The organism is Mucilaginibacter ginsenosidivorax (assembly GCF_007971525.1).
GTDB lineage: Bacteria > Bacteroidota > Bacteroidia > Sphingobacteriales > Sphingobacteriaceae > Mucilaginibacter > Mucilaginibacter ginsenosidivorax.
Genome location: NZ_CP042437.1, coordinates 7,543,739 through 7,774,424, shown reverse-complemented (window position 1 = coordinate 7,774,424; position 230,686 = coordinate 7,543,739). Strand labels below are relative to the sequence as shown.

The 230,686-nt window shown below is 42.9% G+C and carries 164 protein-coding genes and 1 tRNA gene (2 of these 165 cut by a window edge); 99 read left to right on the top strand and 66 right to left on the bottom strand.

Going from position 1 to position 230,686, the window contains the following annotated elements; translation table 11 throughout:
• The 5 genes from FSB76_RS31800 to FSB76_RS31780 all read left to right on the top strand — a co-directional run.
• Positions 1-914, top strand: partial view of a DUF1501 domain-containing protein gene (locus FSB76_RS31800; RefSeq protein WP_147060755.1) — the 3' portion only. Its footprint begins 544 nt before the window's first position; only the last 914 of its 1,458 coding nucleotides appear in the window; the start codon falls outside the window, past its left edge; the stop codon is at positions 912-914.
• Positions 915-1,097: 183 nt separating this feature from the next.
• Positions 1,098-3,254: a c-type cytochrome domain-containing protein gene (locus FSB76_RS31795; protein ID WP_147060753.1), complete on the top strand. Its 2,157-nt coding sequence runs from the start codon at positions 1,098-1,100 to the stop codon at positions 3,252-3,254.
• Between the two features lie 167 nt (positions 3,255-3,421).
• Positions 3,422-6,781 carry a transglutaminase family protein gene (locus FSB76_RS31790; protein ID WP_147060751.1) on the top strand — a complete coding sequence of 1,120 codons (3,360 nt, stop codon included), beginning with the start codon at positions 3,422-3,424 and terminating at the stop codon, positions 6,779-6,781.
• Positions 6,782-6,804: 23 nt separating this feature from the next.
• A complete protein-coding gene (locus tag FSB76_RS31785; RefSeq protein ID WP_147060746.1) occupies positions 6,805-9,357 on the top strand; it encodes a circularly permuted type 2 ATP-grasp protein in 2,553 nt (850 codons plus the stop codon).
• Positions 9,358-9,412: 55 nt separating this feature from the next.
• A complete protein-coding gene (locus FSB76_RS31780; protein ID WP_147060744.1) occupies positions 9,413-10,288 on the top strand; it encodes a transglutaminase family protein in 876 nt (291 codons plus the stop codon).
• A 676-nt stretch (positions 10,289-10,964) separates the two neighbouring features.
• Here FSB76_RS31780 and FSB76_RS31775 read toward each other — a convergent pair.
• The gene (locus FSB76_RS31775; RefSeq protein ID WP_147060742.1) at positions 10,965-12,062 is read right to left on the bottom strand and encodes a zinc-binding metallopeptidase family protein; all 1,098 of its coding nucleotides are present in this window, start codon (positions 12,060-12,062) and stop codon (positions 10,965-10,967) included.
• A 116-nt stretch (positions 12,063-12,178) separates the two neighbouring features.
• Positions 12,179-12,260, bottom strand: a tRNA-Leu gene (locus FSB76_RS31770).
• A gap of 215 nt (positions 12,261-12,475) precedes the next feature.
• Between FSB76_RS31770 and FSB76_RS31765 the strand changes: the two genes are divergently transcribed.
• Entirely contained in the window at positions 12,476-12,817 is a 342-nt protein-coding gene (locus tag FSB76_RS31765; RefSeq protein WP_147060740.1) for a hypothetical protein, read from the top strand.
• A 35-nt stretch (positions 12,818-12,852) separates the two neighbouring features.
• Complete coding sequence (locus tag FSB76_RS31760) at positions 12,853-13,314, top strand: DUF4268 domain-containing protein (protein WP_147060738.1); 462 nt, start codon at positions 12,853-12,855, stop codon at positions 13,312-13,314.
• 117 nt (positions 13,315-13,431) lie between these two features.
• On the opposite strand, the gene FSB76_RS31755 is transcribed toward FSB76_RS31760, so the two are convergent.
• Positions 13,432-14,643: an IS4 family transposase gene (locus FSB76_RS31755; protein ID WP_147052667.1), complete on the bottom strand. Its 1,212-nt coding sequence runs from the start codon at positions 14,641-14,643 to the stop codon at positions 13,432-13,434.
• Positions 14,644-15,028: 385 nt separating this feature from the next.
• On the opposite strand from FSB76_RS31755, the gene FSB76_RS31750 reads away from it, so the two are divergent.
• From FSB76_RS31750 to FSB76_RS31740, 3 genes are all read left to right on the top strand, one after another.
• Entirely contained in the window at positions 15,029-17,500 is a 2,472-nt protein-coding gene (locus FSB76_RS31750; protein WP_147060737.1) for a glutaminase family protein, read from the top strand.
• A 178-nt stretch (positions 17,501-17,678) separates the two neighbouring features.
• A complete protein-coding gene (locus FSB76_RS31745) occupies positions 17,679-19,004 on the top strand; it encodes an MFS transporter (protein WP_147060735.1) in 1,326 nt (441 codons plus the stop codon).
• Between the two features lie 9 nt (positions 19,005-19,013).
• Complete coding sequence (locus FSB76_RS31740) at positions 19,014-19,742, top strand: (Fe-S)-binding protein (protein ID WP_147060733.1); 729 nt, start codon at positions 19,014-19,016, stop codon at positions 19,740-19,742.
• Between the two features lie 67 nt (positions 19,743-19,809).
• Here the strand turns inward: FSB76_RS31740 and FSB76_RS31735 are convergent, their stop codons facing one another.
• Complete coding sequence (locus FSB76_RS31735; RefSeq protein WP_147060730.1) at positions 19,810-20,409, bottom strand: hypothetical protein; 600 nt, start codon at positions 20,407-20,409, stop codon at positions 19,810-19,812.
• 349 nt (positions 20,410-20,758) lie between these two features.
• Here FSB76_RS31735 and thrS point away from each other — a divergent pair, with 349 nt between their 5' ends.
• The 4 genes from thrS (at position 20,759) to rplT (ending at position 23,987) form a co-directional block, all read left to right on the top strand.
• On the top strand, positions 20,759-22,690 hold the full coding sequence (gene thrS / locus FSB76_RS31730) for a threonine--tRNA ligase (RefSeq protein ID WP_147060728.1): 1,932 nt from the start codon (positions 20,759-20,761) through the stop codon (positions 22,688-22,690).
• A 1-nt stretch (position 22,691) separates the two neighbouring features.
• Complete coding sequence (gene infC, locus FSB76_RS31725; protein WP_090647343.1) at positions 22,692-23,258, top strand: translation initiation factor IF-3; 567 nt, start codon at positions 22,692-22,694, stop codon at positions 23,256-23,258.
• A gap of 105 nt (positions 23,259-23,363) precedes the next feature.
• Positions 23,364-23,564: a 50S ribosomal protein L35 gene (rpmI, locus tag FSB76_RS31720; RefSeq protein ID WP_147060726.1), complete on the top strand. Its 201-nt coding sequence runs from the start codon at positions 23,364-23,366 to the stop codon at positions 23,562-23,564.
• A gap of 78 nt (positions 23,565-23,642) precedes the next feature.
• Complete coding sequence (rplT, locus tag FSB76_RS31715) at positions 23,643-23,987, top strand: 50S ribosomal protein L20 (RefSeq protein ID WP_076369188.1); 345 nt, start codon at positions 23,643-23,645, stop codon at positions 23,985-23,987.
• Between the two features lie 300 nt (positions 23,988-24,287).
• Here rplT and FSB76_RS31710 read toward each other — a convergent pair whose 3' ends face one another.
• From FSB76_RS31710 to FSB76_RS31700, 3 genes are all read right to left on the bottom strand, one after another.
• Positions 24,288-25,031: an SRPBCC family protein gene (locus FSB76_RS31710; protein WP_147060725.1), complete on the bottom strand. Its 744-nt coding sequence runs from the start codon at positions 25,029-25,031 to the stop codon at positions 24,288-24,290.
• A gap of 65 nt (positions 25,032-25,096) precedes the next feature.
• A complete protein-coding gene (locus FSB76_RS31705) occupies positions 25,097-26,356 on the bottom strand; it encodes a serine hydrolase (RefSeq protein WP_147060723.1) in 1,260 nt (419 codons plus the stop codon).
• A gap of 126 nt (positions 26,357-26,482) precedes the next feature.
• Entirely contained in the window at positions 26,483-26,707 is a 225-nt protein-coding gene (locus FSB76_RS31700) for a CDGSH iron-sulfur domain-containing protein (RefSeq protein WP_090647357.1), read from the bottom strand.
• Between the two features lie 262 nt (positions 26,708-26,969).
• On the opposite strand from FSB76_RS31700, the gene FSB76_RS31695 reads away from it, so the two are divergent.
• From FSB76_RS31695 to FSB76_RS31685, 3 genes are all read left to right on the top strand, one after another.
• Positions 26,970-28,001, top strand: a complete 1,032-nt coding sequence (locus tag FSB76_RS31695; protein WP_147060721.1) for an aldo/keto reductase — start codon at positions 26,970-26,972, stop codon at positions 27,999-28,001.
• Positions 28,002-28,398: 397 nt separating this feature from the next.
• On the top strand, positions 28,399-29,730 hold the full coding sequence (locus tag FSB76_RS31690; protein ID WP_147060719.1) for a Gfo/Idh/MocA family protein: 1,332 nt from the start codon (positions 28,399-28,401) through the stop codon (positions 29,728-29,730).
• A gap of 135 nt (positions 29,731-29,865) precedes the next feature.
• On the top strand, positions 29,866-31,221 hold the full coding sequence (locus FSB76_RS31685; RefSeq protein WP_147060717.1) for a 3-keto-disaccharide hydrolase: 1,356 nt from the start codon (positions 29,866-29,868) through the stop codon (positions 31,219-31,221).
• Between the two features lie 115 nt (positions 31,222-31,336).
• On the opposite strand, the gene FSB76_RS31680 is transcribed toward FSB76_RS31685, so the two are convergent.
• From FSB76_RS31680 to FSB76_RS31670, 3 genes are all read right to left on the bottom strand, one after another.
• Positions 31,337-32,365: a GntR family transcriptional regulator gene (locus FSB76_RS31680; RefSeq protein ID WP_147060715.1), complete on the bottom strand. Its 1,029-nt coding sequence runs from the start codon at positions 32,363-32,365 to the stop codon at positions 31,337-31,339.
• Positions 32,366-32,568: 203 nt separating this feature from the next.
• Positions 32,569-33,579 carry a cytochrome d ubiquinol oxidase subunit II gene (locus tag FSB76_RS31675; protein WP_147060713.1) on the bottom strand — a complete coding sequence of 337 codons (1,011 nt, stop codon included), beginning with the start codon at positions 33,577-33,579 and terminating at the stop codon, positions 32,569-32,571.
• A 12-nt stretch (positions 33,580-33,591) separates the two neighbouring features.
• Positions 33,592-34,899, bottom strand: a complete 1,308-nt coding sequence (locus FSB76_RS31670; protein WP_147060711.1) for a cytochrome ubiquinol oxidase subunit I — start codon at positions 34,897-34,899, stop codon at positions 33,592-33,594.
• Between the two features lie 392 nt (positions 34,900-35,291).
• Between FSB76_RS31670 and FSB76_RS31665 the strand changes: the two genes are divergently transcribed.
• Positions 35,292-35,795, top strand: coding sequence for a hypothetical protein (locus tag FSB76_RS31665; RefSeq protein ID WP_147060709.1), 504 nt, complete (start codon positions 35,292-35,294; stop codon positions 35,793-35,795).
• 720 nt (positions 35,796-36,515) lie between these two features.
• Here the strand turns inward: FSB76_RS31665 and FSB76_RS31660 are convergent.
• Complete coding sequence (locus FSB76_RS31660) at positions 36,516-37,553, bottom strand: LacI family DNA-binding transcriptional regulator (RefSeq protein WP_147060707.1); 1,038 nt, start codon at positions 37,551-37,553, stop codon at positions 36,516-36,518.
• A gap of 131 nt (positions 37,554-37,684) precedes the next feature.
• Between FSB76_RS31660 and FSB76_RS31655 the strand changes: the two genes are divergently transcribed.
• The 8 genes from FSB76_RS31655 (at position 37,685) to FSB76_RS31620 (ending at position 48,423) form a co-directional block, all read left to right on the top strand.
• Positions 37,685-39,172 carry a xylulokinase gene (locus FSB76_RS31655; protein WP_147061133.1) on the top strand — a complete coding sequence of 496 codons (1,488 nt, stop codon included), beginning with the start codon at positions 37,685-37,687 and terminating at the stop codon, positions 39,170-39,172.
• Between the two features lie 103 nt (positions 39,173-39,275).
• Complete coding sequence (gene xylA, locus FSB76_RS31650; RefSeq protein ID WP_147060705.1) at positions 39,276-40,604, top strand: xylose isomerase; 1,329 nt, start codon at positions 39,276-39,278, stop codon at positions 40,602-40,604.
• Between the two features lie 52 nt (positions 40,605-40,656).
• Complete coding sequence (locus tag FSB76_RS31645) at positions 40,657-42,357, top strand: sodium/sugar symporter (protein ID WP_394349445.1); 1,701 nt, start codon at positions 40,657-40,659, stop codon at positions 42,355-42,357.
• Positions 42,358-42,573: 216 nt separating this feature from the next.
• Positions 42,574-43,770, top strand: a complete 1,197-nt coding sequence (uxuA, locus tag FSB76_RS31640; RefSeq protein WP_317131360.1) for a mannonate dehydratase — start codon at positions 42,574-42,576, stop codon at positions 43,768-43,770.
• Between the two features lie 10 nt (positions 43,771-43,780).
• A complete protein-coding gene (uxaC, locus tag FSB76_RS31635; protein WP_147060699.1) occupies positions 43,781-45,193 on the top strand; it encodes a glucuronate isomerase in 1,413 nt (470 codons plus the stop codon).
• Positions 45,190-46,236, top strand: coding sequence for a sugar kinase (locus FSB76_RS31630; RefSeq protein ID WP_147060698.1), 1,047 nt, complete (start codon positions 45,190-45,192; stop codon positions 46,234-46,236). The genes uxaC and FSB76_RS31630 overlap by 4 nt, the downstream gene beginning before the upstream one ends.
• A 115-nt stretch (positions 46,237-46,351) precedes the next feature.
• Complete coding sequence (locus tag FSB76_RS31625; RefSeq protein ID WP_192910114.1) at positions 46,352-47,011, top strand: bifunctional 4-hydroxy-2-oxoglutarate aldolase/2-dehydro-3-deoxy-phosphogluconate aldolase; 660 nt, start codon at positions 46,352-46,354, stop codon at positions 47,009-47,011.
• A 104-nt stretch (positions 47,012-47,115) separates the two neighbouring features.
• The gene (locus tag FSB76_RS31620) at positions 47,116-48,423 is read left to right on the top strand and encodes an MFS transporter (RefSeq protein ID WP_147060694.1); all 1,308 of its coding nucleotides are present in this window, start codon (positions 47,116-47,118) and stop codon (positions 48,421-48,423) included.
• Between the two features lie 459 nt (positions 48,424-48,882).
• Here FSB76_RS31620 and FSB76_RS31615 read toward each other — a convergent pair whose 3' ends face one another.
• Positions 48,883-49,110 (bottom strand): hypothetical protein, encoded by a 228-nt coding sequence (locus FSB76_RS31615; RefSeq protein WP_147060692.1) that lies wholly within the window; start codon positions 49,108-49,110, stop codon positions 48,883-48,885.
• Positions 49,111-49,212: 102 nt separating this feature from the next.
• Between FSB76_RS31615 and FSB76_RS31610 the strand changes: the two genes are divergently transcribed.
• Together FSB76_RS31610 and msrA are read left to right on the top strand one after the other, a co-directional pair.
• On the top strand, positions 49,213-49,476 hold the full coding sequence (locus FSB76_RS31610; RefSeq protein ID WP_147060689.1) for a DUF3820 family protein: 264 nt from the start codon (positions 49,213-49,215) through the stop codon (positions 49,474-49,476).
• A gap of 79 nt (positions 49,477-49,555) precedes the next feature.
• On the top strand, positions 49,556-50,206 hold the full coding sequence (gene msrA / locus FSB76_RS31605) for a peptide-methionine (S)-S-oxide reductase MsrA (RefSeq protein ID WP_147060687.1): 651 nt from the start codon (positions 49,556-49,558) through the stop codon (positions 50,204-50,206).
• A 2-nt stretch (positions 50,207-50,208) separates the two neighbouring features.
• Here the strand turns inward: msrA and FSB76_RS31600 are convergent, their stop codons facing one another.
• Genes FSB76_RS31600 through FSB76_RS31590 form a run of 3 tightly spaced genes read right to left on the bottom strand, consistent with a single transcriptional unit; the run spans position 50,209 to position 52,982 of the window.
• Positions 50,209-51,213 carry a transglutaminase domain-containing protein gene (locus FSB76_RS31600; RefSeq protein ID WP_147060685.1) on the bottom strand — a complete coding sequence of 335 codons (1,005 nt, stop codon included), beginning with the start codon at positions 51,211-51,213 and terminating at the stop codon, positions 50,209-50,211.
• Positions 51,214-51,239: 26 nt separating this feature from the next.
• Positions 51,240-52,364, bottom strand: coding sequence for a magnesium/cobalt transporter CorA (gene corA / locus FSB76_RS31595; RefSeq protein ID WP_147060683.1), 1,125 nt, complete (start codon positions 52,362-52,364; stop codon positions 51,240-51,242).
• The gene (locus FSB76_RS31590) at positions 52,365-52,982 is read right to left on the bottom strand and encodes a WbqC family protein (RefSeq protein ID WP_147060681.1); all 618 of its coding nucleotides are present in this window, start codon (positions 52,980-52,982) and stop codon (positions 52,365-52,367) included.
• A gap of 35 nt (positions 52,983-53,017) precedes the next feature.
• Here FSB76_RS31590 and FSB76_RS31585 point away from each other — a divergent pair, with 35 nt between their 5' ends.
• Positions 53,018-53,902 carry a lysophospholipid acyltransferase family protein gene (locus FSB76_RS31585; protein ID WP_147060679.1) on the top strand — a complete coding sequence of 295 codons (885 nt, stop codon included), beginning with the start codon at positions 53,018-53,020 and terminating at the stop codon, positions 53,900-53,902.
• Positions 53,899-54,951: a glycosyltransferase family 2 protein gene (locus FSB76_RS31580; protein ID WP_147060677.1), complete on the top strand. Its 1,053-nt coding sequence runs from the start codon at positions 53,899-53,901 to the stop codon at positions 54,949-54,951. Before FSB76_RS31585 ends, FSB76_RS31580 begins: the two co-directional genes overlap by 4 nt.
• Positions 54,952-54,970: 19 nt before the next feature.
• Here the strand turns inward: FSB76_RS31580 and FSB76_RS31575 are convergent, their stop codons facing one another.
• Positions 54,971-55,612: a hypothetical protein gene (locus tag FSB76_RS31575; RefSeq protein ID WP_147060675.1), complete on the bottom strand. Its 642-nt coding sequence runs from the start codon at positions 55,610-55,612 to the stop codon at positions 54,971-54,973.
• A 51-nt stretch (positions 55,613-55,663) separates the two neighbouring features.
• A complete protein-coding gene (gene aroQ / locus FSB76_RS31570; protein ID WP_147060673.1) occupies positions 55,664-56,083 on the bottom strand; it encodes a type II 3-dehydroquinate dehydratase in 420 nt (139 codons plus the stop codon).
• Positions 56,084-56,309: 226 nt separating this feature from the next.
• On the opposite strand from aroQ, the gene xerD reads away from it, so the two are divergent.
• On the top strand, positions 56,310-57,209 hold the full coding sequence (xerD, locus tag FSB76_RS31565) for a site-specific tyrosine recombinase XerD (RefSeq protein ID WP_147060671.1): 900 nt from the start codon (positions 56,310-56,312) through the stop codon (positions 57,207-57,209).
• A 291-nt stretch (positions 57,210-57,500) separates the two neighbouring features.
• Here the strand turns inward: xerD and FSB76_RS31555 are convergent, their stop codons facing one another.
• Complete coding sequence (locus FSB76_RS31555; protein WP_147060669.1) at positions 57,501-57,920, bottom strand: acyl-CoA thioesterase; 420 nt, start codon at positions 57,918-57,920, stop codon at positions 57,501-57,503.
• A gap of 70 nt (positions 57,921-57,990) precedes the next feature.
• Positions 57,991-58,680, bottom strand: a complete 690-nt coding sequence (locus FSB76_RS31550; protein ID WP_147060667.1) for a hypothetical protein — start codon at positions 58,678-58,680, stop codon at positions 57,991-57,993.
• A gap of 185 nt (positions 58,681-58,865) precedes the next feature.
• On the opposite strand from FSB76_RS31550, the gene FSB76_RS31545 reads away from it, so the two are divergent.
• The 9 genes from FSB76_RS31545 to FSB76_RS31505 all read left to right on the top strand — a co-directional run bounded on the left by FSB76_RS31545 (position 58,866) and on the right by FSB76_RS31505 (position 70,468).
• Positions 58,866-60,671, top strand: coding sequence for a M61 family metallopeptidase (locus FSB76_RS31545; protein WP_147060665.1), 1,806 nt, complete (start codon positions 58,866-58,868; stop codon positions 60,669-60,671).
• Positions 60,672-60,742: 71 nt separating this feature from the next.
• Positions 60,743-61,696 (top strand): adenylyltransferase/cytidyltransferase family protein, encoded by a 954-nt coding sequence (locus tag FSB76_RS31540; RefSeq protein ID WP_147060663.1) that lies wholly within the window; start codon positions 60,743-60,745, stop codon positions 61,694-61,696.
• Between the two features lie 144 nt (positions 61,697-61,840).
• Positions 61,841-64,084 carry a S41 family peptidase gene (locus FSB76_RS31535; RefSeq protein ID WP_147060661.1) on the top strand — a complete coding sequence of 748 codons (2,244 nt, stop codon included), beginning with the start codon at positions 61,841-61,843 and terminating at the stop codon, positions 64,082-64,084.
• 263 nt (positions 64,085-64,347) lie between these two features.
• A complete protein-coding gene (gene rpsO, locus FSB76_RS31530; RefSeq protein ID WP_090647072.1) occupies positions 64,348-64,626 on the top strand; it encodes a 30S ribosomal protein S15 in 279 nt (92 codons plus the stop codon).
• Positions 64,627-64,757: 131 nt separating this feature from the next.
• Positions 64,758-66,893, top strand: a complete 2,136-nt coding sequence (gene pnp, locus FSB76_RS31525) for a polyribonucleotide nucleotidyltransferase (protein ID WP_147060660.1) — start codon at positions 64,758-64,760, stop codon at positions 66,891-66,893.
• A 168-nt stretch (positions 66,894-67,061) separates the two neighbouring features.
• Positions 67,062-67,334: a hypothetical protein gene (locus FSB76_RS31520; RefSeq protein ID WP_147060658.1), complete on the top strand. Its 273-nt coding sequence runs from the start codon at positions 67,062-67,064 to the stop codon at positions 67,332-67,334.
• A 176-nt stretch (positions 67,335-67,510) separates the two neighbouring features.
• Complete coding sequence (gene rpe, locus FSB76_RS31515; RefSeq protein ID WP_147060656.1) at positions 67,511-68,161, top strand: ribulose-phosphate 3-epimerase; 651 nt, start codon at positions 67,511-67,513, stop codon at positions 68,159-68,161.
• Positions 68,162-68,363: 202 nt separating this feature from the next.
• The gene (serC, locus tag FSB76_RS31510) at positions 68,364-69,431 is read left to right on the top strand and encodes a 3-phosphoserine/phosphohydroxythreonine transaminase (protein WP_147060654.1); all 1,068 of its coding nucleotides are present in this window, start codon (positions 68,364-68,366) and stop codon (positions 69,429-69,431) included.
• Between the two features lie 83 nt (positions 69,432-69,514).
• A complete protein-coding gene (locus tag FSB76_RS31505; RefSeq protein ID WP_192910113.1) occupies positions 69,515-70,468 on the top strand; it encodes a D-2-hydroxyacid dehydrogenase in 954 nt (317 codons plus the stop codon).
• A gap of 433 nt (positions 70,469-70,901) precedes the next feature.
• Here the strand turns inward: FSB76_RS31505 and FSB76_RS31500 are convergent, their stop codons facing one another.
• From FSB76_RS31500 to FSB76_RS31485, 4 genes are all read right to left on the bottom strand, one after another.
• Positions 70,902-72,302, bottom strand: coding sequence for an MBL fold metallo-hydrolase (locus FSB76_RS31500; protein ID WP_147060652.1), 1,401 nt, complete (start codon positions 72,300-72,302; stop codon positions 70,902-70,904).
• Between the two features lie 135 nt (positions 72,303-72,437).
• Positions 72,438-74,270, bottom strand: a complete 1,833-nt coding sequence (locus FSB76_RS31495) for an ABC transporter ATP-binding protein (protein WP_147060650.1) — start codon at positions 74,268-74,270, stop codon at positions 72,438-72,440.
• 30 nt (positions 74,271-74,300) lie between these two features.
• Positions 74,301-74,828, bottom strand: coding sequence for a hypothetical protein (locus tag FSB76_RS31490; protein ID WP_225976367.1), 528 nt, complete (start codon positions 74,826-74,828; stop codon positions 74,301-74,303).
• A 9-nt stretch (positions 74,829-74,837) separates the two neighbouring features.
• Entirely contained in the window at positions 74,838-75,614 is a 777-nt protein-coding gene (locus FSB76_RS31485) for an SAM hydrolase/SAM-dependent halogenase family protein (protein WP_147060648.1), read from the bottom strand.
• Positions 75,615-75,715: 101 nt separating this feature from the next.
• Here FSB76_RS31485 and FSB76_RS31480 point away from each other — a divergent pair, with 101 nt between their 5' ends.
• The 4 genes from FSB76_RS31480 (at position 75,716) to FSB76_RS31465 (ending at position 79,063) form a co-directional block, all read left to right on the top strand.
• Positions 75,716-76,675 (top strand): PhoH family protein, encoded by a 960-nt coding sequence (locus tag FSB76_RS31480; RefSeq protein ID WP_147060646.1) that lies wholly within the window; start codon positions 75,716-75,718, stop codon positions 76,673-76,675.
• Positions 76,676-76,752: 77 nt separating this feature from the next.
• Positions 76,753-77,697 (top strand): phosphoribosylaminoimidazolesuccinocarboxamide synthase, encoded by a 945-nt coding sequence (locus tag FSB76_RS31475; protein WP_147060644.1) that lies wholly within the window; start codon positions 76,753-76,755, stop codon positions 77,695-77,697.
• A gap of 52 nt (positions 77,698-77,749) precedes the next feature.
• Positions 77,750-78,127, top strand: coding sequence for an STAS domain-containing protein (locus FSB76_RS31470; protein WP_090650699.1), 378 nt, complete (start codon positions 77,750-77,752; stop codon positions 78,125-78,127).
• Between the two features lie 21 nt (positions 78,128-78,148).
• Positions 78,149-79,063 (top strand): ribonuclease Z, encoded by a 915-nt coding sequence (locus tag FSB76_RS31465; RefSeq protein WP_147060642.1) that lies wholly within the window; start codon positions 78,149-78,151, stop codon positions 79,061-79,063.
• 157 nt (positions 79,064-79,220) lie between these two features.
• Here the strand turns inward: FSB76_RS31465 and FSB76_RS31460 are convergent, their stop codons facing one another.
• Complete coding sequence (locus tag FSB76_RS31460) at positions 79,221-80,165, bottom strand: MlaD family protein (protein WP_147060640.1); 945 nt, start codon at positions 80,163-80,165, stop codon at positions 79,221-79,223.
• A 136-nt stretch (positions 80,166-80,301) separates the two neighbouring features.
• A complete protein-coding gene (locus FSB76_RS31455; protein WP_147060638.1) occupies positions 80,302-81,204 on the bottom strand; it encodes an N-acetylmuramoyl-L-alanine amidase family protein in 903 nt (300 codons plus the stop codon).
• Between the two features lie 52 nt (positions 81,205-81,256).
• On the opposite strand from FSB76_RS31455, the gene FSB76_RS31450 reads away from it, so the two are divergent.
• Genes FSB76_RS31450 through FSB76_RS31440 form a run of 3 tightly spaced genes read left to right on the top strand, consistent with a single transcriptional unit; the run spans position 81,257 to position 87,134 of the window.
• On the top strand, positions 81,257-84,106 hold the full coding sequence (locus FSB76_RS31450; protein WP_147060636.1) for a putative LPS assembly protein LptD: 2,850 nt from the start codon (positions 81,257-81,259) through the stop codon (positions 84,104-84,106).
• 5 nt (positions 84,107-84,111) lie between these two features.
• Positions 84,112-85,359 (top strand): competence/damage-inducible protein A, encoded by a 1,248-nt coding sequence (locus tag FSB76_RS31445; protein WP_147060634.1) that lies wholly within the window; start codon positions 84,112-84,114, stop codon positions 85,357-85,359.
• Between the two features lie 44 nt (positions 85,360-85,403).
• The gene (locus tag FSB76_RS31440; protein WP_147060632.1) at positions 85,404-87,134 is read left to right on the top strand and encodes a dihydrolipoamide acetyltransferase family protein; all 1,731 of its coding nucleotides are present in this window, start codon (positions 85,404-85,406) and stop codon (positions 87,132-87,134) included.
• A gap of 293 nt (positions 87,135-87,427) precedes the next feature.
• Here FSB76_RS31440 and FSB76_RS31435 read toward each other — a convergent pair whose 3' ends face one another.
• From FSB76_RS31435 to FSB76_RS31425, 3 genes are all read right to left on the bottom strand, one after another.
• Positions 87,428-87,631 (bottom strand): hypothetical protein, encoded by a 204-nt coding sequence (locus tag FSB76_RS31435; protein WP_147060630.1) that lies wholly within the window; start codon positions 87,629-87,631, stop codon positions 87,428-87,430.
• 9 nt (positions 87,632-87,640) lie between these two features.
• Positions 87,641-89,254, bottom strand: coding sequence for an IS1634 family transposase (locus FSB76_RS31430; RefSeq protein WP_147058193.1), 1,614 nt, complete (start codon positions 89,252-89,254; stop codon positions 87,641-87,643).
• 230 nt (positions 89,255-89,484) lie between these two features.
• Positions 89,485-92,301 (bottom strand): S9 family peptidase, encoded by a 2,817-nt coding sequence (locus tag FSB76_RS31425; RefSeq protein ID WP_147060628.1) that lies wholly within the window; start codon positions 92,299-92,301, stop codon positions 89,485-89,487.
• Between the two features lie 150 nt (positions 92,302-92,451).
• Here FSB76_RS31425 and FSB76_RS31420 point away from each other — a divergent pair, with 150 nt between their 5' ends.
• A complete protein-coding gene (locus FSB76_RS31420; RefSeq protein WP_147060626.1) occupies positions 92,452-92,925 on the top strand; it encodes a hypothetical protein in 474 nt (157 codons plus the stop codon).
• Between the two features lie 41 nt (positions 92,926-92,966).
• Here FSB76_RS31420 and FSB76_RS31415 read toward each other — a convergent pair whose 3' ends face one another.
• From FSB76_RS31415 to argB, 3 genes are all read right to left on the bottom strand, one after another.
• The gene (locus tag FSB76_RS31415) at positions 92,967-94,343 is read right to left on the bottom strand and encodes an aspartate kinase (RefSeq protein WP_147060624.1); all 1,377 of its coding nucleotides are present in this window, start codon (positions 94,341-94,343) and stop codon (positions 92,967-92,969) included.
• Between the two features lie 172 nt (positions 94,344-94,515).
• Entirely contained in the window at positions 94,516-95,337 is an 822-nt protein-coding gene (proC, locus tag FSB76_RS31410) for a pyrroline-5-carboxylate reductase (RefSeq protein ID WP_147060622.1), read from the bottom strand.
• On the bottom strand, positions 95,334-96,179 hold the full coding sequence (gene argB, locus FSB76_RS31405) for an acetylglutamate kinase (protein ID WP_147060620.1): 846 nt from the start codon (positions 96,177-96,179) through the stop codon (positions 95,334-95,336). Before argB ends, proC begins: the two co-directional genes overlap by 4 nt.
• A gap of 203 nt (positions 96,180-96,382) precedes the next feature.
• Here argB and FSB76_RS31400 point away from each other — a divergent pair, with 203 nt between their 5' ends.
• Together FSB76_RS31400 and FSB76_RS31395 are read left to right on the top strand one after the other, a co-directional pair.
• The gene (locus FSB76_RS31400) at positions 96,383-97,681 is read left to right on the top strand and encodes an NAD(P)/FAD-dependent oxidoreductase (RefSeq protein WP_147060618.1); all 1,299 of its coding nucleotides are present in this window, start codon (positions 96,383-96,385) and stop codon (positions 97,679-97,681) included.
• Between the two features lie 57 nt (positions 97,682-97,738).
• Positions 97,739-98,983: a cation:proton antiporter gene (locus FSB76_RS31395; protein WP_147060616.1), complete on the top strand. Its 1,245-nt coding sequence runs from the start codon at positions 97,739-97,741 to the stop codon at positions 98,981-98,983.
• Positions 98,984-98,985: 2 nt separating this feature from the next.
• Here the strand turns inward: FSB76_RS31395 and FSB76_RS31390 are convergent, their stop codons facing one another.
• From FSB76_RS31390 to FSB76_RS31355, 8 genes are all read right to left on the bottom strand, one after another.
• Entirely contained in the window at positions 98,986-99,594 is a 609-nt protein-coding gene (locus tag FSB76_RS31390) for an FMN-binding negative transcriptional regulator (RefSeq protein WP_147060614.1), read from the bottom strand.
• A gap of 74 nt (positions 99,595-99,668) precedes the next feature.
• Positions 99,669-100,616: an N-acetylornithine carbamoyltransferase gene (locus FSB76_RS31385; protein WP_147060612.1), complete on the bottom strand. Its 948-nt coding sequence runs from the start codon at positions 100,614-100,616 to the stop codon at positions 99,669-99,671.
• Positions 100,617-100,642: 26 nt separating this feature from the next.
• On the bottom strand, positions 100,643-101,770 hold the full coding sequence (locus tag FSB76_RS31380) for an aspartate aminotransferase family protein (protein ID WP_147060610.1): 1,128 nt from the start codon (positions 101,768-101,770) through the stop codon (positions 100,643-100,645).
• 158 nt (positions 101,771-101,928) lie between these two features.
• Positions 101,929-102,966, bottom strand: coding sequence for an N-acetyl-gamma-glutamyl-phosphate reductase (gene argC, locus FSB76_RS31375; RefSeq protein WP_147060601.1), 1,038 nt, complete (start codon positions 102,964-102,966; stop codon positions 101,929-101,931).
• A gap of 20 nt (positions 102,967-102,986) precedes the next feature.
• The gene (locus FSB76_RS31370; protein WP_147060600.1) at positions 102,987-103,391 is read right to left on the bottom strand and encodes a cupin domain-containing protein; all 405 of its coding nucleotides are present in this window, start codon (positions 103,389-103,391) and stop codon (positions 102,987-102,989) included.
• A 2-nt stretch (positions 103,392-103,393) separates the two neighbouring features.
• Positions 103,394-104,620: an argininosuccinate synthase gene (argG, locus tag FSB76_RS31365; RefSeq protein ID WP_147060598.1), complete on the bottom strand. Its 1,227-nt coding sequence runs from the start codon at positions 104,618-104,620 to the stop codon at positions 103,394-103,396.
• Between the two features lie 69 nt (positions 104,621-104,689).
• A complete protein-coding gene (locus FSB76_RS31360; RefSeq protein ID WP_147060596.1) occupies positions 104,690-105,337 on the bottom strand; it encodes a GNAT family N-acetyltransferase in 648 nt (215 codons plus the stop codon).
• 571 nt (positions 105,338-105,908) lie between these two features.
• Positions 105,909-106,172: a CHC2 zinc finger domain-containing protein gene (locus FSB76_RS31355; RefSeq protein WP_147060594.1), complete on the bottom strand. Its 264-nt coding sequence runs from the start codon at positions 106,170-106,172 to the stop codon at positions 105,909-105,911.
• Between the two features lie 204 nt (positions 106,173-106,376).
• Between FSB76_RS31355 and rhaM the strand changes: the two genes are divergently transcribed.
• Both rhaM and FSB76_RS32315 read left to right on the top strand, forming a co-directional pair.
• Complete coding sequence (gene rhaM / locus FSB76_RS31350; protein WP_147060592.1) at positions 106,377-106,691, top strand: L-rhamnose mutarotase; 315 nt, start codon at positions 106,377-106,379, stop codon at positions 106,689-106,691.
• A gap of 12 nt (positions 106,692-106,703) precedes the next feature.
• On the top strand, positions 106,704-106,877 hold the full coding sequence (locus FSB76_RS32315; protein ID WP_158643024.1) for a hypothetical protein: 174 nt from the start codon (positions 106,704-106,706) through the stop codon (positions 106,875-106,877).
• Positions 106,878-106,903: 26 nt separating this feature from the next.
• Here the strand turns inward: FSB76_RS32315 and FSB76_RS31345 are convergent, their stop codons facing one another.
• Both FSB76_RS31345 and FSB76_RS31340 read right to left on the bottom strand, forming a co-directional pair.
• Complete coding sequence (locus FSB76_RS31345) at positions 106,904-108,916, bottom strand: FAD-dependent oxidoreductase (RefSeq protein ID WP_147060590.1); 2,013 nt, start codon at positions 108,914-108,916, stop codon at positions 106,904-106,906.
• Between the two features lie 50 nt (positions 108,917-108,966).
• The gene (locus FSB76_RS31340; RefSeq protein ID WP_147061130.1) at positions 108,967-110,280 is read right to left on the bottom strand and encodes a glycoside hydrolase family 88/105 protein; all 1,314 of its coding nucleotides are present in this window, start codon (positions 110,278-110,280) and stop codon (positions 108,967-108,969) included.
• Positions 110,281-111,063: 783 nt separating this feature from the next.
• Between FSB76_RS31340 and FSB76_RS31335 the strand changes: the two genes are divergently transcribed.
• From FSB76_RS31335 to FSB76_RS31310, 6 genes are all read left to right on the top strand, one after another.
• Positions 111,064-116,715 (top strand): HAMP domain-containing protein, encoded by a 5,652-nt coding sequence (locus tag FSB76_RS31335; protein ID WP_147060588.1) that lies wholly within the window; start codon positions 111,064-111,066, stop codon positions 116,713-116,715.
• Positions 116,716-116,748: 33 nt separating this feature from the next.
• The gene (locus FSB76_RS31330) at positions 116,749-117,984 is read left to right on the top strand and encodes a hybrid sensor histidine kinase/response regulator (protein WP_147060586.1); all 1,236 of its coding nucleotides are present in this window, start codon (positions 116,749-116,751) and stop codon (positions 117,982-117,984) included.
• A 166-nt stretch (positions 117,985-118,150) separates the two neighbouring features.
• Positions 118,151-119,953 (top strand): glycoside hydrolase family 35 protein, encoded by a 1,803-nt coding sequence (locus FSB76_RS31325; RefSeq protein WP_147060584.1) that lies wholly within the window; start codon positions 118,151-118,153, stop codon positions 119,951-119,953.
• A 262-nt stretch (positions 119,954-120,215) separates the two neighbouring features.
• The gene (locus FSB76_RS31320; RefSeq protein ID WP_225976366.1) at positions 120,216-121,415 is read left to right on the top strand and encodes an efflux RND transporter periplasmic adaptor subunit; all 1,200 of its coding nucleotides are present in this window, start codon (positions 120,216-120,218) and stop codon (positions 121,413-121,415) included.
• A gap of 42 nt (positions 121,416-121,457) precedes the next feature.
• Complete coding sequence (locus FSB76_RS31315; RefSeq protein ID WP_147060582.1) at positions 121,458-124,616, top strand: efflux RND transporter permease subunit; 3,159 nt, start codon at positions 121,458-121,460, stop codon at positions 124,614-124,616.
• An 18-nt stretch (positions 124,617-124,634) separates the two neighbouring features.
• The gene (locus FSB76_RS31310) at positions 124,635-126,041 is read left to right on the top strand and encodes an efflux transporter outer membrane subunit (RefSeq protein ID WP_147060580.1); all 1,407 of its coding nucleotides are present in this window, start codon (positions 124,635-124,637) and stop codon (positions 126,039-126,041) included.
• A 377-nt stretch (positions 126,042-126,418) separates the two neighbouring features.
• On the opposite strand, the gene FSB76_RS32310 is transcribed toward FSB76_RS31310, so the two are convergent.
• The gene (locus FSB76_RS32310) at positions 126,419-126,580 is read right to left on the bottom strand and encodes a hypothetical protein (protein ID WP_158643023.1); all 162 of its coding nucleotides are present in this window, start codon (positions 126,578-126,580) and stop codon (positions 126,419-126,421) included.
• Between the two features lie 45 nt (positions 126,581-126,625).
• Positions 126,626-133,108 carry an alpha-2-macroglobulin family protein gene (locus FSB76_RS31305; RefSeq protein ID WP_147060578.1) on the bottom strand — a complete coding sequence of 2,161 codons (6,483 nt, stop codon included), beginning with the start codon at positions 133,106-133,108 and terminating at the stop codon, positions 126,626-126,628.
• Between the two features lie 257 nt (positions 133,109-133,365).
• On the opposite strand from FSB76_RS31305, the gene FSB76_RS31300 reads away from it, so the two are divergent.
• From FSB76_RS31300 to FSB76_RS31270, 7 genes are all read left to right on the top strand, one after another.
• Positions 133,366-137,520, top strand: coding sequence for a hybrid sensor histidine kinase/response regulator (locus FSB76_RS31300; protein WP_147060576.1), 4,155 nt, complete (start codon positions 133,366-133,368; stop codon positions 137,518-137,520).
• An 848-nt stretch (positions 137,521-138,368) separates the two neighbouring features.
• Positions 138,369-141,512 (top strand): SusC/RagA family TonB-linked outer membrane protein, encoded by a 3,144-nt coding sequence (locus tag FSB76_RS31295; RefSeq protein ID WP_147060574.1) that lies wholly within the window; start codon positions 138,369-138,371, stop codon positions 141,510-141,512.
• Positions 141,513-141,533: 21 nt separating this feature from the next.
• Positions 141,534-143,201, top strand: coding sequence for a RagB/SusD family nutrient uptake outer membrane protein (locus FSB76_RS31290; RefSeq protein ID WP_147060572.1), 1,668 nt, complete (start codon positions 141,534-141,536; stop codon positions 143,199-143,201).
• Positions 143,202-143,209: 8 nt separating this feature from the next.
• Positions 143,210-144,370 (top strand): IPT/TIG domain-containing protein, encoded by a 1,161-nt coding sequence (locus FSB76_RS31285; RefSeq protein ID WP_147060570.1) that lies wholly within the window; start codon positions 143,210-143,212, stop codon positions 144,368-144,370.
• Between the two features lie 63 nt (positions 144,371-144,433).
• Positions 144,434-144,973, top strand: a complete 540-nt coding sequence (locus tag FSB76_RS31280; RefSeq protein ID WP_147060568.1) for a carbohydrate binding domain-containing protein — start codon at positions 144,434-144,436, stop codon at positions 144,971-144,973.
• Between the two features lie 63 nt (positions 144,974-145,036).
• On the top strand, positions 145,037-145,948 hold the full coding sequence (locus FSB76_RS31275) for an AraC family transcriptional regulator (protein WP_147060566.1): 912 nt from the start codon (positions 145,037-145,039) through the stop codon (positions 145,946-145,948).
• Positions 145,949-146,011: 63 nt separating this feature from the next.
• Positions 146,012-147,748 (top strand): alpha-L-arabinofuranosidase, encoded by a 1,737-nt coding sequence (locus tag FSB76_RS31270; RefSeq protein WP_147060564.1) that lies wholly within the window; start codon positions 146,012-146,014, stop codon positions 147,746-147,748.
• Positions 147,749-147,891: 143 nt separating this feature from the next.
• Here the strand turns inward: FSB76_RS31270 and FSB76_RS31265 are convergent, their stop codons facing one another.
• A complete protein-coding gene (locus FSB76_RS31265) occupies positions 147,892-148,626 on the bottom strand; it encodes a LytR/AlgR family response regulator transcription factor (RefSeq protein WP_147060562.1) in 735 nt (244 codons plus the stop codon).
• A 2-nt stretch (positions 148,627-148,628) separates the two neighbouring features.
• Complete coding sequence (locus FSB76_RS31260) at positions 148,629-149,747, bottom strand: sensor histidine kinase (RefSeq protein ID WP_147060560.1); 1,119 nt, start codon at positions 149,745-149,747, stop codon at positions 148,629-148,631.
• Between the two features lie 239 nt (positions 149,748-149,986).
• On the opposite strand from FSB76_RS31260, the gene FSB76_RS31255 reads away from it, so the two are divergent.
• The 6 genes from FSB76_RS31255 to FSB76_RS31230 all read left to right on the top strand — a co-directional run bounded on the left by FSB76_RS31255 (position 149,987) and on the right by FSB76_RS31230 (position 160,845).
• Complete coding sequence (locus FSB76_RS31255; RefSeq protein ID WP_147060558.1) at positions 149,987-152,440, top strand: TonB-dependent receptor domain-containing protein; 2,454 nt, start codon at positions 149,987-149,989, stop codon at positions 152,438-152,440.
• A 32-nt stretch (positions 152,441-152,472) separates the two neighbouring features.
• Positions 152,473-153,513 carry a glycoside hydrolase family 43 protein gene (locus FSB76_RS31250; protein WP_147060556.1) on the top strand — a complete coding sequence of 347 codons (1,041 nt, stop codon included), beginning with the start codon at positions 152,473-152,475 and terminating at the stop codon, positions 153,511-153,513.
• Positions 153,514-153,710: 197 nt separating this feature from the next.
• Positions 153,711-154,409, top strand: coding sequence for a hypothetical protein (locus tag FSB76_RS31245; RefSeq protein ID WP_225976365.1), 699 nt, complete (start codon positions 153,711-153,713; stop codon positions 154,407-154,409).
• Position 154,410: 1 nt separating this feature from the next.
• Positions 154,411-157,182 carry a TonB-dependent receptor gene (locus tag FSB76_RS31240; RefSeq protein ID WP_147060552.1) on the top strand — a complete coding sequence of 924 codons (2,772 nt, stop codon included), beginning with the start codon at positions 154,411-154,413 and terminating at the stop codon, positions 157,180-157,182.
• A 64-nt stretch (positions 157,183-157,246) separates the two neighbouring features.
• A complete protein-coding gene (locus tag FSB76_RS31235; RefSeq protein ID WP_147060551.1) occupies positions 157,247-158,434 on the top strand; it encodes a DUF4249 domain-containing protein in 1,188 nt (395 codons plus the stop codon).
• Positions 158,435-158,448: 14 nt separating this feature from the next.
• Entirely contained in the window at positions 158,449-160,845 is a 2,397-nt protein-coding gene (locus tag FSB76_RS31230) for a hypothetical protein (protein ID WP_147060549.1), read from the top strand.
• Between the two features lie 57 nt (positions 160,846-160,902).
• Here FSB76_RS31230 and FSB76_RS31225 read toward each other — a convergent pair whose 3' ends face one another.
• The gene (locus FSB76_RS31225; RefSeq protein ID WP_147060547.1) at positions 160,903-164,466 is read right to left on the bottom strand and encodes a VCBS repeat-containing protein; all 3,564 of its coding nucleotides are present in this window, start codon (positions 164,464-164,466) and stop codon (positions 160,903-160,905) included.
• A 234-nt stretch (positions 164,467-164,700) separates the two neighbouring features.
• On the opposite strand from FSB76_RS31225, the gene FSB76_RS31220 reads away from it, so the two are divergent.
• Positions 164,701-166,020 carry a vanadium-dependent haloperoxidase gene (locus FSB76_RS31220; protein WP_147060545.1) on the top strand — a complete coding sequence of 440 codons (1,320 nt, stop codon included), beginning with the start codon at positions 164,701-164,703 and terminating at the stop codon, positions 166,018-166,020.
• A gap of 161 nt (positions 166,021-166,181) precedes the next feature.
• On the opposite strand, the gene FSB76_RS31215 is transcribed toward FSB76_RS31220, so the two are convergent.
• Complete coding sequence (locus tag FSB76_RS31215; RefSeq protein ID WP_225976364.1) at positions 166,182-170,177, bottom strand: hybrid sensor histidine kinase/response regulator transcription factor; 3,996 nt, start codon at positions 170,175-170,177, stop codon at positions 166,182-166,184.
• A gap of 194 nt (positions 170,178-170,371) precedes the next feature.
• Between FSB76_RS31215 and FSB76_RS31210 the strand changes: the two genes are divergently transcribed.
• The 8 genes from FSB76_RS31210 (at position 170,372) to FSB76_RS31175 (ending at position 183,792) form a co-directional block, all read left to right on the top strand.
• Positions 170,372-173,569: a SusC/RagA family TonB-linked outer membrane protein gene (locus FSB76_RS31210; protein ID WP_147060543.1), complete on the top strand. Its 3,198-nt coding sequence runs from the start codon at positions 170,372-170,374 to the stop codon at positions 173,567-173,569.
• Positions 173,570-173,592: 23 nt separating this feature from the next.
• Positions 173,593-175,491, top strand: a complete 1,899-nt coding sequence (locus tag FSB76_RS31205; protein ID WP_147060541.1) for a RagB/SusD family nutrient uptake outer membrane protein — start codon at positions 173,593-173,595, stop codon at positions 175,489-175,491.
• 19 nt (positions 175,492-175,510) lie between these two features.
• Positions 175,511-176,209 carry a DUF3823 domain-containing protein gene (locus FSB76_RS31200; protein WP_147060539.1) on the top strand — a complete coding sequence of 233 codons (699 nt, stop codon included), beginning with the start codon at positions 175,511-175,513 and terminating at the stop codon, positions 176,207-176,209.
• Between the two features lie 196 nt (positions 176,210-176,405).
• A complete protein-coding gene (locus FSB76_RS31195) occupies positions 176,406-178,247 on the top strand; it encodes a glycoside hydrolase family 2 protein (RefSeq protein ID WP_147060538.1) in 1,842 nt (613 codons plus the stop codon).
• 164 nt (positions 178,248-178,411) lie between these two features.
• Complete coding sequence (locus tag FSB76_RS31190; RefSeq protein ID WP_147060535.1) at positions 178,412-180,475, top strand: beta-L-arabinofuranosidase domain-containing protein; 2,064 nt, start codon at positions 178,412-178,414, stop codon at positions 180,473-180,475.
• An 11-nt stretch (positions 180,476-180,486) separates the two neighbouring features.
• Complete coding sequence (locus tag FSB76_RS31185) at positions 180,487-181,530, top strand: family 43 glycosylhydrolase (protein ID WP_147060533.1); 1,044 nt, start codon at positions 180,487-180,489, stop codon at positions 181,528-181,530.
• Between the two features lie 3 nt (positions 181,531-181,533).
• Complete coding sequence (locus FSB76_RS31180) at positions 181,534-182,697, top strand: sialidase family protein (protein ID WP_147060531.1); 1,164 nt, start codon at positions 181,534-181,536, stop codon at positions 182,695-182,697.
• Between the two features lie 18 nt (positions 182,698-182,715).
• Entirely contained in the window at positions 182,716-183,792 is a 1,077-nt protein-coding gene (locus FSB76_RS31175; RefSeq protein WP_225976363.1) for a glycoside hydrolase family 2 TIM barrel-domain containing protein, read from the top strand.
• Between the two features lie 130 nt (positions 183,793-183,922).
• Here FSB76_RS31175 and FSB76_RS31170 read toward each other — a convergent pair whose 3' ends face one another.
• The 8 genes from FSB76_RS31170 to proB form a co-directional block, all read right to left on the bottom strand.
• On the bottom strand, positions 183,923-189,514 hold the full coding sequence (locus tag FSB76_RS31170; RefSeq protein ID WP_147060529.1) for an alpha-2-macroglobulin family protein: 5,592 nt from the start codon (positions 189,512-189,514) through the stop codon (positions 183,923-183,925).
• Between the two features lie 213 nt (positions 189,515-189,727).
• Entirely contained in the window at positions 189,728-190,132 is a 405-nt protein-coding gene (locus FSB76_RS31165; protein ID WP_147060527.1) for a hypothetical protein, read from the bottom strand.
• Positions 190,133-190,319: 187 nt separating this feature from the next.
• Complete coding sequence (gene topA / locus FSB76_RS31160; protein WP_147060525.1) at positions 190,320-192,713, bottom strand: type I DNA topoisomerase; 2,394 nt, start codon at positions 192,711-192,713, stop codon at positions 190,320-190,322.
• Positions 192,714-192,940: 227 nt separating this feature from the next.
• Positions 192,941-194,029, bottom strand: a complete 1,089-nt coding sequence (gene mnmA / locus FSB76_RS31155; RefSeq protein WP_147060523.1) for a tRNA 2-thiouridine(34) synthase MnmA — start codon at positions 194,027-194,029, stop codon at positions 192,941-192,943.
• 271 nt (positions 194,030-194,300) lie between these two features.
• Positions 194,301-194,984 carry a TIGR02117 family protein gene (locus tag FSB76_RS31150; protein ID WP_225976362.1) on the bottom strand — a complete coding sequence of 228 codons (684 nt, stop codon included), beginning with the start codon at positions 194,982-194,984 and terminating at the stop codon, positions 194,301-194,303.
• A gap of 1,079 nt (positions 194,985-196,063) precedes the next feature.
• Positions 196,064-196,342 carry a hypothetical protein gene (locus tag FSB76_RS31145; protein ID WP_147060521.1) on the bottom strand — a complete coding sequence of 93 codons (279 nt, stop codon included), beginning with the start codon at positions 196,340-196,342 and terminating at the stop codon, positions 196,064-196,066.
• Positions 196,343-196,351: 9 nt separating this feature from the next.
• Complete coding sequence (locus tag FSB76_RS31140) at positions 196,352-197,599, bottom strand: glutamate-5-semialdehyde dehydrogenase (RefSeq protein WP_147060519.1); 1,248 nt, start codon at positions 197,597-197,599, stop codon at positions 196,352-196,354.
• 2 nt (positions 197,600-197,601) lie between these two features.
• The gene (gene proB / locus FSB76_RS31135) at positions 197,602-198,681 is read right to left on the bottom strand and encodes a glutamate 5-kinase (protein WP_147060517.1); all 1,080 of its coding nucleotides are present in this window, start codon (positions 198,679-198,681) and stop codon (positions 197,602-197,604) included.
• 307 nt (positions 198,682-198,988) lie between these two features.
• On the opposite strand from proB, the gene FSB76_RS31130 reads away from it, so the two are divergent.
• Positions 198,989-201,931, top strand: coding sequence for a TonB-dependent receptor (locus FSB76_RS31130; protein ID WP_192910112.1), 2,943 nt, complete (start codon positions 198,989-198,991; stop codon positions 201,929-201,931).
• 80 nt (positions 201,932-202,011) lie between these two features.
• Here the strand turns inward: FSB76_RS31130 and FSB76_RS31125 are convergent, their stop codons facing one another.
• Complete coding sequence (locus tag FSB76_RS31125) at positions 202,012-202,425, bottom strand: Ohr family peroxiredoxin (RefSeq protein ID WP_147060515.1); 414 nt, start codon at positions 202,423-202,425, stop codon at positions 202,012-202,014.
• Positions 202,426-202,639: 214 nt separating this feature from the next.
• Between FSB76_RS31125 and FSB76_RS31120 the strand changes: the two genes are divergently transcribed.
• From FSB76_RS31120 to FSB76_RS31095, 6 genes are all read left to right on the top strand, one after another.
• A complete protein-coding gene (locus FSB76_RS31120) occupies positions 202,640-203,896 on the top strand; it encodes a putative DNA modification/repair radical SAM protein (RefSeq protein WP_147060513.1) in 1,257 nt (418 codons plus the stop codon).
• A 2-nt stretch (positions 203,897-203,898) separates the two neighbouring features.
• Positions 203,899-204,657 (top strand): TIGR03915 family putative DNA repair protein, encoded by a 759-nt coding sequence (locus FSB76_RS31115; RefSeq protein ID WP_147060511.1) that lies wholly within the window; start codon positions 203,899-203,901, stop codon positions 204,655-204,657.
• A gap of 654 nt (positions 204,658-205,311) precedes the next feature.
• Complete coding sequence (locus FSB76_RS31110; protein WP_147060509.1) at positions 205,312-206,655, top strand: PhoH family protein; 1,344 nt, start codon at positions 205,312-205,314, stop codon at positions 206,653-206,655.
• 169 nt (positions 206,656-206,824) lie between these two features.
• Positions 206,825-207,487: an MBL fold metallo-hydrolase gene (locus tag FSB76_RS31105; protein WP_147060507.1), complete on the top strand. Its 663-nt coding sequence runs from the start codon at positions 206,825-206,827 to the stop codon at positions 207,485-207,487.
• A gap of 208 nt (positions 207,488-207,695) precedes the next feature.
• The gene (locus FSB76_RS31100; RefSeq protein ID WP_147060505.1) at positions 207,696-208,328 is read left to right on the top strand and encodes an HAD family hydrolase; all 633 of its coding nucleotides are present in this window, start codon (positions 207,696-207,698) and stop codon (positions 208,326-208,328) included.
• Positions 208,329-208,356: 28 nt separating this feature from the next.
• Positions 208,357-209,139 carry a DUF6438 domain-containing protein gene (locus FSB76_RS31095; protein WP_147060503.1) on the top strand — a complete coding sequence of 261 codons (783 nt, stop codon included), beginning with the start codon at positions 208,357-208,359 and terminating at the stop codon, positions 209,137-209,139.
• Here FSB76_RS31095 and FSB76_RS31090 read toward each other — a convergent pair.
• A complete protein-coding gene (locus tag FSB76_RS31090; RefSeq protein ID WP_147060501.1) occupies positions 209,136-210,617 on the bottom strand; it encodes a PAS domain-containing sensor histidine kinase in 1,482 nt (493 codons plus the stop codon). The two genes, FSB76_RS31095 and FSB76_RS31090, sit on opposite strands and share 4 nt — an antisense overlap.
• A gap of 182 nt (positions 210,618-210,799) precedes the next feature.
• On the opposite strand from FSB76_RS31090, the gene FSB76_RS31085 reads away from it, so the two are divergent.
• Entirely contained in the window at positions 210,800-211,189 is a 390-nt protein-coding gene (locus FSB76_RS31085) for a hypothetical protein (protein WP_147060499.1), read from the top strand.
• On the opposite strand, the gene FSB76_RS31080 is transcribed toward FSB76_RS31085, so the two are convergent.
• From FSB76_RS31080 to FSB76_RS31070, 3 genes are all read right to left on the bottom strand, one after another.
• Positions 211,179-211,508, bottom strand: coding sequence for a hypothetical protein (locus FSB76_RS31080; RefSeq protein WP_147060497.1), 330 nt, complete (start codon positions 211,506-211,508; stop codon positions 211,179-211,181). The two genes, FSB76_RS31085 and FSB76_RS31080, sit on opposite strands and share 11 nt — an antisense overlap.
• A 10-nt stretch (positions 211,509-211,518) precedes the next feature.
• Positions 211,519-211,989 carry a ferritin-like domain-containing protein gene (locus FSB76_RS31075; RefSeq protein WP_158643022.1) on the bottom strand — a complete coding sequence of 157 codons (471 nt, stop codon included), beginning with the start codon at positions 211,987-211,989 and terminating at the stop codon, positions 211,519-211,521.
• 111 nt (positions 211,990-212,100) lie between these two features.
• Positions 212,101-214,704: a PAS domain-containing protein gene (locus tag FSB76_RS31070; protein ID WP_147060493.1), complete on the bottom strand. Its 2,604-nt coding sequence runs from the start codon at positions 214,702-214,704 to the stop codon at positions 212,101-212,103.
• Positions 214,705-215,047: 343 nt separating this feature from the next.
• Here FSB76_RS31070 and kaiC point away from each other — a divergent pair, with 343 nt between their 5' ends.
• From kaiC to FSB76_RS31040, 6 genes are all read left to right on the top strand, one after another.
• Positions 215,048-216,781, top strand: coding sequence for a circadian clock protein KaiC (kaiC, locus tag FSB76_RS31065; protein ID WP_147060491.1), 1,734 nt, complete (start codon positions 215,048-215,050; stop codon positions 216,779-216,781).
• A 5-nt stretch (positions 216,782-216,786) separates the two neighbouring features.
• On the top strand, positions 216,787-217,074 hold the full coding sequence (locus FSB76_RS31060) for a circadian clock KaiB family protein (RefSeq protein ID WP_147060489.1): 288 nt from the start codon (positions 216,787-216,789) through the stop codon (positions 217,072-217,074).
• 10 nt (positions 217,075-217,084) lie between these two features.
• On the top strand, positions 217,085-217,417 hold the full coding sequence (locus FSB76_RS31055) for a circadian clock KaiB family protein (RefSeq protein ID WP_147060487.1): 333 nt from the start codon (positions 217,085-217,087) through the stop codon (positions 217,415-217,417).
• Between the two features lies 1 nt (position 217,418).
• Complete coding sequence (locus FSB76_RS31050; RefSeq protein WP_147060485.1) at positions 217,419-219,086, top strand: PAS domain-containing sensor histidine kinase; 1,668 nt, start codon at positions 217,419-217,421, stop codon at positions 219,084-219,086.
• A 302-nt stretch (positions 219,087-219,388) separates the two neighbouring features.
• A complete protein-coding gene (locus FSB76_RS31045) occupies positions 219,389-220,165 on the top strand; it encodes an enoyl-CoA hydratase/isomerase family protein (protein WP_147060483.1) in 777 nt (258 codons plus the stop codon).
• Positions 220,166-220,372: 207 nt separating this feature from the next.
• A complete protein-coding gene (locus FSB76_RS31040; protein ID WP_147060481.1) occupies positions 220,373-223,042 on the top strand; it encodes a PAS domain-containing protein in 2,670 nt (889 codons plus the stop codon).
• A gap of 77 nt (positions 223,043-223,119) precedes the next feature.
• On the opposite strand, the gene FSB76_RS31035 is transcribed toward FSB76_RS31040, so the two are convergent.
• Complete coding sequence (locus FSB76_RS31035) at positions 223,120-223,398, bottom strand: hypothetical protein (RefSeq protein ID WP_147060479.1); 279 nt, start codon at positions 223,396-223,398, stop codon at positions 223,120-223,122.
• 92 nt (positions 223,399-223,490) lie between these two features.
• On the opposite strand from FSB76_RS31035, the gene FSB76_RS31030 reads away from it, so the two are divergent.
• Both FSB76_RS31030 and tnpA read left to right on the top strand, forming a co-directional pair.
• Positions 223,491-225,173: a MutS-related protein gene (locus FSB76_RS31030; protein ID WP_147060477.1), complete on the top strand. Its 1,683-nt coding sequence runs from the start codon at positions 223,491-223,493 to the stop codon at positions 225,171-225,173.
• Positions 225,174-225,710: 537 nt separating this feature from the next.
• Complete coding sequence (tnpA, locus tag FSB76_RS31025; protein WP_147060475.1) at positions 225,711-226,172, top strand: IS200/IS605 family transposase; 462 nt, start codon at positions 225,711-225,713, stop codon at positions 226,170-226,172.
• Between the two features lie 5 nt (positions 226,173-226,177).
• Here tnpA and FSB76_RS31020 read toward each other — a convergent pair whose 3' ends face one another.
• Both FSB76_RS31020 and FSB76_RS31015 read right to left on the bottom strand, forming a co-directional pair.
• A complete protein-coding gene (locus FSB76_RS31020) occupies positions 226,178-226,471 on the bottom strand; it encodes a chaperone modulator CbpM (RefSeq protein WP_147060473.1) in 294 nt (97 codons plus the stop codon).
• Positions 226,472-226,476: 5 nt separating this feature from the next.
• Complete coding sequence (locus FSB76_RS31015; protein ID WP_147060471.1) at positions 226,477-227,382, bottom strand: DnaJ C-terminal domain-containing protein; 906 nt, start codon at positions 227,380-227,382, stop codon at positions 226,477-226,479.
• Positions 227,383-227,604: 222 nt separating this feature from the next.
• Here FSB76_RS31015 and FSB76_RS31010 point away from each other — a divergent pair, with 222 nt between their 5' ends.
• Both FSB76_RS31010 and FSB76_RS31005 read left to right on the top strand, forming a co-directional pair.
• Entirely contained in the window at positions 227,605-227,940 is a 336-nt protein-coding gene (locus FSB76_RS31010) for a cupin domain-containing protein (RefSeq protein ID WP_147060469.1), read from the top strand.
• A 67-nt stretch (positions 227,941-228,007) separates the two neighbouring features.
• Positions 228,008-228,517 (top strand): GNAT family N-acetyltransferase, encoded by a 510-nt coding sequence (locus tag FSB76_RS31005; RefSeq protein ID WP_147060467.1) that lies wholly within the window; start codon positions 228,008-228,010, stop codon positions 228,515-228,517.
• Here FSB76_RS31005 and FSB76_RS31000 read toward each other — a convergent pair.
• Together FSB76_RS31000 and FSB76_RS30995 are read right to left on the bottom strand one after the other, a co-directional pair.
• Entirely contained in the window at positions 228,514-229,143 is a 630-nt protein-coding gene (locus FSB76_RS31000; RefSeq protein WP_147060465.1) for a chloramphenicol acetyltransferase, read from the bottom strand. The two genes, FSB76_RS31005 and FSB76_RS31000, sit on opposite strands and share 4 nt — an antisense overlap.
• Positions 229,140-229,829, bottom strand: a complete 690-nt coding sequence (locus tag FSB76_RS30995; protein ID WP_147060463.1) for an HAD family hydrolase — start codon at positions 229,827-229,829, stop codon at positions 229,140-229,142. Before FSB76_RS30995 ends, FSB76_RS31000 begins: the two co-directional genes overlap by 4 nt.
• 164 nt (positions 229,830-229,993) lie before the next feature.
• On the opposite strand from FSB76_RS30995, the gene FSB76_RS30990 reads away from it, so the two are divergent.
• Positions 229,994-230,374 (top strand): DUF1493 family protein, encoded by a 381-nt coding sequence (locus FSB76_RS30990; RefSeq protein WP_158643021.1) that lies wholly within the window; start codon positions 229,994-229,996, stop codon positions 230,372-230,374.
• Between the two features lie 124 nt (positions 230,375-230,498).
• On the opposite strand, the gene FSB76_RS30985 is transcribed toward FSB76_RS30990, so the two are convergent.
• Positions 230,499-230,686, bottom strand: the 3' portion of a protein-coding gene (locus FSB76_RS30985; protein ID WP_147060461.1) for a PspC domain-containing protein. It continues 34 nt past the right edge of the window; 188 of the gene's 222 nt are visible here — the last part of the coding sequence; its start codon lies beyond the right edge, outside the window — the gene reads right to left on this strand; it ends in the stop codon at positions 230,499-230,501.

The following is a 230,686-nucleotide window of genomic DNA, read 5'->3' as shown; positions in this document are numbered from 1 at the left end:
TAAGCTACGGCCTTGGCAGTGAGAATAAAAACCTGCCTGCCTTTACGGTATTATTGTCTAAGGGAAAAGGCAACGGGCAAGGGGTATACTCCAAATTGTGGAGTAATGGATTTTTAGATTCTATACACCAGGGTGTACAATTCAGCAGCGGCGAAAACCCGATATTGTACCTGAACGATCCCGAAGGCTTAAACCGGCACGAACGCCGCAAAATGCTGGATAACCTGGCCGCTTTAAATGATATCAACTATAAACAATTCGGCGACCCGGAGATAAATACCAAGATACAGCAGTACGAAATGGCCTACCGCATGCAAACGGCCGTGCCCGAAATTATGGATGTTTCCAAAGAGTCGGACGACATCGTAAAAATGTACGGCCCCGAATGTTTAATTCCCGGTACTTACGCGGCCAATTGTTTACTGGCCAGGAAGCTATCAGAAAACGGCGTTCGCTTTGTGCAGCTTTACCACCAGGGCTGGGATCAGCATAGCAACCTTCCCCAGGAAATGGCCGGGCAGGCCAAGGATGTAGACCAGGCTTCGGCGGCTTTGGTTACCGATTTAAAGCAACGGGGCCTGTTGGATGAAACCCTGGTAATATGGGGCGGCGAATTTGGCCGTACCAATTACAGCCAGGGTAAGTTGGAGAAGGCAAACTATGGACGCGATCATCACCCGCGCTGCTTTAGTGTGTGGATGGCCGGCGGCGGTATTAAACCGGGCATGGTTTACGGCGAATCGGACGATTTTGGGTATAATATTGTTAAAGATCCTGTGCATGTGCATGATTTTCATGCTACCATGCTCAACCAGTTAGGTATCGATCACAAAAAGCTTACGTTTAAAAGCTTAGGCAGGAGGTACAGGCTAACGGATGTTGCCGGAAATGTGGTAAAAGGGATTATCACTTAACACGATTTTAGGATTTTACAGGATTGACAGGATTTTGATTTTAAGGCTGATTCTTTTTAGTGACATGCTTAAAATGTTTTAGCTTATCCGGTTTTGATAGATTTGACTGCTGATATCTTTTTATCGATGTGTTTAAAACGTTTTAGCTTATTTAGTTTTGATAAATAAAATATTGTTGCTGGTATGAAGGGCAACCACAGGGCTTTCGCAGACGGGGCATTGTTTGCGCTTAATATTTTCATTTTAGTTTTACTAATAGCCGGCGATAGCCTGGTTGTGCCGCAATGGTTACAGCCGGTTGGGCGGTTGCACCCCTTAATTTTGCATTTCCCTATCGTAATATTGATGCTGGCCATGGTGCTGGAGTTTTTTCGGTTCAGGGCCGAATTTGCTAACGAGAAGCTTTACCAAAACTTTACCAATTATTTACTGGTGCTGGGAGCGCTTTTATCGTCGTTAACGGTAATCATGGGCCTGCTGTTATCGCGCGAGCCGGGTTACGAGGGAGGTAATTTGTTATGGCATAAGTGGTTTGGCATCAGTGTGGCGTTTGTGGGCTATGGCGTTTATCTTATTCGTAACACAGCAAAATATACGGTTACGCTGGCCAAAACAGGGGCTTTGGTTACGGTTTTTTGTTTGATAGTTGCCGGGCATTTTGGTGCAAACCTTACCCACGGCGACGATTTTGTTTTAGGGCCGGTAATGGATAAAGACAAGAATAAAGTATCCATTGATAAGGCCTTTGTTTACCAGGATGTTATCAGGCCAATTTTTGAAGCCAAATGCCAAAGCTGCCATAATGCTGATAAAATGAAAGGTGGACTAATGCTCACCAGCCAGGCTGCGATATTAAAAGGCGGCAAAAATGGTAAACTTTTTATTCCCGGCGATCCGGCTATGAGCTTGCTGTTGCAGCGGGTACACATGCCCGAATCAGAGAAAAAGCACATGCCGCCCGCCGGTAAACCGCAACTAACCGACGAAGAAAAAGTACTGCTTTACCTTTGGGTAAAAAACAAGCCCGATTTTAAGAAAAAGTTTATCGACCTGCCCGCAACAGATTCACTCCGGATGATTGCGGCAACATTATTAAAACCCGCCGAAAGCGCAGAGGAGGTATATGATTTTTCGGCAGCTGATGATAAAGAGATTAAAAAACTCAACAATAATTACCGGGTAATTTATCCCCTGGCAAAGGAATCGCCCGCTCTGGCCGTTAATATTTACAACAAAAGCACCTACAACATCAAGGTGCTTGATGAACTTAGCCCGATAAAGAAACAAGTGGTGTCGCTTGATTTGAATAAAATGCCGGTAAAGGATGCTGATTTAAAAACGATAGCCCAATTTGAAAACCTACACAGGCTTAATCTGAATTTTAGCGATGTTACCGGTGGCGGATTGAAGGAACTGGCTTCGCTTAAGTTGCTTAAAAGCCTTTCGCTGGCCGGTGTAAAATTAAACCCTGCCGATGTAAAGCAACTGACGGCGATCAAAAGCCTTACCGAACTGGCCATCTGGGATACCGGCCTTAAAACTGCCGATCTTGTTCCATTACAAAAAGCCAATAAGCACATTACCCTGTTAACCGGTTTTAAAGATGATGGCAGGCCTTTAAAACTTACCAGTCCGCAGTTAAAAAATACCGCGGTAATATTTAAGCAAAGTTATCTTTTACAGCTTGGCAACCCGATAAAAGGAACCGATATCCGGTATACTACAGATGGTAGCGCGCCGGATAGTATTCATGCTATATCCTATAAACCGGGCGTATTGTTTACGCAAAATACGGTAATACGCGCCAGGGCCTTTAAAGCCGGTTGGATAGGCAGCGATACGGTTCAGTTTAACATTTACAAATCAACCTACACCCCTGATAGTATCAGTTTTTTAACCTATCCCGATAGTAAGTACAAAGGCGAGGGGCCCAAAACAATGATAGATAAAGAACTGGGTAGCGGTAATTTTGGCGATGGAAAATGGCTGGCATCGCAAAAAGACCTGGAATTGCTGATGTGGTTTAATAAACCTGTAGATTTGCATAGTGTTAACCTGAACGTGATGCGTAATACTGGCCCCCAGATATTTTTACCGGCAAAAGTAGAGGTATGGGGCGGTACCGATCAATCTCATCTTAAACTGTTAGGGAGCGTTACACATGCTGTACCGCTTAAAAATGATCCTTATAGCATCATGAACCTGGAGTGTAAATTAAAAAACGGCCAGCCCATATCCTGTATAAAACTGGTTGCCAGGCCGCTTAAAAGCGTCCCGGCCTGGCACCCGGCAAAAGGAAAACCTGCCTGGGTTTTTATGGACGAGGTGTTTTTGAACTAAGATGTCCGATAAATACACAGGTTACCACCGCAGTTTCACTACAACGATAGCGTTAATAGTAATGGGAATACTGAATATTGCCAATATTAAAAAATCTATAAATAATTGCCGGTTTCATTGCGTATTTTACTGTAAATAGGCTATGTTTATAACATAAAACATAGCCGATGTCAATAAAAGTAGCAATTCGTCATTTTACAAGTTACAAGTACGATAAACATATCACGCTTTCGCCACAAGTTATCCGTTTACGGCCTGCTGCGCACTCGCGTACCATGATTAAAGGCTACTCGCTAAAAATATTACCCGAAAAGCACTTTATAAACTGGCAGCAGGACCCCTTTGGTAATTACCTTGCCCGGATTGTTTTCCCGGAGAAGGTAAATGAATTTGTGATTGATGTAGAGGTTATTGCCGATATGGTGGTGATAAACCCCTTTGATTTTTTTGTGGAGGAATATGCTAATCACTATCCTTTTGAGTATGAAGATTCATTAAAAAAGAACCTGGTGCCTTATCTGGAGATAACCGAGCGCGGCCCGCTGTTAATGGATTTAACAGAGAAAGCCGCCGAGTTACTCAAAAAAAATACCATTACCCAGGATTTTTTAGTTACACTTAACCGTTTGCTTTACAGTGAGATATCCTATAATATCCGGATGGAGCCTGGCGTGCAAACCTGCGAAGAAACGTTAGAACTTAAATCCGGCTCGTGCCGTGATACAGCCTGGCTATTTGTGCAGTTGCTAAGGCATTTTGGCCTGGCGGCCCGCTTTGCCTCGGGCTACCTGGTGCAGCTGAAGCCCGACATAAAATCGTTGGAAGGTCCGTCGGGTCCCGAACAGGACTTTACCGATTTACATGCCTGGACAGAAGTTTACCTGCCTGGCGCCGGCTGGATAGGCCTCGACCCAACATCCGGCTTGTTTGCCGGCGAGGGACATATTCCATTGGCCTGTACGCCTGATCCGCAAAGCGCGGCCCCAATTAGTGGTGGTATCATCAGCGATACAAACGACCCCATCGAAACAGAGTTTCATTTTGAAAATACCATTACCCGTATTGAAGAAAAACCACGGGTAACCAAACCATTCTCTGACGAGCAATGGGAAGATATTATGGCCCTTGGCGATAAGGTTGACGAGGAATTTGCCGCCAATAACGTACGCCTTACCATGGGTGGCGAACCTACATTTGTATCAGTAGATAATAATGAAGCGCCTGAGTGGAATTCGGCTGCCGATGGCGAGCATAAGCGCCGCCTGTCCAATATCCTGTTCCACAAGCTTAAAAACGAGTATGGCGAAGGCGCGTTAATGCAGTACGGGCAAGGCAAATGGTACCCTGGCGAACCATTACCCCGCTGGAAACTGGCCTGCTATTGGCGTAAAGATAATGTGCCCTTGTGGAACAACGATACGTTAATGGCCGACCTGTCGAAAGATTACGGCCTTGGCCCCAAGGATGCCAAAAGCTTCATGAAGCTGCTTACTAAAGAATTGCACATCGACCCTAAAAATATTAATCCAACTTACGAAGACCCTTTTTACTTTCTGTGGGAAGAAAGTAAAACGCCCATCAATGTCGATCCGCTAAAGGTAGACCTGAAATCTCCGCTGGAACGCCAGAAATTGGCCGAGTTGCTGAATACTGGCCTGAATGAGCCCGTAGGCTATGTGGTACCTATCAAATGGGACCTGGAACAAAGCAACTGGCAAAGTTGTAAATGGTCGTTCAGGCGGCAAAATCTGTTCCTGGTGCCAGGTAATTCGCCCGTGGGCTTGCGCCTGCCTTTGGATTCGGTGCAGTATTTTGACCCGGCAGAGCAGGAGGAATTACCTGAAAGAAGCCTTTTTGCCGATGTGGATGCTTTGCCTGACGGCGATCATTTGATTCCCGAAACAGGGGCCAAATTCAATAACAGTAAAACCATTTTTAAAACGGCGATGGTTGTTGAAGTGAGGCAGGGCAAGTTGTTTATATTTTTCCCGCCTACCAGCTATTTTGAGCATTACTTGTACCTTGTTAATGCCGTTGAGCGTACAGCCGAAAAGCTAAAGACGCCGGTATTGATTGAGGGTTACGATCCTCCATCCGACAACCGGATCACCAAAATGATGATAACGCCCGATCCCGGCGTTATCGAGGTTAATATTCACCCGGCAGCAAGCTGGCGCGAACTTGCAAAAAATTATGACGTTCTGTATAAAAAGGCGGCAGAATCGCGCCTGGCCACAGAAAAATTCAATATTGATGGCAGGCATACCGGGACGGGTGGGGGCAACCACGTAACACTGGGTGGCGAAACACCGGCTGATAGTCCGCTACTGCGCCGGCCTGATATTTTGCGCAGTTTTATAACTTTCTGGCAGCATCACCCTTGCTTATCATACTTGTTCTCAACCCAATTTATAGGCCCCACCAGCCAGGCGCCACGGGTTGACGAGGGAAGAATGGAAACACTTTATGAACTGGAAATTGCATTTCAGCAAGTTCCCGACCGGGCCGAAAATGAAGTTCCTTTTTGGCTGGTTGACAGGATTTTCCGTCACTTTTTAACAGACATCACCGGTAATACCCACCGGTCGGAGTTTTGTATCGATAAGCTTTACTCGCCCGATTCATCAAGCGGCCGCCTGGGCATCCTGGAGTTCAGGGGATTTGATATGCCACCGCATTACCGCATGAGTATGGTGCAGTTCCTGCTGATCCGCACGTTACTGGCCTGGTTCTGGAAAACACCGTACAACCATAAACTGGTGCGCTGGGGAACCGAACTGCACGACCGCTTCCTGCTGCCGCACTACTGCTATAAGGACATGACCGAGGTGGTAAACAGCCTGCGCGATGCCGGTTATGGATTTGATATATCCTGGTTTGAGCCCTTCTTTAGCTTCCGTTTCCCTTTCCTGGGCGAATTGCAGGTAGATGATATCAATATCGAAATTAAAATGGCTATTGAACCATGGCATGTATTGGGCGAAGAAATGTCAAGTACGGGTACCGCCCGTTTTGTAGATTCGTCGCTGGAGCGTATTCAGGTTAAAATATCGGGCCTTACCGATTCGCGATACACCTTTTTATGTAACGGCTTAAAAATACCGCTGAAAAGCACAGGTGTACAGGGCGAGTATATTGCAGGGGTTCGCTATAGGGCCTGGCAACCGCCATCGGCGCTGCACCCAACCATCGGTACAGATACGCCGCTGGTATTTGATTTGTTTGACACCTGGACGCAAAAATCGGTGGCTGCATGCCAGTACCATGTATCGCATCCCGGAGGCCGCAGTTATGATACCTTCCCGGTAAACAGCTATGAAGCCGAATCGCGCATCATTTCCCGCTTTTTTGATTTTGGCCATTCGGTTAACCTGGTTGAGCCAGCCGTTGCCCAGCAAACAGCAGGAGGGAGGTTTGTTACCAAAATGAATATACTGCCGCAATATACCATCACCAATGAAGTAGTTAGCCCGGAGTACCCGTATACTATGGATTTGAGGCGATATAAAAATGCCAAAAATTTATAGCGGAAAAATAAGACATTTGGAGAATGATTGAGACTTACCTGGAGCGGAACGGTAAAACTGCCAAACCTTTTTTTGATGAGCTTGCCGCACCCGAAGGCGTGGTGCGCGAGCATTGGAAAAAGCTTGCACATGCTTATGACGAGTTGGGCGTTGAAAAAATGGAGCAGCGGAGCCGGGAAATTAGTCAGGAGTTGCGCGATAATGGGGTTACCTATAATGTGTACAGCGATCCTGACGGCATTAACCGTCCCTGGAAGCTTGACCCTGTACCAATGGTATTTAGCCAGCAGGAATGGGAGAATATTGAAAAAGGCTTAGTACAACGGGCCCAATTGCTTAACCTGATCATAGCTGATATTTATGGCGAACGCCGGCTGATTAAAGAGGGGTTTATTCCCTTTGAGCTGGTATTTAGCCACAAAGGGTTTTTAAGGCAGGCCGATAAAATTAAAATACCCGGCAAATTCCAGCTTATCCAATACTCTGCCGATTTGGTACGCGGCCCCCTGGGCAAAATGTGGGTGCTGCATGACCGTGCCGACGCGCCATCAGGTGCTGGTTACACGCTGGAAAACAGGGCTGCCATGACCAGGGTTTTTCCGGATCTGATCCGTGAAAACCAGGTACGTAAAATTTCGTCTTATTATCAAACATTAAAAAATACGCTAACCAGGCTCGCTTTACAAAATAAAGAGAACCCAAGGGTAGTGCTTTTATCGCCGGGTACGGCCAACGAAACTTACTTTGAGCACGCCTACCTGGCATCGTCATTAGGTTTTACCCTTGTTTTTGGGCAGGATTTAACCGTGAGTGATGGCTATGTATGGCTAAAAACCTTAAAAGGGCTGGAGAAAGTAGATGTTATTGTACGCCGTGTTGATGATATATTTTGCGACCCGCTGGAGTTTTTAGGCGATTCGCACTTAGGTGTGGTTGGATTGATGGAGGCCGTACGACAAAAAAAGGTGACTATAATTAACCCATTGGGTGGCCGCATATTGGAGAACCCGGGGCTGATGGCTTTTCTGCCGCGCCTGTGCAAGCACCTGTTAAACGAAGAACTGATACTGCCATCGGTAGCCACGTGGTGGTGCGGGCACGAGAAAGAAAAAAAATACGTGCTGGATAACCTGCCCTTCCTTATTATCCGGTCTATTTACCGGAGTAACGAGAACCGCCCATACATTGGCAGTGAACTGAGCAAAAAGCAGATAGATGATTTGAGGACCGAAATAAACACCCGGCCTTATTTATACGTAGCGCAGGAGGTAGTAAGCTTCAGTACCACGCCCTCATTAATTGGCAACAACCTGGAAGCCTGTAACGCAGTTTTCAGGAGTTACATTGTAGCCGATATGGATAAAGAGGTTTATCATGTTATGCCCGGCGGTTTATCAAGAAGTTTTCCCACAAAAGGCGAGTTTATTATTTCTAACCAATCGGGTGGTATCAGTAAAGATACCTGGGTACTGGGGCCATCGCCCCAAAGCCAGGCAAAGCCGGCGGTTAATCAGCCGGTATTGCGGCAGGTAAAAAATATTTTGCCAAGCCGTACCGGCGAGAGCCTGTTTTGGCTGGGCCGGTACCTTGACAGGGCAGTTATAAACGTGCGGCTAATGCGAATTGTGCTTAAAATTTATAACGAGCGCGACGACGAAATTCACCCCGAAACCAACCAGACGCTGGTAATACTGCTTAAAACTTTAAGCGCGGTAACAGGTACTTTACCCGGCTTTGCCTCAGCCGATCAGACCAGGTTAAGGCAGCCCGAAAAGGAGCTATTGTCGCTGGCTGTTGAAACGGGCAGGGCAGGCACTTTGGCCCAATCCCTGCAATCATTTTTAACAAACGGCTATGCCGTACGTGATCGTTTAAGCCTGGATACCTGGAGGATTCTGGATAGCATATCCGAAGAATTTGAATTGATGAAGGAAAACGGTAACGATTTACGCAAGATTTACCATAACCTCGATCAGTTTATTATTAAGCTGATGGCTTTTATCGGCCTCAATAACGATAACATGACCAGGGCGTCCAGCTGGCGGTTACTTAACATAGGCCGTTTTTTAGAGTCATCATTAAATACATGCATCATTTTACAGGCGGCATTGGCCAACAACGTAACACCCGAAGTAGAGAAACAGCTGATGGAACTGGTACTGATGTGCAACGAGAGTTTGGTTACGTACCGGTACTTATACCGGTCGACGCTGCAATTGCCGGGTGTGCTCAATTTGTTGCTGGTTAACGAGGATAATCCAAAATCGGTGGCGTTTTTAATTGCTAAAATTGATGAGCACCTGGCTCATTTGCCCGATAACCATAAAGAAGGCGGCCTTAGCCCAGCACACAAAAAACTGCTGGAGGCATTAACCATGATTAGGCTTTGCGATGTAAACAAGATGGTACCATCGGCCAATGCCAATGTTTTTGGAAAAAAGGAGCTTAACGGCTTTTTACACCACCTGATTACCTTGTTGAGCCAGGCATCAACCATTATATTTGAAAGTTATTTTAGCCCAACGCAAAGCCAGTACAGCTTTGTGAAAAACAATAACGCGCTACCCGAATTATGAGAACCGCTAATACAAAGTTATTTTTTAACCGGTGTTTTCACAACAGCCAAAGCTTATGAAATACCAGGTAACCCATATTACCAAATATGAATACCAGTTGCCGGCATCATTATGCCACAACCTGGTATACCAGGTACCGGTTAATCACAGTTTTCAAGAGGTGGAGAAGGTAAACTACCAAATTCATCCCGTACCGCATTTGGTAGTGACCAGGGAGGATTTTTTTAGCAATAAATTCATCTATTTTTCGATAGAAGAATTTCATCAACGGTTAACTGTCGAGATAAAAAGCGAGGTTAAAATATCCGAGCCGGTATGGATTGGCGCAGCGCCACAAAATACAGCGCCCTGGGAAAACGTGGTGATCTGGCTGAAAAGTACCGATGCCGAAAGTGACATCAGGCAATTTTACCTTGAATCGGACCATGTGGTGTTTATACAGGGCATCAGGGAGTACGCATTAAAATCATTCACCCCCGGCAGGCCAATTATGGAAGCCATGCTTGATCTTAATTCGCGCATATTTGATGATTTTGATTTCACGCCCGGCTTTACAGATGTTACCACCAAACTGGAAGAAGTTTTTATCCATAAAAAAGGCGTTTGCCAGGATTTTGCGCATTTCTCGTTGGCCTGCCTACGCTCGATAGGCTTGTCGGCCAGGTATGTAAGCGGATATATTGAGACGCTGCCGCCACCGGGAAAACCAAAACTGTTTGGCTCAGATGCCTCGCACGCATGGATAGCATTATACATTCCGGATATAGGGTGGACAGAGTTTGACGCGACTAATAACATGCTGGTTAACGACCGCCACATCCGTACTGCCATCGGTCGCGATTTTGCCGACGTAGTGCCATTAAAAGGAGTGGTTTACAGCGGCGCCGGGCAAAGAATGTACGTAAATGTGGATGTGCGGAGGGTAGAATAGAACAACTATGACATCCTTCATACTTACAAATGACAAATTCGCTTTGCCTGTCATCCTGAGGTACGAAGGATCTATCAACTATGCATGACCGATAGAAAAGTTCGCGAACAGATGCTTAGTTCCTACCCATGACATGTTTCTTTTTCTGTCATCCTGAGTAATTTTCATTTGCGCGCAAATGATCGCATTGTAAATGACACCTTTTTTTCAATTGATAATCAGTTGGTTACAAATGTGTCAATGGCAGCGATAGCGAAGGATCTATTCTACGCCATGCATAACCGCCAAAAAAGTTCGCGAATAGATCCTTCGTTCCTCAGGATGACAGTCTTTTATTTTTAATTGTCATTCTCCTTCAGAATTTCGCGAAATTTTACCACTCAGCATGACATGTTGTACTTTCGAGGTGCGCAGGCCGGTCACCCTGAGCCTGTCGAAGGGTCGCGCGGAGAGGCCTTTGCCCGCTATGGTTCGACAGGCTCACCATGACAGCACTTTTAACGATGTCATTCCCCTTTCAGAATTTCGCAAAATATTGCCATTCCAGATGACAATATTTTATTGTTGAATGTCACGCCCCGGCGCTTTTGCGAAATTTTACCACACAACCTTCTTGTTTTGAACGTCATTCATCCTTCGGAGCTTCCAACGGTATTTTAAAGCCAATGCCCTTTTACTAATTCACTCTTGAAGCATAACAAACCTTATGTATAAAGGCCAGTTTTTCAACCACCTTTGGTGGTATTACAAAAGGGTACAAATCCTTGTTGCCCATGCTGCGGTTCATGCTGTTCATGGCGAAGGTTAATGGTAACCATAAATTAAGCAGGGTTTCAAAACTTTCCTGTTGGTAAGGGCTTACATTGATGATGGCCTTCAGATTACTTTTTTTATCGGCAAGGCGGGGAGATACCGTCATCCCGAAGGCATCGGCGGTTTCAAGCGTATCCATAATATGCAGGTAATGTGCCCACGTTTCGGCCCAATCCTCCCATGGATGCGAACTTGCGTATGTGCTAATGAAATTTAAGTTCCAATCAGCGGGTGGTCCCTGGCTGTAATTCCGTTCAAGTGCCTGGGCGTAATCCTGGCGTTCATCACCAAATAATTGGCGATATTCGTCAATAAATGCACTGTTATCAATTAGCCTGTCCCAGTAGTAATGTCCCACTTCGTGCCTGAAATGCCCTAATAAAGTACGGTAAGGCTCGTTCATTTGCTTGCGCGATAGCTCGCGTTTCTCATCATCTGCTTCATCAACATTCAGCGTAATTAAGCCATCTTCATGCCCTGTTAAAACGGGTTGAGCGGCATCCGCCTCCGTAAGGAAATCAAAGCTCAGGCCTTTTGCTGCATCCTGAATTTTACTTATCAGGGGCAATTTCATTTGCAGCAAGGCATAAATAAGCCTGTGCTTGGCAAATTCTATCAACCGCCACTGCCTTAAATGATCGGGGTCGGCTAAATTGGGTACAGTGTGGTTTAATTCACATGCGCGGCAAAATATATCCGGACTATCAGCCGGTATCAGCCAGTTGCAAACATCAAACTCATGGTTTTTGCAATATTTAAATAATTGCTTTTTATTGCTCATGAGGCCGCCCAATAACGGCTTTTTATTGCTGTGTAAACGATAAACGTCGTTATTGTCCTGAACAAGCGTGGCCAGATTGACATCACCGGGAATAAAACCCAAAGGACTTTTGCAACATTCGCATATGCTGTTTTCAAAATATAATAGCTGACCGCAGTTGGTACATTTAAACAATTTCATAATCTGTATTAAGGCTGTTCATTGTTGAATAGCTTGTGAGTTAACAGATTATAGGGCGGCGGGTTTTTAATATTTAAACAAAAAACCCAGCCAAATTGACCGGGTTTTAACTGCTGTGCGGAAGAAGGGACTCGAACCCCCACGCCTCGCGGCGCCAGATCCTAAGTCTGGTGCGGCTACCAATTACGCCACTTCCGCATTAGGATTTTTAACAGGTCGCAAAGATAGTGTTTTAAGCTAAATTATAAAACATAATTTTAGTTTTTTGCTTATCTGCCTCATTACTTTGTTGTTAATTTAATATCATCAATAAAATGATGGTCAGTTTTTAATATACTTTCGTTTTCAAGCCTTATTCACCCGAACAATTCTGGCGCTAACTTGTAATACAACTATTAAACAACAACTAAACTATGCCACGCACTGTAAGTTATCAGATTAATAAAGACAACGGAACTCCTATAAGTATTATCATTGAGCCGGTACAAACCCAGTCGTCAAACAACAGCCTTGATTTTACGGGCGTTTACGCATTATACAAGGGCGACAACCATGGTGTAGCCCACTTACTGGAGCTGCAGGAGATAGCACCCGAAATAGGGGATAGCCTGCCCCTGGTAGAAGATGTGCTTAACCCGGCTTTTTTAGGACGGCTGACCTATGATAACAACAAATTAAAGTGGCACTATACCGGTGGCCCTCTTTCGGCAAATGAACAGGCGCAGGTGGTGGCGTTTATACAAAGCACAAAATAATCTATAAATTCGCCGCGTAATAAATATAACAACTATTGTACTCGCGCGATCAGGCATCACAAATTAAACAGGCATTCTGGACGGCTTTTGGCCAGTATATTGCGCCGCAACCATCGGCCGATGGTTTACGCACTAACTGGGTTAATTATAAAACGGGCATAAAGCACTTGCATTTTAAAATGCAGGCCGATAAAAGGTCGGCATTTATTGGTATCGAAATTTCGCACCCTGATTTGGGTATACAAGAACTAATTTTTGATCAGTTTAAAGAACTTAAAACCGTATTTAACGCCAGTATCGGCGAAGAATGGGACTGGCAACTGCACACTACCGATGATAATCACAAAACGGTAAGCCGCATCATCAAAACGCTGCCCAACGTAAGCGTTTTTAATCAAAATGACTGGCCCGCCCTAATCTGCTTTTTCAAGCCCAGGATCATTGCCTTAGATGATTTCTGGAGCACCGCGAGCTATAGCTTTGATTTGTTTAAGTAGGTGTTAGATGTGCAGATTACAGATCACTGTTGTCCGGGGAAATTTATAAACACAGAAAAAACCGGCTCCCAATTAAATCAAGGCAGTTTTAAGTGGTAATTCAAAAATCAAGGCCCTTTAGAAAAGCGTAGCCGCAGTTGGTTCAGGCGGCTTGTAGTTCAACAAGGCTTTCTCTGGGTCAAAAAGGAAAGCCATCAGGTTGATATAGGTCATCAGGTGATGCTTGACCATAGCTGCTAAGTTAGCGTAAGACCATTTCCGTTTACCGGCTTTGTTGACTTGGGAAAGGACGATCTGGACAAGGAGGTCGCATATCAGCATAGACCAGACCTGTATTTGGATAGCATTGACATTATCCCCCAAAAAGTACCTCAACGGGTATCGCTGCTTGATGCGTTTGAACAGTAATTCTATCTGCCACCGTTTTTTATACAAAGCAGCGATCTGTTCGGGCGCAAGAGTGGGCTCGTTGGTAATGAACGCGAGCTCTTTCTGGGTGGCAGGGTCCTTAAAAACGACCCTGCGGGCCCGGATAAGGGATACTTTGCGCCTGTTGCTATGCCGTCCAAGCAGCAGGGACTGGTCAGCTATTACCCCCTGTTCGGATGAATAGGTAGAAACAGGGGATTCGGACAACAACTGGTAGTTTGCATCATTCTTCTGCCGGGTAACCCAGGCAATGCCCTGTGCGCCCCACGCCTCGAATTGTTTATAATTGGTATAAGCCCGGTCAAAGACGACTATAGAGCCTGGCGGTACCTGTACTTCCTGCAGGAATACAAGGTCGTGGTGCCTGGCTTCCGTAAGTAAGGTAAAACAGGGCAAATTATGTTCCGCATCGATCATTACGTGGGCTTTTATCCCGCCTTTCCTTTTGCCATTGCTTTTCGACATACCTGCACCGCCCATAATATTCGAGAAAAGGGAGATCGTGGTCGAATCGATAATGAAAAGCTTCTTAAGCGAAGGGCGGCTGTCCGGTAAACTTCCGTAGAAATATCTGTACAGTTGATGATAGGCCGCCGCGAAGAAATCAGCCGGGCGCCTGCTATTGGCATCCGACAGCGTGCTCCTGCGTGGGGTATTGGTCAACCCCAGATGGAGAAGCCTGCTTCGGTTCGCCTGTAACCCCGTAACCAATTCACGCAGGGAAAGGCATTGGAAAAAGCCTTGGTAGAGCATCGTGACCAAGTGGTCGTAACTCATGAATGACTTACAATACCTATCGGCAGAATACTTTTGGCTTTGCTTTGAAACAATATGGCGGGGGATCAAACTAAGCAATTGTGCGAATACCGGCTGTCCGCTAAAAAAATTATCTTTGGGCATAAAGAATAGTTTGGTGTGGTAACTAAAGCTACTCTTTTAAAAGGAGGTTATGCCTCCTTTTTTATTTCCCCGGACAACAGTGATTTCAGATGTGCAGATATGCAAATTTCAGGTGAGGGATGATGTTAAATGAGATGACAGATTAATTCCTGTTAATTCTTAAATTCTGAAAATTCTGATTCTGATAATCCTTCATCTGCACATATGAAATTTGAAATCTGCACATCCGCAGCTCATCTGCACATCCACAGCTTATCTTTTCTACAATTCGTATCAATTAATCGTCTATTTGACGCTTTTTTTCAAAAGCGGTTATTAATTGAAAAGAAAACCAAATATTTACCGTTGGTACTTATCAATCTATATAATAATACTACTAAAACACATGAAGAGGTTTCCATTAACCGTTTGTATTTCAATTTTGGGGCTGTTTGCCCGGGCGCAGGATGTTAAGGCGCCGGCTTATCCGCTTATTACGCACAATCCGTACTTCAGCATCTGGTCGTCTACTGATGATTTAAATGAATCAACAACTCATCACTGGACAGGAAAAGATCAATCCTTGTTGGGCCTGATAAAGGTTGATGGCGAGGTTTACCGTTTTATGGGTAAAGAACCGGTACACTACAAAACCCTGGTACCCGGCGGCGATGAAAAACCTTACGAAGTAAAGTATACCGAAACAAAGCCATCAGATAACTGGGCCGACGGAAAATTTGACGATACAGCATGGAAAACGGGTACTGCTCCTTTTAGTGACGACCCCAAGCAAGGTAAAACAGTGTGGACAAGCCGCGACATTTGGGTGCGCCGGGTGTTTAACTTTCATAAAACAGACATTAATAAACTGTTCCTGAAACTTCACCACGATGATGAAGCCGAAGTTTACCTTAACGGCGAAAAAATAAACGTAAGCAGCGGCGCCAATGGCGATTTGCAAATGATGCCGCTTAAAGACGATGTTGCGGGTAAACTGAAAGAAGGCGAAAACGTATTGGCTTTGCATTGCACCAATACGGGTGGTGGTGCTGCCCTTGATGCCGGCTTTGCTGATGAGCTAAAACCTACCCAACATGCCGATATTCAGGTAGCTAAACAAACCCACGTTGAGATTACCGCTACCCAAACCATGTATGCATTTAAATGCGGCAAAATTGATTTGCAGGTAACGTTTACATCACCTTTGCTGATGAATAATCTTGATTTGATGTCAAGGCCAATATCGTACATTACCTACAGTGTGAAATCAAATAACGGCAAGGCGCACAACGTACAGGTTTATTTAGGTGCATCTGCGGATATTGCCCGTAACAAACCATCACAGCCGGTTACAACTCAAAAATATGAAACAAGCACTTTGTCGGTGTTAAAAGCAGGAACTGTTGAGCAGCCCATTTTACAAAAACGCGGCGACGATTTACGGATAGATTGGGGATACATGTATGTTGCGGCGCCAAAATCGGCTGCTGCCACCCAGTACATCAGCACAGGCGATGAAGCCGTGACGTCGTTTTTTAACAACGATAGTAAATCAACCGTTAAAGAAGGCACCGATGTGGTACTGAATACGGTAGTGCCATTTGGTAAAGTAGGTAAAACCGCGGTTGAACATTTTGTTGAGCTGGGCTACGATGATATTACGCCCGTTCAGTACTTTCATGTAAACTTAAAACCTTACTGGCAAAACGCGCAAATTAAAACTATCGATCAGTTATTGGCCAAAGCAGCTGCTGATTACCCCGTGATTACTAAAAACTGCGCGGCTTTTAACGCGCTGATGTATCACGATGCTTTAAAAGCAGGTGGCGATAAATATGCTAAACTTTGCGTATTGGCTTACCGCCAGGCAATAAGCGCTCATATATTGGTGAAAAGCCCGCAGGGCGAAATCTTGTTTTTATCGAAAGAGAATTTCAGTAACGGATCTATTAACACAGTTGACGTAACTTATCCTTCGGCGCCGCTATTCCTCATTTATAACCCAAAACTGATGGAAGGTATGCTGAATGGTATTTTCTATTTCAGCGAAACCGGTAAATTTCCGCATGATTTTGCCGCCCATGATTTAGGCACTTACCCGCTGGCAAACGGCCAAACTTATGGCGAAGGGATGCCTGTTGAAGAATCGGGCAATATGCTGGCACTTACCGCGGCTATTGTTAAAGCAAATGGTAATAACCCGGCTTATGCCAAAAAGCACTGGAAAACGCTAACTGCGTGGACTAATTACCTGGTACGTGAAGGCGGCGACCCGGCCAACCAGTTGTGTACCGATGATTTTGCCGGTCACCTGGCGCGCAATGCAAACTTATCTGCCAAAGCAATAGTAGGCGTAGGCTGCTACGCTCACCTTGCCGATTTAATGGGCGATAAAGCTACAGGCACCAAATACAGGGCTATAGCCAAAGAAATGGTTGCCAAATGGATGAAACTTGCCGATGCCGGCGATCATTACTCGCTGGTGTTTGAAAAGCCGGAAACCTGGAGCCAGAAATATAATATTGTATGGGATAAAATCTTAGGCTTAAACCTGTTCCCGCAATCGGTTTATGACCGCGAGGTTAAATTTTATCTCACCAAACAAAACGAATTTGGCTTACCATTGGATAGCCGTAAAACATATACCAAAAGCGATTGGATAATATGGACAGCCACCCTGGCCAAAAGTAACGACGATTTTAAAACCCTTGTTGCCCCTGTTTACAAATACGCTATGGAAACCCCAACCCGCGTACCGCTAAGCGATTGGCATGAAACTACCGATGGTAAACAGGTAGGTTTCCAGGCACGCAGCGTTGTAGGCGGATACTTTATAAAGGAGCTACAGGAAAAGTGGAAACCAACTGCCCTGAAATAGAGTCAAGAATTAAGAGTCAAGAATCAAGACCGGAACCATTTCTGCATGTCATTGTGGGCTCTAAACCCACAATGACATTTTTTTTGCAACAATTACAACAAATCCTGTCTTGGCTCTTGACTCTTGATTCTTCGCGGCTCTTGATTCTTAACTCTTTTTTCCTACTTTTAAAGTATCAATGGAAACCAAGAATAACAAGAAAACCATCCGGGCCTGGGCATTTTTTGATTGGGCTAACTCGGCCTATAACCTGGTCATCACCTCAACAATTTTTCCGGCATATTATGTGGCTATAACCGCCAATCCGGCTAACGGAAACAGGGTCGCCTTTTTTGGCAAAAGTTTTATAAACACGGCCTTATCAGATTATGCTTTGGCAACAGCCTACATGATCATGGTTTTATTATTGCCCATATTGTCGTCGATAGCCGATTACAAGGGTAATAAAAAGCTTTTTATGCAATTTTTTACCGCTATAGGCTCGTTGTCGTGCTGTTATTTATTTTATTTTAAACCACATCAGCCTATTGAGGCAAGTATTATTGCATTTGCCCTCGCGGCAATTGGTTATAGTGGTGGTTTTGTGTTTTACAATTCATACCTACCAGAAATTGCAACCGTTGACATGCAGGATAAAGTAAGCGCAAAGGGATTTACTTATGGCTATATCGGTAGTGTATTGCTGCAGATAGTTTGTTTTGTATTTGTTAAAAAGCCAGAATGGTTTGGGATTACCGATAGTAGTTTTGCGCCCCGCTTATCATTTTTACTGGTTGGTTTATGGTGGATGGGCTTTGCTATTATTCCGTTTGTGGTGTTACCCAAAGGAAGCCCCAATGCGGTACCCCACAATCATAATATAATTAAAGGCGGTTTTATTGAGTTAGGCAATGTTTGGAAAAAAGTAAAAAAGATGCCATTACTCAAAAGGTTTTTGCCCGCATTTTTCTTTTACTCCATGGGGGTACAAACCATTATGCTGGTGGCAACAGGCTTTGCCGCCAAGGAATTAAAAATGGATACTTCAGCTTTAATTACCATTATTCTTATTATTCAGCTTGTTGCCATTGCCGGCGCAACGCTAATGTCAAGGTTATCTGGTAAATATGGTAACGTCAGGGTTTTGATTGGTACAGTTATCATTTGGATAATGGTTTGTATTGCCGCTTATTATACAACAACCCATAGCCAGTTTTATGTTATTGCAATAATTGTAGGTTTGGTTATGGGGGGCATTCAATCCATGTCGCGTTCAACGTATTCCAAATACCTGCCCGAAAATATTCCGGATACCGCATCTTTCTTTAGCTTTTATGATGTTACTGAAAAGTTGGCTATAGTTGGTGGTTTATTCAGTTTCGGTTTTTTTGAAGAAATAACGGGCAGTCCGCGTAATTCTGTGTTGGTATTAGCTATATTTTTTATTGTAGGATTAATTTTATTGTTTTCTTTGCTGAAAGCCGAAAGAAGCATTCAAAAAAATGCGGAATTTAGCGCCGAATAATTTGTGCCGATGAAGATAGAGCTGTTTGTACCATGTTTTGTAGATCAATTATTTCCTGATACTGCTTTTAATACCATAAAAGTGCTGGAAAAGGCAGGTTGTAAGGTTAGCTTTAACCCTAACCAAACCTGTTGCGGGCAACCTGCCTTTAACGCCGGATTTTGGGACGATGCCAAAGCAGTGGGCAGTAAATTCCTGAATGATTTTTCGGAAGATAGCGTCATCGTTACGCCATCGGCATCGTGCACCGGTATGGTGAAAAATTACTATAACGGTTTATTTACCAATACAGCCCTGCACAATAAATGCCGCGCCATACAGGGTAATATTTACGAGCTGTCGGATTTCCTGGTAAACATCCTCCAGTTTGATTACTTCGGCGCCGAGTTGGATGGCAAAGCCGTATACCACGATAGTTGTGCAGCATTGCGCGAATGCAAGATCAGGACCGAGCCGCGGCAATTACTCTCCAAGGTATTGGGCCTGGAATTGCTTGAACTAAAAGACAATGAAACCTGCTGTGGTTTCGGCGGCACGTTTGCCGTTAAGTTTGAAGCCATCTCCACGGCTATGGCCCAACAAAAAGTAGATAATGCTTTAGCCGCCGGTGCAGAATATATCATCTCGACAGATGCCTCCTGCTTAATGCAGTTGCAAACTTATATAGATAAAAACAGCTTACCTATACGCACTATTCACCTTGCTGATGTTTTGGCGTTGGGCTGGGGGAATGTGTGAGGCTGGATTTGATGGGGATTTAATTTGTTTGAGAATATCAAGATGTGTGCTTGTGGTATTGGGTAGTTTAATTTCTTTCAATATCCAGTATCTGCTCTTTTTTGTCCATCGCTTTTAAATCGGCTATACTCATTCCGTCTTCTTCGGTTTCAAATTCCTTGCTTTTCAAGTCGTCGATACCCGATTCCAAATTGGTTTGATATTTATTGGTAACGCAATATATGCTGTCGCCAACAACCCTGTTAACCTTAATTAGTGTGTATGCATTATCCTTTAATTTAACCTGAAGGATGTCATCTTTTTTGAGGGAGGTAATCATGTTGCTTACCTTTTTTGCCGTTTGCCTGCTGGAAATAGTTACGCCTACTGCTATCAGCGCGATGATAAAAACACCAGAAAATGTCCACACAGGTATCGCGGTATGCTTTTTAATATTGTAATAGCTCATTTTGAGCGAAGGCGTCATCTGGTCGAATTTTAACACCTGCTGGCAGTTGGTACATTGCGAAACACCGGTTTTGCCGATTGGAAAAAAGGGGATCCAGTACACATGCGCGTACCGTTGAAACACATTCATCTGCATTACATTACCGGTGCCACAGGCCGGGCAAGCATCTGCAATAAAATCGGTTTTTCGATGGGTAGCTTTGGTGCCGTAAATAATCATTGTTTGGTGCGATTAAGGTTGTGGAAATGAAGTTGATTAAACGAACTGAAAATAAACAAAAAACTATCCAGGATGAAATTTATAGCCGGTATATTTTTTGAACGCGTTATAAATCGTAGCCAGCCTTATAAGTACTGCTGAATCAGAAATCGCCGTCTACAACAAACCATGAATAAGGCCACGATAATTCACAAACCTTTTATTAGCAAATAAACATTTACATATCCGAAATCGAAATTCCCAATTCCGAAATCCTAAAAATAATCCTATTTTTGCACCTCAAAATATACAATCACTTTGTAGGTGATTGTGCAAACGTAATTTTATAAACTTTAAATCATAGTTGTAGATGATTAGTATTACACTTCCCGATGGTTCCGTTCGTCAGTACGACAAGGGGATTACTTCTGCCCAGATCGCGTTGTCGATCTCTGAAGGATTAGCACGTAACGTATTAGCAGCCGAGGTTGATGGCGAGGTTTGGGATTCCAGCCGCCCTATCGAAAAGGATTCGCACGTTAAATTATTAACCTGGAACGATGCTTCAGGTAAGTCAACTTTCTGGCATTCATCAGCCCACTTATTGGCCGAGGCTTTGGAGGCGCTTTACCCGGGCACCAAATTTGGTATCGGCCCGGCGCTTAAAGAAGGAGCAGGTTTTTATTATGATGTAGACTTTGGCGACAAAGTTTTATCGAGCGATGAGTTTAAGCAGATAGAGGATAAAATGATCGAGTTGGCCAAAGCCAAATCAGAATACATCCGCAAACCTGTAAGTAAAGCCGACGCTGTCGAGTATTTTACTGAAAAAAATGACGAGTACAAGCTCGACCTGATCAAAGACCTGGCCGATGGCGAGATCACTTTTTATACACAAGGTAACTTTACCGATTTGTGCCGTGGTCCGCATATCCCAAACACCGGTTTTATAAAAGCGGTGAAGGTAATGAGCCTGGCCGGCGCTTACTGGCGCGGCGACGAAACACGTAAGCAGCTAACCCGTATTTACGGAGTTACTTTTCCTAAAGCCAGCGAGCTTACCGAATACCTGCACATGATTGAAGAAGCTAAAAAGCGCGATCACAGGAAATTAGGTAAAGAACTGGAACTGTTTGCATTCTCTGAAAAAGTAGGTATGGGATTGCCTTTGTGGTTGCCAAAAGGAACCGCCCTGCGTGAACGCCTGCAAAACTTTTTGCAAAAGGCACAGATTAAAGCCGGGTATGAGCAGGTAATTACACCGCACATCGGCCACAAAAATCTGTATGTAACATCTGGTCACTATGAAAAATACGGGGCCGATTCATTTCAACCAATAAAAACCCCGCAGGAAGGGGAGGAGTTCTTTTTGAAACCAATGAACTGCCCTCACCATTGCGAAATATATAAAACAAAGCCTCGTTCGTACAAAGATCTGCCGGTTCGTTTTGCCGAGTTTGGTACAGTATACCGTTATGAACAAAGCGGCGAGTTGCATGGCTTAACACGGGTGCGTGGCTTTACACAGGATGACGCTCACCTATTTTGCCGTCCAGATCAGGTAAAAGAAGAGTTTAAAAAAGTAATTGACCTCGTATTATACGTATTTAAAGCTTTAGGCTTTGAAAATTATACAGCGCAGGTTTCTCTACGCGATCCGGAGAACAAAGCCAAATACATCGGAACAGACGACAACTGGGCCCTGGCCGAAAGCGCGATCATTGAAGCCGCTGCCGAGAAAGGCTTAAGCACTGTAGTTGAATTGGGTGAGGCCGCGTTTTATGGCCCTAAGCTCGATTTTATGGTGAAAGATGCCTTGGGTCGTAAATGGCAATTAGGAACCATCCAGGTAGATTATAATTTACCAGAGCGTTTTGAGTTGGAATACACCGGCAGCGACAATTTGAAACACCGTCCGGTAATGATCCATAGGGCGCCGTTTGGCTCAATGGAACGCTTTATTGCCGTATTGATTGAGCATTGCGCGGGTAATTTTCCGCTTTGGTTATCTCCTGAGCAATTTATTATTTTGCCGATATCAGAAAAATACGAGGAATATGCAAAAAAACTTTCTGATGTGTTAAAAGATTCCGATATTTGCGGGCTGATTGATTTCAGGGATGAGAAAATAGGACGCAAGATACGCGATGCTGAAGTCAAAAAGATCCCTTATATGTTGATAGTGGGCGAAAAAGAAGCTGCTGAAGGCATGGTTTCTGTAAGGAAACATGGTTTGGGAGACTTGGGAAGTATGAGCATAGAAGATTTTAAAGAACAAATAATTAAAGAAATAAAAGTATAACTTGGCATTAAACAAACCTTTCAATAGAGGACCAAGGCTTCCTTTTAAGAAAAAAGAAGCTGAACACAACATCAATCAATTCATTAGGGCTCAGGAAGTTCGCCTTGTAGGTGATAACGTAGAGCAAGGTATTTTTTCATTAAGAGATGCCCTTGCTATAGCGCAGGAGCAGGAACTTGACCTGGTTGAAATATCTCCGAACGCCGTACCTCCGGTTTGTAAAGTAACGGACTATAACAAGTTCATTTACGAGCAGAAGAAAAAGCTTAAAGAGATAAAGAGCAATGCCAAGCAAACTGTTATAAAGGAGATCCGTTTTGGGCCTAATACTGATGACCATGACTTTGAATTTAAATTAAAGCATGCCATTAAGTTTTTGGAAGCCGGCGAAAAGGTGAGGGCTTACGTACACTTTAAAGGTCGTGCCATTGTTTACAAAGAGCAGGGCGAGATATTATTACTCCGTTTTGCTCAGGCATTGGAGGATGTAGGTAAAGTGGAGCAGTTACCAAAGCTTGAAGGTAAAAGGATGTTTTTAACCCTTGCGCCTAAAGCTGCTAAAAAGTAGGTTTTACGTTTGACGTTCAACGTTATACGTATTGAATTTTAATAAAAATAAAACGTTCACGTAAAACGTATTACGTACAACGTCTAACACAAATAAATAATAGTTATGCCAAAAATGAAAACCAATTCCAGTGCTAAAAAGCGCTTTAAGCTTACTGGAACAGGTAAAATCACTCGGAAGAATGCATTCAAAAGCCACATCTTAACCAAGATGTCGACTAAACGTAAGCGTAACCTTGGCCACACCAGCTTAGTTTCAAAAGCTGATTGCGGCAATGTTAAACGCATGCTTTGCATCGGAAAGTAATTCACAATTTTTTTAACCAGGTATTAGAGTTTTAAGTTCGGCTGTAAAGGCAGGCACTCACTACCAAAATCAAACAACATGCCACGTTCAGTTAACGCAGTAGCGTCGAGAAGACGCCGGAAAAGGATCATGAACCTCGCCAAAGGTTATTGGGGTTCACGCAGCAAGGTTTATACCGTTGCAAAAAACACAGTAGAAAAAGGTTTACAGTACGCTTATCGTGACCGTAAAACCAAGAAAAGAGAGTTCAGGGCTTTATGGATCCAGCGTATCAACGCCGGTGCCCGTCAGCACGGAATTTCTTACTCTCAATTAATAGGTAAATTAGCAGCAAAAGAAATCGGTTTAAACCGTAAAGTATTGGCCGATTTAGCGATGAATCATCCTGATGCTTTCAAAGCCGTTATTGATGCAGTAAAATAATAACATTCACCGGCGCTTTGCCCTTGAATTTAAAAGCCGCCTTGCGTTTTGCAAGACGGCTTTTTTAATGCTTTTAAGAAGCTATCCAAAATAAAAAAATCAGACCGTCATTGAGTATCTATAAGGTAAAACCCCAAAAAATCGTTGAACGAATGTTCTAAACTATCGTCATTGCGAGGTACGAGGCAATCCCGAACTATTCAGGGCTTAGCGTGTAGGGGATTGCTTCGTACCTCAATGACGCATGGATATGTGCTTCATAAGAAACATAACCATTCATAAATCAAATTTAGACAGCCTTTAAGATATGATAATAACTTCAGACGTATCAAAAGATGCTTCGAATCCGTTATCAAGATCCATATACTGTTTAAAGTTTTGTACGTCTTTGTCAACCATGTTTTTAAACAACGGGTTAAGTACCTGAGCTATACCGGCGCCTATGCCGCCCGCGGGTGGCTGGTAACTGATAACGATATCAACTACAGTGCCGGTTCCGTCGATGGTATCCTGGAAACGTACTTTGCCTGCATTATTAATGGCCGAATCGGGCAACGAGCTCCAGCCTATCATTTCGTTTGGCTCATCCTTTACAATTTCGGCATGCCAGCTTACGGTTGCCATATCGGCGGGTAATTTTAAAACCCAGTAAGAATATTTAGGGTCAATAATTTCCACACTTTCCAGGTGTTTCATAAATAGCGGCAGGTTATCCAATTTGCGCCAAAAATTATAAACTTTGTGCCTTGGTTGATTTACCGTGAACGACGACCGGATATTAACGTTGATAGGGCTGGTAGAAAGCTTGCCGATGCGCTTATAAAGCTCACAATGCCCGGTAAGGCCGCGGTTTAACAGGTAACCACCCGCGCCAATTTTTAAAACACTTGAAAACGGGCTCGAGAAAATGTTCTTAAAGCCCGACCAGCCGAGTTTTACACCACCAATGATAGATGTATAACGTTCCGGCCAGTTCAGGTTTACCCTGTCGTCGCCATAAAGTATGGGAAAATTATCTTTGTATTCGATTATGGTAGTTGCCATGTGCTTGTTTAAATGGTACTAAAACTAAACAACACATGGCATGGTAAGTTTTATTGAATCGTATTTTATTTAACCGTATGGTAATTAAATTTAAAGTTGGTTAAATCAGGGAGGTGTTTCTTTGGTCGATGCAATTCGTGCTGGTAAATTACCTGCCCAAGGTTTCTCAGAAAAGGGAGGCATACCGTGGCGTATTCGTACTTGTTATCGTTGTAAATACCGTCCTCGTTTGATTGCACAACGGCGGTAAGTAAAAACTCCACTTTGTTTTTAAAATCAACTATATATGCGTTATCAATATTGTAGCCATAGCTGTCGCCGTATTTATTAAAAATTCTGATGTTGGCATCGGGCACTGCGGTACTATCAGCACCATAAAACAACAGTTTGCTCATTACAGGATAATTTTGCGGCCGGTTATAGGTAGGTTTGATACTTTCTGGAGGGAACATGCTCATATACTTGTAGATAAGCCGATAATCTGCCAGTGTTAAATTGAAGCGTTGTTCCGCAGCGAAAGCTTCGGGGAAAAGCAACCGTTTTAAAACCATTTGCTGGTCGGCAATGGTATAAACGTTTTTCTGGCTAAAGTCAAAGGGCTGCATTACCAGTCTGTCGTTTTTATCCAGGTAGCCTTTTCCTTGCAGCATGTTATCCAGTTGCATAGGGTAATCATTGCCATCAAACAACGCTGGTTTTTGGTAAACCAGTTTATCGCCATTGTAAAAATCAATAGGATTGGCGTGTTTGGTACCCTCGCCGGTATCATTTATCGCCAACCGGCCAATAATGCGGGTATTGTTGAGCTTGTATTTTTTTAATTTTTTGTTAATCTCTTCACGGCCCACAAATTCATAAAGCCTGTTATATGCATCGTTATCGCTTACCAGCAATATTTTTTTTATATAGTTTTCTATTGATGGCAGGCCATTGGCCGACGATGTGTCTGTTTTAACTTTAGTTTGGCCTGCGAAAGCGCTGTCGGTTATCATTGCCGAGCTTTTGGTAAGGCCCTTAATTTTAAGCTCATTTAGTTTCTCGAGCGCAAAAATGCCGGTTGGCAGTTTTACCGTACTTGCCGGATAAAAATATCGTTTTGGATTAAGCCGGTAACTGTATGACTTAAAATGTGGTTTGTTATTCTTGTCGCGGTTGATCTGCGTGTACAGGATCTGTACTTCGTTATGCGTTGGATGATTAAGGATGCCTTGAAATAACTCGGGGTGAGATTGTAGCAGGTTTTTGAGAAAGATGGTATCAGGTTGTTGGGCTAATGTATTTAAACCGGTTACAATTATTATTAACAGGATACAATATTGTTTCATTACTATAAATATACACTATGTAAATAAGTTTACGGGTATAATAACACAAATGGCTCCGTAAGAGCCATTTGTTATAAAAAAACAGTTAATGCGCCGGCTTAGTAGCGGTGCCCGTTATTTAACGAATTATACTTTTTTTGGAGGCAAATCAAAAGCGATTGCATCATGCTCAAAATGACCTTTGTGCGAGCCGTCACAAAATGGTTTGTTGGCCGATAAGCCACAGCGGCAAATAGAAACTATTGTTCTGCCCTGTAAGCCATAGTTGTTGCCTTGCATATCTACAATTTCAAAATCGCCATCGATTTTTACAGATCCGTTGTTATTGATAGTAAGTTTGGTTGTTGCCATAAGTTATATTTTGGCGCAAAGTTAACCAATGCGGTGGCCTTTAAAGGGGCTATTTGCTATTTAGAAGGGTTCCTGATTGGGGTTGCGAATAGGATCATGAGTCAATATAGCTGCGGGTAGCTTAGCCTTTTATTATCGCAGGCCACAAATGACAAAATGATGATGTACCATATCCGCGCTACAGAAACAGATGTTTTAGCTTTGTTATATGCGATAAAGGTCCTGGGCCTATTGCTTTAAACTTTCTGCTTAAAATTACACTATGGAATACAGACAATTAGGAGCATCGGGATTGAGGGTTCCGGTATTAAGTTTCGGAACGGCCACATTTGGCGGTGGTAACGAATTTTTTAAAGCCTGGGGTAATACACAGGTTGATGAGGCCAAAAAGTTGATTAATTTATGCCTTGACGCTGGTGTTAACTTTTTTGATACAGCGAATATATACTCAAGGGGGCTATCTGAAGAAATATTGGGCAAGGCATTGGAAGGTCTGCGTAACCAGGTACTCATCAGCACAAAGGCCACGCTTCCGATGGGCGACGATGCTAATGATTATGGTTCATCGCGCCAGCATTTGATAAAACAGGCAGAAGATAGCCTTAAAAGGTTACAAACAGACCATATAGATGTTTACCACATGCATAGCTTTGATGCCACAACCCCGGTTGAAGAAACCCTGCGCGCGCTTGATGACCTGGTAACAAGTGGTAAAATACGTTACATTGCCTGTTCAAACTTTTCGGGTTGGCATTTAATGAAATCGCTATCGGTATCTGAACGTTATGGCTGGAGCAGATACATTGCCAACCAGGCTTATTATTCGTTGTTAGACCGCGAGTTTGAATGGGAGTTGATGCCTTTAGCCATTGATCAAAATGTGAGTACCATAGTTTGGAGCCCATTGGCATCGGGCAAGGTGAGTGGTAAATTCAGGAGGGGGCAGCCCATTCCGGCAGATTCAAGAACCGTGCAAGGCGGCGCTCATGGACCCGAAACCAACTTTGATCGCCTGTACAACATCGTTGATGCCTTAGAAGAAGTTGCCGGGGAAACAGGTAAATCTGTGGCGCAAATTTCAATTAACTGGTTATTGCAAAGGCCAACCGTTGCCAACATTATTATAGGCGCACGTAACGAGGAACAATTAATACAAAACCTTGACGCCGTTGGCTGGAACTTAACTACCGATCAGGTTAAAAAACTTGATGCCGCCAGCGATTTAGCGCCGATATATCCGTACTGGCACCAACTTCAAAATCCACAACTTATACCTCCGCCAATACAATACTAATATCATTGTCTACAAACATTTATAGCGGCAGGTTAAACCCGTAGCTGCGGGCGTTTGAATTATTCTGTTTAGTTACGTAAAAATACGTGTAAAAACCACTCAAATACCGTGTTTCTACTAATTTGATAACAACAAGGGATCTCTATTTTTACAAAGTAAACAGTTAATAATTTAATGCTCCTAAACATTATCCTTTGCAAAAACAAGCCAGCTTCCTGCCGGCTTGTTTTTTGTTTCCAGGCCAGCCGGTTGAGATGATAACGGGTTGAGGTAACAGTTAAATTACAATGGTATTCAAAAAAAATAGCCTGTTTTCTTCGAAGCTTTGCAAAACTTAGCTAATTTGCCCGCAAGCGCCCAACGGGCAAAGTTTTGTAAACCAATTTACCATTTACCTATGCTTAACCGAAGACAGTTCATTCAGAATACGTCAGTTGCCGGGACAAGTTTTTTACTTGCGCCCCAACTTTCAAAGGCAGCTGGTTTTTTCAAAGGTTCGCCCAACGAAAAAGTAGTTTTAGGCTCCATGGGCACCAATAGCCGCGGCCTGTACCTGGCGCAGAGCTATGCTAAAATTCCTAATGTAGAGATAGGTTATATCTGCGATGTTGACTCTAAAGTAGTTGACAAAACCATTGAAGAAATTTATAAAATAACAGGCAAACGGCCAAAAGGTATTACCGATATCCGCAAAATGCTGGAAATAAAGGATATCGACGCCGTAGTTGTTGCCCCGCCCGATCATTGGCACGCCCCGGCCACCATTATGGCTTGCCAGGCTGGCAAACATGTTTATGTTGAAAAGCCCTGCAGCCATAACCCGCACGAGGGCGAGATGGCTGTTGAAGCCGCCAAAAAATATAATCGCCTGGTGCAAATGGGCAGTCAGCGGCGCTCATTCTCCAACGTGCAGGCTATGGTTAAGGAATTGCACGATGGCGTCATTGGTCGTACCTATTATGCCAAAGGCTGGTACACCAACCACAGGTTAAGCATTGGCCATGGCAAACAAGTGCCTGTGCCTGCTAATCTGAATTACGATCTGTGGCAGGGCCCGGCCCCACGTAAGCCCTACCAGGATAACCTTATCCACTATAACTGGCATTGGTTTTGGAACTGGGGAACCGGCGAGGCGCTCAATAATGGTACCCACGAGCTGGATGTGATCCGCTGGGGTTTGGGTGTTGATTATCCTAACAAAGTAGTATCAACCGGTGGCCGTTTCCATTTTAATGATGACTGGCAAACGCCCGATACCCAGAATATCCTGTACAACTTCCCAAACAATACAGCTGCTGAGTGGGAAAGCCGCAGTAGCAATGGTTTTAATATTGAGCAGTTAAGTCGCGGGGTGGTATTTTACGGCGATAAAGGCACCCTGTTTTACGGTAGCGGCAACGGCTACCAGGTTTACGATGGCGATAACAAGCTGGTGAAAGAAGTTAAAGATGATACCAAAGTTGATGGCACCAACAAAGTAAGCCCCACCGAGGCGCTTGATGGTTTTCACCTGAAAAATTTTATTGATGGGGTAAGGGGACTAGCACCGCTGAACTGCCCCATTGAGATTGGTTTTAAATCAACTCTGCTGCCGCAATTGGGCAATACATCATACCGGGTTGACCGTGTGCTGCACATTAACCCAACCAACGGCCATATCCTGAATGACCCCGAAGCCCAAAAGCTTTGGAGCCGCGAATATGAAAAAGGTTGGGAGGTGAAGGTGTAAAACGCCACTAATACTAATTAAACCGTCATTGCGAGGAACGAAGCAATCCCGAACAATGTGGGACTTAGCATGTAGAGGATTGCTTCGTTCCTCGCAATGACGTAACATAATAATGTACTCATTTAATACCATACCATGAAAAAATACATCTATCCTTTAGCTCTTTTACTTGCAACAGCCTCATTAACCCAGGCGCAAACAAAAATATTTGATGGCAAAACGCTCAAAGGCTGGAAACGCCTTGCCGGCACCGCCGATTACAAGGTAGAAGACGGAGCCATTGTGGGCACCACCGTTTTAAACTCAGGCAACACCTTTTTAGTTACCGAAAAAGAATACGGCGATTTTATTTTAGAGCTGGATGCCAAAATAGAAAGTAAACTGAGCAACTCTGGCGTTCAAACACGCAGCCATTATAACCCGGCCGGCCACGATGGCAAGGGGATGGTTTATGGGCGACAGTTTGAGATAGATCCATCTGACCGTAAATGGACAGGTGGTATTTATGACGAAGGCCGTCGCGACTGGCTGTACCCGCTGGATTTGAATGCTGCTGCCAAAGACGCCTTTAAAGTAGGCGAGTATAACCATATCCGCATCGAATGCATTGGCAACGAAATGAAAACCTGGGTAAACGGAATCCCTACTGCCGATGTGGTAGATACCATTGACACTAAAGGCTTCATTGCTTTACAGGTTCACGCCGTGAGCGACGAAAAACAAGCCGGTAAAAAAGTGTATTTCAAAAACTTTAACCTGCAAACTACCAACTTGAAATCCAAATCATTTCCTAAAAATGTGTATGTGGTAAACCTGCAACCCAACAGCATCACCGCAGCCGAAAAAGCTGCCGGTTGGAAGTTATTATATGATGGTAAAACCAGTGCCGGCTGGCGCGGTGCAACCCTCAAAACTTTTCCTGACCATGGCTGGGAGGTAGCCAACGGAACCATGCATGTACTGCCGTCTGCCGGTAAAGAAGAATCGGGCGGTGGCGACGTGGTTACTGATGATAATTACAGTGCCTTTGATCTGTCGTTTGAGTTTAAGCTGACTCCGGGGGCCAACAGCGGTGTTAAATACTTTGTTACCCTGAGTGAAGTAACAACCGGATCGGCTATAGGCCTTGAATACCAGGTATTGGATGACAAGCTGCACCCCGATGCCAAACTTGGCCGGGGGGGCGACAGAACGCTGGCCTCGTTATATGACCTCATCAAAGCCAACAAACAGGAACGCTTTGTGCATCCCATTGGCGCCTGGAACATTGGCAGGGTAGTGGTTTATCCCAATAACCATGTAGAACACTATCTGAATGGGGTGAAGGTACTTGAATACGAACGCGGCTCAAAAGCCTTTAAAGACCTGGTTGCCATCAGCAAATACACCATCTGGAAAAACTTTGGCGAAGCTCCTCAAGGACATTTGTTATTACAGGATCATGGTAACGAGGTTTTTTTCAGAAGTATAAAGGTGAAGGAGCTGAAGTAAAAATCCCTGAAATCGTAAATTAAACCGTCATTGCCACGAAGCAATCCCCGATAAGCAAAGCTAATGAGCATATAGAGGATTGCTTCGTGCAATGACGGTTTTTATAGTTTATTCTCTACAAAGAATTCCTCAACGTCACATTAAACGGAACCGCGAAATGATCATGGCAATTGCTCAAAGCAAACTCTGCTGTTTTGCTGCCCATCAGCTTAAAATCGGTTGATATGGTGGTGATGCCATCCAAAATGATCTCCTTAAGTGCTGTCTCGTTATAAGATATAACGCCCACATCCTTAGCTACTTTCAGGTCGGATGCGATGATCTTCTTAATCAGCTCTACCAGGTCATCTTCGGTGAGGCTGATGTATACGGTATCTTTCTGGATGGTTTCTATTGCCGACGATTCAACTACTTCATAATCAAACGCGTATTGCCTGCAAAAATTAAGAAAACCTTTCAATATCTCTTTCGAATGGTATGTTTTACCGGGAAAAATCAGTTTGATGTTATGATACTTAGTTAATTTGTGTGTAAGACTTTTAAGTGCTTCATAAACATCCGATGCAAAGTTTTCATAAATGGCTGCAAACTTGCCGTTTATAGCCGGTACCAGGTTATCTAACAAGATCAGTTTATCCTTTGGGATAGTGTTGATGATCTCATGTGCTTTGGTTTCGTTGTCTAAAAAATGGGGGATGATAATGTATTTGGCGTAGTCGCTGTTAAAGCTTTCGGCCATGATCTTTTTAAAAAAGTAAAAGTCGTTATTGTAAATGTAAAAATCGATGGTAGCCAGTTCGCCAATTGTGTCTACAAAGGCATCGTAAATCAATTTTTTATGGGCGCTTAACTTGTTGAACAGCAGGAATATCTTCAATGGCTTTTGAAAATCGGTATTCGATATAAAAAAACCTTTTCCAGGAACCGAACTTACTATTCCTTTGTCCTTCAGTTCTTTATAAACTCTTTCTATAGTATTACGCGAGGTATCCAAAGCAAAACTTAAATCATTGATGGATGGTAACATATCATCTTTAACGATATCGCCACTTTCGATAGCCCTGATAATGGCGTTTGAAAGCTGCAGGTATTTGGGAGTAATGGAATACTCGTCGATAGATAATATTTTAAGATAGTTCTTCACGCGTTACAATTGGGTTACACAAATGTAATATTACCGGATTGTATTTTTTGTTTAAAAAGATAGTAGGGGATGGTGGGGTTTCTGAACCCGGATTAAGCAGATTTTTTAGATTTTTTTGGATTTGATTTGCACGAGGATGAATTGTCAAAATTTAAAAATTCGATAAATCCGACGAATCTGCTTAATCCGGGTTCAGACAAAAATTACTTTTCCTTCCGCTGAAAGCTATAATACAAATATCCTAATGCCGGCAATATGAACATACTGCCAACCAATAAGCCAATGCCCAAATCATCTATGGTATTTACGGTTGCGTGATCCGTTAGTAATGACATCGAACTGCCGCCCTTAAATATCACAAACCTTGGGAAGCGGGTTGACCCTACCGATATCAGGATCATACTTACCTGGAAAGCGGCTAATAACCTTATCCATTGCCTGTTTTTCTTTTCGGAGATGATAAACCAAAGCAGCACGAGTGATAAAGTGGCGGCTATTACGGCTACCAAACTAATAACATTGCCGAAGATCCATTTGGATAAGCCAACGTGCTCAATTTCGGAAGCTATAAAAACCAGCCCGCCGCAAATAACGGCTACTACGTTAAATATCTTTGCTTTTTTGATGTAGCGTTTAATATCGTCAATGCTATCTGTTTCTCCCACAATATAAATGGCCGCAAGGAAGCCGCAAAGCGCTACGGTAAACAGCCCTACGGCCACCGAGAACCAGTTAAACCAGCTGAATATATACGCATGGACAAAATCTTTGGCTGCCGGATCAATCTGACCGGATAATGCGCTGCCCGCTATAATGCCCAGGAACATTGGGGTAACAAAGCTCGAGTAGATAAACAGGTGGTTATAAAGGTTTTGTGTCCTTTCGCCTTTAATGGCATCATAATTTCTGAAAGTGAAAGCGGTACCACGCGCAATGATACCTAATAACAGGATAAGGAGCGGGATATGCAGGTAGGTACACATCTGGCTATAAATATCTGGGAAACCCACAAAAAGTATTACCACAGTAATAATCAACCACATATGGTTGGCTTCCCAAATGGGGCCTATGGCCTGGTACATGGTTTTGCGGGTGCGGTGCCTGTTGTCATCGGAGGTAAAAAGCTCGATGATACCGGCGCCAAAATCGGCCCCGCCCAATAAAAAGTAGAGGGTGATGGATGCAAATAAAAATAATATAACGATGTATAACATAGTATCAGCAGGTTATTTGTCGTACAATTTAGGCACCATCTCAATTTGTCTTTTCAGCAGGAAAATAACAAATACGCTCAGGGTGAAGTAAATAAATGTAAACAGGTAAAAAGTATACTGGATACCCGGCATTTTGGTAACCGCCTCGCTGGTGCGCATCACACCCTGGATAATCCATGGCTGGCGGCCAACTTCGGTTACAGTCCAGCCGGCCTCTAAGGCTATAAAACCCGTTGGCGTGGCAATAATAAACAGCTTTAAAAACCAAGGTTTGTTTAGCCATCCTTTCTTTTTCCACAGGGCTATAAAATACAGAATACCGATAAACATCATCAGCGTGCCGATGCCCACCATCACCTGGAAAGCGTAGTGCGTAATGGCAACAGGAGGCTGATCTTTAACCGGGATTTTATCCAGGCCATTTACAACTGTTTTAAAATCGTCATGAACCAAAAAACTCAAAAGACCGGGTATTTCCAGGCCGTAATTAACCTTTTTAGCAGCAGTATCCGGGATACCACCAATAACCAGCGGCGCATACTCCTGAGTATGGAAATAAGCTTCCATAGCGGCCAGTTTAGCTGGCTGCCGTTTAGCTGCTCCTTTGGCAGATATATCGCCGCTTAAGGGCTGTAAAATGGCAGCTGCCGCGCCAAATACGATGGCTATTTTAAATGATTTGGTATGAAAAGCAACATTCTGTTTCCGGTAGATCATCAGCGCGTGGATACCCGCCACGGCGAAACCCGTTGCCGAAAATGCCGCTATCGTCATATGTAATGCTTCGGAAAACCAGGCTTCGTTAAACATGGCCTTTAACGGGTCTATATTGAGGTATTTGCCATTTACATAATCAAAACCCGATGGGCTGTTCATCCATGAGTTGGCCGCCACCACTAATATACCCGATGCTATCCCGCTTACACCCACCACAATGCCCGTAACCCAATGAAACCAGGTGTTCAATTTGTTCCATCCGTACAGGAAAAAGCCCAGCGCTATCGCTTCAATAAAAAAGGCAGTCCCTTCCAAAGAAAATGGCATCCCGAATATCGGCCCGGCATGCTTCATAAAACCCGGCCAAAGCAACCCCAACTCAAATGAAAGCATGGTGCCCGATACTGCCCCGGTTGCAAAAAATATAGCAACACCTTTGCTCCAGGCGATGGTAACGTTTTTGTAAACGGGATCTTTGGTTTTTATCCATTTATAATGCGATATGGCCATAAAAACAGGCATAACCATACCAATGCAGGAGTAGATGATGTGAAACCCTAAGGATAAGGCCATTTGCGACCTGGCTGCTATAAAGTCATCCATAGTTGTGATGTTAAATTATGGTTGAAAGTTAAAAGCTATATCGCACAAATGTAACAGAAATGTTAATTGATATCGAATATGAATTACAAGGTTTTTAGCGTAAGCTATTGGATTAGTGGAACTTTTTTTGTAGAAAAGGATGTTTGTGTCGTCAATATTTTAAAGATGTAGGGATGTTACTTTTCAAGTTAATAGCCTTGGTATATGCCGGAAAATGTATTGCAATAAAGTGAAAGGCAAGTTTGCCTAAAGCGATGGAAAATCTACAAATTAAAATCCCCCCCCTTCAACTTTAAAAGTCTTGATGATATTGTGTTTTATATAATGTCAATATTTAATCTTAAGGGTTTTCTAAATATTAATTTTCATATTACTTTTAGAAAAAAAACAATATGAAAATTAAACTTATCACAATTTTTTTAGTGAGCGTAGCATTGGCGTCGTGTACGCAATCTAATGAACAAAAAGCTCAAACCTTAACGAAAAAGTATTTGGACAGTACTTTAAACGATGCTAAAAGTTATGAAGCCGTCAAATTTTCTAAGCTTGATACTCTAACAGAAAGTATTGATGAAAATTCTCAATACCGAAATTACGAACAAGTAAAAGACAGTTTGAAAACTATTGCGGATTCACTTCATAATGCCATCCTTGGTGCAATAGTGTCCTCTCCATCAGATACTGCTAATCTTAAGCATAAAGCTGACAGCATCTATTCAAAACAGGAGAAAAATCTGGAAGATGAAAAAGCTTTTATCGAAAAATTCAAAGGTAAGCCTATAGGTTGGGTGATAAGCCATACCTATCGTGCTAAAAATGCAATGGGGGCCGTGGTATTGAGTACAAATCTATTCCGCTTTGATCAAAACCTTACCAAGGTTACCGACGTCAAATAGCAAAATAAGTATCTGATTAAATTTAAAAGGGGCGATAATTTTAATTATTACCCCTTTTTTACGTGCGCCTGGCATGGGAACAAGCTTAGTCCCCAACGCGCCTTGATAGTGGGAGGCGTTAACTAAATGCAAGGATGTTGTGGGTGACTGCGAATCTGAAGGAAGCCGGTGGTAATTCCGGATTGACGAACAGGAAGCAGATGAGGCAGTTCCATTTGGGTGAGACGAAGCCCCAAGTTATCCGAAACGTGGCGCGGTATATCTGATCGGTATAGCAAGAGAAAGCTTGTGTTCTTACCCCGGGGAGAGCTGGTAAATAGTAGACGGAGGGAAAAAGCCGCCTGAAAGAGCAATGGCCAGTAGTACAAGGCTTTTTATCAGAAATCTACAGAACCCATAGTATCCCTTACTTACTGGAGAAGGGCTGAATGTCGGGATAAAACGAAAGCATCAGGCTCAATACAATAACGACCGAACCACGCAATAGAACTGCTTGTTTGAGGTAAGCTGGAAGCTAAGAGTAAAAGACAAGGGAACTGAATTAGAGCTAAGGCAACTAATAGAAATCGTTCTGTTGAGAAGCACCACCATTACCCCGACAAACCACCGTATACCTAACGGCACGTAGGGGGCTTGAGAGGACAAGTAGAGAAATAACCCCTATTTTCTGCTCGATGATACCTTAATATCGGTACCCTATAAAAATAGACTATTGAACGATTAACTTTTCCCATTCCTCGCCGTTGATCCCCTGATAATCAACTCTGGTTTTATGCTGATGGTTTTTGGTTTAGATATCGTATCTGTATTTCCCTTTTCCTGGAAGTACAAATTAGCAACTGTGTTGCCCATGTAAATACTAAACTGGTCTATAGTGGTTATGGATGGGCTGGTAATTTCCGAGAAACCTTCGTTGGCGTAGCCGCAAACGCCTAACTCGGCTGGTACCTTTATTTTCATTGCGTTGGCAACCTCCAAAACACCCAGGGCCGAGAAATCAGATGTAGAGGCAAATATGGCATCGGGAGGCTGGGGGAGGCTTAGCAGTTTGCGGGTACCTTCGGCGCCTAATTCTTTTGTCCAGGCGTTTTCAACTATCAGTTCATCAATCACATCAATGTTGTAGGCCTTTAAGGCCCGCAGGTAGCCGGTTTTACGCTGTTTAAAAATGCTGAGGTTTTGAGGGCCTTCCAATAGTGCTATGCGTTTGTAGCCGCTTTCAATCAGGTGCGATACAGCTTCGTACGATGCCTGTTCATTATCGTTTATTACTTTCAGGGTTTCCAGTTCTTCGGCCACACGGTCAAACTGGATGAGCTGGATGCCGTGGTCAATCACATTTTGCAGGTGCTGATAGTCGTTGCCATCGGCCGATACCGATATTACAATACAATCCACATCCTGGTTTATCAGGGTATTTACACACTGTATCTCTTTATCATGCGATTCGCCCGATTGGCAGATGATCAGGTTGTAGCCTTTTTGATAGGTAGCTTCCTCGATACCTGCAATAACGTTGGCAAAAAAGTTTTGGTTAATGCGCGGCACCACAATGCCAATAGTTTTGGAGTGTCCCTTGCGCAGGTTTGATGCCAGGATGTTACGCTTGTAGTTAAGTTCATCGGCGGTTTTCATGATCAGCTCCTTGGTTTTTTCGTTTACCTGGTTGCTGTTATTCAATGCGCGAGACACCGACGAAGCGGTTATGCCAAGTTTTTCGGCGATGTCATAAATGGTGGTGCGTTTTCCCTTTTTCATTATAAAGTGCAAGTTGGAAAAAATATTTTACGCAATCGATTGTAATTTTAAATATTTATTTAATTTCGTGAAGTTAAATGCCAAAAAATAAACCCGTTTTTACTATTCATGCTAAAACCCAAAACAAATCCATGCTATTATTAGGGATTGATATAGGTACTTCTTCAGTTAAAGTTAGTGTTGTTAACGCTGATACGCAACAAATTATAACATCAGCACAGTTTCCGGACGAGGAATCGCCGATAAAAGCGGTACACCCGGGATGGGCCGAGCAATCGCCACTCATGTGGTGGGACCAGGTACAACAGGCACTGGCACGCTGCCACGCCAAGGGAGGTTACAACCAGCAGGATATTGCCGCCATAGGCATAGCTTACCAGATGCACGGCTTGGTTTTGGTTGATAAAGACCAGAATGTTTTGCGCGATAGCATTATCTGGTGCGATAGCCGCGCCGTTGAAATTGGCGATAAAGCCTTTGTCGCCATAGGCCAGGAAAAATGCTTATCGCACCTGTTAAACTCGCCGGGCAACTTTACCGCATCCAAACTGGCATGGGTAAAAGAGAACGAGCCCGGAATTTATGCTAAAATAGACAAGATCATGCTACCCGGCGATTACATCGCCATGAAGCTAACCGGCGAGATCACTACCTCGGTATCGGCATTATCTGAAGGGGTATTCTTCGATTTTAAAACCAACGGCATCTCTAAAGACGTTATCAATTACTTTGGTTTTGATGAAAGCCTGTTCCCGGTTATCAACCCGGTGTTTTCATCTCACGGAGCATTAAAAAGCGATGTAGCCGAAAAACTTGGCCTTAAAGCCGGCATCCCTGTAACCTATAAATCAGGCGATCAGCCAAATAATGCTTTATCATTAAATGTATTGAATCCGGGCGAGGTAGCTGCAACTGCAGGCACATCCGGAGTAATATACGGCGTAAGCGATCAACTGGCTTATGACCAGCAATCGCGCATCAACACCTTTGCCCACGTAAATTATTCCGAAGAGGAAAAACGTTTAGGCGTATTGCTTTGTATTAACGGAACGGGCAGTTTATACCGCTGGGCCAAATACAATTTTGGCGCAGGCTTAAGCTACAATCAACTCAACGAAGAAGCAAAAAAAGCGCCCCTGGGCAGCGATGGCCTGCGCGTACTGCCCTTTGGCAACGGTGCCGAGCGCATGCTGAACAATAAGCAGGTAGGCGCCCATTTCCAGAATATCGACCTTAACCTGCATACCCAAGCGCATATTTTCCGCGCGGTACAGGAGGGCATAGCCTGCGCATTCCGTTATGGTTTTGATATCATGCGCAGCAACGGCATGAACCCTACGGTTATACGCGCCGGCAAAAGCAACCTGTTTTTGAGCGAGCTATTTACCGAAACCTTTGTAAACGCCACAGGTGTTCCCGTTGAACTATACAACAACGATGGCAGCGTTGGCGCGGCCTTAGGCGCAGGGATAGGTGCAGGCATCTTCAAATCGCCGTCAGAAGCATTCAGCAACACCAAAGCCATCCAATTAATAGAGCCGGATCTTTCTGTTGATTTTGAACCTATTTATAACGAGTGGAAAGAGCTACTTGAGATTAGGTTAAAGGCGAAAGGTTAAAAGCGAAAGGTCGGAGCCGACCAGTAAAAGCAGAAGAAATTCAATAATTCAATAACTCAGTAATTCAATAATTAAACAATCAGTAATTCAATAATTAAATAATATGAAAATCATCACAGGCGAAAAGGAATTTTTCACAGGGATAGGCCAGATTGCTTACGAAGGGCCGGAATCAGATAACCCGCTGGCGTTTCGTTGGTACGATGCCAACAGGGTAGTGGCTGGTAAAACCATGGCCGAGCATTTACGTTTTGCCTGCGCTTACTGGCATTCATTTAATGGTAATGGTGCGGATCCGTTTGGCGGACCTACCCACATTTTTGCATGGGACGAGAAAGCCGACGCTGTAGAACGCGCTAAAGACAAAATGGATGCAGCGTTTGAGTTTATCACCAAAATGAATATCCCTTACTATTGTTTCCATGACGTAGATGTGGTAGATTATACCAACGATGTAAATGAGAACGACCGCCGCATCCAGGCTTTGGTTGAATATGCCAAACAAAAACAAGCCGAAAGCGGTGTTAAATTACTTTGGGGAACATCAAACCTGTTTAGCCACCGCAGGTATATGAACGGTGCTGCTACCAATCCCGATTTTCATGTACTGGCCCATGCCGGAGCACAGGTTAAAGCGGCAATTGATGCAACCATCGCTTTAGGCGGCGAAAACTACGTTTTCTGGGGTGGTCGCGAAGGCTATATGAGTCTGCTGAATACCGATATGAAACGCGAGCAGGAACATTTCGCTAAATTTTTACATACCGCTAAAGATTACGCACGTAAACAAGGTTTTAAAGGAAACTTCTTTATCGAACCAAAACCTTGCGAGCCAACCAAACACCAGTATGATTATGATGCGGCTACCGTTTTAGGCTTTTTGCAGAAATACGATTTGCTGAATGATTTTAAACTGAACCTGGAAGTTAACCACGCTACATTAGCCGGCCATACTTTCCAGCATGAATTACAAGTAGCTGCCGATTCGGGTTTATTGGGCTCGATAGATGCCAACCGTGGCGATACCCAAAACGGATGGGATACCGATCAGTTCCCGAATGATATTAACGAAATTACCGAATCGATGATGATTATCCTGGAAGCAGGTGGTTTACAAGGCGGCGGTATTAACTTTGATGCCAAAATTCGCCGTAACTCAACAGATCAGGCCGACCTATTCTACGCTCATATAGGTGGCATGGATATATTCGCCCGCGCCCTGGTTATAGCCGATAATATTTTGCAAAAATCAGAGTATAAAAAGATCCGTACCGACAGATATGCCTCATTTGATGCAGGTTCGGGAAAAGATTTTGAAGATGGTAAGCTATCTTTAGAAGATTTGCGTAACTATGCAATAACCAATGGTGAGCCAAAAACATTAAGCGGTCGACAAGAATATTTAGAAAATTTGATAAATCGCTATATATAGCTTATAATTGTCAATCTAACATTATTAAAACCAACTTAACCAAACAATGAACCTGAAAACCCTCTCGTACGGCGATTATGTCGTGTTTTTTATTTACTTCGTTATCGTATCCAGTTATGGCTATTGGGTATACAAGCGTAAGCATAATGCCGACGCGACCTCTAAAGACTATTTTTTGGCCGAAGGGTCGCTTACCTGGTGGGCAATCGGGGCATCATTAATCGCTTCCAATATCTCTGCCGAGCAGTTTATTGGTACAAGTGGTTCGGCTTTTAAAATGGGATTGGCCATATCAACCTACGAGTGGATGGCGGCAATAACGCTGATCATTGTGGCGGTATTTTTTATACCTGTGTATCTTAAAAATAAGATATTCACCATGCCGCAATTTTTGCACCAGCGATATAACAGTACGGTGGCCATGATCATGGCCATCTTTTGGCTGTTGCTATACATCGTGGTTAACTTAATGTCTATCCTTTACCTTGGTGCATTGGCTATCAGCGGTATATCTGGCCTCAACATCTGGTTATGTATCATATTACTTGCAGTTTTCTCGGCATTTATTACTCTTGGGGGCATGAAGGTTATCGGTTACACCGATGTTATTCAGGTTGCTGTGCTTATTTTAGGCGGATTGATGGCTTCGTACCTGGCGCTAACTTTATTGAGTGAGAAGGAGGGCACTACAGGTTTATTGAATGGATTTAAAATATTACATTCAGAAGCTTCAGACCACTTCCACATGATTTTCAAAAAGGATAATCCTAACTATATGGATTTGCCTGGCTTATCAGTTTTAATTGGTGGTATGTGGATAACCAACCTTAACTATTGGGGCTGTAACCAATATATTACGCAAAGAGCTTTGGGTGCAAACCTTAAAACCGCTCGTGGTGGTATTTTGTTCGCGGCTTTCCTTAAATTACTAATGCCTGTTATTGTGGTGTTACCAGGTATTGCCGCTTATTTATTGTACCAAAAAGGCATGTTCCACCAGGAAATGATGAGCTCAACAGGTGTAACCGATCCTAATAAAGCTTATCCGTCCTTATTGAACTTATTGCCAACCGGCTTAAAAGGCTTATCATTTGCGGCACTAACGGCGGCAATTGTGGCTTCTTTAGCAGGTAAAGCCAATAGTATAGCCACCATATTTACCTTAGATATCTACAAAAAAGCTATCAATCCCGGTGCTACAGATAAAAAATTGGTAAATCTTGGTAAAATATCTGTTTTGGTTGCTTTGGCATTAGGTGTTATTTTATCATTTTTTATCGGCAACGCTTTGATGGGCGAAGGTAAACAAGGGTTCCAATACATCCAGGAATATACTGGCTTTGTGTCTCCGGGTATATTTGCCATGTTTATCCTTGGTTTCTTCTGGAAAAAGGCAACATCAAACGCGGCCTTGTTTGCTACTATCGGTGGTTTCATTATGTCGTGTGTGTTTAAAGTTTTACCACGCTTTGCTGATCTTAGCTTCTTATCGCCATACGGTTTCTCCAAACTGGCTTTACAAGATGATAAAGTAACTAAACTGTACGAAATACCTTTCCTTGACCGTATGGGCTTTGTATTTGTTATTTGTATTATAGGCATGTACATCATATCAAAAATTGAAACCGCCAAAGGCGTTGTTACAAATGGTCTCGAAATTGACGCATCGATGTTTAAAACTTCGAAAGGCTTTTTGGCCGGTGCGGTAATTATTACAGGCATCGTGGTTGCGCTGTACTCTGTATTCTGGTAGTAGACAAGTTAATTGAAATATTTAGCGAGCGGCGGGTTTTACCTGCCGCTTTTTTTTTAACTGGTTTAGGAAATAAAGTTAAAGCTGAAAATCAGAATGCTCTCCTTTGATGAGGCCTCTCCGCAATCGTTATCGTAGATTGTTGTAAATATCGTTTCCATCCTAAACTAATGATGTGTAATTTGCCCGTTCAAACTACAATACCATTAACCTATAGTGAATAATTTAGAAGAAACATTCCGGTGGTTTGGCCCCGCCGATCCGGTTACACTAACAGCAATTTCGCAATCCGGGGCTACCGGCGTTGTTACAGCACTTTACCACATCCCAGTTGGCGAGGTTTGGAGTTTGGATGAAATCATCCAACGTAAAAATACGATAGAAGAAGCTGGCTTACGGTGGTCGGTTGTAGAGAGCGTGAATATTCATGAAAGTATAAAAACCGCCGGCGCCGATAGGGATACATACATCCAAAACTATGTAGCTACGCTTCAAAACCTGGCGCAGGCAGGCGTCAACATCGTATGCTACAACTTTATGCCCGTGCTGGATTGGACACGTACCGACCTGGATTACCTGCTGGCCAACAAAGCAACTGCTTTAAGGTACGATGCTAAAGCTTTAGCCGCTTTTGACCTTTACATCCTGGAGCGCCTGGGCGCCCGCGACGATTATAGTGCCGCCCAACAGCAGGTTGCCAAACAATACTTGGACAACATTACTGCCGATGAACGCACGCAGCTAATTAATAACCTGATGGCAGGTTTACCAGGCACCAACAAAACACTAACCATTCCCGAATTTAAGGAGCACTTAAAACGCTACGCGGATGTTGATGCCGTGGGCCTTAAAGAAAACCTTGCTTACTTTTTAAGGGGTATTATACCTGCGGCCGAAAAAGCAGGCGTTAAAATGTGCATCCACCCGGACGATCCTCCATTCCCGATACTGGGCCTGCCAAGGGTGGTATCTACCGAGCAGGATTTAGCCGACCTGGTTAACTATTACCCTTCGACCAGTAATGGCATCACGTTTTGTACCGGCTCATTAGGGGCAAGGGCCGATAATGACTTGCCGGGAATTATAGAACGATTAGGCGAACACATCCACTTCCTGCACCTGCGTAATGTGCAGCGCGAAGCTGATGGCAGCTTTTACGAGGCCGAGCATTTGGGCGGCAGTACCGATATGTATGCCGTTATGAAAAATATTGTATTGGAGCAGCAAAAACGCGTGGCCGATGGCCGTGATGATATTGCCATACCCATGCGCCCGGATCATGGACATAAACTGTTGGACGATTTTAACCACAAAACTTACCACGGCTACTCGGCCATAGGCAGGCTGAAAGGGCTTGCTGAATTGCGAGGCCTTGAAATGGGCGTTAAACGCTCTTTACTGGATAAAGCATAACCTACTATTGATGAAAAACTTTTTAGATAAAGACTTTTTATTAACTACCCAAACCGCGAGGCGCCTGTACCATGAATATGCTGCGGATTTACCTATTATTGATTACCATAGCCATTTGCCGCCCGACCAGATTGCCGGTGATATCAATTTTGAAAACATAACCCAGGTATGGCTTAACGGCGACCATTATAAATGGCGTGCCATGCGTGCCAACGGCGTTGATGAAGATTACATTACCGGGAAAAAAACCGACCTCGAAAAATTTGAACAATGGGCGGCCACCGTACCCTATACACTGCGCAACCCGCTTTACCACTGGACACACCTTGAACTGCAGCGGTATTTTGGTATTCACGACCTGCTATCGCCGGTAACTGCCCTGCAGATTTATGACGAGAGTAGCAAAAAACTCCAATCGCCGGAGTATAGTATCCGCAATATCATCAAAAGCAAAAATGTCGAGGTAATATGTACAACCGACGATCCGCTTGACGACCTGGCTCATCATCGAAAAATAAAAGCTGATGGTTACGAAGTACAGGTGTTGCCAACATTCAGGCCGGATAAGGCTATGAATGCCGATGATTTGGCTGCATTAAACCTGTACATTGATAAACTGGAGGTAATAGCAGGCGCCGCTATCCATACCATTAATGACTATTTATGGGCTTTGAAAGCCCGCCACGACTATTTTGCAGCAAACGGAGGCCGGTTATCTGACCATGGTTTGGAGCAAGTATATGCCGAAGATTATGCCGATGCCGAAATAGCTGATATATTTATCAAGATAAGGAACAACCAGTCCCTTGATGCAACCGAGGCCCTGCAATTTAAATCGGCCATGCTGTACAATTTTGCTTTGTGGAACCACGAGAAAGGCTGGGTAATGCAATTGCACCTGGGTGCGCTGCGTAACAACAATACCCGCGGATTAAGCGAGCTTGGGCCGGATACCGGCTGGGATTCCATCGGTGACTTTTCGCAAGGCCGGGCTTTGTCTAAATTCCTGAACCGTTTGGATACAACCAATCAGCTTAGCAAAACCATCCTGTATAACTTAAACCCGGCCGACAACGAACTGATGGCATCCATGACCGGCAATTTTAACGATGGTTCGGTAGCCGGTAAAATTCAGTTTGGATCGGCCTGGTGGTTTTTGGATCAAAAGGACGGCATGACCAAACAGATGAATGCGCTATCCAACATTGGCTTGCTCAGCAGGCTGGTAGGGATGCTTACCGATTCACGCAGCTTTCTGTCTTTCCCAAGGCATGAGTATTTCCGCAGATTGGTTTGTAACCTGTTTGGCGATGATATCGAAAACGGCGAATTGCCAAACGATATCGAGTGGACGGGTAAAATCGTCCAGGATATTTGTTATTACAACGCGAAGAATTACTTTAATTTCGATCAGAGCAAATGAGTACGCCATTTGAAATAACGGCATCAAAAGGGCGCATCCTTTCATTCGGAGAACTGCTTTTGCGGATATGCCCCGACGCCGGCGGCCAATGGCTGAACGATAACCAGCTGCCATTTTTTATAGGCGGTGCCGAACTGAACGTAGCCGGTGCACTGGCGCTTTGGCAATTGCCCTCGGCATATTTTACGGCCCTGCCTAATAACGCCATGTCGGCCCAGATCATTGATTACCTGGAGGCAAAAAAGGTTGATACATCTTCGGTATACAAACATGGCGATAGGATAGGACTGTACTATTTAACCCGGGGTAAGGATATCAAAAACAATGCCCTTATTTATGATCGCGCCTGGTCGGCATTTGCCATGTTGAAACCCGGTCAGGTTAACTGGGACGAGGTTTTGGATGGCGTAACCTGGTTCCATTTCAGTGCGATATGCCCGGCTATAAGCCAGGATGTGGCGGATGTTTGCCTTGAAGTGCTGGAAGCTGCATCGGCAAAAGGTATCACCATTTCTGTTGATTTAAACTACCGTTCAAGATTATGGAAATACGGTAAACAACCGGTTGATATAATGCCACAGCTTGTAAAATACGCCGATTTGGTAATGGGTAATGTTTGGGCAGCCGAGTTAATGCTGGATATCCCGGTAGCGCCGGATATTCATGAATCGGGACAGAAAAGCATCTACCTGAAAGAGGCGCTCAAAACGTCGGAAACCATCATGGCCCAATACCCAAAATGTAAAGCAGTAGCCAATACTTTCAGGTTTGATGCCGGCGAGGGTATTAACTACTATACGGCTTTATATACCGGCGATAAACTATACAACTCCAGCCAGTATGAAACCGATAAGGTGGTTGACAAAGTTGGCAGTGGCGATTGCTTTATGGCCGGGCTTATTTATGGGTTTTACAATAACCTTGGGCCGCAGCAAACATTACAGTTTGCAACTGCCGCAGCATACACCAAACTGTTTATTGAGGGCGATGCCACCACGAAAACAGTTGAAGAAATTACTAATGTCGCGTTTAGCGCGAAATGACCGATGGTCTGGAGTCAAAAGTCTTAAGTTCTAAGTCAAAAGTGACAAATTAGATTTTGGACTTAAGACTTAGAACTTAAGACTCTCGACTTAGAATTCAAGACGTAACAAAATTATGAGCAAGAAAGATATAGTACTGGATGCGATATTAACACAGGGTACCTTGCCGCTGTTTTTTTATCCCGATGCCGAGGTTAGCCTTGAAATTACCCGCACTTTGTACAAAGCAGGGGTGAGGGTATTTGAATATACCAACCGTGGCGCAGCCGCGCTGGCCAATTTTAAAATATTAAAACAGGCGCAACAGGCCGAAATGCCCGATTTGCACCTGGGCATAGGCACCATTAAAAGCCTGGAGGAAGCAACAGCTTTTATTGACGCCGGTGCCGATTTTATTGTATCGCCAATTGTGAACCCCGAAGTGGGCGAATTTACCGCGAAGCATGAGTTGCTATGGATTCCTGGATGTATGACGCCTACCGAAATTTATACGGCGCAGCAGCACGGTGCGGCGCTAATAAAAATTTTTCCGGCCAATATTTTAGGGCCGGAGTTTGTATCGTCAATCCGCGATTTGTTTGCCGGGCAGTTGTTTATACCTACGGGCGGTGTCGATTTAAATATTAACAGCATTAGCGGCTGGTTTAAGGCCGGCGTTTGCGCTGTGGGTATGGGGAGCAAACTGATCAGCAAAAATGTATTGGAAAACAAACTGTACGACCAATTATACAGTGATACCGTAACACTGCTGGATATGGTAAAAGCTGCCAGGTAACTTTTTGAGCGGAAAGCCCAAGGCATAATGACAGAAGCTTGATTTTAGCGCGAATTTCCCCTTGTTTGCGCTTACAAACCAACAAAATATAAACCAATTATATAATGAGAGAAGCAAAAGTTGGAAATTACAGATGGGTGATATGTTCGCTTGTTTTTTTTGCAACAACCATTAATTACCTTGACAGGGCTGTAATCAGTCTGTTAAAGTCGCCGCTAACAGATGAATTCAAATGGAACGATGGGGATTACGCCAATATTGAAATTGCATTTAAAATAGCATACTCCCTGGGTTTATTGGCTGCCGGTAGTATTATCGACAAAGTAGGCACCAAGCTGGGCTATTTTTTGTCGACCTTTTTTTGGAGCGTTGCCGCCGTGTGCCACGCTTTTGTTACAAGTACATTTGGTTTTGGTGTTGTCCGGTCGGCATTAGGGATAAGCGAGGCGGGTAACTTCCCGGCTGCCATCAAAACCGTAGCCGAGTGGTTCCCAAAAAAAGAAAGGGCTTTTGCAACTGGCATCTTCAATTCCGGATCAAACATCGGGGCCATTGTTGCTCCTTTAACGGTACCCTATATCGCCGTTGCCTGGGGCTGGCGCTGGGCGTTTGTTATTACCGGTTCAATTGGTTTTATCTGGCTGGTGCTCTGGTTCTTTTTTTACCAGACTCCTTCTAAACATAAGTATGTAACCAAAGCGGAACTGGACTATATCAACAGCGACCAGGAAACAGCAACGCCGGACGAAAAATTAATTGAGGGCGAAAAAATATCATGGGGCAAACTGCTCACCTTTAAACAAACCTGGGCATTTGTTATCGGCAAGTTTTTAACTGATCCTATCTGGTGGTTTTACCTGTTTTGGCTGCCCGATTTTTTACAAAGCCAGTATGGTTTAAAAGGTACCGATGTGGCATTCCCCGTGGCGGCTGTTTATACCATGTCGACGGTTGGAAGTGTTTTTGGCGGTTGGCTGCCAATGCGGCTCATCAGGAATAACTGGGCGGTTTTTAAGGCCCGTAAAACATCTATGTTTATTTACGCTTTGTTTGTGATTCCTATTGTTTTTGCACAGGTCTTGGGCGGCATCAACATGTGGCTTGCAGTATTGGTTATAGGTATTGCCGCGTCGGCACACCAGGCCTGGAGCGCCAATATATTTACAACAGTGTCGGATATGTTCCCTAAAAAATCTATAGGATCAGTTACCGGTATTGGAGGTATGTTTGGATCAATAGGCGGTGTGTTTTTGTCAATGGCAGTACAAAAAAATCTGTTTGTGCATTACCGCGCTATTCATAAAATAGAAATTGCCTATTACATCATGTTTTTTGTTTGCGGCAGCGCCTACATACTGGCATGGTTAATTATGCATGCGCTTGTTCCTAAAATGAAGCCGATTAAGCTTTAATCTTATATAATAACGGAAAATGCATCCAAATTTGGGTTAACATAACTTAACATATTTTAGATAAATACTTTATAAGTATTTGATAATCAATGTTTTATTTTTAATCATGGTTAACATTGAATTGATTGCGCAATTTAGGTAAATCCAAATATTTGTGCCTGTTGTTGGCCAATCCAGGTGCCTTCCTTACCTTGATTATTTAAACAGGATCAGGCAATAAAAACAAGGTGTTGGTTGGTGCTTATATGTTCCGTACGCTGTTGCTGTTAACTATTGAGATATGTTTTCCCTGTTGGTATAATCAGGCACCGGCGTTTGCAGCCGGTGCCTGATTATATGATTTTGTTTAAGTTTTTTAAAGCCGAATTTTTTTGATCAGGTAACGAAGCCGGGACGATTGCCATTAAATTACTTTATGCTTTTCGCTTTTCGCCTTCTGCTTTTAGCTATTATATGAATTTAGCCCACCTGCGCTGCAAGTTCATCAATCCAACTTGACAGGTATGGCTCGGTGCCTGTTAACCTGATCCATCCGCCATCGGCTTCCTGCGCTATTATCAGGTGCAGTGTGCCATCAACCGACTTAAATTCATATGCTTTTGTAAAATTGCCGTAAGCAATGGGTTCTAATGTGCCATCAATCGTACTGTCGGTGCCGGTTAATTTGGCTTCAATTTGCTGTTCCATAGTTTATAATTTTAATACTAACACGCGTTGTTGCTTTGTGTTTGCAGTATATTGGTTAGTAGCAAGGTAAATCTTCAATCGCAAAATCATTATCTTTAACACGTGAAAAACTTACAGCCCGACCCCAAAGTATTGATCGATATTGTACAAACGCAAATGCCTTATGGTAAGTATAAAGGCACAATAATTGCCGATATACCAATTAGTTACCTGGAGTGGATGAGCGGTAAGGGTTTTACAAAAGACAAGCTTGGAATGATGTTATCTACCGTTTTCGAGATAAAAACCAATGGTTTAAGCGAGATTTTGTTTGTGGTGCGCAAATCACTAAATAAAGGCCAGGGTATTATCCCGAAACTAAAATAGCTTAAAGTGACCAATTGATGACCATCCGCTTGTAAGGTATCCTGCGTATATCCGACTAACAGTAAAAACATAAATAATTATGAAAAAGTTGATGTTATATATTGCCGGCGTATTTTTATTTATAGGCTGCGCAAACGGACAACCTAACCAGGATGCGATGGCCCCGTTGCCAAAACCCAAAGCAGGCGAAGCACTGGCTACCTTTGGCGGCGGATGTTTCTGGAGTATGAGCGAGGCCATGTCTGAGCTTAAAGGGGTAAACAAAGTTATTTCGGGATATGCCGGTGGAAATACCAAAAATCCGACCTATGAGGATGTTAGCACCCGCACCACCAACCATGCAGAAACAGTGCAGATTTATTATGATCCTAAGGTGATTAACTACGCTACAATTGCCGAAGCTTTCTTTTTTGCCCACGATCCAACTACATTAAACCGCCAGGGGCCTGATGAAGGTACAGATTACCGTTCGATAGCTTTTTACCGCACACCCGAAGAGAAAAATATCCTGCTGGCCACAATCAAAAAAGTAAATGAATCAAAGCATTATAATAACCCAATAGTTACACAGGTTGTTCCGTTCACCGTATTTTACGCCGCCGAAAACTATCACCAGGGCTATTATAAAACGCATTTAACCCAGCCTTATATTGCCTCGGTATCAACACCCAAAGTGCTGAAATTCAGGAAAGCGATGGCTGCAGAATTAAAGCCGGAGTTTGCGAAGTGATTTTAGCTTTTAAACTTTTTTAAACGGAGCGAGGCTGAGGCTACGCCACGGTTGCAAACTTGTAACAGTGGTTTTAACTCTTTTGTTGGGGTTTTCTCAATTAACGGTATGTCCTGTAAAAAATAGCTTTTGGCTTTTGTAAGCTCATCTTTACTGGCCTTGTCATTGTTCATAAGCTTAACCGCAGCATTATAATAAACAATAATTAATTGATCGGCGTTGTTCGGGTTAAATTTGTAGGCCCGCAACGCCGATTTTATTTCATTATCGGCAACTGGTAATTTGTAAGATGCTTTTATGCTATCTGCATAGTTAATATAGTTCCCGCGCTTCTCGTTATCAATTTCATTATAATCTTTAGCAGTAAAGCCTGCCATAGTTAATGGCTTTTCCTGGAATTGAAAAACAGGGTCAGCAGGTAAATGCGTTTTTAGGAAATCGTCGGGCAATGCCAGAAAGTATGATGGGTGGAGTCCCTTTTTAAATTTATAATCGTCTCCTTTTATTGTCAGGCTACCACTTCCCCAAAGGAAGTCTATCATTTTCCACTTGCCGTTTATGTATACTGCGTGCCAAATATGGTTGTTTTGCGTAAATGAGTCGCCTGGCTCAAAGCCATAATACTTTACATAACCTTCAATATCAAAGCCTGGAATTTTAAGGTAACTACAGGCTATGTCGACAAACCCATTATACTCGTAACACAACGCCCTGCCCGATTTTAAAGTTTCCTGAGTACTTAAAGGCTGAAGTGGGCCAGATTCCCGGAAACGCTGAGTGTCAAAATCGATATGCGCGTATACCCAATAGTAAACCAGCTTTAGTTTTTGTTCGGCAGTAATGCCTGGTTTGGTTATAGCCGGCAATAACTTTTCAAAACTGGTTGTGGTTATGCCTATATTTTTAACATACTCCAGATCGGCAGAATCGGTATTGGCAGTTTGCGAAAATGCAGGTTTAAAAAACGCGCTTGCCAAAAAAAACAACACGCAAAAGTTTAGTTTCATGGAAAATCAAATATCGATTGAATATATTACAATTTATTAAACCATCCCTTTTTCCAAAATACATATACAAGTGTTACCGCGATAAAAAACATCAATAATAAAGCATAAGCGTAACCATTGTGCCAGTAAAGTTCAGGCATATTGCCGGGGATAATGTGGCCTTTATCGTCTTGCCGTGCAAAGTTCATCCCGTAAATACCGGCAATAAAAGTCAGGGGGATGAAAATTACTGAGATAATAGTCAGCACCTTCATAATCTCGTTCATACGGTTGCTCACCATAGATAGGTAAAGGTCTATAATGCTGGAGGTTACCTCTTTGTAGTTTTCAATCAAATCCATTGCCTGGATGCAATGGTCATAAGCATCGCGTAAAAACAGCTTTACTTCGGGCGTTATCAGCGGACTTTCGGAACGGATCATGTCGTTTATCTTATCACGTTCGGGCCAGCTTGCCCGGCGAATGATGATAAGCGTCCGCTTAATTTGTTGCGAATTAAACATGATGCTTTTGTCAGCATCAGTATAAACCTTATCTTCAATGGCATCCAGTTTGTCGCCTATCTGCGCCAGCAAAATAAAATAGGTGTCAATTATAGTATCTGTGAGTGCGTAACACATATAACCGGGCCCTGCCGTGCGTATAGCTCCCTTCCCAGCCTTTAGGCGGGCTTTAACGGCCTCAAAGCACTCCACATGGTCCTCTTCAAAGCTGATGATCAGGTTATCCTTTATAATGGCCGAAAACTGGTGGTTCACCAGTTCGTCTTCGCTGTTAAAATGTACAATGCGGCTGGTGCTAAAGGCATAGTCTTCGTACTCATCAAACTTTGGGCGTTGATGAATATTGGCAATATCCTCTAAAACCAATGGGTTTATATGCAGGTGTTCGCCAATCTGTTCAATCAGCCGGGCATCGCCAAGGCCGTTTATTTTTATCCAGTGGGTATGGTTATCGCATTTTTTTAACTGCGCTAATATTACCTTAATATCCTTGCCTTCGGAAGTTATCAGCTCGTCCTTATTATAGCTAAACATGGCTATGTGCGGCTTAAGTGCGCCATCGGGCACTCGTATCATTCCGGGGCTGTCGCCAACATTTCCTGCATTGCGGCGGGCATTGTACTTAACCCTTTTTATTACATTATTCATTTACAAATAATTAATGGCCTGTGGGCCCTGGTTAAACAGTAAATCGACAATGCTCAAATTTTGCAGGAAGCCTTGCCGGTCTTCAAAAACCTGAAAATACGGTTTTTGTTGTAACTCTGTTTCTTTTTTTGGGTGGATGGACGCACGAAAGTCCGGAACCGAAGGATATTCGGCATGATATTCGGATGTGTACTGCAGCTCCGTTTTAATTTTGAGGAATTTGAACAGCAATTGTAAAAGCTCCTGGTTGTAATCAAATAAATAGGTTACCTGCTTTTGCCTGTTGTAAAAACGGGCAAAGTCATCTTCGTAATATTCAAAATAAGCAGACCGGCGGTAACATGCGCCCAGGCTTTGCCAATGCAGGCGCTGCCAGTCAAAATCGTAGCTTATTTTAACATCTTTAACTTTGGTATGTGTTTTTGAACCTTTTACCACCGGTACCACCAATGTAAGTATACCCTCGGGCGAATAGATGTTAGCCCGGTTGCGGTAAGTTTGTTTGGGAAAATGTTCTTCTCTTTCTATCAGTATATCAGGCTTGTACGTGTTTAATTGTACAAAGTATTCAACCGGCGGAAGATAAAACATAGGTAATACAGCACCTTTTTCAATCATATATTTTATGTTTGTGGTCAAAATTGGTTAAAATAATGGTAAAAAAAGGGTTTACAAGGTTAGGGATTTTATTTTTATACCTTACCTCGTTATTGCCCTTTTGGTTTTTATACCTCATATCTGATGTTTTGTTCGTTATTATTTACCACATTGTTCATTACCGCAGGGCAGTTGTACAGCAAAACCTGGCCAACGCTTTTCCCGAAAAAACAATTGAAGAACGCCAGGATATCGAGCGCAAATACTACCATTACCTGGCCGATTTGATTGTAGAAACGGTAAAAATGATTACCGTATCTGAAAAGCAAATTCAAAAAAGGGTAGTGGCTACCAATGCCCAATTAGTTCACGAATATTTTGCAAAAGGTAAAAGCATCATAGCGGTGGCAGGCCATTATTGCAACTGGGAAATGGCTGCGCTGAACTTTAACTTTGTGACTGATAACAGGTTCATGATTGTTTACAAGCCGTTGAATAACGAAATTTTTAACGACTTTTTTATCCAGATCCGGTCGCGGTTTGGGGGACAGCCCATTGCCATGAAACAAACCATGCGTAAAATGGTAGAGTACCGTAAAGAATTAACGGTAAGTGTATTAGTGGGCGACCAAACCCCCGGTGTAAACGAAGTAAACTATTTTACCACCTTCTTAAACCAGCCTACAGCAGTTTTCCTGGGCATCGAAAAAATATCAAAAACAATTGATGCCGCTGTTGTTTTTTACGATATGAAACGCGTTAAACGCGGTTATTATACTTATACATTGGTTCCGCTGACAGAAACCCCGAAACAGACCGCAGAGCATGAGTTAACCGAAATGCATGTGCAATACCTGGAAGGGATGATTAGGAAGGAGCCTCAATATTGGCTATGGAGTCACCGGAGGTGGAAATTTAAGCCGGAGGACAAACATAAATGATCAGTGCACCAAAAGTTGCCGTAGTTATTTTAAACTGGAACGGCACCAAATATCTTAAACAATTTCTTCCTTCGGTAATGGCGTCAACCTGGCCCGGGCTTGATGTTGTTTTGGGAGATAATGCTTCCACAGATGATTCGGTAGCATTTGTGAAAGAAAACTATCCCACAATAAAGATCATTCAGAACGATGAAAACTACGGTTTTACCGGCGGTTACAACCGTGTGCTGGCCAAAGTAGATGCCGACTATTATATCCTGCTAAACTCCGATGTTGAGGTGGTACCCGGTTGGATTGAGCCGGTGATAAGCCTGATGGAAAGCGACGAAAAGATAGCCGCGGCAGCGCCCAAGCTGTTAGCGTATGCCAATAAGAATACATTTGAACACGCAGGCGCTGCAGGCGGGTTTATTGATGCGTACGGTTACCCATTTTGCCGTGGCCGCATGTTTTATGAAGTTGAAAAAGACCATGACCAATACCAGCAATCGGGCGAGATTTTCTGGGCCTCGGGTGCCTCGTTGTTCATCAAAAAGAAATACTGGGACCTGGCAGGCGGTTTTGACGAATACTTTTTTGCCCACATGGAAGAGATTGACCTGTGCTGGCGACTAAAAAACATGGGCTATAAAGTGATGTATTGCGCCGAATCTACCGTTTACCATGTTGGCGGCGGTACACTCAATACCGAAAACCCCTTTAAAACCTACCTCAATTTCAGGAACAACCTTTTATTGTTAAAAAAGAACCTGCCTTTCTGGAGGGCATTCTGGGTTATCAGTATCCGCTTTTTAATGGATCTGCTTGCCCTTATCCGGTTTATGATGGAAGGCAAACGTAAAGATGCCTGGGCCGTAAGCAGGGCACATCAGGCCTTTGTTTTGGGCTTATTTAAGGTTAAAGGTAAAAGGCAAAAGGCAAAAGGATTATATAACTCACAACTCATAGCTCATAACTCAAAAGGCACTTTCCAGGGCAGCATAGTGTGGCAGTTTTTTGTTAAAAAGAAACGAAAATTTACCGATTTACCGCGGCAGGACTTGGTTTAGCGATGATTGGGAGGAATAGTCAGGTTATCTCATCAATACTTTGATCAAGTAAATCACCATTAACAGGATATGCCCCGGTTTGCCAAATTTTTTTATCAAATGGCGGCAAGGTTTTTTCTTGCTTAAAATGTTGGCCCATTAATTTAAAACTCATAAACTCATCGCTACCGGGTTGGCGGATGATTTCAAATTCGGTGTTTGGGAAATTATTTTGGCAATCGTCTTCATCCAGGTACTGTCCCCATAAAAACAAGGTTTTCTTGCGGTCTTTATCGATAACGTCAACATAAAAAGCTGACCCAAAATCATCAAAATCAGCTCTTTTTATTGCTCTTGATGTTTTAACAGTAATAATTTCAACCTGCCCGGTTTTAATGGCGCTTATCTTTTTAGCGTTACTAAGCGGCGTTACGAACTTATTGCAAATAAATACTGCAAAGGCCGAGGCAATTGCTAAAACGAGTAAGCAACCAATGATTTGAGTTGCTGCCGGTGCCGTTCCAATTTTTTTGCAAATAGCATGAAGCGCCATAAAAAGAATAAGATAAACAACCACTGTAGCAGTAATAAAACCCTCCAGTCGCTTGTAAAGGCTGGGGAGTTTTTTTAGTTGCTGCTCCTGTTGCTCAGCATTTAATCCTTTTAGCGTGTATTTGATCATGACGGTTGTTTATCATATACCACATGTTATAGACTATTATTGAAACGCTTGTTATTTGTTCAGAAAATTCTCTACACCAAGCCTGTATGAGTCCATGCCGAAACCGGCAATAACGCCCTTACAACTCGCGGCCAGCATGGAGTGATGCCTGAAGTCTTCGCGTTTGTATACGTTGGATATGTGCACTTCGATAACCGGGGTATTGATAGCCGCAATAGCATCGGCAATGGCGATGGATGTATGGGTGTAAGCACCAGCGTTTATTACAATGCCATCATAACTAAAGCCAATTTCATGAAGTTTATTTATAATTTCGCCTTCAACATTACTTTGGTAGTAGGCTATATCTACCGCCGGGTAACGCGCACGTAGTTGTTCAAGGTAACCTTCAAAGCTGGTATCGCCGTAAATGGATTTTTCGCGAACGCCGAGCAGGTTTAAATTGGGGCCGTTTATAATTTGTATCTTCATTGCTCCAAACTTAAGTATAAAAATGCTAATTAAGAGTCAAGATATGAGAGTCAAGAATTAAGACAACAATGTAAAGAATCAAGATAAGCGAAAAAAACAAACGTATCGCTTTAAAAACTATTTTCGTCATCGAAGCTAAGGGAAAATACCCTAATATTGTTTTCTATCTTGATTCTTGACTCTTATATCTTGACTCTTTTCCTAAATACATTAAATTAAAATCAATTTGGATTGGCGTTCGGCAATAAAAGGTTTCCAGGCATATTTGAAATTAGAGAAATCGCTGGCCGATAATTCTGTGGAGGCCTATAGCCGGGATATAGAAAAACTATACCAGTTTGCCGAAACTAAACCCTTTAAGCTGAAGCCGGAAACCATTAATTTAACCGACTTGCGGGAGTTTATTACCTGGGCGGCCGAACTGGGCATGATCCCATCATCCCAGGCACGCATCCTATCGGGCATCAAGGCTTTTTACAAATACATGCTGATGGAGGATCTGATAAAAAGTGATCCGTCGGAGTTATTGGAATCGCCCAAAATTCGGCGAAAACTGCCCGATACACTCAGTTACCAGGACATTAATAAACTGATAGCCGCCATCGATTTATCTAAACCCGAAGGCCCGCGCAACAAAGCGATATTAGAAACCTTGTACGGCAGTGGCCTGCGGGTATCTGAATTAACCGAACTAAAGCTATCCAACCTGTACCTTGATATTGAATTTATAAAAGTTACCGGGAAAGGTAATAAAGAACGCCTGGTACCCATAGGCGCCGAAGCCATCAAAGCCATTAAAATTTATATCGAAAGCCTGCGGGTGCACATCCCAATTAAAAAAGGCGAAGACGATATTGTGTTTTTAAACAGGAGGGGAGCACGCTTAAGCCGCCAGATGATATTTTTGATGATCCAGGACCTGGCGCAAACCATTGGCTTAAAAAAGACAATCAGCCCGCACACCTTCCGCCACTCCTTTGCCACCCACCTGGTTGAAGGCGGCGCCGACCTGCGCGCCGTACAGGAAATGCTGGGCCACGAGAGTATCACCACTACCGAAATTTATACTCACCTGGACAGAGAGTATTTAAAGAGTACAATAAGCCAGTTTCACCCGAGATCGTGAGTTGTGAGATCGTGAGTTGTGAGATCGTGAGTTGTGAGTTGTGAGTTGTGAGTTGTGAGTTGTGAGTTGTGAGTTGTGAGTTGTGAGTTGTGAGTTGTGAGTTGTGAGTTGTGAGTTGTGAGTTGTGAGTTGTGAGTTGTGAGTTGTGAGTTGTGAGTTGTGAGTTGTGAGTTGGATTATGTTAAATAGTCAAAACAATCTTCTTCAAAAGAACTTTTCCCAATGACCAATGACCAATGACCAATGACCAATGACCAATGACCAATGACCAATGACCAATGACCAATGACCCTAAATAGTATAATGTGCAATTACATCTTCAGGTACCTTGGCGCTTCTTCCGGTGGCCATATCAATCATTACGTAATCAAAATAGCCGTCGCAGCATATTTTGCCGTTGGCTTTGTTGCTTAGGCTGAATTTTACGCGGCAGCCTTTGTCGTCGATACTTTCGATGCCGGTTTTTACGATGAAGTAGTCGCCCATAGTGAGCGCGCGTTTATAGTCTACATGGGCTACACGCACTACCCAGCCAAAACCGCGCTCCATAAATTTTTCCATAGCCATACCGTAGCAACGTTCCATCTGATCGTACCGGGCGGCCAATACATAATCAAAATATTTGCTGTTGTGTACGTGTTGAAACATGTCTATATCGTCGGGGCGTACACGAAACTCGCTTTCGAAGGTAGAGTAGATGGGAGTATCCATATGGCAAATATAGTGATTGGGTTGGAGAGTGGTTGATTGGGATGGTGACAGATACTAATCTAAGTAACCCCTAAATCCCTATCCCCATAAAAACGCCTGTTTCAAAAAAAAACGGATTAGGTTTTGGGATGCCATATACCCTATTGCTGATAAAATGAGTATAGCGGCCCGAGCGTTTATTATAGCCGTAACGCCAGTCGTTTGTCCACGGTTCTACATTTACACTACAGAAAAAACCGGAATTATAGGAGATCTTGTTTTTGCCTTTCCCGCTAACAAAATGGAATTTGTTGATATAATTCCTACTGGACAGGCCAAAGTATAATGCCGAATAATCGAGATAAAGTGATTTGCCGGCCTGGTCGGCGGTAGGTACGTAGTTAAGCGGGGAGTCACCGCTGCCATGAAAATCAAAAAGGCCCATCTGTAAGTTTAAAAAAGACGAAACAATGCTTTCGGGCGTTGTCAGCCTGCTGCCCGCGTAAATACTGCCGGTGGCGTAAGGTTTGCCAATTACGGCATCCAATCCAAAAGCGAAAGATTTTACAATTACATCTAAACCAAAATTACCGCCTACGGTACAATTTTGATGATGTTTATAATTTAATTGCGACCAGGAGTTAAATGCTCCATTATCCATAAGAGGCTGATCGACCCCCAACGCGAGGATTAATACGTTGTGATCCTGGTTATTGGCATTGCGTTGGGCAAATAAGTTGGTGGTTAAAAATAGGCAAAGAATAGGTAGCAAGTGTTTCATGACGGTTTATTTATGGTACGACATAAAATTACAATGCCCTTATTAGAAGAGGATTAGAACAGCATTATAATGGAATTAGATTAAACAGTTTCCTTAAGATACTGCAAAAAAACACAGAATAGATATCCAAATAACAGATTGACGTTTGTTGGGGTTTTCCTATATTCGGGAAACTTCTGCTTATAATGAAAAAACTATCCCGGTTATTATTTACCGCTACCCTGTTTTTAAGCGTTAACTCTTTTGCACAACAGCAACCTGTAAATATGCAATACGTTGTTTCGATGGAGCAGGCAGCCGATCATCTTTACCATGTTGAGCTTACCAATAAAACGCCCGGCAAAACACTCGATTTTAAAATGTGTGTCTGGACTCCGGGGTACTACCAACTTATTGATTTTGCCGCCGCGGTACAAAATTTTAAAGTAACCGATAGCAAAGGCGTAAACCTGAAGTGGCAAAAAGCCTCGGAAAATACCTGGCGCGTTTATCATGACAACCCTGGCGCTGTAAAAATTTCGTACGATGTTAAAGCCACAGTGCCCTTTGTGGGCAATATTTACCTTGATGAGACCAGGGGATATATTACACCCGGTGGTTTATTTATGTACCTGGATAATGAACTGCGGCATCCGGTTACCATAAAAATGACGCCTTACAGTAAATGGAATGCAATGGTGGCCACGGGTTTAGATACGGTTGCAGGTAAATATCACCTGTACAAAGCAGATAATTTTGACGTACTGTATGATAGCCCTTTTTTAATGGGCGAACTGGAAGTACTGCCGCCGTTTACGGTTAAAAATAAACCACACAATTTTATTGGTTATAAGCTGCCGGAGTTTGACAGGCAGGCATTTATGGACGATTTGAAAAAGATTGTGGTTACCGGCAGTAACATCATTGGCGAAATACCCTATACGCACTACACCTTTTTATCGATTGGTGCAGGTGGCGGTGGTATCGAACATTTAAACTCATCGTCGTTAAGTTTTAGCGGGGGCGAGGGTTTTAATTCGCCCGAAGCCAGGAAAAAGCTTTATAACTTTATAGCGCACGAGTATTTTCACCATTATAATGTTAAACGTATCAGGCCGGTTGAATTGGGTCCGTTTGATTATTCGAAAGAGAACCATACCAACATGCTTTGGGTATCTGAAGGGTTTACGGTTTATTACGAATATATGATAACAAGGCGGGCCGGTTTAATGACGGGTGAAGATATGCTGAAAGATTTTGAAGAAAATATTAAAAACTATGAGAATAAGCCGGGCCATTTTTATCAGTCGGCCACCCAGGCCAGTTATAATACATGGAACGATGGGCCAAACGGCCGCGTAAATGAAGATATTAATAAAACCATATCCTATTATGATAAAGGCCCTGTGCTTGGCTTAATGCTCGATTTTAACATCAGGCATGCCACGCAGAATGAAAAAACACTTGATGATGTAATGCGGCTGCTTTACTACAAATACTATAAAAAGCTTAACCGCGGTTTTACCGAAAAAGAATTTAGGACCGAGTGTGAAAAAATGGCAGGCTCGCCAATGCCTGAACTGTTTGAATATGCAGTTACCGTTAAACCGCCCGATTATCCAAAATATTTTGCTTACGGTGGTTTAAGGATAGATACCAACGCTACGGTTACTTATAACTCATGGGCCGGCATAAATTACAGGCAGCGACGGGATACGCTAACGATTGGCACTGTTGAACCCAATTCGCCTGCATGGGAAAAAGGCATAAGGGGTGGAACAAAAATATTAACTATTGAAGGCCAGCCGGCAACACAAAAATTGCTAAATCAAACGCTGGAAGCAAAAAACACGGGCGATGCTTTAACGCTCACCATAGTAAAAGGTACCGAAAAACGGGACGTAACTATTATACTGGGCAGCAAAAAGGAAAAAACCTTTAAGATAAGTCCGCTACCTAATCCCGATCCTTTACAGGCGGCTATTTATAAAAGCTGGATAGGGAATTTGTAAAGTCGAAATTCCAAGATGACTTACAATTTTAAAAGTATTTGTTTGTAGCATTGTGGGGTAATTAAAACGTTATGAAAATTACAGAACAAACAAACCGGCTCATCGAACTTGGCCTTGATGCGGACATATTAAACCATTACCGCGAGCCTCACCGGTTTTACCATACGCTGGATCATCTGGACGATTTGTGCAGTCAACTGGAATTGAAAGGTTTTGCCGATAATCATGCATTACTGCTTGCTACAGTATTTCACGATATTATTTATGATCCGCGTTCGGTTACAAACGAAGAGGACTCGGCTAAGTATTTTAATGAGGTGTTTATCGGCGACCAGCATTTAAAGGATGAAGTAACGCAGATCATCCTCGATACCAAAACTCATCAGCCCAAAACAGAACTGTCAAAAGTGTTTTGTGATGCCGATTTAAATATTCTCACGCAGCCGTTTGATAAATTGCTGCAGTATGAGCAGCAGATATTTAAGGAGTTTCAGTTTGTTGATTATTCCATTTACCGCGAAAAGAGGGTAGAGGTGTTGCGGAGTTTACAGCAAAATGTAAACAACCCTGCCCTGGAGTATTTAATTGACTACGTGCGTACCCGCCAGCCCAGGATAGCAGTTTACCCCGGTAGTTTTAATCCATTCCATAAAGGACACTTTAACATACTGCAAAAAGCAGAACAGGTATTTGATAAGGTAATCATAGCCCGCGGAGTTAACCCCGGTAAAGAAGCCACCAGTTATGCTTTACCCGATATTTTAAAGTACAGGCAATTAGCCACCTACGAAGGCTTACTAACTGATTTTACCGGTAACTTGGGCTACCCGGTAACAATAATCCGAGGCCTACGCAATGGATCGGATTTGCAATACGAATTAAACCAGTACCGCTATATGCAGGAGCTTGGCGATAAAAATATCAATGTAATTGCCATATTTTGTGATATGGAGTTTGAGCATATCTCGAGCACCGGCATCAGGCAGCTGGAAAAATATGGAAAAGCCGGAGAGTATTTGGTTTAGGGGGGATTGGGTTTATTAGGTGGGTGGTTTATTCGCGTAGTTAATTAGTGTTAAATCCATTATTCTTTTATTCCCCTTACACATTAAACAGCCAAATTCAACGTTTACCCATTATGCTAAACTTATAATCACCTATACCCATCTATGAAATCATTTACCTTGCTATTATTAAGTATATTGTTTTTTGGCTGTCAAATTTCACCGGCCCAGGTGCAATATAACGGCAATATGGAACAATTATCCGCCGATAAAACCAAAGCCGCCGGCTGGTTAACCTATTTTCAGGCCGAACAACAAAAAGCTTATCCCGTAAAGATTGATAGCCTGGTAAAACAGGATGGCAAATACTCATTATCTATTGAAAAGGTAAGTAACGAAAGTCGTTTCGGGGTAATTGATTACCCGATATTGAAATCATTTACCGGCAATAAAATACAGCTTAGGGGTTATATCAAAACAGAAAACGTTAAAAACGGCTATGCCGGTTTGTGGCTGCGGATTGATGGTACCCCGGCCTTTGATAATATGCAAAACAGGGGCGTTACAGGTACTACCGATTGGAAGGAGTATGTGATTGATTTACCTTATGATGATGCCGCGGCCATAAATATTCATGGCGGTGCTTTGCTGGTTGGCGATGGTAAGGTCTGGGTGGATAATTTGCGTTTGTTTATAAACGGCAAACCCATTGAGAAAGCCACCAAAGTATTAACCAAAGCCGGGATGGATACTGCTTACAATATAGGTTCAAAAATTGATACCATTCTGTTAAGCAAACAGCAGGTAACTAACCTTACCGCTTTAGGCCAGGTTTGGGGCTTTTTAAAATACCACCACCCGGATGTAGCCAAAGGCAACCACAATTGGGACGCCGAATTATTCAGGGTGATGCCGCAGGTGTTAAAAGCAGCCGACAATGCGGCTTTGAGCAAAGCCATCGAAAAATGGGTTGACGGCTTTGGAGTTCCGTCGCTTTGCGGCAACTGTAAAATTACGGCCAGGCCCGATGAAATTAAGCTAAAGCCTGACTATGGATTGTTGTTTAATAAACAGGTGCTATCGGCATCGCTTACCCAAAAGCTTCAGTATATTCTTGATAACCGTAACACGGGTGATAATTATTATATAGATATGGCCAGGTTTATTGGCAACCCGGTTTTTACCCATGAAGCTGCTTACTCCCAATTTACTTATCCCGATGCAGGCTACCGCCTGCTTACCTTGTACCGGTATTGGAGCATGATCAATTATTTTTATCCCTATAAATATTTGATAGGCGAGGACTGGAACAACGTACTCGCAGATTGTATCCCCAAATTTGCCACGGCTGCCAATGCAAGCGACTACGCACTGAATACGCTGGCATTGATAGCTCGTATTCATGATACGCACGCTAACATCTGGAGCTACAATAAAGCGATAACCGCATTTAAAGGCAAATACCGCGTGCCTTTTGATGCTAAATTTATTGAAGATAAGCTGGTAGTGACCGGTTATTTAAATGATACCCTTAATGTAAAGCAACTGGTAAAAGTTGGCGATGTTATAGAAACTATTAACGGTCAACCTGTAACCCAACTTATCGAAAAATACCTGCCGTATACCCCTGCATCCAACTATGATACCCAGCTGCGCGATATACCGGGCACGTACCTGTTGCGCGGCAATACGGTTGCTTTAAACCTGGAATTAATAAGAGACGGACAGCCTATAAAATCAACTGTAACTGCTTTGCCTGCCGAAAAGATAAATTACAGTTCATTATATGATATCAAATCGCCGGGTTACTATGTAATTGATAAGGAAATTGGGTATGTATATCCGGGCAGGTATCATAACAAAGATCTATCTGACATTAAGAAACTATTTAAAGATACCAGGGGTATAATAATAGATATGCGCTGCTACCCATCTGAATTTATGCCTTTCACTTTTGTCCCCTATATCAAAACCGGGAACGCCCGGTTTGTAAAGTTTACCAAGGCACAGGTTAACACCCCTGGCTTAATGGTAATTTCAGATCCGCTGAGTATTAAGCCGGATAACGATTATAAGGGCAAAGTAGTGGTTATTGTAAACGCCGTATCGCAAAGCCAGGCCGAGTATACTACTATGGCATTCCAAAGCTCGCCCAATGTAACGGTTATCGGCAGTACAACCGCTGGTGCCGATGGTAATGTTTCAGCCATTATTTTACCGGGGGCGATTTCAACAATGATCTCGGGCCTGGGTATTTACTACCCTGATGGCACCGATACGCAGCGCAAAGGGGTTAAAATTGATGTTGCGATAAAGCCAACAATTAAAGGCATTAAAGAAGGTCGCGATGAGTTGTTGGAGCGCGCCAAGGCAATTATTTTAACAAATGATGATGGTAAGACTAAATAAACGGGGCGGAAATAAGTTTTTCAACTCACTGGGATTCTGACTGGAGAATTTTGATAAACAAGGTGTGGGCATTACCGAAATACGTTAAGTTTAACTACTCACTTAAGCAATCCAATCAACCACTCACCAACTTTTGAATTTTTCGCTTATTATTTTTTAATTAAGGTGCTCAAGATTACTTTGTGCTTTTACTTTTGAATTAAATCACTATCTTTGCACCCACAATTAACAAAAGTATTTAACGCTTTAATATTATTCACGTAATGTATTTAGGTAAAGAGACAAAGGCAGAGATCTTTGCAAAACACGGTAAGGGTGCTACAGACACTGGTTCAACCGAAGGTCAGGTAGCATTATTCACTCACCGCATCGCACACTTAACTGGTCACCTTAAGAAAAACAAACACGATTTTTCTACCCAGTTATCACTGCAAAAATTAGTAGGTAAACGCCGCGGTTTGTTAGCGTACCTGTACAAAAAAGACATTGAAAGATATCGTGCTATCATCAAAGCTTTACAGCTAAGGGATATCATTAAATAATTCTCATACTTTTTATTGAAAAGCCATCCCGATTTTGTGGATGGCTTTTTTACTTTTGAAAAAATTATACACACACACATAAAAAACCGGTGCGCTCCGAAAGATGAAAAGTGCACCACAACAAAAAGAAGATGAGTTTAAACGTAATTAAAAAAGTTATTGATTTAGGTGACGGCCGCACCATTGAGATCGAAACAGGAAAACTGGCCAAACAGGCAGATGGCTCTGTAGTTATTAAAATGGGCGATACCATGTTATTGGCTACCGTAGTATCGTCGCCGGAAGCGAAAGAGGGAGTTGATTTTTTACCCCTTTCTGTTGATTACCAGGAAAAATACGCTGCCACCGGTCGTATACCGGGTGGTTTTTTACGCCGTGAGGCACGTTTGTCAGACTATGAGGTTTTAATCTCGCGTTTGGTTGACCGTGCATTACGCCCGTTGTTCCCTTCAGATTATCACGCTGATACACAGGTGATGATCTCTTTAATTTCGGCCGATAAAGATATTATGCCCGATTGCCTTGCCGGCTTGGCAGCATCAGCAGCATTATCTGTATCAAACATTCCGTTTAATGGCCCAATTTCTGAAGTTCGTGTTGCTAAAATTGATGGTCAGTTGGTAATTAACCCAACCCTTAGCCAGCTTGAAAACGCTACTTTAGAATTTATTGTTGCAGGTAGCGAGCATGACATCAACATGGTTGAAGGTGAATCAAAAGAGATCCAGGAAGCTGAATTGGTTGAGGCTATCAAATTTGCACACACAGCTATCAAAATTCAATGTTTAGCTCAAAAAGAGTTAACTATTGAGGTTGGCAAAACCGAAAAACGCGTTTACAGCCACGAACACAGCAACGAGGACTTGAAAAAAGCCATCTACGCCGCTACTTACGATCAGGTTTACACTATCGCTTCTTCTGCTTCTGCAAAAGACGAGCGTGGTGCTAAATTTAAAGAAGTACGTGACGCTTATATCGCTACTTTAGGCGAAATTGATGATATCACTAAAGGTCTTGCCAAAAAATATTACCACGATGTGGAGTATGATGCTATCCGTAACCTTGTATTAGATGAAGGCAAACGTTTAGATGGCCGTACAACTACCCAGATTCGCCCAATATGGAGCGAAGTTGGCTATTTACCATCTGCTCACGGTTCTGCGGTATTTACCCGTGGCGAAACACAATCATTAACCACCGTTACCTTAGGTGCTAAAGATGACGAGCAAATGATTGATGGCGCGTTCATCAACGGTTACCAAAAATTCCTGTTGCACTATAACTTCCCAGGTTTCTCAACCGGCGAAGTTCGTCCGAACAGGGGTGCTGGTCGCCGCGAAATTGGTCATGGTAACCTGGCTATGCGTTCGTTAAAACAAGTATTACCATCTGAGGATGAAAATCCATACACTATCCGTATCGTTTCTGATATCCTGGAATCAAACGGATCATCGTCAATGGCTACGGTTTGTGCCGGTACATTGGCCTTGATGGATGCCGGTATCAAAATTACCAACCCGGTATCTGGTATCGCGATGGGATTGATCACCAACGAAATGGGTACTAAATATGCCATTTTATCTGACATCCTGGGCGACGAAGATCATTTAGGTGATATGGACTTTAAAGTAACCGGTACCACCAACGGTATTGTTGCCGTACAAATGGACTTGAAAATTAATGGCCTATCGTATGAAGTGTTAACCAACGCTTTAAACCAGGCTAAAGATGGTCGTTTACATATCCTTGGCGAGATGGCTAAAACCATTACGGCCCCTCGTGTTGATCTGAAACCACACGCTCCGCGTATTGTTACCATTAAAATTGATAAAGAATTTATTGGTGCAGTTATCGGGCCCGGTGGTAAAATCATCCAGGAAATGCAACGCGAAACCGGTGCAACTATTTCTATCGAAGAAAAAGATAACCAGGGTATCGTTCAGATTTTTGCCGACAACAAGGCGTCTATCGACCAGGCTTTATCGCGTATCCGTAACATTGCTTCTAAACCAGAGGTAGGCGAGATATACGAAGGTAAAGTGAAATCAATTATGCCGTTTGGTGCATTTGTTGAAATTATGCCGGGTAAAGATGGCTTGTTACACATATCTGAAATAGACCACCGCAGGATCGAAAAAATGGACGGTATATTTGAAGTTGGCGACGAGGTAAGGGTTAAATTGCTTGATGTAGATAAACAAGGTAAACTTAAGTTATCGCGTAAAGCATTGTTACCGAGGCCGGAAGCCCCAAAAACAGAAAAATAACTGTAAATATTACATATGCAAAACCCTCTTTATGAGGGTTTTGTTATTTTATTTGGTTTTTTTATACTTTTTTTGAGAAAAATTAAAACAAAAGTTGGATGTTTAAACTTTGTATTAGTTCATAGATAGTTGAATAAACCATAAAATCCGATCCTGCTTGTAAAAACGATGACCCCTGCTACAAATGATCCTTTAGATTTTCTTAACAGTAATCCGCAGGGAATGCAACCGGCTACGCAAACCGATTTGGTTCAGCTTTTGCTCTATGAGATCATCCGGGTTAAAGAATTGATATTGTATTATGACTCCATTCCCAATGGAGGCGGCCAGCTTGGCTCATCAATTTTGAATGAACTGGTATCAGAGGCCTATCAATCGCTGGTAAACTACGATACAGTACTGATGAAAAAGTACTACGATTTGTTGCTGAACTGCGATTAGCCCCCTAACCCCCTGAAGGGGGAACGATTTAGCATATCTTTATACCACTTAGTCCAATATCTACGTTGTATTTAATCCTTGGTGGTACCGTTAACGTAAAATTGGCTTAGGATTTATACTGATAAAACTTTACAAAAAATTGCCATTCGCAGTGCCAGGGATTTATATATTTGCACATGAACCATCTGATAGCGCCATCTATTTTAGCAGCCGACTTTGCCAACCTGCAACGCGATATTGAAATGATCAATAACAGCGAAGCTGATTGGGTGCATGTTGATATTATGGACGGCATGTTTGTGCCAAATATTTCTTTTGGTTTCCCGGTTGTTGCCGCCACAAAAAGGCACGCCACCAAACCGCTGGATGTTCACCTGATGATTGTTGACCCTGATAGGTACCTTAAGGCATTTAAAGATGCAGGTGCCAATGGTATAACTGTTCATTACGAAGCCTGCCCGCATTTGCACCGCACTGTACAGGCTATTAAAGAGCTTGGCTGCAGGGCAGGAGTAGCCCTTAATCCGCATACGCCTGTTGCTTTATTGGAGGATATTATTGCCGACCTGGATATGGTGCTTATTATGTCTGTTAATCCTGGTTTTGGGGGGCAAAAGTTTATTGCCAATACCTACAAAAAACTTAACGATTTGAAAGTACTGAGTGAAAAGAAAAATCCGGGCTTATTTATCGAAGTTGATGGTGGCGTAGATCAAAACAATGTTAAAGAATTGTTGCAAGCAGGTGCAAATGTGCTTGTTGCCGGCAGTTCTGTGTTCTCATCGGCCATACCGGCCGATGCGATATATAACCTCAAACACCCTTAAAAGTTATTACAATTGTAATAATTACTACCAACCTTATAGGATAAATTTGATATTTGCAATCAAAAAGGCTTTTGTTGATTAATTGTATATTTTTTCAAAAAACGTAAATTAATCCTATGAATTTTGTCAAATTGATTAACTTCGGCCCAACTAAATACAAAGTTCCTAATCAAGTATTCAGAACCTACAATTCGTTAATTATATGAAACATAATTTTGGTGCCGGACCAGGCATTTTACCTCAGGAGGTTTTAAAACAAGCTTCCGAGGCGGTTATTGATTTTAATGGTACAGGATTATCATTGCTGGAGATCTCTCACCGGTCGAAAGAATTTGAAGCAGTTTTGAATGAAGCTGTTGCTTTGGTAAAAGAATTATTTGCCGTGCCAGAGGGTTATTCGGTGTTATTTTTACAAGGCGGCGCCAGCACGCAGTTTGCCATGGCCCCTTACAATTTATTGCCTTCAACAGGTAAGGCCGCTTACCTGGAAACAGGTGTTTGGGCCAACAAAGCCTTAAAAGAAGCCAAGTTTTTCGGCGAAGTAGAGATTGTTGCCTCTTCAAAAGCCGATAATTTTACTTACATCCCTAAAGATTATACTATTCCTGCTGATGCGGCTTACTTCCACATCACTTCAAACAATACCATTTATGGTACACAGTTACAGGAATTCCCGAAATCACCGGTACCGGTTGTTTGCGACATGTCGTCAGATATTTTCAGCCGTAAAATTAACGTTGCCGACTTTGGCTTAATTTACGCCGGCGCTCAAAAAAACATGGGCCCTGCAGGTGTTACCTTAGTTATTGTTAAAGACGATATTTTAGGTAAGGTTGACCGTAAAATTCCGGCAATGCTTAATTACCAGGTGCAAATTGAAGGTGGATCGATGTACAATACGCCTCCATGTTTGGCTATTTATGTATCGATGCTTACCCTGCAATGGTTAAAAGCCAAAGGCGGTGTTGAAGTTATTGAACAGGAAAACATAACCAAAGCAAGGGTATTATATGACGAGATTGAACGTAATCCGTTATTTAAACCTGTTTGCGCTACAGAAGATCGTTCGCACATGAACGTAACCTTTGTAATGGAAAATCCTGAACTGGAAAAACCATTCCTGAAACTATGCGACGAAAGAGGTATAGTAGGTATTAAAGGCCACAGAAGCGTTGGTGGTTTCCGCGCATCAATTTACAACGCATTGCCAATAACCAGCGTTTACGCCCTGATTGACGTAATGCAGGAGTTTGCTGAAGGAAATAAATAATTTTTAATCATTAAGTCATTGGGTCATTAAGTCATTTTTTATGGCAATGACTCAATGACCAAATGACTCAATGACAAAATAAGATGATCAAAATATTAGCTAATGACGGTATCGACCCAATTGGAAAACAGCTTTTAGAAGAAGCTGGTTTTATTGTTGATACCAATAACATTCCGCAGGATGAATTGCCTGTAAGATTACAAGAGTACGATGCCATTACTGTACGCAGCGCAACTAAAGTGCGTAAAGCGCTTATTGATGCCTGCCCAAATCTTAAAGTGATTGGCCGTGGTGGCGTTGGTATGGATAACATTGATGTAGAATACGCAAGGGAAAAAGGCCTGAGCGTTTATAATACGCCTGCATCATCTTCATTATCTGTTGCCGAACTTGTTTTTGCCAGTTTATTTGGCGCGGTTAGGTTTTTACCAGATAGCAACCGCAAAATGCCGGTTGAAGGCGGTACTAAATTTAATGACCTGAAAAAGGCTTACGCAAAAGGTATCGAACTGCGCGGTAAAACTTTAGGTATTGTTGGCTTTGGCCGTATCGGCCGCGAGGTAGCCAAAATAGCTATTGGCGTAGGCATGGAAGTTTTGGCTTACGATTTATTTCCGTTTAACCCCGAGTTGGATATTGTTTTAGGTGGTGGTACTACTGTTAAAGTAAGTGTAAAAACTTCAACTTTAGAAGAGGTAACCAAAACGGCTGATTTTATTACCCTACACACACCATTTATCGACAAGGCTTTGTTTGGTGCCGAAGAATTGGCGTTAACCAAAAAAGGTGTTGGTTTTGTAAATATTTCGCGTGGGGGTTTAATTGACGAGTTGGCTTTAATTGACGCGTTAAACAGCGGCCAGGTTTCATTTGCAGCATTAGATGTATTTGATAACGAGCCTACGCCCCGCGAAGAGATACTGAAACACCCTAAAATTTCGTTAACTCCTCACATTGGCGCAGCCACCAACGAGGCCCAGGAAAGAATAGGTGTGGAGTTAGCTAATTTGATCATTGATCACTTTAAGAAAGCATAAACACTAATTTTACGAATTGAATCGAATGGCACGAATTTGATTCAATTCGAATTTTTAAATAAGGCAAATGGCACGAATTCCTATTATGAGTTCGTGCCATTTGCTTTTGGTCTATTTATTACATTAAAGGAAGTAGTATTTATACACCAATAAGTTCGATTTGCAAAGTTAGCGAAGGCTTTATTCTTCGACATAATAGTATGGTCCGGATTAATTTAAGGCTTTTTTAACAGGTATGTAATAAAAGCCAATACTATAGTACCTAATACAGTATACAAAAAATAAAGGGCAAACTTTCCTGTTTTTCTCCATCTGGTGTATTCAGTAAACTTCCCCTTATTTGTGCTATAAATAATGAGCGTGACTATCAATAGCAATATGAGGCCAGGGATAAAAATCATTGATAATGGTTATTTACGTGTGCATTTAGTTGTTAAATATTATATGTTACATCCTTTTCCGGTATGGTAACGGTATACCCTTCATCTTCCAGAGAAGCAGCCAGCAGTTTCATACTTTCCCCTTCGCCATGTACCAGGAATACGTTCTTTAGCTTGGTTTTATCCTGCTGTTTTACATTATCTAAAAGGTCCTGGTGGTCGCCGTGAGCACTTAATACGTCGGTTTGTTTAATAGTGGCATAAACGGCCAATTCGCGGTCTTTAATGTGAACGATAGGATCGCCCCGCAGTAAACGGTGTCCCAGGGTTCCTTTGGCGCAATAGCCAATGAACAGGATGGTGCAGTAGTAATTTTGAATATTGTAAAATAGGTGGTCCTGGATACGGCCGCCCTCCAGCATTCCTGCTGAGGAGATGATGATGCAAGGCTCCCAGTAATTGGAAATCTGGCGACTATCCTTCAGGGTTTCTACATAGGTGAGGTTATCAAATTCAAACTCATCGCCCTTATCTTTATAAAAATCCTGGGCCTCCTGATTTACCAGGCTATGGTATTTGCGGAAGATGCCGGTTGCCATGGTAGCCATCGGGCTATCAACAAAAACTTTTACAGCCGGCAATAATCCTTCAGTGAAAATCTTGTTTAACGAATATACCAACGATTGGGTACGCCCAATACTGAAAGCCGGGATAATTAAACGGCCTTGTTCTTTAATACATGCTTTTTCAATAACTTCAACAAGGGTTTCTTCTACCGATTTTCCCTTGGTGTGATAACGGCCGCCATAAGTTGATTCTGATACCAGGAAATCAACAGGAGGCAATTCCTGCGGATCATTTAATACCGGGTAATTTTTCCGGCCGATATCGCCGGTAAAGGCAATTGATTTTTCTTCGCCGTTTTCGGTTACTTTTAAAACAGCTGATGCCGCGCCTAATAAGTGGCCAACCGGGATAAATGTAAGTTCGATATCGCCGTTGATCCTGAAAGGGCGATTAAACCCAATGGTTACAAAACGGTCCACAGTATCCATCACGTGTTTTTGCAAATAAAGCGGCTGTGGGCCGCCGCCCGAATTGAATTTGCCTTTGCCGCGTTTGCGGTTACCCTTGCCTGCCTTGTTCATGAAAATGCTTACCGAATCGAGCAATAATAGTTCGGTCAAATCGGCGGTAGGGGGAGTGCATAATATCTGGCCGTTAAAACCAAGCCTTACCAGCGTGGGTAAATTACCAGAGTGATCTATGTGCGCATGTGTAAGTATTACCACGTCAATCTCTTCCGGCCGGAAAGGAAAGTTTTCATTTGATTGAATGCTGCGGTCCTTCTCATAATCTAACCCGCAATCCACTAATATTTTGTATTGGCCTACCTGCAGCAAATGCATGCTGCCGGTTACCTGTCGGGCCGCCCCGTGTATGGTTAATTTCATTTGTTACGTTGAACGTATTACGTTATACGTTTATTTGCTGAATAGTGGCCGTATCGCCACACATCTTAAGTTGTGAATATAATAGTTTATGCAGTGCTTTTCCAAACGTATAACGTAATACGTACCACGTAAAACCTATCCCACCTGTGTTTCAAATTGCAGCTGGCTCAAATAACGATAAAGCCCTTGCTCATTGCCGATAAGTTCCTGGTGACTGCCACTTTCGATGATCTCGCCTTTTTCCAGAACGATGATCTTATCGGCTTCGCGGATAGTTGATAAACGATGGGCGATAATGATAGATGTGCGATCTTTCATCAACTCTTCTAAAGCTTCCTGTACCAGGCGCTCCGATTCAGAATCTAAGGATGACGTTGCCTCATCCAATATCAATATGGATGGATTTTTAAGCAATGCCCTTGCTATAGCAATGCGCTGTCGCTGGCCGCCTGAAAGTTTTACTCCCCGTTCGCCAACAATGGTTTCATAACCCTCGGGGAACGATAGGATAAATTGGTGCGCGTTTGCCCGTTTGGCTGCTTGTATAATATCTTCTTTTGATGCATTTAACCGGCCATAAGCAATATTCTCTAATATCGATCCGCCAAAGAGCAATACATCCTGCGGTACTATGGCTACCTGATTACGGATATCTGTAATAGAAAACTCATCAGCCGGGCGGCCATCAAATAAAATGGTGCCACTTTGCGGATGGTAAAATTGGAGTATTAACGAGGCCATGGTAGATTTACCAGAGCCACTTGGCCCAACAATGGCCACTTTTTGGCCTGCAGCGGCGTTAAAAGAAATGCCTTTCAGGATAGTTAACTCCGACCGGGATGGGTAGGCAAATACCACATTATCAAATGACAAGTCGCCTTTAATAGCTTGGTCTATTTTGTTATTGCTTTCTACCATCGGGATGTCTTCACCTTTTTCGGCCAGTATCTCTAACACACGCTCGCTTGCCCCAACAGCTTTTTGCAGGTTGGCGTACAAATCTGGGAAACTGCCCATAGCGGCACCTACAAATATGGAGTACATGATAAAGGTGGTCAAATCGCCTACATAGATTTCTTTATGACTTACCAGAACTGATCCATACCATATTACACCTACAAAAGTCCCAAACAAGCAGAATACAATGAACGAAGCAAAAATCCCACGGAATTTAGCCCCTTTAACGGCGATATCAACTACGTTGCGTAATATTTTATCGTACCGGGTAGCCTCGTAAGCCTCATTTACAAATGCTTTTACATTGGCGATGCCTTGCAGGGTTTCTTCAACAATTGTATTTGACTCTGCTAATTTATCCTGGGCCTGGCGTGAGAGCTTGCGAATAAATTTGCCGAAAAAAACGGCAAAAGCTACCAGAAAAGGCAATATTGCCAATAAGGCAAGGGTTAACTTGATAGATACTATAGCTAATAAAATAACGCTGCCTACCATAATTACCAACTGCCTGATAATCTCGGCGATAGTAGTGGTTAACGTATCCTGTATTTGTGAAAGATCGGCAGAAATGCGGCTATTCAATTCACCAACACGGCGGTTGGCAAAAAAATTCATTGGCAGGGTTATGAGCTTAAAATATGTGTCCCGGCGTATATCGGCCAGGGAGCGCTCTGCAACCTGAACAAACCATACAACCCTAAAAAAAGATATAAATGCCTGCCCGAACAGAATAATAAATCCAGCTATGGCTATGGCATTTAAGCTATGCGGTAAATAGGGATATTTATACTTTCCTTGCGCCGCATCTATTAATGCGCCCAGTATCGCGGGGAAAGCAAGGCCTACCAGGCTGGATATGAACAGAAACAGCATTCCCGCCATAAATTTTCCCCGGTATGGTTTAATGTAAGTGAGTAGTTTGCGGATATTCTGGATGCTCTGCCTGTTAATTTTTGCTTTGGGTAGTTCGGCTTCTGCTTTAGCGCCACTGTTCAGTCTTCCTCGTGCCATTTATAGTTTTAAGTAGTTACGGGCGCGAAATTACGCCTTCCCTTTGTTTTTTTGGTAAAGCAAATACAAAATTGACGCAAGCATGAGCACAATAACCGTAATATAGATGGGAGTTGAACTGTTTGTTTGCGCTTTGTTTTCAGCAACCTTGGTTTTTAGCTGGGCGTTTTGCTGTCTTAACTTGCTTATTGTAAGCAGGAAATTGTGATTTATGGTCTCGGCTTCTTTGCTGTGGCTTTGAATTTGCCTTTGTTGGAAGGCACTGTATTCAAATAGTATTTTTAATTCTTTAAAGATAGCATCATCTGTACGGGCAATGTCCATCAGTATGCTGTTTGATCTGCGGATATCATCTTTTGTCTGCAAACCAAAAATGCCGGTGTGTTGGCTTAAGCTTTGGCTGTACTGGCCAAATTTGGCTTTGCGGGCGGCCAGCATGGTATTTATCTTTTTACGCTGAAGCTGATAAGCAACAGAATCAGCGTTAGCCTGCGATTGCGCAAGCACGCCGCCTATGGCAAAAAAATACAACAGGCCAAACAGTAACAGTTTTTTCATATCTAAAATTTACTGAAATTCGATGATAACCTTATCATTAAGGTTTAAGCCCAGCAGGCCGCTGGCATTGCCTTTATTGATTGCAATTTCCAAATGGTCGCTTATACCAAACAGGCAAAGTTTTTCGCCAACGGGTACCTCGTTATAATGCCAGCTCAGGTGATTGATGGTTTCGTTACGTTTAAAGTTAAGTACAAATTTACGGCCCTGCTGCACACTGTTAAAAAACTCCTTGGTAATATTGGTTATCACATTTTGAAACGAATCGATATAGATCACTACACCCTTGATCAGGTTTTTTTCGATAACAGGCTGCAGGTTCATTTTGTTTTCGATATCGTATACCGGCAAACCAATTTCACTCAGTTTGCCGCCTTTGGCCAGGTGGCAGGCCGCTTTAACAAAAATATCTGCAAGCGGAAAATGCAGGAACTTTAAATCCTGCATAATGTTTATCTCCACAATTTCCTCAGGGTCGGTATCAAACATCAACGAAAAAATTCCATTATCGGCACCCACAAAATAATGTTTTTTGTACCTTACCGCCAGGTACTTGGTATGGTCGCTGTAAACGGTATCAATACCTATAAGGTGTACGGTATCTTCGGGGAAGTAATAAAAACTGTTCTTTAATATAAAAGCAGCCTGTTGCACGTTAAAAGCCGCCACACTGTTGGTAATATCAACAATATTAACTGTTGGCAACGATTTATAGATGCTACCTTTTAAAGCAGCCTGGTAAATGTCCTTATCGCCCAAATCAGTAGTTAATGTTATTATTGCCATTAATTTTATAAATATTTATTGCTAATCTTGTAATAGCATTTGAAGCTACAAATATTCAATTTTTAATTCATAAAAATCCGTAACTAAAAAATCAATTAGTATTGAACGAACTTAAGCTATCAATTGAAAACGTAAATCCAGCCGTATTGTGGGGGCCTAATAATGATCATTTTGAGATCATTAAGAAACAATATCCCAAACTTAAAATTGTTGCAAGAGGCAGCGAAGTAAAAGTTTTGGGTGATGATCACGAACTGAATGTTTTCCAGGAAAAATTCTCGCACCTGCTTGCTCATGTTGAGAAATTCGAGAACCTGAACATTACCGATCTTGAACGTATTTTAGGATCAAAAGTATCTTCAAATTCCTCGTCTGAGCCTGTAACTGATAAGTTTGCCAGTGGCGAGGTTATCGTTTTTGGCCCGAATGGTGTAATGGTGAAAGCCCGTACAGCCAACCAGCGTAAAATGGTTGATAGCATCAATCAAAGCGATATTTTATTTGCTATTGGCCCTGCTGGTACCGGTAAAACTTATACTGCGGTTGCATTGGCCGTGCGTGCGTTAAAGAACAAAGAAATTAAACGCATTATTTTAACCCGCCCGGCGGTTGAAGCAGGAGAGAACCTCGGCTTTTTACCTGGTGATTTAAAAGAAAAGATTGACCCGTACCTGAGGCCATTGTACGATGCACTTGATGATATGATCCCGGCAGAGAAATTAAAATTTTACCTGGAAAACCGTACCATCGAGATTGCGCCGCTGGCATTTATGCGTGGCCGTACCCTTGATAATTGTTTTGTGATATTAGACGAGGCTCAAAACGCAACCGATATGCAGTTAAAGATGTTCCTGACGCGTATGGGCCCATCGGCCAAATTTATTGTTACCGGTGACGTAACGCAGATAGATTTGCCAAAAAAACAGCAATCGGGTCTGCACACTGCCCTGCGCATATTAACAGATATAAAAGGAATAGAAATAGTATACCTAAGCGGTGAAGACGTTGTACGCCATAAACTGGTACGCAAAATATTAGCAGCCTACGGGGATATACAGTAAAACAGAGACAAGAATCAAGAAAACTTAAATGTTTTTTTCTTGTCTTAGCTCTTGATTCTTAATTCTTGACTCTCATTATGAATGCAATAAAAGAAACACATTTTAGCTTTCCGGGCCAGACAGGCTTTTATAAGGGGAAGGTACGCGATGTATATACGATAGAAAATAAGTACCTGGCCATGGTGGTATCCGACAGGATCTCGGCCTTTGATGTGGTGCTACCCGAGGCTATCCCTTATAAAGGACAAGTGCTTAACCAGATAGCTGCCCGTTTTTTAAAGGCTACCAGCGATATTGTACCCAACTGGGTAATATCCGTGCCCGATCCGAGTGTTACCATTGGCCGCATTTGCGAGCCCTTTAAGGTGGAGATGGTGATACGGGGATATTTGGCAGGCCACGCTGCGCGTGAATATGCCGCCGGCCGCCGGCAGGTTTGCGGTGAAACATTGCCCGAAGGTTTAAAGGAAAACGATATCCTGCCCGAGCCGATAATTACGCCTACTACCAAAGCATCGGTTGGGCATGATGAAGATATTTCAAAAGCGGATATCCTGGCAAAGGGTATTGTATCTGCCGAAGATTATGCCCGATTGGAGGCATATACTAAAGCGCTGTTTGCACGGGGTACCGAAATTGCTGCCAAACAAGGCTTAATATTGGTTGATACCAAATATGAATTTGGTAAAGTTGATGGCGTTATTTATTTAATAGATGAAATTCATACGCCCGATTCGTCAAGGTATTTTTATAAGGAAGGATATGAGGAGCGCCAGCAAAAAGGCGAGCCGCAAAAACAACTTTCAAAAGAGTTTGTACGCAAATGGCTGATTGAAAACGGTTTCCAGGGTAAGGAAGGACAGGTTATTCCTGTAATGACTAAGGAGATAGTCACATCGATATCTGAACGCTATATCGAACTTTATGAAAAGATTATAGGTGAGGCCTTCGTGAAATCAGATACAGAAAGTGTGTTGAACAGGGTTGAAACCGCCATAAAGAATGCGCTTAGTATTATGTAATTTTTAATTACACATAAATTAATCATATCTTAGCTTATTAATTTTTATAAGAATGAAATTTGCTGTCGATAAACACGAGAAATACATTTTAGTGAAGCTTAACGAATCAAAATTGAATTCGTTAGTAACGCCTCAATTAAAATCTGAACTGATATTGATCAATACGGAAGGACAAAGAAACATCATTCTTGACCTTTCACAGGTAAAATTTGCCGATTCATCCGGCTTAAGTAGCTTGTTGGTTGGTCACCGTTTGTGCAAAAACGCATCTGGCGTATTTATATTGTGTGGATTGAACGATGCCGTGGCGCGTTTAATCACTATCTCGCAACTGGATAACGTGCTTACAGTTGTACCTACTGCCGAAGAAGGTGTCGATCTTATTTTTATGGAAGAGATTGAGAAAGAATTGAAAAAAGAATCAAGATAATCCTTACATTGTTATCCCATTATGAAATTTGAGGTAACAATACTTGGAAGCAGTTCCGCAACACCCATTTTTAACAGAAATCCTACAGCACAAGTGCTCAATATCAACGAGCACTTGTACTTAATTGACTGCGGCGAAGGCACCCAGCAGCAAATGCTACGTTTTGACATTAAAGCCAGCCGGATAGATTATATCTTTATCAGCCATCTACATGGCGACCATTACCTGGGCCTGGTAGGACTGTTATCATCAATGCACCTTAACGGGCGAAAAAAAACATTGTATCTTTTTGGGCCGCCCCATTTAATGGAGATCATTGATCTGCAGTTAAAATATTCAGAAACTACCCTGCACTTCCCCTTAGAGTTTAAGCAGACACACACGCAACATCCCGAGGTAATTGTAAACAACAATGACATTATAGTTGAAACAATCCCCCTCAACCACAGGATTGATACAACCGGGTTTATTTTTCGAGAAAAAAAGCGTTTGCGTAAACTACGCAAGGAGGTGATTGAGCAACTGCAAATCCCGGTTCCTTACTTCACCTCGTTAAAAAAAGGAGCCGATTATACGGCACCAAACGGGCAGGTTTACAAAAATGATGATTTGACTATCGATTCAGATCAGCCTAAGTCATACGCCTACTGCTCTGATACGCTTTACGGTGAGCAGTATTTTGAACAAATAGCCAACGCAACGCTGCTTTATCACGAAGCCACATTTTTAAATGAGATGCTGGATAGGGCTAATGATACTTTCCATACAACGGCGTTGCAGGCCGGCGATGTAGCACTAAAAACCAATGCGAAAAGGTTACTGATTGGTCACTTCTCTGCCCGTTATAAAACCTTAACCGAGTTGCTGGATGAGGCAAGAAGCGTATTCCCTGCAACGGAACTGGCTGTTGAAGGACGCACTTTTTATATTGAATAATACTTGTAGATGTGCAAATTTCAATGTGCAGATTTCAATGTGCAGATTTCAGATGCTTGGTAATTTATTCAGAATGAAAAAAGCCGGTGACTATTAGTAATCACCGGCTTTTTTTGCGCTTGTCTTGATTCTTGACTCTTGATTCTTGACTCTATTTTCAGTCTTTTTTACCACCAAAAACCGAGAAGCTTACATAACGTTTAGGATGCGCTTTTAAATCAAGCAACAGGTTGTTTAGGCTGTTGGTGGCAGCATCCATGTTTTTATATACCTTATCATCATTCATTAACAAGCCTAAAGTTCCTTTAGTGGAGTTAATATTGGCAATGGTAGCCTGTAAATCGGCCATGGCTTTGTTGGCATTATCAAGGGTGTTTTTGATGTTGGATGCCGCTATATCGTTACTTATTTTTTCAAAGTTGGTAGCCATACCGTTGATGTGCCCGGTGCTGGTTTTTAAGTTGGCAGATACTACTTCGGCATTTGATAGTATTACGTCGATATGCTTGGTTTGCGTACCTACCAGGTTATCTATCTTTTTGGTAACGCCTTCCAGTGTTTGCAATGAATTAGCAATGCTCATAAAACTCCGGTCAACATTTTTTTGAAACGTTGGGTTAAGGATCTTGTTAATCGCAGCTAATGACGAATCGAGTTTGTTGATCAGCATTTCTGCCTTTTTTTGTATCGGTTGCAGGCTTTCGGCCAGGCTACCTTGTATATCAGCCTTCAAAGTGTCTTTGTTTTCGGCAAGTATTTTACTATTGCCCAGTTCAAAAACTATGGCCTTGCTGCCTAACAGATCGGTACTTTCCAACTTGGCGAGGGTGTTGTTGGGTACATCGTATTTCTCTTCAATCTTAAATTCAACAATCGTGCGTCCATCAGGCTGAAGTTCCATTTTAGATATACGACCAATCTGGAAACCATTTACCAGTACAGGTTTTGATACTCCCAATCCTTCAACGCTGTTATAAACAGCGTAAAATTTATTCGATCCTGAGAATACATCGTTGCCTCTTAAAAAGCTGTATCCTAAAACAAGTATGGTGATTGCAATTACTGTAAGGGCGCCTATTTTTGTTTCGTTTGAAATTTTCATTCAGTAGTGTGATTATGTTTAAATGTTTTTTGCAGGCAATGCCCACGGCACAGGTGATGTTATATGCAATATACGTTTGAAAGATAGATTAAGTTTTGGCAGTAAACGTGAAGAATGTCATTTTATTACTTGTTTGCTACTGCGATACGTGTTCAACCTCGTTTTTGTAATTTAATAGTGCGCGTACTATTGAACTTACAATTTCATTTTGTCCATCTTCCGAGTTCAGGTAAGCTTCGTCTGTTGGGTTATTAATATAACCGGTTTCAACCAAAACAGAAGGCATTGCCGTATGGCATAATACATAAATACCTTGTTCACGCAAACCTTCGCTTGGCCGCCCGTCGGTTTCAGTAAACTCATTGTTAATTAACGTAGCCAGCTTAATGCTTTGTTGTCTGAATTTTCTTTTATACTCGTTGGTTAAAATAATGGTAATCGGATCATCCGGATCTAAGCCTGCGTCCATTCCTGAGTCTTCTTCAACCTGGTTGTGTACTATGGTTCGTTCCTCTTCTTTTGACCGGTGTAAACCGTAAACCAATAACAATACCCCCTTGCCCGAACGATCGGGTACGGTTACTGTACGGTAAATGGGTTTGTGATGTTTTGTGCCCACCTGCTCCCGCACGCGTCTGTCGGATAGTGAGTTGCAGTGGATGGATACAAAAATGTTGCCTTTGTTTTCGTTGGCTATTTCGGCACGGCGTTCAAACGACACATCATCCTCTGTCGACCGTGTTAAAACAGCCTTTACTCCGGCCATATCTTTTTCTATAGCAGCCTGCAATTTTAAAGCAATGGCAAGCGTTACATTTCTTTCTGAAGAAAAACTTCCTGATGCACCATGCGAAAAATGCCCAGTCCCGGTGGGCTTACCGCCATGACCTGCGTCAACGATAATAGTTTTTATTTTGAAACCCGAATTAACAACCGTATCTGTTTTGATGAGGCCGTAAGAAATAAGTGGGAACGATGAAAGGAGTACCAACAATACCGATAAACTATAAATCAATCTTTTCAATGCCCTATTTTTCATTATTTTTGAACGCTGTTAACTATATCTGCAAAAATACTATTCATAATCAATTTTGAAATTCATAACTCTTTTTTTTCTGCTTGCAATTATTTTAACGGTAAATGTACTGGTTGCCGAAAGCAAAGGTACATATAACAGGCATAGCCGCAAGGCCGTCGCAGATACGATCATTAAACTCGATACAACTAAGGCAAGAGACAGGAAACTTCTTAAAGTTAAGAAATCTAAGCAAACTAAGCCAAATCTAAATACAGATGGGCAGGGTGTAAGCAATACTTATAATATTACGCCCGCTGTAGATACGGTAATTAAGGCAGATACCAACAAAAATAGAAACATCCAGGCTAAGCCAGGCATCCCGGGTAAGCCTCAAACCAAATTGCCCGAAGCGGATACGACAAAAAAGAAAGATGGCATTCAATCTGAAGTTAAAGCGGTGGCCGAGGATTCGACCATTGTTGATAATGAGCATAATATTTTATACCTGTATGGACGCGCCAGGGTAACTTATGAAGATTTTGAGTTAGATGCCGATTATATCAGGGTCGACCAGAAAAATCATCTCATTTTTGCCAGCGGGAGCATTGATCCACGTACCAAACGTTACGTGGGGAGGCCTTTGTCAAAATCAAAAAATGAAAAACCAATAGCATCCGATTCGTTATTGTTTAATTATACTACCAAAAAAGGAAAGCTTTATAACCCGGCGTCCGAGCAGGAAGGAAATTTTATATCGGGCGGGCAGGCAAAAAAACTTAACGAAACAGAGGTAGCTTACCGCAACGTAATTTTTAGCACCTGCGACCTTCCTTATCCCGATACGCACTTTGGTGTAGTAATTACCAAAGGTATTGGCGAAAAAAACAGGATTATATCTGGCCCGGCGTATCTTGAAATTGAGGGGGTGCCACTACCGTTGGCCATTCCGTTCGGCTTTTTTCCCAAGCCCGATTCGCGAACATCGGGGGTTATCCTGCCAACTTTTGGCGAAGACGCAAAGCTGGGCTTTAAATTAGCCGGTTTTGGTTATTACCTTGGGTTGAGTGATTATATGGATTTAACCACTACGGGTACTATTTACTCCAAGGGATCATACGAGGTAAACTCCACAGCGCGTTATCTTGTACGTTATAAGTATACAGGTAACCTGTCTTTAAGTTACGGATCGCATAATTACGGTTTGCCAGGCGATCCTGCAGTAAAAGATATCCATATCGATTGGACACACTCACAGGATCCGAGTGCTAATCCAGGTTCTACCTTTAGTGCTTCAGTAAATGCCGGTACCTCGGGTTATTTTTCGCGCAACCCATCAACCTCAAATTATAACGTGGTTACCGCTGCCCAAAGTAGTTTACGGTCGAGTATTTCTTATGGAAAAACCTGGGCAGGTACACCATTTAATTTAAGTGTGGGTATTGGTCACAGCCAGGATATAGCCAATAAAACAATTACTATTGAATTGCCAACCATTGCTTTTGGTATGTCGTCAATTAATCCTTTTGATTCGAAAGACAGGGTTGGCGAGCAAAAATGGTATCAAAAAATAACAGTGAGTTACAACCTGAATGCTACCAATAAGGTAAACAGCATCCCCGAATCTGAACTTTTTAAAAGTACGATTACCCGCCGTCTTCAAAACGGTTTTCAGCACCAGATACCGGTGAGTTTAGGTTTAAATGTGCTCAAGTACTTTCAGTTTAATAGCAGTGTGAATTATACCGAGCGCTGGTATTTTCAATCGGTAAACAAACATTTCGAGCGTGGAAGTATCAGCAGTTCCGATCAATTGCTGGTTGATACCTTACAAGGTTTTAAACGTGCGGGTAACTACAGCTTAAGCACCGGCCTTTCCACCAAATTATACGGTACGTTGAACTTTAAAGGGAATTTAAAAGCAATAAGGCACGTAATGACCCCATCTATAGGGTTTGGCTACACGCCAGATTTTAGCGATCCCAGCTACGGGTATTATAAAACCGCGGTAAGCCAGGCAAGTGTACCATACCCTTATACCTACCAAAAGTATTCAATTTTCGAAAACGGCGTATATGGCTATCCGTCGGCAGGCAAACAGGCTGGTATCAGCTTCGCGCTGGATAATACCATCGAAGCCAAGCTAAAAGCCAAAAGCACTGATACTTCAGGCACCGACAGGAAGATCACCTTGTTGCAGGGGTTATCGTTTTCGAGTTTCTACAATTTTGCTGCCGACTCCATGAAACTGGCTAATATTCAGTTTTCAGGGCACACAGCTATTTTTAAGCAAAAGGTAAATATCAGTTTCAGCGGCTCTTTTGACCCTTACGTTACCGCTGTGCATGATTCTATAGCCAATAACACCATTGTACGCACCAGCCAGCGTATTAATAAGTTCAGGTGGGCAAATGGGCAGTTTCCGCAGTTGAACCAGCTGAGTATATCCATGAGCGGCAGTTTAAATTCTACGTCGGCCAAAGCACCGGGTACGCCTAACGTAAATACCTTGCAAGGGGCGGGGGCTCCACAGTTGCAACGTTTGGCACTGGTAAACAGCGACCCCAATTCATATGTAGATTTTAATGTACCATGGAATATATCTTTAAATTACAGTTACAGTTACAGCAATTATCTTAACCAGGTATCTACCAGTAACACGCTCATGATAAGCGGCGATGTAAGCATCACGCAAAAATGGAAAATACAATATTCAACCAACTACGATTTTAAGGCGATGAAATTGGCCAGCGCTACTTCATTTTCCATTTATCGCGACCTGCATTGCTGGGACCTTTCGTTTCAATGGGTGCCCTTTGGCTATTTAAAATCATATAATGTTACATTAAAGGTAAAATCGACTATTTTGCAGGACTTAAAACTGAGTAAAAGAAACGATTATTCAAGTAACAGAACTTTTTATTAATTACTATGCTGGCAGAGATCATAACCATTGGCGACGAAATACTGATAGGACAAATTGTTGATACCAATTCGGCCTGGATGGCTAAGGAGCTCAATAAAATAGGGGTAAGGGTAAAACAAATCTCGTCGGTATCTGATGATAAGGAACATATCCTAAAGGCATTGGCCGAAGCCGCTGCCCGCGCGAAGGTTATTTTTATAACCGGTGGATTGGGGCCGACAAAGGACGATATAACCAAAAAAACATTAGCCGAGTACTTTGGGGTTGGTATGATGGAGGATAAAGATGCGTTGGAAAATGTGGCGCGCATTTTTGCTAAATATAACCGGCCATTACTTGAAGTAAACAAGTTACAGGCGCAAGTGCCGGCAAATTGCGAAATCATATTAAACAAAAACGGTACAGCGCCGGGTATGTGGTTTAATCATGACGGGGTGATATATGTATCGATGCCGGGGGTGCCGTTCGAGATGATGTATATGATGGAAGATGGCGTAATACCGAAGTTGAAGAATACACTTACACTTCCATCCATCATTCATAAAACACTTTTAACAGTTGGAGAAGGCGAATCATTTTTGGCCGAAAGAATAGCAGACATTGAAGATGCTTTGCCACCATACATTAAGCTGGCTTATTTACCCAAATTGGGCCAGGTTAGGTTGCGGTTGAGTGCTTTTGGCGATGATGTTGCCTTGATGCAAAAGGGAGTTGACGAATTTGCCGGAAAAATTATTGAGCGTATAGGCCGTGTTTTTGTTGTTGCCGAAGATATCCCTTTAGAAAAAGCGATCCTGAACAAAATGGCCGAAAAAGGGCTTACTTTATCGGTGGCCGAAAGCTGTACCGGGGGATACCTTTCTCATCTTTTTACCCAGCACGCCGGTTCGTCAAAAGTGTTTTTTGGAGGAGGAATTGTGTATTCGTACGAGTTGAAAGAGCATATACTTGGGGTAAAACCAGAAACTTTGGCAGCTTTTGGAGCCGTAAGTGAGCAAACTGTAAAAGAAATGGTAGAAGGCGCATTATTAAATTTCAAGTCGGATTTTGCCATATCCATAACAGGCATAGCCGGCCCTGATGGAGGCACTGAAGATAAACCGGTTGGTACTGTGTGGATTGCGGTTTCGGGCATGGGTAAACTGTTAGTAAAGAAATACACATTTGGCAATAAAAGGCAGCAAAACATCGAAAGGAGCGCTGTAACGGCATTGTCGATGTTGAATACTTTACTAACAGATGTTGCAGATTAAGCTTCAAAATGCATAATTTTGTGCGTAAAGTATAATTTGTATCTATGGCCAAATATCAACTATTATTGCCAAAAATGGGTGAAAGTGTTGCGGAGGCAACCGTAATTAAATGGAACAAAAATCCAGGAGATCGCGTTGATGCCGACGAAGCAGTAATGGAGATTGCGACTGATAAAGTTGATTCTGATGTGCCATCACCCGTTGCCGGTAAATTAATAGAGCAGTTATACCAGGAAAACGATGTAGTGCAGGTAGGGGCGATAATTGCCATTATTGAAACTGACGAACCGGAAACTGCAACTGCCGCCCCGGAGGCTCAATTAGCTCCTGAAGTTGAAACAACAATTCCTTCCATTGAAGTACCTCATGTAGCAGAATCTGCTCCTGTTGAAGAAAGTCAGACCGATTTTAAGGAATATACGCCGTTTAACGAGGTTAGGTATGATGCACCAGCGCCTGTGATTGAAAACCAAGAGGTTACAGAGCATCAACCCGATATAGCGACACCTGTTGATATCCCTGGAATTGCACAGCTTGAACCCCAGGCACCATCGCCTTACGATCAGAATTTTAAAGGTGAGGGACGGTTTTACTCGCCTTTGGTACGCAACATCGCCAGCCAGGAGAATATCAGCATTGACGAACTTGATCGTATTCCCGGTACCGGTTCTGAAGGCCGTTTAACCAAAGATGATCTGTTAAGTTATATTCAGTATAAGAACTCCCCGGCAGCGCAGAAAGCAGAGGCTCCTGTACAATCTTTTGCTCCTGCCGAAAGCAATACCCATAGCATAGTACAACCCGTTGCTGAAGCTCCGGAAACAACTGTTGAGCCACCAAACGCTGTGTTACCTGAAGAAAGTACGATAAGCCAGCCGGATACTTTAAACGATGTAGTAACTGCCGAGGAGCCTGTCGCTGCAAGTCCAGCGCCTGAACCTGTTAAGGAACCAGAAGTAACAGCGCCACCCAAAGCAGAACCGCTAGCGGAGCGTGTAAATGCAAGCGAGCCCAAAGTAGAGGCTGCACAGGCAAAGCCAACGCCGTCATTAAGCTCGGTTTCTGGTGCCGATGAGATTATCGAAATGGATAGGATGCGCCGCCTGATTGCCGACCATATGGTGATGAGCAAGCAAACCTCGCCGCACGTTACCTCATTTGTTGAGGCTGATGTAACGGGACTGGTTTTATGGCGCGAAAAGGTGAAAGGTAGTTTTGAAAAACGCGAGAACGAAAAAATAACCTTTACACCGATATTTATCGAGGCCGTAGTTAAGGCGATCAAGGATTTTCCGATGATTAACGTAACGGTTAACGGTACGCAAATCATTAAAAAGGCAGCCATCAATATCAGTATGGCAACCGCTTTGCCAAGTGGCAACCTGATAGTGCCGGTGATTAAGAAAGCCGATGAGTTGAACTTGCTGGGCATTACCAAAGCAGTTAACGATCTGGCTAATCGCGCCCGTACTGGTAAATTATTACCGGATGATGTTAGGGACGGTACATTTACAATAACCAACGTAGGTTCGTTTGGCAATGTGATGGGCACGCCAATTATAAACCAGCCGCAGGTAGCTATACTGGCGGTTGGCACCATCAAGAAAAAGCCAGCGGTAATTGAAACCCCACAAGGTGACGTAATTGCCATCCGCCACATGATGTTCCTGTCATTATCATATGACCATAGGGTTGTTGATGGTGCCTTAGGAGGCTCATTTGTACGTCGCGTGGCCGACTACCTGGAGAAATGGGATGCAAACAGAGATATATAATCAACTCTTTATATAAAACAACAAAGCCGGACTAATCAATCCGGCTTTGTTGTTTTCACGCCCCCCCGTATTTTCACCAGGACGGCAATTTGTAAAATATAAAATGAAAAGCCGCCGCTTAAGGGGAGGTTTAATGCTATTAGGTTAAGGAATTGCGGCCAATTTAATATCGAACACCGAATGCCCAGTTTCGAATAATGAAGGAAAAACTTCGGTGTTGGATATTCGGAATTCGGTGTTCGATATTTTTTTTCGCTTCTGTTTCTCTTAACTTAATAGCATTGAAGGGAGATTTAGAGGGGCTTTACCAACTCAAGGCCCCAATCTTTACCTTTATCCACAGCGGGTACACCTTTGGCCATCCAGACAGGCATTGGTGCACCTTTCAAAAAGTAGTCGAAATACTGCTGTTCGCGAATGGTAATATCCTCCTGAGTTTGACACGATTTTTGGTTAAATATCTGATAGTCAATTAGTTTATGTTTAGCTTTTCGCAATACATATTTTTATAAGTAATTGACTATCTGTCGATTATGAAACATATCTGGTAATGGCCGGGCGGCGATCACTTTGAGCAGGGCGGCAGTTTCGGTAGTTTGCTTCGAGCGGAGGTAATATTGTTGGCCTGCCTGTTCCACCAGGCTAAGCTGCATTTTGTCTAATGTCCGCCTGATCTCATTTTCTGAAAGCGGCGTATTGTTCTTTTTGAGTTGATTGCTTAAAAAGATTTGAAAGGTATAAGCCATATAACACAGGCAGATATGTCCCTCTATGCGCTGATCTGTCCAGTGGAACATGGGCCTGGTTTCCAAAAAGCTTTTAAAGGTGCGGAAAGCGTGTTCTACCTGGTAGAGGTGTTTGTAATGATCGAGTATGATACCGGTGTCCATATCTCTTACATTGGTTGCGATTGCAAGGAATCCATCATACTGCTGATGCCGCTCAATCTTTTGCTGGTCGAGCAGGTATTTCTCTTGCTGGTCATTTTTAAGAAAGTAATGTGATGCTTTCTTTTTAAGTAATGACGGGTTTTGCTGCATCAATTCTGCTTTGGTTACCCGCTCTTCCCTTTCCTTGCGGTCTTTTTCTGCTCTGCTGGCTGACCATGTACCGATTATCAGGCGGTCTTCATATTCAATAGCGGTATACTTTACAATCAGGCTGCGTTCCTCATTCATTATCCATTCCTTGTTGTAGTTTTTCAACTCGAGTAAAGGTTTCTGAATAGCATGGGGAAGCATTTTAAGTTTTTCACCCAGGATATACTGATAACCCTGATTTTCGGTTAGTTCCTGGATATTCTCTTTGGACAACATGCCGCGATCAGCCACTACGATAACCTGGTCCAGTTGGTATCGCTTTTTTAATGAAGAAATAGCCTCTTTAAATGTATGGCCCTCGAACAGGTCTCCTTTGTAGACCTGGTAGCCCACCGGCTGTTTGTCCTTATCGATAAGCAGACCCAGCAGTACTTGTGTGTTTCCGATCTTGCCATCTTTAGAAAACCCTTTCTGCCGCAGGTGACCTTCCGTTTCCTGTTCGCTTTCAAAGTAGAAGGTCGTTACATCGTAGAACACTACATCCAGCCGCTGGTTGAAAAGGTCGCGCCCGGTTTGATAGATCCGCTCCTGTATCTGCTCCTTCCAGTCCGCCAGTTTATCCAGCGTCCGGTACAGGTGGTGTAGCGGAACCTGTTCCAAACCAATGTACTCTGACTGGTTAAAGAAAGTCCGGCGCTTGCTTGCCGGCTCGTTCAGCCGTTCGCATAGCATCAGCAAAATGGTGTTGACTAAAGAAAACCGAAGCTTTGCTTTCTTACCGATGCGGTCAAGCAATTTGTCCAGTTTATACCATGAAAGTATGTGCTTGCAGGCCAGTACGTAACCGTAGTTATAACGTCCCTGCTCGGTAATGCCATTGCCGGTCAGCTCTTCGGGGGGGCCGCCCATCGCCTGGTAAAGCTTAGTACCGAGCCGTTTAAGGGATGCTATCTTCTTGTCATCGAGCTTGCCCAGGTTGGCCAATGTGCGCATTCGTGACACGCCGGACTCGTCCCGGTAAGATTCTACAATCCGAACGTATTTTTCGCCGTCTTTCTGATCGATTTTTAAGGTCGCCATTGTGCTTGGTTGCACAAATTACGCCGTTTTCGCACCACCAGTCAATAGTGGTTTTCGCAATACAAATTTTCAAAATTCACCTAAAAACCACTCCCATTTGCCCGATTCGCACTTTTTTGACCTTTAGGTGTCAAACTCAGGAAAAACTTCGGTGTTGGATATTCGGAATTCGGTGTTCGATATTTTTTTTCGCTTCTGTTTCTCTTAACTTAATAGCATTGAAGGGAGATTTAGAGGGGCTTTACCAACTCAAGGCCCCAATCTTTACCTTTATCCACAGCGGGTACACCTTTGGCCATCCAGACAGGCATTGGTGCACCTTTCAAAAAGTAGTCGAAATACTGCTGTTCGCGAATGGTAATATCCTTGCGGTTTTGCCGCTGAACCAGGTTATGTGCTTCGCCGTTATATTGCAGCAGCCAAACCGGTTTGCCCAGGCGGCGCAGGGCGGTAAACATTTCTATCCCCTGGTACCAGGGCACAGCACCATCGGCATCGTTACTCATAATCATAACCGGGGTTTGTACTTTGGGTAATTGGAATAAGGGTGAGTTCTCGATATACAACTCAGGCTTTTCCCATAATGTAGCGCCAATTCGGCTTTGTGTTTTCTCGTACTGAAACTGCCGGTTAACACCCGATTCCCAGCGGATACCACCGTAGGCCGAGGTCATGTTGGCAACCGGTGCACCGGCCCATGCGGCGGCGTACATGTTGGTTTGGGTAACCAGGTAAGCCACCTGGTAGCCACCCCAGCTTTGCCCCTGGATGCCTATATGCGCGCCATCAACCCATGAATTCTTCTTCAAAGATTCGACCCCTGAGTTAATGAATTCAACGGCCGAAGCGCCGGGATGGCCGGTTTCATAGCTGATATCGGGTGCAAAAACCAAATAGCCGTTACTTACAAAGAATGAAATGGGCAGGCGCGAGGGGGTAGGCGCGGGCGGCAGGTAATTATACAATCCGTCGGATAACTTCTCATAAAAATAAACTACCATGGGGTATTTTTTATTAGCGTCGAAATCCTCAGGCTTATATAATATCCCCGTTGACTTATAACCCTTAGGTGTAGTCCAGTGTACCAGTTCGGCCGTTCCCCAGTTGTATTGGGACTGCTGAGGGTTGATGCCGCTTAGCTTAGCCTCTTTTTTCAGGTCGGTTGATACATATAAATCGGGCGAAGATTCATAATTGGCTTTGGTATAGATGTAAATTGCTGCCTTTTTTGCCCTGGTTAAATCGCCATAGCTGTATTTGCCCCAGGTTATCTTTTCAGGTGGGGATTTGCTCTCGGGTGTTTTTACAAAATATCCCCATTGTTTTGTTTCTTCATCCTGTGCCAACAACCACATAGGCTGTTTTGAGGGAATAAATTTTTGTTCGGGATCGGTAATGTCGTACCTGATAATGAGTCTGTTTTTACGCCCGGTTCCGTTGGTAAAATTAGTGGCTTCACCTGTTGCCGGATCGATGCTCCAGATATCGTACCGGTCGTAAATTAATACTGCCTTATCGTCTTTCGTCCAGCCTGCTAAGCCGTAATCCTGGGCATAGTTGGGCACATCATTCAATTCGTCGCCCATTTTTGTGCCGATTGATTTAGTCAGGTTGGTTTTGGCGCCGGTCATGATCTGGTAGCTGTACCACTGCTGATCGGCAAAATTGAACCATACCACATATTGGCCGTCCGGCGAGATGCGATAACTCGCTTTTACACCTTGGTTTATCAGCCGTTTGTTGCCGCTTTTGGTATCAATTAAAATAGCTTGTTGTTTGGTGTCGCCTTCCCATTGCGATTGTACGCGTGCGCCGGTATCTGTAAGCCCCAAAACATAACGTGCGTCTTTATTCTCGGCCACGAAAACCTCGGGGATTGCCTTGCTGCCCAATTGTACCTGTTTGGATGTTGGATCTTCGGGCCTTATTACCGCCAGGTAGCTTCTTTTGAGTTCCTTTTGCAGGTTTTTGAGCTGTTGGGGTTGCAGGTAATCATCTTTATAGTTCCAGATATCAAGCCGGGCTACTTCAAAATCAACAATGGTAGTATCGGCCGGTTTGGGGATAGGGGCAGTGCCAAAAAACAGGTTCGTGCCGCTCTTACTGAAATATATTTTACCATCGCCACTCACGGCCCATTTATCGGGCATAGTTTCTAATCCTTCGGCGGCTATCACTGTAGCACTGTCGCGGGTTAGGTTGTAATAGTAAAGTTTAAATGGTTTTACCAGGGCCTTCTCGGGATTTTTCTCGGCGGCAAAAGCAATTTGCCTGCCCGCGTCATCAATGGTTATATTATGGTAATTTCCCCTGCCTTTGCTGATAGCTTTTACTATATTTTTATCTACATCAAAAACATACAGACCAGAAGTAACTTGTTTTTGTTTTGCGGGCGCGGTAACCGCAAAAGCCACCAGCTTACCATTCTTGCTTACCTGGTAATCGGTAACGTATTTAAATGTATGGGTTATAGTACCTGCCAATTGTCTTACTGTAAGGTCGGCACCGTCCTGAGTTGACGGCGCAGTAGTTTCTTTAACAGCTTTTTTGGAGGTGTCGGCAGGCGAAGGCTTTTTTATTGTATCAGCAGCAGACAGATAGGCGATTACATTGGCGTTCTCGGCAATCTTAAAGTTTCTGACTGAGGGTATTTTGATGATATTTTGTGTGGAAAGCGAAATAAATCCTAAAGTGTCCTTAGGGAATTCCGACTGCTTTTTCTTCTTGATCTTAGCCTGCCTGATATCTTTAAAAAAAGGCCTGATCTGGAATACAGCGAATTTACCATCGCTGCTAAAACGCGCCGTATCGGCACGTGGGACCTGCACTTCGGTAGTGTTTTTCGAGTCAGTTATCACCAGCTGGGCATCGCCCTCCTGCGGTTTCACAACATACATAATCCATTTACCATCATTACTTATCCGCTGGCCGGTTATGCTTTGCCATCCGTCAAAAACAGCATGATCTAAAGGCTTTTTTGAGATCGTTTGAGCAGACAGGCTAACACAGATAGCCGATAAAAATGTTATTAGTAAAAGTTTACGCATATCAACTTTGTTAACCATTAAATATGCTCAAAATAACCCGCTTAGAAAAATTAACCACGGGAAAGTTACAATTTAAAGCGAATGGGAGAGGGTTAATCCGAAAAGTAAAAGCTTAGTTACTTTAGGGTAATTAGTTATATTTGATGAAGGATGAAATACTATTTTAAATTTGGCACCGGGTTAATTCTGCAATTGGTGATAACTGCAATATGGATACTTGTTATCTCTTTTAACCGGAATGTCTCGCCTGTGGCAAGCTGGTTTATTTACATAGGTTTTGCATTTAACCTTATCAGTTTGTTCTATTCAAATTTAAGATCAATAATAGTAGCAATAAATAAAGAGCCCCAGCTTGAATTTGATGAGGTTTTTATTTACGACCATGTTAAAAATGTAAAATATTATTGGGCGGATATTGAGGAAATTGAGGAAGAAAATGGTTCACTCATGATTAAAATGTACCCGGTTGCAAAGCAAACTTCAACCGGCCAGATTTTAATACGTCAGGCTCCTAAAATTATCAGGCTTGGAAATGTGAATGCTTATTTGTCAGAATTATTAACTACGCTGAATAGCTACAGCATAAAAGCTTTAAAAATGGAAAAATCAGGGAGTGAAAACTGAGCCTTCTGATAACAATTTTCATTTCCCGATTTCCTTTCAAATTATATCATCGCCTTATTCAATGCTTTTATGGCCTCCGCAAAATCTTCTCTTGCAACCAAAAACTGGATGTTTACCTTACGCAGGGCAAAGCCACAGCTTTTAATATTGATACCTTTTTGTGCCAGTGCCGTTGCCGATTTGGCCAATAAACCCGGTTGATCCATATTAGAACCTATGAGGCAAACCATGGCCATTTTTTCAACAGTTACTTTCTCGTAATCATCTTCTAATTCCTGTATCAGTTTTTTGTTGAAATCCTTATCCCATATCACAATCGAGATACTGTTGGCGCTGGTAGCCTTAAAAGTATAGCTTACGCCATATTTATAAAACAGCTGCATGATATGAAAATCGGTACCTACGTTGCCCACCATCGATGGGTCGTATATATCAATCATCATTACTTGTTCGGTACCGGTAATCACCTCAACCCGTTTTTTATCACATATGTATTCGCGTGTAATTAGCGTGCCGGGATGCTCCGGTTGGAAAGTGTTTTTTATTCTCAGGTCAATATCATTGATCTCTAATGGTTTGGATGCTTTTGGATGGATAGCTTCCATGCCCACGTCGGCCAATTGGTCGGCCACATCGTAGTTGGTATTGCCTACCGGGAAACAATTTTCAACACCTACCAATTGCGGGTCGGCAGTACACAAATGGTATTCTTTATGGATGATGGCTTCCTGTGGTTTTACTTCAACAGCTATTTTACTAAAAGTAACTTCAGAGTAGCCGCGGTCAAACTCGCGCATAATACCTTCAGTGCCTTTGGCATAACCGGTTACAATAGTAATGGTGCCGGCAAAATCTATATGCTGCAGATCTTTCCTGATGCGTTGATCGATAGTTAATGACCGGTGATCATGGAAGCCGCTCAAATCTACAAAAGTGGCATTGATGCCCATATTTTGCAATACATTGGCAAAAACAAATGCCGAATGACTTTCGCCTATAGATGCCAGGATTTCGCGTGCAGCCAGTAAAACATCTGCTTTGTTTACATAGCCGGAGGCCAGAATATTGGCAATATTTTCCAGGTAAGTTTGTGCGTCTTTAAGGCGTTGCTCAATAAAAGCATCGGCCTGGGCAAGGTTTAAGCCGAGGCCTTCATAGTTTTTATTGAGTTGTTTAAGCTTAACAATGAGTTCTTTAAGGGGCTTATGGAAATCTTTATAAGTCGCCAACCGGTGATAAACACCAGGAGCCTTGGTTTTTTTATTTTCGAGCAGCAGGTTGGTTACCCCCGAAAATGCCGATACTACAAAGATGCGGTTGTAAAGCTGGTTGCCGCTGCGCTCAAACAGGATAATGTTTTTGATGACATCACCCAATGCGGTCATGGATGTACCGCCGATTTTTTCTACTGTTAACATTATTTAAAAACACGAATAGACACGGATTTTGTCGAATTACACGAATAAAAAACAAATTTCTGTCTATTTAGATATGAAAACTTTATATGATATAACTACTATGTTGACACTGACTTTACGCTAATCTAATTCGTGTAATTCGATAAAATTAGTGCCAATTTGTGTGTCAATATTAATGCTCTTCCTTTTTATAAAGGTCGCCGGCCTTTTCGGCGGATAATTTAATCCCCTTGATCATGGCCGAACTAAAGCCATTGTGTTCCATCTCATTAAGGCCGGCAATGGTACAACCACTTGGTGATGTTACCTTATCAATTTCCTGTTCGGGGTGCGATGATAGCTGCAATAACAAATCGGCAGCGCCTTTGGCCGTTTGTGCAGCCATTTTCAATGCGTCGCCGGCATGAAAACCAATCTCGGTACCGCCTTGCGATGCAGCGCGGATAGAGCGTAAAAAGAAGGCGATGCCGCAGGCACAAAGCGCGGTAGCTGATGTCATTAATTCTTCATTAATCTGGATGCTTACACCAACGGTATCAAAAAGTGATTTTACCAGGTTAATGTTTTTATTGGTACCGTTATCTGTGGCAATACAGGTCATGGAGTGGCCAATGGCAATCGCAGTATTAGGCATCGCACGCACCACCTGTACGTTTAATTCCAGTTGCTGGCGAATATCGCTGCAGCTAACGCCGGATATTACTGATATCAGGAGTTGTTTTTCGGGCTTAATGGCAGGCCTTATCTCGTCAAGTAATTTATTTAATTGTTGAGGTAAAACTGCCAAAACTATGATATCCGATTTTTTAACGGCTTTTAAATTGTTATCAGTAGTATGGTAGCCTAAAGCGGCGTAATCTGCCAGTGCAGCTACATTTCTGCGTGTAAGTGTTATTTGCTGGGGTTTGCAAATACCTGCTTTAACCAACCCTTTGGCTAACGAAAGCCCGATGTTTCCAGAGCCCAAAATGGCTATTTGCTGTGATGCGTTCATGTGGTTTTACTTAAACGAGTTCCAAATGGTTTGTTGTTCTTTATATTTCCTAAATCGTCGCTTTTGCCAATTATTACAGCTTTTACGCCGCAGGCTATTGCTGTAAATGCATTATCGAGTTTAGGCAGCATACCGCTGTGTATAATTCGTTCCTTTTTTAATTCTTCGTAATGCTCCGGGTTTATCTCCCGTATTAATGAATCTTCATCATCAATATCCTGCAAAACCCCCTTTTTTTCAAAGCAATATATCAGCGTTGTATCATATAACGATGCCAGGTTCACCGCTAATGCCGATGCAATGGTATCGGCATTGGTGTTTAACAACTGCCCTTCGCCATCATGCGTTATCGCGCAAAAAACAGGGGTAAAGCCCGCTTCCATCAATTTGCTTATATTACCCGGGTTGATAGAGTTTTCGTCGATATCGCCTACAAAACCATAATCGATAGTTTTTACCGGGCGTTTTTTTGCTTTTATGAAATTGCCATCAGCGCCTGTAAGCCCTATAGCGTTATTACCAAAACGTTGTAACTGAGCCACTATATTTTTATTGATGAGGCCGCCATATACCATGGTAACCACTTTTAGCGTTTCTATATCTGTTATGCGCCGGCCATCAACAAGCTTCGCTTCAATCCCCAAATCTCCTGCTATTTGTGTGGCTACCTTGCCTCCGCCATGTACCAATATTTTATATCCATCCAGCGTTTCAAAATCTTTCAGGAAATGATATAAGTTTTCGGAGTTATCTATTACATTTCCACCGATTTTGATAACATGCAGACTTTTTTTGCCTGCTATTTCGGTCGATTTAATAGAAACTGTATCACTTTTGTTCATTCTTCACAATAATTTAATACGGCACTTGTTAATTTGACCGCATTTTAAATAGAAATCTGTTAAAAATAAGAAATTATAGTCTATTTCCGGTAAAAATGATTCAAAAATGATTGTTTGGTTACAGTAATGTAAGTTTAAAATTTGATTATGAAATAATTAGTATACATCAATTTAAGGCATTAAACTTGCTGTAAAATTTTCCTATGGATAAAAAGAAAGGTACAAAGCCACGTGTCGTGATCATCGGCGGCGGTTTTGGAGGACTTGAATTAGCAAAGAACCTTAAAAATGCGCCGGTAGATGTACTGCTGCTTGATAAACATAATTACCATACATTTCAGCCCTTGCTGTACCAGGTAGCTGCCGGTTCTATAGCCGCCGATTCTATCGGTTTCCCAATCAGGAGGATTTTTACAAAACAGGAGAACTTCAGGTTTGCGCTTGCAGAGGTTGAACAGATACACCCTGAAACCAACACGCTTACCAGCAATATAGGTACGATATATTACGATTACCTGATTATTGCGACAGGTTCAAATACCAACTTTTTTGGCAACAAGGAAATTGAACACTTTGCTATGCCGATGAAGAATATCCCGGAGGCATTAAACCTGCGTAGTTTGATATTGCAAAATCTCGAAATGTCGTTAGTCACCAAAGATCCGGAAGAGAAAGCAGCTTTGATGACTTTTGTTGTAGTAGGTGGGGGGCCAACCGGCGTAGAGCTATCAGGTGCGCTTGCCGAAATGCGGCAGTTAATTTTGATGAAAGATTATCATGGCTTGCGTAAACATAATATGAAAGTTTACCTGATTGAGGGTAAGGATGTTGTGCTTGGCGCCTTCTCGCCGGCAGCATCGGCAAAAGCGAAAAGGTTTTTGGAAGATATGGACGTTACTATTTACAATAGCGTACACGTGCAAAGCTACGATGGTGTTTTGCTTAAAATAGATGATGGAACAACCATACTTACCCGCAATGTTTTATGGGCTGCAGGCGTAAAAGGCGAGGTACCCGCCGGCTTACCCCCAACTAATATTACAAGGGGTAACCGCATACAAGTTGATGAAATTAATAAAGTAAATGGTTATAGCAATATTTTTGCCATTGGCGATGTATCGGCTATGATTACGGCCGAGACACCGAACGGGCATCCGGGAGTTGCTCCTGCCGCTATCCAGCAGGGGGAGTGGCTTGCCAAAAACCTGGTGCGGATATTGAATAACCAGGCTACTGTACCATTTAAATATAAAGATAAAGGATCGTTAGCTACAATTGGGCGTAACAAAGCTGTGGCCGATTTAGGGAAGTTGCATTTCCAGGGTTTTTTTGCCTGGTTATTGTGGGGCTTTGTGCATTTAATGTCGTTGGCCGGTTTTACCAATAAGGGAATTATATTTTTTAGCTGGGCAATTAACTACTTTAATAAAAACAGCGATAACCGCCTGATTGTACGTTATTTTGATACGGAAACCCGGATGACGGATCCCGAGTCTAAATAAAAACAGTTGATTTAAAACATTGCGGCGTTTATTTTATTAGTAACAAAGTAAACGCCTATGGATCTATTTGTTGTAATTGCTTTATTGGTTATTGTAAGTGCATTTTTTTCCTACTTAAATGCTCGCTTTATAAAACTTCCGGGTACCATCGGAATTGTTTTAATAGCCACCATAGTTTCTATTGCTATACTGATTGTTGATAAGCTGAATCCTGCAACGGCCAGGTACTTAACTACTCTTGCCAAGAATATCGATTTTTCGAAGGTAGTGCTCAATATTATGCTTGGTTTCCTGCTGTTTTCGAGCGCGTTTAACCTCGATGGAAAAAAGCTAAAAAAAGAAATGCGGCCTGTACTAATACTTAGCACATTAGGGGTAATATTATCTACTGCCATTTTCGGTTTTCTATTGTATTACCTGGCCCCCTTTTTTCATATCCACATGCCACTTATTTATTGTCTTTTGTTTGGGGCTTTAGTATCACCTACCGACCCGGTAGCGGTTTCGGCAATTGTTAAAAACTCAAAGTTGCCTGCGCACCTGGAGACTATTATCTCTGGCGAATCGCTGTTTAACGATGGGGTAGGCTTAGTATTATTTGTGATTTTACTTGAAATAACCAATGTAGGCGAAAAAAATATCGAAGCCTCGAAAGTCGCGATACTTATCTTAAAGGAAGTTTTCCTGGGTATAATGGCCGGGGCTGCTTTTGGGTACCTGGCACAACGCCTCATGAAGTCGGTAAAGGATTTTCAAACCATTGTGCTTATCTCTTTGGCTTTGGTAATGGGCTTATCAGTACTGGCTACCATTTTCGAATTTTCTATTCCATTAGCAGTGGTAACCGCAGGTTTGTTTGCCGGAAGCCATTCCATTAACCAGGATAATAAAGAGCGTTCGCATGAATCATTGGAAAAATTTTGGCAACTGGTTGATGAAATGCTGAACACTATTTTGTTTGTGATGATAGGCCTGCAACTTATTAATTTACCGTTTGTAAATAATTATTGGGTTACAGGGAGCATATCTATTGTATTTATATTGATTGCCCGCTGGTTAAGTATCATGTTGCCGCTTACCTTTTTAAGGCGGTCGTTAAAGGTTAATTACAGTAATATTAACGTAATGACCTGGGCCGGCTTAAGGGGAGGTATCTCCATCGCCTTAGCGTTAACTTTGCCAAATACACCCTACCGTCATCTGATCTTATCGGGAAGTTATTTTATAGTTATATTTTCAGTAATAGTTCAGGGATTGACACTTAATGCGATGATAAACAGGGCATCTAAGTACATCGAATAATGCTATTTTAATTTCGACATATAGTTGGCTATCTCGCTTTCAACCGAATCTTCACTTTTGCTTAGTGTATTGATGATATTTTCACGCTCGAGCGCTGATCTATTCTGACTTAGCTTTTGTTTGCCTTGCAAATCGTCGACAATAATTTCAAATGCCACAATGCCTTTTATCATTTTTTGCTTGTAATCGCCGGGCAGGTTATTCCATTGTTGCAAATAACCAGGCTCATAATTGTTTATCATTTTGGCTAACAATTCGACTGTTTCATTTTCCTCGGCTAATAAACTTGCTTTTCCATAGGCGTGTACAGCTAAATAATTCCAGGTGGGTACGTTGTTTTCCTTTTCGTAATTGGCCGGGGATATGTAAGCATGCGGTTCAGTAAATATCACCAATACCGGTTTATTAATGATGCCCAGTGCCTGTGGGTTTGCTTTGGCAAAATGAGATAACAGCGCTACCTTATCATCGCGCTGTTCAATCAAAAAGGGGAGATGCGTAGCAACCGGCACATCATGATCAGCCGTAACTATAGTGGCAAAGCTATAACGTTGCATAAAATTAATGGCTTCCTGCTGGTTTGGAAATTTATTGAAAGCGGGTATGTACATAGTTCTCGAGAATCAAGAGTCAAGAATCAAGAGTTATGATTTTTGCTAAAAAAGTATGTAACTACAAAAGCTAACTACAAGCTTTCCAGCATTTGCTTTAACACAGCCTGAGCAGCCCATACGCGGTTACCCGCCTCATGCACCACAATGCTGTTAGGCCCATCCAAAATCTCGTCAGACAGCTCTAAGTTGCGGCGAACAGGTAAACAATGCATCACCTTAGCATTATTGGTTAATTTCAACTTTTCGTTGGTCAGCATCCATTCCTCATTTTTACCGAGTATATTACCATACGGCTCATAGGCCGACCAGTTTTTTACATAGATAAAATCGGCATCAACTAAGGCCTCATCCTGGTTATAACTGATGGTTGCACCTTGGGTAAAATCGGCACAAAGCTCATATCCTTTAGGCTGTACGATGGTAAAATCAACATCTGCCTTGCACATCCACTCAGAAAATGAATTTGGCACGGCTTGCGGCAGCGGTTTGATATGCGGCGCCCAGGTTAATACAACTTTAGGGCGGGCAGTAGTTTTTAATTCTGTTATAGTAACCAAATCCGCAAGGCTTTGCAAAGGATGGCGGGTAGCCGATTCCAGGCTAACTACCGGTACTTTGCAAAACTCTACAAACTTGTTAAATATCATTTCGCTATAATCTTCTTCGCGGTTACGCAGGCCGGGGAATGAACGCACACCTATAATATCAGCATACTGGCCCATAACACCCGCCGCTTCACGTATATGCTCGACGGTTGTGCCGTCCATTACAACCCCGTCGCGAAGCTCCAATGCCCAGCCTTCTTTATCGATATTAAGCACCATTACATTCATGCCCAGGTTAAGGGCCGCTTTTTGCGTGCTCATGCGTGTACGCAGGCTTGGGTTTAAAAACACCAATGCAAGGGTTTTATTTTTGCCCAATTCCTGGTTGGCATAAGGGTTTTGCTTAAGCGCCAACGCTTCTTTTACAAGGGCATCAATATCAGTAACGTCGTTTACAGAAGAAAATAGTTTCATCAGTCGGGATTATTATATATTGCTATCTATTGATTTAAAACATCTACAAAAGCTTCCAGGAACCTATCGGCATGAGCCCTGGTTAGGTTTAACGCAGGCAATAACCTTACTACGTTAGGTTTCGCTTCGCCTGTAAAAATATGGTGTTTAAATAAAAGTTCTTTACGCGCGTGGGCCAATTCTTCGGGCAATTCAATCCCGATCATCAAGCCACGTCCTCTTACTTCTTTAACCTGCTCCAGTTTTTTAAGTTCCTTTATAAGGTACTCGCCAACGGTGGCAGCATTTTGCATTAGGTTGTCCTGTTCCATTACTTCCAGCACGGCTAATCCGGCGGCACAAGCCAAGTGGTTGCCACCAAACGTGGTGCCCAGCATGCCATACGCAGGCTGTATTTTTGGCGAAATAATGATACCGCCAACCGGGAAACCATTCCCCATTCCTTTGGCCATGCTATATATATCGGCATCAACTCCTGCAAAATCCTGCGAGAAGAATTTGCCGGTACGCCCGTAACCGCATTGTACCGAGTCGGCTATAAAAACGGCATTGTATTCATCGCAGAGCGACCTGATTTTTTGCAGAAATCCCTCAGGAGCAACCTGGATACCGCCAACGCCCTGGATGCCTTCGATAATTACAGAGGATATTTCGTTTTCGGCAAAAGCCTGAGCTAAAGCAGTTTCATCTGCCCATGGCAAAAATATCACATTATCGGTTTCGTTGACAGGAGCAACGATTTTTGGGTTATCAGTAACCGCGACTGCTAATGATGTACGGCCATGAAATGCTTTGGTAAATGCGATGACTTTCTTTTTACCATTATAAAATGATGCCAGTTTCAAAGCATTCTCGTTTGCTTCGGCACCCGAGTTACACAAGAAAAGTTGATAGTCTTCTTTACCCGATACCTTACCTAATTTGGTGGCCAGCTCTTTTTGGATAGGGATTTCGATAGAGTTGGAGTAAAAACCCAGTTTGTGCAGTTGATCTTCTAATCGTTTTACATAGTGGGGATGCGTATGGCCGATAGATATTACAGCGTGACCGCCGTACATATCAAGATATTCATTGTCCTGGGCATCGTACACAAGGCTACCCTGGCCTCTTACTATATTTATAGGATTGATTGGATATACGTCGAATAATTTCATTTTCGTTGAGCTTAAAGCAGAAGGCTGAAGGCCAAAAGCTTTTATTTTCTAATTGTTTTAATAAGGCTAATCAGTATTGCCTTAACTTCATTTATTAGCGCATTTGTTTGCTGAAACAAATCCTGGTTATTGTCGGCAACTGTCTTTAGCCTTTCAGCTTAAAAAGCAGTCGCCTTAAGTCGTAGTCCTGCGCGCTCATCCAGTCCGAACATTAAGTTCATGTTTTGTACTGCCTGGCCCGATGCGCCTTTAAGTAAATTATCCATAATGCTGACAATGAATATTTTATTGCCATGTTTTTGTACTTGAATAAAGCATTTGTTGGTATTTACAATTTGCTTTAAATCGATGTTCCTGTTGGTAACGTGGGTAAATGGATGTCCCTCGTAATAGTTTTGATATAGCGCTAAAGCTTCATCTTCGCTTAAATCACTTTCTGTGTATATCGATGCGATGATACCACGTGTAAAGTCACCACGGTAAGGCACAAAGTTGATGGCTTTATCGAAACCAGACTGTAGCTGCTTTAAAGATTGCCCTATCTCATTCAAATGCTGGTGATTAAATACCTTGTAAACAGATAAGTTATCATTACGCCATGTAAAGTGCGAGGTGGCTGCCAGGCTTTGGCCTGCACCTGTTGAACCGGTAGTCGCTGTGATATGTACTTCGTTATTTAGCAACCCTTTTGATGCCAGGGGCAACAATCCCAATTGTAAACAAGTAGCAAAACAGCCCGGGTTGGCTATGTTTTCTGCTGTTTTAATAGCCTCACGATTCAACTCTGGCAAACCGTATGTAAAGTTTTTGGTTTTAAGTTTCGAGTTTTGAGTTAAGCGAAAATCCTGGCTCAGGTCAATAATTTTAACGCTATCGGGAATATCATTTGCATCCAAAAACTTTTTGGCATCACCATGACCTACGCAAAGAAAAAGTACATCCACATTGGTTGTAAGCTCGGCAGCGAATTTCAAGTCAGTATCCCCAAACAGATCGGTATGCACCTCGTAAATATAATTGCCCGCATTGCTGTTACTATGTACAAATGCAATATCAACATTAGGGTGGTTAATGAGTATCCGCAATATTTCGCCGCCGGTATATCCCGCACCGCCTATAATGCCTGCACGTATAGCCCCCCGCCCCCCTGAAGGGGGAGTTGAACTATTTGTTATATCTTTTAAATTATCAGTCATAATATCAATTATTAAGGGGGTTAGGGGGCAACATTGATCCTGTCATTATTTGTTGATGGATATGAATATAAAATAAACTCCAGGTCACTTTGATCGTTGTTGCTGATGAAGTGTTTTTGCCCTGGTAATATTTCGATGCCTTGCTCTGGCTTTAAAACGGTCGTTTCTCCATCAATGGAAAAAGTTGCCCGCCCTTTCAAAATAAAGAACAATTGAGTTGCCTTTTCATGGTAATGTAATTGTTCGGCCGTGTCTGGCGGCATTAGCTCCTGTTTTACAGATAATGCCTCGGTATCAATAAAAGTCCAGCCGTGGCAGTCGTCACCCCAGTTATAATGCTTCAGGCATTCTCCTTTTGAAAAGGGTGCCCCCCTGCCCCCTAAAGGGGGAGTAGGAATAGCGTTAATATTTTCTTTATCTGCCATGATTAGTCTTGAGCAATTTGCGCTCCCCCTTCAGGGGGCTGGGGGGCATTTACTTTGTGATAGATCATTACCTGGTTGCCAAATATTTTCGAGAAACCTTTAACGTCTTCGCCGCTCCACGAGTTGTTCATCTCGCCGTAGCTACCAAATTTATTCGACATCAAATCATGATCCGATTCGATACCTACAACCTGGAAACGGTATGGATGTAATTGAAGAAATACTTTACCGCTTACGTTTGCCTGGGTATCGCTCAAAAAGGCCTCCATGTTGCGCATAATTGGGTCATGGAACTGGCCTTCATGCAGCCAGTTACCGTAGAATGCAGAAAGCTGATCTTTCCATGATAGCTGCCATTTAGTTAGCACGTGTTTTTCTAAAGTATGGTGAGCCTTTATAATTAACATTGGCGCAGCAGCCTCAAAGCCTACCCGGCCTTTAATGCCGATAATGGTATCGCCAACGTGAATATCCCTGCCAATGCCATATGGCTGCGCTATAGCCTGCAAAGCCTGGATGGCTTTGGTTGGGTGATCATATTTTTCACCGTTAATACCAACTAATTCACCTTTTTCAAATTCAAGTACAAGGTCTTTTACTTCAGATTCGGTTACCTGGGTAGGCCAGGCTTCTTCGGGCAACCCTAAGTTCGACGTAAGGGTTTCTTTACCACCAACAGATGTTCCCCAGATACCTTTGTTAATGGAGTATTTAGCTTTCTCGAAGTTCATCTCCACTCCATGATCTTTCAGGTATTGGATTTCCTCTTCACGGCTCAATTTCAAATCGCGGATAGGGGTGATGATCTTTACTTCGGGAACCAGGATGTTAAAGATCATATCGAAACGTACCTGGTCGTTACCGGCGCCTGTGCTGCCGTGGGCAACAAACTCGGCGCCAATTTCTTTGGCGTAGTTGGCTATAGCTGTAGCCTGGCTCACACGCTCGGCACTTACCGAAAGCGGGTAAGTATTGTTTTTCAATACATTACCATAAATCAAAAAGCGAACACAGGTATCATAAAAGTTTTTGGTTTCATCAACCACATGGTGCGATGTAACGCCCATTTTATAAGCGCGTTCTTCCACCCCTTTTAGTTCTTCGTCGCTAAAGCCGCCGGTGTTTACAATTACCGAATGAACTTCATAACCCAGATCCTGTGTTAAATATATACAGCAAAATGAGGTGTCTAATCCGCCGCTGTATGCTAATACTACTTTCTTTTTCATTTTTTGAGGCTTAAAGCTAAAAGCACAAGGCTTAAAGCTTTTTATGTTTGTTTGGTGATTTTTCTGTTCTTAGTTTTCAAGGTGGCCAATGCGTTTCTTAATCGCATTTTCAATACGCTCCAATAATGTGGCTTTGTGCGTAATGCGTTTCATCTTTTCCTCGTCCTGTTTCATTTTTTCGGCAGGGTCAAAAAGCATGGCGGTGCACATGCAGTTTTTGCGGCCTTTGCTCATCAGGATGTCGTAATTAACGCAGCTTTTGCAGCCGGCCCAAAAGTTTTCGTCCTGCGTAAGCTCGGAGTAGGTCACTGGTTCGTATCCAATTTCTGAGTTTATTTTCATTACCGCCAGCCCGGTGGTTAATCCGAATATTTTGGCTTCCGGGTATTTTTTGCGTGAAAGCTGGAAAATGGCATGTTTTATGGCTTTTGCTAAACCCACTTTACGAAAGTTTGGGTTAACAATTAGGCCCGAGTTAGCTACGAAGTCGCCGTGGCTCCAGGTTTCAATATAGCAGAAACCAGCCCAGGTACCGTCTTTATGCAAGGCGATAACTGCTTTGCCTTCCAGCATTTTGTTGGCAACATATTCTGGCGAGCGTTGCGCAATACCCGTTCCGCGCGCTTTGGCCGACTCGGCCATTTCGTCGCAAATCATTGTGGCATAATCTACATGCTGTGCTGTAGCAACCTGAATATCAAAATCTTGTATGGTCATTTAAATAGATAATTACCGTTAAATTAATTGGCTTTTGATCGCCTTAATAATTAGATGGCTTTTTTACAAAGAAGTTTAACAACTTTTTTGTGGGGTTTAGTACGGGAAATTAATTCAAACCCTTGGCATATAGGGCCTTCGTCGGGAAGGGCAGGATAAAAAAACAGTTGAACCCAAAGCAGCGGCAATGGGAGCGAATGATGCTCTTGTTGCGGGCTTATTTAAGCTTGGTTGATTCATTTTTTTGAGGTATTACTGTGTTTTTAATTTGGGTGCAAATTAGGCCATAAATTTTTACTTATACAAGAAAAAACGTACTTTATAACATTTAAATGGAAATGAGGTGATCTGGCCGATATTATCCCTTTGAAAAATAGTAAAGTAAAGTTATCGCTATTTAATTCTGACGAGCCATGAAATGCTGTGAAAATGATATACAAATACCCACAATTATGCAAAAAAGACGATACAAAAGTTCAATTAATTTCAACTTTTGTGATACTAATTAACACTTTTACGAACCTACCGGTAAATCAATGAATTTGAAGACGGGCTGGTGTACTGGATGACTTTATTTTCCCTGCGCGATGAGCCCGATGGCGTCTTCGCGGGACTTATTTTCAATGGCCATTACAAATTCTATCGGGCCGCCGCCTTTGCCGCAGCCAAAACATTGGAACATATTTTTTTCTTCGTAAACCATTAATGAGGTAGCCTGGTCTTTATGGAAGGGGCACTTGCCTTTAAGCGCTTTCCGGCTTACTTCGAGCAGGATATATCTGGAAACGATTTGTACGAGGTTGGGTTGGACAGGGGTAGAGATAGATTCTGACATAAACGTATAAGATTCGCGAAAATAAGAATTAATCTGCCAGGGGCTAAAACTTTTCGTTACTTAATCAGGATGCTTGGGGATTGTGAACTGAAGAAAGAATACTTATTTTGGCAAAACGCAAATCTGTTTAAATATATAAGTCATTTTTTGGATGAAGCGTACATCGACAACCAATTGCCATATTTAACATTTTAACATTTACCTATGGATCGCGTAGCATTTAAAATGAAGCTTTTTCCCGGCTTTGAGCAGGAGTACAAAAAACGCCATGATGAAATATGGCCCGAATTATCGGCGCTGCTAAAAGATACAGGGATAAGCGATTACGCCATCTTCCTGGATGAGGACACTAATAATCTGATAGGCGTTTTGAAAGTAGCCGATAAGACCATGCTCGATACACTGCCCGCAAATGCCATTATGCAAAAATGGTGGGCCTATATGGGCGATATTATGGAAAGTAATCCCGATAACTCGCCGGTAAGTACCCCGCTAAGAGAGGTTTTTTACCTGCCATAAGTATTTAACTTTATGAAAAACTTAGTGCGTAAAAATATATGTTTAAGCTTGTTGCTGATAGTGGTGATCATGCTATCATCTTTTATGCTGACAAAACCAGCCGATAAGCCAACATTTTATGTGGTAGGCGATTCCGGTCTGGCGGAAGACGCATGTGATGCGTCTCTACAATATTTCATCATTTGAACGACTATATTATGTTTGTCCCCCAGCTACCTTGCAGGCACAAAAAGTACAGCATCTGCAACGGTTACCCCGTCGGCATTTTTGTTGGAGATTTGTACGTAAGCCTGCTTGCTTTTTGATAAACTGTATAATCCCAAAGCAACCCATTCGCCCGACGTTTGTCCTTCAACCTGGATAGCCCCCTGGTCAATTATCTTTTCGGTTGCGTTTGTTCCGTCAAAAATGGTAATGTGTGTTTTTGCTGAAGCATTTTTGGCTTTTGGGAAATAAGCGTACACATTATAGCTGCCATTTTTAACAATATCCGGCCTGAACTTAACTGAATTAACGGGGCCTGCTTTGGCCGTATCAATAAAATAAGTTGGGCCATAACCGCCCGATTGTGCAATCTTCCAATCCCCGGTAATCTGAACGTGAGCGGTATCATCATTATCAACCAATACCTCTGGTGTCCTGCCGTCTGCCAGTGGATTGTTTTTCAATAGCTTCTGCACCGCTGTAACGTCTACCATTTGCACAGCTATTTTTCTGTCGATAGCCTGGCATGCGGCAACGGCAGCCGACTGGCCCAACACCATAAATACCGGTTCCATGCGAATGGAACCGTAAGCAATGTGCGACGCCGAAAGGCAAACCGGCACTAAAATATTTGTAGCCTCTGCCGGTTTCGGAACAATGGCCCGGTACGATACCGGGTAGGGGCCAAAACCGCCCACTTCAACATTGCCTTCATTTTTAGCCATCCCATCAACCACCTGCCTGTCGCAATTGTGCGAGTCCATGGTATAAGCGGCCATGCCGATACCATCATTGGCAACCTCTTTTCCCTGGCAGTATTGCTGGGTCATTACCAGTTGGCCTATCATCCTGCGGGCCTCCCTGATATAAAGCTGGGGAGTCCAGTTTCCATTATCTGTATATTCGTCTTTTGGGTAGCCCCATTGTTTCATTTCATTACGTATGTTAGCCGGTATCCGCGGATCGTTACCAAGGAAATATAAAAAGCCTTTTGTATAGGTTTCATGCGCTTGCTGGATTTTTAACCGTTTTTGATAATCAGCCTCGGGGTATTCCCAGTTCATGCCTATCATATCAGTAGAAAAACCACCTTTATTATTAATATCAGTTTTTCCATTCGGCATTTTGCTTATGATAAGCACATCGTTAATTGATTTCCAAGGGTCTTTTTCCTTTAAGCGAAGCAGCAATTCATATTTTTGAGGATCATAATTTTTCGGCTTTGCAATATCTATCCGATTTTCAGGTACATTGGTTAAGGTAATACGAAAGTTATAAGCCTGTACTTTTTTATCGCCCGAGCCTTTCGTTTGTAAGCCGTCGCCGGATATTCCCCATAATAAACCGCTTTTCGGGTCGCCGGGTATTTTATATGGGTCGATGCCGTCGGGAAACTGGTGCCCGTCCATTACTTCAACACCGTTTATGGTTTCATGGTACTGGCTGTTTGCCTCGCGCCCAACCGTGTAAGAAACGCCCGAGCGGGCCATCAAATCACCTTCGTAGGTGCAGTCAATAAACTCCTTTGCTTTAATCGTTATATTGGTTACTGCGGTAGGTTTCAATGAATTTTCAACTACCATTCCGGTTACCAGGTTGCCGTGCTTAGTTACTTTGATAAGACGGTTTTGCATTAAAACGGTAAATCCGGCTGTTTTCACATATTGGTTAAAAATAGCCTCGGCCACCTTTGGCTCAAATATCCATTGCTCAAATTTTCCGTAATGCTGCCCAATCTTCCTGTAAAAATCCCTGGCCAGGCCGGTCACCACATATTTATTGCCGATATCGGTATAGCCTAAGCCGCCCGATGTCATGCCGCCCAAATGATTCCCCGGCTCAACCAATACCACTGTTTTACCCATTTTTTTTGCTGTGTACGCCGCTATTACACCGGCACAGGTGCCGCCATATATGCACACGTCGGTTTCAATCGCTTTGGTGCTTTGTGCGCGGGCGGGCAGTATCGCACAAAAATGAGTTACTATGATTAGCAGGATTATTACTTTAAAATTCCTCATAGTTGTTTGTTTAATTAGTTGAATGGTCAGGCAAGTGAAACCGGTTATGCTTATTTGGGTACCTGTACCGCACTGTCGTTAATTATAAACGGGTGCTGTTGCAGCATACGGTAAATTTCGGCCCCTGCCAGTAAAACTGGTCCGTAGCCGTGTGCGGCATAATTATTTACCGGGCGGTAATAATAAAAAGCGGGATCGAAACCCATGCCGGTACCAACGCAGGTACCTTCAACCTGGCCCTTATCATTTACCCTGGTGCTCACCGCGTTCCAGGCAAGCAACGCCGCAGGGCCGTAAGCTTTGGCATCCAGCCAGCCTTTGTCAATGGCCCTGGCAAAACAATAGGCGTAAATAGCCGTCGCCGAAGTTTCGAGGTATGAGTCGTTCCGGTCGAGTAGCTGGTGCCATAAACCGGTGGCATCCTGGCGCTGCGCAAGCCCGGCAGCATGTTTTTTCAATATTTCTAATAAAACCGCTCGTCCGGCATGGTCTTCCGGTAGTGCATCAAGTAATTCAATGGTAGTTAAAATAGCCCATCCGTTTGCCCTGGCCCAATGAAACTGGGGGTGCGGGTCCATATGCTGAACCCAGCCATGCATAAATAATCCGCGTTCCGGGTTAAACATTCGTTTGCTGAATAATTGGTATTGCTTCACAGCTTCGTCAAAATACTTTACATCGCCGGTAAGCGTGCCCATTTGTACCAAAGCCGGAAGGCTCATGTACATATCATCAAGCCATAGGGTATTGGGGTGTGGCCGGTTGCGGGCCAGCGTTCCATCGGCCAGGCGAAATTGTTTTGTGAGGATATAATTGATATAGTTGTCAATTATCGGTCGTAAATCGGCCTTTACTGCCCCGGTTTTTACAGCTTTGATCATCGCCGCGGCCATTGAGCCTGCATCGTCAAGCGCCTCGGGCGCGATTACCGATTTTACGGGCGTTGCAGACTGGGGGGACGTTTTTAGGTAGGTTTTAAAGGCAGCAACAGCGTTACCAATATAACTCAACCGGTTTACGGTGTAGTCTGTAAATTTACTATCCCCGGTTGCTGCGCCTGCCTCCAGCATCCCGGTGTAAGTAACGCCCCATTCATAACTGATCAGCCTGAAATCGCCATCGGCAAAAACGCTGTTGGCGTTTACGTTGGCCAAATTATTGATAGCCTGGCCGCCCGGTTTGGCAATAAGCTGATAGGGGGTAACTGTATCCAGGTAATGGTATACTTTATCCAGCACGGCTTTAACATCGGCTTGTTTGGTTTCTCCGTAAGGCGTTATGTAGGCCGGCTTAAGCAAATGTAATGGTGAGGTGGCATCGTTGTTTTTTAAAACCGTAGTTTGACCATAACCTGTAAATGCCATTGATTGTATTAAAAGCGTGATAGCAAAGCAGTTTATAACAAATTGCAAACGCGGGCAATTGCCGGGTGTATTGTTAAATTGGCTCATTAAATAACGTAATTGGTTGATGTATTCGGTTATAAAGTTATGATAATAGATGTTTTTAGGGGGAAAATTAAGTCAAAATTCAAAAATCAAAATTCAAAAAGGTTTTGGGTTTAATTGTGACAAGCAGCCTTAAAAAAAGCGGGCCATCATAGCTTGTCCTTACTCATTGGGGATTGGAATTTACATAAACATTCGATTGAATGCTGGCTACGACTCACCCCGACGAGGCTCCGCCCGTCTGCCCCTCTCTCCGACTTCGTCGCATAGAGGGGCGAAAAAAAATTGGAGACACCCTCTTTGCGGCTTTAGCCGGAGGGTCGGCCAGCGTAGCGTAGCCGGGGTGAGTCTTCGCCGCCATGCAATATACCCTATTACCCCTTTCAGAGCCTATCGCATGATAATCAACAGGATAGCGTAAGGGCATAGTATCCTCTTTACAACCTTTCGTATAGCGATAAATTTAACGCTCAAAAAAATTAAATTTTAAAACAATTTCTTTAATATTTGTTTTATTTGCTGGCTAATTGCCGATGCTTTATTGTGCCTGAAAAATATTTTCTTTTTAGTATTTCAGTCTTAATTTTTTAGAAATTTATTCTCGCTTTTGTATTTACAATAATGGATTTAACCATGTGTTGTTTCGCTTGTTTGTGCAGAAGCTGTTTTAAATAAACGGATCACAATTAAACTCTTCCCATGAAGGACGACATTTTAGAAAACATCTTGAATGAAACCGGCGTAACACCACATGCCGACACAGATTCCCTTGACCTTAAAGAATTACTTAAAGTGCTGTCGCTTGTAAAGGGGGGCAGGCTTAATGTACGGATGCCGGTAACCCAGGCGGGCATCAACGGCCGCATTTGCGAAGTGCTCAATGACATTATCGATATGAATGAGCGTTTTGTAGCCGAGATATCTGCTGCAGAAAAAACCATTGGCAAACGGGGCAACCTGGGCAAGCGCATTGAGCTATCGGATGCCAAGGGCGAATGGGCCAGCGGTGTAAACTCATTAAACAACCTTATCGAAGACCTTACTTCGCCTACGCTGGAAATTGCGGGGATGATTAACTCTGTTGCCAACGGAGATTTATCTAAACATATCCCCTTAGAGATTAAAGGCCATCCGCTGAAAGGGGAGTTCCTGCGGATAGCCAAGGAATCAAACCAAATGCTTTCCAAACTCCAGCTATTCTCCATGGAGGTTACCCGGGTAGCCCGGCAGGTAGGTTCGGAAGGTAAACTGGGCGAGCAGGCCAAAATTAAAGGCGTAGCAGGCGTTTGGGCCGAACTTACCGACTCGGTAAACCAAATGGCCGGTAACTTAACGGCCCAGGTGCGTAACGTAGCGGCGGTAACCACAGCCGTTGCCAAGGGCGACCTTTCGCGCAAGATCACGGTGGAGGCCAAAGGCGAGATCCTGGAGCTGAAAAATACCATCAATACGATGGTGGATCAGCTCAACTCTTTCTCATCCGAGGTAACCCGTGTGGCGCTCGAGGTAGGTACCGAAGGTAAGCTGGGCGGCCAGGCCAAGGTACCAGGCGTTGCGGGTACCTGGAAAGATTTAACAGATTCTGTAAACCGTATGGCGGGTAACCTTACCTCGCAGGTACGTAATATAGCCGGTGTGACCACTGCGGTAGCCAACGGCGACCTTTCTAAAAAAATTACGGTTGACGTAAAGGGCGAAATGCTGGAGCTGAAAAAAACCATTAATACGATGGTGGATCAGCTCAACTCCTTCGCATCCGAGGTAACGCGTGTGGCGCTCGAGGTGGGTACCGAAGGTAAACTGGGCGGCCAGGCCCGTGTGAAAGGAGTAGGCGGTGTGTGGAAAGACCTTACCGACTCGGTAAACCAGATGGGTAGTAACCTGACCGACCAGGTACGTAATATTGCGGGTGTAACCACCGCCGTGGCCAAGGGCGACCTTTCGCGAAAAATTACGGTGGATGCGAAAGGTGAGTTGCTGGAATTGAAAAATACCATCAATACGATGGTGGATCAGCTTAACTCCTTCTCTTCGGAGGTAACGCGTGTGGCGCGTGAGGTAGGCTCCGAAGGTCAGTTAGGCGGCCAGGCCAATGTGCCGGGGGTAGGCGGTACCTGGAAGGATTTGACAGACTCGGTAAACCAGATGGCCGGTAACTTAACCGGGCAAGTACGTAACATTGCCGAGGTAACCACCGCGGTGGCCAAAGGCGACTTATCCAAAAAGATTACGGTTGACGTACAGGGCGAGATGCTGGAACTGAAGATCACCATCAATACGATGGTGGATCAGCTGAACTCCTTCGGATCTGAAGTAACGCGCGTGGCACGGGAGGTAGGTTCGGAAGGGCAGCTGGGCGGCCAGGCCAATGTGCCGGGTGTAGGCGGTACCTGGAAGGATTTAACTGATTCGGTAAATAAAATGGCCGATAACCTTACCTCGCAGGTACGTAACATAGCCGAGGTAACCACTGCCGTGGCCAAGGGCGACCTTTCGCGAAAGATCACCGTAAATGCTAAGGGTGAGTTATTGGAACTTAAAGATACAATCAACACCATGGTTGACCAGTTGCGCGGTTTTGCATCCGAAGTAACCCGCGTGGCCCGCGAAGTAGGTTCCGAAGGCCAGTTAGGCGGCCAGGCCAATGTGCCGGGTGTGGATGGTACCTGGAAGGATTTGACCGACTCGGTAAACAAAATGGCGGGTAACCTTACCGCGCAGTTAAGAAATATAGCTGACGTATCCATTGCGATTGCAAACGGCGATTTATCCAAAAAAATTACGGTTGACGTTAGGGGCGAGATATTACAGCTGAAGGAGACCATTAATACGATGGTTGATCAGCTGCGTGGTTTTGCATCCGAAGTAACGCGTGTTGCGCGCGAGGTAGGTACCGATGGTAACCTTGGTGGCCAGGCCTTTGTGCCGGGCGTTGCGGGTACCTGGAAGGATTTGACCGATTCGGTAAACCAGATGTCGAGTAATTTAACATCGCAGGTGCGTAACATTGCCGAGGTAACCAAGGCGGTGGCCAGCGGCGACCTTTCAAAAACGGTTATCATCGACGTGAAGGGCGAGATCATGGACCTTAAAAATACCATCAACACGATGGTGGATCAGCTTAACTCTTTCGCGTCCGAAGTAACGCGTGTTGCGCGTGAGGTAGGTACCGAGGGTAAGCTGGGCGGCCAGGCGCACGTAAAAGGTGTGGCCGGTACCTGGAAAGATTTAACTGACTCGGTAAACCAGATGGCATCCAACCTTACCGGACAAATTCGCGGTATTGCCAAGGTGGCTACCGGTATTGCCAAAGGTAACCTGAAACAGCGTTTGTCCATCAACGCTTTAGGCGAGGTGGCCCAGCTTACAGATACCATTAACGAAATGATTGATACCCTGGCGGTTTTTGCCGACGAGGTAACCACGGTAGCCCGCGAGGTAGGTGTGCAAGGCCGTTTGGGTGGGCAGGCCAGCGTACCGGGCGCTTCAGGTACCTGGAAGGATTTGACTGAAAACGTAAATCAGCTGGCCCAAAACCTTACTGTACAGGTACGTTCCATATCTGAAGTAGCCTCGGCGGTAACCAAGGGTGACCTTACCCGTACCATACGTGTGGAGGCTAAAGGCGAGCTGGAAGCGTTAAAGGATACCATTAACCAGATGATTGCCAACCTGAAAGGTACTACCTTACGTAACCACGAGCAGGATTGGCTAAAATCAAACCTGGCCAAATTTGCGCAAATGTTGCAGGGACAGCGCGACCGGAACGCGGTGGCCAACAAAGTATTATCGGAACTTGCCGAACTGGTGAATGCCCGTTACGGCGCGTTTTATATACTGGAGCAGCCCGAAGCGGCGGACGAGCCCAAACTGAAGCTTTTCGCGGGTTATGCGCAAAAGAGCCGCAAACTCATCAACCAGGAATTTTCGCTTAGCGAAGGGCTGGTAGGGCAGTGCGCAACCGATAAGGAAAGGATAAGGCTGGCCAATGTACCAAATGAATATTTACAAATCAGTTCTGGCATAGGCAATGCCGCACCTATCGACCTGGTGATATTGCCGGTACTGTTTGAAAATAATGTAAAAGCGGTTATCGAGCTGGCCTCTTTTGAAAACTTCAGCGATACCCACATCGACTTCCTGGATCAACTTACCGAAAGTATCGGTATCGTGTTAAACAACATTGAAACCAATACCCGTACCGAAGAATTGCTAAGCCAATCGCAATCATTGGCCAGCGAGCTTTCGGCGCAGCAGGAAGAGTTAAGAAGGGCGAATGACGAGCTGCATGATAAAGGCCGCTCGTTGGAGGAAAAGGCCGAGCAACTTACGCTTACCTCCAAATATAAATCGGAGTTCCTGGCCAATATGTCGCATGAGCTGCGCACGCCGCTTAACAGCTTATTGATCCTGGCCCAGCAGTTATTTGAAAACCCCGAAGGTAACCTTACCGAAAAGCAAAGAATGTTTGCCAAAACCATCCACTCATGCGGCGATGACCTTATCCAGCTGATTAATGATATCCTCGATCTGTCGAAGATTGAATCGGGTGTAATAGCGGCGGATGTGATGCCGGTTAGCTTTAAAGAGATAGCGTCCTTTGCCGAATCAACCTTTAAACCGATATCCGAAGCTAAAAACCTGAAATTTGAGATTGAAGTAGAGGAAACCCTGCCCGAAATGATGGAGACCGATATGCAGCGCCTTAACCAGATCCTCAAAAACCTGCTCTCCAACGCGTTTAAGTTTACCGAAAAAGGACGGGTTAAACTTCATATTTTCCGCCCTGCTGTAGATCATGAAAACCCTATTGGCCTGCCTGGCGAAGTCATCGCATTTTCTATCGAGGATTCGGGCATCGGTATTTCTAAAAATACGCAGGGTATCATTTTTGAAGCCTTTCAGCAGGCCGAAGGTTCAACCAGTCGTAAATATGGCGGTACCGGGCTTGGCTTATCCATCAGTAAAGGCTTCGCCGAACTGCTGGGCGGAACCATTACCGTGGGCAGCGAATTGGGCAAAGGCAGTACATTTACGCTTTACCTGCCATTGAAATATAAAGAAGAGAAAACACCTGTGGTGAAAATCAAGGAAAATCTTTCGGTATCGCACCTGCGTACCAGCCTGGCCGAAACAGCCGAAATGGTAATAGATGATGACCGCCACAATATAGTAGCCGAAGATAAAGTATTACTGGTTGTGGAGGATGACCTGCGCTTTACAAAAATCCTGATAGATAAAGCCCATGACATGGGCATAAAAGTGCTGGTAGCCATAAGTTATCTCGAGATTTTTGATAACATCCTCAAATACAACCCGATTGCCATCACGCTTGATGTAAACATGCCCGAATCAAACGGCTGGAAGATCCTTAAATTGCTTAAGAGCGATATCAATTTGAGGCATATCCCGGTACACGTAATATCGGGCGAGGATAACAGGGTAATGGCACACAAACTCGGCGCCAAATCATTTAGCCTTAAACCGCTGTCAAATACATCGTTACAGGATTTAATTACAGGTATAGTAAGCTTCCACGAGCATGCCAAAAAACGGGTGCTGGTGATAGAAGATAACGAAACTGAACTTAGCAGGCTTTCTGAATTGTTATCAAGCGACAGGGTAGAGGTTGTGGGTGCCGGTACTGCTAAAAAAGCATTGTCGGTACTTAAAAAGGAGATGTTTGATTGTATCATTATGGATTTTGTGCTGCCCGATGCAAACGGCCTGGACCTGATCACTAAAATAAACCTGTTAAAACAACAGCAAACTACCATCCTGCTGCATTCTGCCCGCGATTTTACCCAGGATGAGCTCATTCAGCTTAAACGCCTCAACCATAAAATTATCACTAAAACTTCGTCGTCACATGTTTACCTGTTAGAGGAGATATTGGTGCTGCTGCATGTTGATAAAAAATATATCAGCGAAAGTAAACTGAAAATGATTGACAGTGTACGCAACCAGGCAGATGTGCTCGACGGCAAAAAAGTACTGGTTGTTGACGACGACGTGCGTAACCTGTTTGCTTTAACCGCTGTATTTGAACGATCAAAAATAGAAGCGATTACTGCCGAAAGCGGGCGCGAGGCACTGGAAATATTAAATAAGGATAAAACAATTGATATTGTACTGATGGATATCATGATGCCTGAAATGGATGGGTACGAAACAATACAGATCATCCGCAAAGAGGCGCGGAATAAAAACCTGCCGATAATTGCGGTTACGGCCAAAGCCATGATTGGCGACAGGCAAAAATGTATCGCGTCGGGGGCATCAGATTATATCACCAAACCTGTAAAAACCGATCAGTTGTTATCCCTGATGCGGGTATGGCTCATTAAATAATAATATCGATAATAAAGTACTTATACGCGCAAAATGGACGATACCAGTATCATTAAGATTCTGTTGGTTGATGATAACGAAAATAATTTACTATCGATGAGGGTAGTGCTGGAAAAAGATCAGTATGCTTTTTCCAGTGCCACCTCCGGGCGCGAAGCGCTCCGGATCCTGCTAAAGGAGGATGATTTTTCGCTCATCCTGCTGGATGTAAAAATGCCCATGATGGACGGGTACGAAACTGCCGAACTTATTTACCAGCGGGATAAACTACGGCACATTCCCATTATTTTTATAACTGCGCACGATTATGAAGAGGCCGCTATATTTAAGGGTTACAAAGCCGGTGCGGTAGATTTTGTGCGGAAGCCGTTTAATCCGGAGATCCTGCGGTCGAAAGTGGCGGTGTTTACCGAGCTATACCAGAAAAACCGGCTGCTGAAGCAGCAGGAAGAAAAACTGCAGCTGATTAATAACGACCTTATCCAGCTTAACCAGGAGTTGGAACAACGCGTACTTGAACGCACCATTGCACTGGAGAACCTGAACCATGAACTTAAGGCCCTTAACTTATCAAAAGATAAGTTCCTGTCGGTCATTTCGCATGATTTGCGTAATCCACTGACATCGCTGCTGGCCTCGTCAGAAAACTTAAAAAGGGACGCTGATAAGCTGAAACCAGAGCAAATTAAACTGTTATCGGGCATCATCAACCGCACTTCCAACAAAATACTTAGTCAACTGAATGAACTTGTTGAATGGGCCAAAAATCAGCGCGAAAAAACAAGTTTTCAGCCTGTAAAGTTGCATCTGCCTCACGGTATTAACGAATCGCTTGACCTGTTACGCGAAACAGCTAATCAAAAAGAGATCAGCCTTGAAAATGAGGTTGATGAAGATATTTATATCATGGCTGATGCCCTGATGTTTCGCTCTGTGTTGCAAAACCTGGTAACCAATGCCATCAAATATACACCACACGGTGGTGGCGCAGTGAAAGTTTCTGCCTGTATATCAGGCGATATGGTCGAGATATGTATTCGCGATAATGGCGTAGGGATGGCCGAAAGTACTAAGGCCATGCTTTTTGGCAATAGCAGCCAAACCTCTATTTTAGGAACCAATATGGAAAAAGGCAGCGGGCTGGGCCTTTTACTGGTAAAGGATTTTATAACCGCCCACGGAGGTGCCATCAACGTAGATACCGAGGTAGACAAAGGCACCTGTTTCCGGTTTACGTTACCACATTTTACAGAACAGCCGGAGTTGTAAAATGGGAGCGACAATCAGATACGCTCCGCCGGAAAAGACCAATGAACTAATGAACCAGTAAACCAATGAACCAAACACAAACGTTTGTGTAAGGGCGATCAAAAACCATTTGTTATTTTAAATTTGTAGCACGGCACGCTTGCTATAAATTTATTTTACATCACACATGAAAAAAACGGTCCTCTTATTTCTTTTTATCATATCAGCGGGTATAGCCGGTGCGCAGCAAAGGCATGTTTTCTCATTAAGCAAAACCGATTTTTTGCTTGATGGCAAACCATTCCAGATCATTAGCGGCGAAATGCACCCGGCAAGGATTCCCAAAATGTACTGGCGCCAGCGCATCCAAATGGCGAAGGCCATGGGCTGTAATACCATTGCCGCTTACGTTTTTTGGAACTACCTGGAACATCAGCCGGGAGTATTCGATTTTACAACCGAAAACAGGAATATTGCCGAATTTATTGGTATGTGTAAACAGGAGGGTATGTGGGTACTGTTGCGCCCCGGTCCGTACGTTTGCGCCGAGTGGGATTTTGGTGGATTGCCGCCATACCTGTTGAAAATACCAGATATTAAAATACGGTGCATGGATCCGCGTTATATGGCTGCGGTAACCAGGTACGTAACTGCACTGTCGCAACAGGTAAAGGGCCTGCAATGTACAAGCGGCGGCCCAATATTGATGGTACAGGTCGAAAACGAATACGGCAGCTATGCTAACGACCGCGATTACATTAAAACGCTTAAAAAACTTTGGGTTACCAATGGCATTAACGTGCCATTTTATACTGCCGATGGTCCAACTGCTTTTATGCTGGAGGCCGGCGGTGTTGACGGCGCAGCTATTGGCCTGGATAGCGGCAGCAGTGATGCCGATTTTGACCAGGCCGCCAAACAAAACCCCAATGTTCCGGCCTTTAGCAGCGAATCGTACCCTGGTTGGTTAACACACTGGACAGAAAAATGGCAAAAGCCAGGTACTGATGGCATTGTGAAAGAGGTAACTTATTTGCTTGAACACAAGCGCTCTTTCAACTTATATGTAGTACATGGCGGCACCAACTTTGGCTATAACGCGGGTGCAAACGCATTTAGCCCTACCCAGTTTCAACCCGATGTTACCAGTTACGATTATGATGCGCCTATAAATGAGCAGGGCGCGCCAACGCCCAAATACTTTGCGCTGCGTAATTTGATTGCCAAACATGTAAAATACAAAATACCTGAGGTTCCAAAACCGATACCAACTGTCGAGATACCGGCTTTTGATATGGCGCCTTTTACTACCGTTTGGAAAGAATTGCCTGCGGCTGTTAAATCGCCGCAACCGGTACCAATGGAAGCCCTTGGCCAGTATAGCGGCTTTATATTGTATCGCACAAAACTTATCGGCCATAAAAGCGGCAGCCTTACCATTACCGAGCCGCATGATTACGCGCTTGTTTTACTAAATGGCAAACTGGTTGATACCGTTTACCGCGATGGCGGCAAATGGACTGTCAAACTGCCAAAATCCGATGTAAAAGACCCTCAACTGGATATCCTGGTTGAGAATATGGGCCATATAAACTTTGCTCAATACATGATTGACCGCAAGGGCATTACCGACCGTGTTACCCTTAACGGAATGACCCTTACCAACTGGCAGATTTTTAAACTTCCTATGGACGAAAAATTCATAGCCTCATTAACCAATAAATATCCCGAAGGATTTCATGATGGCGTATACTTTAAAGGCGGCTTTGAATTAAGCAAAGTGGCCGATACTTATCTCGATCTTAGTAACTTTAAAAAGGGAGTTATCTGGGTAAACGGCCACAATCTGGGACGGTACTGGAATGTTGGCCCGCAGTTCCATTTGTATTGCCCGGCAAACTGGTTGCTTAAAGGAAAAAACAGTGTAACAGTATTTGATATGCACCAGGAAACCAAAACCACCATTAAAGGAGTAAGTACGCTGGAATAACCTTAAACCCTTATTGATACTTTGTGCAGCCTGCGCTTTAAGTTGAATAGGGGCAGGCTGCTTTATTTGCGGGTAGGTTAGGTATGGTTAGTTTATCGTTTTAGCATTTAAACAGACTTTTTTGTTGCATACAACCGCCGGATGCAAACAATCTTTCGTTCCAACTGTAACAATATAGCCCTCTTTGGCATCTATATTGAAACTATATCCGAATTTAGCGGCCGCTTTGCCCTGCGCGGTAGTGTTGATGATTTAATTTATAATGATGTTGCTTATCCTGTCTTCCAAAAAAATCCAAACAAAACATTTTTTTAATACCCTGGCTTTATTGCCGGCCATAATTTTGGTAACTGCATCCTGTGGCAATAAAAATAAGCAGGCCGCCGGGCAGGCACAACAGGTATTGGATTATAAAGTAGTACAGGTTCAGCCACGCCAGGCCACGTTAAATGTTGATTACCCTGCAAGTATACAGGGGCAGCAAAATATCGAGATACGGCCTAAGGTGGATGGTTATGTTGAAAAAATATATGTTGATGAAGGCGCCGTTGTAACCAAAGGGCAATTGCTGTTTAAGATAAATGCCCCGCAATATGAGCAGGAGGTGCGTACTGCGGAGGCGGGTATTAAAACCGCCGAAGCTGATCTGGCACTGGCTAAAATGCAATTGAATAAAGTAAAACCGCTGGTGGAGAAAGACATCATCAGTCATTATGAACTGGAATCGGCCGAGTATACACAGCAATCAAAAGCGGCGGCGCTGGCCCAGGCCAAAGCGGCTTTGGTAAATGCCAAAGTGAATTTGGGGTACACCACCATTACCAGCCCTGTTAATGGCGTTATAGGCGCATTACCCTACAAATTGGGCAGCCTGGTAACCAGCAGTACAACCGACCCGCTTACCACGGTTTACAATACCTCAAATGTTTACGTATACTTTGCGCTAAACGAGAAGCAACTGCTTGGTTTTAGTCGCGATAGTACAAATAAAACATCTTTTAAAACCAAATTAAGCCAGTTACCGCCGGTTTCGCTCATCTTGTCTGATGGCAGTACTTATGAGCATGCCGGTAAAGTTGAAACGGTGAATGGTTTAATTAATACAGCAACCGGCGCAGCCAACGTACGTGCCGATTTTGCAAACCCGCGCGGTCTTATCCGTAGCGGCAGCAGCGCGGTAGTACGCATCCCTAATGTAGTAAAATCGGCCTTGCTGGTGCCCGAAAGTGCCACTTATGAATTGCAGGACAAACGTTTTGTTTACGTAGTTGATGATCAGCATAAAATAAAAAACGTAGCCATTAAAGTGATGGATAACACAGCCGGTCAGTTTTATGTAGTTACCGACGGCTTAAAGGCCGGCGATAAAATTGTGCTGGAAAGCTCGGGTAACCTGCAGGATGGCACCGAAATTAAGCCAAATGAAGTTAGCGCCGGGTCGGTTTACGGCGGCGTTAAATAATAGCGTTTCTTATCCCTCAATTTTATTTACAACAGCTATACTATGCTTAAAAGATTTATAGAACGCCCGGTACTATCCACCGTTATTTCGGTTTTGCTGGTAATACTGGGTATTTTAGGGTTAATAAACTTACCTATCTCGCAATACCCGGATATTGCACCGCCTACGGTACAGGTGCAGGCCTTTTACAGCGGCGCCAACGCCGATGTTGTGCTCAAAAGTGTGATTATCCCGATGGAGGAGCAGATAAACGGGGTAGAGAACATGACCTACATGACTTCATCTGCCAGTAACGATGGTTCGGCATCTATCACCGTATATTTTAAGGTGGGCACCAATCCCGACCTGGCCGCGGTAAACGTACAGAACAGGGTATCAAGGGCTACAAGTTTACTGCCATTGGTGGTAACGCAATCGGGTGTTACCGTTGCCAAAAGCCAGAGCAGTAACCTTATCATTTTCTCGTTATATAGCGAGAACAAAACTTACGACGAAACCTTTTTACAAAACTACGCCAAAATAAACCTGGTGCCCCAAATTCAGCGGGTAACGGGGGTTGGTAATGCAGAGGTATTTGGTTCAAGGGATTACTCGATGCGTATCTGGTTAAAACCGGATGTGATGTCGCGCTATAACTTAATCCCTGATGACATTACCGATGCACTTAACGAGCAGAATATTGAAGCCGCACCCGGTAAGTTTGGCGAAAACAGCAATCAATCGTTCCAATACGTTATCCGGTATAAAGGCAGGCTTAAAACAGCTGCCGAATTTGGCGATATCATCATCAAATCGGTAGGGCAGGGGCAGTTGCTCCGGCTGAATGATGTGGCGCGGGTTGAGTTGGGATCATTGGATTACTCTTTTGATATCCAAACCAACGGATTGCCTTCTGTAGGCGTAGCCATCAGCCAGACAGCCGGATCTAATGCACGCGATGTAATCAACGAATCGAAAAAAATATTGGATGCCGCTGCCGAAAAATTCCCCAAAGGGATGAAGATAGCCTACCTGGTTGATGCCAATAACTTTTTGGATGCCTCTATCGAAAAGGTGATCAGTACACTGATAGAAGCTTTTATCCTGGTGTTTATTGTGGTATTTGTTTTTTTACAGGATTTCCGGTCGACGCTGATCCCCGCCATAGCGGTACCGGTTGCTATCCTGGGTACCTTCTTTTTCCTTAACCTGTTTGGCTTTACCATCAATTTGCTTACGCTTTTTGCACTTGTACTGGCCATTGGTATTGTGGTGGATGACGCCATTGTGGTGGTAGAAGCAGTACACGCCAAGCTCGACCAGGGATACAAATCGGCAAGGAAAGCATCTATAGATGCGATGAGCGAAATTTCGGGCGCGATAGTTTCTATTACCCTGGTTATGTCGGCAGTGTTTTTACCTGTAACATTTATATCGGGCTCAACCGGGGTGTTTTATAAACAGTTTGGCATTACACTGGCCGTAGCCATTTTACTTTCGGCGGTAAACGCTTTAACGCTAAGCCCTGCGCTATGCGCGTTGTTTTTAAAGCCCCATGAAAAGGGCACCAAGAAGCACGGTTTTATCAATCACTTTTACGTGGTTTTTAATACCGCGTTTGATGCCGTAACAGGTAAGTATAAAAAAACGGTTAACTTTTTGGCGCACAGGAAATGGATTGCCCTTGCCGCCGTTGCGGTATTTGCCACCATATTAATTTACCTGGTAAAAACTACGCCGTCCAGCTTTGTACCTAATGAAGACCAGGGTACGGTGTTCGCGGCCATCAGCCTGCCACCGGCATCGTCAATGGAGCGTACCGAGGCTGTTGCCAGCAAAATAGATAGTATAGGCCGCACCTTCCCCGAGGTAGTAAACAGCCTTAAACTGGTTGGGTTTAACTTTATTGCCGGATCGGGCAGTGCCTACGCCATGGTAATCATGAAGCTGAAAAACTGGGATGAGCGCAAACAAGAAAGCCAAAGCCTGCAAAGTATTATATCAAGGCTTACCGTTAAAACAGCCGGGCTGCGCGAAGCCAGTGTGTTTTACTTCTCGCCGCCAACGCTGCAGGGTTTTGGTAATAGTGATGGTTTTGAATTCCAGCTACAGGATAAAGGCGGCCACACGGTTGATGAGTTGTTTAAAGTAAGCAACGATTTCCAGGCGGCACTTAAAAAACGTAAAGAAATTCAGAACCTTAACTCGTCATTTAATCCAAATTTCCCTCAATTTCAGGTTGATGTAAATGTGGCTAAGTGTAAGGAGGCCGGCGTAACCGTTAATTCGGTACTGAACACATTACAGGGTTATTATGGCGGCTTATACGCTTCCAATTTTAACCAGTTTGGCAAGCAGTATCGCGTAATGGTACAGGCCGATTATGACTACCGCGCCAATGAAACCGGCCTGAGCAAGATATTTGTACGTAACAGTGCAGGTATTATGGCGCCAATAACATCATTTATTACACTGAAGAGAGTATTTGGCCCAGAATCTATTTCGAGGTTCAATCTTTTTACAGCGATATCCGTTTCCGGTTCTCCAAACCCGGGGTATAGCACAGGTAACGCCATACAGGCCATTAAAGAAGTGGCCAAACAAACGCTGCCTGCCGGGTACGATTTTGAATTTTCGGGCCTTACCCGCGAGGAATTGAGCACGGGCACCCAATCGGCTTATATATTTATGCTTTGCCTGGTGTTTGTGTACTTTTTACTTAGTGCGCAATATGAAAGCTATATCCTGCCGTTTGCAGTATTATTGTCTCTGCCGGTTGGCCTGGCCGGTACGTACCTGTTTGCCTGGATTTTTGATATCGGCAGTAACATTTACCTGCAAATCTCGCTCATTATGCTTATCGGTTTGCTGGCAAAAAATGCTATCCTGATAGTAGAGTTTGCTTTGGAGCGCCGCCGGGGAGGTATGGATTTAATACCCGCTGCCATAGCCGGGGCCGAAGCCCGTTTACGCCCAATCCTGATGACTTCTTTTGCCTTCATATTTGGTATTATGCCGTTGATGTTTTCGACAGGGGCCGGTGCAAATGGCAATAAATCCATAGGTACCGGCGCTGTAGGGGGGATGTTTGTGGGGACGGTATTTGGGGTGTTTGTAATCCCTATCCTGTTTATCATTTTTCAATCCCTGCAGGAAAAAGTTGGCCGTAAACCAAAACCCGAAGATGAAGATGATGAGGCAGAAGTAGTACCTGCCCGTTAATTTAGTAAAAGATATAAAATGAACAAACGGAGTTTTAAATATATATTGCCCTTTACGCTACTATTTGGCGTTATGCTATCGTGTAAGGTAACCAAAACGTATAACCGGCCGGATATAATAGCGACAGGGCTTTACCGCGATGGGCAAACTAACGATACTACTACCATAGCGGCCATGCCCTGGCAAAAACTTTTTGCCGATACTATACTTAAATCGCTGATACAGGAGGGGCTGAATAATAACCTGGACCTTAAAACCGCTGTTCAGCGGATACTGGAGGCACAGGCAACATTGCAGCAAAGTAAGGCCGCATTTTATCCGTCGTTAAGCGGCAACGTAGGTGTAACCCGATCAAAACAATCATCAGCAGGCTTAAATTACCCGGCCGGTACCATTGTTAATACCTTAACTACAACTTACCAGGCCGGTTTAACAACTTCGTGGGAGGCCGACGTTTGGGGGAAGCTAAGTAGTACAAAACGTGCGGCCTTGGCCGGTTTTTTACAAACCGATGCCGCTAAGCGGGCTGTGCAAACTCAGTTGATTGCCGACATAGCCAATAACTATTTTACCCTGCTGGCATTGGACAGGCAGTTGGAAATTACACTGGAAACCCTCAAAAACCGCATTAAAGATGTGGAGACCATGAAGGAGCTTAAGGCCGGCGCGGTGGTAACCGGCGCGGCCGTAGTACAAAGCGAGGCCAACCGCTATGCCGCCGAAGTATCCATTCCCGATTTAAAACGCAGTATCCGCGAAACCGAAAATGCTTTGGATATCCTGTTATCAAGGCCGCCCGGCCCGGTTAACCGTGGCAGTTTGGCCACCCAGAACATGGCCGCCGAATTACAGGCAGGCATCCCAACACAATTGCTCACCAACCGCCCGGATGTACAACAAAGCGAGTACGCCTTCCGTGCCGCGTTTGAGAATACCAATGTGGCTAAAACGTATTTTTATCCATCGTTTACCATCACGGCCTCAGGAGGCTTATCTACCTTACAGCTTAAAGACTTTTTTGTCAATTCCATATTTTACAATATTGTTGCAGGCCTAACCCAGCCCATTTTTAACCAGGGTTTGAACAAAGCCCGTTTACGTACCGCGCAGGCACAGCAGCAGGAAGCACTTAACAGCTTCCAGAAAACATTGCTGGTAGCAGGGCAGGAGGTATCCAACGCGTTGTACGCGCACCAAACCGCCCTTGAAAAACAGGATGCCCGCGGCAAGCAGATCATCGCTTTGCAAAAATCAGTTGAGTATACGCAGGAGTTGTTGCGGTACAGTTCGGCCACCAATTATACCGATGTATTAACATCCGAGCAAAACCTGCTGGCCGCACAGCTAAGCGGTGTTAACGACAGGCTGCAGGAACTACAGGCGGTAGTCAATTTATACCGGGCCTTAGGTGGTGGCTGGCATTAGTAGCGGCGGGTGTTGACTGTTAATATCAAATATCCGTCATTGAGTGACCATCAGCTTAAGTTGAAAAAAACAGTAATGGCATGGCTTAGACCAGGATTCTTGTAGAGACGCATCACATGCGTCTCCCGCTATACCGGTTTCGATTTGCATGTGGGAGACGCATGTGATGCGTCTCTACAAAAAAAAATCATTAATAATCAATTACTTATAGTCACGTCATTATAAGGTACGAAGCAATCCTGAACTACGTAGAATTTAGCATGTCGGGGATTACTTCGTACCTCGCAATGACGATTGTTAGGGCATTGATTTCTGCCCTAAAACAAAAAAGCTTCTTAAAAAGAAGCTCATTTCCATAGGTAGATGGTATATGATGATCAGGCAATAAAGCCTGTGAATTGCGATGTATCAACCTGCTTATCACCAAGCAATTGATTGTGAATGGCCTTAAGTGTTATCACTTCCCTTGTAAATAAATCAACAATTGAGTTTTTGATCTTTTTAACTTTCTTTCCGGTATTGATGTGTACTATTTGCATGATTCAGTTAATACCAATTCCGTGCCAAAGCCTGTTGAACTTGCTTTACGGTTTAAATTCTATCCGCCGGCCTTCTGTATGGGCATTAAATTCGGGTGCATACATGCTTTGCAGGCTGGTAACGCCGGTTGCGTAATTGCCTGGTTGTACTACGCGCAGTGCATATTCAAATACATAGTTTCCTTTTTTTAGTGCACTTATAAAAAAGTTAGTGGCCACATCCTTACTTACCTGGTAATAGTACAAGCCGTCCTGGTATTTATAGGCCGATAGCGTTTCCATTGGTTCGGTACCGGCCGGGCGCATGTCTTTTAGCTGGATGTAGTCAAAATCACGATCGGCCTTCAGGTAAACCACTACTTTTAGTACATCACCTGTTTTAGGTTGATGGATGGCATCAACCGCAGTAAGTATCGGCCCGGCGTCAGTTTGTTTTTGGATAAAGTACTTGCGCTCCAATTGAACGTTGGTGTTGGATGGGGTAATTTTATCCAGCTTTTCGGTGTATTGCCAGTACATGGCGCCCCAGTTAATGGTTTTGCTGCTGTTACTTACCTGCACATGGCCCAATGCGGGTTTTACCTGCTCATCAACCCAGGTGGTTTTTAAATAACCAGTGCCGGCTTCGGCTTTTATCCCAGGCTTTAAGCTGGCCAGCGGTTTGTTGTTTAAGCTGATGTTTATTGAGGTGGTGTCGGTAAGTATATTGTCGCCTCTAATCAGTAAGGCGTAGCAGGCGGCTGCTGTAGCTTTGGTGGTGCGCCAGTTATTGGTTTGCTTGTTGCGCAACAGCCAGATCTTCATTTCTTCCACCGCTTTTGTATTATTGCCCGCTTCGGTAAATAGCTCAATCATCAGCGATTGCGTTTCAACCGGCGATTGGTACCAATAATACCCCGGCTTGTTAGCAGCCCAATACATGCCCAATTCATCCGATTGTTGCGCAGTTTCCAGTAACGACTTCATGATCTCTGCCGCGGTTTCCTTTTTATCAAAACGATACAGGGTAAGCGCTATCATGGCCTTTTCAAATTCAGGTTGCTGTACCCATTGCCTGCTTGCCCGCGCCAGGTAATTGGCCCGGATGATGTCCATTGCTGCATCAGGCGCTCGTTTTTTAAAATAGCTTTGCGCGTACCAGGCATGGACTTCTATGTTATCTAAATCCCTTACCATATAGTTTTTGATATGCTTTTTGGCGTTTGCTTCATCGGCCTTAAGTTCATTATCTACATAATTTAGCGCGTTGGGGATTATCTGAGGCAGCGTGGTATTGTCTTTATCTACCACATTCAGTTTCATAAGCTGGCCTATGCCTGCCAATATATGTTGCGTGATATACCTGTCAGAAAAATCGCCCCCAAACCAGGGGAAGCCGCCATTTGCCAATTGCTTTTGTTTTAGTTTGGTTAAGTTGGCATTCAGCTCATAGCTCATTTTATTCAGGTCGAAGAGAAGGGCGATTCGTTTTTTCTGTTCGGTTTCGTCAACGGCATCCTGCAGCCATGGGGTTTCTTCCAGCAATACCGATTTCAGTTCCGGATTTTTTTCGAGGTTGGATAGCAGGGCTTTTGAATCTGCGATTTTCCACTGTTCAAATACCTTTTTTATCTGCGGGTAATGGTTCACGATATTCACCGCGAAGCTGTTGGCATAAAACCGGCTAAAAATTTGTTCCGAACATTCGTAAGGGAATTCCATCAGGTAGGGTAGTGCCTGCACAGCTGTCCATGCAGGGTTTTGGGTATATTCCAGCGTAAGCGTTTTATTGGTTAGGGTGCTGGTGGTTTGATTAACCAGTTTATCAAACGTGAAATTTTTGGTTTGACCTGGGCGCACCATCATGGGCATGGTTTCGGTAACCAGCATGCTGTTGGGGAGTACAGGTAGTGTGTTTTCTTCACCATCAGTATAATTGCCTGCCGAGGCTGTTAAACGATAGGTAAGGGCCTCCAAACCGGTGGGGATAACCAGTTTAAAAGATACAGCCCCGGTTGATGTGCTATCCAGCTCAAAAGGCTGCTCGGCATATTTTGATTTGCCAAACAGCGCAACAGGCTGCAAGGTAACCGCATTGGTAAATTCCAGTTTAGCCTGCCCTTTCAAATGTTGGTTTGACAGGTTCACAACCCGTGCCGAAACTACCAGCGTATCGCCCTCCCGCAAAAAGCGCGGCATGTTGGCGCTGATCATCATTTTTTTCTGTGTGATAACTTCTTGTTCAATGTAGCCGCTTTGCAGATCCTTATTATGCGCAAAGCCCCTGAACTTCCAGCGGGTTAATGATTCGGGGACGGTAAAATCAATCAACACCTTTCCGTTATCATTTGTGTGCAGCTGGGGGTAAAAGAACGCGGTTTCATTAAAGTTTTTGCGGGTAACTATAGGTGCTGCGCCAATTTCTCCTGCACGGCCTGCAAGAAGTTCCTTATCAAATTTTTGGCCGGGCTTTGTTTGTATTTCTCTTAGTATAACAGTATCAGCTTTTGCGGCATTGTCATACGATATATAGCCGGCATAGCGCTTTAGTTTATTGTTTGGTGCTGCAGCGAAATATGAAGTACTCTCTTCCACCTCCTGTTTAATATCAGCATTCCCAACCGGCTCATCTATCCTGATATCCTGGTTAGGATCGCCTTTCTGGCTTTTAACACCCGGATCGGCCACTGCTAATTCCCTGCGCATTTCCATAGGGATTTTCATGAGCACTATCATTTTTACGCCCTTAACCGGTCGTATTTTCCTGCTTATATACCCCTTGCCACTGAACGTTAAAATCGACCCGGCAGGTACTTTGATCCTGAAATAGCCGTATGAGTTGGTAGTTGTGCTTATTATTGAATTACTGATACTGATTTTTACCCCTGAAGCTAAACTGCCTCGCCAAATAACTTTGCCGATTACATCGTAGCCGCCTTTAACAAGCCTCGCATTGCTCATATACCGGGCTTCGATTTGTTTATTGCTCAGCGCGTTCTTTTTATTCGGTACGATACCTTCGTTATAATCCCGGTAGATAGAATTATCACGGCCATCATAATTAAAGTCTAAATTATCTATGGATTCATAATTCCGGCCAGTTTCGTTGTAATAAGGCTGGTATGGCTGGTTTCCTGAAGTGTTATCATTGGAAGACGGCGGAACGGTTTCCCACTCAAAATATCGGGCCATATACTGGTATTCGGCAAAATCTGCTTGCCAGCTTAATGGCCGGGTAATATCATCCAGCGAGGCATCATATAAACCTGCCAGTAACTCAGATGTTTGTTTGTTGTCGCCTCCATCTATCTGTAGTTTCCATTGCTCTTTTTCGCCGGGTTGCAGTTTATCACGCATCGTTAAAAAACGGATGTTTAAGGGCTTAACCGTGTCTTTTACCATAATGCGCTGGTAATAATGGTATTGCCTGTTGCCGTTTACCAATTCAAATTGCACGGTAAACGCATTTTTGTTTGTGGGTACTACGGGTACGCTTATTTTTTGCGGCGCGCCTGCCTGTAATTGCAATAGTTGTGATGATAGCAGCGTGGGACCATCATACGTTTCAAAAAGCACCTTGCAGGCTTTGCCAATTCCTATATAAAAAGTTGCAGGTTCTTTGGCTGCAACGGTGGTAGTTTGGGCTGTTACCCAATCCTCGGATTTTTGTATAGGAGCTTTATCGGCAATGTAATTAATGTATTTAACCACAGATGCCGTGTCGCCGTTTTCGTTTTTAGCGCTAATAACCAGTGCATATATGCCGCCTGTTGATTTGAGGAGTTTGTTTAGGTCGATAGTGTTGCCGCTCTTTTGGATGTCGATATCCAGGTCGGCTGTTTTTTCCTGCCGCTGCCAGTTTGAATATTCGTTTTCGTGGTTATAGGCAAAGTTGGGGAAGTATTTTTCGTAATCTGTTTTGCTCATCAGCCATTGGTCGGGTACATCCCAAAGCCTGTTTTTAAAGAATGCTTCGGGGCCTTTCAATTCGTATACTTTGATGTTGGCCCTGCCGTTTTGCTTTTCATCGTTGCCGTTAAAAATGGTTAAAGCTGCGTTGGCGTGTTGGTTTCCGATAGCTTTTTCGGGTACATCGGCCTCCAGGCGGATCGGAATATCGCTGATGGTGATCTCGCTGCTTGCAAAATGTGTTTCGCTATTGGCATCGGTAACGTTGGCCTGTATGCTAAACCGGCAGGTTTGTCCCTTATTTTCGTTATCCGGCCCGTTTGCCAAAAACTTAAACTTGAAGTTACCTTGCTCGTCGGTTTTAATGGTATCAACAGCTATGATTGCCTGCTGATTATCATCGTTATCTATAGATCTTTTATTGCTATATTCTGCGTTAAAATATGGCCGTATTTGCGGTACTCTTGTTATATTATAAGCCACCCTGGCACCGGATAGGCCATAGCCTGAAAATGCATTTACCTTGCCCTTAACTAAAATGCTATCGCCAAGTTTGTAAAACTGTGTGAAAGGTTCAAAATCAACTTTAAAAGTTGGTCGTTTATATTCTTCAACATGAACTGCTATCCTGCCGTTGGCGGTAGATAGAGATAGCCAGCCATTCAGTACATTTTGAGGAATGACAAAAGAGGCAGCTACCGTTCCAAATTCGTTGGTTTTTAATTTTGTGGTGCCTAACTCTTTATTGTTTTGGTCACTTAATTTGATATCTAGGTCGGCCTTTGTTATAATGCTGCTTTTGCCGTTTACACTTTGCAGCTCCATGGCCTTAAAATAGATGGTTTGGCCGGGGCGATAAATTTGCCTGTCGGTAAAAAATACGGTTCTGATAACGGGGGCGCTATTTAAGATAGGCTGTGGCGAGTATGGCTCATCCTTTTCACCATCTGCTAAATGGTCGTCCCGGTAGTTTATATTAATGGTATATTGATTACCTTTTGAATCAAACATAAACGAGCCGTTAATATCCGTTATTCCGGTGATAATTACCGGCTTCTTTTTTGTATTTCCATACCTCTCCGGGCTGTAAGTGATGGTTACAGCCGCGCCTGCCAGCATATCGCCTGTTTCGCGGTTGGTTACTTTAATCTCCCGTTTTCGGTCGGGCCTTGTTCTTATGATATAGGCCAGCCCGCTTACTTTAAACAAACCCAACTGGATAAGGCTATCTTTGCCGCTTTGTTCAGTTGCTAATAAAAGGTACTTGCCAGGCTTTAATGCGTCAATTTTAAATTCGGTGGTGTGTTCCTTTAAGTCGGTGGTTGCAGGCAGGTTGAGTTGTTTGTCTTGTAATGCTTTTAAGGTTTTGATAAAAGCCAAAGTGCTTTTACCTATACCAATAGATCCATAGTTTCCGTCCAGTTTTCCAATATAGGTTAACTGCGCATCTGTAACGCCGTAAATACGATAACGCGCCTGGCTGATATTACGGTATTTTAAACCTGCAAGGATGGGTACATCCGGCGAATTCACGTCCTCAAAACTAACCTGCAACTCTTTTTGGGTAATTTCATTTATCTGGTTACCTGCGCGTTGTCCGGCGGGGCTTTTAGGGTAACCGGCCATCGCCTTTTGCAGGTAAATCATGGCAGTATGTAGGCTATCCGCATCGCCATAATACTTGCCAATAGCAAATAATGCATCTCCACAAATAACACCTGCCGAAGTATCGGCAGCAATATTTTTAAGAGCAGCGAGGTACAGTGTGTTTTTATTGCTCAGTGTAGCTTTATCATACAAAAAAGTAAGTCTTTTCATATCAAGATCAGCCAGGGCCCTCCTGTTATTTTTTTGCAGATGGAAGGCCAATCCCTGTTGCAGCAGGCGAATGCCGCGGTAAAAAGTTGATGCCGTGTCGGTGGTTTTAACATCCAGTGCGGCAAAGGTTTTACTATCGCCAAAAAAACGTGGGTCGTTTAACGAAAACGGCATTTTTGGTTTGGTAAGTGCCGGCTCATCCGCCAGGAAAAAATCAGATGCCCGGTGTAAAAGCAAATCGTATAGGGTAGGTCTTAAAAAGCGGGTATTTTTATCGCCTTGCAAAATACCGTCTAAAATATCAAGTGGCGTGTTTTGTTCTTGATCAGCGTCCTGTAACGATAGTTGGTAAAGCTTTGTGGTTTCATCAATAATAGTTGCCAGGTCCCATTTCCTGAAATCGATATCAGGAACTTCCATTTTACTCCTGCCCGTAAATGTGTACCGGTTTTGCTGATAGTAATTCCAATACATATCGGCCAAAAACGATTGTAAAACCGGCTTAACCGGGTAGGATGATCGGCCAATATCGGCCTTCAATGTGGTAATAACGCTTACAAGCGCATCTTCCTGCAAATAAGTTAGGAATTTTGCATGGTAAATAACCGCACGCACCATCTGCGGCACGTTGTTTTCTTTGCGTGCCAGTGCATCAAGTTTATCAACCTCCATCAATGCCGATTTTGGCAGGCCAACCTCGATCAATGAGTCGATAGTAAATATGATGTTATGATAGCTTGTTTGAGCCGATGATCGCCGGGCTATAAATAAAAAACAGGCAATAAAAAGAAACTTCAGGATTTTGCAGGTTTGTGATAGCATAAGGAATGAGGATATGATGGATAACGGTAATAATACCAAAATATGATTGTTAAAATTTGTTAATTATTTACCAGATGCAAAATGCCTGGTAAATTCATAAATAATTAAATCAAATGGTATTTAAGTAAGCAGCTTGCTATGCCTTAGCCTGATAAATTGTATTTTAAACAATTAAATTTCTTTTTAGGGATTTATTAATTATATCTTTAAGATTATTTTTCCGGGATTATAAACCAATATTTACGCCGAATACCACCATGAAGCTTAGGGCTTTGTTATTATTTATATTAACGCAGTTTATATTAAACCAGGTAAACGCGCAAAATACCCAGTTCAGGTTTTCGCATCTCGATATCAATGCCGGCCTGTCGCACAACCAGGTAAACTGTATTTATAAGGATAAAAAGGGCTTTATGTGGTTTGGTACACTATCGGGCTTAAATAAGTACGATGGTTATAGTTTTAAAAGCTTTAAGCACGTCGCCGGTGATACTACCACTTTAGATGACGACTACATTGTAAGCATAAACCCCGGCCCTGAAGATAAACTATGGATAGAAACCCGTACGGGTTTCAATATTTATGACCCCGCTACCGAAAAGTTCAGCAAAAACCTAAAGGATTTTATGTATAAAATTAAGGTGTACGATACGTACATTTTAGCCATAAAAAAAGACAGGTTAGGTAATTTTTGGTTTTTGGAGCACAACGCCACCCAGGGCATCTTTAAGTACGATCCGGTAACAAAACAAACTATTAACCTGCTTCATAAACAGGAGGACACTACATCCATTTATTCGAACCTGGTTACCGATCTGTCGGTAGATTCAAAAGGGAATATATGGCTTATATCAAGTGCCGGCGTGTTGGAGCGGCTGGACCCCAAAACTTACAAGGTTAATTACCGCCTAAAACTTGAGCAACTGCCGGCAGCACTAAGCACCACCTATAAAATTTTTATTGATAAGCAGGATGGCATTTGGGCGTTTGTGCCCAGTTATTCAAAAGGAGTATTTTTCATTAGCCCTCAAAGCAAGGTCATTAAACATATTTTAAAAGCTACGGGCACCATAAATACCGATGTTATATCAGATGTTATACAGGACGATAAAAACAGGATCTGGATTGCCACAGATCATGGAGGGATCAATTTACTTAACAAACAGGATTTTAACACACAATACCTGCTTAATCGCGAAGATGATGATAAAACAGTAGGCCAAAATAGCATTACCTGTGTTTATGTGGATGATATCGGCATTATCTGGTGCGGCAGCTATAAACGGGGGATAAGTTATTATCACCAGAATATTATAAAATTTGCCAGCTATACGCATCATCTTTCTGATAAAAACAGCCTGCCGTTTAGCGATGTAAACAGCTTTGCCGAGGACAAACAAGGCAATATATGGATAGGCACCAACGGCGGAGGGTTGATTTACTGGGACAGGAAAACTGGCAGCTTTAAACAATACCTGCACAACGCAGCCGATAAAAATAGCCTTACCAATAATGTTGTAGTAAAGCTGTTTATTGATCACGAGCAAAAACTGTGGATAGGCACCTACTATGGCGGCCTTGATTGTTTTGACGGCAAAGTGTTTAAACATTACCGGCATAACGATGCCAACGTTAACAGCATATCTGAAGACAGGGTTTGTGCCATAACCGAGGATAGCGACCATAACTTATTGGTAGGCACTTTATCGGCAGGTTTAAATGTACTTGATAAAAGCCGGAATGTGGTTGCCACATACCGGTTTGATGGAGATATGAACAAAAGCTCTATCCACTCCAATTACATCAGTTCGGTTATTGAAGACAGGCGCAAAAATTTATGGATTGTTACGGCGTACGGCTTAGATTTGTTAGTAAAAAAAGATCACCGGTTTTTGCATTACCTACATGATGAAAAGGACCCTAACAGCCTTATTAACAACAATACCAATAATATACTGGAAGATAAAGATGGCCTTATTTGGATAAGCACCCGCGAAGGCATCAGCATATTTGATTACAAAACCGGAAAATTTACCAATATTAATAAGCTTGATGGTTTGCCCGATAATACGGTGATAGATATGCAGGAGTTTAGCCGTAATAATATATGGGTAAGCACGCCCAATGGCTTATCAAGCATTTTTATCAATCGTTCGGCAGGCAAGCTTAAGTTTCGTTTTGTTAATTATAATGAAACTGAAGGGCTGCAGGGGCGCGAGTTTACCGAAAACTCATCATACAAAACCAGGGAAGGGGAGCTGCTGTTTGGTGGCGGCAACGGGTTTAATATTTTTAAACCTTCAAATATCCTCAATAGCGCAAATCCGCCAAATTTAGTTTTTACCGATTTGCAAATCTTTAATCAATCTGTTAAGGTAGGTGATAAGGTGAACGGCTCGGTGATACTAACACAGTCCATCGTGGATTTAAAAGACCTTAAGCTAAAATATAACGACAATGTATTTGCTGTAGAGTTTGCTGCACTTAATTATTTTAACCCCGATAAAATAAATTACCAATACCGGATGGATGGCTTTGATAAGCGGTGGATTAACGCCGATAACAAGGTACGCAAAGCCACTTATACCAACCTTGACCCGGGCGACTATGTGTTTAGGGTACGCGCGGGCAGTAACGAAAGCTGGAAGGGGAAGGAGCTTACGTTAAATATCAATATATCGCCGCCATTTTGGAAAACCACGTGGGCCTACATTTTATATACATTATTGGCGGTGGGCTCGTTGTTATATTTAAGAAGAAGGGGTATCCAGAAAATACGTACGCAATTTTCTATTGAGAAGGAGCGGGAAGAAGCACAGCGCATGCATGAACTGGATTTAATGAAGATTAAATTTTTCACCAATGTAAGTCATGAGTTTCGCACGCCACTATCACTCATTATGGCCCCGGTAGATAAGATCCTGAAACAAATTGCCGAACCTGAAGTGCAACGGCAGCTGATGTTGGTAAACCGGAATGCCAAACGCCTGCTAAACCTTGTAAATCAATTGCTCGATTTTAGGAAAATGGAGTACCAGGAATTAAAGCTGCATAAAATGAACGGCGATATTATTGGCTTTATAAAAGACCTTTCGTTTGCATTTACCGATGTGGCAGATCAAAAAAATATCCGCTTTATTTTCGATTCAGAAATAGATACCTACTACACAAGCTTTGACCATGATAAAATAGAGCGGATCATGTTCAACTTGCTCTCAAATGCCTATAAATTTACCCATGAGGGAGGGCAGGTAAGCGTTTTAATTAACCTGATTGATAAAAAGGATATCGCTGAGCAATTATTAGAAATCAGGGTTATTGATACAGGTATTGGCATTGCCGCCGATAAGCTGAACCGGATCTTCGATCCCTTTTTCCAAAACGACTTACCCGGATCGATGCTTAACCAGGGCAGCGGCATAGGCCTATCCATAACCAAGGAGTTTGTTAAGCTGCACGAAGGGGAGATATATGTTGAAAGTGAGTTTAACCAGGGCAGTTGCTTTACGGTTTTATTACCGCTGATGCAATTGGATATCAGTGTTTTTACAGATACGTTGATGTCGTTTGACCACCCCACTGAGCTCTCTCCGTTATATAATCTGCCCAAAAACGACTCCCACAAAGAGAGCAGAGATGGCAAAAGGCCAACAATATTATTAGTTGAAGACAATGACGATTTCAGGTTTTATATTAAAGACAATTTAAAGTCGGCATTCAATGTAATTGAGGCCGAAAACGGAAAAAAGGGTTGGCAAAAGGCCCTGGCGCAACACCCTAACCTGATTGTAAGCGATATCAGCATGCCCGAAATGAACGGTATCGACCTTTGCTTAAAGATAAAAAATGATAAACGAACCTCGCACATCCCGGTAATATTGTTAACGGCCTTAACAGGCGAAGACCAGCAATTAAAGGGATTAGAAACCGGTGCAACAGATTACCTTACAAAGCCTTTTAACTTCGAGATACTACAATCAAAAATCAAGAATATACTGAGCCAGCAGGAAAGCATGCGTAAAACCTATACCAAACAGGTAGAGGTGAGTCCGACTGAAATGCATATCGATTCGCCTGATGAGCAGTTTATGAAAAAGGTGCTTATTTTAATTGATAGCAATATCTCCAACCCCAATTTCTCGGTTGAAGAATTGAGCAACGAAGTTTTTGTGAGCAGGTATACCCTTTACAAAAAAATACTGGCCATGACAGGTAAAACTCCCAATGAACTGGTTCGGTCGATGAGGCTGAAACGTGCCGCGCAGCTATTGGAAACAGGCCATTTAACCATCTCTCAAATTTGCCATAAAGTAGGCTTCAAAAGTCAGAAATATTTTGTGAAGATGTTTAAAGCCGAGTACAATACCATCCCCTCAAAGTACGCCGAAGCCGCCGAAGAGATAGAATCTTAGCGTAGTGTGATATTATTAGTTATAATGACGTGTTTGCAAGTTATTGACTTTCAGTATTAAATGCCTGTCATTGCGAGATACGAAGCAATCCCCTACATGCTTAGTCCCACATAGTTTGGGATTGCTTCGTCCCTTATAATGACGTGCTTGTAAGTTACTGACCGTCAATATCAAATATTCATCATTGCGAGGCACGAAGCAATCCCCTGCATGCTAAGTCCCACATTGTTTGGGATTGCTTCGTGCCTGCAATGACGGGAGTTTAGGACATTGATTTAACACCTACAAGTTCAAATAATAAAGCGCGATAGCGTGGTATCAAATTACAATGCTTTTTGATATGGTACTATTATGCGTTAGCAAAAAAGCGTCACCCCGAAAATTCCCGTTAGAATAGCCTGTTGACACCGTCAAAGTGATACTATTTTTTCAGTTTAAAATGTTGCGCTAAATCGTTTATGGGGATACATTTGTAACTTTTTTACCCAAATCTTGAATAAAATTCTTTAGTTAGTTCAATTAAATATCTGTTAATCAATATGTTAATATAGGTTGACATTTGTACCCCTATTTATCCACAACCGGGTTTGGTTTCACATATAATTTTACCCTCATTATAAACATGTATTAATGCCCGGCAATAATATTGCCCGGTTTAGTATAAACCTGATAAGCGTATATAACCAATTTTATTAAAGCAATTGTTTGTCATTTATTGATGGGAAAACAGGCGCATAAACATTAATGATTTTCATTAATAAGTCTGCACGTGTTAAAAAAGATGATGGCAGCTATAGTAACAGAACCAATAAATCAAATAAAAACCAAATAAACTAAGTAAATCAATTATGCGAAAAATTCTACGAATGGCATTGCTGTTTTTGTCTCTTTTTGTATGCTTCCGGGCAGGGGCGCAAAACCAGGCGACAGTAATCAAAGGAACAGTAACAGACGACAAAGGCATAACCCTGCCCGGTGCTTCTGTCAGGGTAAAAAATGGCCAGGCTTCGGCTATAACCGATAAAGATGGCAATTATAGCATCAGCGTACCAAGTGGCGCTACCGAGCTTACTTTCTCGTTTATCGGCATGAAATCACAGGATGTTCTTATCGGTAAAAAAACTGTTATTAATGTTGTATTGGTCAATATGTCAACCACGTTAACAGATGTGGTAGTTATCGGTTACGGTCAGCAAAAACGACAGGACGTAAATGGCGCCATATCATCGGTAACCGCTAAGGATATTCAAAATATCCCTCAAACAAGCGTTGACCAATTGCTGCAGGGTAAAGCCGCGGGTGTTACCGTTACCAACGGTACAGGTGCGCCGGGTAGTTCGGCATCAGTGCATATCAGGGGTATAACTTCTCTTTCTGGTTCAAATGAGCCTTTATATGTAGTTGATGGTGTGTATATTGATGGTTCTGCCTACACCACTCAAAACCAAAATAATGGCGAAAATACAGTTAGCCCCCTAAGCTACATCAACCCAAATGATATTGCATCTATTGATATTTTGAAAGATGCGTCGGCGACAGCCATATATGGTAGCCGTGGTTCAAATGGAGTAATTATTATTACCACAAAAAAAGGTAAAAATAGTTCGGCTCATTTAAATTATGATGGTTATTACGGCATTCAGCAACAAGGGCATTTCCTTAAAATGATGAACCTCCCTCAATACGCTGCTATACAAAACGAGATAGCCGATATTACAGGTATAGGCCGCAGGGGCGAGTTTGCAGATCCCACTGTACTTGGCCCAGGTACCGATTGGCAAAAAGCGGTGTTCAGAACAGCACCGATGCAAAGCCATAATCTTTCAATGAACGGTGGTAACGAAAACGTGAATTACTATATTTCAGGCGGTTTCCTTAAACAAAATGGCACCATCATAGCGTCAAACTTTAAACGCTACTCCTTCCGTACCAATGTTGAGGGAAAATTGAAGGATTGGTTTAAACTTGGTTCAAATATGACGTTAAACCGTACCGACCAAAACATAGGCGCGAGTGATAACGGTGGTATTGTTTACCAGGCATTGTTGAATGCCCCAGACCAGGCAGCCAGCAATCCCGATGGCAGCTATACTGTTGCCCCGGCATCATACGGTAGCGGTGTTTTTATAAGCCCCGTTGCATTGGCAAGCTTAAACACCAATAACCTGGTGCGGAGCCAAATAAATGCGAATTTTTATGCCGACATCCGTTTTTTGAAAAATCTGACATTAAGATCGGAAATTGGCGGTTATAATAATTTTTCGAAAAGTGTACTGTTCTTCCCTTCATACACTGTAACATCGCCTACCAACCCGTCGCTAATATATGGTAACCCTGTAGCCAAATTAAGTGAATATACAGACCAGGCTTTAGGCTGGAACTGGAAAGAATATATTACCTACAACCATACATTTGCTCAAAAACACAACGTAACCGCAACTGCAGGTTATGAATTGAATGAAGGCATGTACAATAGTATGAGTGCCGGTACCGATACTTTTTTAAGTAACGATTTACCAACACTTAACCTTGGTGGCGCTAAAATACCTTCTATCGGCGAAAATAAATCGTCTAATACCTTGCAATCCTTTTATGCCCGTGCAATTTATGACTACGATAGCAGGTACAGTTTAACTGCCACCATCCGGTCGGATAGGTCATCAAACTTTGCACAAGGCCACCAGACAGGTTATTTCCCATCTGCTGCTTTCGGCTGGACAGTTTCCAATGAATCATTTATGGCCGGCATTAAAAGTGTAGCTGATAATGTGAAATTCAGAATTGGTTACGGTGAAGTTGGTAATCAGAACATACCGGGCTACCAGTACGGATCTGCACTTAACCCCACAATCACAGGCTTAGGTACCGGCTTTAACGTATCAAATTATAATAATCCTAATTTAACCTGGCAAACATCTATACAAACTGATATAGGTTTGGATTTTACTTTATTCGGCAGGGTTAATGTAGCTGCCGACTGGTATAATAAAACCTCGAAAAAATTCCTTTTCCAGGCACCGTTGCCGGAGTTTTTAACCGGCGGGCCCAATTATCTTGGCGGGATCAGTTCGCTTTATGTAAACGGAGGCGAGGTTAGTAATAAAGGTATCGAGTTCAGCATCAACTCAAAAAATATTGTTTCAAAGAATTTTAACTGGAATACAACGGTAACTTTTAGCCATTACGTTAATAAAGTGGTTTCTACGTACAACAACAGTATCATTACTGCCAGCGTTACCTCGGGTTTTTTACAAATTCCGGTTACACGTACGCAAGTTGGCGGCCCTATAGGGGAGTTTTATGGGTATACCGTTAAAGGAATATTTAAAACAGCAGACCAGCTGCAAAATGCGCCAATACAATTTGGCCAGCCTATAAGCACTACACTGGGTACTCTTGGTTCAACAACTTTAGGTGATATACAATATGTTGATACCAATCATGATGGCAAGATTGATGCAAGCGACATGAGTGCTATTGGTAACCCTAACCCAACTTTTACCTATGGTTTTACCAATAATTTCAGTTATAAAGGTATCGATCTGTCTATATTTCTGTATGGTTCTTATGGCGGCAAAGTGCTTAATTACCTTGACTACACCATAGAAGGCTTGAATGGGCTATATACCAATCAGCTTGCGGAAGCCGCAAATTACTGGAGTCCATCTAACCCTAATGCAACTATCCCGGCTCCTAAGGGCGGTGTTAACCCGAACCTTAACATGTCGACCAGGTTTTTGCAAAGTGCATCTTTTTTAAGGTTTCAGAATGTACGTTTAGGATATAACGTACCGGCAGCCTGGGCTAAACGTATTGCACTTAGTGGTTTAAAAGTGTATTGCAGCGCGCAAAACCTGTTTGTAATAACAGGTTACAAAGGACTGGACCCCGAAGTTGGCCAGCAAAATCAAAACGTGTTTTTAACCAATGTGGATTTGGGAAGGTACCCTTCGCCAAGGGTTATTTCTTTTGGAATAAACGCGGAATTTTAATTTGACCATAAAAGACTTAAAATGAAAGCAAATATTAAATATATAATCAGCGCGGCAGTCATTAGCCTTGTTTCTGTAACAGGCTGTAAAAAAGATTTCTTCAACAGGCCGCCCGAAAACGCGATAGCAATTGATAATTTTTATAAAACCGATGCCCAGGTAGCATCCAGCACACTTAACCTTTACAATTCACTTTGGTTTAATTATGTGGCTAAACCAGGCTGGGCCGTGTGCGAGATGACCGGTGGTAACGGCCGTAGTTACTCATCAGATGTTACTGATTTTGGTAACCTGAACGGTGCAGTTACCAACCTCAATTCACAGAATGATGCCGCATGGTCGTCATTATGGACTGTTGTTGCGCAGGCTAATGCACTAATCAACTTAATGCCCCCAAGAGCAGGCGCGGACGTAACCCCGGCTGTTTTAAATAACGCCCTGGGCGAAGCCCATTTTATGCGTGCCATGGCTTATTTCCATATCGTTAGGTTATGGGGCGCGGTGCCCATTATTGAGGATGCCAGTAACTTTTTAACCAACTTCCAGGTAAATAGCAACAGGATAGAAGACATATACACCTTTATGGTTAAGGATATGAAATTTGCCGAGGCAAATTGTACCAAGATGATCAGGACTGGTTCTATCACTCAAGGCCATGTATCCAGTGGTTCTGCTTCGGCTATGCTGGCCAAAATATACCTGTATATGCAGGATTACCCTAACGCACTTGCAGAAGCACAAAAAGTGATTAACAGCGGAGAGTTTAAATTGTATGGTGTAGATCTGCCTAATAAAACTTATAACGATCTGTTTAAAACAGCCAATAATAACAACGAAGAAAGCATTTGCCAGCTACAATGGGCCGGTGGCGCATCGTATGGTCACGGTAATCCGGCACAGGCTTCATTAGCCGCCAGCGGTATCATTACAGGTACCGGTGATGGCTATAGCGTGTTAGGCCCCACAATCGACCTGCAAAACTCTTATGAAGGCGGAGATTTGCGCCTGCATGCCACTATTATGCAAGCGAAGGATTTTTATCCTGAAATTACTGCGGCAGCCGGCGGTTACACCGTACCTGACAATATTAATTCACAGGGAACCGATGCTGCTATCAAAAAATACGTGGTTGGTACGCCTGCCGATAATGGCGGCATTGGCGCAGCACAATCTGCGGCAAACAATACGTACTTAATGCGTTATGCCGAAGTTTATTTAATTGCAGCAGAGGCAATTGTTGGCAAAAACACAACCTCGACAGATGCCCAGGCTTTAAATTACATCAATACAATCAGAAAAAGGGCAAACCTGGCACCGTTAACAGTTATAAAACGTAACTACACGGTTGCTAACCCTAACTACGATGCCACCTACAATAACGCTGTGCCAACTACTATTATCAAGGACGATATTTTAGCTGAAAGAAGGCACGAATTTGCTATCGAAAACGACTATTGGTTTGACCTTTGCCGCATTGACGGATGGAATGGTATATTAAATAACAGCCATCCACTGGCTACGCAGTTGATAAGCCAGCAGGAAAGGGGTACTTACGCTAATGACCGCAAAACTGTTTACCATAGCGCGGTTACACCAAAAAGTACCGACTTTTTATTGCCTATACCAATTAATGAAACAACCGCCGACCCTAAATTATTAGAACCAGCAGTACCATACACTTTTAAATAAATACAGCTATGAAAAATTTAAAATCGATATTTTCTTACTGCATACTTTCGCTTGTGGTGGTATTCAGTATCAGCTCCTGTAAAAAGCACGATAGCGGCGGCGATGGCCCCCCGGTAATTACCAGGATACGCACCGTTTATCAAAGCACCCAAACATCGCAAACGGTTACTGCTTTTGATTCAACAACAAGCGACGGAAAGATAGGAACCTTATATGCAGTGATAGGTAATAATTTAAGCACAACTAAAGCTATTTATATTAACGGTGTATCAATATACTTTAACATAGCATACTCATCAAACACCACGCTTCAGTTTTCAGTACCTGCCACGGTGCCGTTTAGCAACGACACCACCAGTAACGTACTCACCGTTGTTACCGCCCACGGAAAAGTTAGTACCCCTTTTATAATTGAACAGCCTGCCCCTGGCATAACAACAGTTAGCCAGCTGGCAGGTAACGCCGGCGATGTTATCACCATAACAGGTACTACATTTAATGGCCTCACAGGTGTATCATTTGGTACAGTGCCGGCTACAGTACTTACCAAGTCGCCTACGGTAATAACTGTAAAAGTGCCATCAGGTTTAACTGCTGCACATTTATTGGTTACCACATCGGCTACTAAAGGCGGCGGCGTAGGTACGGGGCCGGTTGTAACTTCGGGCACAAGCTTATTATCAAACAACGTTTCATCAGCTAAACAAACCAATTCCATATTTGGCTTCAATACAGCAATTTTTGAAGATGGATACGAAAACGGATGGAGCGATTATGGCTGGGGCGCAGGAGCGAAGGATGATAAAACAAACATCAGGAGAGGAACTACATCCAGGACATACAGCTACACCGGCGGGTACGATGGTTATGTAATACAGCCGGGCAGCGGTAACAGTGTTGATGCTAATACAGCCCTTAAGTTTTCAATTTTTGGCGGCAAAGGCACAACCGGTAAAAATATCCACCTGGTACTCAATTACAATTTTAACACTGCCGTGCAGATAACCCTTACCGAAGGCAAATGGACAGATTATCAAATTCCAATTGCTAACTGGGTGGATGCAGGCAATCCGCTGCCTTCAAGCATCAGTGCACTGGTTTTCCAGGAATTTAGCGGTAACTCATCTACTTTTAGTATGGATGATGTTGGCCTGGTAAATATTAAATAGCAGGCTTAATCAATATCGTCGCCAGCATAAACCTGGCGGCGATATTTTAAATTCATTTGACTGATGAAAGCGATTAAAATAATATTCAGCATGGGTTTGATATTGCTGATGTTAAAAGCCAACGCGCAAAAGAATTTGCTAACCAATGGGGGCTTTGAAGATGATTTTTATGGCTGGAATGATGGTGGCGGGCAAATTACGCCCTGGAATATTAAAAGTGGCAAAAACAGCTGCGCCATTGTAACCACCAGCACCGATAAATGGGTGGGTATTGATCAAACCGTACGGATTCCTAAAAAAGCTACAGCAATAGAATTTAGCGCCTGGTTAAAAACCTTAAATGTTGTTAAAGGTAAAAATGATTGGGAAGGTGCCCTGTTTAGTGTTGCGTTTTTGGATAGCAATGATAAAGAAATAAATGGCGGCGACAATATTGCCCGCATAACCGGCGACCAGCAATGGACGCTTTATGCCAAAGTGATTAATATACCCCCAAAGGCCGTAAGTTTTAAAGTTTTAATTGCAATGGGCAACGCCTCGGGGACAATGATTGTAGATGATGTTGCAGCTAAAGAGGTAATTGAGCAGCCTGCCGTAAAGTAACCATCTTATACAGCCACTTAGCCTAACTAACTTGTTTTTGAATTTTGTGATACCGATTATTTTATGACGACAAGCAATGTAATGCGAGAAAATACCCCGCTGACAGCAGGCGATTGCTTTACTGTTTTTGCGAAGGTTGATAATAATTTTGAAGGGCCGCTTCATTACCATGACGATTATGAGCTGCATTTGGTTTTAAACGCCAAGGGGGCCAAACGCGTTGTTGGCGGACATATAGACGTAATTGACGATTTGGAACTGGTTTTGGTAGGCCCCGGCCTTTATCATGGCTGGTTTGCCAACGAGTGTAAAAGCCAGCAGGTAACCGAAATAGTAATTCAATTTCATAAAGACCTTTTTGACGAAAAGTTTTTACAACGTAACCAGCTTAGTTTTTTGAAGGGAATGTTGCAACGTGCGCCAATGGGGGTTCTTTTCTCGCCCGAAACAATTATCACGGTCAGGGATCGTCTGGTGGCGCTGAATAAACAGAGCGGCTTTACATCGGTTTTGGAATTGTTATCCATACTGCATGAGTTGTCAACATCGGCAGATATGAAAACCCTGTCTGATCCCAGCTTTATTAACGAGAAATTTTACCATAACAGCCGCCGTATCGAAAAAGTATTTGAGCATATGAACACCAACTACAACCGCAAGGTTTCCCTTGCCGAGGTTGCCCGTGTTGTCCACATGCCCGAGGCCTCTTTCAGCAGGTTTATAAAAAAGCGCACCGGCAAAACTTTTACCGATAGCTTAAACGAGATAAGGTTAGGACACGCCGCGCGGATGCTTATTGACTCGACAACTACGGTGGCCGAGATAGCTTATGAGTGCGGTTTTAACAACATATCCAATTTCAACAGGATTTTTAAACGCAAAAAACAATTTACACCCAACGAGTTCAGGTCAACCTATATGGTTGCCGGTTTTATGCATGGCCCGCACGTTGGCTTAAAAGCATCAGTGGCTTAATTTATACAAAAAAAAGGCAAAGGAAAAAGCCCGATAAATACCGTTACGGTAAAAAACAGTAAAATGAAAGTGATAATAAATAGTGTATTTACAATATTATTGGCCCTTATAACTTTAACGGCATGTAAAAAGGATAAAAAGACCGATACAACGGTTGTTGATACAGGAAACGGGGGGGCGACAGGCCCAATTACTTCGCCAACCGACCCCGGAATCGCCGTTTCGCAAGGTTTTTTTTTAGATAGCTGGATAGCTAAAACATTTACAAAGCCAGCTACAACAAGTGTGGCTAAGCCAACAGCATCTTCGGTTACGGTAACGGCAGATTTTGCCCAGGTAGTCTCGAAGGTGTCAAACAACCTGTTTGGCAATAACATGAATCCGTTTACCAGTCAATATACCGACGCAGGCCTGGTAAAAAACATCACCAATCTATCGCCCAACATTATCAGGGCGCCGGGAGGCAGCTTGTCTGATGTTTATTTTTATGATTTGCCCGCGGGTGGTAAACCGGCTGATGTGCCGGCTCAATTATTAAAAGCCGATGGCAGCGCCGACCCTGCTACGGGATACTGGAGCGGGATGGTAACCGATAGCTGGTCGATAAGCCTTAGCAATTACTATTCGCTGCTGCAAAAAACCAACAGTACCGGCATTATTACGGTGAATTATGGCTATGCCCGTTATGGGTTGAGCGATCACCCGGTTGAAACTGCTGCACATTACGCCGCGCAATGGGTAAGGAATGATAAGGGCCGAACTAAATTATGGGAGGTGGGCAACGAAAATTTCGGTAACTGGGAGGCCGGGTATCGTATTGATGTATCGAAAAATAAGGATGGCCAGCCCGAAATTATAACGGGCCAGCTATACGGAACACATTTTAAGGTTTTTGCCGATTCGATGCGCAAGGCTGCCAGCGACATAGGCGTTTCCATTAAAATAGGTATTGTACTTACCGAAACAGACGACCAAAATAATACTACAGGTGGGCAAAACTGGAATTCGGGTGTTTTATCTGCTGCCGGATCATCGCCCGATTTTTTTGTAGTGCATAATTATTATACGCCTTATAATCAAAATTCAACACCCGAAGTTATCCTGGCAACGCCATCAGCAGTTACCGCTCCGATGGTAAGTTGGGTAAACAATTCTGTTCAAAAGGCAGGTGTGGCTCAAAAGCCCATAGCGTTGGACGAGTGGAATATATTTGCTTCGGGTTCAAGGCAGCAGGTGTCTTACGTTAGCGGTGTGCATGCCGTTTTAGTACTGGGCGAGTTAATTAAAAACCAGGTAAGCATGGCCTGCCGCTGGGATTTGGCAAACGGCGGCAGCGATGGTAACGATCATGGTTTATTTACTTTTAACCAGGATGGCACCGCAAATTTTACCCCACGGCCGGCATTTTATTACCTGTATTATTTCCAGAAATACTTTGGCGACAGGATGATCAGTTCAACAGTTAGCGGGAGTACCGATATTGTTAGCTATGCATCTTCGTTCACATCGGGCGAAGCCGGTGTTACACTTATAAATAAAAGCGGCACCGACCAGGTAGTTAGCATCAATTTCAAAAATTACTACACCGGCTCTAATTACTATTATTATACTTTGAAAGGTGGTACCGACAACGGATCGTATTCGGGCAAAGTAACCGTTAACAACAATGGCCCTGCCGGCGATGTTGGTGGTCCGGCTGGTTATGCCTCGCTTGCTGCAAATTCATCAGGCACCAGTGGCGGAATAACTGTTAGCGTACCGGCAAGAGGTGTGGTGTTTTTGGTTTGCGATAAGAAATAAATACCGTGTTTAACGAGAGTCCCAAGTCAAAAGTCTTAAGTCAATTTATTCTTTTTTTACTTGGAACTTAAGACTTGGTACTTATAACTTAAAAGTAGTGTAAAACGTGTTTGTTACGGCACCGGTTGTCGTAGCAGGCCGTTTTATTTTTTATCCCAAAGCCTGTTGGTAACCACCTGCCCAATCACCTGCTCGCGGTAATTGCGGCTTATAGGAATTTTATTGGCCTGGATAAATATCTCATTACCTTCAATCCCATCAATTTTATTGACGGCCACAATGTACGATTTATGCACCCTGATAAATGACTTGCCAGCCAGGTTCTCCTCCAGGTTTTTAAGGGATAACATGGTTACATATTTGCCTTTCATGGTAAAAATGTTTACGTAGTTTTGCATTCCCTCTACATAAAGAATCTCGTCCAGCGGCACCTTTTCATATTTGCTGCCACACTTAATAAAAAAATAATCATCCTGTTTTTCTGCTTTATTGATATCTGCCGATGTTGTTTTGGTGAGCAGCCGGTGATAATCCCGGGCTTTGCTCGCCGCCTTAAAAAAACGTTCAAACGTGATTGGTTTAAGCAGGTAATCCAGCACATCCAGCTGGAAGCTTTCCAGGGCATAGGTAGGGTAGGCGGTAGTAATAACCACCATAGGCGGTTTTTGCATAATTTTCAACAACTCTATCCCGTTCATTTTAGGCATCTGGATATCCAGGAAAATCAAATCGGCAGGTTGCTGGTCAAGCAGTTTCATAAGCTCAAGCGGGTTTTCGCAGGTGCCGGCCAACTGTAAAAAATCTACCTCCCGAACGTAGTTCCCAAGCCCTTCGCGGGCCAATGGCTCATCGTCAACAATTATACAATTGATATTCATATTTAAGCCATTTGCATTGTTGGTGATATTTGCAGCACAGCAAGTGTTAACTGTAGTTTTACCGTAAAAGTATCGGGTTGGCTGTCAATATCCAATTCATAAATACCGGGATACATTAAATCGAGCCTCCGTTTAACGTTGCCCAGTCCTATGCCGCCGTATTTTATTGCCTGGTTTGCTTCGCCGGCTGCTGTACTGTTGCTTACAAACAGGTTTAGCCGTTGCCCTTGAAGTTCAAGTTTTATGTTGATCCAATTACTGCCGTTTACATGGGCCGATACGTGCTTGAAAGCATTTTCTACAAAGGTCATCAAAATAAAGGGGGCAATGCCCAGTTGGCCTGCAATGGGTGCCGTCAGCTGTATATCAGCTTGTACTTCGGTATCATGCCGCAGCTTTTCCAGTTCTATAAAATTTTCAAGATAGGCTATTTCTTTTTGAAGTGGGATTTGCAGATCGTTGCATTCATACAGCTGGTGCCGCAACAATTCAGAAAATTTGGCCAGCGAAGCCGATGCCATATTGGGATTTTTGTGGATAAGGAAAAAAATGGAATTGATGCTGTTAAACAAAAAATGAGGGTTAAACTGGTATTTTAAAAATTTAAGCTCGGTTTCCAGTTTCTCTTTTTCAAGCATTTGTTGCCTTTTTTGCGTTTGTGCCCAGGTTTTAGTAAGCTTAATACTCATGGCAAGTGTGCTGCTGGCCACCATTGATGGCAGCGGATTGGCCAGGAAAAGGGTGAAAAAGTTATGCGGGCCGTTACCATATAAATCATCCATTGTTTTGCCCGATAGGATGGCGCTTAAAAAATAACCCGGAACAATCAGCATGGCAGCGCCGATAATGGTTAATAACTCGTAAGCTATGTACTGCGCAAATTTGCCCTTTTCCATATAGCGTGGCATCAGGAAATATAGGTTAAAATACGCCGCCAAAGCCTGGAATACCAGGTAAAAAGTAAACTTTACCGTATAGGGCGAAAAAAAGATACTGCGCGCCACGCCAATAGGATCGCCCTGGGAAAATACCCACCACAGGTAATTATATAAAAACCAAAAAGGAAGATGGTATAATTTATACCTGATAAGCCAGTTTTGTTTGGATTGAATTTGAGGCATAAGCTAAAGATACAGCTAAATGAATTGTTTTTTAATGGCCACAATCTCAATGGGGCTAATTAATTGACCAAATGCACCTGTTGGCATATAACCGGTAAATTATAGCGGAGGCAGGCCGTTTTAATAAATTCCGGCGCTTTTAATGTATTTCGTCAATCGGGGTAGTACGGTGGTCAATCGGTTTTTTGTGGCTTGTTAGGTTTGTATTCCTTTGGTCAAACAACCATCACAACCCGCCTATGAAATACTTAATCATCAGCTTCCTCTTATTTTTTGGGCAGTCATCGTTTGCCCAGGTGTCAGGGAAATTTGTGGATGCCACCGGGCAGCCCGTTTCATTTGCAACAATAATATTATTGGATAGCACCGATAACGCGCTGATAAAATCAACGCTTACTAATGATAAAGGCACCTTTAGGTTTGAACCTGTTGGCCAGGGCCGGTATATTGTTAAGGTAAGCGATATGACTCACGAAACATGGTCGTCGCCCGTATTTGAGCTTACAGGTACAAAACCATCAAAAAACCTTGGTATTATTGAGCTAAAAGCGGCCTCCAAACAATTAAGTGAGGTTACCATTGTGGCCAATAAACCTTTGGTGCAGCAGGAGCCGGGCGGGATGGTAGTAAATGTACAAAGCAGTATTTTAACAAAAGGCAGTTCGGTGTTACAAGTTCTGCAGCGCTCACCCGGCGTAATCGTTAATCCCCAAAACACTGGCATCACCCTGAACGGAAAGGCCGGCGTAATGGTGATGCTGGATGGCAAACTGATGCGGATGTCGATGCCGCAGGTGCTTACTTTACTAAACGGCATAAGCGCCGATGACATTGAAAAAGTAGAACTGTTAAACACCCCGCCTGCAAAATACGATGCCGACGGCAATGCCGGGCTTATTAATATTGTTACCAAAAAAAATAAACAGCGGGGCACAAACGGGTCTGCTACTGTTACGGCTGGGTATAGCCAGGGTGAAAAGGGTTCAGTAAATGCCTCAATTAACCACAATACAGGTAAGGTGGGCCTGCGGGCTTCTTATTCGTATGCTCACGATCGCGGCCATAGCGAATTGTTTGCAAGCGGGACGGAAATTGTACCAGCCATAGGCGGGCAAACCGAATTTTTATACAAGGGCCTGGGCAAACCGCTGGCCAAATACCAGGATGCCGAAATTGGCGCCGATATCCGGCCCAATCAAAAGACAACCGTTGGTGCCAGTATCTATTTTGCAGCCGGGACCGACCACAACAATAATTACAACCATGGGCACTATGCCCTTAAGCCCGATTCTGTGCTGCTGTTTAATTCCTACCTCGATGGCATTAATCATACTTACAATACCATCGGCAGCATTAACCTGGAACGTGAACTTACTAAAGGCGAAAAAATTAATTTTGACGCCGATTATATTTATTACAAAAACAATGGGCAAACCAACGTTCAAAGCACCTTTGTTGATAACTATGGCAACCTGGCCGGTGCCGGCGACAGCCTGTATGCCCCCCGCCAGCGCGACCTGGCCAGTACCGCTATAAAAGTATCGGTACTTAAAGCGGACTACTCAAAACAAATAAATCCAAACCTGAAATTTGAAGCAGGTGTAAAAGGCACCTTTACCCGCAGCAACAGTGTATCCGGAATAGAAAATATGCAAAACGGCCAGTGGGTGTTAAGCAGCGTAGGGGTATCTAATAACCTGGTTACAAAAGAGATGATTGGCGCGGGCTATGCAACTTTGAACGCGAAGCTGGATACCGCTACCAGCCTTATCATTGGCGCACGATATGAATACTCGCACAACAGTACCGATAACGCCAGCAATGCGCAATATGATATCGACCGGAAATTGAAGAAGCTGTTCCCGAGTGTATTTCTGACGCGGAAGCTTAATGATCATTCCGAATTACAGTTATCCTATACCAAACGCGTCAGCCGTCCATCCTACAGCGACCTGGCTTCGTATGTAACCTATAACGACCCTGTATCTGTTTTTACTGGCAACCCGGCGTTAAAACCCACCATTACCGATAATATTAAACTGGCCTATAATTACCACGATTATGTTTTCTCGGTTTTATTTAGCCGGGATAAAGATGTGATATTGCAAACGCAAATTTCTACCGGGCCATCTAAAGGGTTGGTTTATCTTGCCCCGCAAAACGCCCCTTATCAAAATAACATCACCGTGCAAACAAGCATCCCGGTAAAAATAACAAGCTGGTGGGAGGGGCGCTATGGCTTTGTTGGCGGCTGGCGACAATACAAAGTGGACTATACACCGCAAACCTTTATCAAATCATACTTTGCCGGATCGGTTGATTTTAGCGAAACGTTTAAACTACCTAAAAGCATTTCCGTGGAGGTCTCCGGTTATGCCTATTCGCCGGCATATTATGCTACCTCAAGAAGCAACGGAAACAGTATGCTTAACCTTGGGATAAAAAAGGAACTGAATAACAATAAAGGCAGTTTCCAGTTATCAGTTACCGATTTGTTATCGTCGGCAAGTTATTACAGTTACATTGGTCACTTAACCCGCGATGCTTTTAATTCGCAGGTACAGGTACGGTATAATGCCGAGTCAAGGAGTTTTCCCTTCGTCAAGCTTACCTATTATCGCTCATTTGGTACGAAAAACAAAGCTCAACGAAAAGATGATAACGCATCCAAAGATGAAAGAGGGCGGCTATGAATTATATAAAAAATTGTGTCCTATATTAGGGCATGAAAAACATTATAAAAATCTGCGTTTTATTAATGGTTGTAGCCCAATCGGGCTTCGCCCAGCAAAAAACTTTCACCAATCCCCTGCTGCCTTCCGGTGCCGATCCATGGGTTATTTACAAAGATGGTTTTTACTATTATACCAATTCAACGGGTAATCACCTGGCTATCTGGAAAACAAAAGATATTACGCAGCTGAAAACTGCTGTTAAAAAAACAATCTGGGTACCACCCGCAGGTACTAACTATTCAAAAGAACTTTGGGCGCCCGAGCTTCATTTTATAAAAGGTAAATGGTATATGTATTTTGCTGCCGATGATGGCAATAACAACAACCACCGGATTTATGTGATCGAAAATCCGGCTGCTGACCCAACAGAAGGTACCTGGACATTTAAAGGCAAGGTAGCCGATGATACCAATAAATGGGCCATAGATGTATCGGTATTTGAAAACAAGGGACAGTTATACATGATTTGGGCGGGCTGGGAAGGCGATGTGAATGTGCAGCAAAACATCTACATAGCCAAAATGAAAGATGCCTGCACCATCGATGGCCAGCGGGTAAAAATATCAAGTCCTGAATTTGACTGGGAGAAGTACGGCGACCTTGGCGCACAATCAAACCCGCCGCACGTTAACGTAAACGAAGGCCCCGAGATTTTAAAGCATAACGATAAATTATTCCTGGTTTACTCGGCCAGTGGTTGCTGGACAGATTACTACGCGCTTGGGATGCTCAGCGCATCAACAAACAGCGACTTAATGAACCCGGCATCGTGGACAAAATCCACCCGGCCGGTATTTAAACAATCGCCGGATAATGGCGTTTATGCCCCCGGTCACAATTCATTCTTTAAATCACCGGATGGAACGGAGGACTGGATATTGTACCACGCCAACTCCCAACCAGGCCAGGGCTGCGGCAACGAACGCTCGCCCCGGGCACAAAAATTTAGCTGGAAAAAAGACGGTTCGCCCGATTTTGGCGTACCATTAAAAGCAGGAGCGGTGATGGATGCACCATCAGGCAATCGGTAACGAATTAATTTTACGAAATGTTGCCTGATTAAAGCTGTTAACACCGTATTAAATATTGTAACAAATTGACTATATTAAGCTTGAATAACTGTTAAATTAATAAAAATTTGCTTTGATGGTTAAAAATGACTTAATTACTTTATAAATATTAACTGATGCCTACTCGTTATCCAATCAAAATAATATGTTATTTTGTTATGGCCATGCTGTGTAAAACAGCATCGGCACAATCTGCCGATAGTTCAAGCTATGATGCTGCTGTTGGTAACGTGACAAACCGGTTTTACCAGGGCGTTGGCGAACAATCGCGCCTGTATAATGGCCTGGTTTATGATTCTTACGATTCATCCATCAAAGGTAGCCCTTACCTTGACGATGTTGATGCCTGGCGCCCGGGCTCGGTTGAGTACGATGGCCAAAACTTTGAAAATGTATCGATGATTTATGACCTGTACACCGATCAGCTGGTGGTACTGCTCTACAATCATGCCTCGCCAATTGCGCTGATAGCCGATAAAGTTTCCGGTTTTGATTTACATGAACGGCATTTTGTTAGGGTAGCCAACAATAATGGCGGTATAAAAGCCGGCTTTTACGAACAACTTTATGGCGGCAAATCGCAATTAATAAAACGGTCCGAAAAATTGCTTAAATCCACATCCGGACCCAATGGCCGGGAGCGGTTTTTTGTGCCCTTTAAAGAGGTGCCAGATTATTATATCAAAAAGGGATTGGTCTATTACAAAGTGAGCAGCCAAAGCTCGGTGCTTGATTTGTTTGCCGATAAGAAGAAAGAGCTTAAGCAATACATCAAAGACAAGCACCTGCAGTTTGATGACCTGCGCGAACTGGCGCTGACTTCGGTAACGGCCTATTATGATAGTATAACCAAATAATATGAAAAAAATTTACCTGGCTATTCTTCTTTTATTGGCGGTTAAACTATTGCATGCGCAGGTTACTTCAAAAAGCATCAGCGTTAATTTTCAACAGGCAGGCATTGATCTGTTTGCCGGCGATCTTGAGACTAAAACAGGTTACCGGTTTTTTTACGACCGCACCCAGTTTGATAGCTTAAAAATTACGCTACAAGTAAATAACCAGCCGCTGGAAGATGTGCTTAGGCAGGCTTTTCATAACTCTGGTTTTCAATATACCATTGTTGCATCAAAAATGCAGGTGTTTTTAACGCTTGGGAAAGAAATTCAGACACAACCGGCCGAAGGTTATTTTAACACCAAGCCAGGGCAAAGCAAGCCCGTTATGCCATCGCCGGTAATTGATTTTACAACAGCGCCCGTTAAAAAGCCCATAATTGAATCAACCGTCGAAAATAAACTGTACGAGATTGGCATAAAAAGCAATGAATTAAAACCCGGTAAAGCTACTTTATCGGGCTATGTAAAAAGTGCTAAATCGGGCGTGGCCATAGCGGGGGCCAGTATTTATGTAAGCAATACCAGTATTGGGGTTACAACAGATCAGTTTGGTTATTTTACATTGGCGCTGCCCCGCGGCAAACAATTGCTGATAGTTAAAGGGATAGGCATGAAAGATGCACGCAGGCAAATTATGCTATATACTGATGGCGAACTGAATATTGAATTGCAGGACCAGGTAACAACGCTTAAAGAAGTAAAGATATCTGCAGATAAAGTGGCCAATGTGCGCAGTACCGAGATGGCCGTAAGCCGGTTAGACATTAAAAGTATAAAACAAGTACCCGCTGTTTTTGGCGAGGCCGATGTTTTACGTATTGTATTAACATTGCCAGGTGTGCAAACCGTTGGCGAGGCTACAACCGGCTTTAACGTTAGGGGAGGTGCGGCAGACCAAAACCTGATATTGCTTGATGATAAAACAATTTATAACCCAGCCCACTTTTTTGGTTTCTTCTCGGCCTTTAATCCCGATATTGTAAAAGGGATAGAACTTTACAAAAGCACCATTCCCGAGAAATTTGGTGGTCGTTTATCATCAGTGTTGGAAGTTACCGACCGCGAGGGCAACAAAAAGAATTTTACAGGTTCGGCAGGTATAGGATTGCTTACCAGCAGGCTTAATGTAGAAGGGCCTATAGTGAAAGATAAAACGTCGTTTATTTTTGGCGGCCGCACCAGCTATTCAGATTGGTTATTAAAATTATTGCCCGAGGAATATAAACACAGCCATGCATCGTTTTATGATTTTAACCTCGATTTAAGTCACCAGGTTAATAAGGACAATAACATTTATATTACTACCTATTTAAGCAACGATAATTTCAGGTTAAACAGCGATACCACTTATAACTACAGTAATAAGAACGCCAACATTAAGTGGAAGCACAATTTTAGCAGTAAGTTATACAGTCTGTTGAGCGTTGGTTACGATGGGTATAAATATGATATTGCCAGTACAGCAAACCCGGTTAATGCCTACAAACTGAAATTTGGTATTAATCAAACCAATTTAAAAGCTGATTTTACCTATTATCTTAATCCTAATAATACCATCGACTTTGGTTTAAGCTCTATTTATTATAAACTAAACCCAGGCAGCGAAACGCCCAATAGCTCATCCTCATTAATAATTCCCGATAAAGTGGCAGATGAACAGGCTTTGGAAAGCGCCTTATACCTGGGCGATAAAATTGACATTACGCCCGATTTTACTATTAGCGCGGGTATCAGGTATTCGTTGTTCAATTATTTGGGCGCACAAACTGTACGCAACTATGCGCCCGGCTTGCCGCGTACCCCGGTCAATGTTGTTGATAGCGCCAACTATACCAGCGGCAAAGTCATAAAAACGTATTCCCGGCCCGAAATCAGGGTATCTGCCCGTTACAATATCCAGGATGACCTGTCATTAAAGGCCAGTTACAATACCCTTGCGCAATACATTCACCAATTGTCAAACACTACAGCTATATCGCCCATTGATATTTATAAACTGAGCGACCCTAACATCAAACCACAATACGGCAGCCAGGTATCGCTCGGCATATTTAAAAACGCGCAGCAAAATACCATCGAAACATCGGTAGAGGTTTATTACAAACACATTGACAATTACCTGGATTATAAAAGCGGAGCAAAACTGGTAATGAGTCATGCTATTGAGCAGGAAGTTTTAAACACCAAGGGCAAGGCCTACGGGGTCGAACTTTCGGTACGTAAAACAACCGGCAAGCTAAACGGCTGGGTTAATTACACTTACTCTCGCACGTTTTTAAAGCAGGACGATGCCATTGCAGGCCAGCTCATTAATGGCGGGGCATATTACCCGGCTAATTACGATAAACCGCACAGCTTTAATTTTACCGGCAACTATCGCATAACCCATAGGTATAGCGTTTCGCTGGATGTTACCTACAGCACCGGCAGACCTATCACGTTACCTATTGCCAAATATTATTCAAACGGTGCCGAACGGGTATTTTATTCAGGGCGGAACGAATACAGGATCCCGGATTATTTCAGGTCCGATTTTTCTATCAATATAGATGGGAACCATAAAATACACCAAACTTTCCATAACTCATGGACGGTTGGGGTTTACAATTTAACAGGAAGGCAAAATGCGTATTCAACGTTTTTTCAGCAACAAGGCGGAGCAATCAACTCGTACCAGCTGTCAATTTTTGCCAGGCCGATACCCTTTATAAATTATAATATCAAATTTTAATGTTGATAGGAGGGGGAAATGACAGCACGGTTGATTTATTTAACAAGATTTTTGAGGAATTAAGATGATGAAAAGGATACTATACATACTGTTTGTATTGATGGGTGCAATGGCCTGTAAAAAGCAGATTACAATTGCGCCCTCGGCCAAAGTAACCAGCTATTTGGTGGTTGATGGCAATATCTCGTTGGGCGATTCTACCACCATAACCTTACGCCGTACAGTTAACCTGGATAGTAACGCGAAAGCCAACCCCGAATTGGGCGCTGTGGTAACCGTTGAAAGCGCCGGGGGCGCAAGCTATAAATTAACCGGCAAAGGTAACGGGACTTATGTATCAGCACCTTTAAACTTATCTGCCAACGAAAAATACAGCCTTAAAATTACCACGTTAAATGGCGGTAAATATGCTTCAGATTTTGTGCCGGTAAAAAACTCGCCGCCAATTGACAGTGTGAGGACTGACATAACCAGTAACGGCTTGCAAATTGGTGTTGATACACATGACGCAACCAATAACAGTAAATATTACAGGTGGGAGTATACGGAGACCTACCAGATCCAAAGTGCGTTTAGATCGTTAATTACAGTTGTTCAAAACCCTTCGGCGCCGCCACCGGATTTTCAATACCCCCGAACCGGCGACCAGGTTATATACAATTGCTGGGTAAGCGATACCTCCAATACCATAATTACCACTACAACGGCTAAACTGTCGGCAGATAAAGTAAATAATGCACCAATAGCGCTGGTTCGTGCTAACTCGGAAAAGTTTCGGTTCAGGTACAGCATCCTTGTAAAACAATACGCAATTACGTCAGATGCATTCAATTATTTTGAACTTCTGAAGAAAAATACAGAACAGATTGGCGGAATTTTTGACCCGCAGCCATCAGAACTAACAGGTAACATGCATTGCATCAGTAACCCTAACGAGCCCGTTATCGGTTATGTTACTGTAGGACAAGTAACGCAAAAACGAATTTTTGTTGATAAAGCCAGCCTGCCGGCGAACTGGGTGGCCGAGACTCCATATGGTGGTTGCCATTTGGATACGCTATTATATGCACGAAAAGTTACCACCACCATTCCAACCATCCCGCCTATATATGTTGCCGAGGTACACGACCTCATTTATTCGGGCATAGAATTGACAGTTGATTACGCGCCGGGGGGGTACACGGCATCATCGCCTATTTGCGTGGACTGTACCTTACGCGGAACAAATAAAAAACCATCATTTTGGAAATAAAACAATACCGGATCATGAAAAAAATTACCAGCATTTTTTTCGCAGTAGCGATCATGTCAATAACCAGTTTGTTTGGGCAGGTATTACCCGAAGTGCAGGCCAATTTTAATGATTACACATCAAACGCGCTACAGGAAAAATTATTTGTACATACCGATAAAAATGGCTACACCGCAGGGGAAGTGCTTTGGTTTAAATTATTTAATGTGGATGGTATTTTTATGAAACCGCTTGGCTTAAGTAAGGTGGCATATGTTGAAGTACTTGATGATAAGCAAACGCCGGTATTACAAACAAAAATTGCTATGAAGGATGGCAGCGGGAATGGTTCATTGTATATCCCGGTTAATTTGCCAACCGGTAATTTTGTATTGCGGGCTTATACCAGCTGGATGAAAAACTTTGGCCCTGACTACTATTTTTCAAAGAAACTGGTCATCATAAACCCGCTGAAAAGTCCGGTAAAGGAAGCGAAAACACCATTGGCGGCATACGATATACAGTTTTTTCCGGAAGGCGGGCACCTGGTTAGTGGTATAGCAAGTGTAGTAGGTGTAAAAGCTGCCGATCAATTTGGTAAAGGCGTAAATTTTAAAGGCGCAATTGTTAATCAGAACAATGATACGGTAGCCAGGTTTGAGCCATTGAAATTCGGGATCGGTAGATTTGTTTTTAAGCCTCAAAGTAATACCTCCTATCGTGCAGTAATTAAAATTGACGGCAAATTGATACAAAAAGATATTCCGGCGATCAGCGATAAAGGCTACGTAATGAGCTTAAAAGACAATGGCAACGGCCAGCTTTCGGTTAGCGTAAATACAAACCTGCCTGATGGCAACGTTTTCCTTTTTGTACAAAGCCATCAGGTAGTTAAAGCGGTGCAATCATCTGCGGTAACCAACGGTACCGCCAGTTTTATTTTAGATAAAAGCAGGCTTGGCGAAGGAATATCGCAAATAACCATTTTCAGCGCCGACAAGAGACCGGTTTGCGAACGCCTTTATTTTAAACGTCCAACAAAAAAACTATCTATAAGCGCCGGCGCGAGCGCTGCACAGTACGCCATGCGTAAAAAGGCAGATGTTACTATAGCCACGCAGGGTGCAGGTAATAAGCCTGCTGCCGCCAGCCTGTCGGTATCTGTTTACCGCATGGATTCGTTGCAGCACAACCAACAGGAAGATATACTGAGCTACTTATGGTTAAAATCGGATTTAAGAGGAGATATTGAATCGCCGGGTTATTATTTTAACGATAAAAATGCTGTAGCTACAGAGGCTGCAGACAACCTGATGCTTACCCAGGGCTGGCGAAGTTTTGCCTGGGACGATATTTTAAATAAAAAGACACCAGCTTTTAATTTTTTACCCGAGTTAAGCGGCCCTATGATTACCGCTACCCTGGTTAATAAGCTTAATAATCAGCCCGAAAAAGATATCCAGGCCTACCTTGGGATACCGGGTAAACACATCCAGCTGTATGCCGCTAAAAGCGATGCCCGTGGTAAGCTGGTTTTTAATATGCGGGAGTTTTACGGGCCAAATGAAATTGTTGTTGAAACCAATACCGCTGTTGATACCAATTACCACATAGATGTTTTGACACCATTTTCTGACCAATTTGTAAAGACGGCAACACCACATTTTGACGTTACACCTGGCCTGCAAACCACGTTTGAAGATGCTGCGCTAACAATGCAGGTTCAAAATATTTACAATGGCGCAAAAATGAGGCAGTTTACCGAATCGCGGCCCGATACCACGGCATTTTATGGAGCGCCTTACAAAACTTACCTGTTAGACAACTACACCCGCTTTACTACGATGGAAGAAGTAATGCGCGAATACATCAGGGAGGCAAACGTTTTTCATACCGGCAACCAATTTCATGTAAAAGTGGTTACCGGTATTGGCATAGGTTTCCTGGCAGACGATGACCCGATGATGCTGATAGATGGGGTGCCATTTTTTGATATGAATAAAGTGTTTAAGGTTGATCCGCTCAAAATCCGTAAACTGGAGGATGTGCCATTTAACTACTCGCTGGGGCCATCATACGAACATGGGATATTTAGTTTTACCAGTTACAAAGGCGATCTTGGCGGTGCCGAAATAGATCCGCATGCGGTGGTGCTTGATTATGAAGGTTTGCAGCAGGAGCGCCAGTTTTACTCGCCGGTTTACGATACCGATACGCAGGCGGCCAGCCACATGCCCGATTTCAGGAACGTACTTTATTGGTCGCCATCTGTAAATACGGGTGCCGATGGTAAGCAACAATTGTCATTTTACACATCCGATCAACCCGGAACTTATGTTGGTGTAATACAAGGGATAACCCAAAGCGGCGAGGCAGGCAGCCAGACCTTTAGTTTTGAAGTAAAACCGAGCTACTCATCGCAGGTGAAGTGAAGCACTTCGATACAAAAACAAATGGCGGGTTGTTTTTAAGCGACCCGCCATCGTTTTTTAATTGGCTATTTCTCTCTTCTTTCCGGAATATCCGGTAATGGTAATCTTACTTACATCTGCATCAACTTGTAGGTTACGCGATGATTGCGACAAGTAAGTAGAACCGTAATAAAACTCTACCCGTTTTTTACTGCCGTTTTTATAGCTGAGATCTGCAAAAAAATCGTCAGCCTTTAGTTTGATGTATTTTTTAGGCTTCATACCAATGCTGTTTTGGCGATATATTTTCAGGCTGTCCTGGTTCTGGGTGGCTACTAAAATATCACCTTCCTTAGCTGATTGTATGGCGGCCAGCGCTTTGGCATCGCCATTAATAAACAGCCCGCTTTTGGCAACAGATAAAGGAGCAAAGCCGCCTTTGCCATTACCCTTCAGGTACAAGCCCATAAAGGCATCATGCCGCCCGGTAAAGGGCTCCATTCCAAAATCGTTACCCGCCATTACCAGGTCAAGGTTGCCGTCCTGGTCAATATCTTTTGCAACCATACCGTATACGGGCGCCATTTGTGTGGCTAATGGCATGGGGCTTATTGTAAATTTGCCGTTTCCTTTGTTGGCAATAAAGCTGGTGTTCATATCCGTGGCTTTCATGATCACCGCGTTTTCTTTGTCTTTGTCGCTCCATAAATCGTCCATAGTAGCTTTGCCGAACCCCCTGTAGCTTGGGTATTTTTTCCGGATAGATATCAGCTGGCTTATCAAATCGTCGCGGGTGTGCATCGGGAAGGGCTTTTGCAAACCGTCCTCGGCCTTCATGTAACAAAATATCATGGCATCAAATGAGCCGTTGCCATCAAGGTCTTTCCCCATAATGGTCATTGGTTGTTCAAAAGTTGCTTTGTAATTTGAATTTTGGCCCAGGTTGCCGGCTACATAATCCACCTGGCCATCGTTATTAAAATCACCGGCAACAATACTGTTCCACCAGCCTACGTGAGCGTCAATTCCCGTTTTTATTTTGGTAAAACCGTTGCCGGTATTTTTGTAAAAGGTTACCGGCATCCACTCGCCAACAACAACCAGGTCAACAAGCCCGTCGTTATCAAAATCAGACCATAGCGCATCGGTAATCATTCCGCCATGTACCAGTTCGGGACAAAGCTGTGCGGTTACGTCGGTAAATTTGCCGCCATCGTTCCTGAGAATATGGCTCACCGGCGATGAGGGGTAAGCACCCGAAACAGATCGACCGCCTACGAACAGGTCAAGATCGCCATCGTGGTCAAAATCGGCTGCCCGAACGCAAGATCCATTATCGTACTCAACGGGTACTGCGCCAAAGCTTTTTGTAAACTGTCCCTTGCCATTGTTAATATAAAGCCGGTCCTGCGCGGTGGTATGGTCTTTCGGAAACTCATAGCTCCCGCTAACTACATATAAATCAAGGAAACCATCGCCATTGGCATCAAACAACAGCGCACCCATATCTTCTTCTTCCTTGAAACTATCGTTTAAAAAACGATTATTGTCCATGGTGAACTTACCGTCGGCACCCTGCATAAAAAATACGCCTTTATTGCCTGCGGCCCCGCCAACATAAAAATCATCGTAGCCGTTGTTATCTACATCACCCACAGCAATCGATGGCCCATACTGGCTTAGTTTATGAGGTAGGGTTGGCTGTATATTATAATCAATGGCATCTTTTTCCTGGTGCACATATTTAATACCCAATTGGTTTGCTGCCGATTGAAATACCGGTGCACGCTCCACCGGAGGTTGAGGACTGTAATTACCCGAACCGTTTTTGTATTGCAGGGTGATAGTTTGATTTGCCTTGATATTTTTTACCAATTCGGTTTTGCCGTCTGACCAGCGGATGCGCAATGAATCAATTTCATTGGCAGTGCCGATACCGAAATGGGCTTTGGCATCGTCGGTGCTCATATAGCCGCGGCAGGGCTGCTGGTCGTAAAATTGTTGTTTACCCTGGTAGTAAATGCGGATTGTTGCACCAATGCCGCCAAGGTTTTTATCATCGCCGGTTAGCTTAACGGTTAGGTAATGGTGCGTTTTATCTACCTGTGTTTTGCTGTTCAGTGTGTTTTCGTAAATGAAGGCATCGTCATCAATATTGTTGATCACCAGGTCAAGGTCGCCATCATTATCAAGGTCGGCATAAACACCGCCGGTCGAAAAGGTTGGCTTAACAATACCCCAGTTTTTCGATTGGTCGGCAAACATATAACCGCCCTGGTTTTTAAAAGCATAGCTGGCCGTTTTAACCACCGGGAACGAATCGGCCGCTGCCAATGTGCGGTTTTCCTTAACGGTACGGCCCTGGTCGTTACTGTATAGGGCATGGTCAAGGTCGGTTACGTCTCGTGGGTAGCCGTTGGTAATCACCATATCGCGGTAACCATCGTTATCAAAATCGGCCACTAAGGGTGTCCAGCTCCAGTCGGTTTGGTAAATGCCGGCCATGTAGGCTATTTCGCTGAATTGGGTATGGCCCAGCGGTGTTTGTCCCTGGTTTAACTGCAATACGTTACGGATATATTGATGCTCGTAATTAAATTTTTTGTTATTGATGTAGGTAATGTAGTTATCGCCCATCAGCATGGTTTTTTTACGCACATTTTCTTCGGGTAGCATCTCTAACGATACCAGGTCGGGCAGGCCATCATTATTGATGTCTACCATATCTGCCCCCATTACCGACCAGCCGGTGTGCTTAAAATAATCGCCCGCCCGGTTGGTAAAAGTTCCGTTTTTATTGTTGATGTATAGCACATCGTTTGATATAAAGTCGTTGCCCACATAAATATCAGGCCAACCGTCGTTGTTGATATCTGTTACAGATACCGAGTTGCCAAAACCCTCAATTAAGATACCGGCCTCTTTAGTAACATTGCTAAAGGTGCCGTTACCGTTGTTGCGGTACAGCCGGTCGTTATTTTCGGCGCTGCCATCAGTTAGTTTAGGGCGATAGGCTACAGGGGTGGTTTTGCCTAAAAAGTTGGTCAGCAGGTACATATCCAGGTCGCCGTCATGGTCGTAGTCAAAAAATATGGCTTGCGTGCTGTAGCCATCATCATCTAATCCGTATGTCTTTGCTTCGTCCTTAAAAGTGGGTATACCATCCTTATTGTTACCCTGGTTAATGTACAGCATGTTACGGCGCTGTTCGGCATTTGATTTAAACGACGCGCAAACGTAAATGTCCATTTTTCCATCGTTATTAATATCCACAACAGATACACCCGCGCTCCATTTGCCTTCGCCATCAACGCCGGCAGTATTGGTTATATCGGTAAACTTTAAGTCGCCTTTGTTGAGGAATAGCTTGTTGGCCACCATGTTGCCTGCAAAGTAAACGTCGGGCAGGCCATCGTTATTAAAATCGCCTATGCCCACGCCGGCGCCGTTATATAAGTAAGGATGGTTAAGAATATTAATACTATCGCTTGGGCTCAGGGTGTTCTTAAAATCGATGCCGGTTTGCGATGCATCTAATAGTTTAAAAAGGGTAGGGCCATTCTGCATGCGCGAGCAGCCGGGCGCCAAAAAAAACAATAGTACAAGTGGGAATTTAAACTTAATGAGTAAAGGTTTTATCATGTAATTACAATAAAAATTTAATAATGGTTTATGCTTTGGTTGAGCTTTAAGTTACTGAACGCTATGTAGTAAGCGTACGTAAAGAAAATGGATTTTGACATAACAGGTTCTGCAAATCATCTCAATATTTCGTCAAATTGTATCGCTCAATATATGTTTGTGGATTTACTGTTAGCTTTGATGGATAGCCTGTCTGGCCCAATTAACCTTTATTAATTTTATCGGAACCCATATATGAATAAACTTTACTTTACTGTTTTTGCTGTTGCCTTGTTGTTTGACTGTAACAAAAATAACGGGTGGAAAAAATTAGCCGAAAACCCCAATTACATCCATCGGTCGGTACGCGAGGTTAGCGAGGTAATGCTGCATGATATTTATTCGCCGCCGGTGGCAAGCCGTATTTACGCTTATATTACCGTTGCAGGATATGAGGCTGCGCGTAATGGCGATAAAAACTACTTATCCCTCGCAGGCCAGGTAAAAGGGCTGGATTCAATCCCCAAACCGGAAATTGGCAAAACATATTGCTACAATTTAGCTGCCGCGCATGCCATTTTAACGGTTGGGAAAATCCTGGTGATGTCCGAAGGCCGGATAGAGGCTTTCCACAGCGGCTTGATGGATGAATTCAAAAATACCGACATGCCCGATGATGTATACCAAAACTCGATAGCTTACGGAAAGTTAATTGCTGACCGGATTATTAAATGGGCAGGCAAGGATAATTATAAGCATACCCGTTCATTATCAAAATACAATGTGCAAACCGACGATGCCACCTGGAAGCCGACACCGCCGGCCTATATGAAAGGGGTAGAGCCGCATTGGAACGAAATACGTCCATTTTTACTGGATTCGGCACAGCAGTTTAAGCCTGCAAAAGCGGTAGATTTTTCAAAGGAGCCCACCAGTTATTTTTATAAACTGGCTGTTGCTGTGAGGGAGGCCGGCCAGCATTTAACACCGGAGCAAAGCACCATAGCCACATATTGGGACGATAACCCCTTTAAAGTTAATACCAATGGGCATACCATGTTTGCAACCAAAAAGATATCGCCCGGAGGTCATTGGATAAACATTGCCGGCCTGGTTTGCCGCCAGGCAAAAGCCGACTACGTCCGTTCGGCTGAGACTTATGCCTGCCTGGCGGTTGTAATTGCCGACAGTTTTATTAACTGCTGGGACGAAAAATACAAAAGCAAAGTTATTCGCCCCGAAACCTATATCAACCAATATATTGATCAAAACTGGATGCCTTTGCTGCAAACCCCGCCGTTCCCCGAATATACCAGCGGGCATAGCGTAGTTTCAAATGCATCGGCGGTTGTGCTTGGCAAGTTATTCGGTGATAATTTTGCCTTTACCGACTCCACCGAGGTAGAGTTTAGCATCCCCGCCCGTAAATTCAAATCATTTAAAGCCGCTGCCGACGAGGCGGCCATCAGCCGGTTTTACGGCGGTATTCATTACATGCCATCCATTGTAAATGGCGTTGATGAAGGCACACGTATCGGAAACTTCGCGATCAACAAGCTAAAGACACGCAAATAGTATCAAAGCAGCTACCTTTTTAGTAATCAGGTAGCAAGTACCAGGTATCAAGACAGCTGCTTTTTTTAGTGTCATGTAGCAAGTATCAGGTTAGCCGCAAATGCATAGTAGAAAAGCTGCAAATCCAAAATCTTGATACTTACTACTTGATACTACTATTGCTAATAAGTTTTAACCTTCTGGTTCTTTTTATTTTGTTGATACTCGGTAGGGGTCGTGCCAAATTGTTTCAAAAAGTTACGGCCCAGGTGCGATTGTGAGCTGTATCCCACCATATTGGCAACCTCGTAAACTTTATAATCGCCATCTTCAAGCAGTTTTGCGGCAGCTTTAAGGCGTGTTATATTAATCAGCTCGTTGATGGTTAAGTTGGATATGGCCTTTATTTTACGGTACAACGTAGGCTTACTCATGTTCATCAGGTTGGCAATTTGTTCTACATCCAGTTCGGGGTTTTGGATATTGTTGTTAATTACCGCGTTAAGCTTATCCAAAAAGCTTTCATCCGGTTTGGAGTAGGCCATGGTTTTAATATTTGCCAGCGGCGAACTTGCAAAATGGTCTTTAATTTTATTGCGGTTGATAAGCAGATTGGCAATTTGCACCTGTAAATGCTCCGGCGAAAACGGTTTTTCGATATAGGCATCTGCGCCTACTTCCAGGCCTTCTATTTTGCTTTGGAGGGTATTTTTTGCCGTAAGTAATATAATAGGGATGTGGCTGTAATCAAATGTGGTTTTAATGCGCTTGCATAATTCAAAGCCATCAATGCCAGGCATCATCACGTCGCTGATAATAAGCTGGATATTTTCAATTTCTATCATATCCAACGCCTCCTGGCCGTTGAATGCTTTTATTACGGCATATTTATCGCTCAGGTCGTCCGAAATAAAATCAAGGATCTCGGGATTGTCATCCACCAAAAGTATAATCGGTTTCATAAAGTCAAAATTTTCTTCTTTTATAGAATCGGTTAGTTCATAATCGTCGGGAGTATTGTGCAGGTCAAATTCCTTCTCCTGGTGAACAGGCAAGGTTAAGTTAAAAATATTGAAATCGTTGATAGATTTATTCAACACTAACAATCCTTTGTGCAATTCGGCAAGGGAGCGCGACAGGGAGAGGCCTATCCCCGTGCCAATTTGTTTTTCTGATTCCTTCATCCTGAAGAAGGGCTCAAAAATCTTTTCGCGCATTTCGTAAGGTACAAGGTAGCCATTGTTTCTTATTTCAATGGTAAACGTATTATCGCCGGGTTCGGGTTTCAACAGTTCAACCTCGATAGCGTTTTCGCCATATTTAATGGCGTTATTGATCAGGTTACTTATTATTTTGGTAAATGCTTCAATATCAACATAGGCATACAAGGTTTTATCTACACATGTTAGGGTGTAACGTTGCCCTTTTTGCTCGGTTAAGGGCTTAAACCTTAAAAATATATCGCCCAGCAAATCGGCTATGTTTGTTTTTACAAAACTCAGGCTAAAACCATTGGTTTCTGTTTTCCTGAAATCAAGCAGTTGATTTGTAAGATCGAGCAGCCTGTTGGTGTTTTTCTCCATGATCTTCAGGTTATTCTGAATCTCGGGCACGTGTTCCGATCTTTTGATCACCTTTTCCATTGGCCCTTTTATAAGGGTTAACGGCGTACGTATTTCATGTGCTACATTGGTAAAAAACTCAATTTTGGCGTTATAGATTTGCTTCTCTTTATCACTTTCCAATATTTCAATAAGCCTGTTATTCCGTGCCTTGTTACGGTTGTGGTATTGTTGCAACAGGTAATAGCAAATGAAAATAACCAGCGATGCATACAGGATATACGCCCAGATACTTTCCCAAAAAGGTGGAGCTATATTTATTTCAAGCTTGGTTTCTTTGGTAGTCCAAACACCATTGTTATTGGCGGCTTTTACTATAAAAGTATAATGGCCAGGCTGCAGCTGTGTAAAATATACTTTTCGGTTTCGCTTTAAATCTGTCCAGCCTTTGTCGAGCCCCTTCATGGTGTACTTATAATGGGTCATCTCTGGCGATGGGTAGCTCAAGGCGGCAAAATCAATACTAAATGACGATTGGTTATAATTTAAATATATTTTTTTTGTGTAGATGATTGACTGTTTAAGCAACGAATCGGCCCCCTTAACCATAATTTCCTGGTTATGTACCTGGAAACCTGTAATAAAAACAGGCGCTACATAATTATTATCGTTGAAGTTGGCCGGATTAAAACTTACCATACCCTTAACACAGCCAAAATACAACGTGCCATCGGTATCCTTAAACGCCGAGTTATAATTAAACTGATCGCTGAGCAGCCCATTGGCTTTTGTATAAACCTTAATGGCATTGGTATTTATATTAAGGCAAACCAGGCCACGGGAGGTGCTTACCCATAGATTTTTATGATCATCCTCCAGCATCCGGAACACATAGTTGCTGGGGAAGCCGTTATCCAGATCGTAAAATTTAAAATCGTTTTTTACCGGATCATGCCGCCACAAACCAAGCCCATCGGTTGCAAACCATAAAATGTGGTTACTATCTTCAAATGCTCCATTTACTGTTATGCCATTCAGTGCATTTTTTACCGGGTAACGGTAGGGCACATGATAGCTGGTGTCTTTTACGGGATCATACCGGTAAATGCCATCGCGAACGGTAGCAATCCAAAGTATCCCGGTATGATCTTCAACTATGTCGTAAATAAAGTCCCAGATGGGTATTTTATCAATAAGTGTAAAATCTTTTTGCTTGCGGTTATACAGGTAAAAACCCCTGGTTGCGCCAATATATATGTTACCGTTGCGCGTTTTGCGAAAACATATTACAAAATTGCTTTTTAAAGTTTTGCTGTCTTTACCGGCAATATAAACTTTTACTACTTTCCCGCTGGGGATATCCATAATATCCAGGCCACGCTCAAACGTGCCTATAAACAGATTTTTTCCATCGGCAATCAGTCCATGGATGTTTGTATTGGTGATATCTGTATTTCCGCCGGGCAGGTAATGTGTCCAGGTGTGTTTATCGGCGCTCAGTTTGTTAAGGCCGTTATCTTCGGTGCCCATCCAAAGATTACCATAATCGTCTTTGCAAATTTCACGCACAACGTTGCCTTTAAGGGAGTTTTTCTCGTCGCCGGGATAATATTTATTAAACGTTGAATATTGTTTGGGGTAATAGTTTATGCCACCAAAATAAGTACCCACCCAAACGCCTCCTTCCACATCGCGGCACAGGGTGTAAACCGCGTTGTCGGATATGGAGTATGGGTCGTTGTACTTTTTACGAAGATTAAAAAATGTGCCATCTACATCGTTGTAAATAAACACCCCCGATTCTGTTGCCAGCCAAAACTCATGTTCGGCATATTTAGTAAAATCTCTTACGTATACTCCGGTTTTATTTTTGTTATAGGTTAAAAGGTCGCGGTAGGTCCCGGTTGCGCAATCAAAATCTTTAAAACCCTGGCTGGTTGTAGCTATAAATATCTTGTTGTGGTCTGCGGTAAAAATCTTTTCGATAAAATTTGAGGGTGCCCATTTAGAATGGTTGGTTATGCTATAGCTTTTAAACGAGTTATGAACAGTATCCATCTGTTCAATACTACCCCGGCTGGTAGATACCCACATATATCCATCATTGTTTTGGGCTATACTGGTTGCCTCAAAATGTTGCTCGGGAAAATAATCGGTAATTTGTTTTGTTGTGGTGTTAAATTTGATGAGCGAAGCACCCGCCACATACCAGCAGTTGTTGTAATGATCAAAAGCAATACTCCGCACACCGTTGGTATTAGGAGAGTTTACACGGGTGAAACTTTCTGTTTTACTGTCAAATTTGTCAATCCCTTCATCAGTACCTACCCATAAGTTGCCATCATGATCAAGCGCCAGCGCGTGCACCATATTACTGCAAATACTCTTGTTATTTTTAGGATTATGCCTGAAAACCCTGAAACTGTAACCATCAAAACGGTTTAAACCATCGCGCGTGCCAAACCACAAAAATCCCTGTTTATCCTGCAGGCTGCAGTAAACCGTATTGTTTGATAGTCCCTGTTCAACCTGGTAATGCCTGAAGTAATAAGGCTGTGCATTACAGATATTGAAGGATAGTATAAATAGTAAAAAAAATAAATATGCAGGTTTCAAAATCGATCTCTTGAACAAATATAGCCATTCTGAACAAGGGTTTTCGTATGAATAAAAATTGATACTTTTTGACTAATTATTGAGATGATTTGGTTAATAAGGAGCCCCCCTAAATCTTTTTCTTTACATCGTGATTTTAGATATGTCAACATTACATTTTTAAAATCAACAATTAACCAATAACAAATCAATTTATGAGAAAATTTTTACTACTCAGGCATGGGGGCCCCTCCCGCGTGCAATGGCCGCCCAGTAAATGGAGCCAAAAAGTAACATTAGTTTTATTCTCTATCATGAGCTGCCTGCTTTTTTCGCTTGGTGCATCGGCACAGGTGAAGGTGACAGGAACGGTAACTGATACTACGGGTGAAGCGCTAACAGGCGTTGCCGTACGTATTAAAGGTACCCAGGGTGGATCGACAACTGATGTAAAAGGACAGTTTAGTTTAACTGTACCTGATGTTAACAGCGTGCTGGTATTAAGTTATATTGGCTTTGCAACGCTGGAAGTGCCGTTAAACGGGCAAACATCCGTAGGAATCCGTTTAAAATCGAGTAACTCATCCTTGCAGGAAGTTGTGGTTACCGGTTATGGTACGCAAAAAAAGGAATCCATTACGGGCGCAATCTCTACTGTAACCAGTAAAGACCTTGACCGTGTACACGCGGGTTCAACGGTGAGCACCGGTTTAGCAGGTAAAATTCCGGGCGTAACTTTCAGGATGTCTGAGGGCAGGCCGGGCGCGAGTGCCAGTATCCAAATCCGCAACATGGGTTCGCCGTTGTATGTAATTGACGGTATCCAGCAGGATGAAGGTCAGTTCAACAACCTTGCGCCAAATGATGTGGAAAGCATTTCCGTGTTGAAAGATGGTTCGGCAGCTATTTACGGTGTACGTGCTGCAAACGGCGTTGTGGTGGTAACCACCAAAAAAGGTAGCGGCGACGCACGCATTAACATTGATGCTTACACTGGTTACCAAAACTGGTACAGGTTCCCGAATGTATTAACAAACTCGTACGACTATATGCGCTATCGTGCAGATGCTGAGGTAAACACCAACGGGTCTACCAGCATTACTCAGGCCGAGCTTGACAAATACAAAGCCGGGACCGAAAAAGGCTACCAAAGCTTTAACTGGCGCGATTATGTTTTGAAAGCGAATAACAACGCTCCTCAAAATTCTGTTAACGCCAATTTTACGGGTGGTACCGATAGGGTTAATTATTATGTATCTGCAACTAACTTATACCAGAATTCACAATTAGGTAAAGAGTATAAGTTTAACCGCTCAAACATCCAATCAAACGTTTCGGTTAAAGTTGCAGCCGGTTTAAAAGTTAGCCTGGATATCAATGGCCGTATAGAAACCCGCGAAAACCCGGGTGTACCTGGTGGTGACGATTACTTCCTGGCAAGATTTGCGGTATTAAGGAATACACCTTTGGAGCGCCCTTACGCTAACGATAATCCTGCTTATTTAAATGATATAGGCCATACCGAATCAAATTATGCATTCCTGAACGATAAGCTTTCTGGTTTATACCACAGCGATTGGCGTGTATTGCAAACCAACTTTGGCGCCGAATATCAAGTTCCAGGCATCAAAGGTTTAACAGTTAAAGGTTTGTATTCATACTACATAGCCGATTATTTGCTTAACAACCAGGAGTATACCTATAACGCTTATACCTACAGGCCAGCTACCGACACTTACGATGTAACAGGCGGTAGTACCAACCCATGGAGAGAGCGTGAACAACGTAAGGAGTTTGCAAAAACCTACCAATGGCAAATAAACTATAACAATACTTTTGGCAAGCATACTGTGGGCGCTACGTTTGTATCTGAACGTATCGAGCTGCAACACTTGCGCAACTGGATCCATGCTTCGCCGGTTTCAAATAACCTGCCGCTTATTTATTTCCCAACTGCCGATACTTACCAGGATAGTGATGATAAAGAAGCCCGTATCGGTTATATCGGTCGTATCAACTATAACTACGATAACAAATATTACTTAGAAGCATCTGCAAGACGTGATGCATCATATCTTTTTGCGCCAGATAAACGTGTAGGTTATTTTCCGGGTGTATCTGTGGGATGGAGGATTACCCAGGAAGGCTTTATGAAAAGCTTGCTTGGCGATCACAGTGTGCTGAATGATTTAAAAATCAGGGGATCATACGGTGTGTTAGGGGACGACAGGAACCTGATTTCGCCTTACTCATATTTACCAGGTTACAACTACAATTCGGGTACTGCTATTATAGATGGCAATGCGGTTGTAACATCAAGGGATAAGGGTATAGTAACAACCAATATTTCATGGTTAAAAAGTAAGATAACCGACGTAGGTGCCGACTTTAGCTTCCTAAACAGCTCCCTTACCGGTACTGTAGATTATTTTTACAGAAAACGTACGGGTTTATTGGGTACCAAAAATGACGTGATTTTGCCAATTGAAGTTGGTTACGGGTTGCCGCAGGAAAATACCAGCAGCGATTCGCAACAGGGAGCGGAAATTTCACTTAACTACAACGGAACCATTGGCAAGGCAACATTTAATGTTGGCGGTAACTTTTCATACAGCCGTCAAAAAAATCTTACCTCGTACAACCCGTTGTTTTATAACTCATGGGATCAATACCGTAACTCAACCGAAAACAGGTATTCGCATATCGACTGGGGCTACCAGGTTATCGGCCAGTTTACGTCAATTGACCAGATTAATAACTACAAGATCAATAACGACGGAAAAGGTAACCGCAGTCTGTTACCAGGTGATTTAATGTATAAAGATCAAAACGGTGACGGTAAAATTGACCAGTACGACGAAAGGCCTATTGGTTACGGTTACGGTACACAGCCTAATATTAACTTTGGTTTCACCCTTGGTGCAGCTTACAAAGGTTTTGATTTCCATGCCGATTTCTCGGGCGGTGCAGGTTATACCTGGTTCCAGAACTACGAAACAAGATGGGCATTTCAAAACAACGGTAACTTAAATACCATATTTGAAGACAGGTACCACCGTGCTGATCCTTTTGACATCAACAGCCAGTGGATTCCCGGGAAATATCCTGCCAACAGGATCAATCCAGGTTTTGGTTATAGCAGTTACTCGCTTAACGGGCAAAACAATTCATCGTTTTGGTTGCATAGCGTAAAATACCTAAGGGCAAGGACACTTGAATTGGGTTACTCGTTACCAGCCAATTTGTTAACAAAGGTAAAGATCAGGAAGGCAAGATTTTATGTTAACGCATACAACATGTTTTCGTTTGACAACCTGAAGCAATACGCAGTTGATCCGGAAACAACGGACGATAACGGGCTTCAGTTCCCTCAAAGCAAGGTCCTTAACTTCGGTGTTAATTTAACCTTTTAATTAATCCCTTAAGTTTAAATTCAATGAAAAAAATAACTATAATAACTACGTTTGCGGCCCTGTTAATTACGGGATCATGCAAAAAAGATAGCGAATTTTTAAATGTGCCGCCCAAGCAGATAGTAACGGCAGATGTGGCATTTTCAGATCCAAACCTGGTGCTATCTATCCTGGGCGACTTATATAACCGTGTGGTTGATTTCTCGGGTCTTGATAATGGCTGGGCGTCGTTTGCCGATTTTAGCGAATCGTTCCCATCAGAAAACGGCAGCTCGTACTTTGTACAGCGTACCGGCTGGGGTTACGGAGAGTGGGGTACCTGGGACTATACATATGTTCGCGATTTAAACCTGTTTATTGACCGTGCAACAGCGGCAACTAAATTAACCGCCGATCAAAAAAATCAATTCATCGCCGAAGGCAGATTTTTACGTGCCCAGTACTATTTTGAACTGGTAAAACGTATGGGTGGTGTGCCATTAATTACAAAACCGCTTGATTATGATTTCTCTGGCAACGTAATACCTTTACAGGTAGCCCGCGCCAAAGAATCAGAAGTTTATGATTTCATCATCAGCGAAGCCGAAGCCATTAAAGGTTTATTACCTGCAAAAGTAGAAGAGAAATCAAGGGCCACCCCTGGTGCTATTTTGGCTATGGAAGCAAGGGCAGCATTATACGCGGCGTCTATTGCTAAATATGGCGCCACTACGCCACAGGTTTCATTGCCAGGCGGCGAAGTGGGTATACCTGCAAGCATGGCTACCGGTTACTATACCAAAGCCCTTGCAGCTGCTAAAGCTATCATCAGCGGTAGCGCAGGTAATTACAGTTTGTACAAACAACTACCAGACCTGAGCGATAACTTCGCAAATATTTTCCTTGATAAAACAAGTACAGAATCAATCTGGGTTGAGGATTTTAAAGCCAACGGTGGTAAAACTCATGGTTTTACAACAAACGATCAGCCTTATTCAATATCTGATGAAGGTTTGGATGCGGGCCGGTTAGATCCATCGTTAAACCTGGTTGAAGCTTACGAAAAACTGGATAACACTTATGCGCCAATCGCGACCAAAGACGGTTCTGGTAACCCGATTTACTACAACGATCAGTTGGATGCGTTTGCCGGCCGGGATGCAAGGTTAGCAGGTACCGTGTTATTGCCAAACGGCTTGTTTAAAGGTAAACGTACCGATATTTGGGCTGGTTACCAACTTGCAGATGGCAGCATACTTACCAGTGGCGACGCCGTACAGCTTAAGCCGCTTCCGGGTACAAGCACGCCGGTGCAGGTAGTAGGTAAAGATGGACCTGTTAATGGTCTGGAATTCAGAACGCAAACCGGTTTCTATGTTCGTAAATATCTTGATCCAACAATTGGTTCGGGTCGTCGCGGCCGTGGTAGCGATGTTAACTTTATCCGTTATCGTTATGCCGAGGTATTGCTTAATGGCGCCGAAGCTGCCGCCGAGTTAGGTGATTATACAACCGCATCAACCTATATTAACCAGGTACGTGCAAGGGCAGGCCTAAATACACCACTGGTGTTAACAGCTGCCAACTATTTTGACCGCATTGTACACGAGCGTAGGGTAGAGCTGGCCTTTGAAGGACACACCTTGTTTGATATGAAACGCTGGAGATTGGCAACTGTTGTATGGGATGGTAATCAAATGACCGTTACAGATCTGCTTAGCAACATTGGCCAGGCAACAAAACGCAATACACAACCATTTGGTTTATGGCCATATAAATATTACAACCCTGGCAATGCCAATAATGGTAAATGGCTGTTTAAAGAAGTTAAACCAAGTTCTGTAACAGGTGCAAACAGGTTCCAGTTGGGTAATTATTATTCACAAATTGGTGATAATGTATTATCGGCTAACCCTAAAATTGTTAAACAACCAAATCAATAGTATTTATTAAACTACGATCATGAAAATAAAATTTCATCATATCATCATAGCACTCTTGCTTACAGCTACGGGTTGTAAAAAAGATAATTATGCTGCGCCATCCGCAACATTTAACGGGAGGTTAACCTATAAGGGCGACCCTGTGAATGTGGAGTATAACCAGGTGCCTTTCAACTTATATCAATCCGGGTTCGGAAAAATAGCGCCAATAGTTGGCACGTTTGACCAGGAGGGCAATTATTCAACTTTGCTTTTCAACGGTAACTATAAATTCACTATCCCTGCAAATCAGGGCCCGTTCATGTGGAAAGAGTTATCTGCCGGCAAGCGCGATACCATAGCGGTAACTATAAGTGGTAATAAAACCATGGATATTGAGGTAATGCCATATTACATGGTACGCAATGCCAAAATAACCGCGGCGAGTAAAACAGTTACGGCTGCTTTTAATATCGAAAAAGTAATTACAGATGCCAATGCAAAGGGTATTGACAGGGTTAACCTGTATATCAATAAAACCCAGTTTGTATCGGGCGGCGACCAGATAGCTTCAACACAGCTTAACGGATCGGATATTACCAGCCTGAGTAACATCAGCATGAGTGTTGGTATCCCTTCACTGTCGCCCACGCAAAACTATGTATTTGCCAGGGTAGGTATTAAAATAAGCGGAGTCGAGGATATGGTATTCTCGCCTTTAGTGAAAGTGTCCTTCTAAGTTAATAATTGGTTTGGGGTCGTACTGTGCGGTGCGGCCCCTTTTTTTCGATGTATCGAAACTTTGGCTTTGACTTTTCATATTATGCTTATGCAACAGTATTGATACCTGCGGTAATTGTGCAATGCTATAAATTTGTGTAAGCCCTGATACTAATTACTAACTACCTGATACTTTTTATCTCCTAATAATACTAATGAAAAAATTAAATTTATGCCTTGCGGTTTTTACTGCAGCCTGTTTATCGGCTAATGCGCAGCAAAGCAGCTGGCACCTTATCAAAACAAAAATCACAACACCCTGGGCCGACAAGGTTGACCCAAATGCACCCCTGCCCGAGTATCCCCGCCCACAATTGGTGCGCGGTAACTGGCAAAATTTAAACGGACTATGGAACTATGCCATAGTGCCTAGAGCAGCAGCCGAACCATCGGCTTATGCTGGTAAAATCCTGGTACCTTTTGCCGTCGAGTCTGCCCTGTCGGGCGTTGGCAAAACGGTTGGGAAGGACAGCATGTTATGGTATAAAACTACTATCACCTTCAATAAAACATTAAAAGGTAAAAATGTATTGCTACACTTTGGCGCTGTTGACTGGCGTACTGAAGTTTTTGTAAACGGTGTAAGCGCCGGTAAGCACGAAGGCGGCTTCGACCCCTTTACATTCAATATCACCCCTTATTTAAAAGGCGGTGCAAAACAAGAAATTAAAGTGAGCGTGTGGGACCCAACAAATGATGGCCCGCAACCACGCGGTAAACAGGTTAAAAATCCCGAAGGGATCTGGTATACGCCTGTAACCGGTATATGGCAAACAGTTTGGCTGGAAGGCGTTGCCAAAACGCATATTGAGGCCACCAAACAAACCCCCGATATTGATAATCACACATTAACGGTTTCGGCCGAAGTAAGCGATAGCCAGCCTGGCGACCAACTAAAAATAACTGCCTGGGATGGCAAAACCAAAGTTGACGAAAAAACAGTTGATGCAGGCGCTGCCGCTGTATTGGACATAAAGGACGAAAAATTATGGTCGACAACAGATCCGTTTCTGTACGATTTACAGGTGGTCGTTATCCGCAAAGGCAAGCCGGTTGATGAGGTAAAAAGCTATTTTGCCATGCGCAAAATTTCGCTTGGCGCCGATGCCAACGGCGTACAACGCATGTTGCTGAACAACAAGTTTGTATTTGAATACGGCCCGCTTGACCAGGGCTGGTGGCCCGATGGCTTGTATACCCCGCCAACTTACGAAGCCATGAGCTACGATATTGACCAGTTAAAGGCCATGGGCTTTAACATGATTCGTAAGCACATTAAAGTTGAACCTGCCCGCTATTATAACTATTGCGATAAAACAGGCATGTTGCTTTGGCAGGATATGCCAAGCGGCGATTTGGGTAACCATTGGGAAAACCGCCCCGGTGTGTTGGATAAAGCTACCGACCAGCAGCGTACGCCCGAATCTGAAGGCTATTACCGCAAGGAATGGAATGCCATCATCAATTCATTATACAACTACCCTTGCATTGTGGTTTGGACGCCGTTTAACGAAGCCTGGGGACAATTTAAAACGGTTGAAATTACAGAATGGACGATGAAAAAAGATCCATCGCGCCTGGTGAACAGTGCAAGCGGGGGTAACTTTTACGATACCGGAAACATAGTCGATTTACATAATTACCCGCACCCGGCAATGCCGCGCCCGGAGATTTTTGGTAAAACCAAAGCTGTTGTACTGGGCGAATTTGGCGGCCTGGGCTGGCCTGTTGACGGGCATACCTGGCAAGCCAACAAAAACTGGGGCTACCAGAACTTTAAAAATGGCGATGACCTGCTAAAACGTTACATCACCTTTACCGATAGATTGCAGGAGCTTATAAAACTTGGCCTTTCGGCAGCGGTATACACGCAAACAACCGACGTAGAGGGAGAGGTTAACGGTTTCATGACTTATGATCGTAAAGTGATTAAAATGCCTGTGGAATTGTTACACAAAGAAAACGTGAAACTTTATGATCCGGCATTGGTGAAATAAATAGCAGGAACGATTTAGCGGCGACAGAACTGCGTAACTATCGCGAGCACAAACAACAACAACAACGTGAATAACCCTCTTAGAATCGAGAGAACTTAATTCGCAGAAATGAAATTCAGAACCCTCTCCTTTGGAGAGGGCAGGGTGAGGCTAACATACTTAACATGAATAATTTGAATAAGATAGGAAAAGGCATTTGCTTAACTGCATTAGCTGCATGTGGCAGTGTTTATACGGTATCGGCACAAGCAGTAAAGGCATCGGTAGTAGCAAAGGTTAATAACCAGCAGGTGAATGCCAATTACGTTAATAACCGGGCGCCACTGCAGCACGAATATTTTACCAAACTGCCCGTGGGTAGTATTAAAGCCGGCGGCTGGCTAAAAAAAGCATTGGAGCTACAGCGCGATGGCCTTACCGGTAACCTGGGCGAAATAAGCGTTTGGCTATCAAAAACCAACAATGCCTGGCTGAATAAAGAAGGTAAAGGCGAATATGGTTGGGAAGAATTACCTTACTGGTTAAAAGGCTATGCCAACATTGGCTATATGCTGGGCGATCAAAAGATTATCAAAGAAGCTAAATTCTGGATTGACGCGGTATTGAATAACCAGCGCGATAACGGCGATTTTGGCCCGGCCCGTACCAACAAAGGTAACCGCGATTTGTGGACAAACATGCCAATGCTTTGGTGCCTGCAATCTTATTACGAATACTCGAAAGATCCAAGGGTTATCCCTTTCATGACCAAATATTTCAAGTACGAATTATCGGTGCCGGACGACCAGTTTTTAGAAGATTATTGGGAAAACAGCCGTGGTGGCGATAATATGCTAAGTGTTTATTGGCTGTACAACCGTACCGGCGATAAATTCCTGCTTGATTTAGCTGCCAAGCTGGATAAAAATACCGCTAACTGGCGCCAGGCCAATAACCTGCCCAACTGGCATAATGTAAACGTAGCCCAATGCTTTCGCGAACCGGCAACTTTTTACCTGCAGAGCCATGATCCAAAGGATCTGGCTGCTACTTATAACGATTTTAGCCTCATCCGTAAAATATATGGCCAGGTACCCGGTGGCATGTTTGGCGCCGACGAAAATGCCCGCAAAGGTTATGACGACCCACGCCAGGCCGTAGAAACCTGCGGTATGGTTGAGCAAATGACATCAGATCAAATGCTGTTAGGATCAACCGGCGATACCTTTTGGGCATCCAATTGCGAGGATGTGGCATTCAATACGTTTTCGGCGGCTTTTATGCCCGATTATCGTTCTTTAAGGTATTTAACTGCACCAAACATGGTGCTTAGCGATGGCAAAAACCACAGCCCCGGCATTGCCAATGAAGGTCCGTTTTTAATGATGAATCCTTTTAGTAGTCGCTGTTGCCAGCACAACCATGCGGCAGGCTGGGTTTACTATGCCGAAAATAGCTGGATGGCTACACCCGATAATGGTATTGCAGCACAATTGTATACACAAGGCGAGGTATCGGCAAAAGTTGGCAAAGGCATAAGTGTAAATATTTCGGAAACTACTAAATATCCTTTTGAAGATGAAGTAAACTTTGAAGTAAATACGTCAAAAACGGTTGCTTTTCCGCTTTACCTGCGCATACCCGAGTGGTGTAAGGCTGCATCGGTAAAGGTAAACGGTATCGCCGTAAAACTAAGTTCGGCCACAGGCGACTATATTAAATTGACTAAAACCTGGAAAAACGGCGATAAAGTAACCCTTCATTTGCCTATGCAATTAAAAGTACGCCAGTGGGATCAAAATAAAAACAGCGTGAGCGTGAATTACGGGCCGCTTACATACTCACTTAAAATTGATGAGCAATACACCAAGGAAGATAGCCGTACCACAACCCAGGGCGATTCGCACTGGCAGCCTACGGCCGATCCGCAAAAATGGCCATCTTATGAAATTCATGCGGCATCCGATTGGAATTATGGTTTGGTAATTGACCAGGAACATCCTGAGAAATCAATTGAAATTATTCATCGTGCCTGGCCAAAAGATAATAATCCATTTACAAATGCCAACGCACCCATTGAGTTGAGGACAAAGGGCAAACAAATTCCCGGCTGGGCAATTGATCAATATGGTCTTTGTGGTGTGCTGCCTCAAAGTCCGGTTAAAACCGGCCAGCCAACAGTCAATTTAACGTTGGTGCCCATGGGAGGCGCAAGGCTAAGAATTTCGTCGTTCCCGGTAGCAGAGTAGTATAACAGCTAATGAAAGGCCTTAAATTTATAACAGCATTCACCGCGCTGGTCACGATGGGTTTAACCATTGTGGCTCAGCATAAGGTTGGGGCTATCACACAGCAACCACCATCGCCACTGTATCGCGACCCCATTTATGATGGCGCTGCCGACCCGGTATTGGTTTTTAACCGTGCCGAAAAGGAGTGGACGATGCTGTATACCCAGCGCCGTGCCAACGTACAATCGCCGGGTGTGGCATTTTGTTATGGCACGGCCATAGGCGTAGCGGTGTCAAAAGATCATGGGCATAGCTGGGTATACAAAGGCGCGTTAAATTTGGAACACGAACAGGGCCAGAATACTTTCTGGGCGCCGGATGTTGTTTATCAAAACGGCGTTTACCATATGTTTGTAGTTTACATCAAAGGTGTTTACAGCCAGTGGGGCGGCGATTCGCACCTGATACATTATACCAGTAAAAACCTGTGGGACTGGAAATATGAAGGCCCGCTTCATCTGCCCGATCATAATATCATCGACCCAACACTGATAAAACTGGCCGACGGCAAATGGCATATGTGGTATAAAGATCAAAAACTAAACAGCATAACGATGACTGCCCAAAGTACCGACCTGGTGAATTGGAATGTTGATGATAAACCTGCCATAGGTGGACGTGCCCACGAAGGCCCAAAGATATTCTGGTTTAAAAACTATTACTGGATGATAACCGACGAATGGCAGGGGCAGCGCGTTTACCGGTCAAAAGATGCGCAAACCTGGGAACACCAGGGCCTTATATTGGATAAACCCTGCCACCGTAACGAGGATACGCCAACGGGTGCACATGCCGATGTAGTGGTTAGCGGCGATCATGCTTATATTATTTATTTCACTCACCCCGGCCGTAAAACACATGGTGATGACGGCGGGCTGGATAAAGACGGTGCATATTCCTATTCAACAAAACGCACATCTATACATGCTGCCGAGCTTGAATTTGATGGTATAACGTTGCTGTGCGACAGGGACAAACCTTTTAACTTTTGGCTGGCCGATATTGTAAACTGACGCATGATGAAGATGGGGATAACAGAGATATGGCTTGCAGGTATGCTAATTCCGCTGATGGCTTGCGGACAAGAAAAAATGCCTGTGAAAGCAACTGATTTGATAGATATCGCCTGGGATCAATCGACGCTAAAACAAGTATCTGCCCGCGGTGGCAACTATGCCCGTGCCATACAACTGAGCAACGGCCACTTGCTTTGCGTTTACGAAGGCGACGGAGGGATACAAAGTACGGTAAGTATCAACCTTGGCGAAACCTGGCTTGCCCCGGTAAAAGTGGCTTCATCGGTACCGGGTGTTAATATGGCCGTTCCTGATATTTTGGAGTTGAAAGACCACTCGCTGCTTATATCTTATAATCCCCGGCCACACAAAGTAAATGGCGTGGCAGATACTACTAAACGTTTTGCCATCATTACAAAAAAAAGCTACGATGAAGGTAAAACCTGGACAGATGAGCGCTTGATATACCAGGCCGGCTACCGGTTTGAGGATGGCTGCTGGGAACCATCGCAATTGCAGTTGCCATCCGGCGAGATTCAGTTGTTTTTTTCTGATGAGGGCCTTTTTACGCAATCGAATGAGCAAAATATATCACTCTTCAGATCGTACGACGGAGGCCTCAGTTGGACAAAGAAACCTGAAGTAGCAGCATTTACACCCGGCCATCGCGACGGGATGCCAGTGCCGGTTTTGTTGAAAGGGACAAGTGAGATAGTGTTTTCTATCGAAGATAATGGCGGCGGCCAGTTTAAACCCTCAATCATTTGCAACACCATTGCCCAAAACTGGCAAAAAGCTGTAGGGCCTGGCGATGCGGAACGGACTTATGCACTTATACCCAGGTTGCCCCAAACTGTTTATGCCGGCGCGCCTTATTTGCGGCAGTTGCACGGCGGGCAAACAATTTTATCGTACCAAAGCACTCAAAACCGGGATAACAACGGCAATTTGGCCTGTATGCAGGTGGCCGTTGGCGATGATCATGCAAAAAACTTTAAAAATGTAAGCACGCCATTTAACGTACCTTTAAACAAGCATGGCTTGTGGAACTCGCTGTGTGTGCTTAGCGATGATACCATTATCGCCTTAACATCAACAGATGCTTACGGCAGCAACGCCATCTGGATGATAAAGGGACATTTGGTCAACAAAAAATTGAATTAAACTTTTAAACACTTATACATGCAAACTAAACTAAAAGTATTGGCCATCGCTTTAATAATGCCATTGAGCATGAGGCTATCGGCCCAGCAAAAAGCAACAGCACCTGTTTGGAGTCCGCAAAAAGCCAACGCCTGGTACGCCAAAAACCAATGGCTTGTTGGCAGCGATTTTATAACCAGCAACGCCATTAACCAATTGGAAATGTGGCAGGCCGATACCTTCGACCCGAAGACTATTGATAAGGAACTGGGCTATGCCCAGGGAATTGGCATGAATGTAATGCGTGTGTTTTTACATCACCTTGCCTGGCAACAAGACCCAGCCGGTTTTAAAAAACGGGTGGACGAGTACCTGGCCATATCCAGCAAACACGGCATTAAAACCATGTTTGTATTTTTTGACGATTGCTGGAACAAAGTACCCAAAGCAGGTAAACAGCCCGAGCCAAAACCTGGCATCCACAATTCGGGTTGGGCGCAGGACCCCGGCCAGCCGGCATCCGAAGAGATGGCCAATTCGCCGGTGTTGGAAAAATATGTGAAGGACGTATTAACCACTTTTAAGGCAGACAAGCGCATATTGCTTTGGGATTTATATAACGAGCCAGGCAACTCCGGTAAAGAGAACAAAAGTTTACCATTGCTTAAAAACGTATTTAAATGGGCCCGCCAGGTAAACCCAAGCCAGCCGGTAAGCGCAGGTGTATGGTCATGGGGATTAGAGGACTTAAACAAGTTCCAAATAGCTAATTCGGATGTAACTACTTATCACGATTATTCGCCGGTTGATGATCACCTGAAAACAGTGCAATTTCTGAAAATGATTGGCCGCCCGTTAATATGTACCGAATATATGGCCCGTCCGCGTAACAGCACATTTGCAACCGTATTGCCTATGCTGAAAAAAGAAAATGTTGGCGCCATAAACTGGGGCTTTGTAACCGGCAAAACCAATACCATTTACGCCTGGGATACCCCAATGCCCGATGGCGCGGAACCAAAACTATGGTTCCACGATATTTTTCACAAAGATGGCACGCCATATAAAACTGAAGAAACAGAACTGATTAAAAGCCTGACAGGACGGGGGAAATAGATTTCAGATGTGCAGATTAGGGGAGTGCCCGTGACATGTTTGTAAACCTCAAACTTACAAAGTTTTTAAAACTTCGTAAGTTTGGGGTTTACTTGTCAATTTAGTGTCGGTTTTTTGTTTCACCACCGTTCTACTTTGTCACATCAACCCACTGACCCTTAATCAAACTGTTAATCGAGCTGTTGTACATTGCCTCGCAATAAACGGCAGGCAGGTAATAGTGCCCCGCATAGGCAGCATTCAGCATTACGTAGTAAGTAACCTCGCGGCCCTCCGGCAGGCTGAAATAAGTATTCACCCGGTCGTCACGGATATCGCGGTAATCAGATGGGGATGATTTAAAGGCCTCATCGTTGTTCATCATTCTGCTATTCAGAATTTCCCAGCCCGAAGGGAAGATCTGGGTTAGCGCCAAATTATCATACCGGCCGCGTTTGCCCGGGTTTTTGATGTTTACCTGGGCCACAAAATCGGTACCCTGCCTTAATGATGATGGGTCTATCTGCTTACCGGATAAGGTAAAGTAACCTACGCGCATCTGCAGTACCCTTGGGTCGATAAAGGTTTTTACATCAAGGCCCGATGATGGCTGTCCTTTTTGTATCAACCTTACATACAACCTGTTGTTGCCGTTATTTTTAAGGCTTACTTTGCCACCACCTGCGGCTAAAACGTTTTGCCAGATATACGATTGCGAGTTAACAGCCCCCCCCTGGAAGCTGAATGTCATTTTACCTGACGATTTGTTTTGCCCGCAATATTGCGCAATGGCTATGAGCGAGTAGGCGGTTGTTTGGGTGCTGTACCAGTCATCCTGCGATAACTTTGCAGCCACAGTTCTTAACTGTGCCGCGGCGCGTGCCTGCTGGCCAAGTAAGGTTAATGTTTCCAGTATCATGGCCTCATCCCTTAAGTCGGACCCATAGGTGCCAAACATGGTATAATAGGGCTTAATAACGGTTGGCAAGCCTGCAATCATCCGTAAACCAATCTCAGGCTGTCCCGCCAGCTTATAGGCCGCTGCCAGCCTCCATTTGGCTTCAATGCTTAAGTATTTAAATTCGCGCAGGCGGTTCATGGCACCCAACTCGGGCGAACGGGCGAGGGCCAGCAGGTACAGACGGTAGGCCTGGTTCAGGTCGTCGCCATAAAAACTGCGGCTATCCGGCGACCAGCTTAATGCCTTCTGTTTCTGGAATTTTTTCCATTGTTCCATAAAGCCCAAAGGCATACTATAGCCTTTAGCTTGCGCGGCCAGCATAAAATGCCCCGCGTAATTGGTTCCCCATTCATCGGCGTTGCCTCCATCGGGCCAGTAGCTTAAGCCGCCGCCTTGAACCTGGAAACCATTTAGCCTGGCTATGGTAGCCTTAATATTCCTATCAGATTCGGCTTTTTGCCTTGGCGACAAGTCGAGCAGTTGCCCTAAATACAATTGCGGGAATGCAGCTGATGTGGTTTGCTCCACGCAGCCATGAGGATAATCAATCAGGTAATCCAAACGCTTGCCCAAATTAAGGGGTGGGATGGATGCTATCTCCAGCGTGTTTTTATTGGTACCGCTGATGCCTACAGCCTGGTAGGCTATGTTCCAGGCTTCACCGGCTGCAAGCTCTTTCTCCAATATTCGGGTAACCGGCGGGTTAGGGTTACGTACGTTTAGTTCAACGTCATAAGCAGCTGTTTCTGAACCGCTTTTGGCTACTACTTTCACCTTACCTATCCCTACAAAATCCTTAACGTTTAAATCGAAGGTTACCATCTGATCGCCGGTTTTGGCGAAGGTGAGGGTTTGGGTATTATTACCTTCCAGGTTACTAAAGGCGTTGCTTTGTACCGATACCGTAACCGTTTTAATGTTAGGCTCCATAGCGAAGACAGTAACCGGCAGTTGTACCTTTTCTGATGGCCCCAATACACGCGGCAGGGTGGCCAATATCATCAATGGCTTTTTAACAACAACGGCTTTTTCGGCTATACCGTAAGCGCCATCGTGACCGGCAACAACCATGGCCTTAACCGAGCCCACGTATTGCGGTAGTTTAAAGCCCGTGGTTTGCTTTTCTCCTGCCCCAAGGTGGAACGGCCCCATAAATTTCACAACGGGCTTAAACCGGTTTACAGATACATTTCTGTTGCTGCCCAGGCTACCATCGCCGCCTATGCTCAGTATCCGGTTAAGGCCGCCGCCATAGGCTCCAATCACGTAATCAAACAAATCCCAGGTTTTAACACCCAGCGCTTCTTTGGCGTAAAATGTATTATGCGGATCGGGGAGTTTGTAACTGGTAATATCCAGCAGGCCTTCATCAACAATAGCAATGGTGTAGGTCATCTCCTTGCCGGTAGCTTCCGATACTGTAATGGCCGATTGAGTCTCGGGCCTGATCTTATCGGGCATGGTGATCACCGGTTTTAATATGGTGGCCGGGTTGTTAACGATAAGGGGTATCACCCCGTACATGCGGATTGGCAAATCATTTACCGTTTGCGAATGGTGCTGCAGCATGGTAACATTTACAAAGACATTGGGCGCCATATCGGGTTCAACCGTAAAGCTGTATTGGGTTTGGCCTTTTTTTGTATCAATCCAGGTGGTTTTTAAAATCTTGCTGCCATTTTCAAAGCTGATCAATGCCCGGCCATCTGCTGCGGTAGGGATGGTTAATGTAGCCTGTTCGCCAACGTTATAGGCTTGCTTATCTGATGTAAACGAAAGCATGGCTGCTTCGGTAGGGTTGCTTTGCTGTAACCTTTCCGACCAGTTTGGCCAGTCTACATAAATTATTTTACCGGTGCTATGGCCTGTTTGTTCATCTTTTACCTTGATCAGGTACCGGCCCCAGTCGGCTTTAGGTACACGCAGGGTCCATTTGCCATGGCCATTGGTTAATTGAATACTTTGGGTTTTAATCAGCTTGTTGTATTTACCCTGGGTAAAGTTGGTCATTTCATTGCCGGTTTCGTCCCACCACCAGCGCCATTGTATTTTATACAATTCCAGCTGCACGTTGCGGGTACCTGCAAGGGCGTTTCCGTTTACATCTACATCGGCAATATCAATCTGCTGGTCTTTATCGGTAACCAGCATTCCGGATAGGGCGCTGCCTTCGGGCGTTTTAATACCAACATAGCCGGGGTAAACGTTATATGGCAAACTAACTTGCTGAACGCTGAAGTTGCCTCCCGGTTCAAAAACCTTTACCAAAAAGTTGGCCCTTAGCTGCCCGGGGGCTTGTTTTTCAATATTGATATTGGCATCCACATCGGCATTGCCTTCGGCGCTCAGCTTGCCATCAAAAACGGTTTGCGTTTGCATGTTAAAGGCCAGCGTAGGATCGTCAAAAACATAATCCTTATAATTTTTAAACGTGGTTGTTTGTGCCGATAAAAAAGCATCAACCTTGGCCTTTAAATTTTGAGCAGCCCCGCCAAACAGCCAGCGGGCGGTTAGCTTGCCGTTGGCATTATTGCCCTTGGTTAATTCTTCGGCGCCGCCAAAGGTTAAGCCCAACTTTAAGCGGTTAGGCATAATGGTTTCAACCTTTATTTTCTTTTCAAAAGTAGCCCCGCCAACTTTTACAGTAGCTGTCCAGTTACCGGTAGGTGATGAGGTTTCGGTAGCGGTATGGAAGCTGTAAAAGCCATCAACAGATTTGGTGTTTGTAATCCGTTTATACAATTTATCGTTGGGGTCTTTCAGCTCAAACTCTACCGGGTGGTCGGCTGGTAAGGTTTTTAGCTTATCTTCCAGTATAAAGGTCATGAATATGCTATCACCTGGCCGCCAAACACCACGCTCGCCATAAATAAAGCCTTTAAGCCCGCTTTGTACTTCATCGCCGCCAACGTTAAAGCGGGTAAGTGGGAGGGTATTGCCATCATCAAGTTTTAAATAACCACGCTGGTTTCCTTTTTTTGCCAACAGCAAATAAGGTTTACGCTTTAAGTCGAAACTTGCCAGGCCATCGCTGCCCGAGGTGGTTTTTAGCAACACTTGCTTTTGGTAATCCAGCAGTTGCAGCTCAACGCCATCCATCGGTTTGGCGTTCATGATATCGGTAACCGCAATAAGCATATTGTTATTATTGCCCCGCTTTGCTATCAACCCTATGTTTGATGCAATAATGTTACGGGTAGCCCAGCGGGTTTTGGTGTAGTAGGATGGGGTACAGGCATTATCCTTCTCCTGCCAATCATAACCTTCGGGATAATAGCTGTCGTACCTCGACCAAAAGTCGTTATCCTCGTCATTTACCTTGCCGGCATTATCGCTATAGCTGTAGTCACCGCCGCCATATTCGTCATCATCGGTACCGCTCTTTTTGCCTGCCCCGGCTAAACTGCAATTGTATAAGGAGTATTCCTGCCTGAAACCGATGATAACCCGATAAATTGCTCCTGGTTCGGTGCGGATCATCTGATCAAGATCGAGCATGAAACGGTTTTTCTTGTTCAGATTAAGCCCTTTATCGTTATCAAGCCTGATAGTTTTTTGTAAAATAGGCTTGCCTACCTGGCGCAATTCCTGGCTGCCGTTAAAATCATTGTTTTGAAAATATTGCGGCACATTGCTTTCATATATTTTAATTACCGATACATCAACTGCTTTAAGATTAACGGCCTCAAAAGGCATCATCAGTTTGCCCGAATCGGGGAGGATAACACCCTTGCCCGGTATAGTAACACCGGGCAGCCTGTTCTCAAAAAACACATTAGCTGTATAGGTTTTGGTTATCTTTTTATGCGATATGTTTTCTACCCCTTCATTTACAAAAACACTGTAATCGCCTTCAAGCCTTTCGGGAGCATAAATTTTTACAGTACTGCCCTCAATGGCGTAAGCCGGATCGGTTACATTGTTAATGCCGATAAGGCCTGCCAACTCCTGCCCAACCACAATGGCATCTGAAAACTGCACCAGAACATATTGGTCATTATCCTGTATTGCACGAACGTTCAGCACCTTAAAATCACCTATGGCAGGCACATCAAAATGCTGCTCGCCTTTTTTATCAACGTTGATGCTGCTACCGTCCCAATTTATGGTTAGCGCTGCAACTTCGCCCTTTTGCCGTTTTAAGCCGGTTATTTTAAAAGTGTGGGTTTTTGCCACTGTGTTGTGCTCCCAGCTTATCTTCACCGGCAGCATATAATTTACGGTAATTACTTTTTCAATAAGGGCAGGATCCTCGGTATCGGCCGTTTGTACCGATCCTTCCATCTTCATCTCGTCGGTAGATGTACTGGTAGCTGTTTGCAGCCCGTTAAAAGCAACGTTAAAATCGGGCTTAACCACCTGGAAGTTAAATTTAAACCTGTTAAACCTGGAAGGCACGTCAATCAGTTTGCCCAGTTTAAATTCGGCATTGTAGGTTTTATCAGGGTCGAGCTTTTTATCCGGCCGGAATTCAATGGTACGAGAATCTGTCCAGTAGGCTTTGCCTTTTACCGATGGAGAGAAATCAAACAGGTTGTTATCAACCTCCTCGTTTTGCTGATGGGTAATTTGTACGGTGCTGGCCAGGCGAATGGTAATGGGGCTTGTCTTGGAAATTACCCCGGTTGTGTACGACTCGATGTACTTGCTAAAGGCTGGGTCGACCACATTTTTCTTCTGGCCATTAACAATAAGATAAGCGATAATCAGCAGCACAGCAAGCGCGGCGCCGAATGTAATTAAGCTTTTACGTTTGCGGAACCTAGTATATCCGTTCTCCATGGAATAGGTTTATTTATTGCATGAATGTATAAAATTTATAACAACAAATAATTAATTGAGAAATATTTATGTGGTGGGTGGTTGATTAGGTTGGATTGAGTTGATTAAGTTTAGGTAGTTGATTAGGTTGATTGGGGTGAGTAGTTTGTAGCAGAGCAAAAAATTCAACTTTTTTTACGATCAACTTAATCCAACTCAATCAACCACTCACCACTATAATATCATAACACCAGGCTTATTCAGTACCGGAAGTTTGATGAAATTCATCTCTACGATGCTTTCAGGCAGGAAAATGAACTTTTTATCGTAAATGTTACTGCCGATATAATAGCTTAGCCAATATTCATTATTCAGGCCGAAAGTTTGCTCGTCAATTGGTTCAATAAGTTTGTAGCCTTTGCTGTCAACCACCGGGATCATATGGCGTAAAACGGAGGTTTTTACCTGCTCGCCATTTTTTTCGCCATAACCCTTTGAGGTGATCAGTACGTTCTCGATAGGCTCATTTTTAAGGTTGATGAGGTACACATACCAAATTTTGCTCTCCACACTTTCGCGCTCCAAAGCTACCGCTATGGCTATATCTTTAACGTTATTTTCGGGGAGGTCTTTGATCATTTTGTTGATTAAGTTAAGTGGTTGATTAGGTTGATTGGGGGGGATTAGTTAAGTGGTTGATTAGGTTGATTGAGTTAAGTGGTTTGTGGCAGAGAAAAAAATATTTAACTTAATCTACAACTAACTCAATCAACTTAATCCAACTCAATCAACCACTTAACTTAATCCAACTCAATCAACCAATTACTTACTTCTTCTTAGCCGGCGCTTTTTTCTTGGCGGGGGCTTTTTTGGCCGCAGGTTTTGCGGCTGCTACCGTTTTACCAAAGCGGCCTTTTTTTGCATCCTTAGGCATGGCATCAGCCAGGGCTTTACACTCTTCATAAGTTAAGGTCAAGGGGTCTTTATCCTTGGGTATCTTAACGTTAAGTTTGCCAAATTCAATATATGGCCCCCAGCGGCCGTTTAATACTTTTACTTCCGGGTCTTCGTCAAACGCTTTAATCAGCTTTTCGGCATCTTTCTTACGTTTTTCGTTAATCAACTCAATCGCTTTTTCTTCGGTAACATCATGAGGATCGATATCTTTTGGTAACGAAACAAACGCGCTGTTATGGCTAATGTACGGCCCGAAACGGCCAATAGCCACTTTCATTACCTTACCTTCATATTCACCAACAACTTTGGGCAGCTTAAATAATTCCAGCGCTTCATCAATAGTTATGGTTTCTATGCTCTGGCCGGCCCTTAAACTCGCGTATAACGGCTTTTCTTCGTTCTCTTCGGTAGCACTTTCACCAACCTGTACAAAAGGGCCGTAGCGACCAATACGTACAGATATTTTTTTGCCATTTTCAGGGTGCACACCCAATTCACGTTCGCCGGTTGCTTTATCAGCCGTTTCAATAGTGCTTTGTACGCCTTTATGGAAAGGGTTATAAAAATCGTGCAACATTGCTGTCCAGTCTTTTAAACCCTGAGCTATTTCGTCAAATTGTTTTTCAACGCTGGCGGTAAAGTTAAAATCAACAATTTCTTTAAAGTATTGTACCAAAAAGTCATTTACAACTGCGCCAATATCGGTAGGGAATAGCTTGCCGCGCTCGGCACCGGTATTCTCAGTTTTTTGTTCCTTAACAATCTGGCCATCTTTCAGCACCATTACTCTGAAATTGCGCACTTTACCTTCGCGCTCTTCCTTAACTACATAACCGCGATTTTGGATGGTAGATATAGTAGGGGCATAGGTAGATGGACGGCCGATACCTAACTCCTCTAACTTTTTCACCAGGCTGGCCTCAGTATACCTTGCCGGCGGACGCGAGAAGCGTTCTGTTGCCGACATTTCCTGTAGTGCCAAACGCTGGCCTCGGGTTAAAGGCGGCAGCATAGCGTTTTCACCATCCTGCTGCGGTTCATCCTCGTCATCGCTTGATTCAAGGTAAACTTTCAGGAAACCATCAAACTTCATCACCTCGCCATTGGCTGTTAAATCCTCTTTACGGGTTGATATACTGATTTTTGCAGTGGTTTTCTCAAACTGCGCTTCACTCATTTGCGAGGCTATGGCCCGTTTCCATATCAGTTCATACAGGCGTTTCTCGTTCGATTCGCCGTTGATGGTATGATTGTTAAAATAGGTTGGCCTGATGGCTTCGTGAGCTTCCTGCGCGCTTGCGTTTTTGGTTTTATATTTTCTTAGCTGATGGTATTTTTCGCCATAAGCCGATACGATTTCGCTTTGTGCAGCATTTAACGCGGTATCTGATAAGTTTACCGAGTCGGTACGCATATAGGTAATATACCCGGCCTCGTACAAACGTTGCGCTACCTGCATGGTGCGTGCTACCGAGTAGCCCAGCTTCCTGCTGGCTTCCTGTTGTAGGGTAGATGTAGTAAATGGTGCAGCCGGCGAGCGTTTGGCTGGTTTGGTTTCCAGTGAGCGTACGTCAAAATCGGCACCGATACAATCCTGTAAAAACTTCTCGGCATCTTCAGGTTTGGCATAACGTTCGGCCAGCTCGGCTTTAAAAGCATCTTTACCCTTACCAAATATGGCTACTATTTTAAAAGCAGCTTCGGCAGTAAATTTATTTACTTCGCGTTCCCTGTCAACAATCAACCGTACTGCTACTGATTGTACACGGCCTGCAGAAAGGGATGGTTTAACCTTTTTCCATAAAACAGGCGAAAGTTCAAAACCCACCAACCTGTCTAATACACGGCGTGCCTGCTGTGCATTCACCAAATTGTAGTCAATTTTACGCGGCGTATCAATTGCCTTTAAAATGGCAGGTTTGGTTATTTCGTGAAAAACGATGCGTTTGGTGGTAGCATCTTTCAATCCTAAAGTATCAAATAAGTGCCATGATATGGCTTCTCCCTCGCGGTCCTCATCAGATGCCAGCCAAACCATCTCTGCTTCTTTAGCTAATTTCTTCAATTCGCTCACTACCTGTTTTTTATCGGCAGGTACCTCATATTTTTGAGCGAAGTTGTTACCTATATCTATCGCATCTTCAGACTTTACCAAATCGCGGATATGCCCGTAGCTCGACTTCACAATAAAGTCTTTCCCAAGGTAACCCTCGATGGTTTTGGCTTTCGCCGGAGATTCAACTATCAGTAAATTTTTGGCCATTTAAGCAGTTATTTTTTGCAAATAAAACATAAAGAAAGCGAAACGCCAATTAGTTTTGCTAAAAACGTTGGAATATTAGCTGTGAAGATTGTACGAATGCCTCAATTTTGAAAAGCTGTAGTATTGTTTCAAGAGCGATTTTAAAGGCTGTTTTTTTGATGTTTTGATCCTGTTACGTGCCCGGTTAAACCCTGTCGGTTTTACACTATTTGACCCTCAAAATAAAACTACATTAAAAATCCGCCGCCCAAAAGGTCGCTGCCTTCATAAAAAACTGCCGATTGCCCGGGCGCGATACCAGATACATTATGATGAAAATCAACCTTCATGTGTTCGCCCATTTGTACAATGCTGCTGGTGGTACCGGCATCTTTATAACGTATTTTGGTAATAGCCTCGATAGGCTCGGTAATGCTGGCGTATTTTACCAGGTTTAGGTTTTTAACCCAGGCCTGTTTGCGTTCCAATTCATCGGCTGTACCTAATACTACCGTATTAGAGTTGGGGTCAATACTGGTTACAAACATAGGTTGCCCCAGGGCAATGCCTAATCCTTTACGCTGACCAATGGTATAGAAGGGATAACCCTGGTGTTTGCCCACTATGGTGCCGTTTGCAAGCACAAAGTTGCCGCCCGCAACACGTTCCTCCAAATCTTCAACTTTATGCCTTAAAAACGACCTGTAATCGTTATCGGGCACAAAGCAAATCTCGTAGCTTTCACTTTTACCGGCAAGCTCAATCTGTCCCATATCCATAGCCATTTGCCTGATCTCGGGCTTTGAAAAACTGCCTAAGGGGAACTTGGTACGCGCCAGGTTTTTTTGAGATACACCCCAAAGCACGTATGACTGATCTTTATTTTCGTCTTTACCTTTTGAAATTACATAACGGCCATTATCCTGTAAACGGATATTGGCGTAATGCCCTGTTGCTATAAATTCGCAATCCAGTTTATCGGCGCGTTTTAATAAAGCTTCCCATTTAATGTGGGTATTGCATAACACACATGGGTTTGGTGTGCGACCGGCCAGGTACTCGTCAACAAAGTTATCAATAACAAAATCGCCAAACTCGTTGCGGATATCCAGGATATAATGCGGGAAACCATAGCCAACAGCCAAAGCGCGGGCATCATTAATGCTATCCAGGCTACAACAGCCTGTTTCTTTGGAACTTCCGCCAGACGAAGCATAGTCCCAGGTTTTCATGGTGAGCCCAATAACTTCATAGCCCTGCTCATGCAGCATAACTGCTGCTACCGAACTATCAACGCCACCGCTCATTGCCACTAAGATCCTGCCATGCTTACTCATAATGGGCGCAAAGATACGCTTTTGTGTTTTATGTTGATATAGGGATTAGGTCAGGCGAGGGCAATAATTTAGTTTATTGGTTCACTGGTTCATTAGTCTTGTCTGTTGGATTACCAGACAGGGCCGATGAACTTTTTTATTGTAGTTTAAAGCTTTTACCCGGCATGCCCGCTATGCCCGCGTTCCAATGAACCAATGAACCAATGAACCAATGAACCAATGAACCAATGAACCAATGAACCAATGAACCAATGAACCAATGACCAATGAACTATTTATAATGATAAAATATCCCCCTGTCAAACGGTGTCCACATGCAGGCGGTTTGGCCGCAGGCTTTAAGGGCGTTGTTGGCCCAGGTGTTGCAGGTGTAAAACATGTTGTACTTGCGGTTGGCCTCGTAAAAAGCATCGCTTGTGCCATAGTTGGCATTTGTTTTTATGTTGATGACATTACCGGCGCTGTCTCTTTTAAAACTGTCGTTAACAAAGGCGATCAGTCTTTTGTACTGCTCATTACTAATCATAATCTTTTTGCAATTGTTATTCTCTTGCATTGCCTGGTAGTAGGTAGCGTGAATGGCCGATGTGCTTAACGCAAAAGCAGCCCTAAACGCCGTGCTAAACTTTAGCTGCGACCAGGTAGGGGTGTTGAGGTAGAATCCCTTATCGCCCCAGCCTACCGCCAGGTATTTTGCCGTGGTATCGCGGCCTGTTGTGTTTTGATACGGCATCTCTTTGCTCCAATCTGTTACCTGGCTTTTTACCGGAACCACAATATCGGTATGGTCGCCATTGGTGAGAATGTATATGGTCACATCGGCCGAAGTGCCGGATTGTTTTTTAACAGTCCATATCGAAAGTAAAAAAGCCGCCAGCAGGAAGAGCGCGACAAATGCTACAATGCCCAATACGGTTCTTAAAATTATTTTAAAGATTTTTTTAATGATCATCATAGCTCGCGATTGAGGTTTGGTTTGGTGTTAATACAATAAAAAGCACAAGGTAAGCTTATCTTGACACTTATCCAGTTTTCCGGGTCGCTATTGAGCAATCAATGTGCCCGATTTGCCATTGCAATATTCATAATCATCTTTTTATTTTCGTTAATTATTGGTTAAATTATATTGATAATAAGTGTTTTATTTATTTTATATAAAGAAGTTATTTATATAGAAAGAGCTGAAATATTTTTAATATGAAAATTGCTCTCAACATAAAAGCCCGTTGAATAAACAACAGGCTTTTGCTTTTTGGGTTAATGTGGGCGTATTAGCCAACAGTCGTCAGGCCAATTTAAGGTTAGCCTTTTTTGTTAAGCCATTGCTTTATACGCGAGTTAAGCAGTATACCTGCAATAGTACAGGCCACTAAAAGGTATACGATCATGATGTGCTTTGGCATTTTGGTTTGGTTTATAATCTGCGATAAATGTAACAGGAATGATACATTTATCGCAAGTGTTTATGAAAATAAATATTTAACCAAATGAGAAAAAAAGTCAGATAACAATAGTCGGAACACGCCAATGATATCAGGTGCTTTTAATCTTATGGTGTATTGTTTTTTAATGCAAAATTTACGTCGATATTAAATGGACAAAATAAATGCGTAAAAAAACATTTTTATAGCTAAAAAACGCCCGTTTAACGTAGTGTTACACTAACACTATTTCAATGTTAAAACACATTTGTTGCTATTTTTCTAATGAATAAATGTGGAGTTGACGATTCTAAAAGTTTTATAACTATTTATTAAAATAAACGTAAAAATGAAAATACCTATTGTAACATTCAGATTACAATATAAATTTGCTTTACCCTAATTAATTTAAAATGATAAGCCAATTAACGTTAGAACAAAAGCTTCAAGGAGTGATCTTAATGATCATTTGCTTTATTGCCGTAGCGAACTATTTGATTAAGTGAGAGCCGACAGCAGAGAAGAGAAAAAATTAAGGTGCCTTCTTGAGGGCACCTTTTTTTGTGGAATAAACTTTAGCTGGGTTTAAACTAATTCAAAGCCGGTGTTATCCTTATTTATCGGTTTTTATAATATTGATACCTGCAAATCCCTTTTTGGTGCGGGCGTTAAAATACCAGACATTTTGCATTCCTGTAATTTGGATTGCCTTATCATCATCAGAAAATCCGAGTTTAATAATTTTTCTTTTATCAGATTTTGAGAAGCCTTTAATCTCGCTGGTTTCTAAATTTTCAATCCAGCGTATCATTGCTTCCTGTTCATCGGCGGCTTCGGCTTGCGAAATGTAGGTTCCGCCTTTATAATCCATTATAAAAGTATACAGGTGCATTTTGTGTAGTTAAGGATTCCTGGTTTGGCCGTTGCCTTTAACAATCCATTTGTAACTGGTAAGCTCCTCAAGGCCCATGGGGCCCCGTGCATGGAGTTTTTGGGTGCTGATGCCAATCTCGGCACCCAAGCCAAATTGCGCGCCGTCAGTAAAGGCTGTGGATGCATTAGCGTAAACTGCTGCAGCATCAACATCATTTAAAAAAGTGGCAATATTTTCGGCATCCTCGGATATAATAGCCTCGCTGTGTTTAGAGCTATTGATGGCAATATATTCAAGAGCGGCCTCAAAACTTTCAACCGTTTTAATAGCCATTTTCATCGATAAAAATTCGGTACCAAAATGCTCGGGCTGTGCTTTATGCAATAAAGCGCCGGGATAAGTTTTTTTTAACTCCTCGTAAGCCCGTTCATCGGCAAATAACTCAACTTCTTTCTCTCCAAGAATGTGACTTAACCTGGGAAGGTCACTCAGCCTTTCAGCATGAATAATCAGGCAATCAAGTGCATTACACACACTTACCCTGCGGGTTTTGGCATTGGCAATAATCTCGGCACCTTTTTCCAGATCGCCTGTTAAATCAAAGTAGGTATGAACAATACCGGCCCCGGTTTCAATAACCGGTACTTTACTGTTATCCCTTACAAAATCAATAAGCGACTGGCTGCCGCGTGGTATCAGTACATCAACATACCCAATAGCATTTAATAAAGCAGCTGTGGCCTCGCGCTCTGCAGGTAAAAGGGTTGCAACATGGGTATCAATGTGGTGCTTATTTAACACTTTATGAATTACACTGATAATAGCCCGGTTAGAATGGTCGGCATCGCTGCCGCCTTTTAAAATGCTGATGTTGCCGGTTTTAAAGCAAAGGGCGAATACATCAAAAGTAACATTAGGCCTGGCTTCATAAATTACACCAACAACACCCAATGGTACACGCACCTTTGAAATAGACAGACCATTGGGCATCTGCGCTTCTGAAAGTTGCTTGCCTAAGGGGCTATCCAAGCCTGCAACACTGATCATATCGGCAGCGATGGCTTCAATGCGGGCTGCTGTCAGTTTCAGACGGTCATATTTAGGATCTTTCGGATCCATCAGGTCAAGATCTTTCTGATTTTCGGCCAGTATAACGGCTGTTTGGGCGATGGCTTCGGCAGCCACATCCAATAAAACCTGGTTAATAAGCGCAGGGGCGAGGGCAGGCTTGCGGCCAGCCGCCCGGGCATCGTCGAAATATTTATTATAACTCATTGCTAACCTTGTAAGTAAAGATAATCGTAATGCACCAGGGGTTTTTGGTTTTTTTGCCCGATGCGCTCTTTGGCCTTGTCCGATCCGTATTCGGCAATACCCAGGCCTATCAGCTTTTGGTTTTCATCCATCAGTTTGATGATGTCGCCTTTTTTAAAGTCAGTTAATACCTCCACTATTCCAATAGGTAATAAGCTTGTTGCTTTGTTGGATATGAGTGCAGCTTTAGCGCCTGCATTAACCAACACGGCCCCTGTGGCCGATTTTTCGGAATGGGCTATCCATTTCTTTTTGCCCGATGCTGTTTTATTGGGGATAAACCGGGTATGGGTAACGCTATTCTCCAATACATCCGTCAGGATGTTATCCCGCTTGCCATTGGCGATATGCACAGCTATCCCCAGTTGCGCTGTTTTTTGCGACATGGTCGACTTGGTGATCATTCCCCCGCGGCCAAATTGCGATTTGCCCGATGAAACAAACGCTGCAAAATCAACTACCGATCCTGCTACTTCTTCAATTACAGCCGAGCCCGGCGCCTTAGGGTCGCCATTATAAATACCATCAACATTGGTTAATACGATTAGCGCCTGTGCGTTTAACATAGATGCAATTAATCCGGCCAGCTCGTCATTATCAGTAAACATCAGCTCGGTAACCGATACCACATCATTTTCGTTCACTACCGGTATAACCTGGTGTTGCAGCAACAAATCAAGGCAGTTTTTCATGTTTAAATAGTGCATTCTGTCCCTGAAATCCTCTTTGGTGACCAATACCTGCGAGCAAAGGATATCAAAACGTTCAAATAACTGCGAATAAGTATTGATAAGTTTTACCTGCCCTATAGAAGCTAAGAGCTGCCGTGCTGCAATGGCATCGTATTTTTCGGATATGGTAATCAGGCTCCGGCCCGAAGCAACCGCGCCGGATGATACCAGGATCACTTCTTTTCCTTGTTTTTTAATAGCGGCTATCTGGCCAACCAAATGTTCAATACGCTGCAGATCGGGCAGACCGTTTTCCTGGGTAAAAACATTGGAACCAATTTTGATGATGATGCGCTGATAATTGAAAGACATTATGATTTAGTACGTGTTGAGCCGCCAATATTACAAAATTGGGAGGGAAGAGGGCGGGATTATTTGAAAATATATCCACTAAAATGGTAGATATTATCGAAAAATATGAATTGAGTCTTGACACCGACGAAAAAATTTCTATTTTTGTCGACTAATCCAATAGACTATGTATAATATTTACACTCTTATTACTCCGGCTCATTCAAAAATGCAGTTAAATGTCATGTGTTGCTGTTGATAGGCACAATCTTAATACTATCTACATTCTTAAAACACAAACAGATATTTAATTATACCAATCCTTTTCATGAAAACAATCATAAATTCATTTAGGCTTATAGCACTTTTTGTACTTCTTGTCCCGGCGATAAGCCATGCTCAACTTAATGGCTCTTACATTATTAGCGGTTTTGTGAAAGACGACCATGGTCAACCGTTAATAGGCACAACCGTAAGTATAAAGGGCACAACCAATAGCACCGCATCCGATAGTACCGGTAAATTCTCATTAACCACCAGCGCAAAATTACCTTACACCTTGGTTTTCACCGCATTGGGTTTCCAGCCACAGGAGTTTTTTATTAAAAATGCCAACAGCGCGCTGAACATTCAGCTCAGCAGCCAGTCGTTATTGATTAACGAGGTGGTGGTAACGGCGTCGCGTAAAGAAGAAAAGCTTTTACGTTCGCCGGTTGCTATCGAAAAACTGAGCATCAACGCGCTTAAACAGTCGCCTGGCCCAAGCTTTTACGATGCTTTGGAAAACGTAAAGGGCGTACAGATGACCACCACCAGTTTAACCCTTAAAGTGCCTAATACACGTGGTTTCAATAGCCCAAACAACTTTAGGTTTATGCAGCTGGTTGATGGCGTTGATATGCAATCGGCAACTTTAGGTGTACCATTGGGTAATGCCATTGGCCCAACCGAGCTGGATATTGCCAGTATAGAAATTACTCCAGGCGCGGCAGCAGCGTTGTATGGCACAAACGCTATCAATGGTTTATCAAATTTAATAACCAAAGATCCTTTTAAATACCAGGGCCTGAGCGTTTATCACCGCGAAGGTGTGAACCACGTGGGTAACGACAGGTTAGGTGCAAGCGCACTTAACGAAACCGCTGTACGGTATGCAAAAGCATTCAACGATAAGTTTGCCTTTAAAGTAAACTTTAGCTATATGCAGGGTAAAGATTGGCAGTCTGATACCCGCAACGACCAAAATCCCTATTACCTTAAAACGGCAAATCCCGGCTTCCCGCCTTTAACCGGAACCAGCAATGCTGCTTATGACGGCTGGAACAAATATGGCGATGATGCACTTGCCGGAAGTAACACTGTATCTATAAAGGGCCTTACGGTTGATGGTAAAGCAATGCCAAACCTAACTGTTGCCCGTACAGGATACAATGAGGTTGATTTGGTTGATCCCAAAGTTACCAACCTGAAACTGGATGGTACATTATCATACAAATTAACACCTAATACTATCCTATCTTATACCTACCGTTATGGCAGGCTCGACGGGGTGTTTCAACGCGGTAATAAAATATCGTTACAGGGAGCAACTGTTCAAAACCATAAAGTTGAGTTAAAAGGGAAAGAGTTTTTGGTTCGCGCTTATGAATCGATAGAGAATACCGGCAACTCATTCAACGTAAAACCGCTGGCAGACAACCTGGATTTGAACCATGCCAGTAACTCGGCCTGGGGTACCACCTTTAAAAACGCGTTAAACGCCTACGGATCTGCAAACGGAGGCCTGACATCTGCAAACCTGGCCGCTGCCGAGCAAGCCGCAAGAGCAGCTGCAGATAAGGGCAGGGTAGAACCAGGCACGCCGGAGTTTGATGCTTTAAGAAAAACCATTATCGGCATTAATAACTGGGATATTAAATCAAGCCTGATACCAAACGCGCCTGTAACAGGCGGTGCGGCACTGGTGCAAAAAAGCCACATGTATAATGCGGAAGCGCAATGGGATTTAACAAACCATGTTAAGGTAGTTGACCTGTTGGTTGGCGGCGATGTGCGTGTTTACGCCATTACCCCGGATGGTAACAACTTTGTTGATTTTAGCCGCCCTATTGCCGACAGGAACACGCCTTTGGCCGACGGCAGCTTTGGTAAAGATGTGATCTACAAAAAATATGGCGCATTTACACAGGTAACCAAAACCTTTTTCGACGAAAAATTGAAGTTATTTGGATCGGTTAGATGGGATTATAACCCTTATTTCGACCCTAAATTTACGCCCCGTTTAGCGGCAGTGTACACCCTGAATGAGAACCATAATTTCAGGTTCACTTTCCAGAACGGTTACCGTTTCCCTTCATTATTTGAAGCACTGTCATATGTAAACAACGGGCGTGTTAAACGCGTGGGCAGCTTGCCATTCATAAACGATGGTTTAGGTTATTTGGGCAATAGCTATACGCAAACTTCGGTGGCTAATTTTAACTCGGTTGTTAACGCCGCCGGCGGCACCGACCAGGTTGCCCTGGCCAACAGGAACCTGTTGAAAGTGGCCGATTTGCCACCTGCGCGCCCGGAGCAGATTACTTCATATGAAGTAGGCTACAAAGGAATTGTATTGGATAATAAAGTGTTTATTGATATTGATGCCTACACCAACCGTTACGACGGATTTTTGGGCCAGGTACAGGTATTTGTACCCAATGCCACAACCGTGGGTACAGACGCCGCCGTATTAGCCATGCTTGATATTAACCGCGATCCTACAACAGGCACCTCAAGCAATGCTGCAAGCCAGGGACAAAGCAGGTATCGCGTTTACACCAATGCTAAGAACATTTATCATAACTATGGTTCATCGGCAGGTATCAGCTATAATTTTTATAAAAGATATACTGTATCTGGTAACGTAAGCTTTAATAAATTAAAAGCCCAAACCACATCCGATATTTTTGTTACCGGTTTTAACACACCAGAATGGTCGGGCAACGTATCGTTCGGTAACCGCGAAGTGGCCAAAAATATAGGCTTTAACATCGTTTACAAATGGCAGGAATCATTCTTGTGGGAAAGCCCGCTGGTAACAGGCAACGTGCCTGCAATTGGCACATTTGATGCCCAGGTTACTTACCGTGTTCCGGCTTACTATGCTACATTTAAAGTTGGCGCAACAGATATTTTTAACAAACGTTATTACCAGTACGCAGGCGGCCCAACTATCGGAGGCTTATATTATGTATCGGTTACGCTTGATGGATTGCTTGCCGGTAAATAAGCAACAATCTTAAATATAATAAGCAAAAAGCGGATGAGGGCAACCTCATCCGCTTTTTGCTTTAAAAAATGCCTGCCAAATCAATCGGCTATCACCTTTACTTCAATATTACCCCGTGTTGCTTTTGAATACGGGCAACCCTTGTGTGCGGCATCAGCCAGTTTTTGGGCCACATCCCAATCAATGCCCGGAATATGCACGTGAAGCTCGGCAGATAGCGCGTATGATGATACACCTTCCTTATTAAAAGTAATATGTACATCAACCATAGCCTGGGTAACGTTTACGCCATCCCTGATGCCTACCGAACCAAGCGCGCCTAGGTAACAAGCACCCCATGCGCCGGCAAACAGTAGTTCGGGGTTAGGGTAACCATCTTCGCCTCCCATAGCTGTCGGAGCTTTCAGCTCCATATCTATTACACCGTCTTCAGATTTTATATGGCCATCACGACCGCCTTTTGCTGTTACTACAGCTGTATATACTTTTTCCATGATTCAAAACTCTTTTTAAAACCAACCAAGAACAGCTTGTTATGTTTGTCGAAATTGAGATTAGCCTGGACCGGGCATTTAGCAGATTTATTAAATTTTTGGGGGGGGGTAAAAAAATTGCGGGTAAAATCTCCATAAGCTGCTTTACCAGGATTCAGAAAATAAATCCCCAATTATTTAAAATTGCTAAAATTATTAGTATTTTTGAATTGATATGAATGCAGAAAGGATAACAGAGAAGTTGAATATTTTGGCCGATGCCGCCAAATATGATGTGTCATGCGCCTCGAGCGGCAGCAAGCGTAAAAATGAAAATAAAGGCCTCGGCAATGCCAGCAATGGTATCTGTCATAGTTATACGGAGGATGGGCGATGTGTTTCGTTACTTAAAATTCTGCTTACCAATCACTGCATTTTTGACTGCGCGTATTGCGTGTCACGCAAAAACAACGATATCAAACGGGCCGCATTTACGGTTCAGGAAGTTGTTGACCTTACTATTAATTTTTATCGGCGCAATTATATCGAGGGATTGTTTTTAAGTTCGGGTATTTTTAAAGATGCCGATTATACCATGGAGCGTTTGGTAAGGGTAGCTAAAAAGCTTCGCACCGAAGGTAACTTTAACGGGTACATTCACCTAAAATCAATCCCCGGTGCAAGTGACGAGTTGATGCGCGAGGCCGGTTTGTATGCCGATAGGTTAAGTATAAACCTGGAAATGCCTACCGAGGCCGGATTGAAATTGTTGGCTCCCGAAAAAAACCGGCAGGATATGATAAACCCGATGAATTTCCTGAAAAACGAGATCATCCTGCGGACCGAAGAAAAGAAATTTTTTAAAAAAGCGCCCCTGTTTGCGCCCGCCGGCCAAAGTACCCAGGTAATTATTGGCGCCACTCCCGAAAGTGATCAGCAGGTGTTACAGTCGGCCAGTTATTTTTATAAAAATTTCAACCTGAAACGTGTTTATTATTCGGGTTATGTGCCGGTTTTGGCCGATAAGCGTTTACCCGCCCTGAATACATCGGTGCCCATGGTGCGAGAGAACCGCCTTTACCAGGCCGATTGGCTGATGCGTTTTTATGGTTTTCATGTGAATGAAATAGTAAACACTCAAAATCCCTTGCTCGACCTGGATATCGACCCCAAATTAAGTTGGGCCATCCGTAATATGCAGGCGTTCCCTATCGATATTAATAAAGCTGATGTGCAAATGATTTTACGTGTGCCCGGTATCGGGTTACTATCGGCACAAAAAATAGTAAGCGCACGCAAGTTTGCTAAATTAAGCTGGGAACAATTAAAAAAGATAGGAGTAGCCCTTAATCGCGCCAGGTACTTTATTATTTGCAAGAGTAATGAGTTTGAACGCCGTGACTTAACCGGTAACAACATCAAACAATTTATCCTGGCCGAATCGCAAAGCAAATACATTAAAAACACGCAAACCCAACTTAACCTGTTTTGACGATGTATACACTTGTTTACGATGGAACATTTGAAGGTTTGCTTACTGCCGTATTTGAGATATACGACCGCAAACTGTTTCACGTAAAGCTGATAAAGGGGGAGTGGCGCAGCAGTGCTATGTTTGAAGAAGTGTTACAGGTAATAACAGATGAACGCCGCGCCACCAGGGTGCTGAAAGGGCTGAGAAAAAAACTCTCGGCCGCCGGTATTCAACGCCTGTACATTGCCCATATGGCCGAAATGGACAATGAAGAGAACGCCATTGTTGGGTTTATCCGGTATGTTTTTGATACTGATGTAAACATTGAAGAGGATTATGGCAATAAATACGTGATGCGCTTATCGGAGATTTTGAAGATGGTGAGACGGGAAAAGCATAGGATGGAAGCCTTTATCCGTTTCCGAAAACTGAAGGACGGAATTTATTATGCTGCCGTGGAACCGGATTTTAATGTACTTCCCTTACTTATCAGGCATTTTAAAAACCGATATACCGACCAAAAATGGATTATTTACGATATTAAGCGCCGGTACGGTATTCATTATGATCTTCATGATACGCAGTATATCACCCTTGATTTTTCGGAAGTTAATAAATCTTCGGAGGTAGAGAATATCTTTACTGATGATGAGCAGGTTTATCAGCAACTTTGGAAAAGCTATTTTACCAATGTAAATATTGTAGCCAGGAAAAATACAAAACTTCATTTAAGACACATTCCGAAAAGATATTGGCGGCATTTAACAGAAAAAATTTAACGTTTTAATGATTTTACGCTTTTTACAAATGCGGCAAAGTGACTTTTTGGGCTGTTTTTGTTAATAAGTTTTATGTTGATAACCTGAAGTTTAAAGTAGATTTAACTACTTAAAGTATTAATAATGAGTAATTTGTAATTTATTTATTATTAACATGAATTGTTAATAACATGTATATAACAAATTTATTTTTTACTTGACAAAGGTGCCTTTTAGTCCCTATATTGTAATCATCAAGAACGACGTACTTTGACAACCTTTCAGGAAAACAGAAATTGAATCGGGCGAATCTTCGGAGGAGCTAAAGATCAAAAGAAGTTCACTGAGTCACATGAAAAAATGAAAATTACGAAAGTCTTTGAAAAAAGATTGTGATTAAAGGAGGTACCAGGAACGATGCGGAGCTTTACGGAGAGCCAAAACAGAACTGGGGGATATCGCGGTAGTCGGTAGTTCGCGAGAACGACAGACAAAGGCATATCGGTTAAAGATACACAAAACTTGATGCCACTGGGAAACTACGGTTGAACAGGGGTTTGGAAACGGGAGTTCAAATCGCAAGAGGAGGCTCCCGTTTTCGCTTTTATAAGGTTTTTTTGTTTTCAGAATGTTTTTCATTTTGAACAAAGGTTAAAAAACCTAATTTAGTAGGATATGAATAAGGACGGCCAGCGTAACCAGAAGAAGATATTCGTTTTAGATACCTCCGTGATCCTGTATGATCACAACGCCTTTCAAAATTTCCAGGAGCATGATGTAGCCATACCCATACAGGTATTGGAAGAGCTGGACAATAAAAAAAACGGCAACGATACCCGGAATTTTGAGGCCCGGAGCTTTATCCGCCTGATGGATGACCTTTCAAAAAACAACCTGGTGAACGATTGGGTTCCGCTGAACGGGAAAAGTAAAGGCAGTTTTAAAGTAGCCATGGATATAAAAACCACGGCCAACAACGCCGAAGAAGTTTTTGGATCGGACAAGATAGACCATCGCATATTAAACGTTGCACTGGGTCTGCAGGAAGAATACCCCACTAAAAAAGTGGTTTTGGTATCAAAAGATATCTGCCTCAGGCTTAAAGCAAAATCACTTAACTTACATGCCGAGGACTACGAAACCGGTAAAATTAAAAACCTTGCCGAGCTATACACCGGCAAAACGGATGTAGATAAGGTTACCGAAAAGCTAATCTCCCAGTTCAATAAGCAGGAAAACCTGCCTGCCGAAAGCCTAAACGTACCACAGTATACCAACAATCACTTTTATATACTAAAAGGCAAAAAAAGCGATGTATCTGGTTTTTATAACGCCCAGACCCGGCAGCTGGAAAAAGTTACCGAACAGCCTGTATTCAATATATCGCCCCGAAACATCGAGCAGGCTTTTGCTATACATGCTTTACTGCATCCGGATATTAAACTGGTAACTATACAGGGTAATGCCGGCACAGGTAAAACCCTGCTGGCACTGGCCAGTGCACTGGAGCAGCGCAAATATTACCGCCAGATTTTTGTTACCCGCCCTATAGTACCATTAAGTAATAAAGATATTGGTTTTTTACCGGGAGATATCAAATCAAAGATTGACCCTTATATGGCCCCCATTTGGGATAATCTAAAATTTATTAAAGATCAGTTTGCCGATGACGATAAAATGCAGGCTAAAATTGATGAGCTGGTAAGCAACGATAAAATATCCATAGCCCCGCTGGCTTTTATCCGCGGCCGTACGCTAAGTAAAATCTTCTTTATTGTCGACGAAGCGCAAAACCTTACCCCGCACGAGGTAAAAACCATCATATCCCGCGCAGGCGAAAACAGCAAGTTTGTTTTTACAGGCGATATTTACCAGATTGATACACCTTATCTTGATGCCGAGAGTAATGGCTTATCGTACCTGATTGATAAAGCAAAAGGCCACCCGCTGTACGCCCACATCACCTTGCAAAAAGGGGAACGGAGTGAATTGGCGAATTTGGCGACGGAGTTACTATAAACAAGATTTTGGGATTTGAACACCATTTGATGAGTTTACAGGATTAACAGGATTTTAAGGCATGTTTGGTGCTTTTACTTGTGTAAAAATTATTAAACTTATTGTGCCTGTTGGGTGTATACTATGTTAAAGCTAATCCTGCAAATCGTGTTAATTATTACATCGTGTTATGAAAATCACTAAATACCTCCATTCCTGCCTTGTATTTGAATTGGACGATTATAAGTTATTATTTGATCCTGGTAAATTCTCTTTTGCCGAGGGCGAGGTTACCGCACAAATGTTTGCGGATGTAAAAGCCATTGTGATAACGCATATCCATCCCGATCATTACGACCTGGAAATTTTGAAGAGTATACTGGATTTGCGCGGCGCCATAGTGATAACCAACAGCCAGGTAGGGCACGAGCTGGATAAAGCCGGTATAGTTTACACCCTGTTTGAAGAAGGCACACAAAATTTCGGCCCTTTTATATTGAAAGCTATCCCCGTTACCCATGAGCTAATTATGGACAATCCCTTGCCACAGATGACCGGCTTTATCATCAACGACAAAGTACTGCACCCTGTTGACTCCATGGAAGATAAGCTTTTGGAATATAAAGGAATTGAGTTGTTGCTTATGGTAACCATGGCGCCTTTTGCCAACGAGGTTAGAATTTCGGGTTTTGCCGACAAACTACAGCCAAAACAAATATTGCCGGTTCATGATGGCTATGCTAAAGAATTTTTTATAAAGCAACGCTATGGCGCTTATGTAAAGCATTTTGATAAACATAGCATCAAATTTCATGAAATTTATAGGGTAGGTGATAGTATAACTATCGATTAATGTGTTTTCACGGAGCAGATTTGGTATAAAATAAAAAAGTCCCCGCGTATTACGGCGGAGACCTCTATGGAACCAACCTCCTGCTAAGCTGGCCCACATTCACCTTATCACATTTCAAAAGTGGGGATTAATAATGAAGAAAGTATGAACTTCGTTTTCATACCTAAGCTTAATTTTACATCTTAGCAAAAACCCTTGAAAACTATATATGCAGAAGCCTGATAGCCTCATTTTTGATATGGACGGAACCCTTTGGGATGCCGTTGATACTTATACTACATCATGGAATTTAACCTTTGAAAAACTTGCTATAGATAGAGTAATAAACCGTACCGAACTGCTGGGCCTTATTGGAATGGAGGGAAGTAAGCTAACCAAGGCCATACTGCCTGATTTTGAAGATAATATAGCGCAGGGAATATACATGGATGTAAACGAAACCAGGAGGCAGATATTACCACAAAGTGGCGGCAATATGTACGAAGGCGTTATAGATGGGTTAAAATTATTGGCAACAAAATATAAAATTTTTGTGCTGAGTAACTGTGCTGTCGGCATTATCCCGCTTTTTATATCATGGGCAAACATTGGCGATTATGTTACCGATTATATAGCCTACGGCGAAAACAACATGCCCAAACACTATAATATGCATTTGCTGATTGAAAAACATGGGCTTAAAGCACCGGTATATGTGGGCGATACACAAGGTGACGCGGAGCAGACACGCATGGCCGGTATACCTTTTATATTTGTGAGCTACGGATTTGGAAAAACTAACGACTATGAACATAAGTTTAATGATTTTCCTTCGTTAACATCCTATTATATGGGTTTGTAAATAAATCTGCATTTCATAAGTATATTAAATGGTAAAACGCGGCTTTTTGTTATTTGCATTTGTTATTGTTTTTGGCGGATTGCACGCTCAAAAAGTACAGCTGGATTCTATCCGTTGGATTAATAAAGACCTGGGGCATCTCTATTTTCAAAAAGGCCGCGTTAACTTTAATTTTGTTGGAAACGATAAATTCAAAAGTCATTATGCCATTGTAAAAGATACCTTGATCATGACTGACATTTATACGTCAAGCGCGGATAACTTTAGGGTTAAACATAAAACCAATTTTAAATTCCTGATAAGGAACCTAACCCAAAGCCGGCTTTATATCAAAGCTATCGACTCCAACGCTGTTAAGCTGGCTGGCCCGGGCACTTATGAATTTACCAATTTTAAAAACAGTTATGATAAGGATGTTAAACTCTCGGCAATCCGCTTTTTATCGTCAACCTGTCATGGAGATTGTCCGCAGCTTGAAATCACAATTTCGGCAAATGGCGATTATCATTTAAGAGGAGGGGATTATGCCGATCCTTATAAAGGAGAGTTTACCGGAAAATTATCCAGGACTCAGCTTGATACCTTGAATTATTGGATTAAGCATGGCGAACTCAAAAAAATGTACGGCTGGCAACAACAAGACCAGGTAGTTGATGCGCCTAACTATTATTTTGAGATTGATTTTGAAAACGATAAAAAGAAACTGAGCGTGACCACTAATCAGCCGCCATTAAATATGACCGACCTGGTGCAGTTTATGTTATCGTCGTATAAAAAGTTAAAATTAACTCCTGTAAGCACAGGTCGTTAAAGTGGGATACTAAAATAAAAGGTCGAACCCGCCCCTTCGGTACTTTCAACCCAAATTTTACCCTTATGGCTTTGCACAATCTCGGCCGACAGGTAAAGCCCTATGCCGAAGCCCGAGACATTTTTTATTTTTTCACTATCTACCCGGTAAAAACGATGAAATACCTTCTTATGATCTTTTAGTTTAATGCCCACGCCCTGATCAGTAACTGCTACAGTCACCAACCCATCGGTAATGGTACTATTAACTGTAATCCTGGTGCCCTTGGCCGAGTATTTTACAGCATTGCTCAAAAAATTGCCAACAACCTGGCCCAGTTTTTCTTTATCCCCGGTAACGTTTACGATATGTGAATTATCGAAAATTATTGTATGGCTGTACGTTGACAGCAGCAACTCGGCTATGCAATCGCCTAAAAGCCTGTTCATATCAAACAATTCGGGTTTAAGCTGCAGTTTGCCCGATTCCAGCTTCGAAAGATCAAGAAAACCATGAATCAGATCGGTCATTTTATTAACCTGGTTATTGGCTTTACTTAAAGCATTATCAACAAAAGCATCATTATTTGCAGCTAATTTTTTTGCAAGTACCTGGATATATGATTTAATGGAAGTCAATGGTGTTTTTAACTCATGACTGGCCATGGCTATAAAATCATTTTTTCTTATCTCATCTCGCTTTACTTCACTTATATCAATAACTGTACCCAGCATTCTGACCGGTTTTTGCCGCTCTGCGGTAACTAATTTGCCTTTGATGCTTAACCAGTGGATGCTTCCATCGGGCCAAACTACTCTTACGTCATACGCATAAATGCCGGTTTTTACAGCCTCATTTAGGGCGTTAGTTATTACCCGCGCATCTTCGGGCAGCACCTGCTTTTGAAATGCTTCTATTGATGATAGCCTGCTGCTTGCCGGATGGCCAAGTAACTCGGCTAACTGAGGCGAACATAATCTTATTTCGTCTTTAAAATCCCAATCAAAAGTTGCAAAGCCCGTGGCTTCGGCTGCAAGGCGCAACCGGTTTTCGCTTTCTATCGCAGCTTCTTTAGCGTTTACTTCGCCGGTTATTTCGGCAATGGTATTTAAAATATAAGCAACCTTACCATCGGGGCCATTAAAAGGCACATTGCTACATGACCAATACCTCACCCGGTAATCCCCGGTTTCCGGGTCGCGGGTATCATAACGATAACTTGGGATATCAATTTTTTGCCCTGTTTGTACTACTTTGGTAAATGTTTTACGGGCGCCTGTTTCATCTTCAGGGTCATCATCATCGTCTGGAAATACCCGGAAAAAGCTTTTGCCAATAATCAGTTCGCGGGTGGCATTTGTTATGGTTAAATAGGCTTCATTAGCCGCCATAATTGTAAAATGCGGTGCATCAGCCTTTACCAACAACGAGCCCGGGGATTTTTCGAATATGATTTTGAAAATCTCATCTGGCAAAACGGGCGATAATTCGGCGGGCATTTTTATTAATTTTTGATAAACTCAGATAAAGTTAGAGTTTAAACTCAATATGGGTAATTATTAGTAATAAATTTTTTATTTAACCTTTAGGAAATAATTATGAATCGAAGAGCCTTTTTATCTGATTTTTCGTATGCTACATCTTAACTTTTTGTAGCTTTAACTAATTAAAAATACCATCCATGAAGATCAAAACCAGGGTAATTCTTTTATTAATAGTACTGTTACTTTTCGCAGGTTTTTTTTACTATCGTTTTTATTTTGTTTTTGGCGAGGGTGCGAAGGCGGGTACCATGAATTATTTTGTAAAAAAAGGATACGTGTTCAAAACGTATGAAGGCAGGCTGATACAAAACGGCATACGTACACAAGCGCAGGGCAGCATAGCTTCAAACGAATTTATGTTTTCGGTAACCGATGAAAAAGTGGCACAACAATTAAACAACAATGCCGGATCGTACCTGGAGTTACATTATAAAGAATACCTCCATACCCTGCCATGGCGGGGGGTTAGCGTGTTTGTTGTAGACAGCATCATTTCGGCTAAGCCAATAAACCCGGTTAATCCTTAAAAAGACTATCGGCTTTGCCGGAGTTAGCTTCCCTGATCTTGCTTAAATTAAAAGCCAATTGACCGCCAACATTGTTTGCTTTTATCAATCCTTTATCAAAAAGGTAATTAAGTATATCGTCGGCATTTTTTTGGTGAGTTTCGGGGTGTGTGCCTGGTTCAAGAAGGCTTAGCTTTGCGGCAACCTCACCAGCTGTTGCCTCGCCTAACTGGGCAAGTGCAAACACAACGTTATTTTGCACACATGCCGAGGCCGAATATTCGTGAGGCACATGTAAGGGTTTATACTCATCAAAAAAGGAATGATCGGAGCTATTCATAGTAAAACGGTTAAATATTTACAGCTTCACGTAATGCCTTAATAGTTCGGTGTGATGTTTTAAAACCCTCCAGCTGCCAAGCCAAAAGATTTACAACTTTATCATCTTCCCAAATAAGTTCCTTATCGTCCTGCGCTTTTCTGTATGCCTTGATGATTACATCTTCGCCGTATTCGCAATCCGCCAATATGCCCTGCCTGTCTTTATTAATAAGTACAGCTTTCAGGTTAATCCAGGTGTGATAAAATTTGCCTGATAATGTAGTTCCATCAGTTGGTTGTCCGCCTAAAAACAGTATATATTCTTTTAACTCGGTTACATTACTTTTACTTTGATCAACATATTCGTTGAAGAGCAAAACCAGGTCATTGTCTGTCGAATCGTCCGACGCTTTCTGATAACCGGCAATGCGGTCGTTATTTATTTTGATCAGATCGTTAAGTGCCGAGATCTGATGCTGGATATGTTGTAATACTCCCATGGCTATATATATATTATATAAACACAACATTATATGGGAGTTAATGTTTCAGTTTTTGTATCACGCAGTTGTATTAGATGTCAAAACCTTTTGTTAGTCAAAAGGTAAAATTTATTGCTCATTCCCCTCAACGGGTAAAGCAAAACAAAAAGTAGATCCTTTTCCTTCAACGCTGTTTACCCACATTCGGCCACCTTCACGTTTAATTATTTCCGACGAGATATATAATCCTAATCCCAAACCGGGGAAGGTATGTTGCTTGTCGCCACTAACTCTGTAAAATTGTTCAAATACCCTGTCTTTTTTATTATCGGGTATGCCTATGCCAAAATCCTGCACACAAGCAATAGCTTCGTTGTTTTTTAACCGGGTGCTTATAATTATCTGATCAGTATGTGGCGAATATTTTATCGCGTTAGTTATCAGGTTGGTGATTACCTGACTTATGCGGTCTTTATCCGAGTAAATATGGCCGGTTTCGGTAAAATCTGCCACCAGCTTATGCTTTTTTGTGGTGTGCTGCAAATCATCCATCGTTTCTTTTACTGCCTGGTTAAAATCAAACCATACTTTATTAAATTGTAACCTGCCCGAGTTTATTTTGGTAACATCCAGCAAATCGCCTATTAAATTAGTAAGCCGGTTTACCTGGGCATCCATTCTTGCTACCATTTCGGCCTTTTTTGTTTCTCCCTCCCGGGTAAGCATTGCACCCAGCACCTGCGCGTAAGCTTTTATGCTGGTTACCGGCGTTTTCAACTCATGACTTGCGATGCCTAAAAAATCGTCTTTTTGACGCTGTAGTTGCTTTTGCTCATCTATATCAGTATTGGTGCCAAACCATTTCACAATCTTTCCGTCGTTAACAAAAGGCAAGGCCTGTGCAAGGTGCCATTTATAAACCCGGTTTTTATCGAGCAATCTAAACTCGTATTGGTATATGTTTCCGGTTTTAACAGATAATGTCCAGGCGGCTACACATCCCTCGGTATCTTCGGGATGTACCAGGCTTAGCCACGATGTACCAATTAGCTGTTCCTGGCCTGTTCCAAAATAGTCTGTAGTGCGCCGGTTTACATAATCAATATCACCATCGGCACTGGCTGTCCATAATTGTACAGGCATAAAATCGGTAACAAACTCAAACTGCCTGATTTGTTCGTTCAGTTCTTGCCTGTCGGCAATTTCGCGGCGCATATCGCGCGCTATTGTTGCGCGGCCTTGCGGTTTACCGGTAACCGAATCATAAACCAGCATGGTGGTTCCGTAAACAGGGATTGCCTCGCCAGTTTCAAAATGTCTAAAATTGATCTCGCCCGACCATTTGCCATCTTTCATCAGGCCCTTGTTTACGTTATTGGCCAATTTAACTAATTCCGACTGTACTAAATATTCGCTATTATGTCGCTCAAGTTCCTGCTGGCTTTTTATGCCTAACATAAGCCTCCCCGCAGCATTAACATAACTTACATTGCCATCCAGATCGGACAGGCTTACAAAATCAGAGCTGTGATCAATCAGTGTTAATAATTTGTATTGTTCATTATAGGCATTCTTTTCGGGCCTCAGATCGCGGGCAACGGTTGCCATACCAATAGGTTTATCTGTAAAGCCATCATTGATACTAAACGAATTGATGTATACAGGTATAGCTTCGCCTGTTTCAAAATGCCTGTATCTTATCTCGCCGCTCCATTCACCGTTTTGCTGTATAGCAGGTAATATTTTATTGGTTACAATTTGCCTGTCATTTTCATGAAAATAAGCAAGGCCTGATGTTGGTGCTTCCGCATCATTATTTATACCCAATAAATTGATACCTGCCTTATTTATATAAGTAACATCGGCAGAATCGCCGCTGAGTACAATGGTATCGGCGGTGTTTTCAACCAGCGCTATCAACTTTCGTTGCTCTTGTCTATCTAATTGCTCGCGGGTAACGTCTATTATGATGCCGGCAAAACGCCAAAGCTGGTTATCCAGTCCGAAATAAGCCTTGCCTTTACATTGAATCCAATGCTTCAGGCTCCCATCCCGGTTTATTGTTCTGAATGTTATATCGTAATTACCGTCAGACAGCGGATTGTACGCATTCTGGACAGCCTCCCTAACCCTAAACTCATCTTCAGGATGGATGTGCCTGAAAATATCGTTATACGTTACTTCCTCGCCTGCCAAAAAACCACACAATTCTTTGCAGCGGTCGTCCCAAATCACAATTTGTTGGGGTGGATAAAGATCCCAGGTGCCTATTTCGGCAGCGTGTAAGGTAAATTGTTTACGTTCTTCGCTTTCTTTTAATTTTAGGCGGGTTAATACCAGTTCCGTAACATCTGCAGCCGTATTTAAAACTCCCCAAACCTGGCCGTTGCTATTCTTTATCGGCGTAAATACAAAATTAAAGTAAAATGTTTCAAGGCTTCCATTTACAACAATATCAACCCGCGCTTCTGTTGCCTCGTAAGCTACCCCTGTATGGTAAACATTATTAAGAATATCAAAAACGGGCTGTGTTTTTAGCTCTGGCAATAAATCAAAATAACGTTTGCCAACAACATCATCGCCTTTTGCAAATATTTTGATAATGGATTTGTTGGCAATTTTTATCACCATATCTTGCCCTATATATAAACCAACCGGGCTTGGCGACTCTTCTATGAGGATACGAAAGATATTTTCGTTATTTAGGAAACTTTGTTCTGTAGTGTTGGTCATTTACCTGGAAAAGTGTATAAATATAGTCCTTTAATTTACATGGTGATAAACTAAATACGCAGCCTTATGTTTTATTGGATTGCGAAAACATATTGCCGAATAACATCTGTAAGTTAGTTATTTTCAGTAGCGTGAATCTTGTTTTATCAAAAGATTACTTATCGTACTATTGCTATAAATGGTTATAGCTAAGCCACTATAATACCATATTCACCGCGTAAAAAGTAACTACAATCTAACAAATAAATTTCTGTCAATAAAACAAATTGGCTCTGTATTGCATTATTAACCAATTAAATTGCAGATACGTTGATAGCACGTATAAAGTAAAACGTTATTCACAATGAGTAAAGTAAAAAAAGAAGAAAAGCCAAATTTCCCCTCGTTACCTAAAAGTCAAACGGGTATAACAGGTTTAGATGAAATAACCGGTGGCGGGCTACCCCAGGGCAGACCAACGCTAATATGCGGCGAAGCGGGCTGCGGTAAAACGCTAATGTCGCTTGAGTTTATCGTTCGCGGTGCAACAGAGTTTAATGAACCTGGAATTTTTATGGCGTTTGAGGAAAAGGCCGAGGAATTGGCTATGAATGTAGCTTCGTTAGGTTTTGATCTGAATAAGCTGCAAACTGATAATATGGTAAAAATTGATCATGTTCATATTGACCGTAGCGAGATTGAAGAAACCGGCGAATATGACCTGGAAGGGCTGTTTATAAGGCTGGGCTATTCTATTGATTCAATTGGTGCAAAAAGGGTAGTGTTAGATACACTTGAGAATTTATTTTCGGGCTTAACAGATCAAACTATACTTCGTGCAGAACTGCGCCGGCTATTTAACTTTTTAAAAAGTAAAGGTGTTACAGCCATAATAACCGGCGAAAAAGGTGAAGGACCATCTTTAACCCGGCAGGGCCTGGAAGAGTATGTTTCTGACTGCGTTATCCTGCTTGACCATCGCGTTATCAATCAAATTTCTACCCGCAGATTAAGGGTAATTAAATACCGCGGCTCGCAACATGGAACTAACGAATATCCTTTTTTAATTGACGAGGATGGAATTTCGGTATTGCCGGTTACGTCTTTAAAACTGGGAAAAGACGTATCGTCGCAAAGAGTATCTTCTGGTATTCCGGCACTTGATAGTATGCTTGGCGGGCATGGTTTTTTTAAAGGTAGCAGTATTTTGGTATCGGGCACAGCTGGTACCGGCAAAACCAGCATAGCGGCATACTTTGCCAATGAAACGTGTAATGGTGGCAAAAGATGCCTGTATTTTGCTTTCGAGGAGTCGCCAAAACAAATTATCAGGAATATGAAATCTATCAATGTGGATATGCAAAAACACGTTGACAATAACCTGCTGCAATTTTATGCATCAAGACCCACCTTATATGGCCTTGAAATGCATCTGGTAGCTATTTATAAACTCATTAAAAGATTTAAACCCGCTGCCGTTATTCTCGATCCAATAACCAACCTTATCACCGTTGGCTCGGTAAGCGAAGTGAAATCGATGCTGATAAGGCTGATAGATTTTTTGCAGGAGGAACAAATTACGGTAATGTTTACGGCGCTAACCCTTAATACAATTATAAGCGACCAAACCGACGAAGGTGTATCCTCGCTTGTTGATGCCTGGCTGTTGGTGCGCGATATTGAGTACAACGGTGAACGGAACAGGGGAATGTATATCATGAAATCTCGTGGAATGAAACATAGTAACCAGGTGCGTGAATTTGTTATTACCGATAACGGGCTGGACCTGGTTGATGTATACCTTGGGCCTGAAGGCGTACTTACCGGATCGGCGCGTGAAGCCGAGAAACTAAAAGAAAAAACCGGGCTTGCGCTAAGAGATTTCGCCGTATCGCGTAAAGACAAAGAGATTATGCGTAAACGAATGATGCTGGAATCAAAAATAAACAGCTTAAAGGCCGAATTTGAATCGGTTGAAGATGAGCTGAATAAAATTTATTTGGAGGAAGAATTAAAGCAGCAGATAATAGAGAAAAACCGGGAAGAGATTACGAGGATGCGCAGGGGTACTACTGGTGCTGATAAAAATAAAAGTTAAATGCAATGGAAGACGAAACAGTAAAATATGAATTGAGGTTGTACGTTGCCGGTAAAACAGCCAAATCTGTAGCAGCACTTGCCAACCTTAAAAAATATTGCGAAGAATATTTAAAAGACCAGTATACCATTGAGGTAATAGATTTGTTGGTACAACCCCAACTTGCAGAGGGCGACCAAATATTTGCAATACCCACCCTGGTAAGAAAGGTGCCTGAGCCTATCAGGAAAATAATTGGCGATTTATCCAACGAAGAAAAAGTGCTGGTAGGTTTAAATATCAGGCCACGCTAAAAAAAATATAATGTCTGAACAAGATCAACTGCCACCTTTGGCCCGGAATTTAAACCTTGATGATGGGAGTGTTTTTCAGTTACGCTTGTTTGTAGCCGGAGCCTCGCCAAATTCAACGCGCGCTATATCCAATTTAAAGGGTATTTGCGAACAGTATTTGACCGGCAAATATGAATTGGAGATTATAGATGTTTACCAACAACCGTTAATTGCCGAAAGTGAACAGATTATTGCCCTGCCGCTGCTAATTAAAAAGGCGCCGGGTACCGAGCGCAGGTTAATAGGCGATATGAGTAATGTCGCCAGGGTACTTCGTGGCCTTGGTTTATATACTGATTATTAATATGAATCCTGCTAAATTAACATACGACGAGTTATTAAAAGGCTTTCGGGAGCTTCAGTTTCAGTTGGATGAAGCCAATGATACTATTGATGCTATACGGAATGGACAGGTTGACGCACTTATTGTTAAAGATGATACCGGTCATCAATTATATACGCTTAAAACGGCCGACCAGACGTACCGTGTTTTTATCGAAAAAATGAACGAGGGGGCCGTCACCCTGAACACGGAAGGTATAATCCTTTACAGCAATTCGCGTTTTGCAACGATGATGAATATGCCTTTAGAGCGGGTAATTGGATTAAGGTTTGAAACTTTTATTCCCGAAATTTCTGCAGAAAGGTTTAATTACATGATTAATAATGGCTGGGAAGAAGATTGCAAAGGGGAGATATTGTTAGTAGATAAAAATGGCCATTTAACCCCTTGTTTACTGTCATGTACAACGCTCAGTCTCGACGAAGGGCTGTCACTTAGTTTGATTCTCACCGATTTAACGACGCAAAAAGAAGCCGAATGGGAACTCAAAGTAAAAAATGATCAGCTTGTTGCGGCACAGGCAGAAACCAAAAAACTGAATAACGAACTTGAGGATACAGTAAAAGAGCGTACCAAAGACCTGCTGATAAGCAGGGAGCATTTTAAACTGCTAAGCGATAATATTCCGCAGATGAGCTGGACAAACCTGCCCGACGGCGAAATTGATTTTTTTAACCAGCAATGGTATAATTACACAGGTTTACGATTTACCGAGACCGCAGGTTGGGGTTGGCAACGCGTAGTCCATCCGGATGATCTGGCGGTAACTATAGATAAATATGTGCACTCATTGAAAACGGGAGCTGTTTTTGAAGTAGAAAACCGTTATCTGCGCTGGGACGGAAAATACCGCTGGCATTTAAACAGGGCTATGCCATTGAAGGGTGATAACGGCGAAATTGTTTTTTGGGTAGGCACTGCTACTGATATTGAAGATCAGAAACAGGAAATGGAGCGCAAAGATGAATTTATAGGCGTGGCCAGCCATGAACTTAAAACACCGCTAACCAGCTTAAAAGGCTACATTCAGCTCATCAGTGGCTATAACAAGGAACACGTGCCGCCGGTTGTTAAACAATATATTGAAAAAGCCGGGATTGCTGTGAATAAATTACAGCGCCTGGTAAATGATTTACTCGATGTAAGCAAAATACACGCGGGAAGGCTTGAATACGCTATAGAAGAAGTTCACCTGCGCGATTTGGTTGCAACATCTCTGGAGAACGCCCAGCACATGTATCCCCAGCATGAGTTTGAAAACCAGGCGACTGCCCCTTTTAAAATTACAGGTAATGCTGAAAGATTGGAACAGGTGGTTATGAATTTTATAAACAATGCTGTGAAATACTCGCAGCTAAACAAAAAGATAATTATCAAAACCGAAGCTAATGACAGCATCGTGCGCCTATCCGTCACCGATTTTGGAATCGGGTTATCTGCCGGGCAGATTGAGCGTATTTTTGAACGCTTTTACCGGGTTGAAGACCAAAAATTCATGGCCAGCGGTCTCGGCATGGGGCTTTATATTAGTACCGAGATTATAAATAATCATAATGGCAAAATAGGGGTAGAGAGCGAATTGGGCAAAGGTGCAACCTTTTATTTTGAATTGCCAATTATAGTAGGGTAAACATATCTAATAGCTAATGTAAGGGCCTTATAGCGTCGGGGCAGACATAAGCATCAAACAATATATCAGTTTAATGTTAACCATGTTTTAAATATAAAATATTGATTATTAAATTTTTATAAAAAAAACCTCTGAAATGTGTTAAGTTATGTTAACCCAATTAGATGCGTTTGTGTAGCCAATTATAGCATCAGGTTTGGCCTTCAAATTATTTTAGGCTAAAATTGCAGTTAAATAAAATACTTCTGATATTGGAGGTGTGTTGATTTGGTTAACAAATCACAATTTATATACCTATAAACATGTCGGCCATCGATAACGGAAATGTATCAAGCATAACAAGTACCAATGGTACGGCTACCATTAGTTTCTATCACCCGTCCCAAAATTCCCTTCCGTCTCATTTGCTGCAAAAACTTACCAAGAGCATTCAGGACGCAGTTGCCGATGACGCTGTGAAAATTATTGTATTAAAAAGCGGGGGCGATCGTACATTTTGTGCCGGTGCCAGCTTTGATGAACTGATGCAGATAAAGGATAAGGAACAAGGTCGCAAATTTTTTACGGGCTTTGCCGATGTGATAAATGCGTGCCGTAAATCTACCAAAATAGTTATTTGCCGTGTGCAGGGGAAGGCCGTTGGGGGCGGGGTAGGCCTTGCCGCCGCTGCCGATTATTGCCTGGCTACTCAATTTGCTGCAATAAAGCTAAGTGAGCTTGCCATCGGGATAGGGCCGTTTGTAATTTCGCCGGCTGTGGTGCGCAAAGTTGGCTTGGCCGCATTTTCGCAGTTAACTCTCCGGGCAACTGAATTCCAAACCGCGCAATGGGCAAAAGAAAAAGGCTTGTACAACGAAGTTTATGAGGATATAGCCGCTCTCGATTTTGCCGTTGATGAATTGGTGAACAAACTTGTGTCATATAATCCCGTGGCCTTAGCTGCCCTAAAAAAGCTATTGTGGGAAGGAACCAACGATTGGGATTCGCTATTAGCTGATAGGGCGGCTATTAGCGGCGAATTGGTATTGTCTGATTTTACCCAGCAAGCACTTCATTCTTTTTCTAACCCAAAAAAATAAATTGCTGGCGGTCTAACCAATAACGTTGAGTTTTTTTTGTCTATTAATCAAGATGGTTGTTACCAATTGAACCCATCGCCCAATAAAATTAGCTTTAGACTCATTTTATCATAACTTTATCACGATAAATTTACAACCCAAACCGTATCCTGATAAAAGCGAAATATTTTGGTAAATTATATAGCTTGCAGGAATATTTTATTTTAAATGTACCATCCTCAAAAAAGCAGATTTATAACCCTTGTAAGCTTGTTCACCATATTGGCAGGTGTATTGGTTGTATGCGGATGGCTTTTGAATATTGATGCACTTAAAACACTTGTTCCTCAATATGTAGCAGTAAAATTCAGCACTGCACTTTGCCTTAGTTTCCTGGGCTTAGCTACTTTATTATTACAACAACCGCCAAAAAAACATGTCAGCCCTGTTGTTATTGCGCTATCATTAATCGTTGCATTAATTGGGTTGTTTGGGCTGCTGCAATATCTGTTGCAGTTTCATATCGCTACCGATAAATTATTTGTTAAGGGTAACGATATCATAACCGGTGCCAACTACACCTATAATAGCTACACAACTATAAATTCCTCCATTTGTACTTTATTGTTGGGTTTTGCCTTTTTGCTTATAGTAACTAAGCGAAGGAAAATGCAACTAATGGGGCAATATATGTTGCATGCTGTTACCCTTATTTCAACAGTTGCTATTATCGGTTATTTATACGGTTTATCTCTCTTTTATAACTTCAGCTATGTAAGCTCTATGCCGGTGCCTACGGCGTTATTGTTTTTTGGAATTTCGATAGCCGCTTCGCTTTTACATCCTCAATATGGCCTTACTAATTTGTTTACCGGTAACAGGGTGGGTAATCAAATGGCACGTAAGTTATTTTTACCATTGGAGCTGATATTTATTGTTTTAGGTTTCCTGAGGTTTAAAACGCAGTATAACCACCTGGTTACACTTGAGGTTAGCATATATATGCTAACACTCATTATGCTTGGCATTTGCCTTACCGTAGTTGCTGTTACTGCAATATGGCTTAACCGCATCGATGAAAAACGTTCTGCCGCAGAAAATGAAGTTATTTCCATTAACAGTTCGCTTGAAAAAAGGGTGGCAGAACGATCCGTTGAACTAACGGCGCTTGTAGATAAGCTGGGTGAAAGTGAACGCCGGTACCGCCTGCTTATTGAACACGCTTCAGATGCTATATATGTACTTAATTTCGAAAATAATTTTACCGAAGTTAATGCCAGCATGTGCAAAATGACAGGCTATGCGCGCGAAGAGCTTTTGCAGCTCAATTTAATAAATTTGCTTGAGCCCGAGCATCTGAAAGCTGACCCCATCATATTACGCCCGGATGAGTTGACCGAAGCTACTATTAAAGAACGCCGCTTTTTGAAGAAAGACGGTACTGTTTTCGACGTAGAAGTAAACGTAAAAAAGTTCTCAGATGACCGTATTTTGGTTATAGCACGTGACATTACCGCCCGTAAAGCAATGGAAACTGAACTACGCCTTGCCGAGCTGAAATTCAGAACACTGGCCGAAAAATCAATGGTGGGCATTTACATTATTCAAAAAGGCAGATTTACCTATGTAAACCCACGTTTTGCCCAGGTTTTTGGTTATAGCCAGGATGAACTTGTTAATGCCCCATCTGCAGCAATGGTTGTTAGCGAGCAACACAGGGACATCGCCATAGAGCACATCCGCGCACGCTTAGAAGGAGAGATTGACAGTATTGATTACGAGGCAATAGGCCAACGGGCCGATGGGTCATTAAACTGGGTAGAGTTTTATGGTAACATGGTGACGATTAATGGCGAGCCCACCATTATTGGATCGATGATAGACATAACGGAACGAAAAGAGGCCGAGGAGCTACTACGCCAATCTGAACTGAAATATAAATTGCTATTTGACAGCAACCCATTGCCTATGTGGATGATATCGAAAGATGATCTTTCGATAATTGCAGCAAATAAGGCCGCATCAAGGCATTACGGATATACTATTGATGAGTTTTTACAGATGAATGCCAGGGATATTAGAATTGAAGAAGATTGGAGCGCATTGGTTGATAGTTTTAATAAAAACACTTCAGACTCGGGAGATCAGGGTATTTTTAAGCACCAAAAGAAAGATGGATCTGTAATTAATGTTCAGATCATTACCCAGGATATTGTATTTAATGGTCGGCCGGTACGGCTATCATTAGCAAATGATATTACCGAAAAAATTAAATCGGAAGAGTTACTGCGAAAATCGGAAGCCAACTTGCAAACAATTTTAAATACCACCGATTCTGCTTATGCGCTGTTTGATAAAAATCTGCGTGTACTGGCATATAACACAATGGCAGCCAGGCTTGTAAAAACGCAATATGCTATAGGGCAGGAGGAAGCTCATTTGCCGCCAGATTATTTTCCCATTGAGCGGTTTCCGCAGTTTGAAAAATTTGCCGGCCAGGTATTAACCGGGCATCATGTAAATTATGAAATTGATTACCGGCAGCCCAATGGTGATATGACGTGGTATCACGTGAGGCTATTGCCAATTATAGACAGCAATGACCTGATATTAGGGCTGATGATATCGCTTTATGACATTACCGAAAGAAAAAATGCCGAAAGCGACTTGAAAGCTGCTTATGAGCGAATTCATGATCAAATAAATCGCATAAAAACAATGGCATGGAAACAATCTCATTTTATGCGCAGCCCTGTAGCCAATTTAAAAGGACTTGCGGCAATGCTTAAAGATGACCCGGGTGATGCTACCGCTTTATCGTATATTATGGTAGAACTTGATCGCCTGGATACCGTAATAATTGAAATGGCAAATGATGCAGCCATTCACGAGGATTAAATGGATTTACTATTCAAAATAAACACCCATCCGGCGTCCCGGAATAGGCGTTTATTTTGAATGTTATCATTTACGTATTACCAGCGGCGGTGGCCATAAAATGGCCTGTAATATGCCCTGTGGTAGTATGGCCTGCAATAGCTTCGGGATGCGTAGTATCGTGGTCTTCCGTAATAAACACTGCGGTCGTAGTAAACGGGTTCGGCGTAGTATGGGCGATAATCGTCGGCCACGATAACCCTGTGATGCGGATAACCATATCCAAAAGATGCACCAATAGAGATACTTTGAGCTTTGGCAAATTGAAATGAAAATAATATAACCAGGGTTACTATCGAAATTTTAATCAGTTTCATCGCTTTAAAAATTTATTAGTTAATAACTTTGTTTACATTTATATTGACTGGAAAATAAACCACGGGTTTAAATCTTTTTTATTCTTTTAAGCATGTATTACATCATTTTTACGGTACTAATTTTGTCTATTGTACTAACAATTTCATACATAGTATCTTACTTTGGAAAATTACGGGCTAAAGAGAAAAACCTGGAGAAAATCAAAAACAAATGGGCCAAACCGGTAAACTCACGGCGCAATTTTGATTTGATAAAAATTTACCTTGATGCAGATTCGGCCGCGGGCAAATTAACAGCGGTAACCGCAGATGACCTTGACCTTAAAAATGTTTTTAACTATATAGACAGAACTAACTCGAAACCAGGAAAGCAATTGCTATATAAGAGATTGCATTTCCCGGAAACATCACTTGATAATTTATTAAAGCTTGATGCCAAGGTAACATCACTGAACGCGGATGCACCCAACCGCGAATTTTTGGAACTCGAGCTTTCAAAGCTCGGCCATAGTAATGCCTATCAAATTCCCAACTTGTTTTTAAAAATTCATGCGCCGCTATTTGCGCCTGTAATGGCTTTGTATGTTAAAATTGTGCCGTATTTAATTTTAGCAGCGCTTGTATCACTTATTGTTATACCTAATCCCGTTAGCCTGATTATATTGGGAGTGTTGTTAGGTTACAATACTATATTTCATTTTGCAAGCAAAAAGAAAACAGCCGAATATTCTGATTCGTTACCCCAACTGTTAATAATGCACAAAGTGGCGGTTTGGTTAGTTAAATACGCGGATATTGGCGATACCAGCGACATCAAAAAATGCCTCCTAAACCTGGCTGGTTTAAAACGATCATTAAGTATTGTGAATTTTGAAAGTGAGCTGGTTGTTGATTCTGGGTCTCCGGGTTATGCGGTATTCCAGCTTTTTAAAGTGCTTTTTCTGCTCGAGCCGCATATTTATACCAATTCGATAAACCAAATTGGCAAATTTCGTGATGACATCGAAAAGGTATATAACTTTGTTGCCGAAATTGATGTGCTGATAGCCATACAATCGGTAAGGGAAGGTTTGCCATTTTATAACAAGCCCGAATTTATTAGCAAGGATGCAAAAATGGAAATTACAGACCTATTCCACCCGTTGGTGGATAGATGCGTGCCTAATTCCTTGTATACACGGGCAGATAAAGGAGCATTGATAACCGGTTCAAACATGTCGGGCAAAACAACATTTATTAAGGCAATAGCAATAAATACTTTATTGGCCCAAACTATATTTACCAGCTGCGCCAAGGCTTATAAAGCCCCATTTTTAAAAATACAAACCAGTATTAAAATAACAGATAGTATTGAAGAGCAGCAAAGCTTTTTCCAGGCACAGGCATTGGCCATATTAAATATCGTTGACAGCAGCAGTGCTGCCGAAGAAATTAAAAGCCTGGTTATTATAGATGAAATTTTTAGAGGTACAAATACCATTGAACGGATTGCGGCCGCAAAATCGGTATTATCATATATCACTGCTAATGATAATTTTGTTTTTGTATCTACCCATGACCTTGAACTGGCCGAATTACTGGATGAAGATTTTGCCATTTACTCGTTTGTAGATTCCAAATCGGGCAAGACGCTGGTATTCGACTACAAATTGAAAGAAGGCCTGCTTAAAAGCAAAAATGGAATAGCCATATTGGCATCTATGGGCTATCCGGAGTCTGTAATTGATGACGCCAATATCGTAAGCGAACGCATGATGTTGAAGTACATGGAGTAACGTATGTCTGTCAAGTGGCGTACCTACGGCACGCAAGGCCCTTCCTTTTGTTATCTACCGACATTTGACTCCTACGGAGTTATTTTGCATGGTTGATTAAAAATTAGCCCTTATGTGGGTTACTTGGGATGTGTAATTGATTATGCTCACATTGTAAGCGAAGGTACGATGTTGAGGTATATAGAGTAGGTAACGTTAACTGGAAGTACCGGCAGCAAGTATAATCCCTCTTTTTTCGCCGACGTTATACTCCTAATGAGTTATTTTGCATGCGCAGATTCGATTCTTATACTATGTAAATCAGATAGTGACCCCATCGGGGTCTGATGTCGGTAGAAAATAGAGGAGGACTTTTGCGTGCCGTAGGTACGCTATTTACAAACTTTTTAAAAACGATATCAATTACTTCACGCTTTTGTTTGTGATTTTTTTGTATCATTATAAAGCGATAAGCAACCCCTACGGGTCTAATGTCGGTAAAAGAAGGATAAACAAAGGTTTGCGTGCCGTAGGTACGCCACTTAAAACATCAAAATAATGGCCAATACCTATACCCAAATTCATATTCAATGCGTTATTGCTGTAAAATTCAGGCAGTCGCTCATCAAATCAACATGGAAAGAGGAATTGCATAAATATATTACCGGAATTATTAAAAACAACGGCCATAAGATGATAAGCATCAATAGCATGCCAGATCACCTACACTTATTTTTCGGTTTCAGGCCGACCCAATCATTATCAGACTTGATGAAAATGGTAAAGGGTTCATCATCTGAATGGATTAATGAAGAGAAATTTAATAATTCCCCATTCAAATGGCAGGAAGGTTATGGGGCGTTTTCTTATTCCCGGTCTCAGATTAAAAAAGTTGCTTTATATATCGAAAATCAGGAAGAACATCATCGGCATAAAAACTTTTTAGAAGAGTATAAGCAATTTCTTGACCATTTTGAAGTAGATTACGATGAAAAATATATTTTCAAGCCGTTAGAATAAGCAAATTACTCTCCTTCATACATCTTCAGCTTATTACGCAAGCCACGCATATTCTCCTGCATTTGTTCAATCCTGTCAAGCATATGGGTTATAGCCTCAATGCCGGCGATATTGATATCTAACTCGTGCAAACTAATTATTTTCTGAAGTTTTTTTAATTCCGATTCAGGGATAAATATGGTTTGGTCAACTTCTTTAACATCAACAAGCCCTGCTTGCTGCAACGAATTTATAAACGTAAACTCCACGTTATGATAAATACAAAATTCGTTGACTGTAATTAGATTCTCCGTTTTCATAATAATCAGGATTTTGACAGTTCTTCAAACAGTTGCTTTTGTTTGTCGGTAAGGTTGGTTGGTATTTTTATATTATAGGTAAGATATAAGTCGCCAAACTCATTCTCTTTTTTATAAACCGGCATACCCTTGCCTTTCAGTTTTACCTTGGTACCATTTTGAGTTTCGGGCTTTACTTTAACTTTTACTTTTCCGGTTGGTGTTTCGGCCATAATCTCGCCGCCTAATACAGCAGTATATAAATCAAGATCAATGGTATTATAAAGGTTGGCTCCATCCCGCTTAAAACGGGCATCCGCCGGAATATTAAATTTAATAAACAGGTCGCCGGCAGGGCCTCCATTTACACCCGTGCCGCCATGGCCGGCTATTTTAATGGTTTGGCCATTTTCAATGCCAGCCGGAATTGTAATACGTATATTTTTTCCGTTAACCGTAAGCGTTTGCTTATGTGTTTGTAAAGTATCCTGCAGGTTCAATTGAAATTCGGCATTTAAATCCTGGCCACGGTAACCTGTGCGGCGTCCGCCACCTGCACTACCGGCACCACCAAACATCGATTGGAAGAAATCAGAAAAATCTTCGCCACCGCCAAAGCCTCCTCCAAATCCTTCGAAACCGCCCGACCCACCACTACTACGTTGCCTGTTTTGTTGCTGCCTGGTTTGTTGTTCATATGCTTCACCATGCTGCCAGTTTTCGCCGTATTTGTCGTACTTTTTGCGTTTTTCGGGATCGCTCAATACTTCATTAGCTTCGTTTATTTCCTGAAATTTTTTATTTGCTTCGGCGTCGTTGGGATTTAGGTCGGGATGATATTTGCGGGCCAGCTTGCGGTACGCATTTTTAACGTCTTTGTCCGAAGCAGCCTTGTCTATTCCTAATATTTTATAGTAATCAATAAAAGCCATGATGGGGTGATGTGTAACTTATCTAATAACTGCATAAAGATAAGATGGTTTTCAAATATTGCGGCATTATAAACGGTCAACATTTGGTTATAAATTTAGTTAATCACATGGTGTTTTTACTCCATTCACAGTCCTGACAAAACGTGAGAATTGTTTTACCCGGTAGACAACAGCAATTGAATAAAAGATACAAAGTTTAAAATAGTAGTGTAAATTTGATGCATGCAAAACCAATTTTTCCACCTGTTTAGCGATATTCAAACCAAAGAGATTGCGCCCGGCTATTTTTCAAAACTAATCCATACTAATTCTAACACCATCAATTTTATTGAAGTAAAGGCAGGGATATCTTTACCGATGCATAAACACGTACACGAACAGTATTCGTTTGTGCTGGAAGGCAAATTTGAACTTACAGTTGATGGCATTCCGCAGGTATTAGATCCCGGAATGTTTGCAATTATCCCATCAAATATTGTGCATGGCGGTACCGCTGTAACTGATTGCAAACTGATTGATATTTTTAGCCCGGCCCGCGAGGACTATAAATTGTTGTAAACGGTTAATTTTTGTTAGGGATTTATTGCTGTAAATACTAAGTTTGCCCTCCCAAAAACAAAATACTATGCCAATAACCAAAGCAACGCTTGCCGATGTAGCCGAACTAAATATATTGATTAACAGTGCCTACCGGGGCGAAGAATCAAAAAAAGGCTGGACTACAGAAACCGACCTGGTTGGCGGTATCAGGATTGATGAGCCGATGTTGATTGATTACCTGAATAACGATGCCATCACCATTTTAAAGTATACCAGCACCGACGGTAACATCATAGGCACAGTATACCTTGAAGTTAAGGGGGATAAGTTATACCTTGGGATGTTTAGCGTATCGCCGGCGCTGCAAAACGGGGGAGTAGGCCGCGCTTTAATAGAGGAGGCTGAAGTAATTGCAAAGCAACTTGGCCTGCATACAATCAGCATGACGGTAATACGGAGCCGTAAGGAGTTGGTTGGCTGGTATGAGCGGCGTGGTTACGCATTCACGGGCGAAATTCAACCATTTCATGATCACGGCAGGTTTGGAGCACCAAAAGAACCGATAGAACTTATTGTAATGGAAAAAACGGTTTAAAGGCCGTTATTCATTAACTGCTGAAAACTATCAATAAACTGCCCAACGTGTAAGCCATCTACCAGGGCATGATGTACGTGTATAGATACAGACATTGATCTTTTTCCATCCTGATGTAGTGTCATTTTACCAAAAGAGATTTTTGGGCAGCTATCTTCAATACAAAACATCCGGGCATGAGATAAACTGGTGAAATCAATCCAGGGTAATGACGAAAAACGGATGATATTGGTGGCCGAAGAACGTATCAGCTCATTGGATTGTTGCACCTGCTCAACCTCTTGATTGGCGGTAACTATAAATTCATCAAATGAAGACGCGTATGGAAACGATCCGAAACCAAATGTGCCATTTGCACGCCCAACGGTCGATCCTCCGTCTATCTGATCATGGATGTATACATCATCGCCTTCAATACGGTAGGTAAATTCGGCTATCTTTTGCGCAGCAGTTAAGGCGAGGTACATGGTATATAAAAAGAAGGATACCTTTCGCTCTTTGGCAAAAACATAGGCGGCTGTACAATCCATAGTTACGGTTACGCCGTAATATGGCTCGTCAAATTGCTTAAAGAAAAGGAAATGTTCTTTACGTAGCCAGTTATCAAGATCTAATTTTTTCTTCATCTTTTTACCGATGATAAGATATCGGCGAGCTTATCGGCCTGCATGAATTTTTCATGACTTAAACTTGTCTCCACATGCTCATGCGCCCAGGTGGTATGGTATGGCACATGTATGGCATAGCCACCAATATTCAACACCGGCATTACATCTGATTTAAGGGAATTACCCACCATCATAAACTCTTCTGGTTGGATATCCAGGTGTTTTATCAATTTAATATAATCATCTTCTTTTTTATCGCTCATGATCTCGATATGGTGAAAATAATGCGACAGGCCCGATTTTTTTAGTTTACGTTCCTGGTCAAGCAAATCGCCTTTTGTGGCTACCACCAGGCGATAATCAGTTTTTAGCGTTGATAAAACGTGCTCCACGCCATCCAGCAGTTCAATAGGCTCATTGAGCATCTCCCGTCCATATTGTAAAATAATGTTTATGGTATCAATACCGATCTTGTTATCTGATATTTTTAATGCGGCTTCAATCATGCTCAGTATGTAACCTTTTATCCCATAACCGTAAAGGGGCAGGTTATCAACTTCCACCTTAAAAAGCTCTTTTGAAATATCATGTTCGGGCAAAAAGTCCTCCAGCAGGCTGCAAAACTTTCTCTCTGTATTCTGAAAATAAGGTTCATTGACCCAAAGGGTATCGTCGGCATCAAAAGCAATAACTTTTAATTTCATGGTAATTGGTAAACTGATTGCAATAATAACAATACCCTGTTAAATATTCATCGAAAAGTATACTAAGCACAATTGAAAACGTTTTAATATTTCGGTAACCTTTTTAAAAAAAACTGGTCTCCATGATGCAACCTTTGTTTTTAAAACAACGTCCTATAACCAACATGATCAAAACTATTCAATTAATGGAAGAGATACTGCCCCCTTTAAAAGAATTTATTGTTGATTATTGCAGCCGCTACAAAATTCGCAGTGTAGACCCCGGCAGCCTTTGCCTTGAAACCAGCCTGGATCTCGACCTTGATATTTTTGATATAGAAATAGACCTTTTCCTGGCGGATTTTACCGATCAGTTTAAAATAGACCAATCTAAATTTACCTGGTACAAATATGGATATCCCAAAGGTTCAACGCGGGTAAGGATGATAAAAATGGTATTTGGCTATAACAGCACCTGGGTAAAACAACTTGCGCATTACTGTTACAAACCCAAGTTTAAAGTACGCAATTTGCAGGATGCTGTAATAACCGGAATGTTGGTGTAAGTACCTAAACTTAATACGTTATTTGTTTTTACGTTGACGATGAAGCTATCATCAAGCCCCGGTGAAGTAATAAGATTAATAAAAGATTGGCAAGTCAGCTACTTCTATTTTCAAAAAAATCCTGTTAAAGATCAGTAGCCCTGGTGTGGGTACGCTTTACGAATTTACGGATATCAAGCACGATGCCTGCGAAGAAATAAAATATAAGTGGAAAGCCAACCGCTAAAAAGGAGGAATAAATAAAAAACAACCGGATTTTGGCTATCGAAACGTTAAACTTTTCGCCCAGGTACGTACATACACCAAAGGAGT

Coding starts and splice junctions, on each gene's coding strand:
- xylA (WP_147060705.1), top strand. CDS start 39,276: ATGAAAATCATCACAGGCGAAAAGGAATTTTTCACAGGGATAGGCCAG.
- rpmI (WP_147060726.1), top strand. CDS start 23,364: ATGCCAAAAATGAAAACCAATTCCAGTGCTAAAAAGCGCTTTAAGCTT.
- FSB76_RS31505 (WP_192910113.1), top strand. CDS start 69,515: ATGATCAAAATATTAGCTAATGACGGTATCGACCCAATTGGAAAACAG.
- FSB76_RS31210 (WP_147060543.1), top strand. CDS start 170,372: ATGAGAAAATTTTTACTACTCAGGCATGGGGGCCCCTCCCGCGTGCAA.
- FSB76_RS31300 (WP_147060576.1), top strand. CDS start 133,366: ATGAAGCTTAGGGCTTTGTTATTATTTATATTAACGCAGTTTATATTA.
- FSB76_RS31630 (WP_147060698.1), top strand. CDS start 45,190: ATGAGTACGCCATTTGAAATAACGGCATCAAAAGGGCGCATCCTTTCA.
- rpe (WP_147060656.1), top strand. CDS start 67,511: ATGAACCATCTGATAGCGCCATCTATTTTAGCAGCCGACTTTGCCAAC.
- FSB76_RS31295 (WP_147060574.1), top strand. CDS start 138,369: ATGCGAAAAATTCTACGAATGGCATTGCTGTTTTTGTCTCTTTTTGTA.
- FSB76_RS31150 (WP_225976362.1), bottom strand. CDS start 194,984: ATGATGATCATTAAAAAAATCTTTAAAATAATTTTAAGAACCGTATTG.
- FSB76_RS31245 (WP_225976365.1), top strand. CDS start 153,711: ATGGCCATGCTGTGTAAAACAGCATCGGCACAATCTGCCGATAGTTCA.
- FSB76_RS31005 (WP_147060467.1), top strand. CDS start 228,008: ATGCCAATAACCAAAGCAACGCTTGCCGATGTAGCCGAACTAAATATA.
- msrA (WP_147060687.1), top strand. CDS start 49,556: ATGAAAAAGTTGATGTTATATATTGCCGGCGTATTTTTATTTATAGGC.
- FSB76_RS31095 (WP_147060503.1), top strand. CDS start 208,357: ATGGTAAAACGCGGCTTTTTGTTATTTGCATTTGTTATTGTTTTTGGC.
- FSB76_RS31255 (WP_147060558.1), top strand. CDS start 149,987: ATGAAATACTTAATCATCAGCTTCCTCTTATTTTTTGGGCAGTCATCG.
- FSB76_RS31600 (WP_147060685.1), bottom strand. CDS start 51,213: ATGAAACTAAACTTTTGCGTGTTGTTTTTTTTGGCAAGCGCGTTTTTT.
- FSB76_RS31690 (WP_147060719.1), top strand. CDS start 28,399: ATGCTTAACCGAAGACAGTTCATTCAGAATACGTCAGTTGCCGGGACA.
- proB (WP_147060517.1), bottom strand. CDS start 198,681: ATGTCTTTCAATTATCAGCGCATCATCATCAAAATTGGTTCCAATGTT.
- FSB76_RS31050 (WP_147060485.1), top strand. CDS start 217,419: ATGAATCCTGCTAAATTAACATACGACGAGTTATTAAAAGGCTTTCGG.
- FSB76_RS31125 (WP_147060515.1), bottom strand. CDS start 202,425: ATGGAAAAAGTATATACAGCTGTAGTAACAGCAAAAGGCGGTCGTGAT.
- FSB76_RS31370 (WP_147060600.1), bottom strand. CDS start 103,391: ATGGCAGATAAAGAAAATATTAACGCTATTCCTACTCCCCCTTTAGGG.
- pnp (WP_147060660.1), top strand. CDS start 64,758: ATGAGTTTAAACGTAATTAAAAAAGTTATTGATTTAGGTGACGGCCGC.
- FSB76_RS31400 (WP_147060618.1), top strand. CDS start 96,383: ATGGATAAAAAGAAAGGTACAAAGCCACGTGTCGTGATCATCGGCGGC.
- FSB76_RS31385 (WP_147060612.1), bottom strand. CDS start 100,616: ATGAAACTATTTTCTTCTGTAAACGACGTTACTGATATTGATGCCCTT.
- FSB76_RS31275 (WP_147060566.1), top strand. CDS start 145,037: ATGACGACAAGCAATGTAATGCGAGAAAATACCCCGCTGACAGCAGGC.
- rpsO (WP_090647072.1), top strand. CDS start 64,348: ATGTATTTAGGTAAAGAGACAAAGGCAGAGATCTTTGCAAAACACGGT.
- tnpA (WP_147060475.1), top strand. CDS start 225,711: ATGGCCAATACCTATACCCAAATTCATATTCAATGCGTTATTGCTGTA.
- FSB76_RS31230 (WP_147060549.1), top strand. CDS start 158,449: ATGAAAAAAATTACCAGCATTTTTTTCGCAGTAGCGATCATGTCAATA.
- FSB76_RS31475 (WP_147060644.1), top strand. CDS start 76,753: ATGAATGCAATAAAAGAAACACATTTTAGCTTTCCGGGCCAGACAGGC.
- FSB76_RS31575 (WP_147060675.1), bottom strand. CDS start 55,612: ATGATCAAATACACGCTAAAAGGATTAAATGCTGAGCAACAGGAGCAG.
- FSB76_RS31750 (WP_147060737.1), top strand. CDS start 15,029: ATGAAGAGGTTTCCATTAACCGTTTGTATTTCAATTTTGGGGCTGTTT.
- FSB76_RS31015 (WP_147060471.1), bottom strand. CDS start 227,382: ATGGCTTTTATTGATTACTATAAAATATTAGGAATAGACAAGGCTGCT.
- FSB76_RS31115 (WP_147060511.1), top strand. CDS start 203,899: ATGTATACACTTGTTTACGATGGAACATTTGAAGGTTTGCTTACTGCC.
- FSB76_RS31705 (WP_147060723.1), bottom strand. CDS start 26,356: ATGAAACAATATTGTATCCTGTTAATAATAATTGTAACCGGTTTAAAT.
- FSB76_RS31195 (WP_147060538.1), top strand. CDS start 176,406: ATGAAAAAATTAAATTTATGCCTTGCGGTTTTTACTGCAGCCTGTTTA.
- FSB76_RS31455 (WP_147060638.1), bottom strand. CDS start 81,204: ATGAAAAATAGGGCATTGAAAAGATTGATTTATAGTTTATCGGTATTG.
- FSB76_RS31355 (WP_147060594.1), bottom strand. CDS start 106,172: ATGTCAGAATCTATCTCTACCCCTGTCCAACCCAACCTCGTACAAATC.
- aroQ (WP_147060673.1), bottom strand. CDS start 56,083: ATGAAGATACAAATTATAAACGGCCCCAATTTAAACCTGCTCGGCGTT.
- rplT (WP_076369188.1), top strand. CDS start 23,643: ATGCCACGTTCAGTTAACGCAGTAGCGTCGAGAAGACGCCGGAAAAGG.
- FSB76_RS31550 (WP_147060667.1), bottom strand. CDS start 58,680: ATGAAACACTTGCTACCTATTCTTTGCCTATTTTTAACCACCAACTTA.
- FSB76_RS30995 (WP_147060463.1), bottom strand. CDS start 229,829: ATGAAATTAAAAGTTATTGCTTTTGATGCCGACGATACCCTTTGGGTC.
- FSB76_RS31390 (WP_147060614.1), bottom strand. CDS start 99,594: ATGTACATACCCGCTTTCAATAAATTTCCAAACCAGCAGGAAGCCATT.
- FSB76_RS32310 (WP_158643023.1), bottom strand. CDS start 126,580: ATGCAAATAGTACACATCAATACCGGAAAGAAAGTTAAAAAGATCAAA.
- kaiC (WP_147060491.1), top strand. CDS start 215,048: ATGAGTAAAGTAAAAAAAGAAGAAAAGCCAAATTTCCCCTCGTTACCT.
- FSB76_RS31710 (WP_147060725.1), bottom strand. CDS start 25,031: ATGGCAACTACCATAATCGAATACAAAGATAATTTTCCCATACTTTAT.
- FSB76_RS31465 (WP_147060642.1), top strand. CDS start 78,149: ATGAAATTTGAGGTAACAATACTTGGAAGCAGTTCCGCAACACCCATT.
- serC (WP_147060654.1), top strand. CDS start 68,364: ATGAAACATAATTTTGGTGCCGGACCAGGCATTTTACCTCAGGAGGTT.
- uxaC (WP_147060699.1), top strand. CDS start 43,781: ATGAAAAACTTTTTAGATAAAGACTTTTTATTAACTACCCAAACCGCG.
- FSB76_RS31580 (WP_147060677.1), top strand. CDS start 53,899: ATGATCAGTGCACCAAAAGTTGCCGTAGTTATTTTAAACTGGAACGGC.
- argC (WP_147060601.1), bottom strand. CDS start 102,966: ATGACTGATAATTTAAAAGATATAACAAATAGTTCAACTCCCCCTTCA.
- FSB76_RS31340 (WP_147061130.1), bottom strand. CDS start 110,280: ATGGCATTTACAGGTTATGGTCAAACTACGGTTTTAAAAAACAACGAT.
- corA (WP_147060683.1), bottom strand. CDS start 52,364: ATGAATAATGTAATAAAAAGGGTTAAGTACAATGCCCGCCGCAATGCA.
- FSB76_RS31165 (WP_147060527.1), bottom strand. CDS start 190,132: ATGATCAAAGACCTCCCCGAAAATAACGTTAAAGATATAGCCATAGCG.
- FSB76_RS31695 (WP_147060721.1), top strand. CDS start 26,970: ATGGAATACAGACAATTAGGAGCATCGGGATTGAGGGTTCCGGTATTA.
- FSB76_RS31240 (WP_147060552.1), top strand. CDS start 154,411: ATGAAAAAAATTTACCTGGCTATTCTTCTTTTATTGGCGGTTAAACTA.
- FSB76_RS31235 (WP_147060551.1), top strand. CDS start 157,247: ATGATGAAAAGGATACTATACATACTGTTTGTATTGATGGGTGCAATG.
- FSB76_RS31280 (WP_147060568.1), top strand. CDS start 144,434: ATGAAAGCGATTAAAATAATATTCAGCATGGGTTTGATATTGCTGATG.
- FSB76_RS31250 (WP_147060556.1), top strand. CDS start 152,473: ATGAAAAACATTATAAAAATCTGCGTTTTATTAATGGTTGTAGCCCAA.
- thrS (WP_147060728.1), top strand. CDS start 20,759: ATGATTAGTATTACACTTCCCGATGGTTCCGTTCGTCAGTACGACAAG.
- FSB76_RS31685 (WP_147060717.1), top strand. CDS start 29,866: ATGAAAAAATACATCTATCCTTTAGCTCTTTTACTTGCAACAGCCTCA.
- FSB76_RS31790 (WP_147060751.1), top strand. CDS start 3,422: ATGTCAATAAAAGTAGCAATTCGTCATTTTACAAGTTACAAGTACGAT.
- FSB76_RS31075 (WP_158643022.1), bottom strand. CDS start 211,989: ATGGGAGTATTACAACATATCCAGCATCAGATCTCGGCACTTAACGAT.
- FSB76_RS31535 (WP_147060661.1), top strand. CDS start 61,841: ATGAAATCATTTACCTTGCTATTATTAAGTATATTGTTTTTTGGCTGT.
- FSB76_RS31140 (WP_147060519.1), bottom strand. CDS start 197,599: ATGAGTTATAATAAATATTTCGACGATGCCCGGGCGGCTGGCCGCAAG.
- FSB76_RS31305 (WP_147060578.1), bottom strand. CDS start 133,108: ATGCTATCACAAACCTGCAAAATCCTGAAGTTTCTTTTTATTGCCTGT.
- FSB76_RS31090 (WP_147060501.1), bottom strand. CDS start 210,617: ATGCCCGCCGAATTATCGCCCGTTTTGCCAGATGAGATTTTCAAAATC.
- topA (WP_147060525.1), bottom strand. CDS start 192,713: ATGGCCAAAAATTTACTGATAGTTGAATCTCCGGCGAAAGCCAAAACC.
- FSB76_RS31395 (WP_147060616.1), top strand. CDS start 97,739: ATGGATCTATTTGTTGTAATTGCTTTATTGGTTATTGTAAGTGCATTT.
- FSB76_RS31540 (WP_147060663.1), top strand. CDS start 60,743: ATGAAAATTACAGAACAAACAAACCGGCTCATCGAACTTGGCCTTGAT.
- FSB76_RS31430 (WP_147058193.1), bottom strand. CDS start 89,254: ATGGCGACCTTAAAAATCGATCAGAAAGACGGCGAAAAATACGTTCGG.
- FSB76_RS31045 (WP_147060483.1), top strand. CDS start 219,389: ATGTCGGCCATCGATAACGGAAATGTATCAAGCATAACAAGTACCAAT.
- FSB76_RS31745 (WP_147060735.1), top strand. CDS start 17,679: ATGGAAACCAAGAATAACAAGAAAACCATCCGGGCCTGGGCATTTTTT.
- FSB76_RS31325 (WP_147060584.1), top strand. CDS start 118,151: ATGAAAAAAACGGTCCTCTTATTTCTTTTTATCATATCAGCGGGTATA.
- FSB76_RS31085 (WP_147060499.1), top strand. CDS start 210,800: ATGAAGATCAAAACCAGGGTAATTCTTTTATTAATAGTACTGTTACTT.
- FSB76_RS31445 (WP_147060634.1), top strand. CDS start 84,112: ATGCTGGCAGAGATCATAACCATTGGCGACGAAATACTGATAGGACAA.
- FSB76_RS31185 (WP_147060533.1), top strand. CDS start 180,487: ATGAAAGGCCTTAAATTTATAACAGCATTCACCGCGCTGGTCACGATG.
- FSB76_RS31335 (WP_147060588.1), top strand. CDS start 111,064: ATGAAGGACGACATTTTAGAAAACATCTTGAATGAAACCGGCGTAACA.
- proC (WP_147060622.1), bottom strand. CDS start 95,337: ATGAACGCATCACAGCAAATAGCCATTTTGGGCTCTGGAAACATCGGG.
- FSB76_RS31555 (WP_147060669.1), bottom strand. CDS start 57,920: ATGGATACTCCCATCTACTCTACCTTCGAAAGCGAGTTTCGTGTACGC.
- FSB76_RS31415 (WP_147060624.1), bottom strand. CDS start 94,343: ATGTTAACAGTAGAAAAAATCGGCGGTACATCCATGACCGCATTGGGT.
- FSB76_RS31110 (WP_147060509.1), top strand. CDS start 205,312: ATGAATAAGGACGGCCAGCGTAACCAGAAGAAGATATTCGTTTTAGAT.
- FSB76_RS31035 (WP_147060479.1), bottom strand. CDS start 223,398: ATGAAACTGATTAAAATTTCGATAGTAACCCTGGTTATATTATTTTCA.
- rhaM (WP_147060592.1), top strand. CDS start 106,377: ATGGATCGCGTAGCATTTAAAATGAAGCTTTTTCCCGGCTTTGAGCAG.
- FSB76_RS31225 (WP_147060547.1), bottom strand. CDS start 164,466: ATGATAAAACCTTTACTCATTAAGTTTAAATTCCCACTTGTACTATTG.
- FSB76_RS31590 (WP_147060681.1), bottom strand. CDS start 52,982: ATGATTGAAAAAGGTGCTGTATTACCTATGTTTTATCTTCCGCCGGTT.
- FSB76_RS31320 (WP_225976366.1), top strand. CDS start 120,216: ATGATGTTGCTTATCCTGTCTTCCAAAAAAATCCAAACAAAACATTTT.
- FSB76_RS31740 (WP_147060733.1), top strand. CDS start 19,014: ATGAAGATAGAGCTGTTTGTACCATGTTTTGTAGATCAATTATTTCCT.
- FSB76_RS31495 (WP_147060650.1), bottom strand. CDS start 74,270: ATGGCACGAGGAAGACTGAACAGTGGCGCTAAAGCAGAAGCCGAACTA.
- FSB76_RS31765 (WP_147060740.1), top strand. CDS start 12,476: ATGCCACGCACTGTAAGTTATCAGATTAATAAAGACAACGGAACTCCT.
- FSB76_RS31130 (WP_192910112.1), top strand. CDS start 198,989: ATGAAAACAATCATAAATTCATTTAGGCTTATAGCACTTTTTGTACTT.
- FSB76_RS31120 (WP_147060513.1), top strand. CDS start 202,640: ATGAATGCAGAAAGGATAACAGAGAAGTTGAATATTTTGGCCGATGCC.
- FSB76_RS31670 (WP_147060711.1), bottom strand. CDS start 34,899: ATGGATGACTTTATAGCAGCCAGGTCGCAAATGGCCTTATCCTTAGGG.
- FSB76_RS31055 (WP_147060487.1), top strand. CDS start 217,085: ATGTCTGAACAAGATCAACTGCCACCTTTGGCCCGGAATTTAAACCTT.
- FSB76_RS31500 (WP_147060652.1), bottom strand. CDS start 72,302: ATGAAATTAACCATACACGGGGCGGCCCGACAGGTAACCGGCAGCATG.
- FSB76_RS31785 (WP_147060746.1), top strand. CDS start 6,805: ATGATTGAGACTTACCTGGAGCGGAACGGTAAAACTGCCAAACCTTTT.
- FSB76_RS31655 (WP_147061133.1), top strand. CDS start 37,685: ATGCTATTATTAGGGATTGATATAGGTACTTCTTCAGTTAAAGTTAGT.
- FSB76_RS31470 (WP_090650699.1), top strand. CDS start 77,750: ATGAAATTTGCTGTCGATAAACACGAGAAATACATTTTAGTGAAGCTT.
- FSB76_RS31380 (WP_147060610.1), bottom strand. CDS start 101,770: ATGAAATTATTCGACGTATATCCAATCAATCCTATAAATATAGTAAGA.
- FSB76_RS31000 (WP_147060465.1), bottom strand. CDS start 229,143: ATGAAGAAAAAATTAGATCTTGATAACTGGCTACGTAAAGAACATTTC.
- FSB76_RS31460 (WP_147060640.1), bottom strand. CDS start 80,165: ATGAAAATTTCAAACGAAACAAAAATAGGCGCCCTTACAGTAATTGCA.
- FSB76_RS31360 (WP_147060596.1), bottom strand. CDS start 105,337: ATGACCATACAAGATTTTGATATTCAGGTTGCTACAGCACAGCATGTA.
- FSB76_RS31780 (WP_147060744.1), top strand. CDS start 9,413: ATGAAATACCAGGTAACCCATATTACCAAATATGAATACCAGTTGCCG.
- FSB76_RS31330 (WP_147060586.1), top strand. CDS start 116,749: ATGGACGATACCAGTATCATTAAGATTCTGTTGGTTGATGATAACGAA.
- FSB76_RS31175 (WP_225976363.1), top strand. CDS start 182,716: ATGCAAACTAAACTAAAAGTATTGGCCATCGCTTTAATAATGCCATTG.
- FSB76_RS31735 (WP_147060730.1), bottom strand. CDS start 20,409: ATGATTATTTACGGCACCAAAGCTACCCATCGAAAAACCGATTTTATT.
- FSB76_RS31545 (WP_147060665.1), top strand. CDS start 58,866: ATGAAAAAACTATCCCGGTTATTATTTACCGCTACCCTGTTTTTAAGC.
- FSB76_RS31290 (WP_147060572.1), top strand. CDS start 141,534: ATGAAAGCAAATATTAAATATATAATCAGCGCGGCAGTCATTAGCCTT.
- FSB76_RS31620 (WP_147060694.1), top strand. CDS start 47,116: ATGAGAGAAGCAAAAGTTGGAAATTACAGATGGGTGATATGTTCGCTT.
- FSB76_RS31030 (WP_147060477.1), top strand. CDS start 223,491: ATGTATTACATCATTTTTACGGTACTAATTTTGTCTATTGTACTAACA.
- FSB76_RS31665 (WP_147060709.1), top strand. CDS start 35,292: ATGAAAATTAAACTTATCACAATTTTTTTAGTGAGCGTAGCATTGGCG.
- FSB76_RS31585 (WP_147060679.1), top strand. CDS start 53,018: ATGGTAAAAAAAGGGTTTACAAGGTTAGGGATTTTATTTTTATACCTT.
- FSB76_RS31145 (WP_147060521.1), bottom strand. CDS start 196,342: ATGCACCTGTATACTTTTATAATGGATTATAAAGGCGGAACCTACATT.
- FSB76_RS31315 (WP_147060582.1), top strand. CDS start 121,458: ATGCTTAAAAGATTTATAGAACGCCCGGTACTATCCACCGTTATTTCG.
- FSB76_RS31070 (WP_147060493.1), bottom strand. CDS start 214,704: ATGACCAACACTACAGAACAAAGTTTCCTAAATAACGAAAATATCTTT.
- FSB76_RS31260 (WP_147060560.1), bottom strand. CDS start 149,747: ATGCCTCAAATTCAATCCAAACAAAACTGGCTTATCAGGTATAAATTA.
- FSB76_RS31170 (WP_147060529.1), bottom strand. CDS start 189,514: ATGGAGAACGGATATACTAGGTTCCGCAAACGTAAAAGCTTAATTACA.
- FSB76_RS31270 (WP_147060564.1), top strand. CDS start 146,012: ATGAAAGTGATAATAAATAGTGTATTTACAATATTATTGGCCCTTATA.
- FSB76_RS31205 (WP_147060541.1), top strand. CDS start 173,593: ATGAAAAAAATAACTATAATAACTACGTTTGCGGCCCTGTTAATTACG.
- FSB76_RS31440 (WP_147060632.1), top strand. CDS start 85,404: ATGGCCAAATATCAACTATTATTGCCAAAAATGGGTGAAAGTGTTGCG.
- FSB76_RS31310 (WP_147060580.1), top strand. CDS start 124,635: ATGAACAAACGGAGTTTTAAATATATATTGCCCTTTACGCTACTATTT.
- FSB76_RS31200 (WP_147060539.1), top strand. CDS start 175,511: ATGAAAATAAAATTTCATCATATCATCATAGCACTCTTGCTTACAGCT.
- FSB76_RS31755 (WP_147052667.1), bottom strand. CDS start 14,643: ATGCCCAAAGATAATTTTTTTAGCGGACAGCCGGTATTCGCACAATTG.
- FSB76_RS31660 (WP_147060707.1), bottom strand. CDS start 37,553: ATGAAAAAGGGAAAACGCACCACCATTTATGACATCGCCGAAAAACTT.
- FSB76_RS31265 (WP_147060562.1), bottom strand. CDS start 148,626: ATGAATATCAATTGTATAATTGTTGACGATGAGCCATTGGCCCGCGAA.
- FSB76_RS31190 (WP_147060535.1), top strand. CDS start 178,412: ATGAATAATTTGAATAAGATAGGAAAAGGCATTTGCTTAACTGCATTA.
- FSB76_RS31625 (WP_192910114.1), top strand. CDS start 46,352: ATGAGCAAGAAAGATATAGTACTGGATGCGATATTAACACAGGGTACC.
- FSB76_RS31795 (WP_147060753.1), top strand. CDS start 1,098: ATGAAGGGCAACCACAGGGCTTTCGCAGACGGGGCATTGTTTGCGCTT.
- FSB76_RS31080 (WP_147060497.1), bottom strand. CDS start 211,508: ATGAATAGCTCCGATCATTCCTTTTTTGATGAGTATAAACCCTTACAT.
- argG (WP_147060598.1), bottom strand. CDS start 104,620: ATGAAAAAGAAAGTAGTATTAGCATACAGCGGCGGATTAGACACCTCA.
- FSB76_RS31615 (WP_147060692.1), bottom strand. CDS start 49,110: ATGGAACAGCAAATTGAAGCCAAATTAACCGGCACCGACAGTACGATT.
- FSB76_RS31010 (WP_147060469.1), top strand. CDS start 227,605: ATGCAAAACCAATTTTTCCACCTGTTTAGCGATATTCAAACCAAAGAG.
- FSB76_RS31675 (WP_147060713.1), bottom strand. CDS start 33,579: ATGTTATACATCGTTATATTATTTTTATTTGCATCCATCACCCTCTAC.
- FSB76_RS31105 (WP_147060507.1), top strand. CDS start 206,825: ATGAAAATCACTAAATACCTCCATTCCTGCCTTGTATTTGAATTGGAC.
- FSB76_RS31220 (WP_147060545.1), top strand. CDS start 164,701: ATGAATAAACTTTACTTTACTGTTTTTGCTGTTGCCTTGTTGTTTGAC.
- FSB76_RS31100 (WP_147060505.1), top strand. CDS start 207,696: ATGCAGAAGCCTGATAGCCTCATTTTTGATATGGACGGAACCCTTTGG.
- FSB76_RS31420 (WP_147060626.1), top strand. CDS start 92,452: ATGAAATACTATTTTAAATTTGGCACCGGGTTAATTCTGCAATTGGTG.
- FSB76_RS31490 (WP_225976367.1), bottom strand. CDS start 74,828: ATGAAAAAACTGTTACTGTTTGGCCTGTTGTATTTTTTTGCCATAGGC.
- FSB76_RS31040 (WP_147060481.1), top strand. CDS start 220,373: ATGTACCATCCTCAAAAAAGCAGATTTATAACCCTTGTAAGCTTGTTC.
- FSB76_RS31700 (WP_090647357.1), bottom strand. CDS start 26,707: ATGGCAACAACCAAACTTACTATCAATAACAACGGATCTGTAAAAATC.
- FSB76_RS31345 (WP_147060590.1), bottom strand. CDS start 108,916: ATGAGGAATTTTAAAGTAATAATCCTGCTAATCATAGTAACTCATTTT.
- FSB76_RS31180 (WP_147060531.1), top strand. CDS start 181,534: ATGATGAAGATGGGGATAACAGAGATATGGCTTGCAGGTATGCTAATT.
- FSB76_RS31020 (WP_147060473.1), bottom strand. CDS start 226,471: ATGAAAACGGAGAATCTAATTACAGTCAACGAATTTTGTATTTATCAT.
- FSB76_RS31060 (WP_147060489.1), top strand. CDS start 216,787: ATGGAAGACGAAACAGTAAAATATGAATTGAGGTTGTACGTTGCCGGT.
- FSB76_RS31285 (WP_147060570.1), top strand. CDS start 143,210: ATGAAAAATTTAAAATCGATATTTTCTTACTGCATACTTTCGCTTGTG.
- FSB76_RS31425 (WP_147060628.1), bottom strand. CDS start 92,301: ATGCGTAAACTTTTACTAATAACATTTTTATCGGCTATCTGTGTTAGC.
- FSB76_RS30990 (WP_158643021.1), top strand. CDS start 229,994: ATGATCAAAACTATTCAATTAATGGAAGAGATACTGCCCCCTTTAAAA.
- FSB76_RS31520 (WP_147060658.1), top strand. CDS start 67,062: ATGACCCCTGCTACAAATGATCCTTTAGATTTTCTTAACAGTAATCCG.
- argB (WP_147060620.1), bottom strand. CDS start 96,179: ATGAACAAAAGTGATACAGTTTCTATTAAATCGACCGAAATAGCAGGC.
- FSB76_RS32315 (WP_158643024.1), top strand. CDS start 106,704: ATGAAAAACTTAGTGCGTAAAAATATATGTTTAAGCTTGTTGCTGATA.
- mnmA (WP_147060523.1), bottom strand. CDS start 194,029: ATGAGTAAGCATGGCAGGATCTTAGTGGCAATGAGCGGTGGCGTTGAT.
- FSB76_RS31775 (WP_147060742.1), bottom strand. CDS start 12,062: ATGAAATTGTTTAAATGTACCAACTGCGGTCAGCTATTATATTTTGAA.
- FSB76_RS31485 (WP_147060648.1), bottom strand. CDS start 75,614: ATGGCAATAATAACATTAACTACTGATTTGGGCGATAAGGACATTTAC.